Source organism: Amycolatopsis sp. 2-15, from assembly GCF_030285625.1.
GTDB classification, from domain to species: domain Bacteria; phylum Actinomycetota; class Actinomycetes; order Mycobacteriales; family Pseudonocardiaceae; genus Amycolatopsis; species Amycolatopsis carbonis.
In genome coordinates this window covers 1840283-2067255 of sequence record NZ_CP127294.1, presented here as the reverse complement: position 1 = coordinate 2067255, position 226973 = coordinate 1840283, and the positions used below count along the sequence as shown (strand labels likewise).

The 226973-nt window shown below is 70.3% G+C and carries 219 protein-coding genes, 4 pseudogenes and 1 riboswitch (2 of these 224 running past the window's edge); of the genes and pseudogenes, 82 read left to right on the top strand and 141 right to left on the bottom strand.

Annotated elements, in window-relative coordinates; translation table 11 throughout:
• From QRX50_RS10200 to QRX50_RS10155, 10 genes are all read right to left on the bottom strand, one after another.
• Positions 1–998, bottom strand: partial view of a right-handed parallel beta-helix repeat-containing protein gene (locus QRX50_RS10200; protein WP_285971710.1) — the beginning only. 2323 nt of this gene lie to the left of the window's left edge; the window shows 998 of its 3321 coding nt (coding positions 1–998); the start codon lies at positions 996–998; its stop codon lies off the left edge, out of view.
• Positions 999–1029: 31 nt separating this feature from the next.
• A complete protein-coding gene (locus tag QRX50_RS10195; protein WP_285971709.1) occupies positions 1030–4098 on the bottom strand; it encodes a hypothetical protein in 3069 nt (1022 codons plus the stop codon).
• Positions 4099–4174: 76 nt separating this feature from the next.
• Entirely contained in the window at positions 4175–4444 is a 270-nt protein-coding gene (locus QRX50_RS10190; protein ID WP_285971708.1) for a type VII secretion protein EccB, read from the bottom strand.
• 15 nt (positions 4445–4459) lie between these two features.
• Positions 4460–5836, bottom strand: coding sequence for a type VII secretion integral membrane protein EccD (gene eccD, locus QRX50_RS10185; RefSeq protein WP_285974414.1), 1377 nt, complete (start codon positions 5834–5836; stop codon positions 4460–4462).
• A 5-nt stretch (positions 5837–5841) separates the two neighbouring features.
• A complete protein-coding gene (locus QRX50_RS10180) occupies positions 5842–6063 on the bottom strand; it encodes a hypothetical protein (protein ID WP_285971707.1) in 222 nt (73 codons plus the stop codon).
• The gene (gene eccCa / locus QRX50_RS10175; RefSeq protein ID WP_285971706.1) at positions 6060–10061 is read right to left on the bottom strand and encodes a type VII secretion protein EccCa; all 4002 of its coding nucleotides are present in this window, start codon (positions 10059–10061) and stop codon (positions 6060–6062) included. The genes QRX50_RS10180 and eccCa overlap by 4 nt, the downstream gene beginning before the upstream one ends.
• 28 nt (positions 10062–10089) lie before the next feature.
• Positions 10090–13695 carry a WXG100 family type VII secretion target gene (locus QRX50_RS10170; protein WP_285971705.1) on the bottom strand — a complete coding sequence of 1202 codons (3606 nt, stop codon included), beginning with the start codon at positions 13693–13695 and terminating at the stop codon, positions 10090–10092.
• A 47-nt stretch (positions 13696–13742) separates the two neighbouring features.
• Complete coding sequence (locus QRX50_RS10165; protein ID WP_285971704.1) at positions 13743–14291, bottom strand: WXG100 family type VII secretion target; 549 nt, start codon at positions 14289–14291, stop codon at positions 13743–13745.
• A 95-nt stretch (positions 14292–14386) separates the two neighbouring features.
• Positions 14387–14686: a WXG100 family type VII secretion target gene (locus QRX50_RS10160; RefSeq protein WP_285971703.1), complete on the bottom strand. Its 300-nt coding sequence runs from the start codon at positions 14684–14686 to the stop codon at positions 14387–14389.
• 44 nt (positions 14687–14730) lie between these two features.
• On the bottom strand, positions 14731–15069 hold the full coding sequence (locus QRX50_RS10155) for a WXG100 family type VII secretion target (RefSeq protein WP_285971702.1): 339 nt from the start codon (positions 15067–15069) through the stop codon (positions 14731–14733).
• A gap of 364 nt (positions 15070–15433) precedes the next feature.
• Between QRX50_RS10155 and QRX50_RS10150 the strand changes: the two genes are divergently transcribed.
• The 5 genes from QRX50_RS10150 to phoU all read left to right on the top strand — a co-directional run bounded on the left by QRX50_RS10150 (position 15434) and on the right by phoU (position 22507).
• Positions 15434–16267 (top strand): alpha/beta fold hydrolase, encoded by an 834-nt coding sequence (locus QRX50_RS10150; protein WP_285971701.1) that lies wholly within the window; start codon positions 15434–15436, stop codon positions 16265–16267.
• A 490-nt stretch (positions 16268–16757) separates the two neighbouring features.
• Positions 16758–17333, top strand: a complete 576-nt coding sequence (idi, locus tag QRX50_RS10145) for an isopentenyl-diphosphate Delta-isomerase (protein WP_285971700.1) — start codon at positions 16758–16760, stop codon at positions 17331–17333.
• 108 nt (positions 17334–17441) lie between these two features.
• Complete coding sequence (locus QRX50_RS10140) at positions 17442–18116, top strand: GGDEF domain-containing protein (RefSeq protein ID WP_285971699.1); 675 nt, start codon at positions 17442–17444, stop codon at positions 18114–18116.
• Between the two features lie 924 nt (positions 18117–19040).
• Positions 19041–21752, top strand: coding sequence for an LCP family glycopolymer transferase (locus QRX50_RS10135; RefSeq protein ID WP_285971698.1), 2712 nt, complete (start codon positions 19041–19043; stop codon positions 21750–21752).
• Positions 21753–21835: 83 nt separating this feature from the next.
• Positions 21836–22507 (top strand): phosphate signaling complex protein PhoU, encoded by a 672-nt coding sequence (phoU, locus tag QRX50_RS10130; RefSeq protein WP_285971697.1) that lies wholly within the window; start codon positions 21836–21838, stop codon positions 22505–22507.
• Positions 22508–22868: 361 nt separating this feature from the next.
• Here the strand turns inward: phoU and pstB are convergent, their stop codons facing one another.
• The 6 genes from pstB to QRX50_RS10100 all read right to left on the bottom strand — a co-directional run bounded on the left by pstB (position 22869) and on the right by QRX50_RS10100 (position 28765).
• Positions 22869–23645 (bottom strand): phosphate ABC transporter ATP-binding protein PstB, encoded by a 777-nt coding sequence (gene pstB / locus QRX50_RS10125; protein WP_285971696.1) that lies wholly within the window; start codon positions 23643–23645, stop codon positions 22869–22871.
• Between the two features lie 3 nt (positions 23646–23648).
• Positions 23649–24563, bottom strand: a complete 915-nt coding sequence (pstA, locus tag QRX50_RS10120) for a phosphate ABC transporter permease PstA (RefSeq protein WP_285971695.1) — start codon at positions 24561–24563, stop codon at positions 23649–23651.
• Between the two features lie 2 nt (positions 24564–24565).
• On the bottom strand, positions 24566–25486 hold the full coding sequence (gene pstC / locus QRX50_RS10115; protein WP_285971694.1) for a phosphate ABC transporter permease subunit PstC: 921 nt from the start codon (positions 25484–25486) through the stop codon (positions 24566–24568).
• Between the two features lie 197 nt (positions 25487–25683).
• Positions 25684–26814, bottom strand: coding sequence for a phosphate ABC transporter substrate-binding protein PstS (pstS, locus tag QRX50_RS10110; protein WP_285971693.1), 1131 nt, complete (start codon positions 26812–26814; stop codon positions 25684–25686).
• Between the two features lie 224 nt (positions 26815–27038).
• Complete coding sequence (gene mshD / locus QRX50_RS10105; protein WP_434533251.1) at positions 27039–27953, bottom strand: mycothiol synthase; 915 nt, start codon at positions 27951–27953, stop codon at positions 27039–27041.
• A 74-nt stretch (positions 27954–28027) separates the two neighbouring features.
• The gene (locus QRX50_RS10100; protein ID WP_285971692.1) at positions 28028–28765 is read right to left on the bottom strand and encodes a winged helix-turn-helix transcriptional regulator; all 738 of its coding nucleotides are present in this window, start codon (positions 28763–28765) and stop codon (positions 28028–28030) included.
• Between the two features lie 178 nt (positions 28766–28943).
• Here QRX50_RS10100 and QRX50_RS10095 point away from each other — a divergent pair, with 178 nt between their 5' ends.
• The 6 genes from QRX50_RS10095 to QRX50_RS10075 all read left to right on the top strand — a co-directional run bounded on the left by QRX50_RS10095 (position 28944) and on the right by QRX50_RS10075 (position 32191).
• Entirely contained in the window at positions 28944–29843 is a 900-nt protein-coding gene (locus QRX50_RS10095) for an LmeA family phospholipid-binding protein (protein WP_285971691.1), read from the top strand.
• A gap of 7 nt (positions 29844–29850) precedes the next feature.
• A complete protein-coding gene (locus tag QRX50_RS10090; protein ID WP_285971690.1) occupies positions 29851–30297 on the top strand; it encodes a TlpA family protein disulfide reductase in 447 nt (148 codons plus the stop codon).
• 102 nt (positions 30298–30399) lie between these two features.
• Complete coding sequence (locus tag QRX50_RS49445; RefSeq protein WP_353074115.1) at positions 30400–30498, top strand: putative leader peptide; 99 nt, start codon at positions 30400–30402, stop codon at positions 30496–30498.
• Positions 30499–30580: 82 nt separating this feature from the next.
• Positions 30581–31012 (top strand): DUF4395 domain-containing protein, encoded by a 432-nt coding sequence (locus QRX50_RS10085; RefSeq protein ID WP_285971689.1) that lies wholly within the window; start codon positions 30581–30583, stop codon positions 31010–31012.
• A 33-nt stretch (positions 31013–31045) separates the two neighbouring features.
• Complete coding sequence (locus tag QRX50_RS10080) at positions 31046–31879, top strand: sulfurtransferase (protein ID WP_285971688.1); 834 nt, start codon at positions 31046–31048, stop codon at positions 31877–31879.
• A gap of 3 nt (positions 31880–31882) precedes the next feature.
• Positions 31883–32191, top strand: a complete 309-nt coding sequence (locus QRX50_RS10075) for a DUF1416 domain-containing protein (protein ID WP_285971687.1) — start codon at positions 31883–31885, stop codon at positions 32189–32191.
• Between the two features lie 45 nt (positions 32192–32236).
• On the opposite strand, the gene QRX50_RS10070 is transcribed toward QRX50_RS10075, so the two are convergent.
• On the bottom strand, positions 32237–32596 hold the full coding sequence (locus tag QRX50_RS10070; protein ID WP_285971686.1) for a helix-turn-helix domain-containing protein: 360 nt from the start codon (positions 32594–32596) through the stop codon (positions 32237–32239).
• A gap of 275 nt (positions 32597–32871) precedes the next feature.
• On the opposite strand from QRX50_RS10070, the gene QRX50_RS10065 reads away from it, so the two are divergent.
• The 5 genes from QRX50_RS10065 to QRX50_RS10045 all read left to right on the top strand — a co-directional run bounded on the left by QRX50_RS10065 (position 32872) and on the right by QRX50_RS10045 (position 35717).
• Positions 32872–33042, top strand: coding sequence for a hypothetical protein (locus QRX50_RS10065; protein ID WP_285971685.1), 171 nt, complete (start codon positions 32872–32874; stop codon positions 33040–33042).
• 132 nt (positions 33043–33174) lie between these two features.
• Positions 33175–33789 carry a heme-binding beta-barrel domain-containing protein gene (locus QRX50_RS10060; protein ID WP_285971684.1) on the top strand — a complete coding sequence of 205 codons (615 nt, stop codon included), beginning with the start codon at positions 33175–33177 and terminating at the stop codon, positions 33787–33789.
• A gap of 22 nt (positions 33790–33811) precedes the next feature.
• A complete protein-coding gene (locus QRX50_RS10055) occupies positions 33812–34420 on the top strand; it encodes a 5-oxoprolinase subunit B family protein (protein WP_285971683.1) in 609 nt (202 codons plus the stop codon).
• Entirely contained in the window at positions 34420–35268 is an 849-nt protein-coding gene (locus QRX50_RS10050; protein ID WP_285971682.1) for a 5-oxoprolinase subunit C family protein, read from the top strand. The genes QRX50_RS10055 and QRX50_RS10050 overlap by 1 nt, the downstream gene beginning before the upstream one ends.
• Before the next feature lie 5 nt (positions 35269–35273).
• A complete protein-coding gene (locus tag QRX50_RS10045; RefSeq protein ID WP_285971681.1) occupies positions 35274–35717 on the top strand; it encodes a hypothetical protein in 444 nt (147 codons plus the stop codon).
• On the opposite strand, the gene QRX50_RS10040 is transcribed toward QRX50_RS10045, so the two are convergent.
• Positions 35699–36544 (bottom strand): aminodeoxychorismate lyase, encoded by an 846-nt coding sequence (locus tag QRX50_RS10040; RefSeq protein ID WP_285971680.1) that lies wholly within the window; start codon positions 36542–36544, stop codon positions 35699–35701. The two genes, QRX50_RS10045 and QRX50_RS10040, sit on opposite strands and share 19 nt — an antisense overlap.
• A gap of 31 nt (positions 36545–36575) precedes the next feature.
• Between QRX50_RS10040 and ygfZ the strand changes: the two genes are divergently transcribed.
• Genes ygfZ through QRX50_RS10025 form a run of 3 tightly spaced genes read left to right on the top strand, consistent with a single transcriptional unit; the run spans position 36576 to position 39293 of the window.
• A complete protein-coding gene (gene ygfZ / locus QRX50_RS10035) occupies positions 36576–37742 on the top strand; it encodes a CAF17-like 4Fe-4S cluster assembly/insertion protein YgfZ (RefSeq protein ID WP_285971679.1) in 1167 nt (388 codons plus the stop codon).
• 49 nt (positions 37743–37791) lie between these two features.
• On the top strand, positions 37792–38358 hold the full coding sequence (locus tag QRX50_RS10030) for an RsiG family protein (RefSeq protein WP_285971678.1): 567 nt from the start codon (positions 37792–37794) through the stop codon (positions 38356–38358).
• Entirely contained in the window at positions 38355–39293 is a 939-nt protein-coding gene (locus QRX50_RS10025; RefSeq protein ID WP_285971677.1) for an asparaginase, read from the top strand. The genes QRX50_RS10030 and QRX50_RS10025 overlap by 4 nt, the downstream gene beginning before the upstream one ends.
• Here the strand turns inward: QRX50_RS10025 and QRX50_RS10020 are convergent.
• Complete coding sequence (locus tag QRX50_RS10020; RefSeq protein ID WP_285971676.1) at positions 39274–40170, bottom strand: DUF8083 family protein; 897 nt, start codon at positions 40168–40170, stop codon at positions 39274–39276. The two genes, QRX50_RS10025 and QRX50_RS10020, sit on opposite strands and share 20 nt — an antisense overlap.
• 207 nt (positions 40171–40377) lie before the next feature.
• On the opposite strand from QRX50_RS10020, the gene QRX50_RS10015 reads away from it, so the two are divergent.
• Both QRX50_RS10015 and QRX50_RS10010 read left to right on the top strand, forming a co-directional pair.
• Positions 40378–40569: a DUF3073 domain-containing protein gene (locus tag QRX50_RS10015; RefSeq protein ID WP_285971675.1), complete on the top strand. Its 192-nt coding sequence runs from the start codon at positions 40378–40380 to the stop codon at positions 40567–40569.
• Between the two features lie 103 nt (positions 40570–40672).
• Positions 40673–41527: a 3-hydroxybutyryl-CoA dehydrogenase gene (locus QRX50_RS10010; protein ID WP_285971674.1), complete on the top strand. Its 855-nt coding sequence runs from the start codon at positions 40673–40675 to the stop codon at positions 41525–41527.
• A gap of 609 nt (positions 41528–42136) precedes the next feature.
• Here the strand turns inward: QRX50_RS10010 and QRX50_RS10005 are convergent.
• From QRX50_RS10005 to QRX50_RS09990, 4 genes are read right to left on the bottom strand one after another with little or no spacing between them, the layout of a single operon-like run.
• Positions 42137–42919, bottom strand: a complete 783-nt coding sequence (locus QRX50_RS10005) for an ECF transporter S component (RefSeq protein WP_285971673.1) — start codon at positions 42917–42919, stop codon at positions 42137–42139.
• On the bottom strand, positions 42916–44514 hold the full coding sequence (locus tag QRX50_RS10000) for an ABC transporter ATP-binding protein (RefSeq protein ID WP_285971672.1): 1599 nt from the start codon (positions 44512–44514) through the stop codon (positions 42916–42918). The genes QRX50_RS10005 and QRX50_RS10000 overlap by 4 nt, the downstream gene beginning before the upstream one ends.
• Positions 44511–45587 (bottom strand): CbiQ family ECF transporter T component, encoded by a 1077-nt coding sequence (locus QRX50_RS09995; RefSeq protein WP_285974412.1) that lies wholly within the window; start codon positions 45585–45587, stop codon positions 44511–44513. The genes QRX50_RS10000 and QRX50_RS09995 overlap by 4 nt, the downstream gene beginning before the upstream one ends.
• Positions 45577–46191, bottom strand: coding sequence for a hypothetical protein (locus tag QRX50_RS09990; RefSeq protein ID WP_285971671.1), 615 nt, complete (start codon positions 46189–46191; stop codon positions 45577–45579). Before QRX50_RS09990 ends, QRX50_RS09995 begins: the two co-directional genes overlap by 11 nt.
• Positions 46192–46256: 65 nt before the next feature.
• Positions 46257–46391: riboswitch (cobalamin riboswitch) on the bottom strand.
• Between the two features lie 43 nt (positions 46392–46434).
• Between QRX50_RS09990 and QRX50_RS09985 the strand changes: the two genes are divergently transcribed.
• The 3 genes from QRX50_RS09985 to QRX50_RS09975 all read left to right on the top strand — a co-directional run bounded on the left by QRX50_RS09985 (position 46435) and on the right by QRX50_RS09975 (position 49201).
• Positions 46435–47331 carry a Gfo/Idh/MocA family protein gene (locus QRX50_RS09985; RefSeq protein WP_285971670.1) on the top strand — a complete coding sequence of 299 codons (897 nt, stop codon included), beginning with the start codon at positions 46435–46437 and terminating at the stop codon, positions 47329–47331.
• Between the two features lie 258 nt (positions 47332–47589).
• On the top strand, positions 47590–48249 hold the full coding sequence (locus QRX50_RS09980) for a VanZ family protein (protein WP_285971669.1): 660 nt from the start codon (positions 47590–47592) through the stop codon (positions 48247–48249).
• 208 nt (positions 48250–48457) lie between these two features.
• A complete protein-coding gene (locus tag QRX50_RS09975; protein WP_285971668.1) occupies positions 48458–49201 on the top strand; it encodes a GNAT family N-acetyltransferase in 744 nt (247 codons plus the stop codon).
• Here the strand turns inward: QRX50_RS09975 and arfB are convergent.
• The 7 genes from arfB to QRX50_RS09940 form a co-directional block, all read right to left on the bottom strand.
• Complete coding sequence (gene arfB / locus QRX50_RS09970; RefSeq protein WP_285971667.1) at positions 49198–49626, bottom strand: alternative ribosome rescue aminoacyl-tRNA hydrolase ArfB; 429 nt, start codon at positions 49624–49626, stop codon at positions 49198–49200. The two genes, QRX50_RS09975 and arfB, sit on opposite strands and share 4 nt — an antisense overlap.
• A gap of 34 nt (positions 49627–49660) precedes the next feature.
• On the bottom strand, positions 49661–50731 hold the full coding sequence (gene purM / locus QRX50_RS09965) for a phosphoribosylformylglycinamidine cyclo-ligase (protein WP_285971666.1): 1071 nt from the start codon (positions 50729–50731) through the stop codon (positions 49661–49663).
• Between the two features lie 30 nt (positions 50732–50761).
• On the bottom strand, positions 50762–52288 hold the full coding sequence (gene purF / locus QRX50_RS09960) for an amidophosphoribosyltransferase (RefSeq protein WP_285971665.1): 1527 nt from the start codon (positions 52286–52288) through the stop codon (positions 50762–50764).
• Between the two features lie 227 nt (positions 52289–52515).
• Positions 52516–52905 (bottom strand): hypothetical protein, encoded by a 390-nt coding sequence (locus QRX50_RS09955; protein ID WP_285971664.1) that lies wholly within the window; start codon positions 52903–52905, stop codon positions 52516–52518.
• Positions 52892–53131 carry a DUF397 domain-containing protein gene (locus tag QRX50_RS09950; protein ID WP_220245081.1) on the bottom strand — a complete coding sequence of 80 codons (240 nt, stop codon included), beginning with the start codon at positions 53129–53131 and terminating at the stop codon, positions 52892–52894. Before QRX50_RS09950 ends, QRX50_RS09955 begins: the two co-directional genes overlap by 14 nt.
• Before the next feature lie 430 nt (positions 53132–53561).
• The gene (locus tag QRX50_RS09945; protein ID WP_285971663.1) at positions 53562–54440 is read right to left on the bottom strand and encodes a helix-turn-helix domain-containing protein; all 879 of its coding nucleotides are present in this window, start codon (positions 54438–54440) and stop codon (positions 53562–53564) included.
• Positions 54441–54626: 186 nt separating this feature from the next.
• The gene (locus tag QRX50_RS09940) at positions 54627–55007 is read right to left on the bottom strand and encodes a sterol carrier family protein (RefSeq protein WP_285971662.1); all 381 of its coding nucleotides are present in this window, start codon (positions 55005–55007) and stop codon (positions 54627–54629) included.
• Between the two features lie 58 nt (positions 55008–55065).
• Between QRX50_RS09940 and QRX50_RS09935 the strand changes: the two genes are divergently transcribed.
• The 5 genes from QRX50_RS09935 to QRX50_RS09915 all read left to right on the top strand — a co-directional run bounded on the left by QRX50_RS09935 (position 55066) and on the right by QRX50_RS09915 (position 60041).
• Entirely contained in the window at positions 55066–55743 is a 678-nt protein-coding gene (locus QRX50_RS09935) for a type VII secretion system-associated protein (RefSeq protein WP_285971661.1), read from the top strand.
• A gap of 254 nt (positions 55744–55997) precedes the next feature.
• Entirely contained in the window at positions 55998–56813 is an 816-nt protein-coding gene (locus QRX50_RS09930) for a lysozyme (RefSeq protein ID WP_285971660.1), read from the top strand.
• Positions 56814–56985: 172 nt separating this feature from the next.
• Positions 56986–57882, top strand: coding sequence for a lysozyme (locus tag QRX50_RS09925; protein WP_285971659.1), 897 nt, complete (start codon positions 56986–56988; stop codon positions 57880–57882).
• 206 nt (positions 57883–58088) lie between these two features.
• Entirely contained in the window at positions 58089–58964 is an 876-nt protein-coding gene (locus tag QRX50_RS09920; RefSeq protein ID WP_285971658.1) for a hypothetical protein, read from the top strand.
• Between the two features lie 3 nt (positions 58965–58967).
• A complete protein-coding gene (locus QRX50_RS09915) occupies positions 58968–60041 on the top strand; it encodes a pentapeptide repeat-containing protein (RefSeq protein WP_285971657.1) in 1074 nt (357 codons plus the stop codon).
• Positions 60042–60113: 72 nt separating this feature from the next.
• On the opposite strand, the gene purL is transcribed toward QRX50_RS09915, so the two are convergent.
• On the bottom strand, positions 60114–62408 hold the full coding sequence (gene purL, locus QRX50_RS09910; protein WP_285971656.1) for a phosphoribosylformylglycinamidine synthase subunit PurL: 2295 nt from the start codon (positions 62406–62408) through the stop codon (positions 60114–60116).
• 245 nt (positions 62409–62653) lie between these two features.
• Here purL and QRX50_RS09905 point away from each other — a divergent pair, with 245 nt between their 5' ends.
• Entirely contained in the window at positions 62654–64282 is a 1629-nt protein-coding gene (locus tag QRX50_RS09905; RefSeq protein ID WP_285971655.1) for an ABC transporter ATP-binding protein, read from the top strand.
• Complete coding sequence (locus QRX50_RS09900) at positions 64279–66018, top strand: ABC transporter ATP-binding protein (protein ID WP_285971654.1); 1740 nt, start codon at positions 64279–64281, stop codon at positions 66016–66018. Before QRX50_RS09905 ends, QRX50_RS09900 begins: the two co-directional genes overlap by 4 nt.
• Positions 66019–66034: 16 nt before the next feature.
• Here QRX50_RS09900 and QRX50_RS09895 read toward each other — a convergent pair whose 3' ends face one another.
• The gene (locus tag QRX50_RS09895) at positions 66035–67330 is read right to left on the bottom strand and encodes a serine hydrolase domain-containing protein (protein WP_285971653.1); all 1296 of its coding nucleotides are present in this window, start codon (positions 67328–67330) and stop codon (positions 66035–66037) included.
• An 81-nt stretch (positions 67331–67411) separates the two neighbouring features.
• Here QRX50_RS09895 and QRX50_RS09890 point away from each other — a divergent pair, with 81 nt between their 5' ends.
• Together QRX50_RS09890 and QRX50_RS09885 are read left to right on the top strand one after the other, a co-directional pair.
• Positions 67412–68008, top strand: a complete 597-nt coding sequence (locus tag QRX50_RS09890) for a TetR/AcrR family transcriptional regulator (RefSeq protein ID WP_285971652.1) — start codon at positions 67412–67414, stop codon at positions 68006–68008.
• A gap of 41 nt (positions 68009–68049) precedes the next feature.
• Positions 68050–68832, top strand: coding sequence for a TIGR02452 family protein (locus QRX50_RS09885; protein ID WP_285971651.1), 783 nt, complete (start codon positions 68050–68052; stop codon positions 68830–68832).
• A 1-nt stretch (position 68833) separates the two neighbouring features.
• Here QRX50_RS09885 and purQ read toward each other — a convergent pair whose 3' ends face one another.
• Both purQ and purS read right to left on the bottom strand, forming a co-directional pair.
• Positions 68834–69511 (bottom strand): phosphoribosylformylglycinamidine synthase subunit PurQ, encoded by a 678-nt coding sequence (purQ, locus tag QRX50_RS09880; protein WP_285971650.1) that lies wholly within the window; start codon positions 69509–69511, stop codon positions 68834–68836.
• Positions 69508–69747, bottom strand: a complete 240-nt coding sequence (gene purS / locus QRX50_RS09875; protein ID WP_204092648.1) for a phosphoribosylformylglycinamidine synthase subunit PurS — start codon at positions 69745–69747, stop codon at positions 69508–69510. Before purS ends, purQ begins: the two co-directional genes overlap by 4 nt.
• A 218-nt stretch (positions 69748–69965) precedes the next feature.
• Between purS and QRX50_RS09870 the strand changes: the two genes are divergently transcribed.
• Positions 69966–71552 carry a GMC family oxidoreductase gene (locus QRX50_RS09870; RefSeq protein ID WP_285971649.1) on the top strand — a complete coding sequence of 529 codons (1587 nt, stop codon included), beginning with the start codon at positions 69966–69968 and terminating at the stop codon, positions 71550–71552.
• A 62-nt stretch (positions 71553–71614) separates the two neighbouring features.
• Here the strand turns inward: QRX50_RS09870 and QRX50_RS09865 are convergent, their stop codons facing one another.
• The 3 genes from QRX50_RS09865 to QRX50_RS09855 are packed head-to-tail and all read right to left on the bottom strand — an operon-like array spanning position 71615 to position 75468.
• The gene (locus QRX50_RS09865; RefSeq protein WP_285971648.1) at positions 71615–72778 is read right to left on the bottom strand and encodes an alpha-hydroxy-acid oxidizing protein; all 1164 of its coding nucleotides are present in this window, start codon (positions 72776–72778) and stop codon (positions 71615–71617) included.
• Positions 72779–72838: 60 nt separating this feature from the next.
• Positions 72839–74335 (bottom strand): aldehyde dehydrogenase family protein, encoded by a 1497-nt coding sequence (locus tag QRX50_RS09860; protein WP_285971647.1) that lies wholly within the window; start codon positions 74333–74335, stop codon positions 72839–72841.
• Entirely contained in the window at positions 74332–75468 is a 1137-nt protein-coding gene (locus QRX50_RS09855) for an MFS transporter (RefSeq protein ID WP_285974411.1), read from the bottom strand. Before QRX50_RS09855 ends, QRX50_RS09860 begins: the two co-directional genes overlap by 4 nt.
• A 172-nt stretch (positions 75469–75640) precedes the next feature.
• Here QRX50_RS09855 and QRX50_RS09850 point away from each other — a divergent pair, with 172 nt between their 5' ends.
• Together QRX50_RS09850 and QRX50_RS09845 are read left to right on the top strand one after the other, a co-directional pair.
• Positions 75641–76564 carry an ArsR/SmtB family transcription factor gene (locus QRX50_RS09850; RefSeq protein WP_285971646.1) on the top strand — a complete coding sequence of 308 codons (924 nt, stop codon included), beginning with the start codon at positions 75641–75643 and terminating at the stop codon, positions 76562–76564.
• A gap of 28 nt (positions 76565–76592) precedes the next feature.
• Positions 76593–77228: an MBL fold metallo-hydrolase gene (locus QRX50_RS09845; RefSeq protein ID WP_285971645.1), complete on the top strand. Its 636-nt coding sequence runs from the start codon at positions 76593–76595 to the stop codon at positions 77226–77228.
• A gap of 43 nt (positions 77229–77271) precedes the next feature.
• Here the strand turns inward: QRX50_RS09845 and QRX50_RS09840 are convergent, their stop codons facing one another.
• The 17 genes from QRX50_RS09840 to QRX50_RS09760 form a co-directional block, all read right to left on the bottom strand.
• Positions 77272–77865: a TetR/AcrR family transcriptional regulator gene (locus tag QRX50_RS09840; protein ID WP_285971644.1), complete on the bottom strand. Its 594-nt coding sequence runs from the start codon at positions 77863–77865 to the stop codon at positions 77272–77274.
• A complete protein-coding gene (locus QRX50_RS09835; protein ID WP_285971643.1) occupies positions 77862–78464 on the bottom strand; it encodes a hypothetical protein in 603 nt (200 codons plus the stop codon). Before QRX50_RS09835 ends, QRX50_RS09840 begins: the two co-directional genes overlap by 4 nt.
• Positions 78461–78931 (bottom strand): (2Fe-2S)-binding protein, encoded by a 471-nt coding sequence (locus tag QRX50_RS09830; RefSeq protein WP_285971642.1) that lies wholly within the window; start codon positions 78929–78931, stop codon positions 78461–78463. Before QRX50_RS09830 ends, QRX50_RS09835 begins: the two co-directional genes overlap by 4 nt.
• Positions 78928–79746 (bottom strand): FAD binding domain-containing protein, encoded by an 819-nt coding sequence (locus QRX50_RS09825; protein WP_285971641.1) that lies wholly within the window; start codon positions 79744–79746, stop codon positions 78928–78930. The genes QRX50_RS09830 and QRX50_RS09825 overlap by 4 nt, the downstream gene beginning before the upstream one ends.
• Complete coding sequence (locus tag QRX50_RS09820; RefSeq protein WP_285971640.1) at positions 79743–80417, bottom strand: enoyl-CoA hydratase; 675 nt, start codon at positions 80415–80417, stop codon at positions 79743–79745. Before QRX50_RS09820 ends, QRX50_RS09825 begins: the two co-directional genes overlap by 4 nt.
• Complete coding sequence (locus tag QRX50_RS09815; RefSeq protein ID WP_285971639.1) at positions 80414–82750, bottom strand: xanthine dehydrogenase family protein molybdopterin-binding subunit; 2337 nt, start codon at positions 82748–82750, stop codon at positions 80414–80416. Before QRX50_RS09815 ends, QRX50_RS09820 begins: the two co-directional genes overlap by 4 nt.
• Entirely contained in the window at positions 82747–83511 is a 765-nt protein-coding gene (locus QRX50_RS09810; RefSeq protein ID WP_285971638.1) for an SDR family NAD(P)-dependent oxidoreductase, read from the bottom strand. The genes QRX50_RS09815 and QRX50_RS09810 overlap by 4 nt, the downstream gene beginning before the upstream one ends.
• 10 nt (positions 83512–83521) lie before the next feature.
• A complete protein-coding gene (locus QRX50_RS09805; RefSeq protein ID WP_285971637.1) occupies positions 83522–84316 on the bottom strand; it encodes an MBL fold metallo-hydrolase in 795 nt (264 codons plus the stop codon).
• Positions 84313–85401, bottom strand: coding sequence for a zinc-binding dehydrogenase (locus QRX50_RS09800; RefSeq protein ID WP_285971636.1), 1089 nt, complete (start codon positions 85399–85401; stop codon positions 84313–84315). Before QRX50_RS09800 ends, QRX50_RS09805 begins: the two co-directional genes overlap by 4 nt.
• Positions 85398–86792: an aldehyde dehydrogenase family protein gene (locus QRX50_RS09795; RefSeq protein WP_285971635.1), complete on the bottom strand. Its 1395-nt coding sequence runs from the start codon at positions 86790–86792 to the stop codon at positions 85398–85400. Before QRX50_RS09795 ends, QRX50_RS09800 begins: the two co-directional genes overlap by 4 nt.
• Positions 86789–87403, bottom strand: coding sequence for an SRPBCC family protein (locus QRX50_RS09790; protein WP_285971634.1), 615 nt, complete (start codon positions 87401–87403; stop codon positions 86789–86791). The genes QRX50_RS09795 and QRX50_RS09790 overlap by 4 nt, the downstream gene beginning before the upstream one ends.
• 74 nt (positions 87404–87477) lie before the next feature.
• Complete coding sequence (locus tag QRX50_RS09785; RefSeq protein ID WP_285971633.1) at positions 87478–89013, bottom strand: class I adenylate-forming enzyme family protein; 1536 nt, start codon at positions 89011–89013, stop codon at positions 87478–87480.
• Between the two features lie 117 nt (positions 89014–89130).
• Positions 89131–89706, bottom strand: coding sequence for a TetR/AcrR family transcriptional regulator (locus tag QRX50_RS09780; RefSeq protein WP_285971632.1), 576 nt, complete (start codon positions 89704–89706; stop codon positions 89131–89133).
• Positions 89707–89744: 38 nt separating this feature from the next.
• Positions 89745–90452: a DUF2334 domain-containing protein gene (locus QRX50_RS09775; RefSeq protein ID WP_285971631.1), complete on the bottom strand. Its 708-nt coding sequence runs from the start codon at positions 90450–90452 to the stop codon at positions 89745–89747.
• Between the two features lie 75 nt (positions 90453–90527).
• Entirely contained in the window at positions 90528–90998 is a 471-nt protein-coding gene (locus QRX50_RS09770; RefSeq protein ID WP_285974410.1) for an NADPH-dependent FMN reductase, read from the bottom strand.
• A 472-nt stretch (positions 90999–91470) separates the two neighbouring features.
• Positions 91471–92304: a patatin-like phospholipase family protein gene (locus tag QRX50_RS09765; RefSeq protein ID WP_285971630.1), complete on the bottom strand. Its 834-nt coding sequence runs from the start codon at positions 92302–92304 to the stop codon at positions 91471–91473.
• A 32-nt stretch (positions 92305–92336) separates the two neighbouring features.
• Positions 92337–93221, bottom strand: coding sequence for a phosphoribosylaminoimidazolesuccinocarboxamide synthase (locus tag QRX50_RS09760; protein ID WP_285971629.1), 885 nt, complete (start codon positions 93219–93221; stop codon positions 92337–92339).
• A 47-nt stretch (positions 93222–93268) separates the two neighbouring features.
• Between QRX50_RS09760 and QRX50_RS09755 the strand changes: the two genes are divergently transcribed.
• Both QRX50_RS09755 and QRX50_RS09750 read left to right on the top strand, forming a co-directional pair.
• Positions 93269–94060, top strand: coding sequence for an SAM hydrolase/SAM-dependent halogenase family protein (locus QRX50_RS09755; protein WP_285971628.1), 792 nt, complete (start codon positions 93269–93271; stop codon positions 94058–94060).
• Positions 94061–94126: 66 nt separating this feature from the next.
• Entirely contained in the window at positions 94127–95365 is a 1239-nt protein-coding gene (locus QRX50_RS09750) for an alpha/beta hydrolase family protein (RefSeq protein WP_285971627.1), read from the top strand.
• Here the strand turns inward: QRX50_RS09750 and QRX50_RS09745 are convergent.
• The 7 genes from QRX50_RS09745 to purB form a co-directional block, all read right to left on the bottom strand.
• Complete coding sequence (locus tag QRX50_RS09745; RefSeq protein ID WP_285971626.1) at positions 95307–96665, bottom strand: FAD-binding oxidoreductase; 1359 nt, start codon at positions 96663–96665, stop codon at positions 95307–95309. The genes QRX50_RS09750 and QRX50_RS09745 overlap by 59 nt on opposite strands.
• A gap of 133 nt (positions 96666–96798) precedes the next feature.
• The gene (locus QRX50_RS09740; protein WP_285971625.1) at positions 96799–97539 is read right to left on the bottom strand and encodes an amino acid ABC transporter ATP-binding protein; all 741 of its coding nucleotides are present in this window, start codon (positions 97537–97539) and stop codon (positions 96799–96801) included.
• A complete protein-coding gene (locus QRX50_RS09735) occupies positions 97536–98309 on the bottom strand; it encodes an amino acid ABC transporter permease (RefSeq protein WP_285971624.1) in 774 nt (257 codons plus the stop codon). Before QRX50_RS09735 ends, QRX50_RS09740 begins: the two co-directional genes overlap by 4 nt.
• A 6-nt stretch (positions 98310–98315) precedes the next feature.
• A complete protein-coding gene (locus QRX50_RS09730; protein ID WP_285971623.1) occupies positions 98316–99092 on the bottom strand; it encodes an ABC transporter substrate-binding protein in 777 nt (258 codons plus the stop codon).
• Positions 99093–99140: 48 nt separating this feature from the next.
• On the bottom strand, positions 99141–99953 hold the full coding sequence (locus tag QRX50_RS09725) for a substrate-binding periplasmic protein (RefSeq protein WP_285971622.1): 813 nt from the start codon (positions 99951–99953) through the stop codon (positions 99141–99143).
• Between the two features lie 231 nt (positions 99954–100184).
• Positions 100185–101294, bottom strand: a complete 1110-nt coding sequence (locus QRX50_RS09720) for an alpha/beta hydrolase (protein ID WP_285971621.1) — start codon at positions 101292–101294, stop codon at positions 100185–100187.
• Positions 101295–101386: 92 nt separating this feature from the next.
• Positions 101387–102814 carry an adenylosuccinate lyase gene (purB, locus tag QRX50_RS09715; RefSeq protein WP_285971620.1) on the bottom strand — a complete coding sequence of 476 codons (1428 nt, stop codon included), beginning with the start codon at positions 102812–102814 and terminating at the stop codon, positions 101387–101389.
• A gap of 302 nt (positions 102815–103116) precedes the next feature.
• On the opposite strand from purB, the gene QRX50_RS09710 reads away from it, so the two are divergent.
• Entirely contained in the window at positions 103117–103863 is a 747-nt protein-coding gene (locus QRX50_RS09710) for an SDR family NAD(P)-dependent oxidoreductase (RefSeq protein ID WP_285971619.1), read from the top strand.
• Between the two features lie 4 nt (positions 103864–103867).
• Here QRX50_RS09710 and QRX50_RS09705 read toward each other — a convergent pair whose 3' ends face one another.
• The 4 genes from QRX50_RS09705 to QRX50_RS09690 are packed head-to-tail and all read right to left on the bottom strand — an operon-like array spanning position 103868 to position 108725.
• Positions 103868–104764, bottom strand: a complete 897-nt coding sequence (locus QRX50_RS09705) for a DUF4380 domain-containing protein (RefSeq protein WP_285971618.1) — start codon at positions 104762–104764, stop codon at positions 103868–103870.
• Positions 104758–105906 (bottom strand): galactonate dehydratase, encoded by a 1149-nt coding sequence (dgoD, locus tag QRX50_RS09700; protein WP_285971617.1) that lies wholly within the window; start codon positions 105904–105906, stop codon positions 104758–104760. Before dgoD ends, QRX50_RS09705 begins: the two co-directional genes overlap by 7 nt.
• A 14-nt stretch (positions 105907–105920) precedes the next feature.
• The gene (locus tag QRX50_RS09695) at positions 105921–106634 is read right to left on the bottom strand and encodes an SDR family NAD(P)-dependent oxidoreductase (protein ID WP_285971616.1); all 714 of its coding nucleotides are present in this window, start codon (positions 106632–106634) and stop codon (positions 105921–105923) included.
• Between the two features lie 33 nt (positions 106635–106667).
• Positions 106668–108725 (bottom strand): DUF8189 domain-containing protein, encoded by a 2058-nt coding sequence (locus tag QRX50_RS09690; RefSeq protein ID WP_285971615.1) that lies wholly within the window; start codon positions 108723–108725, stop codon positions 106668–106670.
• Positions 108726–108912: 187 nt separating this feature from the next.
• Between QRX50_RS09690 and QRX50_RS09685 the strand changes: the two genes are divergently transcribed.
• From QRX50_RS09685 to QRX50_RS09675, 3 genes are read left to right on the top strand one after another with little or no spacing between them, the layout of a single operon-like run.
• On the top strand, positions 108913–109857 hold the full coding sequence (locus QRX50_RS09685; protein WP_285971614.1) for a sugar kinase: 945 nt from the start codon (positions 108913–108915) through the stop codon (positions 109855–109857).
• Positions 109854–110468 (top strand): bifunctional 4-hydroxy-2-oxoglutarate aldolase/2-dehydro-3-deoxy-phosphogluconate aldolase, encoded by a 615-nt coding sequence (locus tag QRX50_RS09680; RefSeq protein ID WP_285971613.1) that lies wholly within the window; start codon positions 109854–109856, stop codon positions 110466–110468. The genes QRX50_RS09685 and QRX50_RS09680 overlap by 4 nt, the downstream gene beginning before the upstream one ends.
• Positions 110465–111469: a lactonase family protein gene (locus QRX50_RS09675; protein WP_285971612.1), complete on the top strand. Its 1005-nt coding sequence runs from the start codon at positions 110465–110467 to the stop codon at positions 111467–111469. The genes QRX50_RS09680 and QRX50_RS09675 overlap by 4 nt, the downstream gene beginning before the upstream one ends.
• A gap of 81 nt (positions 111470–111550) precedes the next feature.
• Here QRX50_RS09675 and QRX50_RS09670 read toward each other — a convergent pair whose 3' ends face one another.
• The 5 genes from QRX50_RS09670 to QRX50_RS09650 are packed head-to-tail and all read right to left on the bottom strand — an operon-like array spanning position 111551 to position 116706.
• Positions 111551–113605, bottom strand: coding sequence for an alpha-galactosidase (locus QRX50_RS09670; RefSeq protein WP_285971611.1), 2055 nt, complete (start codon positions 113603–113605; stop codon positions 111551–111553).
• Positions 113602–114489 carry a carbohydrate ABC transporter permease gene (locus QRX50_RS09665; protein WP_285971610.1) on the bottom strand — a complete coding sequence of 296 codons (888 nt, stop codon included), beginning with the start codon at positions 114487–114489 and terminating at the stop codon, positions 113602–113604. Before QRX50_RS09665 ends, QRX50_RS09670 begins: the two co-directional genes overlap by 4 nt.
• 2 nt (positions 114490–114491) lie before the next feature.
• Complete coding sequence (locus QRX50_RS09660) at positions 114492–115139, bottom strand: carbohydrate ABC transporter permease (protein WP_285971609.1); 648 nt, start codon at positions 115137–115139, stop codon at positions 114492–114494.
• 3 nt (positions 115140–115142) lie between these two features.
• Positions 115143–115397: a hypothetical protein gene (locus QRX50_RS09655; protein WP_285971608.1), complete on the bottom strand. Its 255-nt coding sequence runs from the start codon at positions 115395–115397 to the stop codon at positions 115143–115145.
• A gap of 1 nt (position 115398) precedes the next feature.
• A complete protein-coding gene (locus QRX50_RS09650) occupies positions 115399–116706 on the bottom strand; it encodes an ABC transporter substrate-binding protein (RefSeq protein WP_285971607.1) in 1308 nt (435 codons plus the stop codon).
• A gap of 165 nt (positions 116707–116871) precedes the next feature.
• On the opposite strand from QRX50_RS09650, the gene QRX50_RS09645 reads away from it, so the two are divergent.
• Positions 116872–117576: a FadR/GntR family transcriptional regulator gene (locus QRX50_RS09645; protein ID WP_285971606.1), complete on the top strand. Its 705-nt coding sequence runs from the start codon at positions 116872–116874 to the stop codon at positions 117574–117576.
• A 449-nt stretch (positions 117577–118025) separates the two neighbouring features.
• On the opposite strand, the gene QRX50_RS09640 is transcribed toward QRX50_RS09645, so the two are convergent.
• From QRX50_RS09640 to QRX50_RS09630, 3 genes are all read right to left on the bottom strand, one after another.
• Positions 118026–118625, bottom strand: a complete 600-nt coding sequence (locus QRX50_RS09640; protein WP_285971605.1) for a TetR/AcrR family transcriptional regulator — start codon at positions 118623–118625, stop codon at positions 118026–118028.
• 37 nt (positions 118626–118662) lie between these two features.
• Positions 118663–118986 carry a hypothetical protein gene (locus QRX50_RS09635; RefSeq protein ID WP_285971604.1) on the bottom strand — a complete coding sequence of 108 codons (324 nt, stop codon included), beginning with the start codon at positions 118984–118986 and terminating at the stop codon, positions 118663–118665.
• 361 nt (positions 118987–119347) lie between these two features.
• The gene (locus tag QRX50_RS09630; protein WP_285971603.1) at positions 119348–119857 is read right to left on the bottom strand and encodes a SigE family RNA polymerase sigma factor; all 510 of its coding nucleotides are present in this window, start codon (positions 119855–119857) and stop codon (positions 119348–119350) included.
• A gap of 137 nt (positions 119858–119994) precedes the next feature.
• On the opposite strand from QRX50_RS09630, the gene QRX50_RS09625 reads away from it, so the two are divergent.
• The 3 genes from QRX50_RS09625 to QRX50_RS09615 all read left to right on the top strand — a co-directional run bounded on the left by QRX50_RS09625 (position 119995) and on the right by QRX50_RS09615 (position 122483).
• Positions 119995–121014, top strand: a complete 1020-nt coding sequence (locus QRX50_RS09625; protein ID WP_285971602.1) for a threonine aldolase family protein — start codon at positions 119995–119997, stop codon at positions 121012–121014.
• Positions 121011–121589 carry an HAD family hydrolase gene (locus QRX50_RS09620; RefSeq protein ID WP_285971601.1) on the top strand — a complete coding sequence of 193 codons (579 nt, stop codon included), beginning with the start codon at positions 121011–121013 and terminating at the stop codon, positions 121587–121589. Before QRX50_RS09625 ends, QRX50_RS09620 begins: the two co-directional genes overlap by 4 nt.
• An 81-nt stretch (positions 121590–121670) precedes the next feature.
• Entirely contained in the window at positions 121671–122483 is an 813-nt protein-coding gene (locus tag QRX50_RS09615) for an SAM-dependent methyltransferase (protein WP_285971600.1), read from the top strand.
• A 50-nt stretch (positions 122484–122533) separates the two neighbouring features.
• On the opposite strand, the gene QRX50_RS09610 is transcribed toward QRX50_RS09615, so the two are convergent.
• From QRX50_RS09610 to purD, 11 genes and pseudogenes are all read right to left on the bottom strand, one after another.
• Positions 122534–123409 (bottom strand): alpha/beta hydrolase, encoded by an 876-nt coding sequence (locus QRX50_RS09610; protein ID WP_285971599.1) that lies wholly within the window; start codon positions 123407–123409, stop codon positions 122534–122536.
• A 153-nt stretch (positions 123410–123562) separates the two neighbouring features.
• Positions 123563–123748, bottom strand: a complete 186-nt coding sequence (locus QRX50_RS09605) for a hypothetical protein (protein WP_220245147.1) — start codon at positions 123746–123748, stop codon at positions 123563–123565.
• Between the two features lie 122 nt (positions 123749–123870).
• Positions 123871–125037, bottom strand: a complete 1167-nt coding sequence (locus QRX50_RS09600) for an aminotransferase class I/II-fold pyridoxal phosphate-dependent enzyme (protein WP_285971598.1) — start codon at positions 125035–125037, stop codon at positions 123871–123873.
• Positions 125038–125158: 121 nt separating this feature from the next.
• Positions 125159–125374 (bottom strand): annotated as a pseudogene (locus QRX50_RS09595) (transglycosylase SLT domain-containing protein); the annotation flags it as partial.
• Positions 125375–127123: 1749 nt separating this feature from the next.
• A pseudogene (locus QRX50_RS09590) lies at positions 127124–127300 on the bottom strand (WXG100 family type VII secretion target); the annotation flags it as partial.
• Positions 127301–127426: 126 nt separating this feature from the next.
• Entirely contained in the window at positions 127427–127738 is a 312-nt protein-coding gene (locus tag QRX50_RS09585) for a hypothetical protein (protein WP_285971597.1), read from the bottom strand.
• A gap of 143 nt (positions 127739–127881) precedes the next feature.
• Positions 127882–128640, bottom strand: a complete 759-nt coding sequence (locus tag QRX50_RS09580) for an ESX secretion-associated protein EspG (protein WP_285971596.1) — start codon at positions 128638–128640, stop codon at positions 127882–127884.
• On the bottom strand, positions 128637–130223 hold the full coding sequence (locus QRX50_RS09575) for a hypothetical protein (RefSeq protein ID WP_285971595.1): 1587 nt from the start codon (positions 130221–130223) through the stop codon (positions 128637–128639). Before QRX50_RS09575 ends, QRX50_RS09580 begins: the two co-directional genes overlap by 4 nt.
• Before the next feature lie 8 nt (positions 130224–130231).
• Positions 130232–130798: a DUF3558 domain-containing protein gene (locus QRX50_RS09570; protein WP_285971594.1), complete on the bottom strand. Its 567-nt coding sequence runs from the start codon at positions 130796–130798 to the stop codon at positions 130232–130234.
• 25 nt (positions 130799–130823) lie between these two features.
• A complete protein-coding gene (locus tag QRX50_RS09565; protein ID WP_220245152.1) occupies positions 130824–131213 on the bottom strand; it encodes a PE domain-containing protein in 390 nt (129 codons plus the stop codon).
• 85 nt (positions 131214–131298) lie between these two features.
• Positions 131299–132564 carry a phosphoribosylamine--glycine ligase gene (purD, locus tag QRX50_RS09560; protein WP_285971593.1) on the bottom strand — a complete coding sequence of 422 codons (1266 nt, stop codon included), beginning with the start codon at positions 132562–132564 and terminating at the stop codon, positions 131299–131301.
• Positions 132565–132883: 319 nt separating this feature from the next.
• Between purD and QRX50_RS09555 the strand changes: the two genes are divergently transcribed.
• The 3 genes from QRX50_RS09555 to QRX50_RS09545 all read left to right on the top strand — a co-directional run bounded on the left by QRX50_RS09555 (position 132884) and on the right by QRX50_RS09545 (position 136772).
• Positions 132884–134014 carry a glycerophosphodiester phosphodiesterase gene (locus QRX50_RS09555; RefSeq protein ID WP_285971592.1) on the top strand — a complete coding sequence of 377 codons (1131 nt, stop codon included), beginning with the start codon at positions 132884–132886 and terminating at the stop codon, positions 134012–134014.
• Positions 134015–134109: 95 nt separating this feature from the next.
• On the top strand, positions 134110–135090 hold the full coding sequence (locus QRX50_RS09550) for a serine hydrolase domain-containing protein (RefSeq protein ID WP_285971591.1): 981 nt from the start codon (positions 134110–134112) through the stop codon (positions 135088–135090).
• 137 nt (positions 135091–135227) lie between these two features.
• Positions 135228–136772, top strand: a complete 1545-nt coding sequence (locus tag QRX50_RS09545; protein ID WP_285971590.1) for an amino acid permease — start codon at positions 135228–135230, stop codon at positions 136770–136772.
• Here QRX50_RS09545 and QRX50_RS09540 read toward each other — a convergent pair.
• Entirely contained in the window at positions 136756–137289 is a 534-nt protein-coding gene (locus QRX50_RS09540) for a cation:proton antiporter domain-containing protein (RefSeq protein WP_285971589.1), read from the bottom strand. The genes QRX50_RS09545 and QRX50_RS09540 overlap by 17 nt on opposite strands.
• Positions 137290–137366: 77 nt before the next feature.
• Positions 137367–138653 (bottom strand): adenylosuccinate synthase, encoded by a 1287-nt coding sequence (locus QRX50_RS09535; protein ID WP_285971588.1) that lies wholly within the window; start codon positions 138651–138653, stop codon positions 137367–137369.
• 74 nt (positions 138654–138727) lie between these two features.
• Between QRX50_RS09535 and QRX50_RS09530 the strand changes: the two genes are divergently transcribed.
• Together QRX50_RS09530 and QRX50_RS09525 are read left to right on the top strand one after the other, a co-directional pair.
• Positions 138728–139399, top strand: coding sequence for a diacylglycerol kinase catalytic domain-containing protein (locus QRX50_RS09530; RefSeq protein WP_285971587.1), 672 nt, complete (start codon positions 138728–138730; stop codon positions 139397–139399).
• Between the two features lie 147 nt (positions 139400–139546).
• Positions 139547–140185, top strand: a complete 639-nt coding sequence (locus QRX50_RS09525) for an HNH endonuclease family protein (RefSeq protein ID WP_285971586.1) — start codon at positions 139547–139549, stop codon at positions 140183–140185.
• 237 nt (positions 140186–140422) lie between these two features.
• On the opposite strand, the gene QRX50_RS09520 is transcribed toward QRX50_RS09525, so the two are convergent.
• From QRX50_RS09520 to QRX50_RS09470, 11 genes are all read right to left on the bottom strand, one after another.
• Positions 140423–142249: a GAF domain-containing protein gene (locus tag QRX50_RS09520; protein WP_285971585.1), complete on the bottom strand. Its 1827-nt coding sequence runs from the start codon at positions 142247–142249 to the stop codon at positions 140423–140425.
• A 48-nt stretch (positions 142250–142297) separates the two neighbouring features.
• Positions 142298–143539, bottom strand: a complete 1242-nt coding sequence (locus QRX50_RS09515; protein ID WP_285971584.1) for a bifunctional 3,4-dihydroxy-2-butanone-4-phosphate synthase/GTP cyclohydrolase II — start codon at positions 143537–143539, stop codon at positions 142298–142300.
• The gene (locus QRX50_RS09510; RefSeq protein ID WP_285971583.1) at positions 143539–144024 is read right to left on the bottom strand and encodes a flavin reductase family protein; all 486 of its coding nucleotides are present in this window, start codon (positions 144022–144024) and stop codon (positions 143539–143541) included. Before QRX50_RS09510 ends, QRX50_RS09515 begins: the two co-directional genes overlap by 1 nt.
• Before the next feature lie 81 nt (positions 144025–144105).
• Entirely contained in the window at positions 144106–145194 is a 1089-nt protein-coding gene (locus QRX50_RS09505; protein ID WP_285971582.1) for an LLM class flavin-dependent oxidoreductase, read from the bottom strand.
• A gap of 147 nt (positions 145195–145341) precedes the next feature.
• Positions 145342–146055, bottom strand: a complete 714-nt coding sequence (locus QRX50_RS09500) for an SDR family NAD(P)-dependent oxidoreductase (protein ID WP_285971581.1) — start codon at positions 146053–146055, stop codon at positions 145342–145344.
• Complete coding sequence (locus QRX50_RS09495; protein WP_285971580.1) at positions 146052–146852, bottom strand: alpha/beta fold hydrolase; 801 nt, start codon at positions 146850–146852, stop codon at positions 146052–146054. The genes QRX50_RS09500 and QRX50_RS09495 overlap by 4 nt, the downstream gene beginning before the upstream one ends.
• A 28-nt stretch (positions 146853–146880) precedes the next feature.
• On the bottom strand, positions 146881–147999 hold the full coding sequence (locus QRX50_RS09490; protein WP_285971579.1) for an LLM class flavin-dependent oxidoreductase: 1119 nt from the start codon (positions 147997–147999) through the stop codon (positions 146881–146883).
• The gene (locus tag QRX50_RS09485; RefSeq protein ID WP_285971578.1) at positions 147996–149567 is read right to left on the bottom strand and encodes a long-chain fatty acid--CoA ligase; all 1572 of its coding nucleotides are present in this window, start codon (positions 149565–149567) and stop codon (positions 147996–147998) included. Before QRX50_RS09485 ends, QRX50_RS09490 begins: the two co-directional genes overlap by 4 nt.
• On the bottom strand, positions 149564–150601 hold the full coding sequence (locus QRX50_RS09480) for an LLM class flavin-dependent oxidoreductase (RefSeq protein WP_285971577.1): 1038 nt from the start codon (positions 150599–150601) through the stop codon (positions 149564–149566). Before QRX50_RS09480 ends, QRX50_RS09485 begins: the two co-directional genes overlap by 4 nt.
• A gap of 93 nt (positions 150602–150694) precedes the next feature.
• On the bottom strand, positions 150695–151699 hold the full coding sequence (locus QRX50_RS09475; protein WP_285971576.1) for a phosphotransferase family protein: 1005 nt from the start codon (positions 151697–151699) through the stop codon (positions 150695–150697).
• The gene (locus QRX50_RS09470; RefSeq protein WP_285971575.1) at positions 151696–152976 is read right to left on the bottom strand and encodes an acyl-CoA dehydrogenase family protein; all 1281 of its coding nucleotides are present in this window, start codon (positions 152974–152976) and stop codon (positions 151696–151698) included. The genes QRX50_RS09475 and QRX50_RS09470 overlap by 4 nt, the downstream gene beginning before the upstream one ends.
• A 145-nt stretch (positions 152977–153121) precedes the next feature.
• Here QRX50_RS09470 and QRX50_RS09465 point away from each other — a divergent pair, with 145 nt between their 5' ends.
• A complete protein-coding gene (locus QRX50_RS09465) occupies positions 153122–153667 on the top strand; it encodes a 3,4-dihydroxy-2-butanone-4-phosphate synthase (protein ID WP_285971574.1) in 546 nt (181 codons plus the stop codon).
• A gap of 452 nt (positions 153668–154119) precedes the next feature.
• Here QRX50_RS09465 and QRX50_RS09460 read toward each other — a convergent pair whose 3' ends face one another.
• On the bottom strand, positions 154120–154701 hold the full coding sequence (locus tag QRX50_RS09460) for a hypothetical protein (protein ID WP_285971573.1): 582 nt from the start codon (positions 154699–154701) through the stop codon (positions 154120–154122).
• 271 nt (positions 154702–154972) lie between these two features.
• Between QRX50_RS09460 and QRX50_RS09455 the strand changes: the two genes are divergently transcribed.
• Positions 154973–156259 carry an outer membrane protein assembly factor BamB family protein gene (locus QRX50_RS09455; RefSeq protein ID WP_285971572.1) on the top strand — a complete coding sequence of 429 codons (1287 nt, stop codon included), beginning with the start codon at positions 154973–154975 and terminating at the stop codon, positions 156257–156259.
• Here QRX50_RS09455 and QRX50_RS09450 read toward each other — a convergent pair.
• Positions 156249–158177 carry an FAD/NAD(P)-binding protein gene (locus QRX50_RS09450; protein WP_285971571.1) on the bottom strand — a complete coding sequence of 643 codons (1929 nt, stop codon included), beginning with the start codon at positions 158175–158177 and terminating at the stop codon, positions 156249–156251. The two genes, QRX50_RS09455 and QRX50_RS09450, sit on opposite strands and share 11 nt — an antisense overlap.
• A gap of 342 nt (positions 158178–158519) precedes the next feature.
• Here QRX50_RS09450 and QRX50_RS09445 point away from each other — a divergent pair, with 342 nt between their 5' ends.
• Together QRX50_RS09445 and QRX50_RS09440 are read left to right on the top strand one after the other, a co-directional pair.
• The gene (locus QRX50_RS09445; RefSeq protein ID WP_285971570.1) at positions 158520–159779 is read left to right on the top strand and encodes an MFS transporter; all 1260 of its coding nucleotides are present in this window, start codon (positions 158520–158522) and stop codon (positions 159777–159779) included.
• Between the two features lie 208 nt (positions 159780–159987).
• Positions 159988–161280 (top strand): sensor domain-containing diguanylate cyclase, encoded by a 1293-nt coding sequence (locus QRX50_RS09440; protein WP_285971569.1) that lies wholly within the window; start codon positions 159988–159990, stop codon positions 161278–161280.
• Between the two features lie 235 nt (positions 161281–161515).
• Here the strand turns inward: QRX50_RS09440 and QRX50_RS09430 are convergent, their stop codons facing one another.
• From QRX50_RS09430 to QRX50_RS09420, 3 genes are all read right to left on the bottom strand, one after another.
• Entirely contained in the window at positions 161516–161686 is a 171-nt protein-coding gene (locus QRX50_RS09430) for a DUF397 domain-containing protein (RefSeq protein WP_285971568.1), read from the bottom strand.
• Complete coding sequence (locus QRX50_RS09425; protein WP_285971567.1) at positions 161658–162533, bottom strand: helix-turn-helix domain-containing protein; 876 nt, start codon at positions 162531–162533, stop codon at positions 161658–161660. Before QRX50_RS09425 ends, QRX50_RS09430 begins: the two co-directional genes overlap by 29 nt.
• Before the next feature lie 315 nt (positions 162534–162848).
• A complete protein-coding gene (locus tag QRX50_RS09420) occupies positions 162849–163259 on the bottom strand; it encodes a DUF3151 domain-containing protein (protein WP_285971566.1) in 411 nt (136 codons plus the stop codon).
• A gap of 235 nt (positions 163260–163494) precedes the next feature.
• Here QRX50_RS09420 and QRX50_RS09415 point away from each other — a divergent pair, with 235 nt between their 5' ends.
• Positions 163495–164685: a hypothetical protein gene (locus tag QRX50_RS09415; RefSeq protein WP_434533331.1), complete on the top strand. Its 1191-nt coding sequence runs from the start codon at positions 163495–163497 to the stop codon at positions 164683–164685.
• 82 nt (positions 164686–164767) lie between these two features.
• Here QRX50_RS09415 and fbaA read toward each other — a convergent pair whose 3' ends face one another.
• Both fbaA and QRX50_RS09405 read right to left on the bottom strand, forming a co-directional pair.
• Positions 164768–165799, bottom strand: coding sequence for a class II fructose-bisphosphate aldolase (fbaA, locus tag QRX50_RS09410; RefSeq protein WP_285971564.1), 1032 nt, complete (start codon positions 165797–165799; stop codon positions 164768–164770).
• A 113-nt stretch (positions 165800–165912) separates the two neighbouring features.
• The gene (locus QRX50_RS09405; RefSeq protein ID WP_285971563.1) at positions 165913–166734 is read right to left on the bottom strand and encodes an LLM class F420-dependent oxidoreductase; all 822 of its coding nucleotides are present in this window, start codon (positions 166732–166734) and stop codon (positions 165913–165915) included.
• Between the two features lie 60 nt (positions 166735–166794).
• Between QRX50_RS09405 and QRX50_RS09400 the strand changes: the two genes are divergently transcribed.
• On the top strand, positions 166795–167709 hold the full coding sequence (locus QRX50_RS09400) for an aldo/keto reductase (RefSeq protein ID WP_285971562.1): 915 nt from the start codon (positions 166795–166797) through the stop codon (positions 167707–167709).
• On the opposite strand, the gene QRX50_RS09395 is transcribed toward QRX50_RS09400, so the two are convergent.
• A complete protein-coding gene (locus QRX50_RS09395; RefSeq protein WP_285971561.1) occupies positions 167706–168335 on the bottom strand; it encodes a maleylpyruvate isomerase N-terminal domain-containing protein in 630 nt (209 codons plus the stop codon). The two genes, QRX50_RS09400 and QRX50_RS09395, sit on opposite strands and share 4 nt — an antisense overlap.
• 136 nt (positions 168336–168471) lie before the next feature.
• Between QRX50_RS09395 and QRX50_RS09390 the strand changes: the two genes are divergently transcribed.
• The 5 genes from QRX50_RS09390 (at position 168472) to QRX50_RS09370 (ending at position 173256) form a co-directional block, all read left to right on the top strand.
• A complete protein-coding gene (locus QRX50_RS09390; protein ID WP_285974409.1) occupies positions 168472–169359 on the top strand; it encodes an SDR family oxidoreductase in 888 nt (295 codons plus the stop codon).
• 8 nt (positions 169360–169367) lie between these two features.
• Positions 169368–169841 carry a pyridoxamine 5'-phosphate oxidase family protein gene (locus tag QRX50_RS09385; RefSeq protein ID WP_285971560.1) on the top strand — a complete coding sequence of 158 codons (474 nt, stop codon included), beginning with the start codon at positions 169368–169370 and terminating at the stop codon, positions 169839–169841.
• A gap of 81 nt (positions 169842–169922) precedes the next feature.
• On the top strand, positions 169923–171395 hold the full coding sequence (locus QRX50_RS09380) for a flavin-containing monooxygenase (protein WP_285971559.1): 1473 nt from the start codon (positions 169923–169925) through the stop codon (positions 171393–171395).
• Positions 171392–172255, top strand: a complete 864-nt coding sequence (locus tag QRX50_RS09375; protein WP_285971558.1) for a metal-dependent hydrolase — start codon at positions 171392–171394, stop codon at positions 172253–172255. Before QRX50_RS09380 ends, QRX50_RS09375 begins: the two co-directional genes overlap by 4 nt.
• A gap of 50 nt (positions 172256–172305) precedes the next feature.
• The gene (locus tag QRX50_RS09370) at positions 172306–173256 is read left to right on the top strand and encodes a PDR/VanB family oxidoreductase (RefSeq protein ID WP_285974408.1); all 951 of its coding nucleotides are present in this window, start codon (positions 172306–172308) and stop codon (positions 173254–173256) included.
• Between the two features lie 105 nt (positions 173257–173361).
• Here QRX50_RS09370 and QRX50_RS09365 read toward each other — a convergent pair whose 3' ends face one another.
• Complete coding sequence (locus QRX50_RS09365; RefSeq protein WP_285974407.1) at positions 173362–173643, bottom strand: YciI family protein; 282 nt, start codon at positions 173641–173643, stop codon at positions 173362–173364.
• A 170-nt stretch (positions 173644–173813) separates the two neighbouring features.
• Between QRX50_RS09365 and QRX50_RS09360 the strand changes: the two genes are divergently transcribed.
• The 4 genes from QRX50_RS09360 to QRX50_RS09345 all read left to right on the top strand — a co-directional run bounded on the left by QRX50_RS09360 (position 173814) and on the right by QRX50_RS09345 (position 177061).
• Complete coding sequence (locus QRX50_RS09360; protein ID WP_285971557.1) at positions 173814–174389, top strand: SigE family RNA polymerase sigma factor; 576 nt, start codon at positions 173814–173816, stop codon at positions 174387–174389.
• 59 nt (positions 174390–174448) lie between these two features.
• Positions 174449–175639 (top strand): N-acetylglucosamine-6-phosphate deacetylase, encoded by a 1191-nt coding sequence (gene nagA, locus QRX50_RS09355; RefSeq protein ID WP_285974406.1) that lies wholly within the window; start codon positions 174449–174451, stop codon positions 175637–175639.
• A gap of 39 nt (positions 175640–175678) precedes the next feature.
• Positions 175679–176086, top strand: a complete 408-nt coding sequence (locus QRX50_RS09350) for a hypothetical protein (protein WP_285971556.1) — start codon at positions 175679–175681, stop codon at positions 176084–176086.
• 261 nt (positions 176087–176347) lie between these two features.
• On the top strand, positions 176348–177061 hold the full coding sequence (locus QRX50_RS09345) for a DedA family protein (RefSeq protein ID WP_285971555.1): 714 nt from the start codon (positions 176348–176350) through the stop codon (positions 177059–177061).
• Positions 177062–177121: 60 nt separating this feature from the next.
• Here the strand turns inward: QRX50_RS09345 and QRX50_RS09340 are convergent, their stop codons facing one another.
• Together QRX50_RS09340 and QRX50_RS09335 are read right to left on the bottom strand one after the other, a co-directional pair.
• Positions 177122–178516, bottom strand: a complete 1395-nt coding sequence (locus QRX50_RS09340; RefSeq protein ID WP_285971554.1) for an FAD-binding oxidoreductase — start codon at positions 178514–178516, stop codon at positions 177122–177124.
• A gap of 87 nt (positions 178517–178603) precedes the next feature.
• Positions 178604–179028, bottom strand: a pseudogene (locus tag QRX50_RS09335) (PPOX class F420-dependent oxidoreductase).
• A gap of 245 nt (positions 179029–179273) precedes the next feature.
• Here QRX50_RS09335 and QRX50_RS09330 point away from each other — a divergent pair.
• The 4 genes from QRX50_RS09330 to QRX50_RS09315 all read left to right on the top strand — a co-directional run bounded on the left by QRX50_RS09330 (position 179274) and on the right by QRX50_RS09315 (position 184077).
• Complete coding sequence (locus QRX50_RS09330; RefSeq protein WP_285971553.1) at positions 179274–179798, top strand: MarR family winged helix-turn-helix transcriptional regulator; 525 nt, start codon at positions 179274–179276, stop codon at positions 179796–179798.
• A 120-nt stretch (positions 179799–179918) separates the two neighbouring features.
• On the top strand, positions 179919–182426 hold the full coding sequence (locus tag QRX50_RS09325) for an MFS transporter (protein WP_434533330.1): 2508 nt from the start codon (positions 179919–179921) through the stop codon (positions 182424–182426).
• Positions 182423–183247, top strand: a complete 825-nt coding sequence (locus QRX50_RS09320) for a YceI family protein (RefSeq protein ID WP_285971552.1) — start codon at positions 182423–182425, stop codon at positions 183245–183247. Before QRX50_RS09325 ends, QRX50_RS09320 begins: the two co-directional genes overlap by 4 nt.
• Positions 183248–183408: 161 nt before the next feature.
• Positions 183409–184077 carry a DedA family protein gene (locus QRX50_RS09315; RefSeq protein WP_285971551.1) on the top strand — a complete coding sequence of 223 codons (669 nt, stop codon included), beginning with the start codon at positions 183409–183411 and terminating at the stop codon, positions 184075–184077.
• A gap of 349 nt (positions 184078–184426) precedes the next feature.
• Here QRX50_RS09315 and QRX50_RS09310 read toward each other — a convergent pair whose 3' ends face one another.
• The 7 genes and pseudogenes from QRX50_RS09310 to QRX50_RS09280 form a co-directional block, all read right to left on the bottom strand.
• Entirely contained in the window at positions 184427–184840 is a 414-nt protein-coding gene (locus QRX50_RS09310; RefSeq protein WP_285971550.1) for a VOC family protein, read from the bottom strand.
• Positions 184841–185133: 293 nt separating this feature from the next.
• Positions 185134–185880 carry an SDR family oxidoreductase gene (locus QRX50_RS09305; protein ID WP_285971549.1) on the bottom strand — a complete coding sequence of 249 codons (747 nt, stop codon included), beginning with the start codon at positions 185878–185880 and terminating at the stop codon, positions 185134–185136.
• The gene (locus QRX50_RS09300) at positions 185877–186512 is read right to left on the bottom strand and encodes a nucleoside/nucleotide kinase family protein (protein WP_285971548.1); all 636 of its coding nucleotides are present in this window, start codon (positions 186510–186512) and stop codon (positions 185877–185879) included. Before QRX50_RS09300 ends, QRX50_RS09305 begins: the two co-directional genes overlap by 4 nt.
• Positions 186509–187371: pseudogene (locus QRX50_RS09295) on the bottom strand (PfkB family carbohydrate kinase). Before QRX50_RS09295 ends, QRX50_RS09300 begins: the two are co-directional and overlap by 4 nt.
• A gap of 7 nt (positions 187372–187378) precedes the next feature.
• Positions 187379–188203, bottom strand: coding sequence for an ATP-binding cassette domain-containing protein (locus QRX50_RS09290; RefSeq protein WP_285971547.1), 825 nt, complete (start codon positions 188201–188203; stop codon positions 187379–187381).
• Positions 188200–189195, bottom strand: a complete 996-nt coding sequence (locus QRX50_RS09285; protein ID WP_285971546.1) for an ABC transporter permease — start codon at positions 189193–189195, stop codon at positions 188200–188202. The genes QRX50_RS09290 and QRX50_RS09285 overlap by 4 nt, the downstream gene beginning before the upstream one ends.
• Positions 189192–190217 (bottom strand): substrate-binding domain-containing protein, encoded by a 1026-nt coding sequence (locus tag QRX50_RS09280; RefSeq protein WP_285971545.1) that lies wholly within the window; start codon positions 190215–190217, stop codon positions 189192–189194. Before QRX50_RS09280 ends, QRX50_RS09285 begins: the two co-directional genes overlap by 4 nt.
• A 106-nt stretch (positions 190218–190323) precedes the next feature.
• Between QRX50_RS09280 and QRX50_RS09275 the strand changes: the two genes are divergently transcribed.
• Positions 190324–191352, top strand: a complete 1029-nt coding sequence (locus QRX50_RS09275; RefSeq protein WP_285971544.1) for a LacI family DNA-binding transcriptional regulator — start codon at positions 190324–190326, stop codon at positions 191350–191352.
• A 95-nt stretch (positions 191353–191447) separates the two neighbouring features.
• A complete protein-coding gene (locus QRX50_RS09270) occupies positions 191448–192314 on the top strand; it encodes a LacI family DNA-binding transcriptional regulator (protein WP_285971543.1) in 867 nt (288 codons plus the stop codon).
• Between the two features lie 4 nt (positions 192315–192318).
• Here the strand turns inward: QRX50_RS09270 and QRX50_RS09265 are convergent, their stop codons facing one another.
• Positions 192319–192855, bottom strand: coding sequence for a transposase family protein (locus QRX50_RS09265; RefSeq protein ID WP_285971542.1), 537 nt, complete (start codon positions 192853–192855; stop codon positions 192319–192321).
• Between the two features lie 83 nt (positions 192856–192938).
• Here QRX50_RS09265 and QRX50_RS09260 point away from each other — a divergent pair, with 83 nt between their 5' ends.
• On the top strand, positions 192939–193082 hold the full coding sequence (locus QRX50_RS09260) for a hypothetical protein (protein ID WP_285971541.1): 144 nt from the start codon (positions 192939–192941) through the stop codon (positions 193080–193082).
• A 154-nt stretch (positions 193083–193236) separates the two neighbouring features.
• Here QRX50_RS09260 and QRX50_RS09255 read toward each other — a convergent pair whose 3' ends face one another.
• On the bottom strand, positions 193237–194259 hold the full coding sequence (locus QRX50_RS09255) for a glycoside hydrolase family 76 protein (protein ID WP_285971540.1): 1023 nt from the start codon (positions 194257–194259) through the stop codon (positions 193237–193239).
• Between the two features lie 133 nt (positions 194260–194392).
• On the opposite strand from QRX50_RS09255, the gene QRX50_RS09250 reads away from it, so the two are divergent.
• Entirely contained in the window at positions 194393–194815 is a 423-nt protein-coding gene (locus QRX50_RS09250) for a hypothetical protein (RefSeq protein WP_285971539.1), read from the top strand.
• A gap of 261 nt (positions 194816–195076) precedes the next feature.
• On the opposite strand, the gene QRX50_RS09245 is transcribed toward QRX50_RS09250, so the two are convergent.
• The 11 genes from QRX50_RS09245 to QRX50_RS09195 all read right to left on the bottom strand — a co-directional run bounded on the left by QRX50_RS09245 (position 195077) and on the right by QRX50_RS09195 (position 203345).
• Complete coding sequence (locus QRX50_RS09245) at positions 195077–195733, bottom strand: TrmH family RNA methyltransferase (protein WP_285971538.1); 657 nt, start codon at positions 195731–195733, stop codon at positions 195077–195079.
• A gap of 16 nt (positions 195734–195749) precedes the next feature.
• Positions 195750–196136 carry a DUF2784 domain-containing protein gene (locus tag QRX50_RS09240; protein ID WP_285974404.1) on the bottom strand — a complete coding sequence of 129 codons (387 nt, stop codon included), beginning with the start codon at positions 196134–196136 and terminating at the stop codon, positions 195750–195752.
• A gap of 181 nt (positions 196137–196317) precedes the next feature.
• Positions 196318–196755 (bottom strand): Asp23/Gls24 family envelope stress response protein, encoded by a 438-nt coding sequence (locus QRX50_RS09235; RefSeq protein ID WP_285971537.1) that lies wholly within the window; start codon positions 196753–196755, stop codon positions 196318–196320.
• Between the two features lie 105 nt (positions 196756–196860).
• Positions 196861–197118, bottom strand: a complete 258-nt coding sequence (locus QRX50_RS09230) for a hypothetical protein (protein ID WP_285971536.1) — start codon at positions 197116–197118, stop codon at positions 196861–196863.
• Positions 197115–197483 carry an Asp23/Gls24 family envelope stress response protein gene (locus QRX50_RS09225; RefSeq protein WP_285971535.1) on the bottom strand — a complete coding sequence of 123 codons (369 nt, stop codon included), beginning with the start codon at positions 197481–197483 and terminating at the stop codon, positions 197115–197117. Before QRX50_RS09225 ends, QRX50_RS09230 begins: the two co-directional genes overlap by 4 nt.
• Positions 197480–198037 carry an anti-sigma factor gene (locus QRX50_RS09220; protein WP_285971534.1) on the bottom strand — a complete coding sequence of 186 codons (558 nt, stop codon included), beginning with the start codon at positions 198035–198037 and terminating at the stop codon, positions 197480–197482. The genes QRX50_RS09225 and QRX50_RS09220 overlap by 4 nt, the downstream gene beginning before the upstream one ends.
• A complete protein-coding gene (locus QRX50_RS09215; RefSeq protein ID WP_285971533.1) occupies positions 198028–198576 on the bottom strand; it encodes an RNA polymerase sigma factor in 549 nt (182 codons plus the stop codon). Before QRX50_RS09215 ends, QRX50_RS09220 begins: the two co-directional genes overlap by 10 nt.
• Before the next feature lie 80 nt (positions 198577–198656).
• Complete coding sequence (gene pyrE, locus QRX50_RS09210; protein WP_285971532.1) at positions 198657–199220, bottom strand: orotate phosphoribosyltransferase; 564 nt, start codon at positions 199218–199220, stop codon at positions 198657–198659.
• Between the two features lie 39 nt (positions 199221–199259).
• Positions 199260–201758: an ABC transporter permease gene (locus QRX50_RS09205; RefSeq protein ID WP_285971531.1), complete on the bottom strand. Its 2499-nt coding sequence runs from the start codon at positions 201756–201758 to the stop codon at positions 199260–199262.
• On the bottom strand, positions 201758–202501 hold the full coding sequence (locus QRX50_RS09200) for an ABC transporter ATP-binding protein (protein ID WP_285971530.1): 744 nt from the start codon (positions 202499–202501) through the stop codon (positions 201758–201760). Before QRX50_RS09200 ends, QRX50_RS09205 begins: the two co-directional genes overlap by 1 nt.
• Positions 202502–202577: 76 nt before the next feature.
• Positions 202578–203345 carry an SDR family NAD(P)-dependent oxidoreductase gene (locus QRX50_RS09195; RefSeq protein ID WP_285971529.1) on the bottom strand — a complete coding sequence of 256 codons (768 nt, stop codon included), beginning with the start codon at positions 203343–203345 and terminating at the stop codon, positions 202578–202580.
• A gap of 55 nt (positions 203346–203400) precedes the next feature.
• On the opposite strand from QRX50_RS09195, the gene QRX50_RS09190 reads away from it, so the two are divergent.
• Positions 203401–204288 (top strand): hypothetical protein, encoded by an 888-nt coding sequence (locus tag QRX50_RS09190; RefSeq protein WP_285971528.1) that lies wholly within the window; start codon positions 203401–203403, stop codon positions 204286–204288.
• A gap of 847 nt (positions 204289–205135) precedes the next feature.
• Here the strand turns inward: QRX50_RS09190 and QRX50_RS09185 are convergent.
• A complete protein-coding gene (locus QRX50_RS09185) occupies positions 205136–206050 on the bottom strand; it encodes a hypothetical protein (RefSeq protein ID WP_491700785.1) in 915 nt (304 codons plus the stop codon).
• A gap of 100 nt (positions 206051–206150) precedes the next feature.
• Complete coding sequence (locus QRX50_RS09180) at positions 206151–206591, bottom strand: MarR family winged helix-turn-helix transcriptional regulator (protein ID WP_285971527.1); 441 nt, start codon at positions 206589–206591, stop codon at positions 206151–206153.
• A 58-nt stretch (positions 206592–206649) separates the two neighbouring features.
• On the opposite strand from QRX50_RS09180, the gene QRX50_RS09175 reads away from it, so the two are divergent.
• A complete protein-coding gene (locus tag QRX50_RS09175) occupies positions 206650–207336 on the top strand; it encodes an SDR family oxidoreductase (RefSeq protein WP_285971526.1) in 687 nt (228 codons plus the stop codon).
• Positions 207337–208115: 779 nt separating this feature from the next.
• Here QRX50_RS09175 and clpB read toward each other — a convergent pair.
• Complete coding sequence (gene clpB / locus QRX50_RS09170) at positions 208116–210710, bottom strand: ATP-dependent chaperone ClpB (protein ID WP_285971525.1); 2595 nt, start codon at positions 210708–210710, stop codon at positions 208116–208118.
• A 93-nt stretch (positions 210711–210803) separates the two neighbouring features.
• Positions 210804–211991: an MFS transporter gene (locus QRX50_RS09165; protein WP_285971524.1), complete on the bottom strand. Its 1188-nt coding sequence runs from the start codon at positions 211989–211991 to the stop codon at positions 210804–210806.
• Between the two features lie 155 nt (positions 211992–212146).
• Here QRX50_RS09165 and QRX50_RS09160 point away from each other — a divergent pair, with 155 nt between their 5' ends.
• Positions 212147–212455, top strand: a complete 309-nt coding sequence (locus tag QRX50_RS09160; protein WP_285971523.1) for a hypothetical protein — start codon at positions 212147–212149, stop codon at positions 212453–212455.
• Positions 212456–212522: 67 nt separating this feature from the next.
• Here QRX50_RS09160 and QRX50_RS09155 read toward each other — a convergent pair whose 3' ends face one another.
• On the bottom strand, positions 212523–214607 hold the full coding sequence (locus tag QRX50_RS09155; RefSeq protein ID WP_285974403.1) for an MFS transporter: 2085 nt from the start codon (positions 214605–214607) through the stop codon (positions 212523–212525).
• A gap of 37 nt (positions 214608–214644) precedes the next feature.
• Positions 214645–215130, bottom strand: a complete 486-nt coding sequence (locus QRX50_RS09150) for a MarR family winged helix-turn-helix transcriptional regulator (RefSeq protein WP_285971522.1) — start codon at positions 215128–215130, stop codon at positions 214645–214647.
• A 377-nt stretch (positions 215131–215507) separates the two neighbouring features.
• Between QRX50_RS09150 and QRX50_RS09145 the strand changes: the two genes are divergently transcribed.
• From QRX50_RS09145 to QRX50_RS09135, 3 genes are all read left to right on the top strand, one after another.
• Complete coding sequence (locus tag QRX50_RS09145; RefSeq protein WP_285971521.1) at positions 215508–216683, top strand: globin domain-containing protein; 1176 nt, start codon at positions 215508–215510, stop codon at positions 216681–216683.
• 252 nt (positions 216684–216935) lie between these two features.
• Entirely contained in the window at positions 216936–218108 is a 1173-nt protein-coding gene (locus QRX50_RS09140; protein ID WP_285971520.1) for a globin domain-containing protein, read from the top strand.
• Positions 218109–218119: 11 nt separating this feature from the next.
• Positions 218120–218827, top strand: a complete 708-nt coding sequence (locus QRX50_RS09135; RefSeq protein ID WP_285971519.1) for a dienelactone hydrolase family protein — start codon at positions 218120–218122, stop codon at positions 218825–218827.
• Positions 218828–219025: 198 nt separating this feature from the next.
• Here the strand turns inward: QRX50_RS09135 and QRX50_RS09130 are convergent, their stop codons facing one another.
• The 7 genes from QRX50_RS09130 to QRX50_RS09100 form a co-directional block, all read right to left on the bottom strand.
• Complete coding sequence (locus QRX50_RS09130) at positions 219026–219460, bottom strand: heat shock protein transcriptional repressor HspR (RefSeq protein ID WP_220245238.1); 435 nt, start codon at positions 219458–219460, stop codon at positions 219026–219028.
• A gap of 5 nt (positions 219461–219465) precedes the next feature.
• Entirely contained in the window at positions 219466–220644 is a 1179-nt protein-coding gene (gene dnaJ / locus QRX50_RS09125; protein WP_285971518.1) for a molecular chaperone DnaJ, read from the bottom strand.
• 33 nt (positions 220645–220677) lie between these two features.
• Positions 220678–221373 carry a nucleotide exchange factor GrpE gene (gene grpE, locus QRX50_RS09120; protein ID WP_285971517.1) on the bottom strand — a complete coding sequence of 232 codons (696 nt, stop codon included), beginning with the start codon at positions 221371–221373 and terminating at the stop codon, positions 220678–220680.
• The gene (dnaK, locus tag QRX50_RS09115) at positions 221370–223217 is read right to left on the bottom strand and encodes a molecular chaperone DnaK (protein WP_285971516.1); all 1848 of its coding nucleotides are present in this window, start codon (positions 223215–223217) and stop codon (positions 221370–221372) included. Before dnaK ends, grpE begins: the two co-directional genes overlap by 4 nt.
• 185 nt (positions 223218–223402) lie before the next feature.
• On the bottom strand, positions 223403–224800 hold the full coding sequence (locus tag QRX50_RS09110) for an alpha/beta hydrolase (RefSeq protein ID WP_285971515.1): 1398 nt from the start codon (positions 224798–224800) through the stop codon (positions 223403–223405).
• Entirely contained in the window at positions 224797–225039 is a 243-nt protein-coding gene (locus QRX50_RS09105) for a hypothetical protein (protein WP_285971514.1), read from the bottom strand. Before QRX50_RS09105 ends, QRX50_RS09110 begins: the two co-directional genes overlap by 4 nt.
• Positions 225040–225067: 28 nt before the next feature.
• Complete coding sequence (locus QRX50_RS09100; RefSeq protein WP_285971513.1) at positions 225068–225841, bottom strand: DUF4097 family beta strand repeat-containing protein; 774 nt, start codon at positions 225839–225841, stop codon at positions 225068–225070.
• 172 nt (positions 225842–226013) lie between these two features.
• On the opposite strand from QRX50_RS09100, the gene QRX50_RS09095 reads away from it, so the two are divergent.
• On the top strand, positions 226014–226553 hold the full coding sequence (locus QRX50_RS09095; RefSeq protein WP_285971512.1) for a YbhB/YbcL family Raf kinase inhibitor-like protein: 540 nt from the start codon (positions 226014–226016) through the stop codon (positions 226551–226553).
• A 159-nt stretch (positions 226554–226712) separates the two neighbouring features.
• A protein-coding gene (locus QRX50_RS09090) for an amidohydrolase family protein (protein ID WP_285971511.1) crosses the window boundary here: on the top strand, positions 226713–226973 show its 5' end (the start). 645 nt of this gene lie beyond the right edge of the window; the window shows 261 of its 906 coding nt (coding positions 1–261); its start codon is at positions 226713–226715; its stop codon lies beyond the right edge, outside the window.

Below are 226973 nucleotides of genomic sequence, written 5' to 3'. Positions count from 1 at the left end.
GTGATCTTCACGGCCGCCTCGGCGTTCACGAGCACCGCCGTCTGCGTCGAACCGCGCACGGTCGCGCGCTCGAACTTCGGCGTCGCCTCACCGTCGACGAGGATCCCGACCGGCGAACCGTCGAACGTGCAGTCCACGAACTGCGGCGCCGCGTTCGCCGTCGCCTGCACCGCGTTGCGCTCGGCACCCGAGAACACGCACTCACGCAACAGCGGCGCCGAAGACCCGGCCACGTGCGCGGCCTGCATCGGCGCGGCGACGAACTGTGAGCTCGCCACCGAGATCCGGCCCTGGCTTGTGAGATAAAGATCAACATTTGCGCTTTCACGCACAGTGAGGCCCGTGATTGTTGCGCGGCCCTGTTGTTCCACCACCATCGCGGGTTTTTGTGCGCCGGTGATCTCGCAGTGTTCGACTACTGCCACCGCCTCGCCGTTGACGCAGATGCCGTTGCCCTGCGGGCGGCGCACCGCGCACCGGCGCAGCACCACGGACCCGACCTCGGCCACCACGATCCCCGACGACGCCGCGTCGGCGATCTCCGTGTCCTCGATCGTGCTCTGCGCGGGCGAAGCCACGACCACACCGGCACCCGCCGAGCTCGTCACCGTGCACCCGCGCAGCGCGAGCTGGCCCTGCAGCCGCGCGAGCAGCGTCGCCCAGGAGGCGCCGGAGATCCGGCAGCCGTCCAGCGCCGCCTCGCCGCGCACGACGTCGACGGCCACGAGGTTGCTGTCGGTGCTGGTGAGCGTGAACCCGCGCAGCTGCACCGCTTCGGCGTTGGCGACGAGGACACTGCCCTCGCTCGCCACGACCTCGACGGTGCCCGCACCCTGCTCGGCGACCAGCGAAACCATCCGGTCCACCACGAGGTTCTCCTCGTAGCGGCCCGGGTTCACGCTGATCGTGGCCCCCGGCTGCGCCTGCGCCAGCGCGGCGCCGATGGTCGGGAACGCCCCCGGCCGATCACCGCCGACCACGAGCAACTGTCGGTTCATCGAATCCGCCTCTCCCGCCTCGACACCACGCTCACACCAGCCCCGGGAGCGCCCCGAACCGCGGCGCGGACACCTCGGCGATCGGGTCGCGGCCTTCGGCCTCGGCCCACACCTCGAGCTCCCGGCGCAGCGACACCAGCGCCAGCTCGTCGAGCGAGATCCGGTCGGACGCGACCTTGCCGGTCTCGTCCACCTCGCTCGACGTCAGTTCCCGCAGCAGCACCAGCCCGCGCACACCCTCGGCGGGCTCGCGCAGGTCCAGCACCTTGAAACTCGTGCCGGGCACGAACAGCACCCGGTTCTCCACGCCACCGGCAGTGGGTTCCAGCAGCTTCGTGCGGCGGGCCGTGATCGACCAGACCAGCACGTCGGTGTCGCCGTCCAAAGTGGACGAGGGCTGCGTGAGCGTGTTGAGGAAACCCCACTCGGTGAGCACTTTCTGCGAGCGGAACAGGTCCCACTCGGACTTCGACACCGACCTCGCGAACGTCGCCGGCCCGCGGTGCGAGGGCAGCCGGCTCAGGCCCGCGACCACGCAGCGCGCGATGGGCACGTGCGGCCCGTTCGCGCCGGTGCGCAGCGCGCCGTCGATGGCCGCGCCCTTGACCGACAGGTACAGCTGCACGGCGACGGCGTCGGTGAGCACCTCGGCCGACGACGTCGACAACGCCCCCTGGAACCCGGGGTGCTCCGACAGGATGCGGGCCACGGCGTTGGACATCAGGCCGTACTCCGCGCCGAGCGACTTGCGCAGCCATTCGCGTTCCTTCTCGGCGCCACGCTTGGGCAGGAGCGCGGTGGCCTCGGCACCGGGGGTGGGCTGCAGGCGGGCCTCGCCCTTGCCGGCCTTCTCGGCCGGGGAGACGGGCTCGGCGGCTTCGGGGGCCTGGGCGTTCTCGCTGGTCTCGGCGGTCTCGGCGGTCTTGGCGGTTTCGGTGGTGCTCTCGACCGGTCCCGGCACAGTCGGGGCCTCGACGGACGGCGGCGCCACCGGCGGCACGCCCGCGGCAGGCGGCATTCCAGCGGGCGGGGTGGCGGCCGGCGGCATCCCGGCCGGCGGCGTGGCAGCGGGCGGCATCCCCACGGGCGGGGTCGCGGCCGGCGGAATCGACACGGGCGCGACAGGTGGAGCCACCGGCGCCGACGGCATCCCGACGGGCGGCGCGGCCGGCGGAATCGGCGCGGGCGGAGCGGCCGGCCCCGAGAACCCGGTCGGCGCACCGGGAACCGGCACACCCGGGCCCGCGAAACCGCCGGGCGCCGCGAACTTCGACGGCGCCGACGGACCCGCGAACCCAGCAGGAACCTCGGCCCCACCCTCTGGCGCTCCGGGCTTCGACGGACCGGCGAGCGCGGCCGGAGCCTCGGTCCTAACCTCCGGCGCCGCGAACTTCGACGGCGCCGACGAACCCGCGAACCCAGCCGGAACCTCGGCCCCGCCCTGAGCCACGGCGGGGCCGGCCGGACCAGCGAACCCTGCACCGCCGGGCTGTGCGGTGTGCCGCCCCGCCGTCCTGTCGTCCCGCCCGTCCCCGAACGGACCGGCGGAGGGCTCCTCCACCGGCACCATCGGCGGCCGAGCCGACGTGATCGTGATCGGACCGCTCACCCCGGCCAGCGACCGCGGCACCCCGACGCCCGGGTCGAGGCGCTGCGTGATCGTCGGCTCGGAGCGCAGCAAGGCGGGCTCCTGCGTGACGTCCACCTCGAGGTCCACGGGCGCGGCCGGCTTGTACTCGCCGGGCACCACGACCTCGGTCGGGCTGGCTTCCAGCAGCGCAGGGGCCGCGTCACCCTGCTCGATTTCCGCCAGCGCCTTGGTCGTCACCTGCACGCGGCCGCGCTCGGCCAGCAGCGCGTGGGCGGGCAGGACGCGGCTCATCCGCCGCGTGTTCTCGTCGAGCCGCGCGAGCACGTCCTGGGCCAGCATCCGCATGCGGTCCACGGCGTCTTCGCTCGCCGCGTCGAAAGTCAGGTTGTTGATCGAGTTGTCCAGCGTCAGCGCGCGCACGGCCGGGGTGTCGCGGCCGTCGTGAGGCGAGCGCACCAGCAGGCCGGACTGCACGACCTCGATAACGGCGTCGGGCGAGTACCAGTACACGGCCGGGGCGACCTCGTTGAGGCCGTGGATCGGCGCGCGGTGGCTGATCAGGCGCGGCGCCTGCACAGGGCCGCCCTGCACGCGCGGCTGGTAGCCGATCTCGCGCACGAACGTGGTCCAGCCGAGCCGTCCGTCGAACAGCACCGTGCGCACGTCGACCAGCTGCGGCGACCCGACGGGCAGGCCGGTGTAGAACGCGACCTCCTTGCCCAGCAGGTCGGCCAGCGCCTGACCCAGCGTCGTCCCGGCGGGCACCGACATCGGGCCGTACTGCACGAACCGGGCGTTGGCCCGCACGTTCTCCGGCAGCCGCATCCACAGCCGCGCGGCATCGTCCAACGTCAGCGGCGGGCAGCCGGGGCAGCCCAGCACGATCGTCATCGTGTCGTGCTGCGCGGGCAGGCCTTTGACCAGCGCCGCGCGGTGCGCCCGCTGTCCCTGGTCGAACCCGACCGGCCGCACCCACAACCCACCCGGCAACGGCTCCGCGACCCCGCGCGAGCTCGTGGACGTCAGCTCCGCCGTCAGCCCGGAATCCCACGACGGACGCGGGAACCGCTTGGCTTCCCACTTCGGCGCCCGCCCCGGCTGGAACTTCACCCAGCCGCTGCCGCGTCCGGAGTGGACGAACAAGGCACCACCGGCGCTCGGGATCACCGAACCGTCAGGAGCGAGCACCGTGCGGTTGATCCGCTCCGACAGCCACTGCCCCGCCAGCGCCGACGTCTCCCGCGAACGCCCGCCGATCACCAGCCGCACGCCACGGCGCCGCCGCGGCAGGACCTTCGCCACCGACTCCCACAGCGAGATCGGCGAGTCCACCGGCAGGTCCACCACCACCAGGTCGTGCTCGGTGTCGGCCGCGACGCCCAGCGCGAGCGCCTGGGCCTCGTCGGTCATCCCGGTCGCGGGGTGGACGACAAGAGCGTTCCCGACCGTCTGCTTGTCGAGGGTGGTACCGGAGGCACCGGTCCCGCGACGCACCAGCGAGAGGTCCATGTTCACCTTCGTCCTTCCTACCGGCACCGGCCCGAGCTCCCGGCACAGCTGTCACGTGCGGCGTAGATCTATCGGTTCAGGTCGGGATGCGCACTGTGTGGGACGGCCCGCCGGTGCCCCCCACTGGTGCAGACGGCGCACTTCCGCCGGTGTGATGCGCGATCAGGCCGAAGACGAAAAACCCGACCACGATCAGCAGGGCCAGCAGCGCGCCGCCGAGCAGGCCGTTCCAGGTCCGCTTGGCCGGCACGTCGAGGTGGCTCGCGTCGCCCAGCACCAGGGCCGAGGTCATCCGTCCGATGAGGAACGAATAAGCCTCGACGTGGTCCTTCTGCGTCTGCACCATGTCAGCTCACCCCGTTCACGCCGTGAGCCCGGTCGCCCAGCCGTAGACCCCGAACAGCTGCAGCAGGATCGGGATCACCGCCACCGCGCTCAAGGTCTCGGTCCAGTTGGCCAGGTGGCCCCAGATCGGCAGCAGGCGCCGCGGCGGCGGCCGCAGCATCGCCAGCACCAGCAGGAAGAACACCAGCGCCAGTCCGCCGGCCGACACCGCGCGCCAGTTGGCCGCCATCGGGTCGACCAGCGACAGCGCGAGCAGCACCAGCCCCACCGACCCGGCCACCGACAGCGGCACTCGCTGCCACGCGCCGAGCAGCGCCCGCGAGCGCATCAGCACTGCGGCGGCCACGAGGAACGCCAGCAGCTTCGGGAACAGGTCCTGCTCCGCGAGGAACGGGAACGCACACGTGAACACGACCGCCGACGCGATGCAGAAGATCGTGAGGTAGCCGTCGGCGTAGGCCGTCTGCTTCACCATCTGCTCCGCGGGCGCGGGCTCGATGTCGTACTGCAGCTCCGACGCGGTGCGCGGCAGCTGCGGGCCGCGGATGCGCGCGAACCGGATGCCGATGCGCGGCGCGAACACGAGCAACGCGATCAGCACGGCCGACACGAGGCCCGCCGTCTGCGTCGTGGTCAGCCCGGCGCCGAGGTGCAGCCACATCGAGAGGGCGCCGGCGACGCCCGTCGCCACCACCACACCGAACGGCACGAACGGCAGCCCCGGCGACCATGCCGCGCGCCCGCCGATGAGCAGGCCGCCGGCCAGCGCGAACGTCAGCGAGCCGACGAGGATCGGCGCGCCCTGCAGATCGAACGCGGCGCCGACCCCGGCCACGCCCACGGCCCCGGCGATGGCCGCGAACCCGCAGCCGCCGAGGCCGAGCAGCAGGAGCAGCGCCCCGTCGTCGGAGCGCACGCCGCACGCGACCGCGGCCACGACCAGGCCGAGCGCCACGACGGCGGTCCCGATCGCGGACAGGCCCAGCGGACCCGGCATGAGCAGGATCCACGCCAGCACGACCTGCGCGAAGATCGCGAAGCCGAGGAACAGCCAGCGGTTGAACTCCGGCTTCCAGCGCCCGGGCTGGCGGCTGACGGCGGTGGCCATGCCGTCAGCGATGTCGTCGAAGTCGAGCTCCGGCAGCGGATCCTGGCGGGGGCGGAGGTGGAACTCCTCGCCTTCCTTCCAGTCCAGCGACTCCGGCGTGCCGGCCGCGTCGAGCGGGGCCTCACCGAGGCGCTGCAGCACCCACGTGTCGGCCAGGTCCTCGCGGCCGCCGGTGTGGCGCAGCAGCACCGGCAGCAGGCTCGTGAGCGGCACCGACATCGGCACGGCCAGGTCGGCCCGTCCCTGCGGCCCGTACACCGTGATCCGGCAGAGCTCGCCCTGCATGGCTGTCAACGTCCGCTCCTTCCAGTGCGCGCGTTGTTGTCGAGAACGCCGCCGCCGTCGACGATCCGGCCGCGGGCGCGGGTGGTCGTCGCAGGCGCGGCGGCCCGCAGGCCCTTGCCCGCGCCGGCTCGGCGCGATGTCCCGGCCCGCGGCCGGCGCGAGCCGCCGTCCGGCCGCGGGCAGGTGCCGGCAAGGCCCCGACCGGCGTTCGGTGCGAAAGTGCTCATCGCAGGCCACCCACCAGCTGCTGCTGCTCGGCTTCCGCGCCCAGCGGCACGTAACCGGTCTGCACGAGCTTCACGCCGCGGCGGGTGACCAGCTGCGCGCGGCCCGCGGGCAGGTTGCGCGGGGTCGCTTCGCCGAGGAACTTGCCCTCTTCCTTGGGGTAGGAGAAGACCACGCCGGGGCTGCCGAGCTCCCAGGCCCGGCGGATCACCGCGTCGCTCAGCGCCCGCATGGCACCGGAGGTGCTGCGCGCGACGATGAGGTGGAAGCCGATGTAGGAGCCCTGCGACAGCAGCGACAGCAGCGGTTCCAGCGGTGAGCCCATGCCGCCGGTGAGCAGCTGGTAGTCGTCGACCACGAAGAACAGCCGCGGGCCGGTCCACCAGTCGCGGCGCTTGAGCCGGTCGGCGGTGATCGACTGGTCCGGCACCCGCGGGGTCAGTGACACGCTCGCCTGCCCGGCCAGCTCCTGCAACGCCTCCGTGGTGGTGGCGTAGCCGACGCGGTAGGCCTCGGGGACCTCCGTGTCGAGCATGCGGCTCGGGTCGGCGAGCACGATCTTCGCCTCGCTCGGCTGGTAGCGCGCGAGCACCGAGCGGATGACCAGCCGCAGCAGGTTGGTCTTGCCGGTCTCGTTGTCGCCGAACGTGAGCAGGTGCGGCGTGGCCTCGAAGTTGTGCCACACCGGCAGCAGCCGCTGCTCGTCCTGGCCCAGCGCGATCCGCAGGTCGCCGTCCGGGCGCGGGAGCTCGCTGATCGGCAACGTGTTCGGCAGCATCCGCACCGCCGGCGCCTTGCGGCCCGGCCAGAACGTGTGCACCTCCTCGGCCACGGCCTTGGTCGCCGCCGCGACGTCGTCGGTCGCCGAGCTGCCGTCCATGCGCGGCAGCGCCGCCAGGAAGTGCAGCCCGTCCGGCGTCATGCCGCGCCCGGGCTGGTTCGGCACCGTCTTGGCCTTGCGCGAACCGATCTCCGACTCCATCGGGTCGCCAAGGCGCAGCTCGAACCGCGTCTGCAGCAGGTCACGCAGGTACGGGCGGATCTCCGACCAGCGCGTGGACGCGATCACCACGTGGATGCCGAACGACAGACCGCGCGAAGCCAGCTCGCCGATCTTCTGCTCCAGCTCCGAGTAGTCGTTCTTGAGGCTGTACCAGCCGTCGATGACCAGGAAGACGTCTCCGAACGGGTCCTCGACCTGGCCGCGCCGGCGCAGCTGCCGGTAGACCTCCATCGACTCGACGCCGCGCTCGGAGAACACGTTCTCGCGGTACTCCATGATCTGCGAGATCTCTTCGATGGTCCGCACCACGCGGTCACGCTCCAGGCGCGTGGCGACCGAGCCGACGTGCGGCAGACCGTTGATCGACATGATGCCGCCACCACCGAAGTCCAGCCCGTAGAACTGCACCTCCTGCGGCGTGTGCGTCATCGCCAGCGCCAGCACGAGTGTGCGGACGATGGTCGACTTGCCCGTCTTCGGACCACCCACCACCGCCACGTGACCCGCGGCGCCGGACAGATCGGCCATCAGCAGCTCACGCACCTGCTCGAACGGCCGGTCGATCATGCCCATCGGCACGCGCAGACGGCCGTGGTGCGCCGGGTCCTGCACGCTCATGCCGCGCACCGGGTCCGGCAACACGCTGGGCAGCAGCGAGTCGAGGCTCGGCGACTCAGCCAACGGCGGCAGCCACACCTGCCGCGCCGCCGGGCCCGCGCCCGTGAGCCGGTCGACGAACACGTCGGCCAGCGTCGGGCCGGTCGGCGCCGCGTCGAGAGCGTCCACATCGGACATCTTCTTCTCGGCGGGATCCGGCTCGTCGTCACGGATGATGAACCGGCTCGGGCGCGCCTGGGTGAAAAACGGCACCACCTCGCGGCTCACCCGCGCCGCGTCCGCGTGACCCTCGCCGCCGCCGGCGGGCACGGGGCCGGACACGTACGCGGCCTTGAACCGCACCAGGTTCGTCGTGTCGATCTTGAGGAAACCATTGCCCGGCTCCGACGGCAGCTCATACGCGCTGCCGACCCCGATCACACTGCGCGACTCCATCGAAGAGAACGTGCGCAACGCGATCCGGTACGACAAGTGGCCCTCTACCCGGTGGATACGGCCCTCGTCCAGCCGCTGCGACGCGAGCAGCAAGTGCACACCGAGGCTTCGACCGAGGCGCCCGACCGAGACGAACAGCTCCATGAACTCCGGCTTCGCGCTCAACAGCTCGGAGAACTCGTCCACCACCAGGAACAACGTCGGCATCGGCGCCAGCTGCTCACCGGCCGCGCGTGCCTTCTCATACTCGTACAGCGACGGATAACCACTGGCGCGCAACTGTTCCTGCCGGCGCACCATCTCACCGTTGAGCGAGTCCTGCATGCGGTCGACCAGCGGCAGCTCATCGGCCAGGTTCGTGATCATCGCCGAGGTGTGCGGCAGGCGGTCCATCCCGAGGAACGTCGCACCACCCTTGAAGTCCACCAGCACGAAGTTGAGAATTTCCGACGAGTGCGTCGCCGCCAGCCCCAAAACCAACGTGCGCAGCAGCTCCGACTTGCCCGACCCCGTCGCGCCGATCAACATGCCGTGCGGGCCCATGCCGCCCTGCGCCGACTCCTTCAGATCCAGCTCGACGATCTCGCCCTCTTCGGTCACGCCGATCGGCACCGACATCCGCGCCCGCTGCACCGCCCGCGGCCGCCACTGCGCCGGAATGTCGAACGTGTGCACGTCCTTGATGTTCAACAACGCCGTCAACCCGAAGTCGCTCTCCAGCGGCTGCTCCGCGATCTCCAACGTGCCACTCGTGCGCTTCGGCGCCAGCAACCGCGCCAGACCCTCGGCCTGCGTCACCGACAGCTCGTCGCGCAACGCCGAACCCGCGCCCGTGCCGGCCGGAAACTCGACGAGATCGTCCTTTGTGGTCAGCCGCAGCACCTTCGGGCCACCCGGCAGCGCGCCCGTGACGTCCAGCAGCACCACATTGCGCAGACCCGCGCCCACCAGCCGCGACGACTCGGGGATCGGCGCCAGATGCGCCACGATCACCACCAGCGGCTCCGACGTGGTCGGCGCCACCGACTTGTCGTGATCGTCGCGATCGGCCACGTCCGGGCCCAGGATGTCCATCAGCTCGTCGTGATCGGTTGCCAGCAACCGCAACGGACCCGCCGGGTCGCGGAACGTCGGATGGTTGTTGTGCGGCATCCACTTCACCCAGTCCCACGGCGACTGAGCCGCCTCCGTCGTCAGCACCGCCACCCGCAGCTCATCCGGCGAGTGGAACGTGATCAGCTGCGCCAGCATCGCCCGCACCAGCCCGACGGCGGCCTCCGGGTCGCCGTCGAACTCCACACTCGTGAAACTGCGCAACCCCACCGCCGTCGGAATACCCGACAACGTCCGATACGTCTCCGTGAAACGCCGCAACGAGATCGCCGAGAGCGGATCCAGATCCTCGATCGGCTTCGTCACCGGCGGCATCAGCTCCAGCGCCGACTGTTGCGACCCCAACCCGATCCGCACCCGGCCGAAGTCCTCATGCGACACCCGCCGCTCCCACAACCGCGGCCCCATCGCCAACGACCACAACGAATCCGGCGACGGGTTGTTCCACGCCACCGCCCGCCGCTGCAACTCCGCCGTCGACCGCGCCCGATCCCGGACCTGCGCGATGTAGCGCAGATAGTCCCGGCGCTCGGCCTTCATCTTCCGCTTGCGCTCACCCGCACTGCGCGTCAGCTGCCCCAGGCTCATCGCCATCATCGACACGCCCATGCCGCCACCGAGCACATACGTCATCGGCGAGCTGCCGCCCACCCCCGAGAACGCCAGGATCATCACCATCGACCCGATGCCCATCGGCAGCATCATCAACAGCGAGTTGAAATCCCGGGCCGCCGGCTCGGCGAGCACCGGCGGCTCCTGCAGGTCCTCCTGGCCCTCGGGCAGCTCCGGACCCGCGACCCGCGGGCCACGCTTGACCGTCTCCGTACTCACCGGTGCACCTCCGTCCGAAGCTTCCCCGTCACTCGAGCACGCCCGAAGGCCGGCTCGCGGGACGGCCCCACGCGGACTCGTCCTGGCTCAGCAGGTCCGCCATCGTGCGCTCGGCCTCTTCTTCCTCGCCGTCCTCGGCTTCCGCAGTGTCCTCTTCGGACTCGAGCTCGTCGGGGTCGGGGCCGCCGTTCGTGGGCAGCTCGTCGGCGTAGAACTCGCCCTGGCCGGTCCGCACCCGCTGGTACGTCGCGAGGTGCGGCGAGTCCTCCGTGCCACCCGCGGGGCGCCACGGCTTGTCCGAGCGCTCCACCAGGTCGGTGACGAAGTCCTCCTCCCGCTCCTCGCGCTGCGAGAACACCGAGGAAGGCAGCAGGCCCGGCAGGAAGTCGGCCGTGCCGGCGTCCCACGCCGAGGTGTCCACGACCTCCGCGGCCTGGACCACGGCGATGCGCACCTCGTCGGGCTCGCCACCGCCGACGCCGCCCGCGATCGTGCCTTCGCGGTCGTCGTGCTTGCCGTTGTGCTGCTCGGAGTTCTGCGTGTTCTGGGGCGATTGCGTTGCCGGGCTCGCCGGGGTCGCGGCCGAGCCGGCCACGCCCCAGCCCGCTTGCACCGGCGGCACCACGACCGGGACAGCCGGGACCGCGCTCGTCGCCCAGCCACCCGAGCCGACCGCCGGCCGGTCGCCGGTGTCCCAGCCCGTGACGGGAGCCAGGTCGTCCGGGGTAGCCGCGGCCACCGGTTCGACCGGCGTGGCTTCGACGGGCGCCGGGTGCACCGGGGTCGGGTGGACCGGAGTGACGGGCACGGGGGCGACCGGAGTGGCGTCGATCGGCGCCGGTGCGGCGGGCACCGCGTCGGGCTGCGTCGGCCACGACGTCGCGGGCGCCGCCGGGGTGTCGCTGGCCACGGCCGGATCGCCGGCACCGGCCGGGACCTGGCCGTTCGTCCACGGCTGCGTGGTTCCGTCGAGCAGGCTCGCGGAGTCGGGCCGCTCGGTCGCGGTGCCCGTCGGCGCGGGGCCGCCCATACCGTTTTGCGGCGGAACGGCCAGGCCCGGCGTGCCGGTGTTGTCGACGTCGTGCGCGGCGGGCGTGTCGATACCGTCCACAGAGGACAGTCCCGGCGGCGCCCAGTCAGCCGACTTCGACGGCGGGGTGTCCCCGAACGAGTTCGGGTCACCGACGCCGGCCGGCGAGTTCACCAGCCACGCGTTGTCCACGCCACCGAGCAGACCGGCCGAGTCGGGCCGGTCTGCGGCCGGCGCGTTCGCACCAGCGCCACCACCCGCACCGCCCGGCGGCATCATCGGCATGCCCGAGCCCGTGCCACCGGCACCGACCTGACCAGGACCGTTCGCCGCGTTCGGGTCGGCCAGCGACTCCGGCAGACCCGGCGGCGGCACCAGGTTGCTCGAGTCGAGCCCCTGCACCCCGCCGAGCCCACCGCTGTCACCGGCACCGCCGGCGCCCGCGTCCGCTCCGGGCGGCGGAGCCCACGAGGCCGACTTGAGCGGCGGCGTCTCCCCGAACCAGGTCGGGTCGCCGATGCCCTGCGGGACGTCGGTGAGCCACGGCTTGTCGATGCCCCCGAGCAGACCCGCGGAGTCCGGCCGGTCGCTGCCCTGGTTGGCCAGGCCGCCCGCACCACCACCCGCGCCGCCCGGCGGCATCATCGGCATGCCCGAGCCCGCGCCACCGGCACCGGCCTGACCAGGACCGTTCGCCGCGTTCGGGTCCGTCAACGACTCCGGCAGATCCGGCGGCGGCACCAGGTTGCTCGAGTCGAGCCCCTTGATCGCGCCGGGGCCGTCCGTGCCCGCGCCGCCGAGGCCGCCGGCGCCGTCGAGGTTCGCGCCGCCCGCGCCACTGGTCCCACCGGCGTCACCAGGCGGCGGAGCCCACGAAGCGTGGCTCAACGGCGGGGTTTCGCCGAGCGAGGTCGGGTCGCCGATGCCCTTCGGGATGTCCGAGAGCCACGGCTTGTCCACGCCACCGAGCAGACCCGCCGAATCCGGCCGGTCGCTGCCCTGATTGCCCAGACCGCCCGCGCCACCCGCACCGGTGGGCGGCGGCATCATCGGCGGCGGCGGGATGGCGCCCTGGTTTCCGTTGTTGCCGGTGTCCTGCAGGCCCGGCGGCAGGTCCGACGGGTTCAGCGCGTTGTTCGACAGGTTGTTGCCCAGGCTGGCGTTGCCCGGCGGCGGCGTGAGAGCCGGCGGCTTGAGGTCGCCGAGACCACCACCGCCACCCGTGCTGCCGGGACCACCGGTGTTGCCGAGGCCGAGGTCGCCGAGGCCACCGCCGCCCTTGACGTCACCGGGCGGCGGCGTGAGCGCGGGCGGCTTGACGTTGAGGTTGCCGAGGCCGCCTCCGCCCTTGGTGTCGCCGTTGTTGGCGCCCGTCGAACCGGGCGGCGGCGTCAGGTTGGGCGAGGTGAACGGAGGCAGGTTGCCGAGACCACCGTTCTGGCCACCGTTCTGCCCGCCGTCGTCGCCCCCGATCGAGCCGGGAGGCGGCGGCAGGTTCGGCGAAGTCAGCGGAGGCGGCGTGGTGTCGAAGTTGTTCAGGCCGGCGCCACCCGGCCCACCACCGGGGCCGCCGCCACCGGTCGTGTCGAGGTTCGGCGGAGCGACGTTGAGGTTCTTGAACGGCGGCGGGTCACCGGCACCACCGTCGCCGCCACCGAGGTCACCGGGCGGTGGCGGGATGGCCGCGGCGTTGAGGGGCGGCGGATTGCCCGCGCCACCGGTCCCGTCACCACCACCGGTGTCACCCGGGGGCGGCGGGATCTCGGGCGGCGGGACGTTGCCGCCACCACCGCCGTCGCCACCACCGGCACCCCCGCCGGGTGGCGGGACGTCGGTGGGCGGCGGGATGTTCGGGGGCGGCGGGAGGTCGCCGCCACCGCCACCGGGCGGTGGGACGGGCGGCGGAGGTGGCGGGGCCTGGCCGGGCGGCGGCGGGGTGTAGCTGGCGGTCGCGACGGTGTTGTACTTCCCGGCGAGCGTGTTGCCGACCTGACGCATGTCGTTGGTCATCATCTCGACCGCGTCGGGGAACTGTGAGATGAAGGCCCGCCCGTCGCCGAGCACCTTGCCGCGCGCGATGACCTGCTCGGCGTAGTAGCTGTCGATGTAGCGAAGGGTGTTCTGCGCCCATTGCAGGTAGGCGGCCGAGTTCACGAGCTGGGTCGGGATGTCGCGCGCACCGCCACCGCCGTCGGTGATCATGTGCACGAGGGCGTCGAACTTGCCGCTCAGGTTGGCGGCGAGCACCTTGAAGTTGTCGGCGGCGGTGCCCTTCCACGGTCCGTCGTCACCGGCGAGGGCGGCGGTCTGGTCCTTGATGGCTTGGGAGATGGCGGCGAGGTTCAGCTGCGTCGTCTGGAAAACGCCGGCGGCGGCTTGCAGCGACTGCCAGTTGACGTTGCCGTAGGCCCGGTCCAGGTTGTCCTGACCACCGGTCATCGAACCGCCGCCGAGGATGGCGGCCTCGATCTGCTTCCAGGTCAGCCCGTCGAAGTCCTTGCCGGGATCCCCGGTGGTGTTCGACTTCCCGTTACTGCTGGAATCGGGCCAGATGCCGTCGTCGTCCTGCTGGAACCCGTTGCTGTTATTCGGGTTGTCTGCCATCTTCCCTCGTTCGCCTCGAACCTGGGACCGCCGCCCCGTGGGACCGGTCAGCTGTGCTTGTTGCCCGCGTTGTTGATTTCGTTGCTGACGTTGCCGAAGTACTGGTTGTACTTGTCCATCGTCATGTTGTTGGCCTCGTCGGCGTCGTCGTAGGCCTTCGACGCCGTGTTCACGGCTTCGGAAAGGTCGTGCAGCGACGTGATGAGATCCTGGATCGTGGCGCGCGTGGTGTCGCGCACCCCGCCGGGCCCGACAATCGGCTGGGTGATCTTGCCGTTGGCGGTGGCGAAGATACCGGGCTTGACGGTGATCCCGTCGAGCTGGCCGGGCAGGTCCTTGAGCGGGCCGTCGGCGAGGGTCTGCATGTTCGTGGCGAAGGTGCGCATCGCCTCGGTGTTGACCGTCGTGACGCCCTTGCCGGGGTGCTCGGCGCCACCGGGAACCGCAGGCGGCGTGGTGACGGTGCCCTGCGGGATCCACTGGTTGTCGACCGGCGGCGGGGTCTGGTCACCCGGGCTCTTGAACGGTCCGGTTGTCGTGGCCGATCCGCCGCCCGGGGTGCCGGTCGTCGATCCGTCGTTCGTTCCGTAGGTCATGTGTGCTCACTGTCCTTTCAGGTCTGCGGACCCGGTGGGGACACCGGGGGCGCGGCGGGTGACCCACCGCGCCCCGGGGACCCGCGACGCCGGCATCAGCGCTGCGCGAACCGCTGCGCGTTGCCGCTCTCGGTGGTCGAGGTGCCCTCGTTGATGGTCGACAGGGTCTGCGAGGCGGCGTCGAGCGCCTGCGGCAGAACCTGGGCCTGCTGGTGGCACCACTCGTACGTCGACTGGAACTCGTCGGCCGCGGAACCGGTCCAGTGCTCGCGCTGCGCCTGGATCTTGCTGTGCATCTCTTCGAGCAGCGAGGTGATCTGCTGCGCCTGCTGCTTGGCCGTCCCGACCGTGTCGCCCATCGCGGCGAAGTTGATCTGGAAGTTGCCCAAAGCCATGGATCTGTCCTCTCGGGAAAAAGCGTGGGTGGGTTTCGAGCCGATCAGAAGCCGTTGAGTCCGCCGCCGCCGATGACGGTCGCGTTGGTGCGAGCGAGGGTCGTGTTGTGCTCGTCGCCGCTGTCGTAGTCCGCCGCACCCTGGGTGACGTGCTCCGAAAGGGTGGTCAGGCGCTGCACGATCTTCTTGACCGTAGTGTCGAACTCGCCCATGGCCTGGTGGAAGATCGTGGCGGAGTCCGACCGCCAGGTGCCGAGCAGTTCCTGCATGGTCGAGTCCACCTGGCCACCGACGCTCGTGATGCCGTCACCCGTGCTGGTGATGGTGCTCGCACCCTGGCGCATGACCTGGGTATCGACCTTGGCGCCGTCCTGCGAAGCCATGCTCTTCTCCTCTGGTTGGTTTTCTTCGGTTGTCGACTTGTAGTCGAAGCTGCTCGCCGTCAAGACGACGGTTCTTCGCAAATGCCGTGACGCCGCTTCACACTTCCGAGGTTCGAGAAGGCTGACCGGAGCCGGCGAGGTAACGGTAAGTGAGTGAGCGATACCACGCGCTCGGTTGTTCCCTTATGGACACAGGTCGCGGACGCGGGGGCAACGGTGTTCACGACCGGACAAACAGGACATGCCCCAGCAAGGCCCGGGTGCGGCTGACCGGATCGGTCCGCAATTTGCCCCTTTTTCCGCCCAGACCTGCATGAGAGGCCATCGCCGGAAAGTGTCGGTGTGCCCCCGTAGAGTGCGAGCCGTGATCGACCAGCTCACCATTCCGACCGAAGCAGGCTCTTTCGACGCGATCGCCTCCGGGCCGGAGGACGGTCGCCCCGTGCTGCTGCTCCACGGTTTCCCCGAGGCCGCCGTGGAGTGGGAACACCAGGTGGCGACCCTCGGCGTGCTCGGCTACCGCGCCGTGGCACCCGACCAGCGGGGGTACTCGCCGGACGTTCGACCGGAACAACCTGCGGAGTACGGTATTTCTACCCTGGTGGACGACGTCGTGGCAATGGCGGATGCGTTGGGGTGGCCGAAGTTCGACCTTGTCGGGCACGACTGGGGTGGGGCCGTCGCGTGGTGGACCGCGGACGCGCACCCTGACCGGCTGCGCAGCCTCGCGGTGGTGTCCACTCCGCACCCGGCGGCTCTCGCGGCGGCGATGAAGACCGACGAAGACCAGCACCTGCGCTCGGCGTACATGACGGAGTGGCGCGCGACCCCGGCCACGGAGCGGAAGATGCTCGCCGAGGGCGCCCGCGCGTTGCGCGACATCTTCGAGCGCCGCATCCCGCCGAGCCGGATCGACGAGTACGTGCGGCGCCTCGAGGAACCAGGCGCGCTCACGGCCGCGCTGAACTGGTATCGCGGCGGGCGGCCGGGCGGGAAGATCGGCAAGGTCGAGGTGCCGACGCTCTACGTGTGGTCCACCGAGGACGTCGCTTTCGGCTCCACCGCGGCGCTCGACACCGGCAACTGGGTCACCGGGCCGTACCGGTTCGAGATGCTCGAGGACGTGTCCCACTGGGTCGCCGAAGAAGCCCCCGAGGCCCTCACCTCCCTCATCGTGGCGCACCTCGACAGCCACTGACGAAGGGACCGGCCCGGGTTTCGTTGGCACACGGGAATTATTACTGACATCCGTCCAATTCGGACCGGTGGACAAGATCGTTCACCCGAGGCGGGCACGCGCTGACCTGCGGGCCGATCGCTGTCACGGACTGTGCTGTCCGGCGTGGTTCGCCGGGGGCGGTTTGTGGTGTCGATTTTCGCTCCCGCGTGAGGATTTCCCGTTGTCGCCGGGTTTCCGGGCGTTCGGCAACCGTGCGTCAAGGGCCGGGTCGGTGGTTCACCCGAGCCGGGCCGAGCAGCGGCGCGAGGCCCTCGGCGGTGACGGATCGTGTCGGCCGACCGGACCGTGCGCCGTTTTGTCCACTTCGGACTCAACCGTTCACCCGAGGCGGTCACGTGGAGGCTTGACCGTCACGCACCGTGCCGCCCCGCCACCCGAACCGGGATGAACGGCACGGCCACCCGCCTTGCGGTACCTCGTCCGTGGAGCTCTGGTGTTCAGTGGTCACGTGGACACCATCACCGAATCCGAATCCGAGTCCGAGCGCGTCGTCTTCGTCACGGAGGACGGCGTGCCGACGGGAGAGACCGGGCCGAAGCTCGAGAGCCACCACGGCGAGACGCGGCTGCACCTCGCGTTCTCGTGTTACGTGCTGCGCCGTTCGGATCAGGCGTTGCTGATCACGCAACGGGCGTTGGACAAGAAGGTGTGGCCGGGGGTGTGGACCAACAGCGTGTGCGGACACCCCGCGCCGGGCGAGCCACTGCCCGACGCCGTGCGGCGGCGCGCGGCGTACGAGATCGGGCTGCCGGAGCTGCGGGACCTGGAGTGCGTGCTGCCGAAGTACCGGTACCGGACGCCGCCGTTCCAGGGGATCGTGGAGAACGAGTTCTGCCCGGTGTTCGTCGCGTGGGCCGATCGCGACCCCGAGCCCAACTCCGCGGAAGTCGGTGACTGGCGGTGGATCTCGTGGCCCGATTACGTACAGTTGCTCGAAGGCACTGGGGTAAACGTGAGTTACTGGGCCAAAGACCAGTATGCGCAGCTCAAGGGCAAGAAACCGTTTTCGTCGCTGGGGCGGTAGAACTTCGGTGCGTGACAAAGCGAGGCCCATGTCGTCCACTTGAGCGATATTCGCTTTCGCGCGTACCGATGCCTCAAGACGCCGCTCCTTTAAGACGACAACCATGAGGTGGCGGAGGTGGGTGTGGCGGCCGAGGACGAGCTCACGGCGGGTGCACCCGCTCCCGATCTGCTGAGCCTGCACGAGACCATCGCCGGCATGTTCGCCAAGCAGGGCGACTGGCGCCGGGCCTACGAGCACCTGCGGTCCGCGCTCGACATCGCGCGGGCCGGCAGCCTCCGGGACACGCTGACGTCGAGCTACAACCGCCGTTACCTCGACCAGCGGCTGCCCGGGCTGCCGGCCGCGCGCGGGCTCGCCGTCGCGCTGATCGACCTCGACCGGTTCAAGCACGTGAACGACACGTACGGTCACCTCCTCGGCGATCGCGTGCTGTGCCGCGTTGCCGACCTGCTGCAGGAAGAGCTGCCGCCCGACGGGTTCTGCGCCCGCTACGGCGGTGAGGAGTTCGCGCTCGTGCTGCCGGGCGTCGACGCGCCGAGGGCCGTGCGGATCGTCGAGGCCGCCCGCACGCGCGTCGCCCGTCACCCCTGGTCAGAACTTCAGCCCGGCTTGAGAGTCACCATCAGCGCGGGCCTGGCGCACGCTTCCGCCGGCCCGGTGTCCGCCCAGCGGCAACTCCTGCGCGCGGACAACCTCCTGTACGCGGCGAAACGCGCGGGGCGCAACAAAGTCGCCTATCACGACCGCGAAACGACGCACGTCATTACCCACTCTGAGTAACGTAAACGCGGCGTACTCCCTTTTGCCTACGCCAATCTTCACCTGTTCGTCCCCTTCGGGCCTCCGTGGGTCGACTCATGGTGAAGAAATTCGCGGGAGGGTGTCGTCACGAACGGCGGGTATCCGTACGATAACGAAAACCTCCCGAGGAACGACGTGCCCTGGGAGAGCCGGAACGAAAGGCCCCGCCGCCGGTTCGTAAGCGCCCGAAGTGCGAAAGGAGTCCGAGTGCCCGACGATCGCCCCCTCCCCGGCACCGGTCGCCACTCGGACAACGGCACCCCCCGCACCCGCGCCGGCCGCCGCCGCTCCATGGAAACCCAGGGCGGCATCAGCGTCTCCGACGTCGTGGCCCGCCACACCGGCGAACGCCCGGCCTTCGACACGGAAGACCCGGACCCCGGCTCGCGCCGCGCGGAGCCCGGGGGGCGGTCGAACGGCAGCTCGCATCCGGCGGAGTCGAACGGCAGCTCCCGCGTGGGCGGGCCCAACGGCCACTCTGCCGCGCCCGGCTCCCGCTCGGCTTCGCGCCGGGCCGAGGACTCCGAGTTCGATGGCAGTTCACACCTGGCGGAGTCCAACGGCAGCTCTCGCCTGGGCGGCCCCGGCAGCTCACACCTCGCGGACGAGACCTACTCGACCTCTTCCCGCTCGCACCGCGCCGAGCAGCCGCCACCCCGCGGCCGCCGCGCCCGCCCCGACGACGACCCGCCCGCCGCACCTTCGGCGGGCGGCCCCGTGCCACACGCGGATTCCCCGGGCCGCGCCTCGCACGCCGCGGATGCGCCCGAGCCTCCTCCCTCGCGCGGACCCCGCCGAGCCGCACCGGAACCGCCTTCCCCGCGCCGCCCGACGACCTCGCAGCCACTCCCCACCGGCCGCCGCCGCGCCCCGGAACCCCCGGCCCCCGGCGGCAGCCACGCCGTGCCCGACCACGGCCCGGACTTCGCCGACCTCCCGGCCGCCGAACCCCCCGGCCGCCACGGCACTTCGACGCCGCCCGAGCCCGCGAACGGCCGCCCCCGCGGCCGCACCCCCGGCCCGACGGGCGCCGCCCCCCTACCCCCGGCCGAACGCCCCGCCCGCCCCAACGGCCAGCGCCCCGGCCCGAACGGTATGCCCGGCGCGGGCGGCGTTGCCGCCCCGAATGGCAACCCGGGCCCGAACGGCATGCCTCCCGCCAACGGCATGCCGCGTCCCGGCGGCCCTGCCGGTCCGAATGGCAAGCCAGGCCCCAATGGCAAGCCCAGCTCCCAGACCGGCACGAATGGCGTGCCGGGCCCGAACGGTGCTGCCGGACCCAATGGCAAGCCCGGCTCCAATGGCAAGCCCGGCCCGCGACCCGGCACCAATGGCATGACCGGCGCGAACGACGTGCCAAACGCAGTTGGCCCTGCCGGCTCCCGTGGCAAGACCGCGCCGGATGGCACGTCCGGCCCCCATGGCGTGCCAGGAGCGGCCGGACCCAATGGCAAGGCAGGCCCGAATGGCATGCCGACGGCCAACGGCATGCCGCGCCCCGGCCGCCCTGCCGGGGCGAATGGCAAGGCCGGGCCGAATGGCAAGGCTGGTCCCAGCGGCATGCCAGGTCCCGGTGGGATGCCGGGGCCGGACGGCTCTGCCGGAGCAACGGGCAAACCGGGGCATCACACCGGGCCGAATGGCAACCCCGCGGGCAACAGCATGCCGGGGGCCGGCGGCGCTGCCGGGCCGAACGGCAAGGCGGGTCTCAACGGCAAGGCTGCACCGAATGGCATGCCAGGCCCCGGTGGGATGCCGGGACCGGATGGTCTTGCCAGTGCGAATGGCAAGACGGGGCCGAATGGCATGTCCGGGCCGCACGGTGTGCCGGCGGCCGATGGTGCTGCCGGGCTGAACGGCAAGGCCGGGGCGAATGGCAAGCGGCGGCCCCAAGCCGGCGCGAACGGCCGGCCCGGGCCGAACGACGCCGCCAATGGCAAGCCCGGCGTGCCCGGCAAGTCCGGCGTGCCCGGCAAGTCCAGCGTGCCCGGGGCAGACCAAGGCCTCGCGGCCGACGGCTTCAACGAGAACGACCCAAGCACCGAAGCCGACCAGAACAATCAAGCCACCCCGGGAGCCGAGCGCACTCAGCTCACCTCCCCCGTGGGTGAGCGCACCCAGCTCACCCCGCCCGTCAACGGCAAGCGCCCTCCTCGCCAGCGTCGCCCGCCCGCGCGGCCCGCAGGGGTGCCGGCGCGGTCGGAGCTCGATCCGTTGACCATGACGGACGAGATGGAGGCGATCGACGAGGCCACGCAGTACCGCCGGAAGATCGACCACACCCTCGCGCGTTTCTCGGCCGCCCACGACGAGATGCTGGCGGAGGAGGACAAGCGGCGCGAGCGGATGGCGCGGCTGACCGCGCGGCCCGTCGCGTTGTTCGAGCAGACGCGCACCGCTCTACAGCGCGTGGTGGCGCCCACGGGGATGATGAAGGCGGTCCCCGCCGAGGAACCCGAGGACGCCGAAGAGAACCCCGAAGAGCGCGCCCCGCAAACACGGCTGCAGGAAAAGAAGCAGCGCCACAACGAGCGAACCATCCGCATCGGCCGGGTCGTGCTCATCGTGCTGGCCGTGCTGGTGTTCCTGGGCACGGGTGTGGCCTGGGGGGCGGTGAACTGGTTCGACGCCAAGTTCACCCAGGTGTCCGCGCTCGACGAGAACTCCTCCGACATCCGCAACGCCGACGCCCAGGCCAACGACGAGAACTTCCTCATGGTCGGCTCCGACAGCCGCGACGGCGCCTCCGCGGAGGAAGGCGTCGGCACCGCCGAGAGCAACCCCGGCGCCCGCTCGGACACCGTGATGGTCGCCCACGTGCCGGCCGACCGGAAGCGCGTGGTCGTGGTCTCGTTCCCGCGCGACCTCGAGATCAACCGGCCCGACTGCAACCGCTGGGACCCCTCGAAGTCCGCCACCACGGACGAGGTCGTGTCGGGCCAGAGCATCGCGAAGCTCAACACCGCGTACGCCGTGGGCGGCCCGCAGTGCGTCACGAAGGTGATCCAGAAAATCACCGGCCTGCGCATCAACCACTTCGTGGGCATCGACTTCAACGGCTTCAAGGACATGGTCGACGCGGTCCACGGCGTCACCATCAACAACGAGAAGCCGATCGACGACGAGGTGCTCGGCAAGGTCCTGCTGGAGACCGGCGACGTCAGCATCTCCGGCGACCAGGCCCTCAACTACGTGCGCGCCCGCCACGTGAAGGGCGACCCGACGTCCGACTACGGCCGCATCAAGCGGCAGCAAGCGTTCATCGGGGCGCTGCTGAAGAAGGTCATGTCGTCCGACGTCGTCCTCGACCCGGGCAAGCTGTCCGCCTTCATCACGGCGTTCGCGAAGGCCACCTTCGGCGACAACCTCGGTGTGCAGCAGATGATGACGCTCGCCCAGTCGATGCGCGGCGTGGACCCGTCCAAGATCAACTTTATGACCGTGCCCACCACCGGCACCGCCAACAAGCGCGGCAACGAGGTACTCGTGCAGTCCAGAACAGACTCGCTGTTCGACGCCCTGCGCGAGAACACCCCGCTCCCCGGCGAAAAGACCGCCACCGCCGCCAATGCGGGCAGCTCAGCCAAGATCGACGGCAAGGGCACCGAAGGCTGAAGCGCGGGATTCGTTAGACCGGATTCACGTGCGGTTCACCCGGCGATGCGGTATTCGGACAACGCGCGTCGTAGGGTGTCTCCATGCGTGAGGCTTACCATGTCGAACTCGAACAGCTCGCCGAGAACCTGGCCGCCATGTCGGCTCAGGTCGCCGAGGCGATGGAGCTGGCCACCAAGGCACTGCTGGAGGTCGACCTGGCCCTCGCGGAGCAGGTGATCAGCGACGACGCGAAGGTCGACGACGCGCGCGCCGAGTGCGAGGAGCAGGCGTACGCGCTGCTCGCCCTCCAGGCACCCGTCGCCACGGACCTGCGCACCGTGCTCGCCGCCATCCACGCCGCCGAGAGCCTGGAGCGCATGGGCGACCTCGCCCTGCACGTCGCCAAGGCCACGCGGCGTCGCCACCCCGAGGCGGTGCTGCCGGAGTCGGTGAAGCCGTACTTCACCGAGATGGGCCGCGCCGCGGTGAAGCTCGCCCGCCAGGCCGAGCAGGTCATCAAGTCCAAGGACGTCAACGCCGCCAAGGACCTCGAAGCCGAAGACGACCAGGTCGACGACATCCACCGTCACCTGTTCACCGTGCTGATGGACCGCGAGTGGCCCTACGGCGTCGCCGCGGCCGTCGACGTCACGCTGCTCGGCCGCTTCTACGAGCGCTACGCCGACCACGCGGTCTCGGTCGCCAAGCGCATGATCTTCGTGGTCACCGGCCGCATGCCGGGCTATGACTCCGACGAGGACCTCAACGTCTGACCTCGCGGTCAGTCCACAAAGGCCTTTTGATCAGAAGGCGGTTCGACCGTCCACTTCGACCTTGGGCCGACGTTAGTTTCTCCTCGCTGACACCGCCGAGGCGGAAGCCGCTCAGCCCGCTCCCGCCGCGGCTAACTCGACGTGCGCGCTGGACAAGGCGCGGCTCGCTGGCGCCCAGAAGGCACTCGGCGCGGCCAAGGCCACCGGTGCCAACGCCGCCGACAACGCGGCCGTCAACGCGGCCCGGCAGGCCATCGCCCGCGACTGCTGACCAGCACGGGCACCAGCACCACCAGACGAACCGGCCCCTCCGTCCACATCGGACGGAGGGGCCGTTTTCACCACAGACCAAAGAGAACGATCAGCCGAACCGGCCCGAGATGTAGTCCTCGGTCGCCTTCTCGTCCGGGTTGGAGAAGATCTTCTCCGTGTCGTTCAGCTCGACCAGCCGGCCGGGCTGGCCGACGCCGGCCAGGTTGAAGAACGCCGTCTGGTCGGAAACCCGCGCCGCCTGCTGCATGTTGTGCGTGACGATGACGATCGTGTACTCCTTCTTGAGCTCACCGATCAGGTCCTCGATGGCGAGGGTCGAGATCGGGTCGAGCGCGGAGCACGGCTCGTCCATGAGGAGCACGTCGGGCTGCACCGCGATGGCACGCGCGATGCAGAGCCGCTGCTGCTGACCACCGGAGAGGCCGCCGCCCGGCTTGTTGAGCCGGTCCTTGACCTCGTTCCACAGGTTGGCGCCGCGCAGTGCGCGCTCGGCGATCTCGTCGAGCTGCTTGCGGTTCTTGGTGCCGCCAAGGCGAAGCCCGGCCACCACGTTGTCCTTGATGGACATCGTGGGGAACGGGTTGGGGCGCTGGAACACCATGCCGATCGTGCGGCGCACCTGCACCGGGTCCACGGCCGAGGCGTAGATGTCCTCGCCGTCGAGCAGCACCTCGCCCTCGACCCGCGCACCCGGGATGACCTCGTGCATCCGGTTGAGCGTGCGCAGCACGGTCGACTTACCGCAGCCCGACGGCCCGATGAACGCGGTGACGTTGCGCGGCGGCACGTTCAGCGTGACGCTGTCCACGGCGTGGAACTTGCCGTAGTAGATGTCTACGTCCTTGACGTCGATTCGCTTGGCCATGACTCACTTCTTCTTCGGGGCGAGGAGCCGGGAGAGCAGGGTGGCGAGCAAGTTCAGGATCGCGATGATGATGACCAGCGTCAACGCCGCGCCCCAGATCCGGTCGAAGCCGACGCTCCCGGGGTCGAGCGAGTTGGTGACCCGCTCGTTGTTCATCACCAGCGGCAGTGCGGCCTGCTCGCCGTCGAAGGGATTCCAGTTCACGTAGGCCGAGTAGCCCACGAGGACCAGCAGCGGCGCCGTCTCGCCCATCACGCGGGCGAGCGCCATCATGATGCCGCCGATGATGCCGGACATCGCCGTCGGCAGCACGATCTTCATGATCGTCTTCCACTTCGGCACACCCAGCGCGTAGGACGCCTCGCGCAGGTCGTCCGGCACGATCCGCAGCATCTCCTCCGACGAGCGGACGACCACCGGGATCATGAGCAGCACCAGCGCCAGCGACACGGCGAAACCACTGCGCGGCAGGCCGAGCGTGGTGATCCACAGCGCGTAGATGAACAGCGCGGCCACGATCGAGGGGACACCGGAGAGGATGTCGACCATGAACGTGGTGGCCTTCGCGAGCTTGCCGCGGCCGTACTCGACCAGGTAGATCGACACCAGCAGGCCGATCGGCACCGCGATGATCGCGCAGATCAGGCCCTGCTCCAGCGTGCCGACGATGGCGTGCAGCACACCGCCGCCGACCTCGTCGCTGAGCACGGAGCCGAAGTCCTCGGTCCACCAGTTCGAGAACGGGATCCGCTTGATGCCGTTGACGATCACGGTGTAAAGCACCCACACCAGCGGCACCACGGCGATCAGGAACGCCAGCCACACGAGCACGGTGGCGACGCCGTTCTTGGCCTTGCGGGTGAGGCTGACCTGCTGGAACGCGGGGGTCGTCGCGGGACGTTCGAGCGTTGTGGACATGCTCAGTCCCCCTTCTTGCTGATGATGGACCGGGCGGCGAAGTTCACCAGGAAGGTCAGCACGAACAGCACCAGGCCCGCCGCGATGTACGCGCCGGCGGAGGTGGCGTTGTTGAACTCGCTGTAGTTCGCGGCGATCTTCGACGCGAACGTCGCACCACCGTCGAAGAGGCTCCAGTCGAAGTTGCGGCCCTGCGGGATGAGCAGGATGACCGCGAGCGCGATGGTCTCACCGAGCGCGCGGCCGAGGCCCAGCATGGACGCGCCGATGTAGCCGGCCTTGCCGAACGGCAGCACCGTGGTGCGGATGACCTCCCAGCGGGTGGCCCCCAGCGCCAGCGCGCCTTCGATGTGCGGGGTCGGCGTGCGCTCGAAGACCTCACGCGAGAGCGACGTGATGATCGGCAGGATCATCACCGCCAGCACGATGCCGGCCGTGAAAATCGTGCCGCGCACGTTCGGCTGCACGTTGCCGGGCGCGAAGAGCGGGAACCACGAGAACGTGGAGTTCACCCACAGCGAGAACGGCTCGATCGCCGGGGCGAACACGAGAATGCCCCACAGGCCGAAGATGATCGACGGCACGGCGGCCAGCAGGTCGATCACGTAGGCGAACCCGCGGGCGAGCCGCTTCGGCGCGTACTGCGTGAGGAACAGGGCGATGCCGAGCGAAACCGGCATGGCGATGATCAGCGCCACTACGGAGGTGGCCACGGTGACCTCGAACAGGTCGGCGATGCCGAACGCCATGTTCTCGGGGTCGTTGGTCGACCACCCGTGGTTGAACAGGAAGTTGACCTTGTCGACCCGCAGCGCCGGGATGGCCTGGATGATCAGGAAGATTCCGATCAGGCCGATCAGCGCGACGATGAAGATGCCGGCCCCGGTGGTCAGGTTCTGGAAGATGCGGTCACCGGCCCGCACCTTCTTCGGCTTCTCCTGCGCGGGTGGCCTTTCGGCGCCGGCGCGGATGTTGTGTCCGAAATCGGATCCTCCGGGAACGCTCGGGCGGACGACGAACGCCCACCGGGGCCGCCGGTGGGCGTTCGCGTCGAGGATGACTCGCTCATCGACTGGTTCGGTCCTGCGAATACTTGTTATTCAGCCAAGTCGAGGATAAGTCAGGAAATCGCCTTGATGGCAGTCAGTACCTTGTCCTGCAGGCTCTGCGGGATCGGCACGTAACCCTTGCTCGACAGCTGCTGCTGGCCGGTGGTGGCCGACGTGGTCAGGAACGCCTTGACGGCCTTCGAGACGTCCGGGTTCGAGTACTTCGAGCACACGAGCTCGTAGGTGGTGAGCAGCAGCGGGTAGGCACCCGCGACGTTGCTCGCGTAGATCTTGTTCAGGTCGAGCGCGAGGTCGTTGGAGCCCGCGTTCAGGAAGGTCGCGGAGTCAAGCGACTTCGCGACGTTCTCGGCGGACAGCGCGACGCCGCCGGAGCCGCTGTCGATCAGGGCCGGGGTGACGCCGTCCTTGGCGAACGCGCCCTCCACGTACGTGATCGAGCCGTCGGCACCCTTGACCGTGGTGGCGACACCGTTCGAGCCGGAAGCACCGTTGCCGACGCCACCGTTGAACTTCTTGCCGGCGCCCTTGGTCCAGTCGGCCTTGGCCGCCGCACCGAGGTACTTCTGGAAGTTGTCAGTCGTGCCCGACTCGTCCGAGCGGGAGACGACCTGGATCGCCTTGTCCGGGAACGTGAAGCTCTCGTTGCCCTTGACCGCCTTGATGGCCGGGTCGTTCCACTTCGTGATGCCACCGCTGAAGATCTTCGCGATCACGGACGGCGTGAGGACGAGCTTGTCGACACCCGAGAGGTGGTAACCGACGGCCACCGGGCCGACGACCATCGGGATGTTCCACGCCGGGGAGGCGCAGCGCTTGTTGGCGGCCTCGAGGTCCGCGCCGGTGGCCGGGGAGTCCGTGCCACCGAAGTCGACCTGGTTGCCGTTGAACTGCTTGACACCCGCGCCCGAGCCGCTGGCGGTGTAGTTGACCTGCTGGCCACTGCACTGCTTGCCGTAGGCGAGCTTGAAGACGTCGATGGCGTTGTTCTGCGCCGTCGAGCCCTCGCCGGAAAGCGGGCTCTTGCCACCGCAGTCGACCTGCGCGGTGCCGGTGGCGGCGGGGGCGGCGGCCGAGCTGGAGTTGCTGCTGTTGCTCGCCGCAGGGTCGCTACCACAGGCGGCGAGCACCAGGGCGGCGCTCGCCACGATGCCCACGGCACCAAGGGGCCGCATGATCTTCACTGCATTTCCTCCACTCGGAGACTTCGCCGGATCGGCACGCATCTCAGCGCGCCGGATCCGGACATTAGGCAGCCCCGGTGGACGGTCCCCCTTGCTCACATGAACGCAAAGTGAACAAGGCACCGTATGTGAGCAGGACGACTACGCCGAAAGGGTGTCGTGTCCCTGCCGTGACCTGCATGTACGCAGAAAGTAACGCGGTGCGCGCATGCCGTCGATGGTGACTACCGACCGTACTGGACGTCGGTTTCGAAACGTGTGAACCCCAGTTTCGAATAGACCGCCAGTGCCGGTGCGTTGTCGCCCTCGACATAAAGGATTACTTGTCGTAATCCCTTCTCGCGCAAGTACCGCAGGCCCGCGAGCGTCAGCGCCTTGCCGAGACCGCCACCCTGCGTGCCCGGATCGACGCCCACGACGTAGACCTCCCCGACCGGCTCACCGCCGAACCGGCCAGGCACGGGCTCGTGCACTTTCGTCCAGTGGAAGCCCACGACGTCGCCACTCTCGTTCTCGGCCAGGAAGAAACCGGCCGGGTCGAACCACGGCTGCCGTTCCTCGGCGCGCAGCTCGTCGACACTGAACGCGCCCTGCTCCGGGTGCCAGTCGAACGCGCGCGCGTTGACGGCGATCGTCGCCTCCTCGTCCTGCCCCGGCACGAAGGTGCGCAGCCGCAGTCCTTCGCGCAGCACGGGTTCGGGCCAGTCGGCGCCTTCGACCTCGACGTGCAGGATCAGCAGCTCGCGCTGCCGGCCGAGGCCGAAGTCCTTCGCCAGCGCGGCGGCCGCGGCGCTGTCCCCGTGGGCCCAGACGCGGGCGCCCTCGGCGGCCTTCGCGTCGAGCTCGCGGGCCAGCGCGGTGCCGACGCCACGGCGGCGGTAGTCGGGATGCACCACGACCTCCGCAACTTGGCGGCCGTAGGAGTCGCCCTCGGTGTCGAGGTGCGCGTAGCCGGCGGGCTTGCCGTCGAGGCGCGCGAGCAGGTGCAGCCCGCCCGCGAACTCGCGCGGCAACGGACCGCTCGCGTCGACCTCGGGCCGCCCGTCGGCAGCCTTCGCCGCGAGCAGCACCTCACGCACGGCTTCCGCCGCGTCCGCCTCGAGTTCCGCTGTCCAGCCCGTCAGCTCTGTTTCCGCCACGAAGCCGACATTACCCACGTGCGGCACCGCGTGAAGGCGCTCGTCGGGGGAATCGCGGAAGGGCGCGAGCGAATTCAGTGGCTGGTGTACTCGGGCGCGGATTCGATGGCCGGCGCCGCCTGCTTCGCACCGGACTTCGCCGGGCGCTCGAACTTGTAGCCGACGTTGCGGACCGTGCCGATCATCTGCTCGTGCTCCGGGCCCAGCTTTGCGCGCAGGCGCCGCACGTGGACGTCGACCGTGCGCGTGCCGCCGAAGAAGTCGTAGCCCCAGACCTCCTGCAGCAGCTGCGCGCGGGTGAAGACGCGCCCGGCGTGCTGCGCGAGGTACTTCAGGAGCTCGAACTCCTTGTACGTGAGCTCGAGCGTGCGCTTGCGCAGGCGCGCGGTGTAGGTGGCCTCGTCGATCACGAGGTCGCCCACGCGCAGCTCGGCCTCGACCTGGCCGGAGACGCCGTCGCGGGTCGTCACGAGCCGCAGGCGCGCGTCGACCTCGGCGGGGCCGGCGGTCGGCAGCAGGATGTCGTCGGTGCGCCATTCGGAGCTCACGGCCACCAGGCCGCCCTCGCCGACCACGGCGATCACGGGCGTGCTCGCCTCGTCGTCGCCGGCGCCCTTGAGCAGGCGGCAGAGACTCTTCGCCGAAGCGAGGTCGCTACGCGCGTCGAGCAGGATGACGTCGCGATGCCCGGCGTCGAGCAGGGCCGTCACCTCGGGCTCGCGGACGCGTACGGTGTGGGGCAGCAGATCCAGCGCGGGAAGCACTGAGGTGGGGTCGGCTTCCGCGGTAAGTACCAGAAGGTCCAGGCTCATGGAGCCACACCGCCTTCACAAAGTCAGGGCCTGGCGCACGGCCTCGAACGTGGGCCTCGGTCGGTGCTGAGTGAGAATACCGGGTGAACAACACGTCACCTAGCTCGTGCTGGATCGATCACACCTGGCCGAACCCCAGGAAGCGCCCCGGCCCCCGACGAACAGGAGTACCGACGCGATGGTGAGCAGGCCCGTGACGCCGGACGACCGACCGGCTCCTCGGCCGGACAACCGGCGTCGCGGACGGCGCGTCCGCCGCTGGGTGATCGTGCTCGGGGTCCTCGTGATCCTGCTGGTCGGAGCCGATTTCGGGGCCGCCGCGTTCGCCGAGCACACGATCTCCCAGAAGGCGCGCGAGCAGCTGAGCCTGACCGACGACCCGTCGGTCGACATCCACGGCTTCCCGTTCCTCACACAGGCGCTCTCGGGTGATTACAGTCACATCACGGTCTCGGCCGACGGCGTGCCCGTCGGCGGCGAACTGCGCGATCTGGGCGTGAGCGCGGAGCTCGAAGACGTAACCGCGCCGTTGTCCGACCTCACCGCGGGCAACACCAAGAACGTGAAAATCGGCAAGCTCACCGGCGCCGTGACGATCAAGGCGTCGGACATCGCGCGCATCTCGCCGCTGGACAAGATCCAGAACCTGCGCATCGACCAGAGCACCGAGGCCTACGTCAAGTACGGCGACACCGATCAGGGCCAGGAGCCGGACCCCACACCGACCAACTCCGCCGGCGAGACGGAGGACGGCAACACCGCCGGCGTGCGCCTGTCGGGCGACGTGCAGGTGGCCGGTCAGAAGGTGGAGATCTTCTGCTTCGCGCTGATCGAGCTCAAGGACAAGACGATCACGATCACCCCCCACCGGCTGCAGTTCGGGAATGACCACGAGACCACCGTCGTTCCGGAGTCAGTGCAGAAGGCTCTGATGCCGAACTTCCGCGCCACGATCGACACGAGCACGCTGCCGCTCTCGGTCACCCCGACCGCGGTGCGCGTGGACAGCGGTTCCGTGACGATCAAGGGCGAGGCGACCAGCGTGAACTTCTCGGATCTGTCGACGACGAAGGGGTGAGTGCCCGGTGACCGGAGTCTGGGTCCTGCTGGCCACGCTGATGGTCGCGGTCGTGGCCGGCGCGCTGCTCAAGGCGCGCAACGGACGGGTGCGCGCGGCCAAACCGGCCGCCGCGGCCCGCGACCTCGCCCAGCTGCCCGCTCCGGTCGCCGAAGCGCTCGACCCGGCCGCGGCCGTCACGCTGGTGCAGATCTCCACCACATTTTGCGCGCCGTGCCGCCACACGCGCGCCATCCTGTCGTCGCTGGCCGACAAGACCGAGGGGCTGCACCACGTCGACCTCGACGTGACCGAGCAGCCCGAGGTCGCCCACGCCCTGTCCGTGCTGCGCACCCCCACCACGCTCGCCCTGACCAACGACGGCCGCGAGCTGCTGCGTGTGGGCGGCGTGCCGAAGGGTCCGGAGCTGCTGGAAGCCCTGCGTCCGCACCTGGCCGAAGCGGACGTCCGCTGACCGGCGGAGACCGCTTCACCGGCTGTTTCCCACCTGCCGGGACTCGTCCCAAGGTATGAACGCGGTTCCCAGCCGGTTGGAGCACTGGGTACCCTCGGCGGCGTGGACGAGCTGCCCATCACCCTCCTGACGCAGCGCCGCGCGGTGGATCTGTGCCGCGTGCGCAGCAGCTTGTGTCCGCGCACCTCGCGCCGGCGCTGAACCACGTCGTCCGCCGGTTTTCGCACGCTCCACCCGTCCGTGCTTTCGCACGCCCCTCGCCTCGCCCTCAGCAGGAGGAACCATGCCCGCCGGACCGGCCGTCGACCCGCGTGGCCCGCGGTTCGCCGCGATCATCACCACGATCGTGCTCGCCGTGGTGCTCGTGACGCAGTGGTGGCCGCTGCTGGCCCTCCAGACCGTGGTGTTCGCGATCGGCGCGTTCATCGGTCTCAAGCCGGCGCCGTACTCCGTGCTGTACCGCGCGCTCGTCGCGCCGCGGCTCGGTCCGCCGACCGAGCGCGAGGACGCGGCGCCGCTGCGGTTCGCGCAGGCCGTGGGCTTCGTGTTCGCGCTCGTGGGCACGATCGGCTTCGTCGCCGGCGTGACCCCGCTCGGCATCGTCGCGACGGCGTTCGCGCTGTTCGCCGCGTTCCTCAACGGCGCGTTCAACTTCTGCCTCGGCTGCGAGATGTTCCTGCTGATCAAGCGCTTCAGCCCCGCGCGGGCTTCCTAGCAGTGTCAAACCCCAGAAGGAGAGTTCGCTTCCATGAGCCGTGAAGACGCCCTGGTCACCACCCAGTGGGCCGAGGACAACCTGGACACCCCCGGAGTGGTCTTCGTCGAGGTCGACGAGGACACGACCGCCTACGACGCCGGGCACATCCGCGGTGCGGTGAAGCTCGACTGGCGCAACGACCTGCAGGACGGCGTGCGCCGTGACTTCGTGAACAAGGCCGCCTTCGAGAAGCTGCTCTCGGAGAAGGGCATCTCGAACGACGACCGCGTGGTCCTCTACGGCGGCAACAACAACTGGTTCGCCGCCTACGCCTACTGGTACTTCAAGGTCTACGGCCACCAGAACGTGCAGCTGCTCGACGGCGGCCGCAAGAAGTGGGAGCTCGACGGCCGTGAGCTCAACGCCGACGACGTGAAGCGGGACGCCACCGAGTACAAGGCCAAGGAGCAGGACCTGTCGCTGCGCGCGTTCCGCGACGAGGTCGTGCAGGCCATCGGCGCGAAGAACTTCGTCGACGTGCGTTCGCCGGACGAGTTCTCCGGCAAGCTGCTCGCCCCGGCACACCTGCCGCAGGAGCAGTCGCAGGTGCCGGGCCACATCCCGGGCGCGCTGAACGTGCCGTGGGCCAAGGTCGCCAACGAGGACGGCACCTTCAAGACCGAGGACGAGATCAAGGACCTCTACGCCGAGGCCGGCATCGACGAGTCGAAGGCGACCATCGCCTACTGCCGCATCGGTGAGCGTTCATCCATCGCGTGGTTCGCGCTGCACGAGCTGCTCGGCTACTCCGACGTGAAGAACTACGACGGTTCGTGGACGGAATACGGCTCGCTGGTCGGCGTGCCCGTCGAGTTGGGAGCGTAGTAAATGGCTGACGACGGTTGCGGCGCCCCGGTCCAGGTGGCCACGCCCGCTGACTTCGACACCAACGGCCAGGTCGTGCTGGCCGGCAAGGTGATCGGCACCGACGGCCCGCTGGGCGGCGCGTTCGTGCGCCTGCTCGACGGTGGCGGCGACTTCACCGGCGAGGTGGTCGCCTCGCCCGAGGGCGACTTCCGCTTCTACGCGGCGCCGGGCTTGTGGACGGTGCGCGCGCTGCATCGCACGGGCAACGGCGAGGCCTCCGTCACCGCGGAAGGCCCCGGCCTGCACCAGCTGGCGATTTCGGTCGGCTGACGCGCTTTTCCGTGAAGGGCCCCTGGGTTTTGCCCCGGGGGCCCTTCACTTGTCTTCGGCCAGGACGCGCTCGGTGTAGGCGCGCAGCGAAGGGCACGTCTCCACGGGGTGGTCGCGCGGGCAGCGCGCGAATTGACCCAGGAATGTCTCCGCCACGGTCAGTTTCCGGCGCTGCTCCACGATTTCCTCGGTCCGCACGCGGATCGCGGCACGCCAGTCGCCGACTTCGGGGCCGTGCAGGATCAGCGCGATGTCTTCGAGGCTGAGCAAACCGGTGTCCTGCAACATCTTCACGATGGTCAGGCGGTGCAGCTCGGCCTCGCCGTAGAGGCGTTTGCCCGCGGCCGCGACGGTGATTCCCGGTTCGATCGCGCTGCTCGCGTACGCGTTCCCTGAGCCGCGCACCCGCGCCCGATGATGGGCTGGTGGGGCACTGTCGTCGGCTCGGCGTCGTCGCGCTCGCACGCGCGGCTCGAATCGGCCGAGTTGTCCACACCGACACCACGTTGTCGACAACTCGGCTCATTCCCGGCTTGGCCAGAGGTTTTGTCGGGTCGGAACGCGTGCTGCCGCTGGGAATCCCGCCGGAGCGGCCGGCGGGTTCGCGTTCGGAATCTCCGGTGCAGACAGCCCATATCAGCCGGCGCTCGGGTTCAGCGTCACTCGACGTGGGGTTGTGCGTGACGCCGACCCACATCGTCGGGCTCGCGGGTGTGCAGGGCGAGCGCACGGGCATCGCGTCGGCCACCGTCAACGCCGCCCGCCAGACGGGCACGGCCCTGGGTGTGGCCGCGCTCGGAGCCCTGCTCGTCGTGACTGTGCTCACCGCGACGACCCTGCGCGGAGCCTGAGGGCGCCGGGCCGACTATTGTCCTCGCTGTGGAGACCCTGTTTTCGATCCTGCTGGCCCTGGCGGCGATCGCCATCGTGTGGTTCGCCTGCTACGTCGTCTACCGGCTGTACGCCGACCAGCGCTGAGCACCATGACCGCCAGTGGCGACGATGCCATCGCGGCCGCCCAGGAGCGCGCGGCGAGCACCCGCACCCGCAACCTGCCGTTGTGGGACGACCTGCCGATCCCCAACGACACGGCCAACCTGCGCGAGGGCCCGAACCTGAACGACGCGTGCCTCGCGCTGCTGCCGATGGTCGGTGTCTGGCGCGGTGAGGGCGAGGTCGACTACCCCACAATCGAGGGGCCGGTCAAGTTCGCGCAGCAGCTCACCATCGCGCACGACGGCCGCCCGTTCCTCACGCACGAGGCCCGCACGTGGCTGCTCGACGACGAGGGCAACGTCATCCGCCCCGCTGCCCGCGAGAGCGGGTTCTGGCGGCCGCAGGAAGACGACACGATCGAGCTGCTGCTCACGCACAGCTCCGGCATCGTGGAGCTCTACTACGGCAAGCCGCGCAACCAGACGTCGTGGGAGCTGGGCACCGACGCGGTGATCCGCACGGCCACGGCCAAGGACGTCACCGCGGCGCAGCGGCTCTACGGCCTCATCGAAGGCAGCCTCGGCTACGTCGAGGAGCGCGCCATGATGGGCCAGGAGATGCAGCCGCACGTGTCAGCTCTGCTGCACCGCGTCGTCGGCTGAGCAGGGCCTTTAAGCTCTGTCCATGCTCTGGCGGCCCTGCGGCGAGCACGCCGCCCTGCTCGACTGCGACTCGCTCGCGTTGATGACCGCCGCCCGGGCCACGGTCGAGGCCGCCGGCATCGACGGGATCGCGGAGCTCGTGCCCGGGGCCCGCAGCCTGCTGGTGGTGGCCGAGCCCGGGTCGCGCGCTTTGTCAGCCGTACGAGAGCTGCTCGACGGCGCCGACCTCACGCACCCGCCCGCCGGGTCGCCGCACGAGGTCACACTGGACGTCCACTACGACGGCGAGGACCTGTCACTCGTGGCGCGCGACGCCGGGGTTTCCGTGGCCGAAGCCGTCGCCCTGCACACCGAAGCCGAATACACCGTCGCGTTCACCGGCTTCGCACCCGGATTCGGCTACCTGACCGGACTGCCGGACGCCCTGCGGCAGCCCCGGCTCGAGTCCCCGCGCACGAAGGTCCCCGCCGGGGCCGTGGGCATCGGGGGCGAGTTCACCGGCGTCTACCCGCGCGAGTCCCCCGGCGGCTGGCGGCTGCTCGGGCACACCGACGCGACGCTGTTCGACCCCGCCGCCGAGCGGCCCGCGCTGTTCGCACCCGGCGACCGCGTGCGCTTCCGGAGCGTGTGATGCGCGTGCTGGAGATCGTCCACACGGGACCGCTCGCGCTGGTGCAGGACCTCGGCCGGCCCGGTTACGCGCACCTCGGTGTGCCCCCTTCGGGTGCCCTCGACGCCGACGCCCTGCGCCTGGGCAACCGCCTGGTCGGCAACCCCGAGGACGCGGCCGGGATCGAGGCGTTGCTGGGCGGGCTGGCCGTGCGGGCGACGGCGCCGTGCACGGTCGCCGTGACCGGCCCCCTCGTGCCGGTGCGGGTGGACGACCGGCACGTCGGTTCCCACGCGGCCGTCTCACTGCGGGCGGGGCAAACGCTTGCGCTCGACCGCCCGACGGCCGGTTTGCGCTGCTACCTCGCGGTTTCGGGCGGGATCGCCCTCGAGCCGGTGCTGGGCAGCCGTTCGCGGGACGTCCTGTCGGGTATCGGTCCGGAACCGCTGGAAGACGGCGTCTCGCTGCCGCTCGGCCCGGTCACCGGAGTCCCGGCGGGAGCCGACGTCGTGGTCGCCCCCGCGTTACCCGAACGGCTCGTGGTACCGGTGGTCCTCGGCCCGCGCGACGACTGGTTCACCGACCTCGTCGAGGGCCTCGGGGCCTGGTGGACGGTGACGCCGGAGTCCAACCGCGTCGGCCTGCGCCTCGACGGCCCGCCACTGCGGCGCGCGAACACCGCCGAGCTGCCGAGCGAAGGCCTCCTGACCGGCGCGATCCAGGTCCCACCGAGCGGCCTGCCCGTCGTTTTCCTCGCCGACCACCCCACGACTGGCGGCTATCCCGTGGCCGCCGTGGTGAGACGCGGGTCACTCGGCGCACTCGCGCAGGCACGCCCCGGAACCTCTGTGCGGTTCCGCTCGTCTTGAAAAGCGTGGAACGGGTAACGGTCACGAGTGGGACAGGCGTCCTGGAGCTGAACAGGGTCCTGGAACCGAACGGTGGCGCGCGCGTCGAGCTGCCGCAGTCGTTGCGCATCGCGCTGGCCACGGGCCAGCTGCGGCGTCCGCTGGCCAAGACCCTGCGTGACCTGCTGGACCTGCTCGTCGACGGCTGTTACCAGGTCGACGGCCCCGCCCGCCTCGACTCCGACGAGCCCCTCGTGCCCACCGCGACCTGGCCGCCCGACGACGAGGCGCGCGTCGCGTACTACCGCACCGCGATCCGGACCGGCCACCGTCCCGTGGCCGTCGTGCTGTCCGGCACCCGGCCGTTGATCCTGGACGGGCACCACAAGATCGCCGCTTACGAGGCCGAAGGCGTGCGCGCGTCCGCCGTGGTGATCAGCGAGGCGCCGGCTCAGTACTCGCCTTCGTAGGCCGCCACCAGCTCGCGGTGCAGCTCCGCCGAGTCGGGCAGCGCGGTGCCGTCCAGCGTGTGCACGCGGGTGACGAGCCGGACCGACGACGCGAGGAACACCCCGTCGGCCGTCGCCAGGTCAGCGGCCGAGAACGGCTCCACCTTCACGGTCCAGCCGGCCTTCTCCGCACCGCGGAACAGCGCCGCCTGCGTGGTGCCCGGCAGGATCCCGACAGTGGACGGCGGCGTGTAGAGCGTGCGCTCACGCGCCAGCACGACCGTGGACGTCGGGCCTTCCAGCACGGAACCGTCGGCAGCGGTGAAGATCACATCCTGTGCGCCCCGACGGCCGGCCTCGCGCAGGGCGGCCATGTTCACGGCGTACGAGACGGTCTTCGCGCCCAGCAGCAGCCACGGCGCGCGCTCGGCGACCTCGGGTCCGAAGCCGCGCTCCAGCGTCACCGCGGCGACGCCCTCGGCGCGGGCGCGGCGCACCTTCTCGTCGATCTCCATGCCGATGGCGAACGCGGTCGGCGTGCCGGCCGGATCACCGTCGATACCCCGCGTGTACACAAGTTTCAACGCGATTTCCCGGCCACCGGCCCAGTTGTCGATCACGGCGCGAGCGGCCGTCTCGAAGGCGGCGAGGTCGGGCGCGGGCAGCTCCAGCATCGCCGCGGAACGGGCGAGCCGGTCGAGGTGCGGGCGCAATTCCCGCGGCTTTTTGTCGGCCACGAGGATGGTCTCGAACACCCCGTCTCCGCGCAGCAAACCGAGGTCGTCCACACGAATGTGGGCGGCTTCGGGGTCGGCCAGGGTTCCGTCGAGGAAGGCAAGGACGCGCATAGTGTCACGGTACTCACCTAGTCTTGTGGTTATGGCCTACCGCTCGCCGTTGCTCGAAGCCCCCCGCGCGATCGCCGCGCCCGACGGACACCCCGAGGCGGGAGTTCCGTGGCACTGGGGCGATCCGTTCGCCGAGCAGCGCACCGCCGCCCGCGGCGTGGTCGTGATCGACCGCTCGCACCGCGAAGTCCTGGCTGTTTCAGGCGAAGAACGCCTGAGCTGGCTGCACCTCGTGATCTCCCAGCATATGACGGAGCTGCCCGAGGGATCCGGCACCGAAGCCCTCGTGCTCGACAGCCAGGGCCACATCGACACGCACTTCGTGCTGGCGCACCTCGACGGCACCGTCTGGCTCGACAGCGACCCCGGCCCCGTCGCGACGAGCGCGCTGCCCAAGGGCGGCAAGCAGACGTTGCGTGAATACCTCGAGGCGATGAAGTTCTGGGCGAAGGTCGAGATCCGCGACGCCACAACGGAACTCGCCGTCCTCACCGTGCTCGGGCCCGAGGCCGAACGCGTACTCACGGCAGTGGGTGTGGAGGTCGGCACCGAGCCGTACTCCGTGGCCGCCTTGCCCAGCGGTGGTTTCGCGCGCCGCATGCCGTGGCCGTCTCGGTCCAGTGTGGACCTTCTGGTGCCGCGCGAAGAGCTCACGTCATGGTGGCAGCGTCTCACCGACGCGGGCGCGCGCCCGGCCGGCAGCTGGACGTTCGACGCGCTGCGCGTGGAATCGCGACACCCGCGCCTCGGCGTGGACACCGACGACCGCACCATCCCGCACGAGGTCGGCTGGATCGGCAGCGCCGCCCACGTGGCGAAGGGCTGCTACCGCGGCCAGGAAACCGTCGCGAAGGTGCACAACGTCGGGCGCCCGCCGCGCTACCTCGCGCTGCTGCACCTCGACGGTTCACCCGAGATCACGCCCGAAACGGGTGACCCGGTACGGCTCGGCGAACGCGTGGTGGGCCGCGTGGGCACCGTTGTGCAGCACCACGAGCTCGGCCCCATCGCGCTGGCCCTGGTCAAACGCTCGGTGCCGGCGGGCGCGGAACTTCTGGCCGGCCTGGGGAAAGACGACGAACAAGACGACTCTGAAAACCCCACTGACCGCACCGTTCAGGCCATCGTGGACCCCGACTCGGTGCCGGGCGAGCACGCCGCCCCTGGACGGGAGGCCGCGCAACGGTTGCGGGGCTGAAGTGAACCCGGCGGTAGCATTGTCGGGGAATCTAGAGCAGGATGTGCCCGTGATCGAAGTGCGTCCCGGTGGGCGACGGCGGATCGACCGCGTCCTCGCCCCGGGATACCTCACCGGACTCGGCGACCTGCCGCTGCCGGTGCTGCGCGAACGCCGTGACGAGGCCGCGCAGGAGGAGACCGACCTCTCGTACCTGCGCCGGCTGCTGCACGCGCGGATCGACATCGTGCGCGCGGAACAGCAGCGCCGGTCGTCCGGTGGCGTCAACAGCATCGTCGACCAGCTCGCCACGATCCTCGCCGACAACGCGCTCGGCCCCGCCACCGGTTCCGGACGCCACCAGCAGCTCGAACCCTCGCGCGCCGGCGAGCACCGCCGCCACGCCGAGGCGCTGATCGGCGACACGGACCTCACCGACGTCGGCACGCTGTCCGACAACAAGCTCGCCTCCGCGCTCGACACGTATGCCACCGAGGAGTCTTCGGTGTCCACGTTCCGGCGCCAGGTGCAGGGTGTGATGGACACGCTCAACGCCGAGATCGCCGCCCGCTACCAGCGCGGCTCCGCGACCGTCGACGAGCTGCTCGACTCCGAGCTGGGACGCACCGAAGAGTGACGGAACCGGTTCTGGTCGAGGTCGAGCGGTCCGGCCTCGTGGAAAGCGTGCACCGCGGTTCGCTCGTGATCACGGCGCCGGACGGCAGCGTGATCCACGACGTCGGCGATGTGACCAGCCCCGTCTTCCCGCGGTCGTCGACCAAACCCCTGCAGGGCGTCGGCATGCTGCGCGCCGGCCTGGACTACGACGGCGCCGACCTCGCCCTGGCCTGCGGCTCCCACTCCGGCGAACCCGGCCACGTCGAGCGCGTCGCGGCGATGCTCGCGGCGGCCGGCCTCGACGAGTCGGCGCTGGCCTGCCCGCCCGCGTACCCGTTGCACGAGCCGACGATGCACGCGGCGACCGAGCCGCTGCGCGTCACGATGAACTGCTCCGGCAAGCACGCCGGGATGCTCGCCACCTGCGTCGCCGCGGGCTGGCCGACCGACGGCTACGAGCAGCCGGGCCACCCGTTGCAGAAGGCCCTGGCCGACACCGTGGTGGAGCTGACCGGGGAACCGATCGCCACCACCGGCGTCGACGGCTGCGGTGCGCCGCTGTTCGCCTACTCGCTCACCGGCCTGGCGCGCGCGTTCGGCCGGTTGGTGCGGGCTTCTTCCGGTTCGGAAGAGCTGCGCGTGGCCGACGCCATGCGCGCGCACCCGTGGCTGGTCGCCGGCACGGACCGGGAAGACACCGCGTTGATGGGCGCGGTGCCGGGGCTGCTGTCGAAGATCGGTGCCGAGGGTGTGCTGGCGTTCGCGCTGGCCGACGGCACTGCGGTGGCGCTGAAGATGTCCGACGGCGCGAAGCGCGGCTGCGCGCCGCTGGCCGTGGCGGTGCTCGCGTACCTGGGTGTTGACGTGTCAGGGCTCGCCGAGCTGGCGAACCCGCCCGTGTTCGGTGGTGGCCGGCCCGTGGGCCGGCTGCTGGTCAGTTGGAGCGCTCCCTAGCCGCGAGGTCGCCCCAGAACTCGCGCAGCTCGGAGAACAGCTCGGCCAGCTCCTCGACGTTGCCGGTGCGCAGGGCTTCGAGGATGTCGTGGACCTCCTCGGCCGTGGTGTCGGACTCGAGGATCGCGTCGGCGAACAGCTGCACCAAGCCGCCGTAGTCCAGCTCCACCACGGAGTCGGGGTCGAAGCTCTCCAGCCACTGGCGCGTCTGGGACAGCACGCGGCCCGGACCGGAGTCGCCGAACGCGGCCTCGATCAGCTCGCCGGCCTCGTCCGCGCGGGTCAGGGCGTCGGACATCGACGTGCGCCAGGACAGCTCGCGCACCGGATCGTCCTGGCCGGAGCCGAGCACGAGCTTGCGCTCGTCGGGGTCGATGAGGACGAACCACGGCAGCGGCACGGTCCAGGTGGTGGTGAGGGTGTGGGCGGCGGCCGTGGTCAGGTCGGCCATCGCCGCCTTCGTGCGCGAGCGGGCGCGGTCGGCCGAGACCCCGCCGGCGTCGAGCACGGCGTTCTTCAACGCCGGGGTCGCGTCGCCGAGGAACGTCACCAGCGCGGCGGCCGCGCGGGCGCGCAGTTCGAGCGGGCACACGAACGGGCCTTCGCCGGGGTGGCCGGCCGGCACCTCCGCCGGGTCGAGCACCAGGACGTCGGTGAGCAGGCTCGGCGCGGGCCGCCCGTCGGCGAGCTCCGCGGGCAGCAACCGGGCGGGCGCGGCCGCCTGTGACTTGAGCCACACGGACTGCTCGCGTTCGCCGATCGCGGCCCGGCGCAGCTTCGCCCCGGCGACGGCCTCACGCAGCCGGTCGTCGGGCGGGTCGCCGAGCGCGAGCAGGGGTTCGTACACCCTCAGATACGCCACGAAGGGACGGAGCACCTGAGCATCGTGGCACGCCCACCTGCGCCGATCCCCACCGACAGGCCGGTAACCGGCGTCCGGCGGACACTGTCGCCACCGGCACACCGTGCCACGTCGCATCGAACCCCCGGGACACGGTACGGTGTGACCAGGAAAGAACTGTCGAGACGATGCGGGGCCGCCGATTCCCCCGGCCGCCCCGCCCCTGTGCGAGGGGGTCGAGCCATGGGGCGCGGCCGGGCTAAGGCCAAGCAGACGAAGGTGGCGCGCGAGCTCAAGTACAGCTCGTACGACACCGACTTCGATGCTTTGCAGCGCGAGCTGTCAAGTAATTCCTCGGACGACAACGGGCCTGAGGACGACAACGCCTACGTTGATCCGTATGACGACGACGGGTACGACGAATACCGGCGTTGAGCAGACGCGATACGCGAGGGTGGAGTCCGGGCACTGCCCGGCACCACCCTCGCGCGTCGCGTGCTGCCCATTTTCTGTGCCTGCGTGACGAAGGAGCTAGCCGGTGACAGACATTCAGCGAGTCGGCGTGGTGGGTGCCGGGCAGATGGGCTCGGGCATCGCCGAGGTGCACGCCAAGTCGGGGTTCGACGTGGTGATCACCGAGGTCAGCCAGGCTGCCCTCGACGCCGGCAAGGCGCGCATCGAGAAGTCGCTGCAGCGCGGCGTGAAGAACGGCAAGATATCCGACTCGGACGCGTCCGCGGCGCTGGGGCGCTTGCGCTTCACGACGGACCTGGCCGACCTCGGCGACCGTGACCTGGTCATCGAGGCGATCCTGGAGCAGGAACAGGCGAAGACCGACGTCTTCGCCCAGCTCGACAAGCTCGTCTCCCGCCCCGACGCGATCTTCGCGTCCAACACGTCGTCCATCCCGATCGTCAAGATCGCCATGGCCACGAGCCGCCCGCAGCAGGTCGTGGGCATCCACTTCTTCAACCCGGTGCCGGTGCTGCCACTGGTCGAGCTCGTCCCGTCACTACTCACGGGCGACGACACGGCCAGCCGCGCCGAGGAGCACGCCGGGGCGCTGGGCAAGACGGTGATCCGTGCCCAGGACCGCGCCGGCTTCGTCGTCAACTCGCTGCTGGTGCCCTACCTGCTCTCCGCGATCCGCATGGTCGAGTCCGGCTTCGCCACCGCCGAGGACATCGACCGCGGCATGGAACTCGGCACCGCCCACCCGATGGGCCCGCTGCGCCTGTCGGACCTCATCGGCCTCGACACGGTGAAGGCCATCGCGGACTCGATGTACGACGAATTCAAGGAGCCCCTCTACGCGGCCCCGCCGCTGCTCCTGCGCATGGTCGACGCGGGGTTGATGGGGAAGAAGTCCGGGCGGGGCTTCTACACGTACTGATTGCTTGATCGCTCGCGCGCCTGGCGGTGGCGGTTCGCGGGTCCATCGACCCGCCGGCCGCCGGTGCGGGGGGTCCTTTTGAGCCGACGGCGCCATGCGAAGGGACCGCTCGGACCGCCACCACGGGCACGAGCAGTCCCCGCCGACCGCTATGCCGCGAACGGTCCCTTCGCGCCACCCATCCCGCGCGAACGGACCCCTGGATCCGCACGCCCCCACACAAACGGTCCCGCCGACCGGCTGGCGCGCAGCCAGTAGTCCTTTCGAACCGCCACGCACCGCGAACGGTCCCATCGCGCCGCGCGCAGGCGCGAACGGACCGCTCGGACCGCACGCCCCCATGCGAGCGGTCGCCTCGGCCAGGGATTCGTCGCGAACGGTCCCCTTGGTCCAGGCTCACGAGTGGCCCCGCCGCTCAGTCGGCACGCCGCCAACGGTCCCCTCGGTCAGAAGTAACCACGGCGAACGGTCCCACCACGACGCCCGTGCCCGCGCGAATGGTCCAGCCGGTCGCGCGGCGCGCAGCGAGTGGTCCGCTCGCGCCGTCAGCGCAGTTGCTAGGTGACCATTCGAGCCGCGTCCGCGGCGCCTTCGTGGCCCTCGGCCCCATCAAGGCCGGAACGAAGCCCTGCGAGCCGTCCGGCGCAGGAGCGCGAGGATGGCCGGCCCCAGGACCAAGATCGCGACGAGGTTCGTGATCGCCCGGCCCGTGTCCCAGCCGAGCGTGGACGTGAGCACCGTGAACACCAGGAACCGGTGCAGGTTGGCGCCCAGAGGCGCGCCCGGTACGAAGTCCAAGGCCGAGGTGCCCGCGAGGAACGGCCAGGTGAACATGCTCATCGCGAGCCCGTAGAAGTACGCGGCCACCACGCCGTAGGCGGCGAGCAGCGCGATCTCCCAGCGACCGCGCACGGCCCGCGGCAGCAGTCCCGCGCCCAGGCCGACCAGTGAAGACGCGAGCATCTGGAACGGCAGCCACGGGCCGACGCCGCCGGTGAGCAGCGCGGACGCGAAGAGCGAGGTCGCGCCCAGCACGAAGCCGAAGCCTGGGCCGAAGACGCGGCCGGCGAGTACGAGCAGGAAGAACACCAGCTCGATGCCGCCCGTGCCGGCGCCGAGGGGCCGCAGCGCGGCGTCGACGGCGGACAGGACGCCGAGCAGGGCCAGCGCTTTCGCGTCGAGGCCGCCGCTGGACAGTTCGGCGAGCACGATCAGGATCAGGACCGGCAGCGTCGCCATGAAGATGAACGGCGCGTCGGCGGTGTGGCCCGACGGCGGGGTGGACACGAAGAGCGGCCAGCAGAACATCGCCAGGCCGAGGACCACGGCGACCGCGAGAACCGCCGCGGTTCGCAGCCGGATCCGGACGGCGGGGCCGAGGAAGTCCGTCACCTCAGCGCCTGCTCGACCTCGGCGACCGTCAGCCATTCCTGTGGTGCCAGGACCTTCGCGACCTGCGGGGCGAACGCCGGGGACGACACCACGACGTCGGCGGTCGGGCCGTCGGCCACGACCTCGCCGTCGGCCAGGACCACCACGCGGTGGGCGGCCACGGCGACGAACTCGACGTCGTGCGTGGCCAGCAACACCGTGACCCCCGAAGAAGCCAGCGAAGCCAGCACGGCCGCGAAGTGGCGCTTCGCCGGGTAGTCCAGGCCGCGCGTCGGCTCGTCGAGCAGGATGACGGGCGGCGCGGCGGCCAGCTGCACGGCCAGCACGAGCGCGAGCCGCTGGCCTTCGGAGAGGTCACGAGGGTTCGCCTCCGGGGAGACCCCCGGAACCAGCCGGTCCAGCAGCGCCCGGGCCGTGCCCGCGGCGGCGCCCGATTCGACGTCGGCCTGCCGGCATTCCGCGGCCACGGAGTCGAGGTACAGCAGGTCGGACGGGGTCTGCGGCACCAAACCCACACGGGCCCGCGCCGCCCGCGGCCGCACGGAAGCCGGGTCCGCGCCCAGCACGTCGACGGTCCCGCTCGTGCGCGGCCCGCTGCCCTGCAGCGCCCAGAGCAGCGAAGACTTGCCGGATCCGTTGCGCCCCATCAGGGCGACGACCTCGCCGCGGCCGAGTCGCAGGTCCACCCCGCGCACGGCCACTACGCCCCCATAGCGCACCTGCACCCCGCGCGCGGTGAGCACGTCCTCCGTAGGCACGCCGGCCGCGGCGGGGCGGGTCACCGCCGAGAGCCGCTCCCGCAACGGCCCGGCCCGCCGCCGGGCATCGCGCACCGAGAGCGGCAGCGGTGACCAGCCCGCGAACCGGCCGAGCTCCACGATCGGCGGCGCCACGTCGGCATCCGCGAACACCTCCGCCGGTGGTCCGGACCGGACCGAACCGTCGCCGGGCAGGTAGAGCAGCCGGTCGGCGTACTGCGCCACGCGCTCCATCCGGTGCTCCGCGACGACGACCGTAGTCCCGAGGTCGTGCACCAGCCGCGTGATCGCGGCCAGCACCTCCTCGGCGGCGGTCGGGTCCAGCGCCGACGTCGGCTCGTCCAGCACGAGCACGCGCGGGTGCGCCGTGAGCACCGACCCGATCGCCACGCGCTGCTGCTGCCCGCCCGACAGCGTCCGAAGTGGACGGTCGCGCAGCTCGGCGATGCCCAGCAGGTCGAGCGTCTCCTCCACGCGCTTGCGCATCACGTCGGGCGCCACGGCCAGCTGCTCCATGGCGTACGCGAGCTCTTCCTCGACGGTGTCCGTGACGAACCCGGCGAGCGGATCCTGCCCCACGACCCCGACGACGGACGCCAGCTCACGCGGCGGGTGCGTTGCCGTGTCCAGACCGTCGACGAGCACGCGCCCGGCCAGCGTGCCGCCGGTGAAGTGGGGCACGAGGCCGTTGATGGCACCGAGAAATGTCGACTTGCCAACCCCCGTGCGCCCGGCCACCAGGCACAGCTCGCCTTCCTCCACCAGGAGGTCGACGCCACGCAGCATGGGCGCGGAAGCTCCGTCGTATGTGACGGTGACCTGCGAGAATTCGATCATCGCGCCACCTCCGCAACGGGCCGCGGCCGCGGCGCGAGCCACGCGGGCAACACCGCGATCAACACGGCCAGCGCCGGCAGTAGCGGCAAGGTCGGCCAGGCCGGCGGGCTCACCGACGTGGCCAGCTGGGCCGGAGAGGAAGCCACCAGCAGCCCGGCCGACGCGACGCCGCACAGCACCACCAACGTCTCCGCCAGCCGCCACGGATCGGGCCGGTACGCCGTCCGCCTGATCCGTCGTCCGCCCAGTACGAACCCGGCGGACGCCAGGGCCAGCCCGGCCACCAGCATCGGCACGCCGAGCCAGCTCGCCGACCCGTCGAGCACCCCGTACACGCCGACCGCGACCCCGCACAGCCCCGCCAGCACGCAGGCCGCGATCAGCGCCCGCACGCGCGGCGCGAGGTAACCGCGCCGGCCGTAGCCGCGCGAGTCCATGGCCGCCGCCAGCAGGAGCGAGCGGTCCAACGCGTCCGCCAGCACCGGCACGAAAATCCCCTTCACGAACCTCAGCCCCCGTCCGCGCGCCGCCCGCAGCCGTCGCGCGCGCCGGACCCGCTGCACGCTCTCCACCAGCTGCGGCGCCACCGAAAGCGCCACCGTGACGGCCGTGCTCACCTCGGCCAACGCGCCGGGCACGGCCTTGAGCAGGCGTTTCGGGTTGGCCAGCGCGTTGGCGGCGCCGACGCAGAGCACGATCGTCGCCAGCCGCAGCCCGTCGTAGAACCCGCCGAGCAGTTCCTCCGCCGACGTCGGCCCCAGCAGCTCGATCCCGGCGGCCGCGGCGGGCAACGGGATCGTCGGCAGCGTGAAGAGCACGTGGCCGCCGTCCTCGCCACCGATGAGGATGCGGAACAGCACCCGCGACCCCACGATCACGGCCGCGACCAGCGCGTACACGCGAAAAGCCAGCGCCCAAGGCGCGTCGCCCCGGCGGTTCACCACCACGAACCCGGCCACGGCGATCACCAGCGCGAGCAGCAGCGGGTTGGTGGTGCGGCTGGCGGCGACGGCGAGCGCGAGCGCCCACACCCACCACGCACCCGGGTGCAGAGCCCGCGCGTTACCGGGCAGCACGCCTGCGCCGCAGCCCGACGACCACACCCGCGACGACGAGCACCACGATCACGACGAGCCCGATCACCAGGCTCCACGGGAAGCCACTGCTGCCGGAATCCGCCGACGCGGCCGCGGGAACAGGCGCGTTGGCCTTGCGCACCGGCGCGACCCGCGGCGGCGGGTAGTCCTGGAACGACTTGTTGTGCGCGAACGACCAGCCCTCGAAGCTCCCGGCCGGCGGCTTCCAGCCCTGCACACCGACCTGGCTCGAAGCCCACTTGCCGCCGTCGGTCGCGGTCCAGAAGCTCCACGACGCGCTCTCCGGCGGCATCCCCGAGCACGACTGGTCGGCCGGTTTGCCTTCGATCTTGCAGATCAGCGCCAGGCCGTACTTGCCGACACCCGCGAGGTCGAGGCCCGCGTTCTGCATGGCCGCCACACCGTCGGCCTGCGGCCCGGGCGCGCAGCGGATCAGGGTGTCGCCACCGAGGTCCTGGAAGTCGACGACCACGGTCACACCGGTGGCTTCGGGGCAGTAACCCGCGGTGCCCTTCCCGGGCACGGTCGCGGTGGCGGGACTCGCGCCGGACAGACCGGCGGTGACCAGGAGCGCGGCCACGGCAAGGAGCCGGACTGAAAAGACAGGGCGCCGGGCAGGGAACAACCGCATTGTTGATGAACCTCGCATCGAGTCGGACCACGGCGGGCGATCCGGCTCACGGCCGCGCGGGCGGCCGCTCACGGTTGCGGGTCAGCGCCGGATTCCCACCGGCTTCCCCCGATCGTGGTGTAACGCTGACCGACGTTAACCCACCGGAGGTACCCGCCGGAAGCGGCGCCGGACACACCTACACTTCCGGGCGTGGACGTCGGACAGCTGCGCATCGGCCTCATCGGAACCGGTCCCTGGGCGACCACGGTGCACGCGCCGGGCCTGACCGAACACCCCGGCACCGAGCTCACCGCCGTGTGGGCGCGCCGCGTCACCAGTGCCCGTCCGCTGGCCGAGGCCCACGGCGCCGTCGGCACCGACGACCTCGACGAGCTGTTCTCCCTGGTCGACGCCCTCGCCTTCGCCGTGCCGCCGGCCGTGCAGGCGGAGATCGCGACGCGGGCGGCCGAGGCCGGCAAGCACCTGATCCTCGAGAAGCCCATCGCCGCCGACCTGGCGGGCGCGCAGCGACTGGCCGACGCCGTGGACAAGGCCGGCGTCGCGTCGCTCGTGATGCTCACGCTGCGGTTCTCCCAGCAGACGCGCGAGTGGCTCGACGGCCTCGCCGCCTCGGGCGGCTGGCGTGGCGGTGGCGCGCGCTGGCTGTCGGGCGCGCTGCTCGGCGGGCAGTACTCGACCTCGGCGTGGCGGCTCGACGCGTCCGGCGGCGCGCTCGCCGACATCGGCCCGCACGCGTTCGACCTGCTCGACGCCGCCCTCGGCCGCATCACCGACGTGCTCGCGGCCCACCGCGGCCCCGACGACCTGTGGCAGCTGATGTTCGCCCACGAGGGTGGCGCCACGAGCACCGCGACGCTGTCGCTGCGGCTGCCGGTTCAGCCGACCGTGGTCGAGGTCGCGGTCTACGGCGAGCACGGCTACCGGACACTCGGCCGCAAACCAGGCACCGCTGGGGAGTCCTACACCGCCCTGTTGGACGACTTCGCGGCCATGGTCGCGAGTGGCACGACCACGCACCCGTGCGACGTCCACCGCGGCCTGCACCTGTCCGCGCTCATCGAGAAAGCGCGCGAGCTCGCCGGGTAGTACACAGGCTCGGACCCTTGTTTTCCGTTGTGGACCAAGGCTTTTCACCAAGTCGGCGAAATCCTTCCACAGGGTTGTCCACAGCATCCACTATGGACGGTCCGCGCCTCGACCGAACCACGGGAAGCCGTTTCGCGCCACCGGAAAGATCACCGAATAGTGCGGCCCGCTGAGCATGCCGACTCGAACCGGCAATGCGAAGGTTGATCTTGGGAGGGCGGGAAGAAGCAGTTCGGAGGGGTTCGAGAAGGGAAGCGCATGGGTGCCTTGCTGCGCGCTTTCTGGGGGGTCATCCCGATCACGGCCATCGCGTTGCCGTACGCGCTGCTCTGCTGGCCGTTGCTCGCCGCGCGGAGGCGGCGAAGAAGCGGCGGCATCAGCCTCGGCCACGCGTCGGCGACCGCGGCCGTCGACGTGACGGCGGTGACGATCGGCGCGCTCGTGCTCTGCCTGGTCATCATGCCCGTCGGCACCGCTTCGGGGAGCACCCTCGACCTCGTGCCCGGCGCCGACCTCTCCGCCGCGCTGTCCGACGACGGCTCGCTCTGGCAGGTCATCGGCAACCTGCTCCTCCTGTGCCCGCTGGGCGCGCTCGTGCCGCTGCGCCTGCGCCGGCTGCGGTCGCTCAGCCGGATCGCGCTCACCGCGTTGAGCGCGTCCGTGCTGGTGGAGGTCACACAGTTCCTCATCCAGAGCGGCCGCGTGACCTCGACCGATGACGTGCTGCTCAACACCATCGGCGCCACGCTCGGCGCCGCACTGACCCGCCGCGGCTGGCGCTACTTCGACGTGGTGCCCATGGTCGCGATCCCGCAGCAGGTACGGCGGACCGTCTGCAACGCACCCGTCCGCCTGCGGGTGCCACGGTCGGTGTGGGACACGCGCTACGTCGGAATCGGCCACCCGGAACGGCGCTGAGCCGGCCGAACACCGCGGTAAATCGCTTGCGCCCGCTGGGACACTGAAAGTTCTCGGATCTTCGGACGAAGGAACGCCTATGTTTGCCGCCGCTGCTCGCGACGGCCGAGGTCAGGCCTGACGCGAGCCCGTCAGCCGTCCTTCCCACGCCCTGCCCGCCTCGGCAGCGCGCGTGGGTTTCCTTCGACCCCGAAAGGGATCACCCAGCATGTCCGCCCTTCAGGCGTATGTCCGTGCCACCGCGCCCCGAGGCCGTGACGTCGAACGGATCGGCCCGTTCCTCGCGACCTTCTCCCGCACCAGCGACCACCCGATGCTCAACTACGCGATCCCCGACGACGGCGCCACGCCGTCACTCGCGGAGATCACCGCGCTGACCGAGGCGTACGCGGGCCGCGGCCTGCAGCCCCGGCTGGAGTTCTTCACCGAAGCCGCACCCGACCTGGAGAAACTCCTCGTCGAGCGGGGGTATTCGCTCGAGCGGCGCGTCCCGCTCATGACGTGTACCCCGGCCGACTTCGTGGACCGCCCGGCACCCGCCGGAATCCTGCTCCGTGTGCCGGAGACGGACGCCGACCTGCGCAGCCTGCGTTCGGCGCAGAACGTGGCCTTCGGCGAGTCGCCGGAGGTGTCCGAGGCGGAGCTGGCGAGCACCCGCTCGTTCGGCGACCGCGCCGTGCGCGCCGAGGACACCGCGACCGGCGCGGTGATCGGCGGCGGGTTCGCGCTGGACATCGTGGACGGTGCGGCCGAGGTCGCCGGCATCGCCGTCGCCGAGGCTTATCGCGGCCGTGGCATCGCGTCGGCGATCACGGCGCACCTGACCCGCCTGGTCCACGAGCGAGGCGGCCCCACGGCCTTCCTCACCCCGGGCGACCTGGGCATCGCCACGGTCTACCGCCGCGTCGGCCACCAGCCGGCCGGCGAATGCGTGCACCTGTCGGTGAGCTAGTCGTCGAACCGGCCGCCGCGGCCGCGTTTCACGTCGCTGCGGCGTTTTTTCGCGGCCAGGCGGCGTTCCTTCGAACCCCGGGAGGGTTTGGTGGGACGCCGCTTGGCCGGCGGCGGCGCGGAAGCCTTGAGCAGCAGGTCGGCGAGGCGTTCGCGCGCGGCGTCGCGGTTCTGCAGCTGCGAACGCTGCTCGCTGGCGGCGATGGTGAGCACGCCGTCGACGAGACGACCCGCCAGCCGCGACAAGATCCGCTCGCGCAACGGCTCCGGGATCACCGCCGACCGCGCGACGTCGAACGAGAGCTCCACGCGCGAGTCGGTGGTGTTCACGCCCTGCCCGCCCGGTCCGGACGACCGGGAGAAGCGCTCGCTCAACTCGGCCGCCGGGATTACGAACCGGGAGCCGACCACCACGTCCTCTGCCACGTCGTCCAGTCTTCCAGCCGCGACAACCGCGTTTCTAGAACCGCGGGTGGTCGCCCGAGAGCACGGCGCGCGGGCCGTCGGGGTCGTCGGCCGGCTGCACGTCGCCGAGGATCCACGCCGGCACGTGGCGCGCGGTCAGCACGGCCAGCGCGCGGTCGACGTCCTCGGCCGACACGATCGCGACCATGCCGATGCCCATGTTGAACGTCTTCTCCAGCTCGGCGCGCTCGACCTTGCCGCGCTGCCTGATCAGGGCGAACACCGGCGCCGGCGTCCACGTGCCGCGCTCCAGCCGCGCGACGAGGCCCCGCGGCATCACGCGCGCCAGGTTCGCCTCGAGGCCGCCGCCGGTGATGTGCGCGAACGTGCGCACCTCGGTCTCGGCGGCCAGCGCCAGGCAGTCCTTGGCGTAGATCTTCGTCGGCTCCAGCAGCTCTTCGCCGAGCGTGCGGCCGAACTCCTCGACGTGCCCGCCGAGCGGCATGCGCGCGATGTCGAGCAGCACGTGGCGGGCCAGCGAGTAGCCGTTGGAGTGCAGGCCCGAGGAGCCCATGGCCAGCACGACGTCGCCCGGGCGCACCTTCTCCGGCGTGAGCAGCGCGGACGCCTCGACCACGCCGACGCCGGTGGCCGAGATGTCGTAGTCGTGCTCGCCCATCAGGCCCGGGTGCTCGGCCGTCTCGCCGCCGAGCAGGGCGCAACCGGCCTGCACGCAGCCCTCGGCGATGCCGCCGACGAGCGCCGCGATCTTCTCCGGGATGACCTTGCCGACGGCGATGTAGTCCTGCAGGAACAGCGGCTCGGCGCCGGTCACGACCAGGTCGTCGACGACCATGGCCACCAGGTCGATGCCCAAGGTGTCGTGCTTGTCGAGAGCCTGCGCGACCGCGATCTTGGTGCCCACGCCGTCGGTGGACGACGCGAGCACCGGCTCCTTCCACTTGTCGAGCTTGAGCGAGAACAGCCCCGCGAACCCGCCGACACCACCGCGCACCTCGGGGCGGGTGGCGCGCTCGGCGTGGGGCTTGAGCAGCTCGACGGCCTGGTCACCGGCTTCGATGCTGACGCCGGCGGCTGCGTACGTGGCGCTCGTGGACTCGCTCACGGAAGCGGACTCCCTACTGGACAATTCGGACTAGGGACGCCGGACGGCGTCTTCGGCACCGTACCCGGCCGGGCTGACCGGAGTCGCTTTGCCATTGACCGAATCCATGCTTTCCAGCAGGTGCTTGCCGATCAACGCGTCGTCCGGCAGGTCGATGGGGTATTCGCCGGAGAAGCACGCGGTGCACAGGCGCGTCTTCGGCTGCTCCGAGGCCGCGACCAGGCCGTCGAGCGAGATGTAGCCCAGCGAGTCGGCTCCGATGGAGCGGCGGATGCCGTCGAGGTCGACGCCGTTGGCCACGAGTTCGGCGCGCGAGGCGAAGTCGATGCCGTAGAAGCACGGCCAGCGGACGGGCGGTGAGGCGATCCGCACGTGGACCTCGAGCGCGCCGGCCTCGCGCAGCATGCGCACGAGCGCGCGCTGGGTGTTGCCGCGCACGATCGAGTCGTCGACCACGACCAGGCGCTTGCCGCGGATCACGTCGCGCAGCGGGTTGAGCTTCAGCCGGATGCCCAGCTGGCGGATCGTCTGCGACGGCTGGATGAACGTGCGCCCGACGTAGGCGTTCTTGACCAGGCCGGTGCCGTACGGGATGCCCGAGCCCTGCGCGTAGCCGATCGCGGCCGGCGTGCCGGACTCCGGCACGGGCATGACCAGGTCGGCGTCGGCCGGGTGCTCGCCGGCGAGCCGGCGGCCGATCTCCACGCGCGTGGCGTGCACGCTGCGGCCGGCGATCGTGGTGTCGGGCCGGGCGAGGTAGACGTACTCGAACACGCAGCCCTTGGGCTCCGGGTTCGCGAACCGCGACGAACGCAGGCCTTCGGCGTCGATGGCGATGAGCTCACCCGGCTCGACCTCGCGCACGAACGACGCGCCGCAGATGTCCAGCGCGGCCGTCTCGCTCGCCACGACCCAGCCGCGCTCCAGGCGGCCGAGCACCAGCGGGTGCACACCGTGGGGGTCACGGGCGGCGTAGAGCGTGTTCTCGTCGGCGAAGACGAGGCAGAACGCGCCCTTGAGCGTCGGCAGCAGCTCCATGGCCGCGGCCTCGATGCCCTTGTCGGCCGCGTTGGCGGCGAGCAGGCCGCAGACGAGGTCGGAGTCGCTGGACGAGCCGGTGAGGCCCGCGTGCGGCTTGAGGCCGGCGGCCTTCGTGCGGTCGCGCAGCTCGGCGGTGTTGACGAGGTTGCCGTTGTGCGCGAACGACAGGCCGCTGCCGGTGGCCGTGGTGCGGAAGATCGGCTGCGCGTTCTCCCAGATCGTGGCGCCGGTCGTGGAATAGCGGCAGTGCCCGACGGCGATGTGGCCCTGCAGCGACTGCAGCACCTGCTCGTCGAACACCTGGCTGACCAGGCCGAGGTCCTTGAAGACCACGATCTGCGAGCCGTCGGAGACCGAGATGCCGGCCGCCTCCTGCCCGCGGTGCTGCAGTGCGTACAGGCCGTAGTAGGTCAGCTTCGCGACCTCTTCCCCGGGAGCCCAGACGCCGAAGACGCCACACTCCTCGCGGGGTTCCGGTTCGGGCTGGTCAGGACTGACGGAGGGGTCGGAAACCACCGAGGTGCTCCCAGGAAGACGTGGGCGGGCCAAGTCCAAGTGTAAGGGGTGTTAAGGCGGGTCTCGCCGTGCGCGACGTGGTTCTCCCCACTCCGCGGGCTCGTCCGGCGACCACTTCAGGAGAGCGGTGCTCGCGTTGTGGATCTTGGTTCTCGGCCCCGAACGTGAACCAGGCCCCGCACGACGTGGCTGTCCACGTCGCACGGGGCCTGAAGATCAAGGGTGTTTCAGCGGGCCGCGAGCCACTTCGAAGTGCCGCCTCGCCCGGGCACCCAGCACCCCTTGGCGGGGGCGAGCGCCTTGGCTTCCTCGGCTTCCTCGGCTTCCTCATCGGGGAGCGCGAGGACCTCGGTCAGCACCTCGGCGACTTCACCGCGGCGGCGCCACAGCCACCTCTCGGGCTCGAAGACGTTGTCCTCCGTGCCCGGCACGCGCGTGGCGATCGCGTCGTCCTCGGCGTTGAGCCGGACGACGTCCACCACGTTGTCGTGGACCCGGACGCCGACCACGGCTTCGAACTCGCCGTTCGCGTCCGTCTGGTGCACGAACTGGTACCCGCGACCGATGAGCTCCTGGAGACCGATCTCGACGGTCTCCATCGCGTCAGCCGAGGACATCGTCGAATTCGCCGTCCTTCGCGCCGGCGAGGAAGGCGGCCATCTCCGCGCGGGTGTAGACGAGCGCCGGGCCGGTCGGGAAGCGGGAGTTGCGCATCGCGATCTCGCCGGAAGCCAGCGGAGCGACCTCCACACAGTTGCCCACAGCGCCGCTGTAGCTCGCCTTGCGCCACTGGGCGCCGGTCAGACGGTCGGCCGGAATGCCGTTCTCGAACCGCTCAGCCATGATCCCCACCTTCCGGGACGGTGAAAAGCTCAGGAATCTGCACGTGCATCTACCTGTGACTGGGACGCTAGCACGCGCTCATGCAGCGGTAAATGCACGTGCAGAAGTTTCTGCAAGTTTCTCACTGCGTGACGACACGCTTCAGTAGAAAGTCCCGCTCGGGCGATCACATCACCACTCGAAGGGGTGAAAACTTACGCTGCGTCGCTGTTGACGCCGGGAAAGTCGCGCTGAGCGAAAGTCTGACAAACCGCCGATCTCACCGGGTGAACAGCCGCGACGGCGGGTGAGCGACGAGATTTTTCAGTGAACACCGGCTCGTGGCCCGGAAAGCACCTCAACGCCCCGGGAGAGTGGTGGGCCGCCGGCACCCTCGCAACGCAGCGGAGGGCCACTCAGCGGCTCAGGCAGGCCGTAAACTCAGCGCGGCTCAGATCTCCGCGCGCCGCTTGGCCAGCCGGGCCCGGCTGCGCTCCGGCGTCTCCGCGTCGACGGCCAGCAGGTCGAGCGCGCGGCCGTACTTCTCGATCTCGTCGCGCTTGTCGAGGTAGTGGGCGCCCGTGAGGTACTCGACGTAGGCGATGTTCGGCAGTTCCGATTCGGCGAAGCGCAGGAGCGCAAAGGCGTGCTCGGCCGAAAGGCCGCTGCGGCAGTACGGCAGGACCTGCACCGACACGTGGGGCAGCGTGGTGACCTCGAGCAGGTACTCGAGCTGCTGTTTGAACACCTTCGGCCCGCCGATCGGCCGGTAGAGCACCGACTCGTCGAGCACCGCCCACACGCGGGGCGCGTCGGGCCGGGCCAGCATCTTCTGGCGGCGCATGCGCAGGGCCACGAGCTGGTCGACCTTCTCGTCGGCCATCTCGGGGCGGCCGTGGCTGAAGATCGCGCGGGCGTACGGCTCGATCTGCAACAGGCCGGAGACGAACAGCGGTTCCCAGATCTGGATGCGCGACGCGGCCTCTTCGAGACCGACGAGGTCGGTGAACCACCCGGGGACGGTTTCACCGAACTTGCGCCACCAGCCGGCCTCGTTCGACTGCTTGACCATGTCGAGGAACGCGCGGCGCTCCTCCTCTTCGGCGACGCCGTACATGGTGAGCAGGTCGGCGACGTCGCGTTCCTTGAAGCCGACGCGGCCGAGCTCGAGGCGGGAGATCTTGGACTCGGAACCACGGATGTTGTAGCCCGCTTGCTGACGCGTGATCCCGGCTTCCTCACGCAGCTTGCGCAGCTGTGAGCCGAGGATCATCCGGCGCGCAGTCGGGCCGAGACTCTGCTCGCCACCGGACGCGTTCACCGCGTTCATGACCGGGACCTTCCGTACGCCGCTCGTTTACCTGGGGGATTCCAGCCCGACTACCCAAAGTACACGTACAGAGCCAACCCGTATAGCACGGCTCGGCACGCGTCGGGTTTGTCCTCCCGATTCTACGGAGAGTCTGCGCCGAACAACACAGTCAGGTGAGTATTCACCGGTCAAGGCCCCAGGCGGTCAGAGCCGGACCACGGGCAACCAGTGTGAAAGGTCGGCCCGCGAGCCCGACGCCGTCACGCGCGCAGCGTCGACGGCACTGGGCCAATCGAGAAGGCCCGTCGCCAGTTCGAGCCACGTGCGGGGGTCGGTTTCGATCACGTTCGGTGGCGTCCCCCGGGTGTGGCGGGGACCTTCGACGCACTGCACGGCGGCGAACGGCGGCACGCGCACTTCGACACTCCGGCCGGGCGCGTCGGCAGCGAGCGCCTTGAGGCTCAGCCGCACCGCGGCGGCCAGCTCGGGCCGCGCCGGATCCGGCCCGTCACCTCGCAACCAGCCCGAAACGGCCAGCACCGCCGCCCGTAACTCAGCGGGATCGACCGAACGCGAAGAGGCCATGGCCCAACAGTAGAGTGACGTCGGACGAACATTCAGCACCCGGCACCGAGGGACGGCGATGGCGCAGCGGGACGAGGCAGATCGGATGGTTTCCCCGACCACCCCCGCGGGGCGCCGCGGCAAACCGGCGGGCAAGCCCGCCACCGCGGGCCGGCACGGCCGGCGCGGACCGCAGGGCAAACCCGAGATCACCCCCGAGATGCGGGCCAACGCGCGCGCCAACCCCAACAGCTGGCTCTACGTCATCGATGAGGCGTTCGACCCGGGCGGCCCCGTTCCGTCGTGGGCCGTCGTGGGCGCGTACCCGGTGAACGCCTCGGGCGACGTCGTCGAGGACTTCCACCCCAACGACCGCTACCGGCCCTCGCCGAAGGCGCTCGGCTACCCCGAGCCCGGCACGGAGCTCGAACGGCTGCTGCAGCTCGTGCGCACCGAGCACCGCCCGGCCGAAGACCTGCCGAAGGTCATCCTCGACTCGACGCTGTTCGTCTACGCCATGTCCCCCGTGCAGCGCACGGTCATCGGCTTCCACAACACCGACGGCCGCGTGATGGTGCCCGCCTACACCGCCAAGTCGCTCGTGCCGCGCGAGTGGCCGCACGCGCGCGCTGTGCTGGGGCGCGACATCGTCGGCCTGCTCGCCGGGCACCCCGTGGCCATCAACCCGCACGATCTCATCACCGCCGTCGTGCCGGCCGAGCACCTGCTGAAGGCGCTGGCCGAAGAACGGCGCTGACCGGCTTTTCAACCGGGTCTTTTTCAACTGACGTCGTTTCGACTGAGTCTTTCGGAACTGCCCGCTGTCCACTCTGCGGTTTCAAGAGTGGGCAGCGGGCTTTTTCGTACCCGCGACCCGTCACCCTCACGAATCCCGACCCGGCCCCGACCTGCGGCACTCACTCCATCGGGTGATCACCGAGTCGCCGGAACGGCGGCTTGCGGGCATCGTTTGCCTTCGTTGGAGTACACGCGTCCGGTTGGGAGCCCAGGGTGAAGCGTCGTAATCCGCTGCTGCGCTGGAGCGCCACGGTGTGGAGCGCCGCGGTCGTTTCCGGGCTCGCTCTGTGCACCCCGGCCACGGCCGCGCCGAGCTACGAAGGCGCCGACGACCACTACGCCGGCTCGCAGATCGAGAAGTACGAGGGCGTCGCCGGCGCGCCGAACGTCGAGTACACCGCGAGCGACCAGGTTCTCGGTCACGACGTGAGCGGGCACCAGGGCGCGGTGGACTGGACCGCCGCCGCGAAGGCCGGCGCGAAGTTCGTCTACGTGAAGGCCACCGAGGGCACCGGGTTCGTCAACCCGCAGTTCGCCCAGCAGTACAACGGTTCATACCAGGCCGGGATCACTCGCGGTTCGTACCACTTCGCGCGCCCCGACGTGTCCGACGGCGCGACGCAGGCCAACTACTTCCTCGCCCACGGCGGCGGTTGGTCCAAAGACGGCAAAACGCTGCCGGGCGCGGTCGACATGGAGTACAACCCCTACGGCGAGACCTGTTACGGCAAGGATCCTGCCGGCATGGTCGCGTGGGTCAAGTCCTTCTCGGACACCTACCGCGCGCGCACCGGGCGGCTGCCCACGATCTACACGTCCACGAGCTGGTGGAAACGCTGCACCGGCAACAGCGCGGCGCTCGGCGCGAATCCACTGTGGCTCGCGCGTTACAACACACAGATCGGCGAGCTGCCCGCCGGCTGGCACAGCCAGGCGATCTGGCAGTTCGCGGACGCGGGTTCGCTGCCGGGAGACCAGAACTGGCTCAACGGTCCCCTCACAAGCCTCCGCAATCTGGCAATCGGGTGAACATTCGTTACGACGCAGGGAATTAGTAGTCATCGACCGATGAAAATCACCCACGCGAACTTTTAACTTCACGGATCTTGATGACAAATCGAGGGACGTCATCAAGAATCTCCAGCGGGCGGCTACCTGCAATAGCCGCCCTCAGCGAGGGTATCTGTGAAGGGATTCAACGATGTCCACTTCCCGAAGAGGACGGCGGGCGACCCTGCTCTCCGTTCTGGCCATCCCCACCGTGGCGCTCCTGCTCGGCTCCACGGCCCAGGCGACGGCCGCTCCCTACAACCCGGACCAATCGGCCAGTGAGATCACTGCGATAAACGCCGACATCCAGACGCACAACCACGAACTGGGGTCCCAAATCCGCCGGGTGGAGGGCGATTCCTCAACCCCGGCATCCAAAGTCGCAGCGCAGCAGCCGCAGCCCGCGGCCGCCCTCCCGAACCAGGTCCTGGCCACCGTGCCGGGCATGGACGTCGCCAGCTACCAGGGCAACGTCAACTGGGCGAGCTGGTGGAGCCAGGGCAAGCGGTTCGTCTGGACCAAGGCGACGGAGAGCACGAGCTACACGAATCCGTATTTCGCCCAGCAGTACAACGGTTCGTACAACCAGGGCTTCATCCGTGGTGCGTACCACTTCGCCACCCCGAACACCTCCAGTGGCGCGGCGCAGGCGACCTACTTCGTCGCCCACGGCGGCGGGTGGTCCAAGGACGGCAAGACCCTGCCGGGCGCGCTCGACATGGAGTACAACCCGTACGGCGCGACCTGTTACGGCCTGAGCCAGGCCGCCATGGGCGCGTGGATCCGCGACTTCCACGACACCTACCACGCCAAGACCGGCCGCTGGCCCGTCATCTACACCTCGGCGAGCTGGTGGAACCAGTGCGTGGGCACGTCGCAGAACTTCTCGTCCACGGTGCCGCTCTGGGTCGCGCGGTACGCGTCGTCGGCCGGCACGCTGCCGAACGGCTGGGGCTACTACACCGTCTGGCAGTACACCTCGAGCCCGCTCGACCAGGACACCTTCAACGGTGCCCTCGACCGGGTCCAGGCCCTGGCCAACGGCTGATCCACTCGTGAGCGACAGCTGATTCACCGCTGAGGTTCCCGGCCGCCCCGACCTGCGGGGGCGGCCGGGAGCTTCGTTCTCGTCACGTCTTTTGTGCCGTGGCTCCCGACCTTGCAGAATGCACCTCACGTGGGGAGGAACCGCCGGCGCTCGCCGGTCGTCAGACCACGGCGCGAAACGGTGCACCAGGAAGGGCGGAACCGGAGATGACCTACCCACCGCAGCCAGGGCAGGGCGGCCAGCCGGACCCCTACGGCCAGAGCTGGCAGCAGCCCGGCACGGGCGGGGTTCCCCAGCAGCCGGGGTGGGATCCGAACGCGCAACAGCAGCCGGGCCAGCAGCCCGGATGGGACCCGAACGCGCAGCAGGGCGGCCAGCAACAGGGCTGGGATCCGAACACCCAGCAGCAGTACCCCGGGCAGCAGCCGTACGGCCAGCCCTACCAGCAGCAATACCCCGGCACCCAGCAGTACCCGCAGCAGGGCTGGGACCCGAACCAGCCCTACGGCGGCGGGTACGGCGGTGGCCCCCAGCCGCCGAAGAACAACAAGACCGGGCTGTGGATCGGCATCGCCGTGGCCGTGGTGGTCGTGGTGGCGCTGGGCATCACCGGCTTCGTCGCGCCCGGCTTCTTCCTGAGCAAGGACTCGGAATCCACGGCGCAGACGCAGAACCCGGTGCCGCCGCCCGCGCAGTCGTCGCGGCCGCAGCTGCCCACCGGCGAACCGTCGGAGCCGGGCCTGCCGACCGACGAGACCGACATCCCCGGCACCGGCGGTGGCGGCAGCTCGCCGGCCGAGGGCAAGCAAGCCATCGACGCGTTCGTGGCGAAGATCAACGCCAAGGACGGCGCCGGCGCCACCGCGATGACGTGCCAGGGCAGCGAGGCCTTCTCGAAGGACAGCATCGACGAGGCCACCACCGGCACCCCGGCGCTCAAGGTCGAGGGCTACGACGGCACCGCCACCGTCACGGCCACCCTCGAAGGCGACCTGTCCGGAAAGGACGCCAACGGCTCGGTGATCGCCACGAGCGTCGGCGGCAACTGGTGCATCGGGTTCTTCTTCGTCATCGCCTTCTGATCGGTGCGGTCCCCACTGCTCTGGACGTTCGTCGCGTCCGTGCTGCTGCTGTGCGGGGTCGGGGGCTGGCTGCTCACCGACCCCGCCACCAGCCGCAGTGATGCCCTGAAGACCGCCGGGCTGGCCGGCGGCGCGGTCGTGGCGCTCTACGCGCTGTGGCTCAACGACCGGCGCCGCCGTGTCGAGGAGGCGCGCCAGGAGATCGAGCGGCAGCGCCACGACCTGGAGATGCGCCGCGCCGAACAAGACCGTGAACGCGTGTCGGACGAGCGGTTCGCCAAGTCGGTGGAGCTGCTCGGGCACGAGGCCGACCAGGTGCGCGTCGGTGCGCTGCACGCGTTGGCGGGCCTGGCACGCAGCCGGCCGACGTACACGCAGACCGTACTCGACGTGCTGTGCGCTTATCTGCGGCGGCCGTTCAAGCACGCGCGGTATGAGGATCCTGAGGTCAATGAGGGGCCTGAGGTCGAGCGGGAGCTGCAGGTCCGCCTGACCGCGCAGCGGCTCGTCGCCGAACTGCTGCCATGGGCGTCCGATGTGGACGCGCCGAGCTACGACCTCGACCTCACCGGCGCCGTGCTGGAGTACCTCGACCTGTCCCGCCGCAAGATCGGCCGACTGCTGCTGCGCTACGCGTCGTTGCACAGCAGCACGAACCTCAGCGGCTGCCTGATCACGGACCGCGCGTACTTCACCGCCGCCGGCACGGGCAACGGCCGCTTGATCGGCAACTTCCGCTGCCGCGGCGCGAAGTTCCTGGACTACGCGTGGTTCAGCGGCACGGTGTTCACCGAGAACGCCGACTTCACGGAGACGACCTTCGCCGGGCGCACCGCGTTCAAGGAGGCCGTGTTCACCAAGGACGCGTTCTTCACCGACGCTTCGTTCGACGATTCACTCGACCTGCGCTGGGCGACGTTCGGCGGCCACGCCGACCTGCGCTTCGCGCGCGTGCCCGAGCACCTTTCGCTCTACGATACGAAAGTTACGTCCACAAAGGACAATCAGCTCCCCGACGGCTGGCTGCTCGCGCCCCTCGACGACGGCGTCGCGCGCCTCACCGTGCCGGAGAGCTGACCGTCGCGATCGGGCGCACGCAAAAGGGCCGCTCCCCGGTGTCCGGGAAGCGGCCCTCTGCGATCAGGAACTTCAGTCGAACAACGCCGGCAGCGTCTTCTCCCAGGTCTCACGCAGCTCGTCGAGCGAGAACTCCGTGATGCCCTGCAGCTCGAGCGCGCGTGAGTCCGGGTCGACGACACCGGTCTTGCGCCACGGAAGCCCGCGCGCGGTGCACATCTCCGTGAACCGCAGCTCCTCCGTGCGCGGCACCGCCACGAGCACGCGGCCCGAGGACTCGGAGAACAGCTGCACGAACGGGTCCTGGTCGCGGTCGAGGAACACGCGCGCCCCGCACTGTCCGATGAGGACGGTCTCGACGAGGGCCTGCGCGAGGCCACCGTCGGCGAGGTCGTGGGCGGCGGAGATCATGCCGTCGCGCGAACCGGCGACGAGGATCTCGCCCAGGAGCTTCTCGCGAGCCAGATCCACGCGCGGGGGCACACCGCCGAGGTGGCCGTGGAGCTCACGGGCCCAGGCGGAGCCATCGAGCTCGTCGTGGGTGTCACCGAGCAGCAGCAGCGTCTCGCCGGCCTCCGCGCCGATGCCGGTGGGGATGCGCCGGGTGACGTCGTCGATCACGCCGAGCACCGCGATCACGGGCGTCGGCAGGATCGCCGTGTCGCCGGTCTGGTTGAAGAAGCTCACGTTGCCGCCGGTCACCGGGATGCCCAGCTCGACGCACGCGTCGGCCAGCCCGTGCACGGCCTGCTCGAACTGCCACATCACGGCCGGGTCGGTCGGGGCGCCGAAGTTGAGGCAGTCGGACACCGCGACCGGCGTCGCGCCGCCCGTGGCGACGTTGCGGTACGCCTCGGCCAGCGCGAGCTGCGCGCCGCGGTACGGGTCGAGGTAGACGAACTTCGCGTTGCAGTCGGTGGACACCGACACGCCGCGGCCGCTCGACTCGTCGATCCGGATCATGCCGGAGTCCGACGGCTGGGCCAGCACGGAGTTGCCGCGCACGTAGCGGTCGTACTGCGCCGTGACCCATTCCTTCGACGCCTGGTTCGGCGAGGAGATGAGCTTGAGCAGGTCGGCCCGCAGCTCTTCGGGGGTCGACGGCCGCTTGAGCGAGGCCGACGTGTCGGCGATCAGCGCGTCCTGGCTCGCCGGGCGCTGGATCGGGCGGTCGTAAACCGGGCCCTGGTGCGCGACCGTGTGGGCCGGGACGTCGACCACGACCTCGTCGTGCCACGTGATCACGAGGTTGTCGCCGTCGGTGACCTCGCCGATGTCGGTGGCGATCACGTCCCACTTGGCGCACACGGCCATGAACGCCTCGACGTTCTCCGGCGAGACGACCGCGCACATGCGCTCCTGCGACTCGCTCGAGAGCACCTCGGCCGGCGTCATGCCGGTGGCGCGCAGCGGCACGCGGTCGAGGTAGACGTGCATGCCGCCGTCACCGGCGGCCGCCAGCTCCGACGTCGCGCAGGACAGCCCGGCGCCGCCGAGGTCCTGGATGCCGACGACGAGCTTCTCCTTGAACAGGTCGAGGCAGCACTCGATGAGCACCTTCTCGGTGAACGGGTCGCCGACCTGCACGCTCGGCAGCTTGCGGCGGCCGGCCGCGGTCTCGTCGCCGGAGAACGTGTCGCTCGCCAGCACGGACACGCCGCCGATGCCGTCGAGGCCGGTGCGCGCGCCGAACAGGATGATCTTGTTGCCCGTGCCCGAAGCGAACGCGAGGTGCAGGTCCTCGACGCGCATGGCGCCGACGCACAGGGCGTTGACCAGCGGGTTGCCGCTGTAGGACGGGTCGAACACCAGCTCGCCGCCGATGTTCGGCAGGCCGAGGCAGTTGCCGTAGCCGCCGACGCCGGCGACCACACCGGGCAGCACGCGCTTGGTGTCGGGGGCGTCGGCCGGGCCGAAGCGCAGCGCGTCGGCCACCGCGAGCGGACGCGCGCCCATGGCCATGATGTCGCGGACGATGCCGCCGACGCCCGTGGCCGCGCCCTGGTAGGGCTCCACATAGGACGGGTGGTTGTGGCTTTCGACCTTGAAGGTGACCGCCCAGCCGTCGCCGATGTCGACCACGCCGGCGTTCTCGCCGATGCCCGCGAGCATCTTCGACTTCATCTCGTCGGTGGCCGTCTCGCCGAAGTAGCCCAGGTGCTTCTTCGAGGACTTGTACGAGCAGTGCTCGCTCCACATGACGGAGTACATCGCGAGCTCGGCGTCGGTGGGCCGGCGGCCGAGGATCTCGCGGATCCGGGCGTACTCGTCTTCGGCAAGGCCGAGTTCGACGTACGGCTGCTTGGTCTCGGGGGTCTCCGCGGCACGTGCGGTGGTGTCAGTATTGATGACAGAGCTGCTGGTCACAGTGTTTGATCCAGGGTCCGTGTCAGGGTTCGCCACACCTCTAAGACTACGTGTCAGCCCCGTCACACCCGCAGGTGCCCGGACTTGTTCGCCGGGGGAACTGTGCCGCTGTTTACCAACGCGACCACAGTCACGGCGGGGACAGTTGCCGAACCTGGTAACCGTCCGGTGCGTGCCCGCCTACTTTCGGTCGGATTGGTAAATGAGTCGCGCGGCGTGTGTGAACCGGCTTACCGTCGACAATCGTGCTCTCCGCCACATATCCCTTCGCCTCGCCTCGGCTGCCCGCCCGGCCGACGGCCGGTCGCTACCTGCTCGCGGTGCTGCGTTCGCGCCCGTGGCTGGTGGTGACGGCCGCGTTCACAGGCGCCTGCTGGTCGCTGCCCAGCGCGCTGCTGCCGCTGGTGATCGGCCGCGGCATCGACGCGATCGCGGCGGACGACACCGGCGCGATCTGGCGCTGGGCGCTGGTGGCGGCCGGGCTGGGCGTATTCCAGGCGGGCTTCGGCACGTGGCTGCACTTCACGTCGTACGGCATGTGGATCCACGGCGCGGGCACCACGCAGCGCCTGGTCACCACGCACACCACGCGCCTGGGCGCGACCCTGCGCGAGGCGACGACGACCGGCAACGTCGTGGCGGTGACGTCGTCGGACATCAACTGGATCGGCAACACCTACGAGGTGATCGGCCGGACCGTGGGTTCGATCGTCGCGTTCGTGGTGATCGGCATCGTGATGCTGGGCTCGTCGCCGCTGCTGGGCGTGGTCGCCTTGGTCGGCGTGCCGCTGGCGGTGCTCGGGATCGGGCCGCTGCTGAAGCCGTTGCAGAAGCGCAAGACCGTGCAGCGCGAGAACCTCAGCGAGGTCAACGCGCTGGGCGCCGACATCGTGTCCGGCCTGCGGATCCTGCGCGGGGTCGGGGGCGAGCGGCGGTTCCTGAATCGGTTCCACGACGCGAGCCAGCTGGTGCGCCGCTCGGGTGTCGAGGTCGGGCGCGCGGAGGCGTGGCTGGCCGCGGCGGCGATCGTGCTGCCGGGCCTGGTCACCGTGGCGATCACGTGGCTGGGCGCGCGGCTCGCGCTGGACGGCACGATCGGCGTGGGCGAGCTGGTGGCGTTCTACGGGGTCTCGGCGTTTCTCGTGGTGCCGGTGGACACGGCGACGGAGGCCGTGGGCGCGGTCAGCTCCGGTCTCGTGTCGGCGCGCAAGATCTGCGCTCTGCTGTCGCTGCGGCCCCGGCTGGCCGAGCCGGCGGCGCCGGTGCCGCTGCCCGCCGGGCCGCTGGACCTGGTGGACACCGAGACCGGCATCCACCTGGCGGCGGGCAAGCTCACCGTCGTCGATCTCGGGGCCGACGCGGAGGCGCTGGCGGACCGCCTGGCGCGGTTCACGGACGCGGCCGAGCCGGTGCTGGCCGGTGGCGTGCCCGTGGACGAGGTCGCGCTGGCCGAGCTGCGTTCTCGGGTCGTGTACGCGCACAACCAGGACCTGTGGTTCTCAGGGGTGCTGCGCGAACAGCTGACCGCCGCGCTGCCGAGTGACGTGAGTGTGGAGGCGGCCCTGTACGCGGCCGACGCCGACGACATCATCGAGGCGCTGCCCCGCGGTGTCGACGAGCTGATCGGCGAGCGCGGGCGCGAGGTGTCGGGCGGCCAGCGGCAGCGGCTGAGCCTGGCGCGGGCGCTCGCGACGGACGCTGACGTGCTGCTGCTCGACGAGCCGACCTCGGCCGTCGACGCGCACACGGAGGCCAGGATCACCCAGCGCGTCGCGGATCTGCGGCGCGGGAAGACGACCGTGGTGTTCAGCCAGAGTCCACTGTGGACTCATGTGGCGGACGAGGTCGTGAGCGGGAAAGCGGTGACGGTGTGAAACGGCTCCCCCTCGCCTCGGGTCGCGACGTGCGGCGCTGGGCGGCACGCACGGCCGCCGAGCACCGGCGTGAGTTCTCGGTGATGCTCGGGCTGTTCTGCCTGGCCACGCTGATCGGGCTGACCGGGCCGCAGCTGCTCGGCCTGCTCGTGCAGGGCGTCGTCGACGGCGACAGCACGGTGCGCGTCGACCTGCTGGCCGTGGGTTTCGTGGTGGCGCTGCTGCTGCAGGCCTGGGCGAAGAAGGCGGCGCGCCTGCGTGGCCGCATGTTCGGCGAGCGCGTGCTGGCGCAGACGCGCGAGCGGTTCGTGGCCAACTCGCTGAGCCTGCCGCTCGGCACGGTCGAGGCCGCCGGCACCGGCGACCTGCTCAGCCGCGCGACGAGTGACATCAGCCGCCTCGACCACGCCGTGCGCTTCGCGGCACCGGAGATCCTGATCGCGGTGGTGACGGTGCTGCTGACCACCGTCGCGATGATCGCAACGTCGCCGCTGCTGGCGCTGGCGCTGCTCGTGGCGCTGCCGCTGCTGGTGCCCGTGAACATCTGGTACCAGCGCCGGATCCCCAAGCTGATGGCCTGGATGCTCGACCGCTGGGGCGACCTGCAGTCGGCCACGCACGAGACCGTCGAGGGCGCGCGGACCACCGAGGCGCTGAGCCTCACCGACCGCCGCATCCTGCTGGGCCGGGACGCCCTGGACGAGGCCGTGCTCGGCGAACGCCGCATGCGCGCGCTGCAGCTGCGGTGGCTGCCGTCGCTGGAGATCAGCTACGTGCTGCCGATCGCCGCATTGCTGGGCCTCGGTTTCTTCGCGTACTCGCAGGGCTGGGCGCAGCTGGGCACGATCACGACGATGCTGGCCTACGCCCAGGCCATGACGGCGCCGCTGAACGAGGCGCTGTTCTGGATGGAGGACCTGCAGGTGGCGCTGGCGGCGGCGCGCCGAATCCTGGGTGTGCAGCCGGCTCCGGCTCGTGCCGAGGTGACCACGGTGCCGGCCGGGCGCGACCTCGAGGTGCGCGACGTCCACTTCGGGTACACGGCCGATCGCGAGGTGCTGCACGGGATCGACCTGTCGGTACCGCGGGGCGAGCGCTTGGCGATCGTCGGGCCTTCGGGTGCCGGCAAGTCGACGCTGGGGCGGCTGCTCGCGGGCATCTCGGCGCCGACGTCGGGCTCGATTCGTGTCGGTGGCACGGAGGTTTCGTCGCTGGCGGAGGATCTGCTGCGCGGTGAGGTGCTGTTGCTGACGCAGGAACACCACACGTTCTCGGGTTCGCTGCGGGAAAACCTGTCGCTGCCGGCTCGGCGTGATGGCGGCGACTGGACGGACGCGGAGCTCCTGGCCGCGTTGACTTCGGCGGGTGCGGCGGAGTGGTTCGCTTCGCTGCCGGAGGGCTTGGACACGCGACTGGGTTCCGGTGCGTACGCGGTTCCGGCGGCGTTGGCGCAGCAGCTGGCGCTGGCGCGGGTCGTGCTGGCTGATCCGCACACGCTGGTCCTGGACGAGGCGACTTCGTTGCTGGACACGGGTTCCGCGCGTGAGCTGGAGCGCTCGCTGAACGCCGTGCTGGAGGGCCGCACGGTGATCGCCATCGCCCACCGCCTCCACACGGCCGCCGCGGCCGACCGCGTCGCCGTGGTCGAGGGCGGTCGGATCACGGAGCTGGGCTCGCACTCGGAACTGCTGGCGGCCGACGGGCCGTACGCACGGTTGGTGGCCGCGGCCACGTAACCGGCAGCCCGGCTGATCAGCCGGGCTGCCGGCAGATCAACACGTTGCACTGGGCATTGGGCGACAGATCCCGCAGCAGTACGGCCGGGTCCAGGTAGTTGACCGGGTTCACATCGAGGTCCAGCGGCGGCATCCGGAACGGCCCGGGGTCGGGCACGGGCGTGTCCTGAACGCCGCGCAGCAGGATGCGGAAGAAGTTGTAGTAGAGGTTCGAGCCTGACGGCGACGCACTCAGCAGGCCGGCCAGGTTCAGCGACGTGTCGCCGAGCGCGCCGGTCCAGGTGACCGTGATGCCGAGGCTCGGGATCATGAAGTTGTTCTGCTGCAAGGCGCCGACCATGGCGAACAGGTCGTCGGGCGCGCTGCCGATCATCGGCCCCGCCACCGTCTGCGCGTGGGGGAAGTTGGCCGAGGTGCACGAGCTGCCGCCGTTGTGCCAGAACAGGAAGCCGTAACACGGGTTGGTGGGCGTGTTCGCCCGCGCCTGCGTGAGGTAGTCGCTCGAGACGACGCGCTGCCCGCGCCAGCTGCCGTCGTGTTGCATCAGCAGCCCGAGCTTCGCGAACTGGGCCGGCGGGATGAACAGGTTCGCGTAGCCGTAGCTGTTCCCGGCCCGGTCGCGCAGCCAGAGGTAGCTGCCGCGCGGAATGCCGAGCGGGTCGAACAGCTCCCGCTGCGCGAAGTCCTGCAAATCCTCGCCGACGGCGCGCTGGAGCACCGCCGAGAGCAGGTCGGGCGTGCGCTGGCTGTACTCGAAGTGCGTGCCCGGCTCGTGGGTGAGCGGCTGGGCCAGCGCTTCCTGCGCGATGTCCGGGTCGGTGCCGATGGTCGCGAACTCCGACAGGATCGCCTCGTCCAGCCCGGAGGTCTCGGTGAGCAGGTCGCGGATCGTGACGGCGCGGTGCGCCGCGTCGCCCATCCCGGCGGGCAGGTACTTGCCGATCGGGTCGTCGAGCCCGATCCGGTGCTGGTCGTAGGCGATCCCGGTGAGGATCGAGACGACCGACTTGGTGGAGCTGAAGATCTCCACCGGCACGTGATCGGTGACCGGGTCGAGCAGGCCGCGGCCGATCCGGCAGTCGTAGCGGAAGATCTGGACGGAGGCGCGCAGGTGGGTCTGCGCGTAGGCCACCGCGGCGTCGACAGCGGCGGGATCCATCGCCTCCTCGGCGGGCGACGCCGTTTCGAATGCGGTGCCTTCCGCGGGGAGCGTGCAGCCCTGACGCGGCGCGGCGGTCGCCATGCCGGGGATGACCAGAGCCGTCACCAGCAGCAATGCCGCGGTGAGTGAGGCGACCACGCGTCGACGCATGCCGGCACTCCTTTGCTTGACCTGGCGGTAAAGCTAGCGCAGCTTTACCGCCGGGTAAAGCCGAGCGGATATGCTCGCCGGATGAACCGCTCCACTCGCGCCCGCCCCACCGACGACGAACTGCTCGACGCCGCCCGGACGGTCTTCGTGGAGTGCGGCTTCCGCGCCACCACCATGAACGCGATCGCCGAGCGCAGCCGTTCCACCAAACCCACGCTGTACGCCCACTTCGGCGACAAGGACTCCCTCTACCGCCGCCTGCTCGACCGCGAGGCCGCGGCCTGCCGCGCGCGGCTGTTCGCCGAATACGAACGCAACGACGGCCTCGGCCTGCGCGCCCAGGTCGCCGCCGATACCCAGGCCCTGTTCGACTACGCCGCCGCCGAACCCGACGGCTTCCGCCTCCTGTTCGGCGTCGACATCACCAGCGACACCATCGCGGTGCGCGAACGCCTCCTCGCCGACATCGACGAACAGGTCACCCGTCGCATCCGCGCCTACCTCACCGCCCACGGCCTCCCCCCACGCGCCGACGAACGCCAGCTCGCCAACATCCTCGTGGGCGTCGCCACGACCTCCGCCCGCCACGCAATCGACCACGGCCTCGACCTGCCGTCGGCGGCCCGGCTCGCGGCGGACTTCTCGACGGCGGCGTTGATCAACCTCCCGGCCGGCTAATTCCGTTGTGCCCCTTGCCCGCGCAGGCCACGATTTCCGACGTGAGCAGCAGGTTGAGGAACATCGCCGCGGAGACCGTGCGGATCGTCGAGCGCGGTCAATACGGCGAGGTCGTGATTCGGGATCAGGTGGCGCTCGCGCGCAAGGGCACGCGGCTGTACCTGCCGACCGACGAGGTTTCCGCCCCCGAGGCCCGAGTCGCGCCGAGCATCGAGGTCACCAACGAATCGAGTACCGCGGCCGCGCGTCGGCTGGGTGGCGATGTCGCGTGCCTCGTGTTCGCCTCCGCGCGAAACCCCGGCGGCGGCTTCCTGAACGGGGCCCAAGCGCAGGAAGAGGCGATCGCCCGCAGCTCGGCGCTGTACGCGTGCCTGCTCGAAGCGCGGGAGTTCTACGAGCACCACCGCGCGAACAGCGACCTCCGCTACAGCGACCGCGTCATCCACTCGCCGGGGGTGCCGGTGTTCCGCGACGACAGTGGCGCTCTCTTGTCCGAGGCGACGTCCGTGTCGTTCCTGACCGCGGCGGCGCCGAACCTGGGCGCGATCAGGCGCAACCAGCCGGAGCACGAGGCCTCCGTGCCGGCCGTCCTTGAGCGGCGGGCCGACCGTGTCGTGGAGATCGCCGCGAGTCGCGGGCACCGCAAGCTCGTGCTGGGCGCGTGGGGCTGCGGGGTGTTCGAGAACGATCCGGCGGTTGTCGCCGGCGCGTTCCGGAAGGCTCTCGACGCCCGGCCACACTTCGAGCACGTCACGTTCGCCGTGCTGGACCGGCGTGCGGGCGAACCGGCCTACGCCGCGTTCGCCCGCACGTTCGGCCGGTGAATCAGGCCTTCGCGAACGCGTCGACCGCGCTCAGGAACATGCCCAGCCCGTCGTCCGACGGCCCGGTCAGCGCGTCGATCGCGTGTTCCGGGTGGGGCATGAGGCCGACGATGCGGCCGTTTTCGCTGCGGACGCCGGCGATGTCGTTGCGGGAGCCGTTGGGGTTGCCGTCCACGTAGCGGAACGCGACGCGGCCCTCGGCCTCCAGCATGTCCAAAGTGGACTGGTCGGCCATGTAGCAGCCGTCGTTGTTCTTGAGCGGAATGAGGATCTCCGCGCCCTTGTCGTAGCGGCTGGTCCAGGCCGTGTCGTTGTCCTCGACGCGCAGCCACTGGTCGCGGCAGACGAAGTGCAGGCCGACGTTGCGGATCATCGCGCCGGGCAGCAGGCCGGCTTCGCAGAGGATCTGGAAGCCGTTGCAGATGCCGAGGACCGGCATGCCCTTTCGGGCGGCGTCGATGACCGACGTCATCACCGGCGCGAAGCGGGCGATCACGCCGGCGCGCAGGTAGTCGCCGTAGGAGAAGCCGCCGGGTACGACCACGCCGTCGACGCCGCGCAGGTCGGCGTCGGCGTGCCACAGGGGCACGGCCTCGGCGTCGGCGTAGCGGACCGCGCGGGCGGCGTCGCCGTCGTCGAGGGTGCCCGGGAAGGTGATGACGCCGATGCGCGCGCTCACGCGTCCACCCGGCGGATGGTCCACTGCTCGATCACGGGGTTCGCGAGGAAGCCTTCGGCGATCTTGGCGAGCGTCTCGTCGTCGACGGTGTCGTCGACTTCGAGCTCGAAGTGCTTGCCCTGGCGCACTTCCGTGACGCCGGTGAACCCCAGCCGCGGCAGCGCGCGGGCCACCGCCTGGCCCTGCGGGTCGAGGATCTCGGGTTTCGGCATGACGTCGACGACGACTCGGGCCACGGCAGGCTGCTCCTTATTCACGCAGGTCGTGGGGTACGGGGCGAGCGTACTTGACCCGTGGCACCCGGCGCCCGTCCGGTGCCGCGCACAGAAGCGCAGGTCACAACTGGCCCGCGCCGCACGGGGAGAGGATGCTGCTCACGGGGCCTTTCCCCGGCCCGCGTGCTGGGCCATGATGAGTCGTTGACAGCACGCCAACATGAGCAGCTGGAGGCATCGTGGCCGGTCAGGACTCGTTCGACTACGTCATCGTCGGCGCGGGCAGCGCGGGCTGCGTGCTGGCGGCCCGGCTGAGCGAGGATCCGGCCGCCCGGGTGCTGCTGCTCGAGGCCGGCGGCGAGGACACCGCCGACGAGATCCACATCCCGGCCGCGTTCGCGTCGCTGTTCAAGACGCGGTGGGACTGGAACTACGAGACCGTCGAGCAGAAGCACACCGGCAAGACCGCCTACTGGCCGCGCGGCAAGATGCTCGGCGGCAGCTCGTCGATCAACGCGATGATCTACATCCGCGGTAACCGCGCCGACTACGACGGCTGGCGCGATTCCCACGGCGCCACCGGCTGGGGCTGGGACGACGTGCTGCCGTACTTCAAGCGCGCCGAGGCCAACCAGCGCCTCGGCGGACCACTGCACGGCACCGACGGCCCGCTGCAGGTCGAAGACCGCCGCTTCACCCACGAGCTGTCCAGCGCGTGGGTCGACAGCGCCGTGGCCTGGGGCCTGAAGCGCACCGACGACTTCAACGGCGAGACCCAGGAAGGCGCCGGCGTCTACCAGGTCACCTGCAAGCGCGGGCGGCGCTGGTCCACCGCCGACGCGTACCTGCGGCCCGCGTTGTCGCGGCCGAACCTGACTGTCCACACCCACGCGCAGGCCACGCGGGTGGTGTTCGAGGGCACGCGCGCGGTGGGCGTGACGTACCTGCACAAGGGCGTCGAGGTCACGGCGCGCGCCGACGCGGAGGTGCTGCTTTCGGGGGGCGCGGTGAACTCGCCGCAGCTGCTGATGCTGTCCGGCGTCGGGCCGGCCGAGCACCTGCGTGAGCTGGGCATCGACGTCGTCGCCGGCTTGGCGGGCGTCGGTGCGAACCTGCACGACCACCCGGCGGCCGGCATCATCTGGTCGACCAAGGGCACCACCGACCTCGTCGACGCGGCCACCCCGGCCGGCCTGGTCCGCTGGCAGCTGACGCGGCGCGGGCCGCTCGCGTCGAACATCGGCGAGGCAGGCGCGTTCTTCCCGACCCGCGACGGTCTCGCCGCTCCCGACATGCAGATCCACGTCGCGCCGACGTTGTTCTACGACAACGGTTTCCGCGAACCCACCGTCCCGGGCTTCACCTCGGCGGCGACGCTGGTCGACGTCGCCAGCCGCGGCCGGCTGCGGCTGAAGTCGGCGAATCCCTTGTGGAAGCCGGAAATCGACCCGGCGTACTACGCGGAGCCGATCGACCTGGACACCATGAAGACGGCGCTGCGGTCGCTGATCGACATCGGCAAGTCGGGGCCGCTCGCGCGGTTCCTGGACAAACCCTTCCTGCCCACCACCCACGACCTCTCCGACGACGCCCTCACCGACCACATCCGCGAGAACACCCAGACGCTCTACCACCCGGTGGGCACCTGCGCGATGGGTTCGGACGAGCACGCGGTGGTCGACCCTTCGCTGAAGGTGCGCGGGGTGGAGGGCCTGCGGGTCGTCGACGCCTCGGTGATGCCGGTGGTCCCGCGCGGCAACACGAACGCCCCGACGATCATGGTGGCGGAGAAAGCGGCGGATTTGATCCGGGGTCGTTCGGCCTAGGTCGGGCCCAGGCAGTTGTCCCCAACCTGCTGTCCACAGCCGCGCCACAACCCGGGCCCGACCTAACCAACCCTCCTCAGGCTCTCGCGCGTGAGGTCCGCCGGCGTCGGGTAGCCGTCGACGGCCATGATCAGGTCGGCTTCGGCGAGGAGGCTGCGGAGGACGTGGACGGCGCCGTCGACGCCGCCCAGCGCGAGGCCCCAGACGTAGGGCCGGCCGACGCCCACGGCCCGCGCGCCCAACGCCAGCGCCTTGACGATGTCCGCGCCCGAGCGGACGCCGGAGTCGAACAGCACCGGCGTGTCGCCGGAGGCGTCGACGACACCGGCGAGGCAGTCGAGCGCCGGGAGGCCGCCGTTGGCCTGGCGCCCGCCGTGGTTGGAGCAGTAGATGCCGTCGACGCCGCCGTCGATGGCGCGCCGGGCGTCGTCCGGGTGCTGGATGCCCTTCACGATCAGGGGCAGCGACGTCAGTGACCGCAGCCACGGCAGGTCGTCCCAGGTCAGCGCGTTGCCGAAGAGCTGGGCCCACAGTCCGACGGCCGCCATCGGGTCCTCTTCGGGCGCCTTGCCGAGCAGCCGAAGGAAGACGGGGTCCGTGAAGTAGTTGGCGAGACAATGACCGCGCAGCTGCGGGAAGTTCGCCGTGGTCAGGTCGCGCGGGCGCCATCCGGTGACCCACGTGTCGAGCGTGACCACGATCCCCTTGAACCCGGCCGCTTCGGCGCGCTGCACCAAAGACGCGGCCAGCTCGCGGTCAGTCGGCGTGTAGAGCTGGAAAAACCCCGGCGTCTCCCCGAACTCGCCCGCGACCTGGTCCAACGGGTCGGCCGACAGCGTCGACGCGACCATCGGCACGCCCGTGCGCGCGGCGGCCCGGGCGGTGGCGAGGTCGCCGTGGCCGTCCTGGGTGCAAATGCCGACGACGCCCACCGGCGCCATGAACAGCGGCGACGCCAGCTTGAACCCGAACAGGTCCACCGACAGGTCGCGTTCCTTGGCTCCGACGAACATCCGGGGCATCAGGCCCCAGCGCGCGAACGCGTCGACGTTGCCGCGCTGGGTCGCCTCGTCGCCGGCGCCACCGGCCACATAGGACAGCACCGAAGGCGGGAGTGCCTGCGCGGCACGGGCTTCGAGGTCGGCGTAGACCATCGGCATGGTCGGGACGCGGCCGGTGAGCCCGGCGAAGTAGATCTCGTTCTGGAAATCGCCGTAACGCGTCATGCGGGCTCTTTCTGGGCTCGGGAGGACCGCACCCCGGCGTTCCGGGGCGCGGTCCAGACCCTAGCGCTTGCCGTGCATGACCGTGATGAGCTTGGCGACCAGCGCGTCGGTGGATTCCTTGCGATTGAAGGAAGTCAGGGTGATCGGCGCGGTGAAGCGCTGCCGCGCGACGGCCTTGGTCCGGGCGAACTCGCGCAGCCCCTCGGGCCCGTGGATACGGCCGTAGCCCGAGTCGCCGACGCCGCCGAAGGGCAGCGACGCGATGCCGGCGAACGAGAGCGGCGCGTTGATCGAGGTCATGCCCGTGCGCAGCCGCGCGGCGAGCTCGACGCCGCGGGACTTGGAGAACACCGTGGAGCCGAGGCCGTACGTGGTGGCGTTGGCTTTGTCCACCGCCTCGTCCATGTCGCGGACCTTGGCGATGGTGACCGTCGGGCCGAACGTCTCCTCGCGCACGGCTTCGGAGTCTTCCGGCACGTCGACGAGAATGGTGGGTTGCGCATAACGATCGCCGACGCTGTCCACACCCCCGAGAACGGCGCGGCCGCCGCGTTGGAGGGCGTCAGCGATGTGGCGGCGGATCACAGCCAGCTGCGAGGGCATGGTGACGGGGCCGTACTGCGCGTCCTCGTCGGAGCCGGCGCGCACGTTCTGCGACTTTTCCACCACCTTGGCGACGAACTCGTCGTGCACGCGCTCGTGGACGTACACCCGCTCGACGCCGATGCAGGTCTGGCCGGAGTTGGAGAAGGCACCCCACACGGTGGCGTCGGCGGCGGCGTCGAGGTTGGCGTCGGCGTCCACGAGCACGGGGTCCTTGCCGCCGGCCTCGATCACGACCGGGGTGAGCGTGTTGGCCGCCGCGGCCATGATCTTCTTGCCGGTGGCGGTGGAGCCGGTGAACGCGATCTTGTCCACACCCGACGTCACGAGCGCTCCGCCGGTCTCGCCGAACCCGGTGATCAGCTGCAGCACGGGCTGCTCCGGCACGACCTCGTTGAACGCGTCGACCAGCCACTTGCCGACGCCCGGGGTGTACTCGCTGGGCTTGAAGACCACGGCGTTGCCGGCAGCCAGCGCGTAGGTGACCGAACCGAGCGGCGTGTACACGGGGTAGTTCCACGGGCCGATCACGCCGACGACGCCGAGCGGCCGGTACTCCACCGTGGCCGCTTGGTTCGACATGAGCAGGCCCGCGGAACGGCGGTGGCGGCCGAGGTACTTGCGCGCGTGCTTCGAGGCCCACGCGATGTGCTCGATGGCGAGCACGGACTCGAGCTGGGCGTCGGCGATCGGCTTGCCGGTCTCGTCGCGCACGACCTGGCACAGCTGCGGCAGGCGGCGCGTGATCACGCCCTTCCACTGCCGCAGCCGGTCGGCGCGCCCCGCGAAGCCCAGCCCGTCCCACCACTCCGCCGCCACGCGCGCCCGCTCGACGGCCGCGCGCACGTCTTCGGCGGTGTGCACCGGGTACGTGCCCACGACCTCGTCGGTCGCCGGGCTGAGCGAATCGAAGGTTTCGCCGACCGAGGTCGGCTTCGGCTGGACGGCGGTCATCGGCGTCTCCCCTGCTCTTCGGCGTTGTGGTTCAGGCTACGAGGTTGCTGACGCAGTGCCAATAGTCGCCCGACGCTCCGGTCAGCATCGCATCGGCGGGCACCACGGGGAAAGGGTCGTCGAAACCACCCGATCGAGACCGCGGCCGCGACACCCGGCAGCGGCGCCAGCCACAGCGGCAGCACCCCCACGGCCAGCGACCCGAGCCCGAACCCGCACGACTGCACCGTGAACGACACCGAGAACCCTTCCGACCTGCGGTTCTCCGGCAGCAGGCGCTGCAGGTTGACGGACGCGATCGTCACGAGCGGTCCGGTCGCGCCGCCGATGAGCACGACTCCGGCGACGAGGCCCACCCAGCCGAGGTCGGCCGCGACGAGCGTCCCACCCGCGACGAAGCCGGCGAGGAACAGCCTCGGCCCCCGATCGCGCCCGCGCCACGCGTAGATCGCGCTGCCGGCAATGCTCGCGCCGCACAGCAGGCCGATGACTCCCGGCGCCGCCGCGGCGGGTGCGTCGAGGCGCTCGACCAGGGGTAGCGGCGCGACCTCGATCGTCGACAGCAACAGCCCGACGGTGAACTGACACCCGAGCCAGGGCAGGCAGGCTTTGAAGGGGACTTCGGGTCGTTTTTCGGCCCTTGGTTCGGTGACCCGCCCGGGCACGAAACTCGCGGCCGCGGCCGCCGCGCCGGCCATCGCGAACAACGGCACGAACGGACCAGTCAGGCTCGCCACAGCCACGAGCACGGGCCCGGCCACGAGTACGCCGTCGAGAATCATCGCGTCGACGGCAACGGCCCTGGTCAGCTGGCGTTCGTGGACGATCGCCGCCAGCAACGCCCGGAACCCACCCGCGACCGCGCCCCCTGCCAGCCCGGGGATGACGATGAGTGCGATCAACGCCGCTTCGTTGACTCTCGCCTCGGCCGCCATCGCCGCGGCGGTCAGCCCCAGTGCGACCACGCCTAGCAGCACCCGGAGACCGCGCGCCGTCCCGACTCGATCCAGCAGTCTCCCGACGGGCACCGCTCCAGCCATCTCGGCCACCACGTAGACGGCCATCAGTACACCCCCGAGCCGATACGACCCGGTCACTGCCGCGGCCACCGTCGTGAACGCGAGTGGCGCCATCCCGGCGGGCAACCGGGCCAACTGCACCCCTGCTGACCAGCGCCAATACGTGGTGGTGAACATGCTTTCGAGCGTCGCGTGGCGGGCCGCCCTGCCGGAATTGATTCGGCTGTGGCCGAATACTCCGGCGCAAGCAGCGTGAAGCCGCCGGCGTTCGGGTATATCCGAATCCATGGTCGAGTTGGTCCTCAGCACCGCCGGAGTCCGGTTCGCGATCTCGCCGCTCGAGGAGGTCATCGGGGTGGTGCGGGGGTGGCTGGGGAAGCGGCGGTTGCCCGGCGGGGCCGGGTGGCTCGGCCAACAGCGGCTGGACGTGCCGGAGTTGGCGGCAGTGCTCGGGGCGCGGCACTACATCACGGAGTTCCTCTCGCCGCCGCCGGCGACAGCGGAGACGACGGCCGACGAGCAGCTGCGGGTCCTCAGGGGGACGCCGCCGGGTCAGGTGGAGCTCGAGCTGGGGATGGTGGATGCCGACCTGAGCGGGCTGCCGGCCCGGCCCGTCGAGGCGAGGGATCTGCTGGCCGACCAGCTCGAGGCCGTCTGGCACCACACCGTCGAGCCGGAGTGGGCGCGGATGCGCGAGGTGCTCGCGGCGGACATCGCCTACCGGACGCGGCGGTTGGGTGCGCAGGGCGTGGCGGGGGTGTTCGACGGGCTGCACCCGAGGGTGCGGCTCACCGGGGACTCCGTGCTGGTCGACATAGCGGCCCGGCAGCGGCTGGAGCTGGACGAGCGCGGCCTGCTGCTGGTGCCGAGTGTGTTCGCGTGGCCGTCGGTCGGAGTGGTCACGGTGGCGCCGTGGCAGCCGACGTTGTTGTACCCCGCGAGGGGGGTGGCCAGCCTGTGGACCGAGCCGACGACACCGGAGGCGCTGGCCGGGGTGGTGGGGCGGACAAAGGCGATGTTGCTCACCACGTTGGACCGGCCGGCGGCGACCACGGAGCTCGCCGCGCGGCTCGGGCTGGCGAAAGGAACGGTTTCCGCGCACCTCACGGCGTTGCGGGCCGCGGGTCTGACCGCGACGACGCGCCAGGGCCACCGCGTGCTCTACCGGCGGACCGAGCTTGGCGACGCGCTCTGCGCGGGCATAGGGTGAATGTGACCATGTGTGAAGGAGAATCCTGATGCGGATCGTCCATTTCGGACACGCCTGTGTACTTCTGGAAACCGACGGCGAGCGGATCCTGATCGACCCGGGCGCGTTCTCCACCGACTTCGAGCGTGAGCGCGAGCTGTCGGCCGTCCTCATCACCCACCAGCACTTCGACCACATCGACGGCGAGCGCCTGCCGAAGGTGCTGGCGGCGAACCCGGACGCGAAGCTGATCGTCGACCCGGGCTCCGTCGAGACCGTGCAGAAGCTGAACCTGCAGTACGAGGTCGCGAACGTCGGCGACGCCTTCGAGATCGGCGGCACCGCGGTGAACGTGGTGGGCGGTGAGCACGCCGTCATCCACAGCGACATCCCCGTGATCCCCAACATCGGCTACGTGCTGGACCACGGCGCCTTCTACCACCCGGGCGACTCGTTCTTCGTGCCCGAGCAGAAGATCGACGTGCTCGGCCTGCCGACGGGCGCACCGTGGCTCAAGGCCGGCGAGGCGGTGGACTTCCTGCGGGCGGTCGCGCCACGCAAGTCCGTGCCGATCCACGAGGCGGTGCTGTCGAGCCCGGCGCTCCACTACGGCCTGTTCGAGAACCTCGCGCCCGAGGGCACCGAGGTGCAGGTCGTCGAGCGCGGCGTCGCCACCGACCTCTGAGGACAGTCCGGGGTGGTGACCGACGGGTGACCACCCCGGCAGCTCAGGGTCGCGAACCCACGATCTGCAGCGCGAACCGGCTGTACTCGTCGGCGACGGCGTCGGCCGGCATCGGGCCGTCGTCGCGGAACCAGCGGGCGATGCTCACGCACATCTCGCGGATCGCGAACGACGCCAGCGCCGGCGAGCCCACGTGGAACACCCCCGCGTCGACACCGCCGGCGATGATTCCGCGGAAGGCGTGTTCGTGCCGCCGGCGCCGGTCCTGGAAGCGCGTGCGGTGCGGTTCGCCGAGGCAGTCGGTGTCACGGTTGACCACCAGCGCCTCGCGCCGGTGGGTGGCGTGGCGGAACGCGTACACGCGGGTGGCGCGCGCCAGCCGGGTCGGCCAGTCACCGTCCTCGCTGGTCATGCTCTCGAAGTCGTCGAGCACCGCGGCGGTCGTGCGGTCCACAATGGCGCGCAGCAAGTCCTCCTTGGACCGCATGTGGTTGTAGAGGCTCGGGGTACGGATCCGCAGCACGTCGGCGATCTGGCTGAGCGCGGTGCCGTGGTAACCGCGTTCGGCGAACAGCGTGAGCGCCGTGTCCAGCACCACTTCCTCACTCACCGCGGCGCGCGTTTGACCTGCTGTCACCAGTTCCTCCCCCGCACGAGCGCACCGAAACCGGCGAGCTCGGCACCCGTCAGCGGCCGGTCGACCGGGAACACCACCTCGTCCGCCACGAACTCCCGCCGCCGCGTCACCACGACGGAGGTGGCCGGCACCGGTCGGCCGAGCGCGGCACAGCGAGCGGCCAGGTCGTCCGGTTCGCCCGGAACGTCCGTGGTCTGCCGGCAGGTGGCGAACTCCGCCGCCAATCGCACGGTACCCCGGCCGCCGGCCACGGTGATCGGCACCGGGCCCAGTGCGCCGAGCACTTCCTCGGCCAGGCGGGTGTGCGCGGTGACCGAGCCGAACGGGCCGGCGTCGTCGTCGGCCGGCTTCAACCCGAGCACGAACCGGCCGTCGCTGAGGTACTGGACGGTGCGCGCGCCGGGCAGCACCTCCGCGGGCCGAGGCGGCACGAAACAGCAGATCCCGGCCGAAGTGGTCTCCACCGCCAGCGCCGCGCACAACGCGAGATCACCGTCGACGTAGAAGGTCGCGCAGCCGTGGCGCTCGAGCTCCCGCCACGTCTCGCGCGCGGCCGAGGCCGGCACATCGGCGAGCCGCAGCCAGGCGGCGGTTCTCATCGCGGGTTCAGCTCCTGCGCCGCGGCCTCCACCGCGTCGACGACCCCGACGTACCCGGTGCACCGGCAGATGTTGCCGGACATCTCCTCCCGGATGCGTTCCCGACCGGGCGCGGGTTCGCGGTCCAGCAGGTCCAGCGCGGTCATCAACATGCCGGGCGTGCAGAATCCACATTGGAGCCCGTGCTTCGCGCAGAACGCTTCCTGCAACGGGTGCAGTGTGCCGTCCTCGGCTGCGAGGCCCTCGACGGTACTGACGGAACACCCGTCCGCCTGCACGGCCAGCATCAGGCACGCGCGCACGGGCTCGCCGTCCACCAGCACGGTGCAGGCGCCGCACACGCCGTGCTCGCAGCCCAGGTGCGTGCCGGTCAGGCCGAGGTCCTCGCGCAACGCGTCGGCCAGCGTCCGGCGCGGCTCGACGTCGATGTCGCAACGGGTTCCGTTGACGCTGAACTCGGCTTTCATGCCGCGGCGCGCTTCCCGTGAGAGGCCAGGGCGCGGCGGACGAACTCCGCCGTCATCGCCCGCCGGTAGTCCGCCGACGCGTGGATGTCGCTCTGCGGCTGAGTTTCCGCCGCCGCGGCGGCAGCAACGGCGTCGACCTCGGCACCGTCGTTCAGCAGCTGCTCGGCCTCCGCCGGGCGCAGCGGCACCCCGCCGACGCCGCCGATCGCGAGCCGCCACCGACCGGCCACTTCGGCCGCGACCACGAGCACGAGCCCGAAGTCGCCGTGCCGCCGCGAAAACTCGGCGAACCCCCAGCGCGAAGGCACCGGCAGGTCCACTGCGGTGATCATTTCGTCCTCGGCCAACGTGGTTTCCAGCGGTCCCGCGAAAAACGAGGTAGCCGTCTCGGCGCGCGTGCCGCCCGGGCCGGCAATGTGGACGGTCGCTTCCAGCGCGGCGGCGACCACCGGCAGCTCGGCCGACGGGTCGGCATGCGCGATGCTGCCGCCACTCGTGCCGCGAGAGCGGATCGCCGTGTGCCCGATCCAGCGAGCGGCCTCGGCGAGGAGCGGGTGGTGCGGTTGCTCGACCAGCCGCGCGTGCCGGACCAGCGCACCGAGCCGGACGTCGCTGCCGGTGGGCGTGATCGTGGCCAGGCCGGGAATCCGGTTGACGTCGACCAGGACCCGCGGCCGGGCCATGCGCAACGCGAGCACCGGCATCAGGCTCTGGCCGCCGGCGAGGATCTTGCCGTCTCCGTCCGCCTCGGCCAGCGTGCGCACGGCCTCGTCGACGCTGTGCGCCCGGACGTAGTCGAACGGCGCCGGTTTCACTTCGACGCCTCCTTCGGCCAGCTGTCCTCGAACGCCGTGTCCAAAGTGGAGTCCCACGGCGCGCCTTCGAACAGCGTGTCCAGCGCCTGTTTCGAATACTTCAGGGACGACGGCGCGAACTCGGCGATCTCGGCGGCCCATTCCAACGCGGCGTCGAGGTCACCCAGGCGGTCGACGAGCCCACGGTGAAAAGCCAGCCCGGCGTCCAGCCGGTCACAGCCCAGCAGCATCGCGCGCGCGGCCCCGCCACCGGCCAGCAACGCCAGGCGCCGGACCGTCCACGGGTCCACGACCAGGCCGTTGCGCGCGGTCGGCACCGCGAACACCGCGGACGGCGCCGCCACCCGCAGGTCACACGCGATCGCGAGCTGCGTGCCGGCGCCGATGGCGGGCCCGTTGACGGCCGCGAGCACCGGCACGGGCACGGCCGTGATGCTGTGCAGCGCGTCGTAGAGGGCAGTGCGGAACCCGTCGCCGTGCACGCCACGGAGGTCGGCCCCGGCGCAGAAGCTCGTGCCCCGGCCGGTGATCACCAGCGCGCGCACCCGCGGGCCCAGCTCCACAACGGCTTTACGCAGGGCAACGCAGTGCTCGACGTCCAGCGCGTTGCGCCGCTCGTGCCGGTCGAGGGCGATGACACCGACCTCGCCGCGGATTTCGGTGGTGATCATCGCAATGCCTCCCAGATCGTGCCCGGCGTCAGCGGCAGGTGCGTGACCTGCACGCCGAGCGCGTCGGTCACCGCCCCCGCGAGCACCGCGTTCGGCCCGAGCGTGCCGCCCTCGCCGACGCCGCGAACGCCGAGCGGGTTGTCCGCGGGGTGCGAGAGGTGACCGATCACGAGCTCGGGCACTTCGGCGCTGGTCGGCATCAGGTAGTCCATCAGCGTGCCCGTGGACAGGTTGCCGCCCTCGTCGTAGATCAGGTGCTCGTAGAGCGCACCGCCGATGCCTTGCGCGATCGAACCGGCGATCTGCCCCTCGACGACCTGCGGGTTGATGACGGTGCCGGCGTCCTCGACGCACACGTACTTGAGGATCTTCAGCTCACCCGTCGCCCGGTCCACCTCGACGACTGCGGCCTGCGCGCCGGCCGCGAAGGCCCCGCGGATCGGGTCGTAGAACTGCGTGGCCTCCAGCCCCGGCTCGATGCCCTGCGGCAGCCGGTTGGACTCCAGGTACGCGACGCGCGCCAGCTCGGCCAGCGTACCCACGGGTTTGGCCTCTCCGGCGACGCGCACGTCACCGTTGACGAGGCTGAGATCGTCGACATTGGCCTCGTACAGCTCGGCCGCGAGCCGCAGGATCTTCTCCCGCACGGTGACCGCCGACCGGTGCGCCGCGCCCCCGCCGATCACGGCTTGTCGCGAGGAGAAGGCGCCGAAGCCCCACAACGATTCGTTCGTGTCGCCGATCCGGACCTCGACGTCCGCATAGGACACGCCGACCGCGTCCGCGACGATCTGCGCCACGGTCGTCTCGAGCCCCTGCCCCTGCGACGTCACGCCGGACAGCACGGTCACCCGGCCGTCGGGGTTCACGCGGACGGTGCACGCGTCGTGACCGGTGCGGAACGGCATCCGCGGGCCCGCCGCGGCCGCGCGGCCCAACCCGGTGAGCTCGTTGTAACAGGCCAGTCCGAGGCCGATCGGGTTCTCGCCGGCCGACTGCCGTCTCGCCTGCTCGGCGCGGAAGTCCTCGTATCCGATGGACTCCACGGCCTTCTCCAGGCACTCGCCGTACCAGCCCGAGTCGTCGACCAGCCGCGACGGCATCCGGTACGGGATCTCCTCCGGCGAGATCAGGTTCCGCCGCCGAATGTCCAAAGCGGACATCCCGAGCTCGGCCGCCGCCGCGTCGAGCACCGACTCCATCGCGAACACGCTCGCCGGCCGCGCGACCCCGCGGTACGGTCCGGACGGAGCCGTGTTCGTCGCGATGCCACGCACGGTGCAGCGGTAGTGCTGCAACCGGTACGGCCCGGACAGCAGGCCGCCGGCCATCAGCGGCTCGATCCCGGCTGTCCACGGGTACACCGAATACGCGCCGACGTTGCAGGTCACGTCCGCGTCGAGCGCCACCAGCTCACCGTCGGACCGGAACCCCGCCTTCACGACGTAGCGGTGGTCTCGCGCGTGCGTCGCCGCGAGCAGGTGCTCCGCGCGGTCCTCGACCCACTTCACCGGCACCCCGCGCAGCTGCCGCGCGATCAGGCACAACGCGACGTCTTCGGGGTACACCACGGCCTTCACACCGAAGCCGCCGCCGACGTCGGGCGCGATCACCCGCACGTTGCCCTCGGGAATGCCCAGCAGCTCGGCGATCATGTTGCGTGCGATGTGCGGCACCTGCGTGCCCGACCACAGCGTGAGGCGGTCGTCCGCCGGGTCCCACAGCGCGACGCCCGCGCGGCACTCCATCGGGTTGCCCGCGTGGCGGTTGGTGATCAGCTCGCGTTCGACCACGAGGTCCGCGCCGGCCAGCGCGTCCGGCACCTCGCCGGTGTCGAAAGTGCGCTCCAGCAGGACGTTGTCCGGCGCGTCGGCGTGCAGCGGCTCGGTCGGCGGCAGCCACGCGGTGATGTTCACCGGCAGCGGTTCGTAGTCGATGTCGATGAGCTCCAGCGCATCTTCGGCGCGGTAGCGGTCGTCGGCGACGACGGCGGCCACCGGCTCGCCCGCGAACCGCACCTTCTCCCGCGCCAGCAAGGGCTGCTCGGTCTCCACATAGGACGGCAGCGCCGACAGCGCTCGCAACGGCACGGCGGCGAACTCCGCCTGGTCGCCGGTGAACACGTGCACGCGCGGAAGCTCGCGCGCGGCGGACGTGTCGACCCGGGTGATCCGCGCGTGGCCGAACGGGCTGCGCAGGAACGCGACGTGGCGCATCCGAGGCAGCTGCAGGTCGGAGACGTACCGCCCACGCCCGGTGATCAGCCGCGCGTCCTCCTTGCGCCGCACGACCTTCCCGACGGCGCCGGCCGGGTTCTCCTCCACGGTCGTCACGGCATCGTGTAGCCGCCGTTGACCGACACGATCTGCCCCGTGGTCCAGGACGAGAGCGGCGAGGCCAGCAGCAGCACGGTCGGGGTGACGTCCTCGGCGCGCCCCAGGCGGCGCAACGGGTAGGCCGAGAGGATCTTCTTCATCTTGGCCTCGTCGGCGTGTCCGGTGTGGTCGTCCAAACTGGACGTCTGCACCAGCGCGATCGACACGGCGTTGGCACGGATCCCGTGGCGGGCCAGCTCCTTGGCGAGCGACTTGGTGAGGCCCACCGTGGTCGAGCGCGTGGTGGCCGTGACCAGCAGCCGCGACTCGCCGACCCGGCCGGAGTCGCCCATGAGGTTCACGATGGCGCCACCACCGCCGTCGACCATCTGCTTCGCGACGGCCTGCGTGATCCGCAGCGTGCCCTCCACCGTCACGCCGATCTGCGGCGCCCAGTCTTCCTCCGTGGTCTCGAGGAACGGCTTGCTCTGCGTGGCCGCCGCGTTGTTCACGAGCACATCGATGGAGCCGAGCTGGGTCACGACGTCGTCGACGGCCGTGCGCACCGAGTCGCCGTCCCGCAGGTTCGCGCCCACGGCGATCGCCTTCACTCCGAGCGCGGCTGCCTCCGTCGCCGCGGCTTCGGCGCCGTCGGAGGAGGTGTTGTAGTGGAACGCGACGTTGGCGCCTTCGCCGGCGAACGCCATCCCGATGGCGCGGCCGAGCCCCTGGCCGGCTCCGGTGACCAGCACGTTCTTGCCGCTGAGCTTGAGGTCCATGGGTTTCCTTTCAGATGAGCTCGAACCGGCGCTCGCCGGAGACGGTCACGACGCGGCCGAACCGCAGGCCCGGGAAGTGCGCGCCGGCCACCGCGTCGGAGCTGTCGGCGAGCTCCTCGATCAAGCCGGCGCGCACCTTCCGCGCAGCCGTGCGGTCGACGTCGAAGATCGCCTCCCACGTCGGGTCGGTGAGCTCCACGGTGGAGTGTGCGACGTCGCCGAGCAGCAACGCGCGTTCGCCTTCGCTGGAAACGACGAAGATCGTGGAGCCGGGCGTGTGGCCAGGCACGTGGCGGGTGTCGAGGCCGGGCGCGAGCGTGGTGTCCGCTTCGAACGGCTCCAGCCGCTCGGCCAGTGGCGACAGCTTGCGCACCGCGCCGGGTTCGGCGTCCGGGCTGTCGACGAAGTGCGCCCAGTCGGCCCCGTGCACGCGGTAGGTCGCGTTCGGGAACACGACCTGGCCCTTCTTGGCGGCCCAGCCGACGTGGTCGAAGTGCAGGTGTGTGAACACGACGTCAGTCACGTCGTTGGGAGCGACGCCGTGTTCATGCAGGCTTTCGAGGAACTGCCCGCCGTGGTACTTGTCGTTGTCGATCGTGCCGACGCCGGCGTCGATCAGCACCACCCGGTCGCCGGTGCGCAGCAGGAACCCGCCGAGCGTGAGGTCGAGGTCGCCGCGTTCGTCGAGCAGGTGCTCGTGGCAGGCCCACGCGTCGGGCACGTCCGGGCGCACGAGGACTTCCCGGGCGGGCTCGCGGCCGTAGCCGTCGTAGACCGGTTCGATGGTGAGTGCTCCGATCTTCATGCCGGCACCACCAGCGTCCGCACACCTTGGCCGGCGGCCATGTCACCCAACGCGGTTTCGATGTCGCCGAGTCCACCGTGGCCGGTCACCATGGCCGCGAGGTCCAGCCGTCCACTTCGGACGTCTTCGAAGTACCTCGGCAGGTCGTGGGCCGCGTCGAGAGAGCCGGCGACGCAGCCGACGAGGGTGCGGGCGAAGTGGAACAGTTCGAGCGCGCTGAAGGACACGAGGTCGTCCTTGCCGCCGACGCCGACCACGCACGCGGTGCCGCCACGCCGGGTCATGCCCCAGGCGTCGCGGATCGTGCGGGCCGAGCCGACGCAGTCGAACGCGTAGTCGACGCCTTCGCCGCCGGTCAGGGCGCGCACGGCCTTCTTGGTGGTGTCGTCGGCCGGGACGAAATGATCGGCGCCCAGTTTCGTGGCGTAGGCCGCCTTGTCGGGGTTGCGGTCGACCGCGATGATCGTGCGGGCGCCCGCCAGCTTCGCGCCCTGGATGGCCGCCAGGCCGACGCCACCGAGGCCCACGACCAGCACCGACGAGTCGGGCTGGACGCGCGCGGTCTTGGTGACGGCCCCGACTCCGGTGGTCACCGCGCAGCCGAGCAACGCGGCGTCGGCGGAGCTGATGTCGTCGGGCACCTTCACCGCGGCGGCGGCCGGGACGACGGTCTGCTCGGCGAAGGACCCGACCGTCAAGCCCGCGTAGACGGGGTTGCCGGCCGAGTCCACAGCGTACGGTTCACTACCACGCGCGGCCCCGTTCACACACAGGTGCGCCTCACCCCGTCCACAGTGAACGCAGTCGCCACACGGCGTGATCCACAGCAGGATCACGCGGTCGCCCTCCGCGAGGTCGGTCACTTCGGAGCCGGTCTCCAGCACCGTTCCGCACGCCTCGTGCCCGAGCACGGCCGGAAGCTGCTGCGCGAGGACACCGCGGGCCAGCGACAGGTCGGAGTGACAAACGCCGGTGGCATCGATACGCACCCGCACGTCACCCGGGCCGACGTCGCGCAAGCGGATGCGTTCCACAGTCATCGGCGCGCCGGTTTCCCGGAGCACCAACGCGTTCACTTCGGTCACAGCTGCACCGCCTTGATCTCGAGGACGTCGGAAATGCCGTAGTCGCCGATCTCCCGGCCGATGCCCGACGCCTTGTACCCGCCGAACGGCGCTCGCGGGTTGAACGGCGCCGCGTTGACGTCGACCTGACCAGTGCGGATGCGCGCGGCGTACTCCAGCGCGTGGTCCGGGTCGCCGGTCCACAGCGCACCGCCGAGGCCGTAGCGCGAGTTGTTGGCGATGGCGATGGCGTGGTCGTCTGACTCCGCGGACAGGATGACCAGCACCGGGCCGAAGATCTCCTCCTGCGCGAGGCGCGAGTCGGGATCGACGCCACTGTAGACGGTCGGAGTGACGTAGTGACCGCGTTCGGGCAGCTCGACCGGGCCGGTGATCACGCGGGCCTCACCCGAGCCCAGGAAGCTCTCGACCTCCTTGCGCTGCCCGGCGGAGATCAGCGGCCCGAGCCGCTCGCCCGGCACGTACTTCGCGGACGCGGCGGCCGCCAATTCCTCCACCTGCGGCAACCGATCGTTCGGCACGATCAGGCGCGAGAGCGCGGTGCACGTCTGGCCGCCGTTGAGGTAGCAGTTGGCCACGGTGACCTTCACGGCCTTGGCGAGCAGCGCGTCGTCCACATCGGACAGCACGACGCTCGCGGACTTCCCGCCCAGCTCCAGCGTGACACCCTTGATCGTCTCCGCCGCGGCAGCCGCGACCTGCGCCCCCACGGGCGTCGAGCCGGTGAAGGACACGTGGTCGACGCTCGCGTTGCGCGTGAGCTGGTCACCGACGTCGCCGCCGCTGCCGGTGACCAGGTTGATCACACCGGCCGGGAACTCCGCGGCCTCGAAGGCGCGCATCAGCTCGAACGCGGTGAGCGGCGTCAGCGCGGCGGGTTTGAGCACCACGGTGCAGCCGGCCGCGAGCGCCGGGACGACCTTGACCACGATCTGGTGCAGCGGCAGGTTCCACGGCGTGATCGCGGCGACGACCCCGACGGGCTCACGCAGGATCACGGAGTTTCCCAGCTCGCTACGGAAGGGGAACTCTCCCAACGCTTCCGCCGTCTGAGCCAGCACCGCGAGCGGAGTGTCCACATGCAACTTCCGCGCCACCGGCGGTGGTGAGCCCTGTTCGAGCGTGATGAGCTCGGCGAACCGCTCGGCGCGCTGGGTGATCACCTCGTGCAGGCGGCGCAGCGCCGCGGCCCGCTCGGCGACGGGCGTGGTGGCCCAGCCGTCGAACGCCGCGTTGGCCGAGGCCACGGCCAGGTTGACGACGGCGGGCGAGGCCTGGGTGACGACACCCGCGAGCTCCTCGGTGGCCGGGTTCTCGACCTCGCTGTCGGTGCCGCCGCCGGCGATCCACTGGCCGCCGACGTAGAGGTGGGGTTCACGGACCACGGTCACTGCGTCGCCTTTCCCTTGCGTGCCAGGAGGATCGCGAGCACGACGAGCAGCAGCGCGACCGCCGCGACGGGCACCGCGCGCTTGGCGACCGTGCCGCCGACGCTCGCCATCACGTCGAGCGGTTCGACGTCGTCGAGGCTCGCGGGCTTGACGGGCTTGACCGGCGCGGCGCTCGCGAGCTCCGCTTCCAGCCGTTGGACGAACTGGCCGAGCAGCTTGCCCGTGACGTCGGCGATCACGCCGCGGCCGAACTGCGCGACCCGGCCGGACAACGCCAGGTCGGTGCGCACGTCGACCTTCGTCCCGCGGCCCTGCTCGGTGAGCGTGGCGGTGACCGTCGCGGCCGCGTTGCCCTGGCCGCCCGTGTCCTTGCCCTCGGCCCGCAGCACCGCGCGGTGGGCGCCGTCGTCCTTCTCGACGAAGCGCGCCGTGCCCTGGTACTTCGCGGAAACGGGGCCCACCTTGATCCTCACCGCGCCGCGGTACACGCCGTCTTCGACACCGAGCAGGGCCGCGCCGGGCATGCATGGCGCGACACGTTCGAGGTCCGTCAGCACGCGCCAGGCGGCGTCGACCGGCAGGTCGACGGTGAAGGTGTTGGAGAGGTCCACGTACACCACCTTACTAATTAACGTTAGTTCGCAGCGTAAGGGCAGGGTTCCGTGCGGTCAACCCGCGGGCGGAATCAGGCGTCGACCAGGCGTTCCTGGAGCCGGAAGCGCATGACCTTGCCGGAGCCGGTACGGGGGATGGCGTCGATTTCGAGGATCTGCTCGGGCACTTTGAAGTGCGAGAGCTCCTGCGCACAGGCGGCAAGCAGCGTGGCGACGTCGAGCGCACCGGCTTCGTCGGGCACGACGAACGCCACCGGCACCTCGCCGAGATCGGCGTGTTTGCGGGCGACGACGGCGGCGTCGGCCACGCCGGGCACCTTCAGTAGCACCGCTTCGACCTCGGCGGGGTAGATGTTCTCGCCGCCGCGGATGATGAGCTCCTTCGTGCGGCCGGAAATCGTGAGGAAGCCGTTGGCGTCGCGGCGGCCGAGGTCGCCGGTGCGGTACCAACCGAGCTGCAGCACTTCGGCACTGGCCTCGGCGCGGTTGTGGTAGCCCCGCATGATGTTCGGGCCGCTGACCCACAGCTCGCCCTCTTCGCCGACGCCGACGTCCTCGCCGGTCACGGGGTCGACGAGCCGTACGCCGACGCCGGGCAGCGGCAGGCCGCACGAACCCAGGACCCGCCCGCCGTCCGGGGTGTTCATGGTGACCATTGTGGACGTTTCGGTGATGCCGTAACCCTCCAGCAGCTGCACGCCGAACGCCTCCTCGAACTCGGCGTTGAGCGCCGCCGGCATGATCGCGCCGGCCGACACGCACATGCGCAGCGTGGTGCTGCTCCACGGCGTGCCGCGGACGCCGTGCAGGAGGTACTGGAACATCGTGGGCACGCCGGGCATCAGCGTGAACGGCTCTTGTTCGAGGAGCTCGAGCACGCGGGGCGTGGAGAAGCGCGGCAGGATCCGCTCAGTCGCGCCGACGGCGAAGACGCCGAGCACGCACAGGTCCAGCGCGTAGGAGTGGAACAGCGGCAGCGGGCAGAGCACCCGATCGGCCGACGTGAGGCCCACGATCGGCGCCCAGCACGCGGCGACCACCCAGAGGCAGCTGCGCTGCGTGAGCAGCACACCCTTGGGGCGACCGGTCGTGCCGGACGTGTAAAGCATCCACGCGACGTCGTCGAGCCCGAGGTCGTCCCGGGGCGCGGCGTTCGGCTCGGCGGTGGCGAGGTGCTCGTAGTTCTCTTCGGGTGCTTCGTCTTCCGTCACCAGCACGACCAGCACCTCACGGCCGTTGACCATCGCGCGGACGTGGCCGACGTGCGCGTCGTCGGTGATCACGACGCGCGCCTCGCTGTCGGCGAGCTGGTACGCGACCTCCGCGGGTGCGGCATTCGGGTTCACGCACACCCCGACCGCACCGAGCCGCGTCGTCGCGAGATAAGACTCGGCCGTCTCGACGCTGTTGTCCAGGTAGATCAGCACCCGCGCACCCCGAGCCACGCCGCGGTCCACGAGATTCCCGGCGAGCCGCCGGGTGCGCTCGGCCAGCTCCTCGTACGTCACCGCCCGGCGATCGTCGTAGAACGCGACCTTGCCCCCGAAGCGCGCCGCGTGCCTGACCAGCAGCTGAGGGATGGGACGAATCAACTCGACTCTGAGCATCGACATCTCCACCGAGGTTAACTAATGATAGTTAGTTGATGGAGTGTAGGGAGGAGCGGCGGCCGGGGCAAGGTGCGGTCGGGTGGCGGTTCGGGTGGTTTGTGGGTGGGGCCGCGGTCAGGCGAGACCCGCGACCCGCAGGGCGTACTCGCTGTACTTGTCCGCCACGGCCTCCGCCGAAAGTGGCCCGTCTTCGTGGAACCAGCGGGCGATGCTCACGCACATCTCCAGGATGCCGAACGCCGCGAGTGTCGCGGATTCCTCGTCGGTGGGGCCGGCCTGTTCGATGAGGCTGCGGAAAGCATGGGCGTGGCGACGGCGGAGCTCGAGAACGGTCGTGCGGGCGGGGTCTTCGAGGCTGGCGATGTCACGGTTGACGATGAGGGCTTCGCGGCGGTGGGTGGCGTGGCGCAGAGCGTAGACGCGGGTTGCGCGGCGGAGGCGTTCGGCGACGTCGTCGATGCCGGCGACGGCGGCCTCGTAGTCGGCCCAGACCTGTTCGGTGGTGTCGGCGACGATGTCGCGCAGGAGGTCCTGCTTGGCGCGCATGTGGTTGTACAGGCTGGGCGTGCGGATGCCGAGCGCCGCCGCGATCTGGCTGAGCGCGGTGCCGTGGTAACCGCGCTCGGCGAACAGCGTGAGGGCGGCGTCGCGGACTGCCGCCGGGCTCACCGTGGTCTTCGCTTCCGCCATGCGGCCCATGATTCCAGCCGCGCGCTCGGCGCGTGGGGTCAGGCGGCGGCCGCGCGGCGCAGGGAGCCGTAGGTGCTGCCGAAGGCGCGGTTTTCGATGGCGACGTCGACCGCGTCGAGCAGCGCCTGGCGCAGGCCGGGGCGGGTGAGGTCGGCAGCGTCGATGCCGAGGCGCACCAGGCCGCCGCGGCGGGCGGCGCGGGCCGACGCCAGCACGAGGGCGAAGCAGCGGACCGTCTCGGTGCGGTGCGACTGGCTCGTGAACTCCTGCACGCGCGCCCGGAGCACCTCACCCGTCACGAGGTCACGGACGGACCCCGCGTCGGCGCAGAGCGTGAAACCGTGTTCCCGCAACGCTTGCAGCGTGCCCTGCGAAGCGAGCCAGCGCGGCGGCGCGAAGCCGTCGACGGCGACGCCGGTGGTGTCGAGCGCGGCCTTCGCGGCGATCAGGCGCAGGCGCGCTTCGTGCGCCGGCAGTGAGGCGAACTCCGCGCGGCGGCCGAGCTGGACGGTGCGGTGCGTCGGCGTGATGCGGTGGTCGTAGCCGTGCAGCAGCACCGAGTCCCCGGCGGCGGCGCGCGTGCGCACCCAGGCGGTCACGGGGCCGTCCTCGGTCCGCGCGACGTGCAGGATCGACAGCGGCACCCGCCGCCGCTCCAGCTCCGACGCGAGGTCGGCGCAGCGGTGCAGCGCGCGCGGGGTGGCCCCGGACAGCGATACCAGCAGGCGAGCATCCACGTCTCCCATTGCGCCTCAGGCCGATGGCGCCTGCCTGACAACGCCGTGAACTGCACAGAAAGGACACATGAGAGTTACGCAGTGTCAGGCTTTGGTGGCCTCCACCAACCTGCTCACGGCCATCGCGATCCGGCCGCGCAGGTCGGGATCGGTGATGACGCCGTCGGACGCGGTGTGGCGCGGGATGGGGATGCGCGCGCAGGCGTCTTCGACGATGCGCGCGCCGGCGTAGGTGAGGACTTTGCGCAGGGACTTGTGGGCGTCCGCGCCGCCGGTGGGAGCCGCGACCGACGACGCGTTGATCCACGACACGGGCTTGCCGTAGATCTCACCGCCGCCGACGGTCCAGTCCAGCAGGTTCTTGAACGACCCCGGCAGGCCGCCCGCGTACTCCGGCGTGCAGATCAGCACGCCGTCGGCCGCCCCGACCTCCGCGCGCAACGCCACGACGGCCGGGTGCAGGGGGTCTTGATCGTCGTCGGGGTTGAAGTGCGGGAGGTCGCCGAGGCCCGCGTAGACCTTGGACTCGGTGAACCTCGCGGCGGTCCCGATCACCGCCGCGTTCACCGAACCGCCCCGCAGACTGCCGCAGATGAGCAGGATCACGGGCGCCAGTCTGCCAGTGAAAGTCGAGCCGGTTGCCTGTTTTCTGCCTCACTCATGAAGCGATCACACCCCGAACAAGCCCGCACTGGGCACCCGATTCCATCCCCAGCCGCTACGTGACACCCGACGAGGCCACCACGCGGCGCGTGCCAAGCCCGCTCGACGACAACATCCTCGACGACGACATCAGCAACTGGCTCACCGGCCACGACACCGATCCGCACGACCCCGCACCGAGGACAGCCACCGCGGACGCCAAATCCCTGCGCGGCACCTTCACCCGCACAAGAGGCACCGGAGCTCACTTGATCCCGAAAAACGGCGCGAGCGGAATCTGTGGACAAGTGCGGCTTGGGCGGGTGGGTGCGGACAAGTCAGGGGGTGGAGTTGACAGCGGCCGGGGGCACGACGTGGCCCGCGATCACGACCAGACGATCTCCAGGTCCTTGCCCTGCGCCCGCCCCGCCTCGGCGGACGGGCGGCGTGTCTGCGGGTCCAGGGGGTTCTGGCCGATCGCCGCGAGGGAGGCCTCGTCGGGTTCCACCACGGCCACCGCGGCACCGCCGGCGCGCAGCGAAGCCACGACGTCCGCGAAGGGCTTCTCCGTGGGGAACACGTCGACCGAGCCGAGGGGCACGACCACCAGCACCCGGTCGTATCCCGCCGCGTAGTCGGCGTTGTCCGCGGACCGCACCCCGCCGTCGACGTAGCGGTGGCCGGCGATGGTGACCGGCGGCCAGATGCCCGGGACGGCGCAGCTGGCGGCCACGGCGTCGACCAGCGGAACGCCCGAGTCGTTGCGGAAGACACGAGGCTCGCCGGAGGCAGCGTCGACCGCCACGATGGCCAGCTCGCGGGTGGGCCACTCGTGCGACGGGAGCCGCGCCTCAATCACCGAGCGGCGGCGCGACTCCGGCACCGTCGAGGCCGACAGCGCCAGCTCGCCGACCGCGCGCCGGACCTCGAGCACCGAGCCGGCCGAAACCGCGGTGCCGAACTGCTCGCCGAACTTCTCCAGGTCCACCTCGACCATGATCTCCGGGGACTGGCGCGCCGGGTCCGTCTGCCGGACGTAGAGCTCGCCCAGGCTCAACCCGCTGCCGATCTGCGCGGCGACGGTCGAGCCCGCCGACGTGCCGACGATCAGGTCCGCCCCGCTGACGTCCCGCCCCGCGTCGGCCAGGCCCGCCAGCAGGCCCGTCATCCACGCGATTCCGGCGACCCCGCCGCCGCCCAGTACCAAAGCCTCGCTCATGACACCCAGTCTGCCAGCGACCACCGACAGTTTCAGGCGCCCGGCCAGTCGGTCAGCGAAAGCCCGCTGATCCGCTCGTAGGCCTCGACGTAACGCGCGCGCGTGGCGGCCACGACGTCGTCCGGCAGCGGCGGCGGCTGGGTGTTGGACGCGCGGTCCCAGCCGGACGGACCGGTGAGCCAGTCGCGCACGTACTGCTTGTCGAACGACGGCTGGGCGTGGCCGGGCGCGTAGCCGTCGGCCGGCCAGTAGCGCGACGAGTCGGGCGTGAGGACCTCGTCGGCGAGGACGAGCCGGCCCTCGGCGTCGAGGCCGAACTCGAACTTCGTGTCCGCCAGCAGGATCCCGCGCTCGGCCGCGAACTCGGCGCCGCGGCGGTAGATGGCGAGCGTCGCGTCGCGGACCTCGGTCGCGCGCGAAGCGCCGATCTGCGCGGCGACCGTCTCGAACGACACGTTCTCGTCGTGCTCACCCAGCTCGGCCTTCGTGGCCGGCGTGAAGATCGGCTCCGGCAGGCGCGCCGACTCGACCAGGCCGCCCGGCAGCTCGACGCCGCAGACCGAGCCGCTGCGCTGGTAGTCCGCGAAGCCCGACCCCGTGAGGTACCCGCGCGCGACGGCCTCCACCGGCAGCATGTCCAGGCGCCGCACGAGCAGCGCGCGGCCGAGCACCTCGGCGGGGATGCGCGGGTCGTCCCAGGCCACGAGGTGGTTCGGGATGAGGTCGGCGAGCTGGGCGAACCAGAACACGCTCATCGCCGTGAGGACGCGGCCCTTGTCGGGGATGGGTGTGTCCAGCACGAAGTCGTAGGCCGAGATGCGGTCGGACGTGACCAGCAACAGGTGGTCGTCCCCCACGGCGTAGAGCTCCCGGACCTTGCCGGCGGCGATCTTCGGGTATTCGGCGAGCGTCTTCACGGCTGCACCCTAACCCGAGGCCGTCGGAACCGAGGATGATGCAGGTCATGCGCTACCGCTGGATCTCCTTCACCACCGACTACGGCCTGCGCGACGGCTTCGTCGCGGCCTGCCACGGGGTGATCGCGCGCCTGGCGCCCGACGTCCGGGTGCTCGACGTGACGCACCTCGTGCCGCCGCAGCAGGTGCGCCCGGGCGCCGCGGTGCTGGCGCAGACCGTGCCCTCGCTGCCGGACGCCGTGCACCTGGCCGTGGTGGACCCGGGGGTCGGAACCGCGCGGCGCGGACTGGTCGTCGTCACCCCCGGCGGTCTGCTGGTCGGGCCCGACAACGGCCTGCTCCTGCCCGCCGCGGCCGCGCTCGGCGGCGTGACCGGGGCCTACGAGATCGACGTGCCCGACCCGGCGTCGGCGACCTTCCACGGCCGCGACGTGTTCGCCCCCGCCGCCGCCCGCCTCGCGCTCGGGGCCGAACCCGCGAGCTTCGGGCCCGAGGTCGACGACCTGGTCCGGCTGCCGGAGCCGTTGATCGCCGCGTTCCCCGGGAAGCTGGTGTCGGACGTGCTGACGGTCGACCACTTCGGCAACGTCCAGCTCGCCGCCACCCCCGCCGACCTCGAGCTGACCGGCCTGACCGGCGGGGTCACGGTCCACAGCGGACGCGTGGCGGTGCCGGCGACGATCGGGCGGACGTTCGGCGCCGTGCCCCAGGGCGCGAACCTGGTTTTCACCGACTCCGCCGGCCACCTGGCGATCGCCGTCAACGGCGGATCCGCTGCTGCCGTGCTGAATCTGGGCGCCGCCGAGGAATGCACGATCACCGCCTCCCCCGCCGGCTGAGCACAACCGCGCCTTGTCAACGCCCGCCCCGAGCGGCGAGTGTGGACGAAAAATGGGGAGGCACGGATGGTGGCGTTGGTTTCCCACGGCAACAAGGTGATTTCCGCGGGGTTCTTCCGCGACGACGAGCTCGACTTCGCGACGCGCGGGGTGCTCGGCCGAGCGGTGCGCGGGGCGAGCGAGGTCGGCGAGGTGCTGGCCACGATCGCCCGCGTCGGCCGGGCCGCGGACTGGGCGCGCGAGTGGGAACGGACGGCGGCCCGGGTTCAGGAAGAAGCCGTAAAGGCGCGCGAAGCCGGGCACCTGGTCAGCGCGGGCTCCCACTACCTGCGAGCGGCGACGTATTGGGCCTGCGTCGTCGACGGACTGTCCACAGGGGACGACACGGTCGCGTTGACGGAAGCGTTCAAGTCCCACCGGGAATGCTGGGAAGCCGTGGTCGACTGCTCCGACGGGGCCTTCCTCCGCGTCCCGGTTCCCTACGAAGGCACGGAACTGCCCGGCTACCTCCTGCGCCCCGACGCGTCCGGAACCTCACGCCGGACGCTGGTCATCACCAACGGCAGCGACGGCGCCCTCAGCGACCTGTGGACCTCCGCCGCGGCCGGCGCGCTGGCCCGCGGCTGGAACGCGTTCCTCTACGACGGCCCCGGCCAGCAGTCAATGCTCTTCGATCGCGAAACCTGTTTCCGCCATGACTGGGAAGCCGTGCTCACCCCGGTCGTCGACACGCTCGTCGAGCGCCCGGACGTCGTCGAGCTCGCCGGCTACGGCATCAGCCAGGCCGGCTACTGGCTGCCTCGCGCCCTCGCCTTCGAGCACCGCCTGGCCGCCGCGGTGCTCGACCCGGGGGTGGTCGACGTGTCAGCTTCCTGGACGCGCTCGCTGTCCAAGGGCATGCGGACGGCGCTGGAGCACGGCGAGCGCGACGCGTTCAACCGCGATATGGGCCTCGCCGTCCGCCTACCGGGCCTGCGCCGCACCCTGACGTTGCGCGCCCGGCCCTACTCGCACGAGGACTGGTACGACCTGTTCAAGGCCGTCGAAAAGTACCGGCTGGAAGAGGAAACCGTCGCCGCCATCAGCACGCCCCTGCTCATCACCGACCCCGACGATGAGCAGTTCTGGCCCGGTCAGTCCAGCCGGCTCGCCGAGCTCGTGCGCGGGCGCGGCGGCCGCGCCGACCTGCTGCGGTTCACCGTCGAGGAGGGCGCCAACGAGCACGTGCAGCCGATGGGCCGCCTGCTCACCGAGAACCGGATGTTCGACTGGCTCGAAGAGCTGGTGCCGCCACGGCCGGCGTGAAGCTGAACACGTCGCCCGGATCCCAGACTTCCTTGAGGCGCGCGAGCTCCGTGGCCGTGGCCGGTTCGTAGCAGGACGACGCATCGGTGTGGCTGATCGGCAGGAACGTCCTCAGTGGACCGCCCGAGCTCCACTGGGAGACGGCTTCGTAGACGTGCGACTGCGACCCGGGTGCGGCGCCGGGGTGAGCCGACGTGAACAGGTTCAGCCGCGCCGCGCGGTGCCCGACGGCGTCCCCGATCGCGGGCTCGTCGGCCAGCGCGCCGCCGAGGTGGCGCAACTCCAGCAGGAACGGCGCGTGCGGATCCACGAGCGAAGGCACGACCTCCAGCGCGTCCTCGCTGGTCAGCGCGACGCTCTCGGTGTCGACCGGCATCGGGCCGATCGGGTCGGCGTGGATCGAGCCGAGGTCGGTCAGCGGCATCGGCTTCACCGTGTCGAGGAACGGGCCCGCCGTGACCAGTGGCTCGACGAACCGCCGGCCGGCGTCCGCGTCGCCGAGGTAGGCCACGCGAAGGTGGCAACAGAACCGGCCCCGCAGCGGTTCGGGCACGCCCGGCACGTCCGGGAAGGCGAGGAACGCGAGCGACAGGCTCAGCTCCCGCGGCGCCGTCGCCAGGCTCGACCGGAACCGCTCGATGACCACCGGCGCGCGTTCGGGGGCGAAGAACAGGCCACCGCCATAGAGCTCACGCAGCGGCACCAGGCTGGTTTCCAGCGCCGTGACCGCCGCGAGGTTGCCGCCGCCCCCGCGCAGGGCCCAGAACAGCTCGAGGTGCTGCTCGGCCGTCACGGTGAGCTCGCGGCCGTCGGCCGTCACGATCTCGAAGCGGCGCACGTGGTCAGCGGCGAAACCATGGCGCCGGCCGAGCATCCCGAGGCCGCCGCCGAGGCTGTAGGAGACGTAGCCGACGCCGGGCGCGGAGCCGACCGGCGCGGTCAGGCCGTGTGCGGCGGTGGCGACGAGCACGTCGCCCGCGGTCGCGCCGGCCGAAACGCGCGCGACCTGCCGGTGCGGATCGACCTCGACCCGGTTCAGGCTCCGGGTGGTGACGAGCAGGCCGCCGCCCATCGAGCGGTGCGCGCCGTGGCCGGTCGACTGCACATCGACGGCCAGCCCGTGCTCCGCGGCGAAGCGCACGCCCGCGACCACGTCGGACTCGGCCCCGGCCGCCACCACCACGTCGGGCCGGTGGTCCAGCGAGAGGTCGAACCCCGCTCGTGCCCGGTCGTACCCGACGTCACCCGGGAAATAGACCCCGCCCTTGACCCGCGCGGCGAGCTCCCCGGCTCCACCCATCTCGGCTTCCTCGCTCTCGCCTCGAGCGTGGATGCGATGAAGTGCGGGGCCGAGACTACGCTCACGAATTCTCCGGTCAAGTCACCGAATTTCGTGATCCGCGCGAGAAATTCGGGGAAATTGCCGAGAGCGCTCAGAGCACCTGTGAAAGGAACTGCTGCAACCGCGGACTGCGCGGGTTGTCGAAGATCTGGTCCGGGCTGCCCTGCTCCACGATCCGGCCCGCGTCCATGAACGCCACTTCATCGGCGACGCTGCGCGCGAAGCCCATTTCGTGCGTCACCACGATCAACGTGAGACCCCGCGCGGCCAAGCCCGCCATCAGGTTCAGCACGCCTTTGACCAGCTCCGGGTCCAGCGCGGAGGTGGCCTCGTCGAACAACATCACCTCGGGGTCCATCGCCAGCGCCCGCGCGATGGCCACGCGCTGCTGCTGCCCACCCGACAACGCCGACGGCCGGTACGGCGCCTTGTCCTCCAGGCCGACCTCGGCCAGCCGCGCGTGCGCGATCGCCGTGGCCTCCTCTTTGGACAGTCGCTTCACGCTCCGCAGTGGCAGCACGATGTTGTCCAGCACGCTGCGGTGACCGAAGAGGTTGAAGTGCTGGAACACCATGCCCACGCGCTGGCGCAGCGCGTCGGGGTTCGAGTGGATCACGCTGGTGCCATCGAGCAGCAGGTCGCCGCTGTCGGGTTCCTGCAGGCGGTTGACGCAGCGCAGCAGCGTGGACTTGCCCGAGCCCGAGGGGCCGATGACGCACGTGGTGCGGCCGCTGGGCACACTCAGGTCGACGCCGCGCAGGACTTCGAGCGTGCCGAAGCTGACGTGGATGTCGCGAAGCTCCACACTGGACGAACGCACAGCGGTGGTCACAGGGCCGCCCCTCCTCCGGTGTTCACGAGCGTCAGCCCGCTGCCGCCGTCGCCGTCGCCGGGGTCGGTGCGGACCTTGCGGCCGGTCTGCAGGCGCTTGTCGATGTAGTTCACCAGGTGCGTGAGCGGCACAGTGATCACGAGGTACACCGCGCCGGCCGCCACCAGCGGCGAGAGGTTGCCCGTGTTGGCCGCCAGGTCCTGACCGATGCGGAACAGCTCGCGCTGCGAGGTGAGGAACCCGAGGAAATACACCAGCGTCGAGTCCTTCACCAGCGCGATGAACTGGTTCACCAGCGCGGGCAGCACGCGCCGCACGCCCTGCGGGATCACGACCAGCAGCATCGCCTTGGTGTAGGTCATGCCCAGCGCGCGGCTGGCCTCCAGCTGTCCTTTTTCGACACTCTGGATGCCCGCGCGGAAGATCTCACCGATGTAGGCCGCGGCGATCAGGCTCAGCGCGGTGATGCCCAGCGGGTACGGGTTGTGGCCGACGATCGGCCGCGCGAGCGTGCCGAGACCCTGGCCGATCACGAGGATCGTCAGGATCGCCGGCAGGCCGCGGAAGATGTCGGTGTACACCCGCGCGGGCCAGCGCAGCCAGACCTTCTTGGACAGTCCCATCACGGCCACCACCATGCCGAGCACGGTGCCGATGATCGCCGACACCCCGGCGAGGATCAGCGTGTTGACCAGGCCCGTCTTCAGCAGGTCGGGGAAGACCTGCCAGATGTAGTCCCAGTTGAGGAACGTGTCGAGAAACTGATCCATCGTGGACTACTGCCCCGTGGCGAAATCGGTGGGCACCGGCTCGTTCGGCTCGAACTGCTGGTGCACCTTCTTCCAGGTGCCGTCGGCGACGACCTTCTTGATGCCGTCGTTGAGCTTGTTCAGCAGGTCGGTGTTGCCCTTCTTCACGGCGTACCCGTGCGGGATCGTCGTGGTGATCGTCTTGGTGACCTTCAGGCCGGGGTTCTTCGCCGAGTAGTCCTCGGCCGAGGCCGCGTCGAACACCGCGCCGTCGATCGCCGCCGACTTCAGCGCGCTCAGCACCGCCGCGTCGTTCGGGAAGCGCACGGCCTGGGCCTTGGGCGCGTTGGCCGCGAGCCAGGTGTCGGAGACGGTGCCCTGCACCACGCCGATCCGCTTGCCCACCAAGGAGTTCTCGTCGGTGATACCCGCCGTCTCCTTCGCCTCGATGCCCAGCGACTGGTAGTTGTACGGGTCGGAAAACGCCACGGTCTGCTTGCGCGCGTCGGTCTGTGCGATGCCCGCGCTGCCGATGTCGAACGTCCCGTTGGCGACCTGGCCCAGCAGCGCGGAAAAGTCGACCGCGACGAACTCGACCTTCAGGTTCTCCTTGGCCGCGATGTCCTTCAGCAGCTCGTTGTCGAACCCGGTGAACTGGCCGTTCTCCTGGTAGGCGTTGGGCCGCGAGTCGCTCAGCGTGCCAACGCGCAGGGTGTCACCACCGCTGTCGCTGCCACCGCCGCACGCGGTGAGTGTGGCGAGCAGGGCCGCCGCCGTGACGGCTGTGACCAATGTCTTCTTCATGTCACTCCTCAGCTTCCCGGCCGGAACCGTCGATGCAGGATAGGACAGTCACGCGTTCTTCACCGGCAGACCGGGACCGCCCTTGGCGAGCTCCGCGGCCACGGGCGCCTGCTTGAAGAACTGAGCGTGCAGGCGGGCGACGGTGCCGTCCGCGAGGGCCTTGGAGAGGCCGTCGTTGAGCTTGTTCAGCAGGTCCGGATTGGACTTCGCCACGGCGTAGGCCGAGGGCGTGTCCTTGTCCAGCACGGTGTAGCCGAACTCGAGCGGCACGGTCGGGTTCTGGTCGAGGTACTTCTGGCCGATGTCCTTGGGCACCACCCAGCCGTCGAGCGAACCGTCGCGCAGCTGGGCGAAACCGGCGTTGTAGTCGGGGAAGCGCACGACTTCGGCGCCCGCGAGCTTGCCCGCGAACTCGTCCTGCACGGACCCCTGCACCACGCCGAGCCGCTTGCCCGCGAACGCGCCGGCCTCGGCCAGGTTCGCGCCCTTCTTGCTGACGACGGTGGTGTAGCTGGTGTCGTAGCCATTGGAGAAGGCGACGGTTTTCTTGCGCGCGGTGGTGGCGGAGATCGTGGAGCTGCCGATGTCGAGCTGGCCACTCGCGACCTTGGCGAGCAGGCCGGAGAACTCGGTGCCGACGAACTCGACCTGGAAGCCTTCGCGCTTGGCGATGTCGCGCAACAGCTCGTTGTCGTAGCCGGTGAACTGGCCGTTTTCGAGGTAGATGCTGGGCGGCGCGTCCGTGAGGGTGCCGACGCGCAGCGTCTGCCCCGACGCGTCCGAAGAGCCGCAGGCAGTGAGCGCGCTGAGTCCGATGAGGGAGGCGACTACGACGGCGAGGGTGCTGAGGAGCTTGCGCATGACTTCTTCCTGGCTCACGGACATGAAAAAACGCCAGGCCGCGGGGGGCGGCCTGGCGCTTCCGGGTTCAGCGTCCGAGATTAGGGATTTCGCCCGATCGGGTAACTTCGTCTCAGTACGTGGACTTCGTGCCCGCGGTCACAGAGAATCTCGCCGGCACTGGTCGAGCCGGAACCGGTTTCCCATTGAGCGGAACTCGGCGGCTTCGCGTGCGCTCACGCATGAGGTAGCTCACGACACCGGGCCGGTCTCCGCGCACCGCGCTTTGCCGCCGTCGAAGGTGGTTCGCAGCCACGACAGGTACAACGCGTTCGCGGTCGGCGCGGCGAGTTCCTCCTGGATCGCATGCCCGCTGCCGGCGACCAGGTGCGTGGCGAGGCACGCGTTCGGCAGCAGCTTCTTCTCGTAGCTCTGGAACGCGGGCGCGCCGCCGCACTGCGGAGTCGGTGCCGGCGGCGCGCCCACGGGATTGCCCTCGCAGTAGTGGCGGTCGAACTGGCCGACGGCGACCAGCGCCGGCAGCGTGATCCGGGCCGCCTGCGCGGCCGCGGCGGCGCCCTGCGGCCGGGACGACAGCTCGGTGTCGGACAGGATTCCCTGGTGGGCCCCGATCACCGGCAGTGCCTTCGGGTCGGTGCCCGGGCCGTGGACGAGGCCGATCTGCTCGACCTTGTCCGGCAGCACCGTCACGTACCCGTCGTCCAGCCCTTGCCACCGGGTCCCGACGGTCCGCGCCGGCACCTGGTAGAGCTTGTCGAGCTGCAGGGTTTCCGGGGTCACGGCGGCGCCGTACCCGGTGAGGATCAGCGCGTCGAGCACTCCGGCGTGCCTGGCCGCGACGCCGGCCAGCGTGCCGGAACCCAGCGAGTGCCCGATGCCGACGACGGTGTGCCAGGTCTTGCCGAACACCTGGGCGTCGCTGTGCAGCGCCGTCGCCACCTGGTCCGTTGTGGACACTTGCGCGGCGTAGGTCACCGAGGTGCTCGAAGCGGGCACGGTCGAACGGCCGGTGCCGAGCCGGTCGAGCGCGTAGGTGGCGAAGCCCTTGGCCAGGGCCGCGCGGACGAGGCTGTTCGAACGCAGCTCGGGCAGGTCCCAGTAGTCGGCGTTCTCACCGCCCCCGGCGACGAGCAGCAGCACGGTGCCGTTGCCGCTCGGGGGCGTGCACAGATCACCGGTGAGCTGTCCCGGCGCGGGCACGCCGGGTACCGAGACCGGAGTCTTCACCACGCGGCACGCCGGCACCGGGGCAGCTTCGACGGGAGCCGGCGGGCCGCTCGAACACGCGGCGGCCAGCACGGCGGTGAGCAGGAGAACCAGGGCACGGCGGGCGAGGGGCATCGTCGACTCTCTTCTGTCGCCAGTGCCCAGAGGCTAGGAAGCCGCCTCGCTCCGCGGTAGCCGGATTTTCCGTCGGGTCCCGTCAGTTCCGCTTACAGGATGGGTCGCGGCGAATACTGCGCCGCGTCCGGAAAGCGCTCCAGCACGGTCTCCACGCGCTGCGCCACCTCCGCGACCTGCGCCGGTGCCACGCCCGTGAACGAGATCCGGTCGGCGAGGAGTTTGTCCAGGTCACCGCGGTCCAACGGCAACCGGTCGTCGGCCGCCAGCCGGTCGAGCAGGTCGTTCTCGGCGCCGCGCTCACGCATCGCCAGCGCCACGCCGACGGCGTTCTCCTTGATCGCCTCGTGGGCCGTCTCCCGGCCGACGCCGCCGCGCACGGCCGCCATCAGCACCTTCGTGGTGGCGAGGAACGGCAGGTAGCGATCAAGCTCACGCTCGATCACGGCGGGGAAGGCGCCGAACTCGGACAGCACGGTGAGGAAGGTCTCCAGCAGGCCGTCGAGCGCGAAGAACGCGTCGGGCAGCGCGACGCGGCGCACGACCGAGTCGGACACGTCGCCCTCGTTCCACTGGTCGCCCGCGAGCTCGCCGATCATCGACAGGTGCCCGCGCAGCACGACCGCGAGACCGTTGACCCGCTCGCACGAGCGCGTGTTCATCTTGTGCGGCATGGCCGACGAGCCGACCTGGCCCGGCTTGAAGCCCTCGGTCACGAGCTCGTGGCCGGCCATCAGCCGGATCGTCTTGGCGAGGCTCGACGGCGCCGCGGCCAGCTGCACCAGCGTGGACAGCACGTCGAAGTCGAGCGAACGCGGGTAGACCTGCCCGACGCTCACGAAGTGGTTGCGGAACCCGAGGTGCTCGGCGATCTTCGACTCGAGCAGGTCCAAAGTGGACTCGTCGCCCAGGAGGTCGAGCATGTCCTGCGCCGTGCCGACCGGGCCCTTGATGCCGCGCAGCGGGTAGCGCTCGATGAGGTTGTCCAGGCGGGAGAACGCGACCAGCAGCTCGTCGGCGGCGGTCGCGAAGCGCTTGCCCAGCGTGGTGGCCTGCGCGGCGACGTTGTGCGAGCGCCCGGCCATCACCAGGTCGGAGTGCTCCACGGCCAGTTCGGCCAGGCGCGCGAGCACCGCGGCGACGCGGCTGCGCATGAGCTCCAGCGACCGCAGCTGCTGCAGCTGCTCCACGTTCTCCGTGAGGTCGCGCGAGGTCATGCCCTTGTGCACGTGCTCGTGGCCGGCGAGGGCGTTGAACTCCTCGATGCGGGCTTTCACGTCGTGGCGCGTCACGCGCTCGCGCTCGGCGATCGACTCGAGGTTCACGTCATCGATCACGCGCTCGTAGTCCGCGAGCACACCTTCGGGCACTTCGACGCCCAGCTCGTTCTGCGCGCGGAGCACGGCGAGCCACAGCTGTCGCTCCAGCACCACCTTCTGCTCGGGCGACCAGAGCCGCACCAGCTCGGGCGACGCGTAGCGGGCGGCGAGCACGTTGGGAATCCGGGGCTTGTCCGTCACGCGGCCACGATACCCGCGCAGGTCAGAGGTGGGCGGGGCCGGTGGGATCCAGACGGCTCCCACCGGTTCGGCCTCGCGAAGGCCTCGGCACCCCGTGCACCGAGCCGGCGGAGAGCTTGGCACAAGGGACGTGGGGGACGCGAGGGATTTATCCCGCGCACCCCGGGCCGGGCGCGATGACGAAGAGACATGAAACACGTCTCATGGACCCCGGCCACTCTCGACGGTTCCTCACCTCGGGCGAGTCGCCACTACGGTCAAAATTCGCGGGAAAAACCACTTCAAGCTGGGGAGTCTTTTTAGTGAACGCACATCTTCGTGGCAAAGTCGCCCTCGTCACCGGCGGTAGCCGCGGGCTGGGTGCGGCGTCCGTCCGCAAGCTCGCGGCAGCGGGCGCGGATGTCGCGATCACCTACCTCCAAGCGGCCGACCACGCCGAGTGCGTCGCCGAATCCGTCCGTAAGCACGGCGTCCGGGCCGAGACCTTCCAGGCCGACCAAGCCGATTTCGACCAGGTGCGGGGCATGGTCGACGCCGTGGCCGAGCAGTTCGGCCGCATCGACATCCTGGTCAACAACGCGGGGACGGCCGTCGGCGGTGTGATCGGCGAGGTGCCGCAAGCGTGCCGGGACCGGATCTGGGCGGTCAACGTCCACGGCCTGGTCGCCACGACCGAACAGGTCATCGCCCACATGCCGGACGGCGGCCGGATCATCAACGTCGGTTCCGTTGCCGGGCTGCGGGTTTTCGTGGGTGGCCTCGGCGATTACGGCGCGACCAAGGCCGCCGTGGGGATGTACGCGCACTCGTGGGCGCACGAACTCGCGCCGCGGCGGATCACGGTGCACACCGTCCTGTCGGGTTGGGCCGACACGGAGCTGGCTCCGCCGCCGAGCTCCCCGTTGGGGCAGCAGGTGCTCGCCCAGGTACCGCTGGGCCGCTACGCCGACCCGGACGAGATCGCCGGCACGATCGCGTTCCTCGCCGGCCCCGCGGCCGCATACATCACCGGCACCGATCTCCGCGTGGACGGCGGCCGGCACGCGTGACGCGTCACGCGTGAGCCGACACGGTCCCCGTGACCACCAGAGACGTCGTCTCACCGGGAGCGAGCGTGGTCAGGGGGCCAAGGGCTTCCAGCTCCACAATGCGCGCCGGCGGGTCGAGGTCGCCCAGGTCGGCGAGGGGTTCCGGCAGCGGGTGCTCCAGCCAGATCTCCAGCGGCGACCCGGCGTCGGGGTACTCCGCGGCCGGGTCGACGTCGAAGGACAGCGTGAGCGTGGTCTCACCGACGGTGCACGAGACCCAGCCCGCGGTGTCGGGCACGCCGAGCTTGCCGACGACGTCCTGCGGCGGCACCACGAGCGTGCCACCGTCCACTGTGTACCGCGGGTTTCCGGTGCCCGCCACGAGCTCCACGACGCCCGGCGTGCGCATGCCCGCCAGGCCGGCCGTGACGGTGCCGCCGCCGGGGAGCTGGGTGACGTTCCACAGAGCCCAGCGCACCGGCGCCGCGGAGCAGTTCGCCGCGGTGAGTCGCAGCGTGTACGAAGCGCCGGCGCCCAACGTCAGCTCGCGCGTGAACCGCAGGCCCGTGCGGGGTTCGACGCCGCTGGTCAGGGTGACTGTGTGACCCGTCAGACCCGAGACGGAGTACGGGCCCGAGTCCAGCACGGGGTCCGGCGGCCCCGCCCATTCCCCGGGCCCGTCCCAGCCCTGTGGAGCGGGCCAGGTCTTGTCGCCGCCGTAGTTGACCCAGTCGCCCATCCGGCCGGAGTTCGGCCCCAGGACGTGGCCGTCGAGTGGCTGGAGGTCGGAACCCAGCAACGCCGGGTTGCGCCACAACAGCTCGACACCACCGTGGGCCAGCGACAACAGCCGCCCGCCCAGCGCCGGGACGACGCCGAGGCGCAGCACGCCGTTGTCGAGCCACACGACGTCGGTCACCATTCGGCGAGTCCACCGTCGTCCAGGCGCCACACGGGCGAACGCCAGTGGTGGCCGACCTCGTCGGCGCGGCGCACGGCTTCCTCGTCGACCTCGATGCCGAGGCCCGGGCCGGTCGGCCGCGCGGCGTAGCCGTCGGTGAAGCGGAACAGCGCGGAGTCCGTGAGGTAGCTCAGCGCCTCGGTGCCCTGGTGGTAGTGCATGCCGAGACTTTGTTCCTGGATCAGGAAGTTCGGCGTCGCGAACGCCACCTGCATCGACGCCGCCAGCGAGATCGGGCCGAGCGGGCAGTGCGGGGCCAGGCTCGCTCCGTAGACCTCGGCCAGCGCGGCGATGCGCCGCAGCTCCGAGATGCCGCCGGCGTGCGACGGGTCGGGCTGCACCACCGCGACGCCCGCGTCGAGCACCGGCTTGAACTCCCAGCGCGAGTACAGCCGTTCGCCGACCGCCACCGGCACCGTCGACGCGGAAACGACCGACGCCAGCGCACCGCCCTGCGTCTCCGGCAGCACCGGCTCCTCGACGAACATCGGCTGGACCTCTTCGAGCATCTTCACCAGCCGGCGCGCCATCGCGGGCGACACCCGGCCGTGGAAGTCGATGGCGAGGTCGCGCTCCGGGCCCAGCGCCTCACGCGCCTCCCGCGCCCGGACCAGCGCGGCGTTGGCTTCGGCGGGTGACGCGATGGGCGCGAGTGGTCCCGCCACGTTCATCTTCACCGCCGTGAAACCGGCTTCCACCTGCGCGGACACGGCGTCGAAAATGCCCGACGGACGGTCGCCGCCCACCCACGAATACACGCGCACGCGATCGCGCACGGGCCCGCCGAGCAGCTCGTGCACCGGCACCCCGTGCACCTTGCCCGCGATGTCCCACAGCGCGTGGTCGAAGCCCGCGAGCGCGCTGGAGAGCACCGGCCCGCCGCGGTAGAACCCACCGCGGCGCAACGTCTGCCAGTGGTCCTCGATGCGCAGCGGGTCCTGGCCGACGACGAGCTCGGCCATCTCGTGCACCGCCGCGCGCACCGTCTCGGCGCGGCCCTCGACCACGGGCTCGCCCCAGCCGGAGATGCCCTCGTCGGTGTTCACCTTCAGGAACAACCAGCGTGGTGCGACGAGGAAGGTCTCGATACCGGTGATCTTCACCTGGCCCCCATTTCCTAAGCGGAATCCTTGGCGGCCGACCAGCCGCCGTCGACGGTCAGGTCGGCGCCCGTGACGAACGAGGCCGCCGGCGAGAGCAGGAACGCGATCACGGCGGCGACCTCGCCCGGGTCGCCCAGCCGCCCGGCGGGCGTGGCCCGCGCGCTGCGTTCGATGTCCTCTTCGGTGAGCCGGTCCCACGCCTGCGTGCGCACCGGACCGGGCAGCACCGAGTTCACGCGCACGTCGGGCGCGTACTCCACGGCGAGCTGGCGCGCCAGCGAAACCAGCGCGCCCTTGCTCGCCGCGTACGCCGGGTGGCCCGGCAGGCCGAACCGCGCGTGGACCGAAGACACCAGCACGACGGACCCCCGCCGGGCCCGCAGCGACGGCAGACACGCCTTCACCGCGAGGTAGGAACCGGTGAGGTTCACGTCGAGCTGGTGCTGCCACTGCTCCCGCGCCATCTCGTGCAGCGGGCCGGTGGTCGGCACGTACGCGTTGCTGACCAGCGCAGTGATGCCCCCGCCCTCGCCGGCCATCGCGACGACCTGCGTCCAGGTCTCGTCGGCGGTCACGTCGCCGCGCACGCCGGCGAGGTCGTCGGGGAGGGGGGCGAGGTCCACACCCACGACGCGGTAGCCGTCGGCCTGCAGGCGCCGGGCCGTTGCCGCGCCGATGCCTGACGCGGCACCGGTCACCACGGCCGTCGGGTTGTCTGGTGTGGACATCGCCAGTTCCTCCTCGTGCTCAGAGCCTGGTACTCAGAGCTTGTCTACGCGGACATGGTCGTCCGGACCACGCACCCCGAGCCAGACGCCATTCGCGTCAGCCGCACCGCCGAGGGTGCCCACGACGTTGCCGGACGGGTACTTCGGCTGCTTGAACCAACCGGCCCACGTGGTGCCGTTGCGGTCGTTCTGCCACAGCGTGTAGTCGCTGGCCAGCGCGAACACCGACACCTTGTCACCCTGCGCGACAAGCGTCGGGCTGCTGGAGATGGTGCCGCCGATCGACGACCAGTCCGACCACGTGCCATCGGTGCCGCGGGTCCGGGTCCACACGCCGTCGTCCGGGGTGCGGACGGCGACCACGGTGCCCGACGTCGAGGTCGCGGCGCCGGGGCGGCCGTAGATCTGCGCGTCGTTCGGCGAGCCGAGCGATGACCAACGGCCATCGGTGGTGCGGGTCCAGACCTTTCCGTCCGTGCCGCGGGTGTAGAGCGTGCCGTCGGCGGTCACGGACGGCGAGTCGGTGAGGTTCCCGCCGAGCCGGTGCCAGGCGCCCCAGCGCTTTCCGTCGTAGGTCAGCTGCCACACGGCGTTGTCCAGACCACGGACGTAGACGTCGATGTTCGAGCCGTGCGCGTTCGCCGCCGGCTGGCCGAGGAACGGGCCGCCGATGACCGAGGTGCTCTTGCCGAGACCCTGCGTCTCCAGCACGCCGAGCGGGCCGCGGGTGAAGGTCACGGTCTTGTCGCCGGTGCGCACCACGGCCGGGCTGGCCGAAGCGCCGCTCGCGACGCTGGTGCCGGGCACCAGGTCCGTGCCGTGCAGCTTGAGGAACGCGGTGCCGTGCGCGGGAACCGTGACGGTGAACGCGGCGGTCGCCGTGCCGCGGTCGGCGCGGGCGCGCAGGTCGCGGATCGAGACCTTGCCGGTGAGGCCGGCGTCGGCGAAGTTCAGCGTCATCTGCGTGTCCGCGTCACCGCGGTTGAGCAGCACGACCGCCCGGTCGCCGTCCTTCGACAGGCGCTTGCTGTAGGTGTCGGTCGAACCGTTCGACGCCACCCGAACACCCTGGATACCGAGCTTGTCCTGGTCGACGGCGATGATCTCGGGGTTCTTCAGCGTGTCGATCATCGACTGCGGCAACGTGCGCGGGTCGGAACCGATGATGAGCGGGGAAGCCATTTCCGCCCACAGCACGAGCTGGGTGGTCGACTCCTCCTCGTTCATCTCGAGAGTGCCCTGCTCGGTCTTGCGCATCGGGATCAGGAAGTCGGGGTCGTTCCAGTGCCCGGGACCGTTCGCCTCGGGGTGCGCCGCGTTGACGTCCGCGTTGCGCAGCATGTCCTTGTAGATCCCCTCGTACGGGGTTCCGAAGGCCACGTCGGTGTTGGTACGCCAGGAATCGGCGACGAGCGGGCCGAAGGTGTAGGAGACGCCGGCGGTCTGACTCGGCGTGTGCGGCACGCCCCAGTCGTCGGTCACCGGGTTGCAGATGTTCAGGATCATCTTGCGGCCCGCCTTCTGCAGGGCCGCGCTGAACTCGGTGTACGCCTTCGCCGGGTCGAGGTTGTTCGCGATGCCGCAGAGGAAGTCGACCTTGATCGCGTCGAACTTCCAGGTGGCGAAGCGTTTCGTGTCCTGCTCGTAGTAGCCCTGGCTGCCCGCGGCGCAGTTCTTGCCGTCGGACGGGCCGGCGTCGGTGTAGATCCCGGCGAGCAGGCCGCGGTCGTGGATGTACTTGACCAGCGCGGTCATGCCGGACGGGAAGCGCTCGGGGTCGGGCACGAGGTTGCCCTGCGCGTCACGCGGGACCTTGGCGTTCCAGCCGCCGTCGATCCAGACGTACTTGTAGCCGGCCTTGGCCAAGCCGCTGGAGACGAGGTAGTCGGCGACGCCCTTCACGCCGGCCTCGGTCACGGTCGGCATACCGAAGTAGTTGTTCCAGCCCATGTACGGCGTCTGCGCCAGGCCCGAGTTGTAGTAGTCGGGGGCGCCCTGGTCGGCCGCGGTGGACTGCTGCGGGAAAAGCGAGGCCGGGGCCGCGGAAGCGGGGGTCGCGAGCCCGAGCACGGTGGCGACGGCAGCGGCCACCGTCGTGATCGTGAGTGCCCTGCGGGATCTGCGTGGGGAGCGCGGGAGCATGTGGCGACACCTTTCGTCGTCGAAACAGCGCCGATCGGGGCCGTGATCGTCCGGCCCGCGAGCAGCATGCCGGGGCCGCGGAGGTCGCGTCAAGAATAAATCCTAAATTAAGATTTCACGCGGTATGCTTCCCGCGATGAACGACATCGAAGTCCTCACTCTGGGCGAAGCGATGCGGCTGCTGCTCGCGGAACCCGGCGTCGCGCTGCGGCGCGCGCACACCTTCCAGGCTTCCGTGGCCGGGGCCGAAGCCAACGTGTCGGTGGGCCTCGCGCGGCTCGGCCACCGCGTGCGCTGGCTCAGCCGCGTCGGCGACGACTCGTCGGGCGCCGCGGTGCTGAGCGCGCTGCGCGCCGAGGGCGTGGACGTCTCGGACGTCGAGGTGGACCCGGCCGGGTTCACCGGATTGCTGCTGCGCGACGACAACCCGGGCCGCGGCATCGACGTGCAGTACCACCGCGCGGGTTCGGCGGCGTGCTCGCTGTCGGCCGACTACGTCCGCGCGGCCGGCCTCGGCGGCGCGCGGCTCGTGCTGGTCTCGGGGATCACGGCGATGCTGTCGCTGTCCGCGCGCGACGCCGTGCTGGCGCTGTTCGAGCTGGCGCGCGCGGAGGGGGCGACGATCGCGTTCGACCCCAACGTACGGCTCAAGCTCGCGTCGCCCGCGCACTGGCGCGAGACCGTGGGACCGCTGCTGCACCAGGCGGATCTGGTGTTCGCGGGCGAGGACGAGCTGGAACTGCTCGACGCTTCCGCCGCCGAGCTGATCGGCAAGGGTGTCGGCACGGTCGTGGTGAAGCAGCGCGACAAGGTGGCGCGCGCGGTCACGGCCGAGTACGAGTGGAGCCAGGAAACCCTGGTCACGCACGTCGTCGACCCGGTGGGCGCGGGCGACGCGCTCACGTCCGGGTACCTGTCGTCCTGGCTGCGCGGCGGTTCGCCCGCCGAGGCGCTGCTGGCCGGCGCGGTGTCGGCGGCGCTGGTCGTCGGCACGCGGACGGATCTGGAAGGACTGCCCGACCGGGCCGAACTGGCCCGCACGAGCGCCGCCCTCGGTGGCGGCGAGGAGGTACACCGATGAGCTACCGCTGGGAGATCACGGACGCGGCCCTGCGCCAGGGGGTGGTGGGCATCGTGCGGACCGCCGATGCCGCGTCCGCCGTGGTCGCCGCTCGGGCGGCCTTGGACGCGGGCCTGCGGTCGATCGAGGTACCGCTCACCAACTCCGGTGCCCTGGCGGCGATCGAGGAGCTCACGGCCGCGTACCCCGACGCCACGATCGGCGCCGGCACCGTGCTCGACGAGGCCTCGGCCGTGCTCGCGATCCGCGCGGGGGCGCGGTTCCTGGTGTCGCCGAACGTCGAGGCCGTCGTGATCCGCACCGCTCACCGGTACGGCGCGGCCGCATTCCCCGGCGCCGGCTCGGTGACGGAAATCGTGCGGGCGCTCGAAGAAGGCGCCGACGCGGTGAAGGTCTTCCCGGCCACGGCGCTCGGTCCGCGGTGGGTCAAGGACGTGCGCGCCGCGCTGCCGCAGGCGCCACTCGTGCCGACGGGTGGAATCGCTCCCGAGGACGTGCCAGAGTGGCTCGCGGCGGGCGCGGTCGCGGTCGGCATGGGTTCGGCGCTCACGCGCGGGACGGCCGACGACATCCGCGCGCGCGTGGCCGCGATGGTGAGGGAGGGCTCGTGACGGACGTCGTGCTGGTCGGCTGCTACACCGCCGAGATGGGCGGGAACGGCGGCGGGATCTCCACGTTCCGCCGCGAGTCCGCCGGTCTTGTTTTCGACTCGACGCTGGCGCTGCGGTCGCCGTCGTGGCTGGTCAAGCACCCGACGTTGCCGGTGCTGTACACGACCAACGAGACCGATTCCGGCGCCGTGTCCTCGGTGTCGCTTGTGGACGGTGCGTTGTCCGTGCTGGATTCCGAGGTGCCGAGCGGCGGCGCGCACCCGTGCCACCTCGCGGTGACGCCGGACGGCCGGTTCCTGTTGTGCGCCAACTACACCGGGGGCAGTCTCGCGGTGTTCGGGCTGTCGGCCGAAGGACGGATCACGGGCCGGACGGATCTGGTGCAGCACAGCGGCACGGGGCCGAACGAGGTGCGGCAGGAGGCCGCGCACGTCCACATGGCGGTGCCGAGTGCCGACGGGTCCGTGGTGAGTGCCGTGGACCTCGGAACCGATGAGATCCGCAGCTACACGCTCTCCGACGCCGGTGAGCTCACGCTGCTCGCCGTGTCGAAGCTGCCGGCGGGCAGCGGGCCGCGGCAGCTCGTGCGGATTCCCGGGTCGGACCTGGCCTACGTGGCTTGTGAGCTGTCCAGTGAGGTGCTGACGGTCCGGGAGACGTCGCCGGGCGCGTTCGAGGTGGTCGCGTCGACGCCGGCCACGCACGGTGCGTTCGACGGCGAGAACATCGTGGCCCACCTGGAGATCCTGAACTCTGGCGTGTACCTGTCGAACCGGGGCGCGGACTGCGTCACGTCGTTCACCGGCTCGCCGCTGGCGGCCGTCGCGGACCAGGCTTGTGGTGCGCACCCGCGGCACTTCGCCGTGGTGGACGGGATCTGTTACGTCGCGGCGCAGTTCGACGACGTGCTGACCGCGTTCCGGCTCGACGAGCTGGGGAAGGCCGACGTCGTGCAGATCCCGACGGGGTCGCCGAGCTTCGTGCTGCCGCTGAGTTTCTGATCCCGACGTTTCTGAGCACAGCGAAACGCCCTGCCTGCCCAGCGAAGCCGGCAGGGCGTTGCGCTGTGTTCAAACCTGTGTTCAGACCTGGGTGAGGACGAACACGTCCGCGTCGTGCTGCGCGGTCCATTCGACGGGCAGACCCACGTGCACGAGGTGGGCACCGGAGTACTCCACGCCGGCCTCGTCGCGGTAGGTGGCGGCCGTGTCGAGCCCGTGCAGCTTGATGCGCGACGATCGGCCCGGCACGAGCGGCGTTCCCACCAGCTGCCCGGTGCTCCACGCCAGCACCACGGTCTGGTCGCCCAGCGTGTACTGGCTGGCCGCGGTGGTGCGCTCCGGTCCGGACAGGACCCGGCACCGTCCGGTGTGGAGGATCGGCCGCAGCTCCTTGTACCGCGTGATCAGCTCCGCGGCCTCCGCCCGCTGGTCGGCGTCCCAGTGCGACAGGTCCGCCCCGATGCCCAGCACACCCGCCATCGCGAGCACGAACCGGAACCGCAGCGAACGCGGCCGCGGGTCGAACACGCCGGGCGCGTCCGTGACCCACGAGCTCATCAGGTGCGGCGCGTGCATCAGCAGGAACCCGTCCTGAATCCGCAACCGATCCAGCGGCGCGGTGTTGTCGCTGGGCCACACGACATCGCTGCGCGAGACCGTCGCCAGGTCCGTGCGGCCACCACCGCCGGCGCACGACTCGACGATGAGGTCGGGGTAGGTCGTGCGCAGGTGGTCGAGCAGCCGGTGGTAATTCGTGACGTGCTCGGCGTCCAGGTCCGCCGACGGCGCGCCAGGGCGGCCGCGTTCGGTCGGCGGGCGGTTCATGTCCCACTTGAGGTAGGAGATGGGATACGCGGTGAGCAGCTCGTCGAGCACTCCGCGCACGTACTCGAACACCTCGGGCTTGCCGAGGTCGAGCAGGAGCTGGTTTCGGATCAGCGTCGCGGGGCGGCCGTCGAGGCGGTAGACCCAGTCGGGGTGCTCGGCGTAGAGCTTGGACTTCGGGCTGATCGCCTCGGGTTCCACCCACAGGCCGAAGTCCAGTCCCAGCGCGCGCACGGAGTCGACGAACGCGCCGAAGCCGCCCTCGAACGACGACTGCTCCGGCGTCCAGTCACCCAGGCCGCCGGTGTCGTCGTCGCGGCCGACGAACCAGCCGTCGTCCACCACGAACAGCTCCACGCCCAGGTCCGCAGCCTGCTTGGCGAGGTCGAGCTGACGTGCGCCGTTTACCTCGAAACCCGTGGCTTCCCAGGAGTTGTAGAGCACCGGGCGGCGCTTTTCGAGCCGCGGCCCGGCGAGCTTGCGCGAGTACGCGTGCCACACGTCGGCCAGCCCGGCGAGTCCGTCCACGCTGGACGCCAGCGCCAGTTCCGGAGTGGACAGTGCGGCGCCGGGTTCAAGCCGGATCGGGCCGGGGTTGGCCAGCCGGCCCGCGCGCACGCGCGTGAGACCACTCGGCTCGATCTCGGCGTCGAGCTCCCACGAACCCGACCAGGCCAGGGAAACGCCGTACGCCGGACCGTCCGGCGAGCCGGCGTCCTGCACCGCGAGCCACGGCACGTACTGGTGCCCCGGCACGCCGAACCGGCTCTCCATGCGGAAACTTCCGGCTTCGAGCACCGTCGAGCGCCGGGTGAACTCCTGCGACCACTGCCCGGTCAGATAGGTGAGCCGCGCACCGTCGAGTCCCGTCGGCACGCACACACCCGCCGAACCGAGCCGGTCGATCTCGAGGGTCGCGCTGCCGGTGTTCGTGAACTCGACCCACCGGCACAGCACATCGGTGCTCGGTTCCGCGCGGTAACACTGCACTGCCCGCAGGCCGGTCACCTCATCGACAAACGCCAGCCGCAGCACCGTTTCGGTGGATTCGTCGGCGTCGAACCGCCACCACGAGTCCCCCGCCACGGCGAGGTCCGCACCCGAGAACGGCCGCAACCCGCGCGGCGCGTACTCGACCGGCGCGGCGTCGGCATCGGTGATGAAGTGCACGTCACCGCGGTTGGCCAGCGGAGACGGACCACGCTCGACGCCGCGCGGACCCCACGCAACGAGCTCCAGCCACCGATTCCCCGGCTCCAGCGTGACGGTATACGAAGTGGATTCGAGTTCGAGCGTCCACCGTTGATTCACTTGATCGCCCCGATCGCGAGCCCGGAGATGAAGTGCTTCTGGAACCGCAGGAACACGGCCACGGTCGGCACGGCGGCGATCACCGAACCGGCCGCGATCACGTTCCAGTTGGACACGTACTGGCCCTGCAGGCCGAGCAACGCCGGCGTCACCGGCATCACGGTCTCGGTGCGCAGCACGGTGATCGACCACAGCAGGTCGTTGAACGTCCAGGTGAACGCCAGCGCGCCGAGCGCCGCCAGCGCCGGGCGGGTCATCGGCAGGATGATGCGCCAGAAAATGGCGATCGGCCCGGCGCCGTCGATCAGCGCCGCCTGCTGGATCTCGTCCGGAATGGACCGCATGAAACCCTGCAGCACGAACGTGTAGAAGCCGAGTCCGAAGCCGACCTGCACGATGATCAGCGCCGTGAGCGTGTCGTAGATGCCGAGCAGCTCGGACAGCTTCGACACCGGCACCAGCAGGATCTGCGGCGGCAGCAGGTTACCCGACAGCATGATCAGGATGATCGTGCGGCGGAACGGGATCTGGTAGCGGCTCAGCGCGAACGCCGCGGCCGACGCGAGCAGCAGCGACAGCAGCACGGTCGGGATCGTGACGATGAAGCTGTTGAGCATCGCGTGGCCACCGCCGCCGACGCCCCACGCCTCACCGAACGAGCTGAGGTCGAACGAGTGCGGCAGCGCGCCGAGGCCGTTGCTCGCGATGTCCGAAAAGGACCGGACGCTGGTGGTGATGACCAGCACGATCGGCAACAGCCACAGGACGGACAGGCCGCCGGCCACCAGGTGGAAGCCGAACGTGCGGCCCTGCTTGCCGTGGTTGCGCTTGGCCGGGACTCGTTCCTCCGGCGTGGCAGGAGCTGCCGGCCGGGTCGTGGTCACGCTCACTGGTCCTCCCGGAACGCTCGCACGAGGTAGGTCACGATCACACCGAACGCGAGGATGAAGATCACCACGGCCAGCGCGGACGCGTAACCGAGCCGCAGCGACTGGAACGCGGTGGAGTACATGTAGGTGCTCAGCAGCTCCGACGAGTGGTACGGCCCGCCCTTGGTCATCGACCACACCACGTCGAACGACCGCAGCGAGTCGATGATGATCACCGACAGGACCACGGCGTTGACGCTGCGCAGCTGCGGCCACGTCACGTGCCGGAACTGCTGCCAGCCCGTGGCACCGTCCAATTTGGCCGCTTCGTACAGCGCGGGGTCGATGCCCTTCAAACCGGCCAGGTACAGCACCATCACGTAGCCGAGCTGGCGCCACAGCGCCGGCACGAGCACCGCGTAGAGCGCGGTGTCGGGATCGGCGAGCCACGAGTGTTTCCAGCTGCCCAGGCCGACCGCGCCGAGGATGTTGTTGAACACGCCGTCGGGCTGGTAGATCGCCTGCCAGATCAGCGCGGTCGCGACCAGCGAGAACACCACGGGCGTGAACAATGCGGCCCGGTAGAACCCGACACCCTTGCGCTCGCGGTTGAGCAGCATGGCGAGTCCGAGCCCGCCCGCCGCCGACAACCCGCCGAACAGCACGATCTAGATCACCGTGTCGAGCGCGGCCGTGCCGAAGATATCGTCGGACAACATCTCGGCGTAGTTGTCCAGCCCCACGAACGTCGGCGCGGAGACCCCGTCCCAGTTGGTCAGCGACAGGTAGAACCCCTGCAGCGCCGGCCAGAAGACCCAGAATCCCTCGACGGCCACAGGCACGAGCACGAACAGGAGCAGCGTCGGCGGCACGCGGCGGACCGCGCGCCGCCGCCGCTTCACCGGGGCAGCGAGCACCGCCATGTCAGGACTGCCCCTGCCAGACCTTCGCCGCGGCCGTCTGCCAGTCGCTCAGGATCGAGTCGAGCTCGTTGGGCTTCTGGATGAAGCGGATCAGCGCGGCGTCGGCCGTCGGCTGCAGCGCGTCGGAGGAGTCGCGGTTGAAGAACTGCGTGAGCTCCTTGGCGTCGTTGAGCAGCTTCCGTCCCTTTTGGACCAGCGGCGTGCCGGAGTCCTTGGCCGACGGGTTCGCGGGCAGCACCGTACCGGAGGAGTTCTTGATGTAGAGCTCCTGCGCCTCGGCCGTGGCCACGTACTTGAACCACTCCTTGACCTCGGCCACGTGCGGCGTGCGAGCGCTGGCGAAGAACCCGTCGGTCGGGCCTTCCTCGGCGACGGGCACGCTCGGGTCGAGGATCGGGAACTGGAAGAAGTCGAGGTCGTCCAGCGCGTCCTTCGGGGCGGCGTCGGCGAAGAAGGTGCCGGTGAGCACCATGCCGGTCTTGCCCTGCAGCAGCACGGTGGTGGCGTCCTGGAATGCGAGCGCCGTGCCGTTGGGGTCGGTGTAGGGCAGCACCTGGCGCCACGGGTCGAAGATCTTCTTGACCTTCGGGTCGTCGAAGCGGCCGCGACCGGCGAGCAGGTCGCGGTGGAACTGCGCGCCGTTGATGCGGATGTTGAGGTAGTCGAACCACGCCGAGGCGGTCCACTGCGTGCCGCCGCCCGCGCCGAGGCCGATGGGCGAGATGCCCTTGCCCTTCAAGGTCTCGCACAGCGCGAGGAACTCGCTCCAGTTCGTCGGCGGCTTCACGCCCCACTTGGCGAAGTTGGACTTGCGGTAGAAGAAGCCCCACCAGTAGTAGCTTGTGGGCACGAACACCTGGTGGCCCGCGCCGTCGCCCGAGAGGCTGCGCATGGCCTGGGAGTAGTTGCCCATCGTCTGCCACACGTCGCCGACGTCGAGCAGCAGGCCCTTCTTCGCGTAGCCCGACAGCAGCGAACCCGGGTACCACGTGAACGTGTCGGGCGGGTTCGCCGAGGTCAGGTAGCTCGGCAGCTGGGTGCGGAAGGTCTCCGACGCGACGGTGTTGACCGTCGCGGTCGCGCCGCCCTTGTCCCCGAACGCCTTGGCGAGCGCCTCGATGGCGACCTTCGCCTGTGGCGAGGAGAGGTTCGACTGGACGGTGACCGCACCGGCGGCCTGTTTCACCGGGCCGTTGGAGGCCGAGGTGGCGCACGCTGCGAGGAAGCTGCTCGAACCGAGTGCTCCCAGGCCGACGAGGCCGGCGTTGCGCAGGAAATGACGGCGGGACAGGCCTGCTGCAGTCGTCATCGCTGTGACCCCTTTGTCTGAATGGAGCGTCGCTCCCCTTCGGGGGGAGTGACTGCTGGCACAGACTTGCAACCGGGCTGGCGGCTGTCAAGATGTATTCATAATTTATGACGTAATCGCGTCCGAGGTAGGATGACTCGGCACTGCCGACTGAGGGGACCTCCATTGTCCGAACACCGGCCCCGCGGTCTGCACGGACAGACCGTCGAGACGCTCGCCGCCCGGATCCTGTCCGACGAGTGGGGCGAGGGCACCGTGCTCGACCTGCCCGCGCTGCGCGAAGAGCTCGACATCAGCCTCACCGCCCTGCGCGAGGCGCTGAAAGTGCTGGCCGCCAAGGGAATGATCGACGCCCGCCAGAAGCGCGGCACGTTCGTCCAGCCGCGCGAACAGTGGAACATGCTCGACACCGACGTCATGCGCTGGCAAACCGCGGCCAGCGACAACCCGGGCCTGCTCGACGAGCTGACCGAGGTCCGCACCGTCGTCGAACCCGCCGCCGCACGCATCGCCGCCGAACGCGCGGACTCGGCGGACCTGGACGCATTGCGCGCCGCTCTGGACGACATGACCACCGCCGGCGACGACCCCGAAGCCAGCGTCCGCGCCGACCTGACCTTCCACCGCGCCCTGATGACCGCGACGCACAACAACTTCCTGCTTCAGGTGGAACGCGTCATCGCCATCGGCCTCGCGGAGCGCGACAAGCTGGTGCACGGGTCGGGCCCCTCGGACAACCCCGTGCCTTCCCACCGGAAGGTCCTGGACGCGATCCTGGCACGCGACCCGGGCGCGGCGGAGAGTGCGATGTTCGCGTTGGTGACGAAGTCCCGGGACGACTTGGACAAGGCGAAGAAGTCGCGCCGGTAGGAGTTGGTTTCGGTGAGCGCGGGCCTGGGGCTGGCGCCTCGGACTAAGCCTGGGCCTGGGCCTGGGGCGACCGCGATAGCACATTCAGCGCGCTTGTGGCGCGGTTGTCCACAGCACTCAGCCCGATCGGAACGTTGTCCACAGAAACGCCTGGTTTCGCCGCGAGTACCGCGCTTTGTCGGGGGCGGCCGATAGACTGGACAAGGGCACGCCCCCTTGGGAGGGCGGGGGTTTGTCCGCCGGGACCGTCGGCGAGTTCGAGGTCCTTGCGCAGGTCGGCTGAGTGTCGCGGCCGACGGGTTCGGCGGAGCGCTGTACTGCGAACACCTCAGCTCGAGCCGCGTGAACCAGCTCGAGCTGAGGTTCCCCGGCGCAGCGCGCGACTCCCAGCGCAGCGAAACGGCAAGCTCGCCGGGGCCGCGCAAAGAAATGTCGCTCATGGCCAAAGCTCAGCCATCCGCCAGCGCCGCCTGCAACATCCTCGCCGCAGCAGCCCGCGGCGCCGGGTCGATCGCGATCAGCGCGTTCACCACCGCGCCGTCCACCAGCGCCACCAGCTTCTCCAGCTCCGCCCCGTCCACCGGGGTCCCCGAGCGGGTGAAGATCTCCAGCAGCAGCTCGTTCAGCTGATCCGACAACGTCCGCATCAACGGCCGCAGATACGGCCGACGCCCGGTGGCCACCAGGCGTTCGTAGCGCAGCAGGACCGCTTCCGCGTCGGCCTCCGGATCACCGCTGGGCGGGCCCAGCAGGAGGTCCAGCACGAGCTCCACCGTCGCCGAAACGCCGCGGTTGCGGGTGGCCAGTTCCTCCAGCTGCTGGCGCCCGTTGGCCAGCTCCACCTGCGAGTGGTGCTCGACCGCGGCGGTCACCAGGTCCTCGAGCGAGTCGAAGTAGTACGTCGTCGACGCCAGTGGCAGGCCGGCCCGCTCGGCGACGGCCCGGTGGCGCACCGCGTCGAACCCGCCTTCGGCCAGCAGCTCCGCCGCGGCTTCGACGAGGGTGGCTCGCCGGCGCTCGCCCTTCGGGGTGGTTGCTGCTGCCGTCATGGCCGGTCATTCTGCCAGCCGCGCCATCAACAGGCCGTCAGAACCGGGGGGCCAGCGAGGCGGCGAAGCGCGCCAGGTCACCGGCGTACGGCGCGGGGTGCCCGATCGTCCCCGGCACACTCACCAGCACGAGGGTCCCGCCCGTACCGGTGGCCGCACGCGCAGTGACCGCACCGGCCGACTGCACCGGATACGTCACCGGCGCCCCGTGCGGGAACACAGCCGCGGAGATCGAGCCGTTCGGCAGGGGGAACCCGGCGCCGCGGGCGCCAGTCGTACAGATGCTGCCCTGGGAGGCTTCCGTGGCGGTGAAGTGGCCTGGGAGCTCGCCAGCGAGGGCTGTGGCGAGCTCCCAGTCCACCTTTTCGCACCCGGAGGCGCCTTCGACCCGAGGGCCGGTCCTCCCGTCTCCACTGCCTCCCTGCTGAGGCGGCAGAGCCGGGAAGTTCCCCTCCCCAGTACCCAAAGGACGCGCAGCCGACGCTCCGGGTTGCGCGGGAGCTTCGGCCGAATTCATGACTGCGGCGGAATCGGGCTTACCGCCCGTACCGGCCACGAGCCCGTACGCGCCGAAGCCCACCAAAGCGAGCACCACAGCGCTTCCACCAGCGGCGATGCGGTTTCGGCGGCGCAGTGTCAGGCGGCGCGACTCGCGGACGACGTCGTCCTTCGTGAACGTGGCGGGCGGCACTTCGCCAGGCAGGGTGGAGAACAACTCACGCTCATCCATTGGCCTCCACCTCCCGTTCCAGCACCTCTCGCAGGTTCGCCAGCCCCCGTGCGGTCTGGCTCTTCACGTTGCCCTCGCTGCAGCCCAGCGCCTTCGCCGCGGCCGTCACGTCCTGGCCCTCGAAGAACCGCAGCACGAGCACCGCGCGTTGCTTCGGCGGCACTTCCTTCAGCGCCGCCAGCAGGTCTTCCCTGGTCGCGACGCGCTCGGCCAGGCCGGGCGCGTCCGACATCGGTTCCGGCATGACCTCGGTCTGCCGCTCCCGGCGCCATGGCCGGCGCGACTCGTCGATGACGGCGCGCACGAGCGTCTTGCGCACGTACGCGTCGGTCGCGGCGCGGTCCCTGATCTTCTTCCACCTCCGGTGCAGCGCGACGAACGCCGTCTGGGCGAGGTCGTCGGCCTTGTGCCAATCGCCACAGAGCAAGTACGCGGTCCGGCGCACGGCGTCCCGCCTCGCGGAGAAGTACTCCGCGAACTCGTCTTCGTCGCGCTGGTCCACGCGGTCTGCTGCTCCGCTCTTCTGCTCATCCGTCCTCAAGGACGGAACCGGGGGCGTCCACGGTTGCACGAGACCGCCGATTCCCTCCACCCCCCGCCGCATTGATCGCGCGGGTGGCGGTGTGATGTGATCGCGGCGTGACCTCGACTCCGCTCGATTTCCGCTCCGACACCGTCACCCGCCCGGATCGGCGCATGCGGGCCGCCATGGCCGAGGCCGAGGTCGACGACAACGTAATCGGCACCGACCCGACCATCGCCCAGCTCGAAGAGCGCGCCGCCGCGACGCTCGGCATGCCCGCCGCGCTGTGGACGCCGAGCGGGACCATGGCGAACCTCATCGCCCTGTCGGTGCACCTCCAGCGCGGCGACCGCTTCCTCGCGACACGCGGCGCCCACGTGCTCACCAACGAGCTCGGCTCCGCCGCGTGGCTCGCCGGCGGCATGCCCGACATCCTGGAGCACGACGCCGGCCCCGGCCGCCCCACGCCCGACCTCTTGCGCGCCTCCATCGGCAACCCCGGCCCGTACTTCACCCTGCGCACCACGCTGCTGTGCCTGGAGAACACGCACAACGCGGCCGGCGGCGCCGTCACCCCGCCCGAGGAACACGCGCAGCTGGTGGCCGTCGCGAAGGAGGCCGGGCTCAACGTCCACCTCGACGGCGCGCGCATCTGGCACGCGTCCGTCGCGCTGGGGGTGCCGCCCGCCGCGCTGACCGTCGGCGTCGACAGCGTCAGCGCGTGTTTCAGCAAGGGCCTCGGCGCTCCGGTCGGCTCGGTCGTCGCGGGCAGCGTCGAGTTCGTGGAGCAGGCGCGCCGGATGCGCCAGATGCTCGGCGGCGGCGTGCGCCAGGGCGGCATCCTCGCGGCGGCCTGCCTGGTCGCGCTGGAGAACGTCGGTGAGCTGGCCGGGACCCACGAGCACGCCCGGCGCCTGGCCGCGGGCCTGGCCGAGCACGGCTGGGGCGTCGCCACGCCGGACACCAACATCGTGCTCGCCGAGGTCCCCGACCTGGGCGCGGCGCTGGAGTGGCTCGGTTCGCTCGGCATCCAGGCGCTGCCGATGGCCGGCAAGGTGCGCTTCGTGCTGCACCGCGACCTCGAACCCACCGCCGTCGAAGATGCGCTGCAGCGCATCAAGGCGGGCGCGCGATGAACTGGATCGTCTTCGACTACGGCGAGGTCCTCTGCACGCGCACCACCGCCCTGCCGAAGCTCGCGGCCACGATGGGCGTGCCCGCCGTGGAGTTCGAGCCCGCGTACTGGGCGGTGCGCGAGCCCTACGACCGCGGGTCGAGCGACCTCGAGTACTGGACGTCGATCGGCGACCGCCTGGGCGCACGGGTCGACGACGCGATGTCGGAGGAGCTCACGGCCATCGACGTCGCGGGTTGGTCGAACCTGGCGCCGTCGTCGCTGGAGCTGCTCGAAGCGCTGTCGGAGGCCGGAGCCGCGCTGGCGCTGCTGTCGAACGCGCCTTCGTCGTTCGGGAAGTGGGTGCGCGAGCAGGAGTGGGCGAAGCTGTTCCGCGTCACGCTGTTCTCGGGTGACGTGAAACTCGCGAAGCCCGACGCCGAGATCTTCCGCCTGCTGCTGGAAAAGCTCGGCGCGAAGCCGGAGGAGTGCCTGTTCTTCGACGACCGTGAGTCCAATGTGGAGGGAGCGCGCGCCGTCGGCATCCAGGCGCAGCTGTGGGACGGCGCCGAAGCCGCCCGCGCCGCGCTCGGCTGAAAGCTCACGGCCGCCCACCCGGCGTGAACTCGATCACCTAGGCTGTGCGCGTCCTGACCGAACTTCCCCGGTAGGTGCACTGTGGCCGACCACCGCGCGCCGGTCGACTTCGACCGGCCGAGCAACGCGCGGGTGTACGACGCCCTGATGGGCGGCCGGGACCACTACGCCGCCGACCGCGCCGTGCTGCGCCAGATCCTGGAGCTCGCGCCGGCCGCGCAGACGATGGCGCAGGAAGTGCGGCAGTGGCTGGTGCGCGCGGTGCGAATGCTCACCGACCGGCTGGGCGTCGACCAGTTCCTCGACCTCGGCTCAGGCTTCCCGACGGTGGAGAACACACACGAGGTCGCGCAGCGTGCCAACCCCGAGGCCCACGTGGTGTACGTCGACCACGACCCGGTGGTGCAGGCCCACGGCCGCGCGCTGCTGGCGGAGAACGACTACACGCACATGGTCGGCGCCGACCTGCTCGAACCCGAGCGCACGCTGGCGCACCCGGACGTGACGGCCCACCTGGACTTCGAGCGTCCGCTGGGCCTCATCCTGTGCGCGGTGGTGCACCACATCGCCGACTACGCCGTGGCGCAGGCAGCGGTGAAGGCCTACGTCGACGCGCTCGCGCCCGGCTCGTACCTCGTGCTGCTGCACCAGCACAACCCCGCGGACGGCAGTGCGGCCGCCGAGCTGGCGACCGCACTGGAATCCCGCTTAGCCGCCACCGGCCTCGACACGGTCTACCGCACGCGCGAGGAGATCGCGTCGCTGTTCACCGGGCTCGAGCTCGTGGCCCCCGGCCTGACCCACCCGCACCTGTGGTGGCCGGTCGGCCCGCGCCTGGCCCCGCTCACGCCGACGAACTTCACGACGCTGGCCGGGGTGGCGCGGGTTCCGTAGCGTCCACTGTGGTCAGTTGCGGTGGAAACACGAGTCGACGAAGTCGAAGATCAGCTTTTCCAGCCGGTCCTGGGTTTTGGGGTCGCGCAACATGTCGGTGCCGTGCGTCCCGCCGGGCAGGATCTCCAGGTGCTTGTCGGCCGGGGGCGCCCCGGCGCCTCGTACAGCTTCTGCACCTCGCCGATCACGTTGCCGCTGTAGTCGTCCGGCTCGACGGCGAAGAACGCCGGTTCGGTGACCTTGCGGATGGCCGCCACCGAGTCACCACCGCATTTGCTGGGCGAGGACAGGATCAGCAGGCCCACGAGCTGCGGCTCCTTGGCCGCGAGCCGCGCGGCCGAGCTGCCGCCGCAGGAAGCGCCGCCCAGCAGCATCGACTTCGCGCCGCGGCGGTGCAATTCGGCGAGCGCAGCGCTGGTGTCGGTGTCGAACTTGTCGAGGTCTACCGAGCTTTTCTGCGCCGCACCGTGGCCGCGGTACTCGAACACCAGCACGTGGTAACCCTTGGCCGCGAGCTTCTCGGCGGTGTCCAGCCACGAACAGATGTAGTAGCCGGACTCGTGGTCGAGGAGGATCACGCGGTCACCGGACCCGAGCTCGATCGCCGGCAGATGGAAGCCGTCCGACGTGGTCAGGCTGAGCACCTGCGGGTCGAGCCGGTCGGGCACGCAGACGTTGACGGGGAAACCCTGCGCGGTCTTGCGCGTACGCTCCGGCACGGTGACCTCGTACGGCGGCGGCGGGGTGGCGGGCGACCGTTTCGCGGAGGTTGCCGGCGCTGTCGTTGAGGTCTGCTGGGTCGAGGTCTGCTGCGCCGAGGTCGCCTGGGCCGGTTGGTCAGGGGCGGTGGCGTTGGCCGAGCAGGCCGTGACGGCGAACGCACACAGCAGAGCCAGCAGCGACCCGGCGGTTCGAGTGGTGGTCATCGGTCCTTCCTCGGTGGATCGGTACCCGCTCCACGGTGGCGGACCGATGTGAGGAAGCGATGAGGATCAGATCAGGGTGCGAAAACGCCGATGCGGCGCCCAGCCGTCGTGGCCGGTCGCCGCATTGGTCGCGTCCCCCTGAAGTCCGAGCTGTCAGCGTCCGATGCGCTTCGCGTCCTTCTTGCCGCTGATCGCGCCGTAGGCCGCGGTGCCCAGGAACACCACGCCGCCGATGATCGCGATCCACAGCACGGCCTTGAAGACGAAGCCGATTACCGCGCCGAGGACCATGAAGGCGATCCAGGCGACAATGAGCCCTCCGACGATCTTCCAGAACATGGCTCCTCCATGACGTTTCCGCGCCACGCCGGCCCGGTGCTGTCCAGCGTGCCACCCGCGGCGCGAAAACTCTCTTCCCCAGGCCAACGATCAGGGGGATATCCGGGTTCCCCCTGACCGGTTCACCTGAGCCATTCCCCCAGGCGGCGGACCCCTTCGTCGACGTCCTCGGTGGCCCCCGCGAACGAGAACCGGACGAACTTCCCGCCGTCCACCGGGTCGAAATCCACCCCCGGCGCGATGGCGACACCCGTGTCCGCGAGCAGGCGCTGGCACCAGCTGAGGCTGTCGGTGGTGTACGCGGAGACGTCGGCGTACGCGTAGAAGGCCCCTTCGGCGGGGGCGAGCTTGTCGAGACCGATTTTCTTGAGCCCGGCGAACAGTCGATCGCGGTTGCGGCGGTAGTGGTCCACGTGCGCGTCGGCCTCCGCGTACGACTCCGGCGTGAAGGCCGCGACGGCCGCGTGCTGCGCGATCGCGGGCGGGCAGATCGTGAAGTTGCCCGTGAGCACGTCCACCGCCCGGTGCAACTGCTGCGGCACGAGCATCCAGCCCAGCCGCCAGCCCGTCATGGCGAAGTACTTCGAGAACGAGCCCAGCACGAGCGCTTCGCGGCCGTACTGCCACGCGCAGTCAAGCTGCTTCTCGTAGGAGATGCCGTGGTAGATCTCGTCACTGATCAGCTGCACCCCGTGGGACGCGCACCAGCCGGAGATGGCCGCCAGCTCCCCCGGCGGCAGCACCGTGCCCGTCGGGTTGCTGGGGCTCGCCACGATCAGGCCGTCCAGCGGTCCCAGCTCGTCGAGGAGGTCGACGGTGGGCTGGAAGTTGGTCTCCGCGGTCGTCGCGAACTCCACGACCTCGCAGCCGAGCACCTTGAGCAGGTTCCGGTACGCCGGGTAACCGGGCCGCGCCATCGCCACCCGCGCCCCGGGGTCGAACGCGCTGAGGAAGCTCAGCAGGAAACCCCCTGAGGACCCGGTGGTCATAACGACGTCCTGCGCGGTGACATCGACGTCGTACGTTTTGCGGTAATGCCCCGCGACCGCCTCGCGCAGCTCCGGGATGCCGAGCTGCTCGGTGTAACCCAGCGTGTACTTGTCCAGCGCCTCTTTCGCCGCCCGCCGCACCGCTTCCGGCGCGGGCGCCGACGGCTGCCCCGCCGCCAGCGAAACCAGGTCCCCGTGACTGCGCTGCCTCGCCTGCGCCGCGGACAGCACGTCCATCACGTGGAAGGGGGGAACGCCGGCCCGCAACGCGGGCCCACCGAAAGCACCGATGTCGACCATGCGGCCAGGCTAACCGGGCACGGCTCGTGAGCAACGGTCGCCGCTCACGAGCCGTGTTTCTCGGGCTGCTTTCGACCCTGTTTCTGGGCCCTGCTGTCGAGCCCTGCTTCCAGGGCCCCGCTCAGTAGCCGCGGTACGCGCCGCCGTGGGCCATCGCCGCGATGCCCGGCACGTTGCCCATCGAGCCGTACCGGTCGAGCGAGTACCGCACGCCCGCGATGATGTTGTCGACCGGGTTGTAGATGTTGTCGTGTCCCGGGAGCTTGTGCGCCTGGAACGTCGAGTCGATGCACTGCATCAGGCCCTTGGACGGGTGCCCGGCGGCCGCATTGGAGTTGCCGGTGAGGAAGACGTGGTCGCCCTCGCGCGCCGTCCAGGTGCCGAGCTCCGTCGTCACGCACCAGACGTCGGCGCGCCCGGCCGGCTCACGGTGCAGGAACGCCCCGGTGACCACCGGGTTGTTCGCCCGCACGGCAGCCTCGCGGCGCCACGTCTCGTGCGAACCCGTGCGATCGGTGACCGACACGCGCGGCCGAGCGCCGGAGAGGTAGAGGGCCATCGTGATCGCCTCGAGCACCTCGCCCGGTGCCTGGTAGATCGTGACCTTCGGCTTGGTGTACCCGGGCCGCAGGTGTCGCGTGCCCTCCGCGTCGGTCACGGCTTCTAGCCACGCTTCGCGCTGCGCGGTCGACATCGCCAGGACCTGGCGCACGGCCTCGGACTTCGGGTTTCCCGCGCGGCGCAACAGGTCCTGCGCGTAGTCGTAGTCGATCCGGAACTGGTGCCGGGGCCCGCAGCCAACGCGGTCGTCGACGTAGACCCCGTGCGGCACACCGTCGAGCAGCTCGCGCAGCTTCCCGATCATGTCCGGTTTGGACTGTGCGATGGAGACAGTCGGCCGGTCGCGGCGGGTCTCGACGTGGCCGTCGCCCGCGATCCAGCCGAGGATCGCCGCCTCGCGCACCGTCACATCGAGCGCCGAGCCCGTGTCGGCGGGCGCCGCGAGCAGGATCCGGTCACGGCTGCCGACCTCGTCGGTGGTCACGAAGCGAGCTTCGTCGGCGTGGACGTTGCGTTGCGCTTCCGGGACCATGCCATGGATCTTGCTTCGGTGCACAGACACCCCGTTGGCGGGAGCGGTGCTCGTGCGCGGTTCCCACCCGCATTCCGGGCAGACAACCGGACCGTCCTTGGCGACCGCGACCCGCGGCAGGTTCAGCCAGCGGTGGTTCGGCGTGGTGGTCGCCGCCCAGCGCGAGTTGGCCAGGGTGACCAGCGGCGCGTTCTCGTGGTGGACGACGCGCGTGACGCGGGTCCACTCACTGCGCCGGGTCCGCGGGTTGTAGCCGATGGTCTCGTCGCCGACCTCGACGTCGTGGTGCTTCAGCAGCCCACGCCGCGTCAGGATGGCCGTGTCCAGCGGCACGCAATCCCAGTTGTTGATCGCGTTGGGATTACCACCCGATTCGTGCTGGATGATCGCCCAGATGTTCTTGACGTCGGCTTCCGTGACGTTGACGCCGTTGGCCTGCAGGATCTTGATGGCCTCGTCGATCCACTCCTGCACGTTGCCCGGCGGCGGGGACCCGGGCGGGCCGCCGCTGGGGCCGAGGCCGCCGCCCCCACCGCCACCGCCGCCTCCTCCGCCGCCACCGCCGTGGTGGGAACTGGTGTGGAGGCCGCCGGTGCTCTGCGGGACGGTGCCGTCCTTGCCGGGGAGGGGAACCTTGTCGTAGCCGCCGTCGATCTGGGTTTTCATCAGGGACTGCGACTGGCCGATCATGGTGTTGGCCTGGTTGAGCAGACCCTGCACGTCGCCGTCGAACTGCGCCGTGAGTTTGTTGATGTCGGCCTTCGCCGTGGCTTTGATCTGCTCGACGGTGGGGCCCGGCGCAGGCTTCTTCTCGTCGGCGGCGGTCTTGGCCGCGGCGGCCGCCGCGTTCATGTCCGTCTGCGCCCTGTGGTTGCGGGCGTTGACCGCCTTTTCCGCGTCGCTGAGTGCGCCGTTGGTGACCTTGGACTTGATGTCGGCAAGGTTCTTCGCCAGCGTCGTCAGGTCGTTCGCCACGTCGCCGAGGTGCGCCTCGACCTTGGCGCCCGCGCTGCGGACCGTGCGGACGTAGTCGAAGAATTTGTCAGCCGCGTCGCCGGACCAGACGCTGCTGTCGAGCGCCTTCGTGGTGTTGTCCAGCGCCTGCGAGTGGTCGGCCGCGTCGGTGGCCGCGCCGCGGAACTGGTCGGCCGCCTTGTTGATGGCGTCCACGTTGAGCTTGGCGACCTGGTCGACCTTGTCCGTGAACGCTTTCCAGTTGTCCGGAGTCCCGGCGCCGACCCCATCCAAAGCCACTTGTCGTCCCCCTGCTATTCCGCGAGCCGAGCCCGAATTGTTCTATTTGTCGACGTGAACGGTGAGGTCACTCTTGCCGACCTCGTCCATTTCGGTCATCAGACCGGCGGCCTTGCGCATGGCGGACGCGAGCGCGTCCATGTGCTGGCCCGCGGCGTCGAACTGGCTGTGCACACCGTTCTTGAACTCACCGACGGCGCTGTGCGCGTCCTGCGAACCGGGCATCCCGCCGAACGGGCTTTCCTTTTCGTGGTCCATGCCGGTGAGCTTGTCCTTGGACTTCTGGTATTCGTCCTTCAGCTTCTCGACCTGACGCGCCGCGATAGCCATCGAATCGACGTCGTACACAGCCACGGTCCGCTCTCCCCTTCACGAAAACCAACACCCGATTGATCAGACGTAACCACGACCAAGTCGGTTCCCGGCCTACTGTAAGACCTCGGCCACGCTCCGGGTACGGATCTTCGCCGAATCCACCCCCGCGTGCGAGAACCGCTTCACAGCCCCGCTTGCAGCTCCCGCACCCGCTCCACCAGCACCGCGTTGTCCGCCGGGGTGACGGTGGCCCAGGTGTGGCCGTCGGAGTCGTCGGTGAGCTGGAAGAGGTAGCGGCCCGCGTCGGTGTCGAAGAAGGCCGTGGGGTGGGGCGAGCGGCGGATGGTGCCGTCGCGGAGGGTGCGTTCGGCGGTGAACTGGCCGCGGGCTTCCTGGCCGAGCAGCATGCCGGCGAGTTCCTGGGCTTGCCACAGGGCGAGGCCGCGGTCTTCCAGCGCCGTGACGAGAGCTTTGGGTTCGCCGCCGGCTTCGGCGTCGGCGGCGACGAGGGTGGCGTGGGGCACCGAGACGCTCTGGCCGAGGCCCGCGGACAGGTCGCCGGCGACGGAAACGGCGGCTTCGGCCAGGGCGCTCTCGTCGGCGGGGATGAGCCAGACCTCGTCGCGGTCGACGACGGCGAGCACGGCCTGGCTGCCGCGGCTGACGGCGCGCCCGTGGATCTCGCGGTCGGCCCAGACCCAGACGTCGAGGGCGGACTGCGGGCGCGACAGCAGGTGCAGCTGGTCGAACAGCTCGCCCGACGCGCGGCGCCCGCGCGCGAGGCGGCGGCGCGAAAGTCCCGCCCACGCCTGTTCGATCAGCTCAGCGCGTTCGGAATGCGTGCGGCCCGGCGAGGGCACGCCGAGCGCGGCCGTGCGGCGGCCCAGCTCGAGCGACTCCCACAGGACGTCGAACTCGAGCGTCGAGAGCACGAGGTTCACGCGTCGTCGCCGATCACGTCGTCGGAGACCAGGCGGGGATCGGTGAAGAGGTCCTTGTCGTCGACGCCGAAGCGGCGCACGTGGTCGGCGTCGTCCTCGTTCTGCGTGGCCGCGGGGGCGAGGAACTTCGCGTCGCCCGAGAGCTGCTTGGGCTCGATCTGCTCGGTCTTGCGCAGCGCGATCGCCTCTTCCTCCGGCAGCTCGCCCACCGGCAGCGGACGTACGGGTCCCTTCGACGACGCGCCACCGAAACCCCGCCCCTGCCGTTCGCGGTCCCCGGCCACCGCACTGCCGGCCACGCCCGCGCCGAGCGCCGCAGCACCCGCGCCGAGCTCGCCGGCCGACGCCCCCGAGCGCGGCGGCGCGGCGGGACCGCCCACGCTCTCCTCCGGCACGACGGGTGACTGCGGACCGCTCCCGACCATCCGGCCCCGGCTCAACGCCGGGTCACCACCACCGGTCCCGCCGGCCGCGCCGCGGCCGAGGACGGCATCCGGCCCGGTCGACGCCTCGCCCGGAGCCGCGCTGCCGGAGCCCGGCCCGGGACCACTGGCAAAACCACGACCGGCACCGGGCTGTCCCTCGAAACCAGGACCAGCCCCACCACCCCGGACCGGCCCGCCGAACCCAGGCAGCCCAGGCACGTCCGGCTGACCGCCGCCCCGAGGCATTTCCCATCCAGGCGGCGGCGTCGAGGGCCGGCCAGAAGCGGGGGGAGAAACAGGCGGCACCGGCCGCCCCGGAGCCGAAGCCGGCGCCGTGTACCCAGCCGACCCACTCGAACCACCCGAACCACCGGACCCAGCCGACCCACCAGCCCGCGGCGGCACCGCGATCCCATACACCGGCGTCGGCGGATCCACCGCCACGCGATTCACCACCGGCTGCACCACCGGCGGATTCACGTGCCGCGACTGCACCGACGCCGAAGCCGGCCGCACACCACCGTCCGGCGTCACGTCGACCGCGGACCCGGCCAGGTCGAGCACGCTCTTGCGCCCGTCCGGCTGCGTCATCGACAGCGACTGCGGCTGGTTCAGCGGCTCCGAAGACAGCAGGTTCTCGCCGCTCTGCTGCGCGTACGCGTTCAACGCCTCGAGGGCCTGGCTTCGCGCGTTCTGCGCCGCGTCGACCGCCGTCGCGTGGTCGGTCTCGAAGCCGATCAGGCTCAGCACGGAGTCGCCGAGCGTATAGCCGCCGGCGCCCTTCATCAGCGTGGCGGGGTCGGGCAGCTTGAACTTGGTGCGGTTGAAGGCCTCGCCCTGCGCGAAAAGCAGCTCGGCGGTGTTCGACACCTTCCGCATGGCGTCCTGGGAGAACCCGGCCTGCTCGGTGAACACCTGCCCGGCCGCGCCGCCCGCCTGGCTCTGCCACTCGACGCCGAGCTGCGTCAGCTGCGTGCGCAGCGCCTGGTCGGTCTCGGCGAGCGCGGTCGCGACGGCCTTCAGCGCGTCGACGGCCGTGCCGATGCTGCCGATGCCGTCGCCGTCGGAGAACTTCCGGATCTCGTCCGCGAGGGACGTGTCCGTCCAGCCGTCGAAGCGCTGGTCGCGAATCTTGCCCGCGAGGTCGGCGATCTCCACGCGCCCTCCTAAGTCCGTGTCTTGAGGTACTGCAGCGCCAGGTCGGCCGCCTGCGTCGCCTGGTCGCACAGCTGCTGCTGGGTGAACGCGCCGGCGGTGACCGCAAACGCTTGCGCCGCCAGCGTCTGCCCCTTCGCGACGCCGACGAGCACCTCGCAGTCCGACGGTGTGCCGGCCGCGCGGTAGTTCGTGAGTGCCGGGTAGCCCTCGACCGCGAACGGCGCGGTGGTCATGCTGTTCTTCCGCCGCGCGCCGGTGAGCCACTCCTGCAGATCAGCCGTGACGGTGCGCAGGTGGTAGGCGTGGAACGGCTCGGTCTTGTCGGCGTCGAACACGCACGTGGGCCCGTCCTGCGGGTCGGCCGCCTTGTGCGGCACGGCGTTGACCTGCAGCTCGTCGAGCTGCGCCTGGCCCAGCAGATCGCACGGGTCCACGCCGGTGAGCGAGAGTTCGGCCGGGCGCGGCGGCAGCTGCGAAGCCTTCGCGGCCTGCGAAGCCGAGCTCACCGCGGTCTGCACCGGCACCGCCGTGCCGGCATCGCCGGACGAGCACCCGGCCACACCCAGCGCGAGCACCGCGACCGCGCTGAAAGACAGAGCGCTAGTGGATGCCGTGCGCACCACGGTCCCCGAACGCCGCGGCCTTGTCGTCCTCGCTCGCCTGGTACGTCTGCGCCGCGCCCCGCAGCTGCTCGCCGAGGCGGCGCAGGTTGGCGACGTACGCGCGCGCTTCGGCCGCGTAGGAGTGATCACCTTCCGCGACGATCATGTTCCACGCCGCCACGGAGTTCACGCTCACCGCGTCGGCCGAAGGCGTGTCGATGCGCAGCTCGCCCAGGCGCGTGAGCAGCTTGTCCTCGAGCGCGTTGGCCTGCTCGTCGACGGCCTTCGCCACGTCCAGCAGCTTCTCCGGCGCCACGATGAGGTCCGCGACGCCGGGCGCGGCCGGGACGGACGACGCCAGGTCGGACAGCGGACTGCTTCCCGCCATAACGGCTCCCCCTCGGTGATACGGACAGTAACCATTCGGCCTCGCTACGAGGCTACCAACCGCCGTGTGATCGGGAGGCGAAAACTCAGGCGTTCACCGGCATGGTGACGTCACCGTTGGCCGCCTTGAGCGCGATGTCGGTGCGGTGGTGCGAGCCCGCGAGGTGCACGCGCTCCACCGTCTCGTACGCGTGCTTGCGCGCCGACTTGAGCGACTTGCCCGTGCCGACCACGGACAGCACGCGCCCGCCCGCCGACACCACGGCGCCGTCTTCGCGCCGCCGCGTGCCCGCGTGCAGCACACCTTCGGTCTCGCCGCCGGTGATCACGTCGCCGGTGCGCGGCTTGCCGGGGTAGCCGTCGGCCGCGATCACGACCGTCACGGCCGCGCCGCCCGACCACTCCAGTGGCGGCTGCTTCGCGAGCTTGCCGGTGGCCGTCGCGTGCATCAGGCCGGCCAGCGGCGTGCGCAGCAGCGCCAGCACGACCTGGGTCTCCGGGTCGCCGAAACGGCAGTTGAACTCGATGACCTGCGGGCCCTCGGACGTCAGCGCGAGGCCTGCGTAGAGCAGGCCGGAGAAGGTGGCACCGCGCGCGTCGAGCTCGTCGACCACGGGCTGCACGATGCGGGCGACCACGTCGTCCACCAGGCCTTCGGGCGCCCACGGCAGCGGGGCGTACGCGCCCATGCCGCCGGTGTTCGGGCCCGCGTCGTCGTCGCCGACGCGCTTGAAGTCCTGCGCGGGCAGCAGCGGGACCACGGTGCGGCCGTCGACGAAGCAGAACAGCGACGCCTCCGGGCCGTCCAAAAAGGACTCCAGGAGGACGGGGTGACCGCCGTCGAGGAGCATCAGGGCGTGCTTGCGCGCGACCTCGACGTCCTGCGTGACGACCACGCCCTTGCCGGCCGCGAGGCCGTCGTCCTTCACGACCCAGGTGGGGCCGAAGCGCTGCAGCGCGGCGTCGAGGCGCGCCGGGGTGTCCACGACCTCGCTGCGCGCGGTGGGGACGTTCGCTGCGGCCATCACGTCCTTGGCGAACGCCTTCGAGCCCTCGATGCGCGCGGCGGTGGCCGACGGTCCGAAGCAGGCGATGCCCGCCTTCCGAACCGCGTCGGCGACGCCCGCGACCAGCGGAACCTCGGGGCCGACCACCACGAGGTCGGCCTTCCACTCACTCGCCAGGGCAGCGACCGCCTCGGGATCAGCCGGTTCGACACCCATCTGCTCGGCGACCGCGGCTGTCCCGGCATTGCCGGGCGCGCAGGCGAGCGCGGTGACGGCGGGATCGCCGGACACCGCGAGGACGAGTGCATGCTCCCGGGCGCCGGACCCGATTACCAGTACGCGCACGCCGAACAGCCTAACGGGCTCAGGTCGGCGTGGGTATTTCGCCGTCCGCGAGCGGTCTCCGCTGCGTTGTCCGAAACCGGATTCCATGCACCGTTTACCGGGTTGTCAGCCCCTTGTCCGTCCTGTGCCGCCCGCCGGACGCTTGCGGCCGTGAGGGTGGCTCGGCGTTACCAATCCGGCCAAAAGCAGGCGGACACCCAACTGGAGGCTTCGCTGCATTTCGACGGTTTCCGCCGTGACTGTGGTCGGATTGGTAACTAACGGCACAGCGTGGCAAATCCGTCTTAAAGGACGGACGCCCGGTAGAGAGAGGTCCTCCATGAAGCGCAAACGCGTGGGTGTGCTCGCCCTGTCCGGTCTCGCCCTGCTCGGGGTCGCGAGCCTGGCGATCGGCCCCGCCACGGCGGCCCCGCAGCAGGTGGCGGGCGCGGCGGCGCACCGGCACGATGACCCCGTGATCGTCGGACACCGGGGCGCGCCCGGCTACCGCCCGGAGCACACGCTCGCCTCCTACGAGCTCGCGTTCCGCATGGGCGTGGACTTCGTCGACGTCGACCTCGTGCCGACCAAGGACGGCCAGCTCGTCGCGCGGCACGAGCCGGAGATCGGCGGCACCACCGACGTGGCGGACCACGAGGAGTTCGCCTCGCGCAAGACCACCAAGGTCATCGACGGCACGACGATGACCGGCTGGTTCACCGAGGACTTCACGCTCGCGGAGCTCAAGACGCTGCGCGCGAAGGAGCGGATCCCGGAGAACCGCCCGAACAACCAGCTCTACAACGGCCGCTACCAGATCGCGACGTACCAGGAGGTCATCGACCTCACGCGTCGGCTTGGCAAGGAGCTGCACCGCACGCTGGGCACCTACCCCGAGGTGAAGCACTCCACGTACTTCTCCTCGATCGGCAACCCGACCGAGCCGAAGCTCGTCGCGTTCCTCAACCGCAACGGCCTCAACCGCGCCGACGCGCCGGTGATCATCCAGTCGTTCGAGGTGGCGAACCTCAAGGAGCTGCACAAGCAGGTGCGGGTGCCGCTGCTTCAGCTGACCGAGGCCTCCGGCGCGCCGGCCGACTTCGTGGCCGCCGGGGACAAGCGCACGTACGCCGACATCGTCACGCCGGCCGGGCTGCGTGAGGTCGCGAAGTACGCGAAGTACCTCGGGCCGGACAAGGCGCAGGTCATCCCGCTCGACACGGCCGGCAACCTGAGCAAGCCGACCTCGCTGGTCGCGGACGCGCACCGCGTTGGCCTCAAGGTGCAGCCGTACACCTTCCGCAACGAGAACCCGTTCCTGCCGGCGAACCTGCGATCGTCGGCCAGCCCGACGGCGTTCGGCGACGTGTTCGCGGAGGAGGCGGCATTCTTCAAGGCCGGCGTGGACGGCTTCTTCGCCGACCAGGCGGACACCGCGCTGGAGTCGCTGCACGATTTCCTGGGTCACTGAGTTTTCTTTTGCAGTAAGGCTTTCCGCAGGCCCGTTCACCCGTTGGTGGACGGGCCTGCTGTTTTTTGTCGGTGCCGGTTCCTAGTGTTGCCGGCATGGTTCTTGGGGAGGCAATCGACCGGCTGGCGCGCGACACCGGATTTTCCGGGGTCGTGTCGGTCAGCCGCGGTGACGAATCGGTGCTCGCGCGTGCGTACGGCTTGGCGCACCGCGGGTACGGCGTACCGAACACAGTGGACACCCGGTTCGCGATCGCCAGTGGCACCAAGGGGTTCACCGCTCTTGTGGTGGTGAGCCTGATCGTCGAGGGCTTGCTCACCTTGGGCACCCGGGCGCGCTCTTTGCTGGGCGCGGATCTGCCGTTGATCGACCACGAGGTGACGGTGGAACACCTGCTGTCCCACCGCTCGGGCATCGGCGACTACTGCGACGAAGACGCGGAGCCGCCGCCGCAACCGCAGTCGTTCACGTCGGCGGCGGCGTATTTGCCCGCGCTGGACGGTTTTCCGCAACGGTTTCCGCCGGGCTCGCGGTTCGAGTACAACAACGGCGGGTTCGCGGTGCTGGCCCTGCTGGCCGAACGGGCCGCCGGTGGACCATTCGCCGACCTGGTGCGCGCGCGCGTGACCGACCCGGCCGGCATGGCCCACACGGGCTTCCTGCGCTCGGACGCCCTACCCGGCGACACCGCCACCGGCCATCTGGAAGACGGCCGTACCAACGTCTTCAGCCTGCCCGTGGTGGGCAGCGGCGACGGCGGGAGCTATTCCACGACAGGTGATTTCGCGGCATTCTGGCGCGCGCTCCACACCGGGCGGATCGTCCCGGCGGAGTGGGTCGCCCGCATGACCGCCGTCCGAAGCCCGGAGACCGACACCCGCGAAGGTCACCGGTACGGCCTCGGCTTCTGGCTCCCCTCCGACGCCCACACGGTGATGCTGGAGGGCTACGACTACGGCGTCTCGTTCCGCAGCGTCTCGCGCCCGTCCGACGGGCTGGTGTTCACGGTTGTTTCAAACACCTCTGAAGGTGCGTGGCCGCTGACCCGGTGGCTCGGAGGGGAGTTGGTGGGGTAGCGAGCGCTCACGTGAGTGGACCAGACCGGTGGTCCTCGCCGGGGTTCCTGACGGAATCTTGACACTCGTCGACGCGCCGGGCTAGCTTCTCCGGAACTTCAAAGGTCTGTCCACATACCTTTCAGGTGGGGTGCCCGATGGATGTCTCCGACCAGCAGGCCGCCGAACCCGACCACCACGACGACGACAGCGCCCGGCTGCACGCGCTGGGGTATGCGCAGGAGCTCAAGCGCACGATGTCGTCGTTCTCGAACTTCGCGGTGTCGTTCACGATCATCTCGATCCTGTCCGGATGTCTGACGCTGTACGGCTTCGGCATGAAGACCGGCGGGCCCGTGGCGATGATCTGGGGGTGGCCGCTCGTCGGCCTCTTCGTGATCCTCGTGGGGCTCGGCATGGCGGAGGTGTGCTCCAGCTACCCGACGGCCGGTGGTCTGTACTACTGGGCCGCGAAGCTGGCCACGCGCAACGGGCCGGCGTGGTCGTGGTTCACCGGGTGGTTCAACCTGATCGGCCAGATCGCCGTGACGGCGGGCATCGACTTCGGGGCGGCGCTGTTCCTGAACGCGTTCCTCGACCTGCAGTGGGGCTACTCCGCGACGCCGGGGCACACGATCCTGCTGCTGGCGATCATCCTCGTCGTCCACGGGGCGCTGAACACGTTCGGCGTGCGCGTGGTGGCGATCCTCAACAGCGTAAGCGTGTGGTGGCACCTGATCGGGGTGCTGGTGATCGTGGGCGTGCTCGTGTTCGTGCCGGCGAAGCACCAGGAGGCGTCGTTCGTGTTCGGGCACTTCGCCAACGAGACGGGGTGGAGCTCGTCGGTGTACGTGTTCGCGCTCGGGTTGCTGCTGGCGCAATACACGCTCACCGGCTACGACGCGTCGGCGCACATGACGGAGGAGACCAAGAACGCCGCGAAGGCCGGGCCGCGCGGGATCATCAACTCGATCCTCGTGTCGCTCGTCGCGGGGTGGGTGCTGCTGATCGGGCTCACGTTCGCCATCCAGGACTACGACGGCGCCGTCAACTCGGCCACGGGTGTGCCGCCGGCGCAGATCTTCATCGACGCCACCGGCGCGGTCACCGGCAAGTTCCTGCTGCTGATCTGCATCGGCGCGCAGCTTTTCTGCGGCATGGCCTCCGTGACGGCCAACTCGCGGATGATCTACGCCTTCGCCCGCGACGGCGCCATTCCCGGCTCGAAGATCTGGCACCGCATCAACAAGCGCACGCAGACGCCGACCAACGCCGTGTGGCTGGCTGCGGGCGGCGCGCTGATCCTGGCGCTGCCGTACCTGTGGAGCGCCACGGCGTACGCGGCCGTCACGTCGATCGCGACCGTCGGGCTGTACGTGGCGTACGTGATCCCCGTGTTCCTGCGGGTGCGCCGCGGTGACAGCTTCGAGAAGGGGCCGTGGAACCTCGGGCGCTGGGGCAAGCCGATCGGCATCGTCGCGACGGCGTGGGTCGTGGTGATCTTCGTGCTGTTCATGCTGCCGCAGGGCTCGCCGATCACGGTCGACTCGTTCAACTACACGCCGATCGCGTTCCTGATCGTGCTCGGCGGCGCGGCGCTGTGGTGGGTGGTCTCGGCACGCAAGTGGTTCACGGGCCCGAAGGTGCAGGGCTCCGCGGCAGAACTGGCGGCTGTCGAACGGGAGCTCAAGGAACTGGGATAGACCCGGGATCAACCCGGAGGCAGAGGCGGCGCACTTTGTACAGCGTGAGCGCGGCGGCGTCGTTGACCAGGCTTTCGCCGGTCAGCACGGTCATGATCCCGCGCGGCAGGCCGAGCTTGCGCCCGATCGCCACGGCCGTCACGGCATCCGGCGGCGCCACCACTGCCCCGAGCACCAGCGCCGACGCCCACGGCAGGTCGGGCAGCAGCAGGTGCACCACGAACGCGACGACCACGGCCGTGACCACCCCCACCACCACCCCCAGCCCGATGATCGGGCGCAGGTTGGCACGGAAGTGCGTGAGCGAGCTGTCAAGCGACGTCGAGTAGAGCAGCGGCGGCAGCACCACCGTGAGGATCAGCTCGGGCTTCAGCTCGATGCGTGGCACGCCGGGGATCAGCGCGACCCCCAGCGCGACCACGACGATCAGCAGCGGCGCCGACACGTTGTAGCGCCGCGCGAGCGCGGTCAGGCCGAGCGAGCCGGCGAGGACTCCGACCAGCGTGAGGTTCTCCATGCCCGCATCTTCACCAACCGGACGGGCCTGGGCTGACGGGCGTTCCCTCGAGAACGCCCGTCAGCTCAGCGAAGACCTCAGACGAACTCGTGCCGCACGATCGTCTGCTCGCGACCCGGGCCCACGCCGATGGCCGAGATGCGTGCGCCCGACAGCTCTTCGAGACGCTCCACATAGGACCGTGCGTGGGCCGGCAGCTCGTCGAACGTCCGGCAGCCCGAGATGTCCTCGAACCAGCCCGGCAGCTCTTCGTACACCGGCACGGCGTGGTGCACGTCGGTCTGCGTCATCGGCATGTCGTGGGTGCGGCGGCCGTCCACGTCGTAGCCGACGCACACCGGCACCTTCTCCAGGCCCGACAGCACGTCGAGCTTGGTGAGGAAGTAGTCGGTGATCCCGTTGACGCGCACGGCGTAGCGGGCGATCACGGCGTCGAACCAGCCGGTGCGCCGCGAGCGGCCCGTGGTCACGCCGAACTCGCCACCCTGCTTGCGCAGGTACTCGCCGGCCTCGTCGTCGAGCTCCGTCGGGAACGGGCCCGAGCCGACGCGCGTGGTGTAGGCCTTCAGGATGCCCAGCACGGTGGTGATGCGGCCCGGGCCGATGCCCGAACCCGCGCTCGCGCCGCCCGACGTCGGGTTCGACGACGTGACGAACGGGTACGTGCCGTGGTCCACGTCGAGCAGCGTGCCCTGCGAACCCTCCAGCAGCACCGTTTCGCCGCGTTCGAGGGCCTGGTTGAGCTGCAGCCGCGTGTCGGCGATGCGGTGCGCGAACTTCTCGCCGGCGGCGAGCACCTCGTCGGCGACCTGGTTCGCGTCGAGCGCCTTGCGGTTGTAGACCTTCACCAGAACTTGGTTCTTGAACTCACACGCCGCCTCGACCTTCTGGCGGAAGATCTTCTCGTCGAGCAGGTCCTGCACGCGGACGCCGACGCGGGCGATCTTGTCCTGGTAACACGGCCCGATGCCCCGGCCGGTGGTGCCGATCTTGCGGCTGCCGAGATAGCGCTCGGTGACCTTATCGATCGCCACGTGGTACGGCATGATCAAGTGCGCGTCGGCCGAGATCCGCAGCCCGCTCGTGTCGACGCCACGTTCCTCCAGACCCGCGAGCTCGTCGAGCAGCACGCCCGGGTCGACCACCACACCGTTGCCGATGACGTTGGTCACGCCCGGCGTGAGGATCCCGGACGGGATGAGGTGGAGGGCGAAGTTCTCGCCGTTGGGAAGGACGACGGTGTGGCCGGCGTTGTTGCCGCCCTGGTACCGGACGACCCATTGCACGCGGTCACCGAGCAGGTCGGTCGCCTTGCCCTTGCCTTCGTCCCCCCACTGGGCACCGATCAGCACGATCGCCGGCATGTGACACTCCAGGTGTTCGGCAACAGGGAAAGTGTCCCGATGGGACACGGGGTGGCGCTGGGAAATGCCGGTGCATGACTGTAACGGAGGACGTGCGCGTGCGCGGAATCGTGGTGGCCTGCGGTGATGATCCGCACTCGTTCACGAGCCTCCCCGACGTGTCCATCGTGCGCGTCTCGGCGCTTCCGGGCAAGGCGGAAATCGATCCCTTGCTGGGGAAACACGAGCGCCTGATCGTCGCGGGGACCGACGCCGACCTCGCGGCGGTGCTCGTGCGATTGCTGCGGACCGATCGCGTGTCGGGCGTGTCGGTGGGGTTCGTGCCGTCCGAGTCCGGTTCAGCCGTCGCGGCGCTCTGGGGACTGCCCACGGACCCCGTCAAGGCGCTCGAAATCGCCCTCGACGCTTCGGCCGCCGAAGTGCCGCTCGTGCGTGACGACACCGGCGGGATCCTCGCCGGACGCGCCACTCTGCGTAACGTCCAGGGCCAGGCGTACTGCGACGAGCACCTGGCCTTCGACGGCGCCGCGGCCGCCGTGGAGGTGTCCTCGGACGAGAACGGCCTGGTCGCCCGGGTGACGCGCGGGAAGCTCGTGAAGCGCACCTCGGTGTTCCACGGCCGCGCGTTCCAGCTCGGCTGCCTGCCGACCACTTCACTCGTGAGCGACGGCGTCGCGCACCCGCGCGAGGTCACCAAGCGGACCTGGTACCGGCACACCGAGGACCTGCGCCTGATCCGACCGTGACCGGTTTCATCCGATAGTTCTGCGCCAGGTGGCCTAACAGCACTTCCTGTTCACTGAAGGTCTGTTACATGTCACCCGTAAGTGTTGCTTGCGCCACTTCCGTGGTCGAAGGTGAATCAGTCCCACATTCGACACGGAGGCAGCAAAATGCCCACAGCGCGTAGTGTCCGTAACTCCTTGACCGTTCTCGTCGGCGTGACGCTGCTCGGCGGCACGATGGTCGGCATCGCCGACGCGACCCCGCCCGGCATCCCGTCGGCCACGACGGCCAAGAGCGAGCTCGCCGGCCTCACCGTGAAGGCCGACGGCTCGCTGACCGGCTACAGTCGCGACAAGTTCCCGCACTGGATCCAGCAGGGCGACAACTGCGACACCCGTGAGGTCGTGCTCAAGCGCGACGGCACGAACGTCGTCACCAACTCCAGCTGCACCGCCACCTCGGGCAAGTGGGTTTCGCCCTACGACGGCGCGACCTGGACCGCGGCGTCCGATGTGGACATCGACCACGTCGTGCCGCTGGCCGACGCTTGGCGCACCGGTGCTTCGTCGTGGACCACGGCGCAGCGCCAGGCCTACGCCAACGACCTGTCCGACCCGCAGCTGATCGCCGTGACGGACAACGTCAACCAGGAGAAGGGCGACAAGTCGCCGGACCAGTGGAAGCCGCCGTCCACGGGCTACTGGTGCACCTACGCCCGCATGTGGGTCGCGGTGAAGTCGAAGTTCAACCTGACCGTGAACTCCGCCGAGAAGTCCGCGCTGACGGACATGCTGGGCCGCTGCTGAGCTCGGCCCGGGTGCTTCGCGCGGGGCCGGGATCGGTTCTGGGGTCTGGGGTTCGACGGCCGATCACCCCGGTCCCGCCCCGCGCGCAACCCTACGGAAGGTGGTAGCGCGAACACCGTCCGCCTCGACCCCGGCGGCGTGGTGCACGTGAACTACAACCCGCCGGCGGCCGCGAAAGAGATCGCTGGCCAGGCGCACTGAGCTGAGGCCGGTGCCCGGCATCCGGCAAAAACCAGATCACCAACCAGCCAGATCCAGAATCTGAAAAGCAATCCGCGACTGGAGCAGACAATCCAAGGCACCCGGATCCTGCCCGATCAGCTTCCCGATCTTCCCCAGCCGGTAGCGGATCGTGTTCTCGTGCACGCCCAGCTCCGACGCCGTGCCCTGAACGCGCCCCTCCGCGGCGACGAAAGCCCGCCAGGTCTCCAGCAACGAAGGGTCCGCGTCGCGCAACGGCCGGATCGTCTCGTGCGCGAACTGCACCGCCTCCTTGACCCGGCCGCTGGACGCGACCAGCCGGAACAGCCCCAGCTCGGTCACCGTCACCACGCCGCCGGACCAGCCGAACGACGTGGCCAGCTCGTCGATCTCCCGCAATTCCCGGTGCGCCAAGGGGAAATCCTCCGGAGAACGGCACACGCCGGAGATCACCGCGGTCCGCACCCGCAGCCGGGGGCCGACGGCCAGGCGCACCTCGTCGACCGCGGCGCGCAAGTCCCGAGGTTCGGAGCCGTCGGGAAGCGACAGCAGCGCGACCACCGCACCCGGCAAACTCACCGCGGCCGGTTCGGACACCGACAAAACCGTGGCCAGAGACCGGATCACCAGCTTCCGCCCCACCGAAACGCTCACGTTCTGGCTCGCGTTGTCCAACGCGAAGCGCACCAGCACGTGCGGCTGTGCCAGGTTCACCCCGAACTGCGGGCCCCGCCGCGCGAGCTGCTCGGCATCACGGGTGCGGTGCAGCAAGTCCGACAGGAAGTCCTCGCGCGCCTGCCCCTCGGCCTCCGCCTGGCGCCGTTCGGACAGCACCTGCAGCGACAGCACCGTCGCGCCGTGTTCGGCGAGCTTCGTGTCGAGCTCCTCCAGGCCGCGCCCGACCTCGACGATCCCGAGGTACCCGCTGGGCTGCCCCTCGATGATCAGCCGGCACATCAGGTGCCGGCGACCCACCCACACGGCCGGCGTCGGCGGCACGATCGTCGACGGGCAGCTGGCGCTCAGCGACGCCAGCGCCTGCTTCACCGACGGCAGCTCACGGATCCGCGCGGCCAGCTCCGGCGGCTGCGTCATCTTCAAGCCCGCAGGTGCGGACCACGCCAGCACCTGGAAATCCTCGTTGTACAACACCACCGGCTTCGCCGAGAGCTCACCGAGCAGCGTCACCACGGTCTGGATGCTCGCGCCGTCGAGCACGGCGTTGGTCAGCTTCTGGTGGACGTCCGCCAGATACGCCAGGGTGTTCTTCTGCCGCACGACCTCGGCGGCCTTCTTCTTCAGGTGTGCGTTCAGCATGGCCTGCCGCAGGAACAACGCGCCGAGCCGCGCGAACAGCTCCGCGAGCGCCACGTCTTCGTCGGCGTACACGTGGTCCTTCTGCACGTTGTCGACGAAGATCAGACCGATCACCTTGCCGTCGAACACGAGCGGCACGCCGAGCATCGCGCGCACGTGCCAGTGCTCCATGGTGCGACGGTGCGGGCGCGGGTCGCGCGGCACGTCGGAGATGAGCACGGGCGCCGCCGACTCGATGACCTCGCGGCTGAACCGGTCGCCCTGGATGCCGGCCTCCTGCGCCTGCACGGCGGCCGAGATGTCGCCCTCGCTCTCGCAGTAGCCGGCAGCGCCGCGGAACCGGCCGTCGCCGTCGCGCAGGTAGACCGAACAGCGCGTGACGCCCAGCAGGTGGCACAGCTGCTTGCCGAGCAGGCCCAGCAGATCCTCGAGCCGCGTGGTGGTGATGGCTTCGGTCGTGATCTCGCTGAACGCGGCGATGACCTCACGTTCACGATGCGCCGGGCCCACGGGGCGCGCCAGGGACCGAACCGAAGCATCGCGCATGGGATCCGCCTTCACCGGTGAACTCGGACTCCTCGAGGGTGCCTCACCTCACTCGCTCCCGTCCATGCCTGAAGCGAGTACGCCCAGGTCATGACCCATTCGCTCCTGCTTGGTCCGCAAGTAGCGCACGTTGTGCGGCGTCTGCGTCACGGGCAAGCGCACCCGCCCGACGATGTCGAGCGCGTAGCCCTCGAGACCGCCGTACTTGGCGGGGTTGTTCGTGATGAGCCGCATTCGGCGGACGCCGAGGTCGGTCAGGATCTGGGCGCCGATGCCGTAGCTGCGTGAATCGACCGGCAGGCCCTGCGCGAGGTTGGCCTCGATGGTGTCCAGACCCTGCTCCTGCAGCGCGTACGCGTGGATCTTGTGCGCCAGCCCGATCCCGCGGCCCTCGTGGCCACGCAGGTAGATCACCGCGCCCGCGCCCTCCTCGGCAATGGCCCGCAGCGCGTACTCCAGCTGCGCGCCGCAGTCACACCGCAGCGAGCCCAGGATGTCGCCGGTGAGGCATTCGCTGTGCACCCGGACCAGGGCGCCGGCAGCCGACTGCCCCGCCGCCGCGACGTCGCCCCGCACCAACGCGAGGTGCTCGGTCCCGTCGAGCACGGACCGGTAGGCGACGGCCCGGAAGTCGCCGAACGCCGTCGGCATGGCCGCGCTCGCCACGGGCTCCACCAGGCGTTCGGTCGCCCCGCGGTAGCGCACGAGGTCGGCGATCCGCAGCAACGGCAGGTCGTAGCGCAGCGCGAACTCCTCCACCGCCGTACCCCGCAACATCGACCCGTCGTCGGCGACGAGTTCGCTGATCACGCCGACGTCACCCGCGCCGGCCATCGCCAGCAGGTCGACGGCCGCTTCCGTGTGCCCGGCCCGCACCAGCACGCCGCCTTCGCGCGCCCGCAGCGGGAACACGTGACCGGGCCGGCGCAGCTCAGCTGGTTTCGTGGCCGGGTCGGCCAGCGCCCGCACGGTCGTGGTCCGGTCGGCGGCCGACACGCCCGTACCGCTCGTCAGGTGGTCGACGCTCACCGTGAACGCGGTGCCGTGCGCGTCGGTGTTGTCCGCGACCATCTGCCGCAGCCGCAGCGCGTCCGCGCGCTCGCCGGGCATCGGTGCGCAGACGATCCCCGTGGTGTGCCGCACGAGGAACGCCATCTGCTCGGCGGTCATCGTGCGCGCGGCACCGACGAGGTCGCCTTCGTTCTCGCGGTCGGCGTCGTCGACGACCACGACCAGCCGGCCCTGCGCCAACGCCGCGACGGCGTGCTGCACCTGCTCGCCGGGCGCCATCAGCCGTCCGTCCGGGCGTGCGTGCCGAAGGTCCGCGCGTGGTAGGTCAACGGCGCCAGCGGTCGTGAGTCAGCCGCCTCCACCAGGCCGAGCGCGACCACGTGGTCACCACCTTCGATGAACTTCTCGACGGTGCACGCCACCCATCCGGACGAGCCCGCGAGCCTCGGCAGGTCGTCCTCGAGCTCCCAGGTGACGCCGTCGAACTTGGCCATTCCCTTGCGGGCGAAGCGTTTCGCGAGCTCCGCCTGGCGGCGCTCGAGCACGTTCAGCCCGAAGCGCCCGGCGCGGCGCACCGCCGCGAGGAGGTCCGACGTGCGGTCGAGCGACACGAGCACCATCGGCGGGTCCATCGAGAGCGACGCGAACGCGCTCACTGTCGTGCCGTGCGGCCGCGTGCCGTCGAGGGCGGTCACCACCGAAACCGGGGTGCACACACCCGACATCACTTCGCGGAACTGCTCGGCGAATGCCGGTCTGGTCACGGTTTCCATCCAGCTCCTGCCGTATGCCCGAAGGTCCGATGTGCACCGTGGCCCGGGCGGAACCCGGGCCACGGCCCGGCCTCACACCCCTGCGGGCGCGCGCGAGGACATCTTGTGCAGCTGCGGCACCACCTTCTCGCCGAACAGCCGCATGCTCGCCTCGGCCTTGTCCAGCGGCAGGCCGCCGAAGCAGAACGCGGCGTTGGCCATCAGCTCGCCACCCTGCTCGCGCCGAGCGGCGTACTTCTCCACGATCTCCTCGGGCGTACCCCAGATGTTCGCGTCGACGTACGCGCCGGCCGCGGCTTCCATGCCCGCCTCGCGGATCATGTCGGCGCCGGCCTGGTAGGCCTCGTAGCCCTTCGTCTCACGCCAGTGCGAGCCGGCGAAGTCGTAGTGCTTGATCACCGACAGGAAGTAACGCGAGATGTGCTCGTGCGCGATGCGCTTCGCCTCTTCCGGATCTTCGTGGCAGTACACGAAGTCCTGGATCAGCGGCGCGCCCGGCTCCGTGCCGTGCTTCTCGCGGTGCAGACCGCGCCAGCGGTCGATCGCCTCGAGGTGCTGCGCGAAGTCGTACTGCATGAACGTCATCATCTGCGCACCCAGCTCGGCGACGGCCGGGATCGAGTCGGGCGACATCGCGACGCCGAAGATCCGGCCTTCCCACGAGTGCCCGGCCGGTCCGGGACGGACCGTGACGCGCGGCTGCTTGTAGTACTTGCCGTCGTTCTCGACGTACCCGTTCTGCAGGCCGCGGATGATCATCGCGGCGGCCTCGTCGAAGCGCTCGCGCGACTCGTTCATGTCGACGCGGAAGCCCTCGTACTCCATCTTCGCCAGGCCACGGCCCATGCCGAGCAGCAGGCGCCCGTTGGACATGTGGTCGAGCATGATGGCCTTCTCCACCACGCGCAGCGGGTCGTTCCAGGGCAGGATGACCGCGCCCGTGCCGAGCTTGATCTTCGAGGTGCGCCCGGCGAGGTAGGCCATGATCTGGAGGTTGTCCGGGCACATCGAGTAGTCGTCGAAGTGGTGCTCGGCCGACCAGACGGAGTCGAAACCGTACTGCTCGCCCAGCACGCCCATCTCGAGCTCGCGCGTGAAGACCTCGTGGTCGCTGACGTCCTCGAACCAGTTCTGGAAGACCAGCAGCATTCCGACGTCCATGGGTGGTTCTCCTTCTTCGTGGGGGTGGTCGGTGTTCTCCGTCTACGGGTGGGTCGCCCTGGTTCGTCTTCCGACGCTAACCAGGACCGGACGCAGGTAGAACGCTCTTCGCGTGCGGCCGTTGGAGGTCCACACAAAACGCGCGGGTCAGCCGCCGCCGAACGTGGCGAGCAGGCCGCCGTCGACGGGCACGGTCGCGCCCGTCATGTACGTCGAGCGCGCCACGGCCACGATGACCTCGGCGATCTCGGCCGTCGTCCCGATGCGCCCGGCCGGAATCTTGTCGACGATGCTCTTGCGGGCCCGGTCGCTGAGCCCCGCGGTCATGTCGGTGTCCACAAAGCCCGGGACCACGAGGTTCACGCGCACGCCCCGCGGCGCGAGCTCCACGGCCAGCACCTGCGTCAGCCCCGACAGCCCCGCCTTCGCCGAGCCGTACGCGACGTCGCCGGGAAAACCGCGCAACCCGACGACCGCGCCGACGTTGACGATCGCCGAACCGCGCGCCAGCTTCGGCACCACCGCGCGGCAGACCTCGAACGCGCCGGTGAGGTTGGTGGCGAGCACCTCGTCCCACGCCGCTCTGGCCAGCGCGTCGATGCGGCGGCCACGGTGCACGCCGGCGCTGTTGACCACCACGTCGATCGAGCCGAACCGCTCGGTCACGGCCTCGACGCAGCGGCGGATCGAGTCCTCGTCGGTCACGTCGCCCTTGACCTCGAGCACGCGGTTCGGCACCGCCGGCGGCTCGGCGCCGACCGAGCGCGCCAGCGACGCCACGTTGTCACCCGCGGCGGCGACGTGGTCGACGACGGCGCGGCCGATCCCGCGCGAACCGCCGGTGACGAGCCAGGTGGTCATCGGTTCAGGAAGCCGGTGAGCTCGGCGAGGTAGGTGTCGCGGTCCTCCAGGAAAGGCGCGTGGCCCGCGTTGGGGAATTCGACAAGCCGTGCGTCGGAGCACAGGTCACGGGCGGCTTCGGCGCCGGAGAACGGCACGAAGCCGTCCTTGCGACCGTGCAGGGACAGCACGGGCACAGCCAGGCTGCCAAGGAGCTTGCGCTGGTCCAGCTCGGCGAGGTCGAGCAGGGACTCGTCGCCGATCGGGCCCATCTCCATGAACATTCCCCACAGCCACGCGAGCGTGTCCGCCGTCTGCGGCTCGGCGCACACGGCTTCGGCCACCCCCTTGAACGTGTTCGCCCGGTCGGCGGCGGCCGCGCCGAGTACGCCCTTCACGTCGTCCACCGTGGCACCGTGCGGCCAGTCCGAAGTGGACGTGTAACGCGGAGTGGCGCCGCCGGTCAAGAACAGGCCCGAGCAGTTCGACCCCAGCTTCGCCACCGCGTCCACGGCGACCGCGCCGCCGAGGGACCAGCCGTTGACCACGGGTTCGCGCAGGCCGAGATGGTCCACGAGCCGCACGACGTCGGAGCCGAGCGCGGAGATCGTGACGTCGGAGAAATCGTTGTCCGAGCGGCCGCACGCGCGTTGGTCCAGCAGCACGACCTCGTTCCCGTTGGCGCGTAAGGCGGGCGCGGTCGTGTCCCAGCAGCGCGCGGTCGCGCCCCAGCCGTGGATGAGCACGATCGGGCGGCCCGAGCCCCGGTGGTGCTCGAAGTACACGCGCCGGCCGTCTTCGACCTCTAGGTAGCCCATGGGATCTCGCCTCTCTCCTCAGTGAAACTCAATGGATGGCAGCGACTTCGGCGCGCAACGCCCGCGGCACGACCGGCGGCCGGTCGTGGAAGCGGGGCAGCACGTGCTCGGCGAACAGTTCAAGGGAGCGCAGCACCTTTTCGTGCGCGAGGCCACCGATCCGCATCCAGCAGATGAGGTGCTGCAGCCCGGTTTCCTCGTACAGCGTCTCGATCTCGGCGACGAGCCCCGCCGGGTCACCCGCGTAGACCACACCGGCATCGCGCAACCCGTCGAGCGTCGGCCCGCCCGCTTCCTCAGACGCCGCAACGAGTTCCGCGTACCGCTCGTAGGTGTGCGGCGCCCGCGGCCCGCTCGGCACGAGGTCGAGCACGTGGCGGTAGTACCAGGACAGCGGTTCGGCGACGTTCGCCAGCGCTTCCTCAGTGGTGTCGGCGAGGTGGACCTGCCAGTTCATCGGGAAGTCGAGCGACAGCGGGTCGCGCCCGCTCGTGATGAGCGAACGCTTGATGTCCACCACCAGCCGGTTGAGCTCCGGCAACGTCATCAACGTCGGAGTGACCAGCAGGTTGTACCCCTGCGCGGCGGCGAGGTGGAAGGTCTCGGGGCTGATCGACGCGACGTAGATCGGCGGTGTCGGACGCTGCACCGGCGTGGGCCGGCAGTCGACCTCGGTGAGGTCGAAGTGCTTGCCGTGGAAGGAGAACGGCTCGCCCGCGCGTTTGCTCCACAGGCCGCGCACGATCTCCAGCGCCTCGTCGAACACCTCACGGCTCACGTCCTGCCGGTCGCCGACGCCCATGTTGTGGAACTCGCCCGGCTGGTACCCGCGTCCGGCGCCGAAGTCGAGCCGGCCGCCCGACAGCACGTCGACCATCGCGTAGTCCTCGGCCACCCGCACGGGCCAGTCGAAGGTCAGGTTGCTCACGGCGATGCCGATGCGCATCCGGCTCGTGCGCTCGGCCACCGCGGCGGCCGCGACCTGCGGCGACGGCATCGAGCCGTAGTCGCTGCCGTGGTGCTCCGCCAGCCACACCTCGTCGAACCCGAGCTGCTCGGCGTAGGAGATTTGCGCGAGCATCTCCTCGTACGCGCGGCGGAAGTCGTGGTCGCGGCACTCGAGGACGTAGAAGACACCGAACTTCATCCGGCACCCCCCGCGGCCACTTTCGCGCGCAGCACCTTCTTGTCGATCTTGCCGACGCTCGTGCGCGGCAGCTCTTCGACCACGAGCACGCCCTCAGGCAGCCACCAGCGCGGCACGCGGTCACGCAGGTCGGCCAGGATTTCCGCCGGTGTGTCCGCGCGGCCGGCTTCGAGCACAACGAGCGCGTACGGCCGTTCCTGCCAGCGCTCGTGCGACACCGCGACCACAGCGGCCTCGGCCACGGCGGGGTTGGCCGTGAGCGCCTGCTCCAGCGCGACCGAGCTGATCCACTCGCCGCCGCTCTTGATCAGGTCCTTGGCGCGGTCGACGATCTCCAGGTACCCGTGGGCGTCGATGGTCGCGATGTCGCCGGTGCGCAGCCAGCCGTCGGCGAAGCTGTCCGGGCGCTCGTCGCGGAAGTACCGCGTGGCGACCCACGGCCCGCGGATCAGCAGCTCACCGCGCGAAACGCCGTCGTGGGGCTGGTCGGTGCCGTCCTCCCCGACGAGCCGCCACCGCAGCCCCGGCAGCAGCCGGCCTTGTTTGCGCACGCTGCGGCGCCGTTCGGCCGGATCGGTCACGGATGGCAGTGGCCGCGAGAACGTGCCCATCGGCGAGATCTCCGTCATGCCCCAGCCCTGGAACGACGGGATGCCGAGCTCGTCGAGGGCCCGCAGCAGCTCGTCATCCGGAGGCGAGCCGCCGAGCACGAGGGCGCGCAGGCTGCTGAGGTCGGCGCCAGTCGCGGCGACGCAGCGCAGGAGGTCGGCCGCGACAGTCGGCACCATGCCGGTGTAGGTCACGCGCTCGGCCTCGACGATCTTCGCGATGTCGGCGGGCACCGGGTGGGGACCGGGCAGCACCTGCTTGGCACCGGTCATGAGCGCGGCGAACGGGATGCCCCACGCGTTGGCGTGGAACATCGGCACGACGTGGAGCACGGTGTCGCGCTCGCTGATCGCGTGGCCGTCGGCGAGGCAGGCGGCGAACGTGTGCAGGTAGAGCGACCGGTGCGAGTAGCCGACGCCCTTGGGCGGGCCCGTGGTGCCGGAGGTGTAGCAGAGCGCCGCGAGATCGTTTTCGTCGATCCGCGGCGGGTTTTCGAGAGCCGGGCCCTCGGCCACGAGGTCTTCGTACGCGAGTGCCCCCGGCGCGGAGCCGTCGATGGCGACGACAAGCATCTCCGGCCGTTCCGCCCGCGCCACCTCCAGCCGCGGCAGCAGCGACAGGTCCGCGAACACCACGGCGTCCTCGGCGTGGCCCAGCACGTACGCGATCTCCGTCGGCTCGAGCCGCAGGTTCACCGTGTGCAGCACGGCGCCCGCTAGCGGCACGGCGAAGTACAGCTCGAGGTGGCGGTGGTGGTTCCAGGCGAGGGTGGCGACCCGGTCACCGGGCCGCACCCCCAGCCTGACCAGAGCTCCGGCGAGCGCGACGACGCGTTCGTGGAACTCCCGGTTGGTGTACCGGTGCGGCTCGGCACCGCCGCCGTACTCCACGATCTCCTGGGCGGGGAAGAACTCCCGCGCACGGTGCAGGAGGTCGGTGAGCACGAGCGGCTGGTTCACCCCGCCACCCCCGCCTTCTGGCCCAGCCGCTCCCGAACCTGCGGCACGACCTTCGTCGCCAGTACCTCGATGCGCGCCGAACCGCTGTCCACGGGCTCGCCGGGCAGCTGCGCCCAGAAGTGCACGTCCTTGATCTGCGGCTTGTCCTTCAGCAGCGCGGTCAGCTCGTCGACGGCCGTGGCCACGTCCCACAGCTGGAACGCGCCGCCTTCGACGATCTGGTCCGCGGTCTCGAACTTGGGCACCACATCGGGCGGGCCGAACGCGCCCCACTCGATGTAGTTGTTGAGCTGGTACAACGCGTATTGCCCGATCCGCGCCCACTCACGCTCCGGGTCCTCGGCGATCACCGCCCACTGGCCGGCGAAGATCTGGCCGTCGGCCGAGGACTTGCCCACGCGGTCCAATGCGTCCAAATAGGACTGCTGGTGCACGTTCTGGGTGCTGAGGAACCCGTCGGAGATGCGCGCTGCGCGTTCGATCGCCGGGTCGGCCATCGCGCCGACGAGCAGCTTCGGGAGCACCTCCGGCTTCGGTGTGATCCGCACCGACGGCAGCGAGAACCGCTTGCCCTCGAACGGTTTCTCCTCACCCGACCACGCCTGGCGGATCACCGCGACGCTCTCTTCGAGCAGGCTCGGCCGGTGCTTGAGGTTGCGGTCGAACGCCGCGAACTCCGGCGCCCAGTACCCCTGGCCGAGCCCGAGGTCGAAGCGGCCACCGGTGAGCAGCGACAGCGTCGCGGCGTCCTCGGCGAGGCGCACCGGGTTGTGCAGCGGCGCGATCACGAGGTTCGTGCCGATGCGCATGGTCTTCGTGCGCTCGCCGATCGCAGCGGCCAGCGTGTACGGCGAGGGCGTGTAGCCGTCCTCGCAGAAGTGGTGCTCGGTCAGCCAGACCGAACCGATCCCGATGCTCTCCGCCCACGCGAGCTGGTCCAGCGCCTCGCGATACAGCGTGGAAAAGGGCCGGAACCACTGCTCGGGGTTGCGGAAGTCGTACCAGAGCCCGAAATTGACGCTTTGCTCGGTCACGCCGTCTCCTTTGTCGACGTAGCGGCTGGTTGTCTCCCACCGTGCTCAGCGGGCCGCCCCCGATCGCGGGTGCCGTTGTGGCTCCCTCCAAAGTCACGGCGCCACCCCCGCGGTGTCGAGGGCCTCGTCGAGCAGCGCCGGCACGTCGTGCTCCAGCGCCGCGGCGTAGGCGCTGGTGAGTTCTCCAGTCAGGAACTGCGACCACGCGGCCTCGACGATCGCGGCGAGCTTGAACAGCGCGAGGCACTGGTAGTAGCGGATCTGCGGGAGGTCGCAGCCGACGGCGTGCTCGTAGCGCTGGAGCAGGTGCTCGCGCGGGGGCGCGCCGGGCGCCCGGGAGACGCCCTGGATCGCGGGCATCGCGCGGCCGCGCCCACCCCACAACGCGAGCAGCAGCCCCAGGTCGAGCAGGGGATCGCCGATCGTGGCCATCTCCCAGTCGATCACGGCCTTCAGGCGCGGCTCGTGCGCGGAGAACAGGCAGTTGTCGAGGTGGAAGTCGCCGTGCAGCAGCGCGGGCTCACTCGGCTCCGGCTTGTTCCGCTCCAGCCACTCGGCGATCTTCGGCATCGCCGGCAGCGGCCGGCGCGCGATGCCTTCCCACTGCCGGTACCAGCGCTCGACCTGCCGGTCGAGGAACCGCTCGGGCCGCCCGAACCCGGTGAGCCCGGCGGCTTGCCAGTCGAGGGTGTGGACGGCGGCGAGCGCGTCGACGACCTCGTCGGCCACCGTTTCGGCGGCCGCCGCCGGGTAGGGGAGCGTGTCCGTGATCGACACCGAATCGGCCACGTGCTCCATCACCAGGAACGGCGCCAGTGGCACTTCGCCGTCTTCGCACAGCGCCACGGGCTTCGGCGCCGGGACCTTCGTCGGGGCCAGCGCGGTCAGCAGCCGGTGCTCCCGCGCGACGCTGTGCGCGGACGCCGACAACGCGTGGTCGGGCGGGCGGCGCAGGACGTAACCGGTGCCGCCGCCGATCAGCAGGCACGTCTCGTTGGAGTTGCCGCCGGTCAGCCGCCGCAGCTCCCACGGCCCGGGGTCGTCCAGGTGCGCGGTGAGCCAGCCGGCCAGCGACCGGTCCAGCAGCCACGTACTCACTGGGCCGCCGAGAACTCTTCGAGCCGGTCGCGGAACTTCTCCAGCGCCGCGGCCCGCCGCGTCGGGATGTGCTCCGTGGGCACCTTCGCCGGCTGGCACTGCTTGAGCAACCGGCGCGCGACGGTCACGCGGTGCACCTCGTCGGGCCCGTCGTAGATGCGCGCCGCGCGGGCCCAGCGGTACATCTGCTCCAGCGGCATGTCCGTGGAGAATCCGAGCGAGCCGTGGACCTGGATGGCGCGGTCGATCACGTCGTGCAGCACGGTGGCGCCGTGGTATTTGATCATCGCGATCTCGGTGCGCGCGGCCTGCGCGCCGACCTGGTCGATCTTCCACGCCGTCTGCAGCGTCAGCAGCCGCGCGGACTCGATCTGCGCGGCGCTGTCGGCGACCCAGTTCTGCACCGTCTGCTTGTCCGCGAGTGGTCCGCCGTGCACGTCGATGCTCACCGCGCGTTCGCACAGCATGTCGAACGCCCGCCGGCACACGCCCACCCACCGCATGCAGTGGTGGATCCGCCCGGGCCCGAGCCGCTTCTGCGCCAACGCGAACGCCTCACCGCGCTCGCCCAGCAGGTTCTCCTTCGGCACGCGGACGCCTTCGTACCCGACCTCGCAGTGCGACCAGATGGCGTTCTTGTGGTCCGGGTCGTTCATCAACCCGATCTCCCGCGTCGTGATCCCGCGCGCGGAAGTCGGGACGATCAGCATCGACATGCGGTGGTGCGGATCGGCGTCGGGCTCCGTCACGGCCATCACGATGTGGAAATCCGCCCGCGACGCGTTGCCGACGAACCACTTCGCACCGTCGAGCACCCATTCGTCACCCTCGAGCCGCGCCGCGGTGGTGAACTGCCGCGGGTCGGACCCGGTGCCCTGCTCCGTCATGGAGAACGCGGAGAGCAGCTCGCCGTCGAGCAACGGCCGCATCCAGCGTGCCTTCTGCTCGTCGGTGCCCGCGATCGCCAGCAGCTCGGCGTTGCCGGAATCCGGTGCCTGGCACCCGAACACGTAGGACGCGAATTCGGTGGTCCCGAGGATCTCGTGCAGCAGCCCGAGCTTCACCTGGCCGTAGCCCTGCCCGCCGAGTTCGGGCCCGAGGTGCGCGGCCCACAGGCTGTGGTCCTTCACCGCCTGCTGCAACGGCTTCGCGATCCGCCGGAACCCCGCGTGGTCGAGGTCCAGCACCTCGAGCGGATAGATCTCGGCGCGCACGAACTCCCGCGCCCAGTCCAGCTTCGCCGCGAACTCCGGTTCCGTGGAGAAGTCCCAGGTCATCTGCCGCCCTTCCGGTTCGCCGTACGCCCCTCACGCTAGGAAGGGCGCGCCGGGCGGACCAGGTGCGCGGCGGCGGGCTTTTGTGGATTTCCACAGTCACCGAGCGACCGGCGTCACCCGGCGGAGGCGGGTACCCGACCGTGGAGTGCCTCGTCCCGGTGACCGGGACATCGCGACCCTGAAGTCGGCGGCCATGATCCCCGCACAACTTCGCCCGTCGTCCGGCTTGAACACCGTCGCCGCCGCGCTCCTCGACCTCCGGTCCGGCCGGCCGGTGATCGTCGTCGACGACGAGGACCGCGAAATCGAGGGCGACCTCATCATGGCGGCCCAACACGCCACTCCCCAGGCCCTCGCGTTCTACCTGCGCCACACCAGCGGCCTGATCTGCGCGCCGATGACTCCGGAGATCGCCGACCGGCTGCAGCTGCCGCCGATGGTGCAGGTCAACGAAGACCCCGCGGGCACGGCCTACACCGTGTCGGTCGACGCCGCCGCCGGCATCGAGTCCGGCATCCGCGGCCGACCGCGCACACCCTGCGCCTGCTCGCCGCCGTCGCCACCCGGCACGGCAAGCCGTGGACCCCCGCCGACTGGGCCGCGATCCAGGGCAAGAGCACCGCGCGCTGGGCCGCGCACCTGGCTTCGCGCTGACTGGGCGCGATCCCGCGACGAACCTGTTGGTCGCTGATCTGCGCTGTGCATCAGCGCGGTGGGTGACCGTCGCTGCCGAGCTGAGCCGGTTACGGAGGTTCGGCAGCTTCCACACCGAAACCAGACCGGCCGACGGTTGACCCGGAGTTATCCACACCCGGCCCCTCGAACCCGAGTTGTCCACAGATTTCTCGCTTGCCGTTTTCCGGCCCCTGACCTCGGTAAACTGGAACAGGGCAGCCCCCAGGGAGGGCGGGGGTCTGTCCCCGCGAGGCGAGGGCCGGCCCGGCGCACCGGGACCGGCACGCGGTCGGCTCAGCGGGTCGGGCAGCTTCCGTGCCAACCCGACCACCACCAGAGTCACCGCTGCGCGCGACTCCGCGACGCTCGCGCTGGCCCACCACCACGCCGCCGACGCGTTCACCGCCGCGAAGACCGTCGACCAGCTGCTGCGGCCGGCGAATCCGGGCCGGTAGTCGGCCTCGGCGCTCAGTCGGTGACGAACCACTGGCCGCCGCGGTACTCCAGGGTGGCGTCGCCGATGTCGCTGTCGCTGAACTTGACGCTGGCCCGGATGGCGGTGGCCGGGATTTCGACCTTTGTCGAGCTCGTTTCGGTAACCCGGCCGTGGTCAACGGTGGCGCCGCGGAGTGCTGCCTTTTGCTGCGCGGAGATCATCTGGAACGTGATCGGGAACGTCTGCTCGCACGGGCCCCAACCCTCGTCTTCGGCCTTTTTGGCGGCCGGGCCTGCGATTTCGCAGGCCGTGGCGAGATCTTCCTGGCCGACGGCGTGCAGGAAAGCCTCGTAGCGCGTGATCGCGCCCGCAGTGGACTTCTCCGAACCGGACTGGGTCGAACTGGCCTGAGTCGAGGTCGACGCCGTCGAGGTCGACGGCGTCGAGGTGGCCGGCTGCGTCGAAGTCGACGGCGGCGCGGACGAGGCGGCCGTGGACGGTGGCATCGGGTTGGTCGGCGAAGCCGGTGCTGCCGACCCGCCGACGCTGCTCGCACATCCGGCGATCAGCAGGGCAGCACCCGTGGTCAGGACGACCAGCGCACGAACGGACATGGAGCACCTTTCCCCTCAGTGAGAACCATCGGAGAGTAAGCGACAACCGACGGCCGGTGGGGCGAAACCGGAAACCCGCTCGAATCATCACTCCCAGGCGGGTTTCACCGTGAGATCTTCGGCAATACAGCCTCCTGACCAGGAAATAGTGACACATTCGTGTGAACTGGCACATCGCGCTCATCCGCTCGGTTATGGTGCGGCGGTCGGAGCAGTGGACCTTGGGGGAAGGCAGACGCACATGCGACGAGCTCTGGTCATCGTGGCGTGTTTGGGGACAGCGATCACGGTCGCCGGCTGCGGCGGCACGAACGACGGCACCGCTTCGGCGCCGTCGGGATCGACACCGGCCGCGCAGCACCCGACGTCCACCGAGCCCGCGGCCAAGACCGCCGATCCACCGACCGCGTTCGACGCCGGCGCCGGCGTCGGCCTGCCCGCCGAGGCACTGCGCGCCAACGTGGCCGGCCACGTCGTGTCGAAGTTCATGACCTTGCGCGACCGCACCGGCTACATCATCACGCCGACCGCGCTCAACGCGGTGGACGTGCTGACCGATCGGCCGAAATGGACCGTCGCGGTCGCCGGCAAACCCGGCGACCCGTACAACCAGAGCACACCGTTCGTGAACGAGACCGGACCGCGCCCGCCCGCGGTCGGCGACAAGCTCGCGGTCGGCGCCGTTCCGGTCCTCATGCCGGAACAAGGCACCACACCGTCCTACATCACGCTGTCGGTGGTCGCCGCGGACAAGGAAACCGGCACCAAGGCCTGGCAGGCGGACCTCAAGGTGTCCGACGACCAGTACGCCGACGCCGGCAACGCCGTCACTCAGGTCGTCGCCGTCACCGACAAGGCCGTCGTCGCGAGCTACAGCCAGGACGAGGACCACGTGACGGCCGCGCTCGACCCGGCCACCGGCAAGACCTTGTGGCAGCGCAAGGACTACGTGGCCGGCAGCCTCCACGGCGACGTCCTCGTCGGCACCGACTTCAACGTGCCCGAGAACTCCTCGATGACCCAGGCCACCGCGCTCGACCTGACCACCGGACAGCAGAAGTGGATCGGGGCGCGCGAGTCCTACGGGCTCACGATGGTGCAGGCGGATCCGGCGCTCGTCGTGGCCAACCGCACCGACTACGGCTCCGGGCAGTCCTACCTGCTGTTCCTCGACCCCGCCACCGGCGCCGAGAAGGCCAAGATCGAAGGCGCGCACGGCTTTGGTTCGCAGGCCTACGGCGATTGCCTCTACGACCAGCAGTCCGTGCTGACGTGCGAGGAAGACGGCGTGCTCACCGGCTACGACGCCAAGACCGCCGCCAAGCTGTGGAGCCTGCCAGACCAGGCCGCCAACCGCGTCGCGCCGAGCGTCACCGTCGCCTGGCACGGCGCGCTGTACGGCAAAACCCAAGGTGGCCAGCCGATCGTGCTGGACGCGAAGACCGGCAAGGACCTGTCCACCGACAACGTCGGCGCGGCGCCCGTCCTGGTCAGCGCGTACGCCGGGGTAGGCGTCGACGACGACGGTAATGCCAAGGCGTACCCGGTCAAGAAGTGATCGGTCCGGCCCCTGCGGTGGGCTGGTCCTCAGGGGACAGCTGCAGCAGTTCCCTTGCCAGAGCGTCGTTCTGGCGGAACATGATCGCGTTCGTCCGAGGGCGGGTGAACGCTCCCGGCGAGCGGATGCTCGTGTGCACACCCATGGCGAAGCGGCGCGGGTGCGCGGTGCCGGCGGCGTCGAGCAGGCGGGAGTCCGTGATTCGCGTGGCGATGCGGCCCGAGGGCTGATCGTCGCCGAGGGCGTCGGGGACGGTTTCCTCGGTCAGGGTCCCGGCATCGCGCATCTGCCGGAGCAACGTGTCGAACACGCGCGGCACGCTCGCTTCCGGCAGCCGCGCCTCGATCAACGTCCGGGCGCGCACCACGTCGGGAAAGCTCGAACTCGACACGGCGAATTCGCCGGTGCTTTCGTCCGCCGTCACCAGCAGATCCGCGCCCAGGAAAGAAACCAGGCCGGCGTCCGCCAGAGCCAGCAATTCCTCCAGCCGACGCGGCGGCGGCCCACTCGCGTAGAACGAAAAGAAGCCGTGGAACCACCCGTCCATATCGGCGACCTGCGACGCCGCCGAAAGCCGGCCGGTCATCAGCAACGCCGGCAGCTGTCCGACCACCGACAACAGGGCCATGAACGCCCCGAGATCCGCACTGAACCGCTGGTTCGCGCGGCGCGCGAGGTCGGCTTCCACGTACTCCCGGACGGCCTTCCCGAGTTCCTCCGCGGACTCGAAACGCTCGCCGCCAAACGGCCGGTCCAGCCGTTCCAGATCAAGCCGATCCTCTTCGGCGGGAACCGCGGAAACAACCAGAGATTCCATTTCGGACGTTCCCCAGCCCAGATCCGCGAACCGGTCCGCGAAAACCGCGAAATCCATCACCACCAGGTCCGGGTGTCCCGTGAAGAGCTCCGTGTAATACGCCCACGCCAGCTCCTTCGCGATCAACGGCCACACGTCGGCGCGAAAATCGATCGGGCCCGGCCGCGCGCACAGCGCTTCGATCGCATACGAATCGAAGAACCTGGGCAGCTGCAACGGTTTCCCGCGCAACCGGTACCCCGTCTTCGCGTGGTACGGCACCCCGCGCCGCGAGCCGACGTGCAGCACGGGCTCCGCACCGCTCGGGTGGTAGCGCAGGCCGCCACCGGGCAGGTCCTCGAAGCGGCCGCCGCGGCCCTCCGTGAGCAGGAGCATGAGGTCGACGAACGCGAGCCCGAAGCCGCGCACCAGCACCGGCTCGCCGGCCGGCACGCCGGAGTAGTCGACGTCGGCGGTGTAACCCGCCGGGTAGTACGCCAGGTCGCGCCGCTCGGCGAAGGCCGCCAACGCGTTCTCGCCCTGGTCCGGCGTCGCGTCGAGGTGGCCGACGGTCAGGAGCACGGCGTCGGCCGTCAGCTCGGAGCCATCGTCCAGGCGTACGCGCTGCGGCGGCCCGTCGTCGATCGCGATGGCCGAGCTCGCGTGCTCCACCACCTCGATCCCCGGCGGCAGCTCGGCCAGCACCTTCTCGTAGAACCACCTCAAGTACAGGCTCTGCAGCCGCCGCGTCGGGAAGTCGGTGCCGGCGAGCGCGTCGAACTCCGCGCGCAGGTCGTCGGGCACGGGAAAGGACAAGGAGCCCGAACGCACCTCGCGCGCCCATTCGATGAGGGACGGCCCGGGCGCGACCGGTCCCGCCATGCGCACCGAGTCGTCCGTGTACATCGTGACGTCCTCAGGCATGGAGTTCATGCGCAGCAACGGCGACTGCTCGTAGCGCCACACGCGGCCCGGCCCCACGGGGAACGGGTCGATCAGGTGCACCACGAAGCGCCGGTCGCCGAGCAGTTCGGGTGCGTTGGCGGAGAGCCGCTCCAGGACGCCGACCCCGCGAGGTCCGGCGCCCACGACGGCCAGCGTGAACGTCGGGTGATCGGCCACGGACTCGAAGCTACGCCGTGGGGCAGCCACGAAGTGGCGCTCCCACAGTGCGGACACCAGTGCAGGTGCACTACGCAGCCCGGCATCCGGACGAGTGTGGCGCAGGCCACATCACGCTACCCTCGTGATCTTGACGGTGCCCGGCGCTATGGTCTGGACACTCGGAGAACTGTCCGTGACCCGTTGGATACCGGCGAAAGAACCTAGAGATTCACCAACAGTCACGAGACACTGACCTTGGCGACTCACGTTTTGTGATTGGCTCGTGACCACGAGGTCCTAAGGTCACCGCCTGATCACCGTGCGGCACCGTCCGCACACGAATGTCGGGGAGAAGCACGCATGACGGCAGCACCGGGACGGGTGACGTTCCGCGAGGTCTTCGGGGTCGCCGAGTTCCGCGCGATGTGGTTCGGCGAGCTGCTGTCGATCGCCGGCGACCAGCTGGCCCGCGTCGCGCTGTCCGTGCTGGTCTACGCCACCACACAATCGGCCACGCTCACCGGCCTCACCTACGCGCTGACGTTCTTCCCCTCCCTGCTCGGCGGCATCTTCCTCACCGGCATCGCCGACCGCTTCTCCCGGCGCACGGTGATGGTGGCGGTCGACTCCGTGCGGGCCGCGCTGATCCTGCTGGTGGCCATCCCCGGGCTGCCGTTCTGGGTCCTGTGCGTGCTCGTCGGCTGTGTCTCGCTGCTGAACCCACCGTTCAAGGCGTCACAGCTGGCTCTCCTGCCGCAGGTGCTCGAAGGCGACCGGTTCGTGGTCGGCATGGGCATCCGCAGCATGACGGTTCAGTCGGCGCAGCTGCTCGGCTTCGCCGGCGGTGGCGCGCTGCTGCTGGCGCTCGACCCGCGTGTGGCGCTGGTCCTCGACGCCGGCACGTTCGTGCTGTCGGCCCTCTTCATCCGCTTCGGCGTGAAGGCGCGCCCGGCGGCCGCGACAGGGGAGAAGCGCAAGCCGTTCCTCGCGTCGCTGAGCGCGGGCGGCAAGGTCGGCTTCGCGACCTCGGCGCTGCGTTCCCTGATGCTGTTCACCTGGCTGGCCGGCCTGATGCCCGTCTACGAGGGCATCGCGGCGCCGTACGTCGCGTCGTCCGGCGGTGGCCCCGAGGTGATCGGCCTGCTGCTGGCCGCCGACCCGGTGGGCAGCGTGATCTTCACCTTCATCTACACGCGCTGGGTGCCCGCCGAGGTGCGGCCGAAGCTGATCGGGCCGATGACGGCGCTCGCCGCGATCCCGCTCCTGCTCTGCTTCCTGCAGCCGGGGCCGGTCGCGTCGATCATCCTGTTCGTGATCTCAGGCGGGTTCGGCACGATCGCGTTGCTGCAGGCCACGGCCTCGCTGACCGTCGCGGTGCCGGACGAGACCCGGGCACAGACGATGGGCCTGTCCAACACGGGCCTGACGACCACGATGGGCATAGTTCCCCTGATCGGCGGAGTGCTCGCCGACCACCTGACCGCCCAGACGACTGTCGGAATCTTCGGGTTTGTCGGACTCTTGATTACGATTCCGCTAACGATCATGTGGCAGCGGACGTTCTCCGGCCGGACGAGCGAGGGTGCGGCGAAGGAAGCCACACGCGCCGAGCATGCGTGACATGCTCCGCGCGTGGGCTCTGACCTGCGCGACCTTTCGGTGCTGCTACGCGGTCACTGGTCCTTGCTGCGCATAGCTGGTCACCCTTCATCCGGCGTGTTCGGGAAAAAGGTACACACCTAAGGCCCTTGTGGACAGGCGGCAAACGGCCCGAAACTGTGCGTGAGGAGATTGTCACCGGACATTCGCGCAAGGGTTTGGGGGAAAAATGGTCACATCGGGGGAACGGTCTGGGCAGGGCGCGGTCGCTGCGATCAAGGGGTGGGCGCTGTGGTCGCGGCCGCGCCGGTGGATCGCCGTCACGCTCACGAGCATGGTCGTCGCCGTGATCCTGGCGGTCGTGTGCAGCCTGCTGGTCCCGGTCACTGCGGGTCAGCTGGAGCTGTTCGCGCTGATCAGCGGCCTGGCCGTGGCCCAGACCGAGATCACCCGGCAGATCGAGCGCCAGCGCCGGATGCTCAGCCGGGGCCCGCACATCAACGTGACCTCCGTGTGGCTGCTGCCCGCCGCGCTGCTGGTTCCGCCGCAGCTCGTGGCCGCGCTGGCCGTTCTGCTCTACGTCTACCTCGCGTTCCGCAGCTGGAACGGCACCCGTCCGGGCGAAGCCCACCGCGTCGCGGCGAACGCGACGACGATGATCCTTTCCGGTTTCGGCGCCGCGCTCGCCGGTCACCTCGCGGGAAGCCACGGTGTGACGATGGTCGCAGCCGCCGCGCTCGGCTACTTCGCCGTGAACACCGCGCTGACCGGCCTCGGCCTCTACCTCGCCGACCCGGCGAACGCGACCCCCTCGTCCTGCCTCGGCACCATGGACGACAACCTCCTCGAGACGTCGATCCTGTGCGTCGGCGGCCTGCTGACCATGGTGCTCACCAACGAGCCGCTGCTTTCGGTGCTGGTGATCCTGCCCCTGTACGTGCTGCAGCGCTCGGTGCTGATCAAGCGCCTCGAAGACCTCGCGACCACGGATCAGAAGACGCAGCTGCTCAACGCCACCACCTGGCAGGACGGCGCGCAGCGCGAGGTCTCCCGCGCCGAGCGCGAAAACGGCAGCTTCGGCGCGCTGATGATCGACCTTGACCACTTCAAGTCGATCAACGACACCTTCGGCCACCTCGCGGGCGACGACGTGCTCAAGGCCGTCGCCGCCGTCGTCAAGCAGGAGACGCGCGCCCACGACCTGGTCGGCCGCTTCGGCGGCGAGGAGTTCGTGGCGCTGCTGCCCTCGACGTCGAAGGAAGACGCGATCGTCACGGCGGAGCGCATCCGCCAGCGCATCAGCGAGCTCGTGATCCAGACGCGCACCAACGAAGGCGAGGCCGTCGCGATCTCCGAACGCACGGCGTCGATCGGCGTCGCGTCGTTCCCCATGGACGGCACGAGCGTCGATGAAGTCATGGCCTCCGCCGACGCCGCCGTGTACGCGGCCAAGCACGGCGGCCGCAACCGGGTGATCGGCGCGGTTTCCTCGCCGGTCCGGGAGCTCGCGGCCGTCGCATAGGTTCCGCGCGGGGTCCGGCCGGCTTCCTCCCCCGAGCTTCGGCCGGACCCAGCGCAGCCGTTCGATCACATCCGCCGCCTGGGTCTGCAGCCTCAGCACCCCACCGACGGTGAACTCCGTGAGCAGGTCCGCCAACGCGTCCGGGGCCCGCGGTCACCTTCCGCCCGCACCACCCTCCCGCGCTGCTCCGCCGCGGGCCACCTCCGCGGCCTCCCACGCCGCGCGGGGCTCGACATCAACGGAGGTGGCGAACGAAGGCCTGCCAAGCCGAAGCGGGATAGCTGTGACCAGGCAGCGCCGGCGCCTTCGAGTCACGCACGAGAACGGTGGCGCGATCGAGTGCGACCTCGACACAGGCGCCTTCCTTGTCGCTGTAGCTACTCTTGCGCCACCTGATCTCCGCCACGTTCTTCGATCTCCTCCGCAAGCCGGGTAGCCAGCGCGGCGGAATCGGCCGCGTTGAGTGCGACCTTGCGGATCCCCTCGATAGCCGCGCGGTACTGCCGCACATCGTAGTCATCGGCTACGAAGGCACCCGAGCTCAAATGCTCGAAGTAGACCACCGGTCGCGAGTCGCGGATGTTGTAGAGGATGAACCGCCCGGCGAGACCCGGGTGCCAGCCGATGCCCGAGGGCACCACTCGGATGGTGATCGTCGGCCGCGCGGACAAACTCGCGAGCGAGCGCAGTTGCCCGGCCATGGTGGCCGCAGTGCCGAGTGTGTCCCGCAGAGCGGCTTCGCCAACGAGCGCCTCGAACGGCAGCGGATCGGTGCCGACAATAAGCTTCCGCCGTTCCAGCCGCACCGCAATGCGCCGCTCGACCTCGGCGGCCGCCAGCCCGGTCGACTCGAGCAGCGCCCGCGTGTAGTCAGCGGTCTGGAGGAGTCCCGGAATGCCGAGCGGCGACCACTCGACCATTTCCTTCGCGGCTTGCTCACAGGCCACCAGGCAATGCAACTGGTTCGGCGTTCCGGAGCGGCCGTAGGCGATCCACCCTTCTTCGGCGGATCCGTGAGCCAAGTTGAGAATCCGCTGCTTCTCATCACCGACAACCCCGAGCGCTCCCAGCACCCCGGACACATCTTCGGCCGTCGGCACCCGCGACCCCAGCTCCCAATGCACCACGAACGACGGGTTCACCCCGATCCGCCGGGCCAGCTCACGAACGCCGTAATGCGCACCGAGCCGCGCCGCACGAAGGGACGCACCCAGGGTGCGGACCCGCGGCGTGAGCATGGCGGTGGTTTTCATGCGCCGAACGTAAAGTGTCCACAACTGGGGACACTTACGTTCACGCCGGAGATCACCCGAAGGAACGCCGCGAACTCAGGGCGGGGGAACCTTGAGCGACCTCGACGACCTCGCAACCACCATCACAACCGGGCTGACAGCTATCAGCCTTGGATTCCGCAACCGCGACTTTACAGAGCTACCTGGCGAGCTTGGGGCGGTCCACCATCCCAGAGTCTCCGCAGGTCAATCACTACATGCGAAACGAACGGGCCCTACCCGGATGACGCGAAGGCCCCCACCCGGCTTCATGGTGGGGGCCTTCTGCTGCCGTGCTTACTTCAGCCCTGTCGCTTCGCCCGCAGCCGGGTCCGAGTCGTTGAGGAAGGTCTTCACGCGGTCGTACTCGTCGGTTTCGCCGATACGCCCCGCGGCGATGCCGAGGGTGGCCAGCGCGCGGAGGAAGCCCTGGTTCGGGCGGTGCGACCACGGCACCGGGCCGAAGCCCTTCCAGCCGGCGCGGCGGAGCTGGTCGAGGCCGCGGTGGTAGCCGGTGCGGGCGTAGGCGTAGGCCGCGACGGTCTCGCCGTCGGCGAGGGCCTTCTCGGCGAGGGCGGCCCACGCAGCGCTGAATTCGGGGTGTTCGGCGGCGACGGCCGTCGGGTCGGTGCCCGCGTCCAGGGCGGCCTGGGCGGCGGTGTGCTCGGGCAGCAACGTCGGCTCGGGGCCAAGCAGGTTGTGCGTCATACCGACATTCTGCCTACGTCCGCGCGGACTCAGAGGAACAGGCTCGTCAGCACGCCTCCGCCGGCCAGCACGAGGGCGGCGACGACCACTGCGGCGACAACGCGTTTCGGCATCATGGCGCGACACCATGCCGTGCAAAAGGTCGTGGAGGCAAATCCGCCACCCGTAGGGGTGAACCCTGGTTTTCGAGCGGTTTGGCACCTTCCGCACCACCGCCGCCCGCGCGCCGGGAATGATGACGGCCATGACGCAGGTAGACGTGATCCCGCGGAGCCCGGTCGGGAAGACCCGGCTGTTCTTCCAGCGGCACTGGCACCGCGGGGCGGCCGGACAGCCGACGCCCGCGTGGGTGCTGCGGTTCTGCTACGGGATGTGGCTGGCGGCGTTCGGGTTGAAGCTGCTGGGCTCGTCGTGGGACATGTCGTGGCACTTCATGTGGCTGCGCGACGACCTGGCGCCCCCGCACCTGATCAACACCGTCGGCACGGTGATCATCATCGTGCTCGTCGCGATCCACAGCTACACGGGCCTGGGCTGCGACAAATCGTCGCTGCGGCTGATGCAGACGGGCCTCGTGGTGTTCCTCGTCGCGGCGCCGCTGGACGTGATCAACCACCGCGTGAACGGCCTCGACCTCACCGCGTGGAGCCCGTCGCACATGATGCTGTACCTCGGCACGGGCATCATGCAGGCGGGCGTCCTGCTCGGCTGGGTGCGCCTCGCGCCGCCGGGGCGCTTCCGGACCGGTGTGCTGCTGGCGCTGTGGGCGTTCTTCCTGGAGAACACGTTCTTCCCCAACGGCCAGCAGGAGTACGGCATCCTCGGCCTGCGCGCGTGGGAGCGAGGGGCGCCGGAGGCGGAGCCGTCGCTGCTGAGCTTTGCCGCGAACCAGATCGGCCACCCCGTGGACCGGACGGCGATCTTGCACTTCACGATGCCGATCCCGGAATGGGTCTACCCGCTGTGGGGCATCGCGGTGATGGCGCTGATCCTGGCGCTGGCGCGGCACACGTTGGGCTTCCGATGGGCGGGACTGTCCGTGGCCGGTGCTTATGTGGCTTATCGGTGCGTGATGTGGCCGTTGCTGCTGGGACTGGGTTTCCCGGTGTCGACGGTGCCGTTCTACCTGCTGGCCGTCGGGTTGGCGGTGGATCTCGCCTTCGCGATCGGCGCTGGTCATCGCGTCGCGACGGCCGCGATCGGGGCACTGCTGGTGACGGCGTTCGGCTACGGGGCGCTGTGGGTGCAGTCGCAGTTCCGCGTGTGGTTCCTCGGTGACGCGCACACGGAGTCGGCGCCGCCGGTGGCGTACTGGACGGTGGCGGTGGCTTTGGTGGGCGTCTTCGTGTTGTGGGCGGGTGCCGGGCCGGTCACGCGCCGCTGGACCGCGCGGCGGAAGGTGACTCCCGACAACCTGGTCGCCTAGTCAGAGCAAGAAGCGGCCCTTCCCCCGAAGACACCCAGGGGAAGGGCCATTTCACGTGTCACCAACCTCAGACCACGAGGACTTACTTGACCTTCGTCCCCGCCGAGCCCAGGGCCTGGCAAGCCTCGACCACGCGAGCCGCCATACCGCCCTCGGCGGCCTTCAGGTACGAGCGCGGGTCGTAGACCTTCTTGTTGCCCACCTCGCCGTCGATCTTCAGGACGCCGTCGTAGTTCTTGAAGAAGTGGTCGACGATCGGGCGCGTGAAGGCGTACTGCGTGTCGGTGTCCACGTTCATCTTGACGACGCCGTAGGTCACCGCCTCGCGGATCTCCTCGGGGAGCGAGCCCGAGCCGCCGTGGAAGACGAGTTCGAAGGGCTTGGCGCCGGCGTCGAGGCCGAGCTTCTTGGCCGCCGCTTCCTGGCCGCCCTTGAGCACGTCGGGGCGGAGCTTGACGTTGCCCGGCTTGTAGACGCCGTGGACGTTGCCGAAGGTCGCGGCCAGCAGGTAGCGGCCGTTCTCGCCCGAGCCGAGGGCGTCGATGGTCTTCAGGAAGTCGCCTTCGGCGGTGTAGAGCTTCTCGTTGATGTCGTGCGCGACGCCGTCTTCCTCGCCGCCGACGACGCCGATCTCGACCTCGAGGATGATCTTCGCGGCGGCCGTCTTGGCGAGCAGCTCCTGCGCGATCTGCAGGTTCTCGTCGAGGTCGATCGCGGAGCCGTCCCACATGTGGGACTGGAAAAGCGGGTTCTGGCCGCTCTTCACGCGCTCGGCCGAGATCTCGATCAGCGGGCGGACGAAGCCGTCGAGCTTGTCCTTCGGGCAGTGGTCGGTGTGGAGCGCGACGTTCACGTCGTACTTCGCGGCCACGACCTGCGCGAACTCGGCCAGCGCGGTCGCGCCGGTGACCATGTCCTTCACCTTCTGCCCGGACGCGAACTCCGCGCCGCCGGTGGAGAACTGGATGATCCCGTCGCTCTCCGCCTCGGCGAAGCCGCGGATCGCGGCGTTCACGGTTTCCGACGAGGTCACGTTGATGGCCGGGTAGGCGAACTCGTTCGCCTTGGCCCGGTCGAGCATCTCCGCGTAGACCTCGGGGGTGGCGATGGGCATCGTTTCCTCCTCGGAACTGACTGGCTTCTCAGCCGCATCGTACGAGGTGGACCGGCCGCGTGGGCCGGTCCACCTCATTAGGGACGCCTATGGACATCCTCACGTGGAACGATTCAGAACAACTCGGCCGCGAGCGCCCGGTATGCCGGGAACGGGTCCTCGTTCAGGACCTGGATGTTCACGTGGTCGGCGCCCGCGTCGAGGTGCGCGCGCACGCCCGCGGCGATGGCCGGGGCGTCGCCGTGCAGGACCAGGGCGTCGACGAGGCGGTCGCTGCCCTCGCCGGCGAGGTCTTCCTCGGTGAAGCCGAGCTTGCGCAGGTTGGCCGTGTAGTTGGACAGCTGCAGGTAGAACTGCACGGTCTTGCGGCCGAGCGCCCGCGCGCGCTCCGGGTCGGTGTCGAACACCACCTTGTGCTCGGGGGCGAGCAGCGGACCCGCGCCGAGGATCTCGCGGGCGGAGCGCGTGTGCTCCGGGATGGTCAGGTACGGGTGCGCGCCGGCCGTGCGGTCGCCCGCCAGCTTCAGCACCTTCGGGCCCAGCGCGGCCAGCGCCCGGGACGCCTGGGGGACGCCCGCCTTGTCGAGGCCGTCGAGATATTCAACGAGGGCGGCGTAGGGCTTCTTGTACTCCTGCGTCGCCTCCGGGTGACCCGCGCCGACGCCGAGAAGGAACCGGCCCGGGTGCTTCGCCTCGATGCGGTGGAACGCCTTCGCGATGGACTCCGGGGTGTCGGCCCAGATGTTGACGATGCCGGTCGCGACGGCGAGGTGGTCGGTCGCGCCGAGCAGCTCGTCGACGATCGCCAGGTCACCGCCCGGCGAACCGCCCAGCCACACCGCGCCGTAGCCGAGCTTCTCCACCTCCGCCGCGAACTCGCCGTTCGTCTGCGTGGCGCTGCGCCAAATGCCGATCCTGCCCAGTTCGATAGCCATAACCCATCCAACACCCATCGCCCGGCGGATTCTTCCGGGTCTCGGTTGTAGTTTCGTGGCATGACCAAGCTCGGCAACTCGGACCTCGACGTGTACGGCCTCAACCTCGGCTGCAACGTCTTCAACTTCACCGCGGACGAAGCGACGTCCCACGCGGTCCTCGACGCCTACGCTTCAGCCGGCGGCAACTTCCTCGACATCGCGGACGTGTACGGCGGTGGCGGCGGTTCGGAGACGATCATCGGCAACTGGCTGACCAAGCGCGGCCGCCGCGACGACATCGTGGTCGCCACGAAGGTCGGCGCGTGGGACCAGCGCCCGGGCCTGTCGGCGGCCAACATCACGGCCGCCGCCGAGGATTCGTTGCGGCGCCTGCAAACCGACCACATCGACCTGTACTACGCACACAAGGACGACCAGGACACGCCACTCGAGGAGACGCTGTCGGCGTTCGACGCCCTCGTGCGCGCGGGCAAGGTGCGCTACATCGCGGCTTCGAACTACTCGGCGGAGCGGCTGACCGAGGCACTGTCCATTTCGGACCGAGAAGGCTTCGCGCGCTACGTGGCCCTGCAGCCGCACTACAACCTGGTGGAGCGGGGCTACGAGACCGACCTCGCGCCGACGGTTTCGCGCGAGGGGCTTTCGACGTTGCCGTATTTCGCTCTGGCGATGGGGTTCTTGACGGGGAAGTACCGTTCGGCTGATGAGCTGGGCGACTCCCCTCGTGCTCCGCGCGCGGTGAAGTACCTCGACGACCGCGGCGAGCGCGTGCTGGCGGCCCTGGACTCGATCGCCTCCGCGCACGGCGCGTCCGTCGCCTCGGTGGCGCTGGCCTGGCTGCGCGTGCAGCCGACGGTCGCCGCGCCCATCGCGAGCGCGCGCACGCCGGAGCAGCTGACGGATCTCGTGGCGTCGGTGGCGCTGGAGCTGACGGGTGCCGAGGTCGAGGCGCTGAACAAGGCGTCGAACTAGAACGCGCTGATGTTCTGAGCCCGTTCGCGGCGGGTCAGGGTGCTGACGACCGCGCCCTGACCGTGCCGGCGGACGGCGAGCCGGGACAGCAGCGCGAGGACCGGCGTGAACGCCGCGTCGGGGAAGTCCGGCGCCGGCCGGTTCACGCTCGCGGCGAGGTCGGCGGAGTGGACGACGAGCTCCAGCAGTCGGGTGTGCAGGAAGTCGTTGCGGCGCAACGACCAGCCCTGCCACGGAATGTCCACCCGCTCCGCCGCCGCACCGCGCAAGAGCCGGGCCACCACGGCGAGGTCGGCGTCGTACCGCGCGAGCATCCAGTCGAAGCCACGAGCGGCCTCGGCGTCGTCGGTGGTGCGGTCGTTGGCCGCGTCGGCGAGCGATGTCGACGTGACCCAGGCGGCACGCGCGTAGTGCTCGTCGACCGCGGTGAGCACCGGCAGGGTCGACGGGACCGCGAGCAGCTCGGCCGCGCGCGTCACCTGGCGCGCGAGGTGGCAGGCCAGTGCACCCACCGAAAGCTCCGGCAACGCGCTGGATTCGGCCCAGCGCTCGCGTACGACTTCGAGCCGCAACAGCGTCGAACAGACGGCCGCTGCGTCGAGAAACGGCTGGTCGAGATCGCCCACAGACGCACCATCCATGCCCGTAGCCAACCATCCACCGCAACCTACCGACAAGTAGCTTACCCCGGGTAGGTTGCGGTACCGTCCCCTCCACAAGCGGAAACGCACGCCAAGGAGGGCACCAGTGGTCAAGAACCCAGTGGTCAAGAACGTGGACGGCAAGGTCGTGCTGATCACCGGGGCCGCGCGGGGCATCGGGGCCGGGCTGGCGGAGCGGCTGGCCGCGCGCGGGGCCAAGGTCGCGCTGGTCGGCCTGGAGGCGGACGAGCAGGCGAAGGTCGCCGAGAAGATCGGGCCGAACGCCAAGGCGTGGGAAGCCGACGTGACCAGCTGGGACGACCTCGAAGCGGCCACCCAGGGTGTCGTGGCGCACTTCGGCGGGATCGACATCGTCGTCGCCAACGCCGGCATCGCCACGGCCGGCTTCGTGCGGAGCGTGGACCGCAAGGCGTTCGAGAAGGTCATCGAGGTCGACCTGCTCGGCGTGTGGCGCACCTTCCGCGTGACGTTGCCGCACGTGATCGAGCGGCGCGGTTACCTGCTGGCGATCTCGTCGCTGGCCGCGATCACACACGCGCCCGGCATGGCGAACTACGCGGCGGCGAAGGCGGGCGTCGAGGCGTTCTCCAACAGCCTGCGCGCCGAGGTGGCGCACCTAGGCGTGAAGGTCGGCGTCGCGCACCCCACCTGGATCCGCACGGACCTGGTCGAAAGCGCCGACGCGCACCCGGTGTTCGGGAAGCTGCGGGCGTCGATGCCGGGGCTGATCGGGAAGACGTACCCGCTCGACGTGGCGCTCGACGACCTCGAAGCGGGCATCCTCAAGCGCGCGCGGACGATCCACGTGCCACGCTGGGTCGGCGGCCTCAAGCTGCTGCGCGCGTTCCTGCCGCCGATCATCGAGCTCGGCGCGCGGGCCCGCGTGCCGGCGGCGGACAAGGCAGCGCTGGACGACATCGAGCAGCGCGGCGCGTACGAGTCGGCGGTGACCGGCCACGGCGGTCGGGCTGCGACCAAAGCCGAATAGGAGCGCGCATGTCCCGTCGCGACCAGATCCGCATGACGCCCGAGGAGATCAGGGTCTACCTCGACGAGCAGAAGGTCATCAACGTGGCCACGGTCGGGCCGAACAACCGGCCTCACCTGGCGCCGCTGTGGTACTTCCCGCACGAGGACGGCGTCGCGACGTGGACGTACGGCAGCTCGCAGAAGGCGAAGAACCTGCGCCGCCTGCCGGAGGCCACCGTACTCATCGAGAGCGGTGACTCCTACGAGAAGCTGCGCGGCATCTCACTCGAGTCCGACGTGCAGATCGTCGAGGACACCGATGAGGTCACCCGCATGGGCATCACGCTCATGCAGCGCTACGCGGGCGCCAAACCGGGCGACGCGGTGCCCGCAGAGCTCAGCGAGTTCATCGGCCGCCAGGCCCCGAAGCGCATCGGCCTGATCTTCCACCCGACGAAGATCGTCTCGTGGGACCACACAAAGCTCGGTGGAACGTACTAACGGGTAGCAGGTACTTTCAAGTAACTGTTACTTGAGGTAACGTCATCTGTGGCAGACCCCCAGCGCAGCGGAGGCCGACAGATGACCGAGCGGTTCAAGGTCGTGATCGTGGGCACCGGGTTTTCCGGGCTCGGGCAGGCGATCCAGCTCGAAAAGGCCGGCATCCGGGACTACGTGATCCTGGAGAAGGCCGACGAAGTGGGCGGCACCTGGCGGGACAACTCGTACCCCGGGTGCGCCTGCGACGTCCAGTCGCACATGTACTCGTTCTCCTACGAGCAGAACCCCGACTGGTCCCGGTCGTTCTCGCCGCAACCGGAGATCTTCGGTTACCTCAAGGGCGTCGCGGACAAGTACCGGCTGCGCGAGCGGATCCGGTTCGGCGTCGAGATCACCGGGGCCCACTGGGACGCGGGTGAGCGCCGCTGGAGCGTCGAGACCAAGAGCGGCGACGAGTTCTCCGCGCAGTTCCTGGTTTCCGGCGTCGGCGGGCTGCACATCCCGTCGATCCCGAAGCTGCCGGGGATCGAGAAGTTCACGGGCCAGACGTGGCACTCGGCGCAGTGGAACCACGAGTTCGACCTGCGCGGCAAAAAGGTCGCCGTGGTCGGCACGGGGGCGAGCGCGATCCAGTTCGTGCCGCAGATCGCGCCGGACGTGGCCGAGCTGACGCTGTTCCAGCGCACGCCGCCGTGGATCATGCCGAAGCCGGACCACGCGATGCCCGGCTGGGCGAAGCAGCTCTTCCGCTACGTGCCGGGCACGCAACGCCTGTACCGCAGCGCGCTGTACTGGCTGCTCGAAGCACGGGCCATCGGTTTCAACGGGCACCCGAAGCTCATGCACGCGGCCGAGTCCCTCGCGCGCCGCCACATCGCGAAGGGCATCCGCGACCCGAAGCTGCGCCGCAAGGTGACGCCGGACTACACCATGGGCTGCAAGCGCGTGCTCATCTCCAACGACTACTACCCGGCACTCAACCGCGGAGGCGTCGACGTGGTCACCGACGGCGTCCGCGAGGTGCGCAACAACAGTGTCGTGGACGGAGCCGGCGTGGAGCACGAGGTCGACGCGATCATCTACGGCACCGGCTTCCACGTCACGGATGCGTTGGAGTACCTCGACATCACCGGCGTCGAAGGCCGCAGCCTCGCGAAAACCTGGGCCACGGACGGGATCCGCACACACAAGGGCATCACCGTCGCCGGGTTCCCGAACCTGTTCTTCCTGCTGGGCCCGAACACCGCGCTGGGCCACAACTCCGTGGTGTTCATGATCGAGTCGCAGTCGCGCTACGTCGTCGAGGCGATCAAGCTCGCCGACTCCCACGGCGCCGCCGCGCTCGACGTGCGCCCGTCCGTGCAGGACCAGTTCCAGGCCGAGATCCAGGACAAACTGGTGAAAGGCGTGTGGACGCAGGGCGGCTGCACGAGCTGGTACCTCGACACCAACGGCGTGAACCGCACGATCTGGCCCGGCTTCACGTGGAAATACTGGCTCGCGACCCGCCGCGTGGAGCCGAGTGACTACGAGCTGTCCGGGAGGCCGTCGTGAACTCGGCCGACCACGAACAGATCGTGCTGCACGCGCGTGACGTCAAGTTCGACTGGGCCGCGCTGCCGGTGCACTGGATCCCCGGCGAACCGCAGGCCACGCACAGCATCAACGTGCTGCACATCGCCCTGCCCGAAGGCGAACGCTGGTTCGTCGAGGTGTTCAAGCAGGCCGTGCCGCTGATCCGCGACGAGCGCCTCAAAGAGGACGTTCTCGGCTTCATCGGGCAAGAGGCCATGCACGCCGAGGCCCACGACGGCGCCGCGGAGCACCTCGAAGCCGCGGGCCTGCGCGTGCGGCCGTATGTCGCACAGATGGAGTGGCTGTTCCGCCGGCTGCTGGGTGATCGTCCGGGCGCGGGCGAGGAGTGGCTCGTCGAACGGCTCGCGCTGATCGCCGCGATCGAGCACTACACCGCGTTCCTCGGCCAGTGGGTGCTCGACGCCAAAGCGCTCGACGCCGCCGGCTCGGACCCGACGATGCTCGACCTGCTGCGCTGGCACGGGGCCGAGGAGGTCGAGCACCGGTCCGTGGCCTACGACCTGTTCTGCCACCTCGACGGCCGCTACTCGCGCCGCGTGCGCAGCATGGCCGTGGTGACGCCGGTGCTGGCGTGGGTTTTCGTGCGGGGCACCAAGTTCCTGATGCGCAACGACCCGACGCGGCCGGGTCGCGCGTCTTGGCGCGCGTACCTGAAGGCCGCGAAGAAGGGCGTGGTGCCGGCGCCGCGCGAGCTGCTGCGGGAGATCCGGCCGTACTTCCGGCGCTCGCACCACCCGACGGAGACCGGCAACACCGACCAGGCCGTGGCCTACCTGGCGAGCTCACCCGCGGCCCGGGCGGCCGACGCACCGAAGTGATCCCCGACTTCCCGCCGCGGCTCGACGGCTCGGGCCGCCGCGACCGGCTGATGTCCACTTTGGTCGGTGTCGGCGCGGCCTACCGGCGGCTCGCCCGGTACTCCGGCCGGCGCCGCCCGCCGGCGCAGGCGGTGGACCGGACGTCGCCCCTGGTGGTGACCGTCGTCCGGCCCGAGGCCGACGAGGTGGTCTCCCTGCGCCTCGCGCGGCCTGAAGGCGAGCCGTTGCCGAGCTGGCGGCCGGGCGCGCACCTCGACCTCACCCTGCCGTCGGGGCTGGTCCGGCAGTACTCGCTCTGCGGCGACCCCGGCGACCTCTCGCACTATCGCGTGGCCGTCCGGCGGATCGGCGAAGCTTCGGGTGAGGTGCACACGCTCAAACCCGGCACAAAGGTCAACGTGCGCGGCCCGCGCAACGCGTTCCCCTTCGTCGCCGCCGAGTCCTACGTCTTCATCGCCGGCGGCATCGGCATCACGCCGATCCTGCCGATGGTCCGCGCAGCCGACACCCGCGGAGCCGGCTGGCGGCTCGTCTACACCGGACGCAGCCGCGAGTCGATGCCGTTTGTGGAAGAACTTTCGGATTTGCCCGACGACCGTGTGTGGTTGCGCCCGGATACCGAGTACGGCATCCCCGCCTCGGGCGCGGAGCTGCTGGAAGGCGTCCCCGACGGCGCGTCGGTCTACTGCTGCGGGCCGACGCCGATGATCACCGGCGTCCGCGTGGACCTGGAGCTCACCGGCGCCAGGGCCGTGTACTTCGAACGCTTCTCGACGCCGCCGATCGTCGGCGGCCGGCCGTACACCGTGGTCCTGCGCCGCAGCGGCCACACACTCGCCGTGCCGGCCGACCGTTCGACGCTCGACGTGGTGCGCGAAGTGCTGCCTGACGTGGCGTTCTCCTGCCGCCAGGGCTTCTGCGGCACGTGCGCCGTGGCGACCCCGGACGGCGGGTCGGTGCGGATCTGCGTGGACCGCGGACCCGCCGTCCTGGAGCTGTAGGTGTTACCAGTCCGGCCAAAGTAGGCCGACCCCCACGCGGCACGTAACCGTTGCTACGAAGCCATTCGGCCGTGACTTTGGTCGGATTGGTAACGATCGGCTCAGTTACGCCTGCGGCACCCAAGCGCCGAGCACCGGCTTGTACTCCCGGATCGAGCGCTCGGCGACCACGCCTTCGAGCTGGTACGGGTCCTTGCCGAGCAGCTCTTCGAGCGCCGCCTCGTCCTCGGCCTGCCACAGGACCAGACCACCGGAGCCGTCGCCGAGCGGTCCGCCGACGGCCACGCGGCCCTCGGCGGCGTGCTGGCTCAACCACTCACGGTGACGGGGCCGGACGTCGGCCAGCTTCTCCTGCACATAACGGATTTCGACCAGGTACCAGGCCATGTGGATCTCCCGGGTGGGTGCGTTGGTGACGCTGCCGACGCTACCGGGCAACACCTCGTGGTCCCAGCATCCGACCAGTGGCGGGACCGAGCTCACCCGATACGCTAGGGCTGCGTCGGCAGCGCGGCGCAGGGGCACCACAGGGGTCGAGAACAGGCAGGCAGGGGTACATGCTGGAGGGCAACGCGGAACGCAGTGTCGAGGCAACCCTCGGGCATCTGCGGACCATGGACGGGCCGGTGCCGCCGCAGCAGCCGGCCGCACCGCTGACCCTGGAGGACCTGTACCGCCAGCACCGGATGCGGCTCGTGCGGCTGGCGATCCTGCTGGTCGACGAGCCGGCCACGGCCGAGGACGTGGTGCAGGAGGCGTTCACCGGTCTGCACCGCAACTGGGGCCGGCTGCGCGACGCGGCCGCGGCCGTCGGATACCTGCGCACGGCCGTGGTCAACGGCTCACGCAGCGTGCTGCGGCGGCGGAAAACCGCCCGTGAATACGTGCCTCCGCACGCCGTGAACGCGCGCTCCGCGGAGAGCCTCGCGATGCTGTCCAGCGAGCACCAAGCCGTGGTCAGCGCCCTTTCCAAGCTCCCGCCGCGCCAGCGCGAGGTGCTGGTGCTCAGGTACTACGGGGGACTGTCCGAGGCCGAGATTTCCGAGGCCGCGGGCATCTCGAAGGGTACCGTGAAATCGACCGCCAGCCGGGCGCTGGAGGCCCTGCAGAAGGCAATGCAGACCCCACAGTGACCCGGGTGGACCAATCCCGATCACCGAGTTGCGTAGGCATGTCTGGTCCAGACCAATATATGCTGGAGGGCGTGAAGCACGCCGGAGACTTCGTCATCACGGGCGGCCGGGTCGTCGCCCCGGACCGCGTACTCGACGACGGCTGGCTCGCCGTCTCCGACGGGCGGATCGCCGCGGTCGGCACGGGGACGCCGCCGGGCGGCCCCGAGGCCGAGGTCGTCGACGTGGGCGGCGCGCTCGTGGTGCCCGGGTTCGTCGACACCCACTGCCACGGCGGTGGTGGCGCTTCGTTCTCCACACTGGACCCCGAGGAGATCCTCACGGCGGTGCGCGCGCACCGGCGCCACGGCACCACGACCACGCTCGCGAGCCTGGTCTCGGACCCGATCGACCTGCTGACCGAGCAGATCGCGGCGCTGCGCGAGCTCGTGCAAGAGGGCGAGCTCGCCGGCATCCACCTCGAAGGCCCGTTCATCTCGCGCGCCCGCTGCGGCGCACACGATCCGGACACGCTCCGCGAACCGGACACCGGCACCGTCGAGAAGCTGCTGCGCGCCGGCGCCGGCGCGATCCGCATGGTCACGCTCGCGCCGGAGCTCAACGGCGGTGTGAAGGCTGTGCGCCAGCTCGCCGAATCGGGCGTGACGGCCGCGATCGGGCACACCGACGGCCTCGCCGAGCAGCTCGTGCCGGCCATCGACGCGGGCGCCACCGTGGCGACGCACCTGTTCAACGGCATGCGCCCCCTGCACCACCGCGAACCGGGCCCGGTCGGCGTGCTGCTGGACGACGAGCGCGTGACGGTCGAGCTCATCTGCGACCTCGTGCACCTGCACCCGACCGTGGTCCGCTTGGCCGCTTCGCACGCGGGCCGCGGCCGGACCGTGCTGATCACCGACGCCATGTCGGCCACCGACGCCGCCGACGGCCGCTACACCCTGGGCCGCCTCGAAGTCGACGTGCACGACGGCGTGGCGACGCTGGACAACGGATCACTGGCCGGCAGCACGTTGACGATGGACAACGCCTTCCGCAACCTCGTGAAGGGTGCCAAACTCGGTGTCCTCGACGCCGTCCGGGCGACCTCCGGCCGGCCCGCCGAGCTGCTGGGCATCGCCGACCGCACGGGTTCGCTGCGGCCGGGCCTCGCCGCCGACGTCGTGATCCTCGACGACGACCTGCGGCCGGTCCGGGTGCTGCGCCGGGGCGAGTGGGTCGCCGAGGTCGGCCGGGCTACCTTGAGCACGTAAGCGACTACGCGGGCCGCCCGCGGGGAAGTACGGAGAGGGATGAGCGAGCCGAAGGACCCGGAGCGACTGCTCGCCGACGCCCTGCGCGCCCAGGCCGTGTTCGCCCCGCACACCAGCTCGCAGCCCGCGGACTCCACGGGCCCCGCCGGCGCGACCGGCCCCACCGAAGAGCTCCCACCCCGCTACGGCCTGCTCTCCGGCGCGGGCGCCGACTCCCTCGAACGCGAACGCGCGGCTCTGGACAACGCCTCCGGCCGGCGGACGGCGCCGGTCGCTTCGGGTTCGGTCCAGGGCCCAGGCTCTGGCCCTGTGGCCGCGCCGGACCCGGCGACGGTCCGCCAGACCGTGCCCGGGCCCGCACCGTTGCCGGCGCATTGGGTGCTGCTGCTGGCCCTGTTGCTGGGCTTGGCGGCGGGTTCGGTGATCGGGCTGCTCACGCTGGTCTGATCCAGCCGACGCACCCCGCCGACAAACCCCCGCCCCGCCGACAAACCCGCCCTCCCGAGGGGGGCGTCCCCAAGCCCATTCTATCCGCCCCTGCCGACAAACCCGGCAAAAACCCCAGCTCAGCGCTCAGTTGTCCACAACTCACCCCAATCCTGTGGACAACCATGGGCCGACCGCCGTCGCGAAATTCCGGAAAACCCCCATTACCTGCGGCGGTTCTCCCTGTGAAGGCACTCAGCGTCACCCTGTACCGTTTTCGGTGTGATTCTCGCCCAGAGCACAGTGACGACCATGTCCATCCTGCCGTCGTGGCTGGACCCGGAGCAGCTGCTGTCCGGCCTGACCGTGCCGGTCATCGCGGTGCTCTGCCTGATCATCTTCATCGAGAGCAGCATCTTCCCGGTGCTGCCGGGTGACTCGCTGCTGTTCACGGCGGGCCTGTTCATCGCCAACGGCACGCTGCAGGCGCCCCTGTGGGTGGTGTGCGTGCTGGTGACGGTGGCGGCGCTGCTCGGCAACGTCTGCGGGTACTACATCGGCTACTTCGTGGGCCCGAAGCTGTTCAACCGGCCGGATTCGAAGTTCTTCAAGAAGGAGTACGTCGACAAGACGCACGCCTTCCTCGACCACCACGGGCCCAAGGCCGTGGTGCTGGCGCGGTTCGTGCCGTTCGTGCGGACGTTCATCACCTGGATCGCCGGCATCGGCCGCATGGACCCGAAGCGGTACTTCACCTACACGGTGCTGGGCGGCATCGTCTGGGCCGCGGGCATCACGGTGCTGGGCTCGCTGCTGGGCAACATCGGCTTCATCCGCGACAACGTCGACGCCATCTTCGTGCTGATCGTGCTCGTGTCCGTGGTGCCGATCCTGCTCGAGTACCTCAAGAGCCGCCGCGAGAAGAAGGCGCACGCCGCCACCGCGCCGGAGTCGGATGCCGAAGTCACCCAGCGCATCCCGCGCGTGCGCGACTGACCGAAAAGCAGAAACGGCGCCGGCCCCAAGCAAGGGACCGGCGCCGTTTTCGTGAAAACCTCAGTCCGTCATCGAGAACATCGAACCCGGGTTGAACACGTTCTCCGGGTCCAGCGCCTGCTTGATCTGCCGGTGCACCCGCATGCCGACGGGCCCGATCTCGCGCGCCAGCCAGTCGCGCTTGATCTTGCCGACGCCGTGCTCGCCGGTCACCGTGCCGCCGAGTGAGAGGCCGATTTCCAGGATGTCGTCGAACGCCTGCCGCGCACGGGTGAACTCGTCCTCGGAGTCGGGCGCGTAGACGATCGTGGGGTGCATGTTGCCGTCGCCGGCGTGGCCGACCACGGCGATCTTCAGGCCCACCTTCTCGCTCACCTGCTCGCAGCCGCGGATCAGCTCGGCGATGCGGGTGCGCGGCACGCTGACGTCGTCGGTGAGCCAGATGCCGTAGGTCTCCAGCGCGGTCAGGACCACGCGCCGGGCCTGCAGCAGCATCTTGCCCTCTTCGAGGTCGTCGGTGGCGTAGACCAGGTCGGCGCCGCAGTCGGCGCAGATCCGCTCCAGCACGGCGAGCTCGCGCAGCGCGGCCTCGCCGCCGACGTCGGACTGCGCGAGCAGCAGCGCCTGGCAGTCGGACCCGGCGCCGAGGTCGGTCTTGAGGTAGGTCTCCGACGCCTTGATCGACGCCGCGTCCATGATCTCCAGCAGCGACGGCACGAGCCCCTCGCGCACGACCCGCGCCACAGCCTCGCCCGCCGCCTCGGTGGTGCTGAAGCCCGCGACCAGGGTCGCCGGCGCCTGCGGCAACGGGCGCAACGCCACGGTGGCCTGCGTGATCACGCCGAGCGTGCCCTCGCTGCCGATGAACAGCTTCGTCAGGTCGTAGCCCGCCACGCCCTTCACGGTGCGGCGGCCGGTCTTGAGCAGCGACCCATCGGCCAGCACGACCTCGAGGCCGAGCACGGAGTCGGTGGTCACGCCGTACTTCACGCAGCAGAGACCACCAGCGTTGGTGGAGAGGTTGCCGCCGATCGTGCACCAGTCGTAGCTCGACGGGTCGGGTGGGTAGAAGAGGCCGTGCTTCTCCACGGCGGTGCGGAAGTCGAGGTTGACCACACCCGGCTGCACCACGGCGAGGCGGTTGCCGGGGTCGATCTCCACGACCTGGTCGAGCTTGGTCAGCACCAGGACCACGCAGCCGTCGATGGCGTTGGCCGCGCCGGACAGGCCGCTGCCCGCCCCGCGCGGCACGACCGGCACCTTCGCCTCGGCGCACGCCTTGACCACGGCCTGCACCCCCACCGTGTCCGCGGGCAGCACCACCGCCAGCGGTTTCCCGGACGGGGCGAGCGGCATCATGTCGCGCGAGTAGCTCGCGGTCACATCGGCGTCGGTGAGCACGGCCTCCTTGCCGAGCTCGTCGCGGAGTCGCTGCAGCAGGGCCTCGTTGCTCATGATCTCATCGTAAGCCCAGATATCTCCGCAGTGCGGAATAGAATTTCCAGATTTCAGCCGGATGGCGACTTGCCCGGCGTGGCTCCCTCAGCGCACGAGCCCGTAGACCCGGTCGACATTGATCGTCAGCACCAGCCGCTGGTCGGCGACCATCGCCTCGCGGTACTCGTCCCAGTCGGGGTGCTCGCCGCCGACCTTCCGGTACAGGTCGATGAGCGCCTCCACCGTCGCGTCGTCCTTGGCGGCGGCCACGGGCGTCAGCACGGCCGCGCCCTCCGCCACCGCGTACGACCAGCCGTTATCGCTGCCCACGTGGTAGCTCACGCGCGGGTCACGGCGCATGTTCTTGGTCTTCGCCCGCGTCTCGGTGATCGACACGAGGATCTTGCGCTCGGCGGCGTCGAAGTAGTGGCTGACGGTGGACAGCTGGGCCGGCCGTCGCGCTTGAGCGTGGCCAGCACGCCGTTGCGGCGGGCGCCGATGAGGTCGTACAGCGGTGTGTCGTCGGTCATACCCCTATCCAACCCGTCACGCTCCGACTTGTTCCCCGGGACCGTGACCAGGGCCTTCAGACCCGGGAGAAAACGGACGAACACCCTCCGGTGAATATCTGCTTGCATGCAACAACTAAAGTGTGATGCGACACAACCGGGGACCGCGAGCTTGCGCGAAGCACGGATCAGGCACACTCTTGCTTAAGGCAACTAGTTGCAGCCGCCAAACAACGGTTCGTTTCACCGCGAGAAAGATCGACCGAATGGCACCGAACAGCGCCGCCACCCGGCCCAAGGACGGGCTCGACCTGGCCGACCAGCTCGGACACGAGCTGGTCCGTTTCATGCGCCTGATCACCAAGGCGAAGTCGCAGGTCTCCAAGCAGGGGCCGGACGGCATCGAGCGGGCCGCGTACGCGATCCTCTTCTGCCTCATCCACGAGGGGCCGCAGCGCACCAGCAAGCTCGCCGAGTTCCTGCACTCCGAGATCTCCACCATCAGCAGGCAGTCGAGCGCGCTCGTGCAGCACGGATTGGTGGAACGTCAGGCCGACCCCGAAGACGGCCGCGCCTGCTTGCTGGCGCCCACCGCCGAAGGCCTGCGGGTCTTCGACGAGAACCGCAAGCAGCGCAACCTCTGGCTCGCCGACGTGCTCGGCGACTGGACCCAGGAGGATCGCGAGACCCTCAACGAGCTGTTCGGGCGGCTCAACACCGGTATCGAGAACAACTTTCCAGACATGACCGACTCCGCGCCGGCGGACTCGGTGCACTCCAAGGGGGCCTAGGAACAGCATGAGCACCACCGTCGAGAAACAACCTCAGCAGCGGGGGGAGCACCCGTCGTCGACGCGGCCGGTGTGCCGCGGCTGAGCCACCGCCAGATCGTCACGATCCTGAGCGGACTCATGTGCGGCATGTTCCTCGCCGCACTGGACCAGACGATCGTGGGTACCTCGATCGTCAAGATCGCCAACGACCTGCACGGTTTCGACCTGCAGGCGTGGGCCACCACGGCGTACCTGATCACGTCGACGATCGTCACGCCGATCTACGGCAAGCTGTCGGACATCTACGGCCGCAAGCCGTTCTACCTCGCCGCGATCACGATCTTCGTCGCCGGTTCGCTGGCTTCGACGTTCTCGCAGTCGATGTACGAGCTCGCCGCGTTCCGCGCGGTGCAAGGCCTCGGCGCCGGCGGTCTGATGTCGCTGGCCATGACCATCATCGGTGACGTGGTGCCGCCGCGCGAACGCCCGCGGTACCAGGGTTACATCCTCGCCGTCTTCGGTCTGTCCACTGTGCTCGGTCCGGTGCTCGGCGGGTTCTTCGCCGGCTTCGACACGCTCGGCGGCATCTCCGGCTGGCGCTGGGTCTTCCTGATCAACGTGCCGATCGGCATCGTCGCGCTGTTCGTGGTCGCCAAGGTGCTGAACGTGCCGCATGTGCCACAGAAGCACAAGATCGACTGGTGGGGCGCGCTTTCGCTCGTCGTGGCGGTGGTGCCGTTCCTGATCGTCGCGGAACAGGGCCAGACCTGGGGCTGGGGCGATTTCAAGGCCATCATCTGCTACGTGATCGGCGGCGTCGGCATCGCCGCGTTCATCCTCGTCGAGAAGCTGATGAAGGACGCCGCGCTGATCCCGTTGCGGCTGTTCAAGAACTCGACGTTCACCGTCGCGATCATCGGTGGTGTCATCGTCGGTGTCGCCATGTTCGGCGCGATCACGATGATCCCGCAGTTCATGCAGGTGGTTCAGGGCTACACGCCGACCGAGTCGGGTCTGCTGATGCTGCCGCTGATGGGCGGCCTGATGCTGAGCTCGATCGGCTCCGGCCGGATCATGTCGAAGACCGGGCGCTACAAGGTGTTCCCGATCGTCGGCACCCTGCTGATCGCGGGCGGCGCGTTCTTCTTCGCGCAGGTCCAGTACAACTCGCCGCTGTGGCACCCGCTGGTCGCTGCGGCCATCATCGGCCTCGGCCTCGGCCAGTGCATGCAGACGCTGGTCATCGCGGTGCAGAACGCCGGGCCGCGCAGCGACATGGGCGCCTCCACGGCGTCGGCCACGTTCTTCCGCCAGATCGGTGGTACGGCCGGTGTCGCGGTGTTCCTGACGATTCTGTTCAACGTGCTGCCGGGCAACATCACCAAGGCGTTCGGCGGCAACCCGCCGGCCGGTGCCGGCGCGCAGCTGGCCGACCTGCAGACCAACACCAGCGTCATCCAGACGCTGCCGGACGCGCTGAAGACCCCGATCCTGATCGGCTTCACCGACTCGATCACCACGGTCTTCTACGTCGCCGGCGCGGTCGCGCTGCTGGCCACGATCGTCCTGTGCTTCCTGAAGGAGATCCCGCTCGCCGGCATGAACCCGGCCGCCGCGGCGGTCGAGGGCGGCGAGGCGCTGCTCGAGGAGGACGAGACGCCGACGGACATCGTCGACCAGGCGGCCAAGCCGGGCTCGCTCTTCGAAGAACAGCCGCGAGAACCCGTTCTCGTCGGCGCAGGCGGAAGGCACTCGATGAACGGCAACGGTCACGGCGACCCGCAGGCGATTTCGGGCTCACTGCCCATGCCGATCACCAACTCGGCCGCGGGTGCGGGCTTCGACGTGCCGCTGGGCGCGGGCGGCCCCCCGGTGACCGGGCACGTGCGCCGGCAGGACGGCAGCCACGTCGGCGCCGCCGCGCTGACGCTGATCGACCAGCAGGGCCGTCAGGTGGCGCGGGCGACCGGCAACGGTGACGGCAGCTACTCCGTGCCGACGCAGGGTCCGGGCACCTACGTGCTGATCGTGTCCGCGCCCGGCCACCAGCCGCAGGCCTCCAGCGTGGTGGTCGGCGGCGGGCCGGCGAAGCTCGACGTGACGCTCACCGGCTCGGGCGAGCTGACCGGTGTGGTGCGATCCGTGGGGATCGGTTCCCCGCTGGCCAACGCCACCGTGACGCTCACCGACTCGCGCGGCGAGGTCAACGGCGCGTTCATCACGGCCGACGACGGCGTCTACACCTTCAGCGGAGTCGGTGCCGGGCAGTACACGCTGGTCGCGAGCGGCCCGCACTACCGCCCGGTGGCGGTCACCCTGACCGTGCCCGACAGCGGCGTGCTGCGCCACGACGTCGAGCTGGCCGGTGCCGTGCTGATGCAGGGTGTCGCGCGCACCGAGGGCGACCGGATCGTGCCGGACGCGCGGATCACCGTGCTCGACGCGAACGGCAACGTCGCGGCGGTCGCGCGCACGGACGGTGAAGGCCGCTACGTGGTGAGCGACCTGCCGGTCGGCGCTTACACGGTGGTGGCGAGCGGTTACCCGCCGGCCACCAGCCAGGTGTCGCTGACCGACGGCGAGGCCGAGCACGACGTGCGCCTGAGCTACGACCAGGCGCTCGACGAGCTGGTCGACCGCTCATGAGCGCGGGCCTGCGAGGACAGCTGCGAGCCAACGGCGGCTGGCCGGTCGAGAACGCCGTGCTCACGGTGACCGACCTCAACGGCCGCCAGGTGGCCCGTCAGATCACGGACGCGAAGGGGGCAGTGGTCACCGACGCGCTGCCCCCGGGCGTCTACACCGCCGTCATCACGGCACCGGGGTACACGCCCACCGCCCGCACGGTGCAGATCGGCTCCGACGGCGCCGGGTTGCTGGGCGACATCTCCCTGGCCCCGGTGGCCGAGGCCGTGGAGCTGCCGCCGGCCGGGCCGTGGACGATCGACCCGGTGCACTCCTCGGTGGTCGCGACCGCCCGGCACATGGGCATCGCGAGCATCAAGGTGCGGTTCCCCGACGTCGGCGGGCGCATCGACATCACGCGCCCGGTGGAACGCTCGACGGTGCGGGCCGAGATCAAGGCGGGCAGCATCGAGACCGGCATCAAGATGCGCGACGACCACCTGCGTTCGGCCGAGTTCCTCGACGTGGAGGCGTTCCCGCTGATCACGTTCGAGAGCACGGGCCTGTCGCAGCGCGGCACGGACACCTGGGTGCTGCTGGGCGAGCTGACCCTGCACGGCGAACGCCGCCAGGTGGAGCTCGACCTGCGCTACCAGGGCCACGGCCCGGACCCGTGGGGCGGCGTGCGCGCCGCGTTCCACGCCGAAACGCAGCTGCACCGCAACGACTTCGCGATCAACTACAGCGCGATGGTCCGCGCGGGCGTCGCCGCGATCGGCACCACGGTCAAGGTGGAGCTGGACATCGAAGCGGTGCAAGGCGAATCCCTGCCTCAGTTCTAGAGGTTTTGTTCGATTCGGGCCGCCCGGGAACTGTCCCGGGCGGCCCGTTCGTTTGATCCATTGGTGAACGCGCAGTTCATTCCAGGAATACCGAAAGTGACCGGAAGGCTGGATTCGATGGTTCCTTCTTTCCGGCGATCGCGGCCACGTAGGCTCTTCGCGTGAACCCCGCAAGCATCGAGGCCGCCGGCGTCGGCGTGAGCTGGCTGGACACCGCCGGCCCGCTGCTCGTCTGGGTGATCGTGCTTTCCTTCGTGTTCGTGGAATGCGCGCTCATCGTCGGCCTCTTCCTGCCGGGCGACTCCCTGTTGTTCGGCGCCGGTGTGGTCCTCGCCCAGCACGGCTCCGACGCGAACGCGTGGCTCCTGTCGGGCGCCGCACTCGTGGTCGCCGTCGGCGGCAACCAGGTGGGCTACTACATCGGCCGAAGCACGGGCACCCGCTTCATCGCCCGCCGCGGCGGCAAGGTGCTCAACCGTCACAACCTCGACCGCGCCCAACGCTTCCTGGACCGCAAGGGCTTCTTCGCCATCGTCGCGGCCCGGTGGATCCCGTGGATCCGCACCCTCGCGCCGTTGATCGCCGGCGCCGCCCGCATGGACCCCCGGCGCTTCCTCGCGGCCACCAGCCTGGGTGGCCTGCTGTGGGTCCCCACGCTGGTCCTGCTGGGCTACTACGGCGCCGGCCTGCTGGACGCCCTGCCCTGGCTGAAGACGGCGGCCCTGTGGATTTCGGTGGCGTTCTTCGTCCTCGGCACCGGCTACGGCGTGCTGCGCTACCGCCAGGAAATGCGCCGCCCGGTCGACGAACCGGTCGACGACCGCGCCTGAGGCTCCAGCTTCGGTTCACAGCCCCCGCCCTCCCTGAGGGGGGACGTCCCATGCCCAGTCTACCGGCGGGGCACGACAAAACCGGTGGTCAAGGCCGCAAACCGCCGACTTGTCCACAACTTCACCCAGGGTGTGGACAACTCCGATCGACCCCGCCGGTATCGCGAAAACCGCTAGCACGGCGGGGCACAGTCGTCATCGGAGTTGTTCGGTGCCACAACGGAAACCGACCCGAAGCCGGGCGGGGTTCCAGGCTTCCTCACCAACGCCGAGCCCAGCCAGCAAACCAAGCTGGGCCGCCACCAAAGCGACCTCGGCAAAACCCAAGGCCGGCCCGGCAAAATCCGCGCTACAGCTCCGGTTCCGACCAGATCTCCAGCTGGATGCCGTCCGGATCCCGGAACACGATCACCGACGACCCCTCGAACGTCCGGGACGTCGTGGGCGGCAGGTACGACACCCCGTACTCCGAGAGCCGGCCCTCCCACTCGCAGAGTTCCGCCTTCGACGACACCGAGAACGCAACGTGATCGAGCCCCGTCCGGCGCTCGTCGAAGCAGCGGCGGTCGGTGTCCGGATGCTGGACCAGGACGACGGAGAACCCGTCGCCGGCGGACTTCAGCACGACCTTGTGGACTCCGGTTTCGGGGTCTTCGCGGCGGTGGCTCTCCTCGAGGTCGAGCACCCGCGCGTACCACGGGACGCTGCGTTCCACATCGGTCACGGTGAGCGCCAGATGGTGCACAGACGTGAGCTTGGGCATGACTTTCGCGGCCGTCCTTTCCGATCCCCGGCTGCGCACTCCGTGCGTTTGCGACGCGGGGCGCTCGTCACCCACCCCGTGAACCGGCGCCGCCGCGACCCCGGTCGTCCAACTGCCCCGGAGGCTCCACCAGAGTGACACAGCCGCTCCGATCGGGCGGACGGATTCACCGACTTCCGCCACGAATCGTGATCTCCTCGTCGCCCGGCGTCCCACAAGCCGGGATGACGTGAACACGAGTAGCGCCCCAGCGGAACGCCGAAACCCGCGCCGACCACATCGTGAGACGCCGGTCAGCGCCCGCCGCCGACCTCCAGCACCGCGCCGACCGTGAACGACGACTCCGGCGACAGCAGCCACAACACGGCCTCGGCGATCTCCGCCGGCTCGCCTGCCCGGCCCAGCGGGATTCCGGGCGCCAGCCGCTCGATGCGATCCGGCAGCCCGGCGGCTTCGTGCAGGCCGGTGGCCACGAGCCCGGGCGCGACGGCATTGACGCGGATGCCCTCGCCCGCCACTTCCTGCGCGAGCCCGAACGTGAGCGTGTCGACCGCGGCCTTCGTCGCCGCGTAGTGCACCCACTCGCCCGCCGAGCCGCTACGCGCGGCCGTGGACGAGACGTTGACGATCGCGCCGCCGGGCCCGCCGTACCGCGTCGAGAGCCGCCGCACGGCCTCACGGCAGCAGAGGAACACCCCGCCGACGTTGACCTCCAGCACGCGCCGCACGGTGGCCGCGCTCTGTTCGTCCAGCCGTCCCGGCGTGTTGCCGGTGATGGCCGCGTTGTTGACCAGCCCGGCGATCGGCCCCATCTCCCCGGCGGTGCCGAAGAGCTTGCGGACCTGCCGTTCGTCGGCGACGTCGGCACGCACCGCGAGCGCCTTGCGCCCGTGCGCGCGCACCCGCGAAACGACCTCGGCCGCCGGCTCCGAATCGCCGGAGTAGTTGACCACCACGTCGTACCCCCGCGCGGCGGCGAGCTCGCAGATCGCCGCTCCGATCCCGCGGCTGCCCCCGGTGACGACGAGAACTCGGCTCACAGGACGAAGTTCACGAGCGGCAGGTTCTCCAGCACGAGGTCGGCACGGTCACGCGTGCTCGCGATGAGGTCGGCGTTGCGCTGGTCCGAGCCGAGCGCACGCTGGCGCGCCTCGACCAGTGACCGGCCGTAACGACGGTGGCGCGAAACCAGCCGTTCAATCCGCTCGGGCTCGTCGGGCGCGAGGAACCACGCCTCGGTGAGGTACTGGCGCACGCCGCTCCACGGGTCGTCGGGCAGCAGCAGGTAGTTGCCCTCCGTGATCACCAGCTGCACCTCGGGCGCCACGGCGACCGCGCCGGCGATGGGCTCCTCGATCTCCCGGCGGAACTCCGGCGCGTAAACGGTTTCCTTGCCCTTCGCGAGCCGGCGGATGAGGTGGACGTAGCCCGCAGCGTCGAACGTGTCCGGCGCGCCCTTGCGCTCGGCGCGCTCGAGGCGGCGCAGCTCCACCTGCGCGAGGTGGAAGCCGTCCATGCCGACGACGGCCGCGCGGGAGCCAAGCGCGTTGGCGATCGCCCAGGCCAGCGTGGTCTTGCCGGACGCGGGCGCGCCGATGATGCCGAGCACGCTGCGCTGCCGCGGCTTGGCGAGCCCTTCGGCCCGCGCCAGGAGGTCTTCGAACGCCGTCATCGCACTCCTTCTCCCAACTCCGAGATCGCCGCCGTCCACGACCGCGGCCCCACGTGGCGGACACGCTCGGCGGCCACGGCGTTCGCGTGCCGGATCCACCCGTCCACCGAGCTTCCACCGGCCGCGACCGCGTGCGCGAGCGCGCCGTGCCACACGTCGCCGGCCCCAGTGTGTCCCGCGCCTCGACATCGTTGACAGGCACCTGGCCTGAGTCTTCCGCAGTGCTCCAGCGCACCGGATCCGGCCCCGCGGTCCTGATCACGACGGGTACTCCGCGTTCACGCGGGCCCGGCCCGGGCGCGGCGAAGTGCGCGGAGCACGCGGCGACGTCCACCAGCGGCAACAGGTCGTCCAGCACGGGTTTCCAGCTGCCGGCGTCGAGCACGACGGGTACGCCGAGTGACCGCGCGGCCCGCGCGACGGCCAGCGCGAGCTCGGGGTGGTGGCCGTCGACGAGCACGGCATCCGCGGTGCGCACGAGCCCTGTGAGGTCAGTGAGATCCGGAACCTCCACCGGCGCACCGGAAGCGGCGTTGCGCGAGACGACCGTTCGCTCCCCGTCGGAGTCGCGCACGACCACGGCGCTCACCGGCGGCGAATCGGTGCGTGCGGGATCGAGGTCCACGACGTCGACCCCGCACGCGATGAGGTCGGCGTGCGCGAGCGCTGCCAGCGGGTGGGCCCCGGCGACCGTCATGAGCGTCGCGGCGGCCCCGAGCGCGGCCACGGTCACCGCGGCGTTCGTCGCCGGCCCGCCGGACGCGACGTCCACCCGCAGCGACGGCACCTTCTCGCCCGGAGCCGGGAACCGCGACACCCGTTGCACGACGTCGAGGGTGCACAGCCCCGCCAGCAGCACGCGCACGTCAGGTGAGCCCGGCGTGCGTGGTGGCCGCGACCTCCGTGACCTCACCGTTTTCGTCGAGCTGCAGCGCACCCGTGAGCAGGCCGACGACCTGGTTCATCGTGTGCGTCTTCGGCGAAACCACGGCCACGCGCTTGCCGAGCCGGTGCACGTGGATCCGGTCGGCGATGTCGAACACGTGCGGCATGTTGTGGCTGATCAGCACCACCGGCAGCCCACGGTCGCGGATGCGCCCGATCAGCTCCAGCACCTTCGCCGACTCCGCGACACCGAGCGCGGCCGTCGGTTCGTCCATGATCACGGCCTTGGTGCCGAACGCCGCCGCCCGCGCTACCGCGACACCCTGGCGCTGGCCGCCCGAAAGGGTCTCCACGAGCTGGTTGATGGACTTGATGTTGATGCCGAGCTCGTCGAGGATCCGTTGCGCTTCCTTGCGCATCTCGCCCGTGTCGAGCTTGCGCGCGAAGCTGCCGAACGGCCCGCGCAGGCGCTTTTCCCGGCCCAGGAACATGTTCGACGCGATGTCCAGCGCCGGCGCCACGGCGAGGTCCTGGTACACGGTCTCGATCCCGTAGTGGCGAGCGTCCAAAGGGGTCTTGAAGTGGACGGGCTCGCCGTCGACGCGGATCTCGCCCGCGTCGGGGATCAGCGCGCCGGACAACGCCTTGATGAGACTGGATTTCCCGGCGCCGTTGTCGCCGACGACGGCGAGCACCTCGCCGGGGTTGAGGTCGAAGTCGGCGCCGTTGATGGCGGTCACACGGCCGTAGCGCTTCACGAGGCCGCGAGCCGAGAGCGTGGTCTGCTGCCCGTTGTCGGAAGTCATGACTGCTGCTGCCTCCGTGCGATCCGGTCGACGACCACGGCGGCGATGAGCAGCGCGCCGGTGGCGAGGTCCTGGTAGTTGCCGTCCACGCCCATCTGCGTCAGCCCCGAGCGCAGCACCGCCACGACCAGCGCGCCGAACAGCGTGCCGAGCACCGAGCCGCGGCCGCCGAAGAGGCTCGTGCCGCCCAGGACCACGGCGGTGATCGAGTCGAGGTTGCCGAGCTGGAACTGGTTCGGGTCGGCGTTCGGTGTGCGGCCGAGCGCCTGCCACGCGGCGATGCCGAAGCAGAAGCCCGCGACCAGGTACACGGAGATCACCGTGCGGTTGACCTTGATGCCGCTCAACCGGGCGGATTCCGGCGCGTTGCCCACCGCGTAGACGTGCTTGCCCCACGCGGTTTTCGTGAGCGAGTACCAGACGATCAGGTACATGATCAGCGCGAGCGTCATGCCGTAGGTGATCGGGATGCCACCGAAGAGGTAGCGCTTCGTGCCGAGCCACTGCAGGAGCCCGTCGGTGACAGGCACGGCCTGGCCGCCGGCGATCAGCTTCGCCACGGCGGTCAGGCCGGTGAACGTGCCGAGCGTGATGATGAACGCGGGCAGCTTGATCCGCGTGACCAGCGTGCCGATGAACAGCCCGACGAGCACGGTCAGTGCGATGCCCGCCAGCAGCGCGACGAAACCGTTGGTACCGGCCGCCGCGAGTTTGGCCATGATCAGCGTGGCCACGACCATCGACGCCGCGTTGGACAGGTCGATGCCGGCGATGAGGATGATCAGCGTCTGGCCGAGCGCGAGCGTGCCGACGACCAGCGACTGCTGGACCACTGTGGACAGGTTGTCGAGGTCGAAAAACGTGTCCGTGGCCAGGGAGAAGAACACGATGGCCACGATCAGCGCGAGCGCGGGGCCGACCGCGGGCGCGCGCAGGAGGAACTCGCCGAGCGATTCGCGCTCACGCGTCCCGTTCACCGTCGCGGTGGTCATTTCGCGCCTCCCCAGCAGTTCTGCAGGCCCCACGTGGTGTTCTGGCTGGGGACGCCCGGCATGGGCTTGTCGGTGATCACGGTGGAGCCGGTGTTCACGAAACCCGTGGGCTTCTTGCCGGTCTTGGCGTATTCGACGGCCGCGAGCACGCCCTGTTCGGCCATCTTCTTCGGGAACTGCATGACCGTCGCGGCGTAGAGGCCGTCCTTGACGTTCTGCACGCCTTCGCAGCCGCCGTCGATCGAGCCCATCACGATCTGACCGGTGAGCCCGCGGGCCTTCAACGCGGCGTACGCGCCGCGGCCCATGGGTTCGTTCATGGAGTAGACGGCGTTGAGGTCCGTGCTGCGCTGCAGGAGGTTCTCCATGCCCTGCTGGGCCTGGCTCTGGTCGCCGCCCGCGTTGGTGTGGCCCTTGATCTCGGGTGAGGAGTCCGTGAGGCCGATGCCTTTGAGGAAACCGCCGTGCCGCTGGGTGTCGACACTCGAGCCGGCGGTCCCGTCGACCATCAGCAGCTTCGGGTCGACGCCGCCCAGCGAGGCTTTGACGTACGCGCCCTGCTGCTGGCCGGCCGCGAAGTTGTCGGTGGCGAAGGTGGCGTCGACGGCGTCGGCCGGCTCGGTGGCGGTGTCGAGCGCGATCACGAGCACCCCGGCGTCGCGCGCGTCCTTGATCGCCTTGAGCACGCCGGTGGACGAGCTCGGGGTGATCAGGATCGTGTTCACGCCCTGCTGCATGAGGTTCTCGATGGCCCGGACCTGGCCGTCGTTGTCACCGTCGAACTGGCCGGCGAGCGCGTGGAAGTCGGCGCCGTTGGCCTTGGCGGCCGCGCCGGCCGCGTTGCGCAGCTCGACGAAATAGGGGTTTGTGTCGGTCTTGGTGACCAGGCCGACCCTGGCCTTACCGCTGCCGGCCGGGGTCGTGTTGCCGCCCCAGTGGCGCTCGACCGTGCAGCCGGCCGTGCCGAGCACGGTGCCGACCACGGCGGCGAGCGCCAGTGCGGAGAGACTGCGCTGTCTCATGGATGCCCTCCTGCGAGGTTGCCGATGGACGGCAAGGTAGACAGACTCAGCACACGTCGCAAGCGTTTGCGCAAACGCTTGCGAGTGAACCTCGTGAAGGACTGGCATGCCACACACCCGCTCCTCCCGGCCCACCCAGCGCGACATCGCGGAGCTCGCCGGGGTGTCGATCACGACGGTCTCGCACGTCGTCAACGGCACGCGCGCGGTCGCGGAGGACACGAAGGCCGCCGTGCTGCGGGCCATCGAGACCACCGGCTACACCGGTGACGCGATCGCTCGTTCGCTGGTCACGGGCGGTACGCGTTCGATCGGGATGGCGATCTCGCTGGTCGCGAACCCGTACTTCGCGGCGCTGATGCAGGCGATCGAGCGGGAGGCTTCGGCCAACGGCTACACGGTGCTGCTCGCCGACACGCACGACGCCGCGGCGACCGAGCGAGACGTGGTGCGGGCCCTGCGGTCCCGTCGCGTCGACGGCCTGCTGGTGACTCCCTCCCCGGGCAACGGTTCGGTGATCGGCGAACTCGTGTCGCTCGACGTGCCGACGGTGCTCATCGACCGGCTCTCGACGCGCACCGACGTCGACCAGGTCGGGGCGGAGAACATCCAGGCGACGTCGGCGTTGACCGCACACCTCGCGTCGCTCGGGCACCGGCGGATCGGCATGATCTCCGGCGCGCCGGGCCTGCCGACCAGCGACGAGCGCGTGCTCGGCTACCGGCTGGGGCTGGGCCGTTCGGGGCTCGCGTGGTCGCCCGACCTCGTGGCCTGCGGCAACTCGCACCGCGACGGCGGCGCGCTGGCGTTGAGCACGTTGCTGGCGCTGCCGGAACCGCCGACGGCGCTGGTGGTGGCCAACGACAGCATGATGGTCGGTGTCCTGCACGAGGCCCGCCGGCGCGGCTTGCGCATCGGCCGTGACCTGCCGGTGGTCGTGTACGACGACGTGGAGTGGGCCGACCTGGTGGACCCGCCGCTGACCACGATGGCGCAACCGATCGAGGAGATCGGCCGCCGGGCCGTGCAGCTGCTGCTGGCCCGCCTCGCCGACCCGGCGCGCGCGGCCGAGACCGTGCGGCTGCCGCCCACGCTGCGCCACCGACAGTCGTGCGGGTGCCCCGGAGCGGTCTGACCGTTCACTCACACTGGTGATTCTTGGAGTGGATCGCGTCTCGCGCATCTCGGCGCCGGTTACCGTTGGGTAAGCACGACGACGAGGGCCACGACATGACCGCTCTGGCGCCGGAGATCCCGGTTTGGGACACGCCGGTCACCCACCGGTTCGGTGTTGCCCTGGGCATGCACGCGAACCCGTACACGGGTGATTTGCTGCGCGCGATTCGCGGCGCCGCCGCGCGCGCCGGTTGCGACCTCATGCTCGCCGACACCCACGATTCCGTGGCCGAAGAGGCGGCCGTGGTACGTGCGTTGCGGGCGGACCGGGTGGACGGGGTGCTGTTGGTCCCGGCCCCCGGCGACGACGCGGTCATCAACGGTCTCGTGCGCATGGGCGTCCCCACGGTGCTGGTCGATCGCATCGCCGGCCGCAACGACGTGGACCAGGTGGGTTCGGAGAACATCCAGGCGGTGTCTTCACTGGTGGAGCACCTGGCTTCGCGCCGGCACCGCCGCATCGCGATGATCACCGGCGCCGCCGACTCGGCCGTCAGCGAAGAACGCACGCTGGGCTACCGCCTCGGCCTCGACCGCGCAGGCCTGCGCCACAACCCCGAACTCGTCGCCTGCGGCATGTCCTCCCCGGGCGGCGCGGCCCGCGCCGCCGCCAAACTCCTGGACGGCTGGCCCTCGCCCAGCGCTGTTGTGGTCGCCGGCGAATCCATGCTCATGGGCGTCCAGTGGGAAGCCCACCGCCGCGGCATCCACATCGGCGCCGAACTCGCCGTCGTCGGCTTCGGCGACATGGCCTGGGCGCGCACCGTTTCTCCTGCAATCACCACGATGGCCCAGCCGATCTCGGAGATCGGCCGCCGGGCGGTGCAGTTGCTGATGGCGCGGGCGCAGGAGCCGGACCGCCGGCCTGAAGCGGTGCGGTTGGCCCCGCGGTTCTTGCACCGCGCTTCGTGCGGCTGTTAGGGCTTCAAGGCTTTCGCTCTCCCGGCGAGGTTCGCTCTCCCCACCGCCGGCACGCGGCCCCGCCCTCCAGGGGACAGGCCCTGGAACCCATTGAGTTTTCCCAGTAGCGGTTGGGGTGTTCGTGGTGGGTGCGGACGAGAGCTGCCTGGACGATGCTGCCGATGTGTCGTGGGCAGAGGCTGATGCGTTGCCAGCGGGTTTTCAGGAGTGCGGCGGCGCGTTTGCCGAGTGCGCGTAGCCGGCTGTGCAGCAGGTTGTGGGTCAGTTGGTCGACGGCGAGGGGTGGGTGGCCTGCGGCCTTCTTGAACGGGGTGAGGATCCCGATACCGGCGGCGTGGTAGGCCTTGTCGGCGAGGGTTGTCAGGCCTTGTCCGGCGGCGGCGGTCAACGCGCCGACGACGCCGAGGTCGCGGGCGGCGGAGAGATCGTTGCGGGAGCCGGGCAGCACGGGCGACACCCAGAGCGGAAACCCGTCGGCGCTGACCAGGAACGGGATGTTGCCGCCGAAGCTGCGGTGTTTGCCGGAGTACCGCAGGTGCACGGTGGTGCCGCGGTTGGTTCCTTTGGTTTTGATCGTGGTCGCCGCGACCCGGGTGGTGGGATCAGAGTTCCGTCGAGGATCACGTGGGTGTCCCCGGCAGTGCGGCGTTGCTGCAGGACGTGGTGCAGGTCCGGGGCGTGGGCGGGAGCGCGGTGATGGGATCGGAGTTCGCCGGCGACGAACAGGGTCAGTTCGCGCGCCACGTCGAGCGTTGGCACGATGGGTGATCACGTGGGGCTCTGGAGTTTAGGATTCGATCTTCGCAAATCCAGCCCTACTGAGAAGCCTCGTTCTATCGGTCCCCACCGACAAAAAGTCGTGATCGAGGCGCGAGTGCCGGAGTTGCCCACAACTCGGGGCGCCTGTGGACAAGCGTCCGCATCAAGCCAGCGTCGCGGCGGCTTCGAGGAGCAGCCACGCTCCCGTTTGGACGGACAGGTCGCGTTCGGGCGCGCCGGGGGGCGGCGGGCTCGAAGGCGCGGGGTTGGCCCATTCGGCGCTGAACAACGGACCGGAGGGTGTCGGGGTGGCGCCGGACCAGCAGGCGTCGGCGGTGGTGAGGACGAGGGTGCGGGCGGTCGCGGCTTCCGGGGTGGGCAGGCGCGGCACGGCGAGGGCGAGGTAGCGGGCGGCGATCGCGGCGAAGAGGCCGCCGTCGCCGCCGTTTTGGCCGCGGAGGACGCCGCCGGGGGCGAGATGGGTGGCGATGGCGCGGACGGTGCGCGAGGCAGAGTCCACATCGGACTGTTCCAGGCAGGCGCCGAGGTAGACGCCTTGGCAGTAGGTGAAAATGTGCTTGACAAGCTCGCCGGTGTCGACGCGGAGGCCGTCCCAGACCAGGCCGGTGGCAGGGTCGACGAGCGTGTCGGTGAGCCACTTCGTCATGTCGCGCGCGCGGGTGGCGTCGCCTTCGCGGGCATGGAAGATGGCGGCGGGGCCGTTGGCCGGGGCGTTCTTGAACGTGTCGCCGCGGCGCCACCAGATGCCGCCGCCGGCGTCGTCGGTCCAGCCTTCGTGGAGCTGGGCGTCGATGTCCGCGATAGCGCAGTCTATATCGGACAGGTCAAGCGCGCGGACACGTTGCAGAGCAAGGCCGAGCCAGGCGATGTCGTCGTAGTAGTCGTTGATCCACTTGCCGAAGTTGCGGAAGTGCACGGACTTCACGAACCGCCCGATCACCTTCGCGCGCTCGGACTGAGGGTCGCGCAGCTGGGCGTCGACGAGGCTGTCCAGCAAATGCGCCTGCCACCAGTAGTTCCAGTGCCAGTGCACCCGCTGCCCGACGGTCGGCGGCCAGCCGCTGCGCCCCAGCACCGTCCCGGGCACACCCCAGACGCGCCGCAGGTGCCGCCCCCGCACGGCGCGCTCCGCCGCAGCCGCCCGCCCAACCCGGTCGACGCTCATACCCGCGATTCTGCCCGTTCGCGCAGGATGCCGCCGCCTGATCCCGGCCTGACCCGATTGAAACCGGTTCCTGACAACCCGCCCCTACGTTCGGTGGTGCCCAAGATCCACTCGACAGTCGGGGAGAAACACCATGAACGCCAAGAAGCTCACCGTTTCCGGTCTCATCGGCCTGGCCGCCGCGTGCGGCGCCCTCGCGCTGTTCGGCCCGGCCGCCAACGCCGCGACCGCCAGTGCTCCGGCTCCGGTCGCTGCTCAGCACACCGCCGCTCCTGCGCCCGCTCCGCGCGGCACGGCTGCTCCGGCCCAGCGCCAGGCGGCGTCTGCTCCGGCCGGCCGGACCGGTGCCGCGGCCACGGCCCCGTCCTCGCGCGGTGCCTCCGCTCCCGCCCGGCGAAGCAACTCCGCCCCGGCCCCGGTTGCCGGCCAGCGCACCTCTCCTGCCCCGGCCCATCGCGGCGCGGCCACTGCCCCTGCTCACCGAACCGGCATTGCGGCCCCGGCGCCCGCCCAGCAGCGCACCGGTGGCACCGCGCCCGCACCCGCCCAGCGCTGACCGAACAACAACCTCACTGCTGGGCGGGAGTCACGGCAAGGGCTCCCGTCCGGCAGCGCCTTCGACCACACACTCGCGGCCACCACCACTTATCCACAGGGCGGCCGAGTTGTGGACAACTACCGCCCCGGCACCTCGATCACCGAGTTTTGTCGGGGCGCCCCGGTAGAATGGGATGGGGACGCCCCCCTGGGAGGGCGGGGGCTGTTTCTGGCCGGAATCCTTGCCAGCAAAGAAAAAGAACTGGCCAGGAGCGCGGAATCACCAAGACGTCGACAAATCAGCATGCTCCCGAACCCAAGCATGCATGACAATCCCCGCCGCGACTCCGGCGTTGATCGACCGCGTACTCCCGAACTGCGCAATCGACACCACCATCGACGCCGCGGCCTGAGCCTCCTCCGACAGCCCCGGCCCCTCCTGCCCGAAGAGCAACACGCACTCCCGCGGCAACGAGGCCACCTCCACCGGCACCGAACCGGGCGTGTTGTCCACCGCCACCACGGTCAGCCCGGCCGACGAAGCAAAAGACACCAGCCCCGCAACATCCTCGTGATGCCGCAAATGCTGGTACCGATCCGTCACCATCGCCCCACGGCGGTTCCAGCGCCGGCGCCCCACGATGTGCACCTCGGCGGCGGCGAAGGCGTTGGCCGTCCGAACGACCGTTCCGATGTTGTGGTCATGCTGGAAGTTCTCGATGGCCACGTGGAACGGATGCCGCCGAGCATCCACATCGGACACGATGGCCGAACGGCGCCAATACCGGTACGCGTCCACCACGTTCCGACGATCGCCGTGCTCCAACAGCTCGGGGTCGTACTTCGGGTCCGTGGGCCACGAGCCCACCCACGGCCCCACGCCAACCGGCTCACGACCGACCCACTCGGTGGGCCCGGCCTCGGGATCTTCCGTCACGAGGGACGATTCTCGCTCAGCCCAGGCGGACGCGGTGAGCCGGAGTGTCGTCGTGGCGGTGGCGCCAGCGCTGGTAGGCGCCGACGTAGGACAAGATGACCAGCGAAAGGGCGATCACCGCGACGGCCGGCAGCAGCGAGCTCGGCACGACCGTGTCGTACAAGTAGTACGCGTTGAACCCACCCGGCAGGTCACCAAGTCCTTGCTGGTGACGGAAGAAGTTCTCCGCCGCGGTCAGCGGGCACGGGATCGGGGTGACGTTCACCAGCACGCCCCAGGCCGCGAAGAACACGTGCACGAGAGCGACGCGCGGCCAGCGCCACGCGAGGAAACCGCCGAGCCCGATGAACAAGAGGGCGAGGATGTGCACCGCCACCGTCACGTCGGCGAGGAAATGCGCCACCGAAGCGTTCATCACCGCCCCCTTCCCCACGGCTTCTACCAGCGACGTTACTCCGGTAACCGCGCCCGGGCGGGCGAAAATTCCTCACTCGCTGTGATGTTCAACCCAGGGGAGCAACGCGTTCACCCGAGGGGTAACGGAGTGGTCACTCCGGGTGCGAAGCCGGCGCCGGAAAGATCCCTCACCGCACCCGATCACTCGTGGTGGGCTCTTCGTCCGCACTCGGGATGTAGACGTCGCCGACGTTGATGTTCACCTCGACGACCTCCAGCCCCGTCATGCGCTCGATCGCGTCGACCACGCTGCGCCGCACCTGGCGCGAGAGGTCCGCGATGGGCACGCCGTACTCGACGACGATCTCCAGATCCACCGCCGCCTGCTTCTCCCCGACCTCCACGGCCACACCCTGGCCGGCACTCGCCGACGCGCCCGGAATACGGTCGCGCAGCGCACCCAGTGCCCGCGCCGCGCCGCCGCCCAGCGCGTGGACGCCCGGCACCTCGCGCGTGGCGAGGCCGGCGATTTTCTGCACGACCACGTCGGCGATCGTCGTGGTGCCCTGGTCGGTCACGAGGCCAGGAGTCACCACGAGGTCAACGGTCTTCTCAGCGACGGTCATCGGATTTCTCCCTCGATCGGCAGTGGAGACAAGGCTTTCCTGCCCCATCGCCTCTTCGACACAACGGCCCGGTGATCGGCACGACCCGATCGTGTGACGCCAGGCTCAGGTGAACGCGCCGGCGTCGACGTCGGTGACGATCAACCGCAGCGTCGCGCTCACCCACTCCGTGTCCGCCAGCACGGGCCGCACCACGGCCGCCGCGCGCGCAAGCAACGGTGGCAGCGGCAGGAGCGTGGCGATCAGCCGGACCTGCACCGCCTCCGGCGTCAGATCCACCGCAGAACCCCAAGTCCGCTCCACCGCCGGCCGCAGCCCCTCCACGTCGGCGAGCGCCGCGGCGATAGCCTCGGCGACGCTCACCGGCGCTCCAGCTCGATATCCACAATGGACACCACCACCGCGTCGACCGCCAACCCCGTCTGCTCGGCCACCACACGAGTCACCGACCGCTGCACCGCCCGTCCCACGGCCGCGGCCTGGTCGAACGCCGACGTCACCACGTCGACCTCCACCGACAGCCCGCCCTCGGCGCTGCGCACGCGCACCCCGTCGATCGGCGCCGGATCCAGCCCCAGCCACCGCCCGCGCGCCGCGCGCGTCCACGCCGTGACGAGACCACGCAAGCCCGGCTCCAGCCGCACTACGCCGGGGGTGTCGAGCGCGGCCCGGGCCGCGACGCTCGCGACCACGGGATCCGCGATCACGTACTCGGCCTCGCCCGTCATTCCCCGTCCTCGTACACGTCTTCGACCAGCAGGTCCAGCTTCGCGAGCGTCAGCCCGACGCGCGCCGCGGCCGCCGCCGTGACGCGTTCGCGCACCCGGGCCAACGTCTCGGCACCGGCGACGTTCCCCAGCCGCACCGCGAGAGTGAGCTCGACCTCGACGATCCCGCCGCCGTCGGAAGCCACCCCGACCGTGCGGACGCGGCACCGGCGAGCCCGGACGTCGCCCGCGGAGTCGGCGGCGTAACGCAGCACGACGGCCACGGCCGCCTCGCTCACTTCCACGCGGCCCGGCTCCGGCGTCGGCAGGTCGAGCATCTGCCCGCGCCGCGCCTCGGCGCGCACGGCCGACATGATGCGTCCCACCAGGCCCGGCGGCACCGGATCGGGCTCGGCGACCAGCTCGGCCGTCGCTTCACGCAGCGCCAGCAGGCTCTCGCGCGCGGTGCCGCAGTGCGGGCAGGTCGCCTCGTGCTCGTCGACCGAGTCGAGCCGGTCCCAGAGCGCGTCCAGGTCCCGGCCGCACGGAAGTTCGTACCCCTGGTTCACCGCCACGGCTTCATCACCTCCGCCAGCTGCGCGCGAGCCCGGGCGATGCGGCCCCGGACAGCCGCCGGGTTCACCCCGACGACTTCGGCCATCTCGTCGTAGGAGCGGCCGTGGACCTCACGCAGGAGCCAGCACACGCGTTGCGGCGGCGTGAGCTGCTGCAACGCCGCATTGAGCGCCTCGAGCTGCCCGTTGACCTGCGCCGCGTGCTCCGGCTGCCCGTCGGTGCGCGGCGACTCCGCCAGCTCCAGGTCGACGTCGGCCTGCGGACGGCGCGCGCGGATCACGTTGAGGCAGCGGTTCGCGGTGCTGCGGTAGAGCCAGCCGACGAACGCGCTGTCGTCCTGCAGCTGCGCGAGCTTGCGCCAGGCGCCGAGGAACACCTCCTGCGCCACGTCCTCGGCGTCGCCGCGGTGATTCAGCATCTTCACCGCAAGCCGGAACATGGGCGCCTGGTAGCGCAGCACGAGCTGTTCGTACGCCCGCACGTCACCTTCGCGGGCGCGGCCGACCAGCGTCGCGTCGTCGAGCTCCGTCGTGGTCACAGCACCCCCTTCCACCAGGGGGACACCGGCGAGGGGGTGTTCGTCACGCACGCATTCTCGGTGATCTTCGAGAATCGCGCTCAGCTCAGGCCGAGGTCGTCCTTGTTCAGCAGGTAGCGGTACTCGAGGCCTTCCTTCTCGATGGCCTCGCGCGCGCCCGTGTCGCGGTCGACCACCGTGGCGACGCCGGCGACGACCGCCCCGGCCTCGCGCAGCGCCTCGACGGCCGTGAGCACGCTGCCGCCCGTGGTCGAGGTGTCCTCGACGGCCAGCACGCGCTGCCCCCGCACCTCGACGCCCTCGATGCGGCGCTGCATGCCGTGCTCCTTCACCGCCTTGCGGACGACGAAGGCGTCGAGCACCATCCCGTCGCTCGCGGCGGAGTGCAGCATCGCCAGCGCGACCGGGTCGGCGCCGAGGGTGAGGCCGCCGGCGGCGACGTAGTCCCAATCGGCCGTGAGCTGCCGCAGCAGCTTCCCGATGAGCGGCGCCGCCGCGTGGTGCAGGGTCGCCCGGCGGAGATCGACGTAGTAGTCGGCTTCCTTGCCGGACGAGAGAGTCACCTTGCCGTGCACCACAGCCAGTTCGGTGACCAGCCTGGCCAGTTCGAGCTTCGCACTTTGATCCAACCCGGGGTACGCCACGGCCGAGAGTCTTACACACGCCACCGACAAGCCCGCTCGTCACTCGCCGAGCGCGACGGCCGTCACGGGCCGCGCCCGCGTGGCCACCCAGGCAGGCACCAGCGACGCCACCAGTGCGAGCACGGCGGCGGTCGCGACCACGGTGAGGTAGATCCCGATCGGTCCGGTCGGCAGCGGCGAACCCGTGGCCACCAGGCAGAACGGCACGATCGCGCCCGCGGAGACGGCTGTGCCGAGCACGACACCGATCGTCGCGATCAGGCCGCCTTCGACGCCCGCCATGCGCAGCACCTGCGTCCGCGTGAAGCCGCCGAGACGCTGCAGGCCGAACTCGCGACGCCGGCGCGCGGTGGCCATCACGAGCGTGTTCACGACGGAAATCACGGTGTAACCGATGATCATCCCGATCATCAGGTAGTTGACCCACGCGCCTACGGCGTCGCCGCTCGCGTGCGCGGCGAGCAGCGACTCGCGGTCACCGACGGACACGGGCTGGCCGGCGGTGGCCGTGGTGAGGCTCGCCGTGAGCCGCGCCTGGTCGACCCCGGGCGCGGCGCGCAGCACCACCTGCGGCGCGAGGCCCGCGGTGGTGTGGGCGGCGAGCAGGCCGGCGGGGAACAGCAACGTCTCGAACCCGGTGCGCTGCTCCACGAGCGCGACGACACGAACGGTCACCTCGTACCCGTCCCCGAGCCGGAGCGTGACGACGTCGCCGACACGGCGGTGCAGCTCCGTGGCCACGCTAACGGGCAACGCGACGGCGTCGCCGGTGAGCGCGTCGAGGCTGCCCGCGGTGACCTTCGCCGACGTCGTCTGCGCGGCGCTGCCGGCGGTGAGGCCGAGGGCCGCGTGGCCGTCGTCGTCCTGGCTGTCGTCGTAGGGCGCGGTGACGAAGACGGTGCTGGTCACGTACTCCGACGCGGCGGCGACGCCCGGTGCGTCCTGCACGCGCCGGAGCAGCTCGGGGCTGGCCCCGGCCGGAGCGGCGACCACGGCGTCGGCGCGCAGGTCTTCGGTGAAGGCCTGCTGCGACACGGCTTGTGTGGTCGTCTGCAGGTAGATGTTGGCGGTCGCGATGCCCACGGCCAGCATGATCGGCGTGACCGCGCCCGACACCTTCGTCGCCGCGGCCCGTGTGTTGGCCAGCGCGAGCCAGCCGGTGACGCCGCCGAGCAGGCGGACCGGCGCGTGCAGCAGCATCGCCATGACTTTCGTGACGCCGGGGCTGATCGCGGCAACGCCGATCGCCCACAGCATCACCGCGGGTCCCGCCGTGCTCGCGGCGATGGGACCGGTCATCACCGCGAGCGTCACGATCCCGAGCGCCGTCCCGCCGCCGAAGCAGAGCACGGCGACGATCAGCCGCAACGGCGTGAGCCACCGGCGTTCGACGGCCGCCTCGGCCAGCGCCTCCGTCGGCCGGATCCGGCTCACGCGCCGGGCCGCGACCACAGCCGCGAGCACCACGGCGAGCAGCGTCGCACCGGCGGCCACGACCATCGGCAGCCAGCCCTGGTGGAAGCGCACGACGTCGGGCACCACGCCGGCGTTCGTCAGGCGGCCGAAGAGCCAGCGGCCGAGCAGCGGGCCGAGCGCGGCGGCCGCGGCGATGGCCAGCAGGCCGATCGCGACAGCCTCGCCGAGCACCATCCGGCGCAGCTGACGCGGGGTGGTGCCGATCGCGCGCAGCAGAGCCAACTCCCGGCGGCGCTGCTGCGTCGCGAGGCCCAGGGTGCTGGCCACGACGAACAACGCGACGAGCACGGAAAGCCCACCCGAGACGGCGGAGAGCACGACGAGGTTGGTGCCGCTGGCGTCGGCCTGCGGGAACTCCGCGTGGCCGCGGTCGTCGCCGGTGAGGGCGACGATCCCGTCGCCGAGATTCAGGCGCGCGGCGACGGTGGCGGGGTCTTCGCTCGTGAACACACCGAAGTCGTCGATCTGGTTGCCGGACAGACGGGCAGCTTCGGTGGCGGTGAAGAAGATCGTGGGCTCGGTCGTCGGCGCGGTGGCGATGCCGGCGACGCGGTAGGCGCCGGTGGTGCCGCGGGCGGCGAGCTGAATGGTGTCGCCCGGCTTCGCGTTCACGGCGGAGACCACTACCTCACCATCGCCGGGCGCATGGCCGGCCGTGAGCGTGAACGGCGTCAGTACGGCCGAATCCCAAGCGTGGCCTGTCGCCGCACTTCCGGCCAGCGCCACGGGGATATTCACCTCACTGACCACAGTGGACACTCCGGGCGTCGCACGGATCTTGTCGGCCAGCGCCGGATCCAGGCGCACGGTTTCCGGCAGCGCGACCCCTTCGGTCTTGAGCTTGCCCTCGCCCGGATCGCGTTTGGGCAGCCGGATCTCCTGCTGCCCCGCCACGACGATCGGCGCGGCCGCCAGCCGCTGCGGGGGCGCGTCGGCGCGGATGCCCGTCTCCATCAGGCCACCGCACGCCGACACGATCACCGCGCCGAGGAACGCGGCCACGAACGTCGCGAGGAAACCGCCTTTGCGTAACCGAAGCGTGCGCAACGCGAGCCGGAACATCACGCACCACCGACCGCGACGGCGCCGCCCCACGCGCCCAGGTGCGTCATCCGCGCGGCGACGGCTTCGGGCGTCGGGTGGATGAGCTCGCCGGCGACGCGACCGTCAGCGAGGAAGACCACGCGGTCGGCGTGCGCGGCGGCGACCGGGTCGTGCGTCACCATCACGACGGTGAGCCCGCCGCGCACGGAATCCCGCAGCAGGGCAAGGACTTCGGCCGCGGTGCGGGTGTCGAGCGCACCGGTGGGCTCGTCGGCGAAGAGCACGGCCGGGCGCGCCACGAGCGCCCGCGCGATGGCCACTCGCTGCTGCTGGCCACCGGACAGCTCGCCCGGATGGTGCCGCCGCCGGTCGGCGAGGCCGACGTGCGTGAGCATCCGCGTCACCAACTTGCGGTCGACGCGGCGGCCGGCCAGGCGCAGCGGGAGCACCACGTTCTGCTCGACCGTCAGCGCGGGCAGGAGGTTGAAGGCTTGGAACACGAAGCCGATCCGGTCGCGGCGCAGCTTCGTCAGCTGCGTCTCCGACAGCTTCGCGAGGTCCTGGCCGTCGAGGTGCACCGAGCCGGCCGTCGGGCGGTCGAGGCCCGCGGCGCAGTGCAGGAACGTGCTCTTGCCCGAGCCCGAAGGCCCCATCACGGCGGTGAACCCGCCCCGCGGGAACACCAGGTCGACACCCGCCAGCGCGGTGACCCGCCCGTAGTCCTTCCGCACGGCCGCGAGCCGCACCGCCTCATCCGTCATGGGGAAAACGCTAGGCAGCGAAGGCGGTTCGCACCCTGGTGCCAGCTCGCCGGGCAAGGGTGGGGGCAGCCCTACCTCACGTGCGGCTCCGGTTGCCGAACCCGGCCGACAGCCGGCGCAGCACCCCGCGCGGCAGCAGGCCGGTGACGGCGACGAGCGCCTTGTACTGCAGGCTCGGCACCGAGATGACCTTGCCGCGACGCAGGTCCGTGAGCGCTTCGTCCACGACCTGCTCGACGCCGAGCCAGAAGGCCTGCGGGCCTTCCTTCTCCAGGCCGGCGCGTTCGTGGAACTCCGTGGTGGTGAAGCCGGGGCAGAGCGCCATCATGCGTACGCCGGGCGGCAGCGACGTCGCGATGCCTTCGGTGAACGAGGTGACCCAGTTCTTGCTGGCGGTGTAGGTCGAGCCGCGGCCGGAGAAGAAGCCGGCGACGCTGGAGACGTTGATGATGTCGCCGTGGCCGCGCTCGACCATGCCGGGCAGCGCGGCGCGGGTGAGGCGCAGGACGGCGGTGACGTTCACGTCGAGCTGGCGCTGCAGCGCGTCGGGGGAGATCTTCCAGAAGTCGCCGGAGAGGCCGAATCCAGCGTTGTTGATCAGCAGGTCGATGGGACTCGCGGCGAGGCGTTCCTCGACCTTCGCGCGTCCGTCTACTTCGGACAGATCAGCGGGGAGAACCTCCGTGTTCACTTGATGGCGTTCTGCCAATTGCTGGGCGAACGCCTCGAGGCGCGCCTGGTCGCGGGCGACGAGCACGAGGTCGTGTTTCTCGGCGGCGAGGGTGCGCGCGAACTGCGCTCCGATGCCCGCGGTGGCTCCGGTGATCACGGCGGTGGCGGTCATGGGGCGAACTTACCTGCAGTCGCGTTTGTCCCAGTGGCGAAGTATGGTCCGGCCCATGGGCAAGCACACCCAGCGAAAGCCCGGCTACCTCCCGAAGGTGACCGCCGGTGCGGCACCCCTCGCACTGCTGCTCGCCGGCCCCGCGTCCGCGCTGGCCGATCCCACTCTTCCCCTCGACGGCCTGCCGCTGGACCTGCAGCAGCACGGCAATCTCGACCACTCCGTGCACTCCTCCGCGGCGTCGGTGGGGGCCACGCGCGACACCTCCGTGGCGACGCGGGGGTTGCCGGTGTCGGCGGCTTCTTCCGTGACGCAGGCAGTGTCCGACAACACCGGTTACGGCCTTTCGGATTCACTCACAGCGGTGAAAACGACGAACGGCTTTTCGCAGTCACAGCGCCACGAAGTGCGCGCGGGCTCGCCGGTCCGGCTGTCGGCGGGCAACTCGTCGCGGGTCACGGCTTCCCCGCCGGGCTCCAGTGTCGCTTCTTCTACGGCGGAGGGCGTCTGGCTGCCCTACGGCATCGACGTCCTCACGGATTCCTCCGGCGCCGGGCACTTCGCCGGCGACCTCGGCGGTGGCGTGGGGGTGCACCGGACGTCCGGCCACGCCGTGGATCTCGGTGGGCTGGGCTCGGTGGTGGCCAACTCGGAGCAACACGGGACGGGCCAGTTCGCCGGCTCGCTGGACGCCTCCGACCTCGGCCAACGCCACATCGCCACGGCAGACGTCGGCCCGGTCTCGGGCTTCCTGCTGACCACGCAGTCGTTGTCGGACAACGACTTCCGCGGCGAACTCGCGGCGTCCGACGCCGTCTCGACGCGGGTTTCGACGCGGACTTCGGTTTCGCCCCGGGTCGGCCAGACACAGTCGGTGGGCGTGACGGCGTTCGGGGCTCCGGTGGTGCCGGATGTGGTGTTTTCGACGCCGCCACTGGGTTGAGATGCCGGGGCGGCTGGCCTGTCGGGGGCGGCCGTTATCGCGTGCGGGAACAGGCTTCCTCGACAAGTCCGGTTTCGCCGGCGGGGCGGCCGCGGCGGCGGCATGAAGCTCGGGCCACTGACGGGCCGAAGTGGTGTCTTCCACGCCGCCGCTGAGTGGAGATGTTGGCGCGGCCGCCTTGCGGGGCGGTCGTTCTCGCGTACGGGAGCAGCCTTCGTCGAAGCCCGAGTCCAGGCGGGGCGCGTCCGCAGCCCATAGAGCTCGCGCCGCCGGTGGGGCTGACGTGGTTCCACACCGCTGTTGGGTTGAGGTGTTGGCGCGGCCACCTTGCGGGCAGCCGTTCTGGCGTGCGGGATCGGTCTTCGTCGAAGCCCGTGTCGGGGCGGGCCGGCAGCAGCCCCATAGAGCTCGGGCCGCTGGCGGGACGGAAGTGGTGTCTTCCACACCACCGTCGGGTTGAGGTATTGGAACGGCCGCCTTGCGAGGCGGTCGTTCTCGCATACGGGACCGGACTTCGTCGAAGCCCGAGTCCGGGCGGGGCGGCAGGGGCCCATAAAGCTCGCGCCGCGGGTGGGCCGAAGTGGTGTCTTCCACGCCACCGCTGGGTTGAAATGTTGGCGCGGCCGCCTTGCGGGGCGGCAGTTCTCGCGTGCGGGAGCAGTCTTCGTCGACAGGTCCGGTTTCGCCGGCGGGGCGGCCGAGACGGCGCCGTGAGTGCTCGGGCCGCTGCAGGGAGCGGATGCGATCCGCGCCGCCGTCGGTGAGGTGTGGCGGAGCCTGAAGGTGCCGGGTTGAGCTGGACATGAAAAACGGCCGCCTTGCGGGGCGGCCATTTTCGCGTGCGGGGTCAGTCTTCGTCGGCGTCCGGGTCTGGCTTCGCCGGTGGGGCGGCTGGGACGGAGCCGTAGGTGCTCGGGCCGCTCGACGGGGTGCGGGGCTCGGGCGGGGTCGGGGCGCCGGCCGGGCGGGTTTCGACGGGGGTCGTCGCGCGGGTGTCGACCGGGGTGGTCGCGCGGGTGTCCGCCGGCGACGGGGCGCGGGTGGCCGAGCGGGGCTCCGAGGCAGCTGCGGCCCCGGGCGCGAGGGTGCCGGCGGCGGGGGTCCAGGTGCGGCCGGTGTCGTAGTCCTCGTCGAAGGGGTCGACGATGTCGGCGATCTCGCCGAGGTCGCGCAGCAGGCGCTCGAGGCGCGACGGCCCGGCGTTCGGCACGACGCTCGCCAGGACCCACTCGTTCTCGAGCCAGGCGACGCCGACGTCGCCGCCGAGCTGGTCGGCCGCGTCCACGAGCTCCTGGGTGATGACGGCGCGGGCGCCTTCGGAGTCGTCGGCGAAGGCGTAGCGCTGGCCGATCGGGCCGAGCATCTCGGGCATGTTCTCGCGCTGGAACGGCACGCTCGACAGCCACATCTCCACCGGCACGCGGTGCGTCTTGTTGCAGCGCACGGCCACGACCGTCGCCGGGATCTGGCCTTCGGACTCGATGTCGAAGATGAAGACCGGGCGGCGGCCGTCGGAGGTGAAGGTGGAGCCCGCGACGACGTTCACGGCCGCGTCGGCACCGAAGTAGCCGATCGCGCCGCCCGACCACTGCCGGGGCAGCCGCTCGTCCTCCTCCACGAACTGCCAGCCGCGCAACTGGGCCCAGCGCATGCGCTCGCGATTGCGCGAGCCTTCCTTGGCCCGGTCGGCCGCGAGCAGGCCGAGCCCCGCCACCAGCGCGACGGCGGCGATGACGAACCAGATCCACGCCGAGATACCCACGACGGTGAGGGTATCGCTGCTCGCCCTCCACACCCGAACGCCCGCACCGTGTCGGCGTGCCCCTTTCGGGACAGCTCCCCGTCCCGGGTCGACAAATCGGTTAATCTCTGGGCTTTTTCACGGTTCGCAGGCGGTCGAGCGCCGCTTTCACCGTCGCGACGTCGTTCTCGCCCAGCGGCTCGAGCAGGTGCTCCCGCACGGCGGCGGCGTGCACGGGCCGCGCCCGCTCCGCTTCCGCCCGGCCGAACTCCGTGAGCAGGACCTCGACGCCGTCGTCCACGGGCTGCCGCTCGACGAGCCCGCGCTGCTCCATGCGCGTCAGGTGGTGAGACAGCCGGCTGCGGTGCCAGCCCATCGACTCGGCGAGCTGGTTCTGCCGCAGCCGCCCCGCGTGGTCCGCCAGGCGCGTGAGCACGCCGAAGTCCGGATCGGACAGTCCCGTCGCCGCCACGATGTCCTCCGCGACGCGGGCGCGCACCGATTCCGCCGCGTGCTTGAACGCGTGCCAGAACTCCAGCTCGTCGCCGGCCAGCCGATCCACAGCGGGTCACTGTACTGCCACGTTGTCATGACAACACCCTTCGAAATATGATGTTGTCATGACAACACCTGTTGCTCTCGTGACCGGCGCCGGCAAAGGCATCGGCAAGGCGATCGCGGCCGGCCTGGCCGCCCGCGGCTTCGACGTGTGGCTCGGCGCCCGCGACCGGTCCCGCGGCACCGCGGCCGCGGCCGAAGTCGGCGGCCGGTTCGTGCGGCTCGACGTGACTTCGGACGAGGAGGTCGCCGCCGCCGTGCGCACGATCGGCCGCCTCGACGTGCTGGTCAACAACGCCGGCACCAACACCGGCGGCTACGGCCTGCCCTCCCGGGAAGACGTCGCCTCGATGCGGCAGGTCTACGAGACCAACGTGTTCGGCGTCGTCCGCGTGACGAACGCGTTCCTGCCGCTGCTGCGCGAATCGGCCGCCGGCCGCATCGTCATGGTCTCGAGCATGCGCGGCTCCCTCGCCGAGCCGGGCGCCTGGGCCGGGCGGCCGTCGATGCCGTATTCGAGCTCGAAAACCGCGCTCAACGCCCTGACCGCCCACTACGCCCACGAACTGGCCGACACGGCGATCAAGGTCAACTCCGCCTGCCCCGGCCACGTGGCCACGGACTTCAACGCCTTCCGCGGCACGCGCACGCCCGAAGAGGGCGCCGCGGAAGCCATCCGGCTCGCCACGTTGGGCCCCGACGGCCCGACGGGCAAGTCCTTCCAGGACGGGCGCGAACTCGCCTGGTGACGGGATCGGACCGGGCACGCCGGCGAGCCCGCGCGAAAGGACCGCTCGCCGCCGAAGCACGGCACTATGGGTCCACTCGCGTCGGCTGCCGAGTACGAACGGTCCGTTCGCCGCGCGGCGTGATCGGTCCCGGCGTACACATCCTCGACTTACTTCGAGCTGTCCGGTTGCGCGGTAACTCCGGCACGGGCGGGCCGTTCATGACGGCACGTCCGCGGGAAAGGACCGGTCGCCGGCGAACCACGGCACTGTGGGTCCACTCGCGCCCGCCGCCGCGGGACAAACGGTCCACTCGCGAAACGCCAGTGCGCACGAACGGTCCACTCGCGCAGCACCAGTGCGCACAAACGGTCCACTCACACAGCACCAATGCGCACAAACGGTCCACTCACACAGCACCAATGCGCACAAACAGTCCACTCGCCGACTCGCGCAGCGCGATCGGTCCCAGCAAGAAACAAGACATCGAGTTCACGCGAGCGGCCCACTCGGGCGGCGGCCGAGGTACCGGCTGACCACACGCGCCGCAAAGACGGCGCGAAAGGACCGCTCGCCGCCGAACCACGGCACTATGGGTCCACTCGCGCCTGCTGCCGAGCATGAACGGTCCGTTCGCCGCCAGAGCCGCGGTACCACCGGTCCACTCGCGTACCCGGGCGAAAGCGGACCGCCGTGGGGCAGCCCAGCGGGACAAGCCCGCAAACGCGGAACGGCCCTCCCACCGAAGTGGAAGGGCCGTCCAGAACCGACAACCGTCAGCCGTCAGACCAGCTCAACCGTCAGACCCGCTCAACCGTCAGCGTGTCTCCGGCCTCCAGCTGCGGGATGTCCACCCGCACAGTGTCGCCATCGCGGATGTCCCCCGCCAGCAGCTTCTTCGCCAGCTGGTCCCCGATCGCCGACTGCACCAGCCGACGCAGCGGCCGGGCCCCGTAGATCGGATCGAAGCCGTTCAGGGCCAGCCACTCGCGGGCACCGTCAGTGACCTCCAGGTGCAGCCGCCGTTGGGCCAGCCGTGCGGCGAGCCGGGCGACCTGGATGTCCACAATGGACGTCAGCTGCTCGGTGCCGAGGGCGTGGAACACCACGATGTCGTCCAGCCGGTTGAGGAACTCCGGCTTGAACTGCCGCTGCACGGACTCCAGCACCGCGTCGCGACGCTGGTTCTCGTCCAGGGACGGGTCGGCGATGGCCTGGGAGCCGAGGTTCGACGTCAGGATGAGGATGGTGTTGCGGAAGTCCACCGTCCTGCCCTGGCCGTCGGTCAGCCGGCCGTCGTCGAGGACCTGCAGGAGCACGTCGAACACGTCGGGGTGCGCCTTCTCGACCTCGTCGAGCAGAACCACCGTGTACGGGCGGCGCCGCACGGCCTCCGTGAGCTGGCCGCCCTGGTCGTAGCCGACGTAGCCCGGAGGGGCGCCGACGAGGCGAGCCACCGAGTGCTTCTCGGAGTACTCGCTCATGTCGATGCGCTGCATCGCGCGCTCGTCGTCGAACAGGAACTCGGCCAGGCCCTTCGCCAGCTCCGTCTTGCCGACGCCGGTCGGGCCGAGGAACAGGAACGAACCCGTCGGACGGTCGGGGTCGGCCACCCCGGCCCGCGCCCGCCGCACGGCGTCGGACACGACCTGCACGGCCTGCTCCTGCCCGATCACGCGGCGGCCCAGCTCCTCCTCCATGCGGAGCAGCTTGCCCGTCTCGCCTTCGAGCAGCCGGCCGGCGGGGATGCCGGTCCACGCCGAAACGACATCAGCGACATCGTCCGCGCCGACCTCTTCCTTCAGCATCACGTTCTGCTGGCTGACCTCCGACGCGGCCGTGGCCGCCTCGAACTCCTTCTCCAGCGCCGGGATCCGGCCGTAGCGCAGCTCGGCGGCCTTGCCGAGGTCGCCGTCGCGCTCGGCGCGCTCCGACTCGCCGCGCAGCTGCTCCAGCTGCTCCTTGAGCTCGCGGACGCGCTCGATCGAACCCTTCTCGTTCTGCCAGCGAGCGGTCAACGCGGTCAACGTCTCCCGCTTCTCGGCCAGCTCGGCCCGCAACGCGGACAACCGCTCGAGAGAGGCGGCATCGTCCTCCTTGGACAGTGCCATCTCCTCGATTTCCATGCGCCGCACCGCGCGCTCCACCTCGTCGATCTCGACGGGGCGCGAGTCGATCTCCATGCGCAGCTTCGACGCGGCCTCGTCGACGAGGTCGATCGCCTTGTCCGGCAGGAACCGGGCGGTGATGTAGCGGTCGGACAGCGTGGAGGCGGCCACCAGCGCGGCGTCCGTGATGCGGACACCGTGGTGCACCTCGTAGCGCTCCTTGAGCCCACGCAGGATCGCGATCGTGTCCTCCGGCGACGGCTCGCCCACCAGCACCTGCTGGAAGCGCCGCTCCAGAGCCGCGTCCTTCTCGATGTGCTGGCGGTACTCGTCGAGCGTGGTCGCGCCGACCATCCGCAGCTCACCGCGCGCGAGCATCGGCTTGATCATGTTGCCCGCGTCCATCGCGCCCTCGCCGGTGGCACCGGCGCCGACGATCGTGTGCAGCTCGTCGATGAAGGTGATGACCTCGCCCGCCGAGTCCGTGATCTCCTTGAGCACGGCCTTCAGCCGCTCCTCGAACTCACCGCGGTACTTCGCGCCGGCCACCATGGACCCGAGGTCCAGGGCCACCACGCGCTTGCCCCGCAGCGATTCGGGCACGTCACCGGCGACGATGCGCTGGGCCAGGCCCTCGACGATCGCCGTCTTGCCGACGCCCGGCTCACCGATCAGCACCGGGTTGTTCTTGGTGCGCCGCGAAAGCACCTGCACGACGCGGCGGATCTCCGTGTCGCGCCCGATGACCGGGTCGAGCTCACCGGCGCGGGCGCGCTCGGTCAGGTCGACGCCGTACTTCTCCAGCGCCTTGAACGTGCTCTCCGGGTCGGCGCTCGTGATCCGCGCCGAACCCCGCACCTTCGCGAACGCCTCCTGCAATGCCTCGGGCGTCGCGCCGTGGCGCTTGAGCAGCTCCGCGACCTGGCCACCCTCGGTGGCGAGGCCGACGAGCAGGTGCTCGGTCGACACGTACTCGTCACCGAGCTCGGTGGCGAGCTTCTGCGCGTGCGTCAGCGACTTCACGGCGTTCGTGTCGAACTGCGGGGTCGACACGGTGGCGCCCGTCGCGGACGGCAACGCGTGGATGATCGGGTCGAGCTCCTTGTGCACCACCTCCGGGTCGGCCCCGACCGCCGTCAGCAGTGGTGCGGTAAGTCCCTCACCCTGCGCCAGCAGGGCGCCCAGCAGGTGGGCGGCCGAAACGTGCGGGTTGCCGGCCATCGTGGCCGCCTGTGCCGCCGACGAGATCGCCTGCTGGGTCTTCGTGGTCGGGTTGAAAGCGTCCATCCCTCACCTCATGCGCTCTGTGAAAGTCCAGGTGACAGCCCTGACCAAGGACCATCGACTTGTACAACGTCAGAAAACTTGAGTCTGTTCCGCTCAACTCTGAACCGGCGTCACCGCGTCCGCCGGAAGCCTCGGTCCCAGCCTGCCCAGGCCCGCCACGGCGAAGCAAGCGCAACTACCGACCAGCACCCAAGGTAACCACGCCGACACGGAGAACAACGCCACCACCGCCGGCGCCAGCACCTGCGCGACAGTGAACGCGTACTGGAACGCTGCCAGGTACCGGCCCTTCGCTTCCGGCGGGGCCGCGGCCTCGGCGAGCGCGCCCGAACGCGGCCCGAAGACCAGGTCGCCCGCGGCGTAGACGAGCGTCGCGGCCAGCAGGTAAACGACCTGCCAGCCGCGCGGCACGACCAGCACGCCGAGGCTGACCGCACACCACGCGGCGAAGAGCGCCGAGCCGCCGCGCATCGCCGCGATTCGGTTGAGCCGGCGCGTGAGCCGCAACGCGACCGTGCCGCCGACGCTGGTGACCACCGTGAGCAGGAACAGGATCGCGCCCGGCAGCCAGCGCGGGCCGTGGAGCAGGTCGAGCACGAACACCGGCGTGCCGATGAGAAAGAAGTCCAGCGACAGCCCGAACATTCCGCTGAACAGGATCAACGCCAGGTACGGCCGGTTGCGCAGCACGCCGCTGCGCGCCTTCGGGTACGACGTGCTTCGCCGCTGCGGCCGCACAACCCCCGCGATGAGTACGGCCGCCACGACGAACGTCACGACGTCCACCGCCAGCGCCACGCTGTACCCACCGTCGCCGATCCACATCAGGATCCCGGACGACGTCAGCCCGCCAAGCCCGAAACCGCCCGCCCGCACCATGCCGACCTCCGCGAACGGCCGGTCCTTCGGCACGTCGCCGGCGACGTCGGCGATCAGCGCGTAAAGCGAGCTGTAGAACAGCTGTTGTCCGGCCGCCAGCAGGACCGCCGCCACCACGACCGCGGTGACGCCGTCGGCGATCAGGTACGCCGCCGCCCCCGCTGCCTGCAGCAGCTGCGCGCCGACGATCACCGCACGCGGCCCCGTCCGGTCCACCAGCCGGCCCGCGAGTGGCGGCACGACCAGCCCCGCCACTGTCCCGAGCGTCACGGCCGTGCCCGCCAGCGCGAGCGGGACGCCGACCACGCGCGTCACGTAGACCAGCGCCAGCGGCAGGAACAGGCCGGAGCCGAAGTTGTCGATCCCCAGCGCGCACAACAACGCGACCCGGCTCCGCGTCACGTCCTGGACGCTACCGCCGGGGCAGGACCCGAGGTCAGGGCCGGAAGGAGACTTCACGAGCCGCCGAATGCCACTGGCGGTAGAGCGGGCTCGCCCGGCCACGTCCGTCCGGTTGACCGGGAGGGGTCCCGGGCGGTGGATCTACGTTGCGGGGCATGGGAACTCTTCGCGAGACGATCGCCGGAACGTTCGTCGCGGCCGCTGTTCTCGCCGTCGTGGCGCCCGCCGCTTCCGCCGCCCCGGCCGGCTTCCGATGGAACACCTTCACTGGCACGGGCTACGGGACATACGCACCCGCCGCCGTGCAGAGCGCCGAGCTGGACGCGCGCAACCAGGCGGGACTCAACGGCTACAACGACTGCTCGGTGTCCGGCCAGAACGTGGAGCAGACACTGCCGGATCAGTCCCCGAGCTACACCGCGACCGTGACGCTGAACTGCTCGCAGACCACGCCGGACGCCTGAGCCGCTCGTGGAAACGAGAAACTGCTGAGCCCCGGCGTAGGGGGCCGGGGCTCAGCAGTTTCCGTGATCAGCCGAGGTTCAGCGTGCCGCTGTGGCGCGCGAACTCCGGCTCGGCTTCCAGCACCACGTCGTGGTGGGCCGGCGCGCCGGTGCTGACGGTGACGGGCTCGGCGTGCGGCGCGTGGCCGTACGCAGTCACGGTGAGCGTGTACGAGCCCGCGGGGACGCCGTCGAGGGCATAGCCGCCGTCGCCGCCCGTGAGGTGGGAAGCGCTGACGGTGCCGGCGCTGTCAGTGAGCGTCAAGGCCGCGCCGGCGACCGCGGCGTGGCGCCCGGCCGTGCGGACGCGACCGGTCACGCCGCCCGTGCCGCCGAGGAGCAGGTCGTGCCACGCCGGTGTACCGGTGAGGCGCACCGTGGACACGGCCGGTGGGAGCGAGCCCACCGTCGCGAGCAGCACATGCTCGCCCGTCGAGCCCGCCACCAGGGCGAACTCGCCGTTGCGGGCGCTGCGGCCGACGTCGACCTGACGGCCCGACGCGTCCGTGAGCGTGAGCACGACACCCGAGACGGGGCGGCCGTCGGAGTCGAGGACGCGGCCACGCAGGGCCGTCGTGACCTCGGCCGTGAGCGCGGGCGCCACGGTGGGAGTGGTGTCGGCGTCGAGAGTCCGGCGCAAGGGGACCTCCTTCATGAAAACCACCGCCAGCAGCGTCACCACGGCGATGAAGCCGGCGAACAGAAACACCGTGCCGGTCGCGTCGCCGAACGCCGCGCGGACGATCGGCTGCAGCGCGGCGGGCAGGCCGTCGATGTCGAACGTGCCGCCACCGCCGTGCACCGCGTCACCGGCCGGGAGGCCGAGGCGGGTCAGCGACGACGTGATGTTCGAGGCCACCTTCGTCGAGAGCACCGCGCCCAGCGCCGAAACACCGGCGGCGCCGCCGAGCGAGCGGAAGAACGTGACCACGGAAGACGAGGAACCCATGTCCTTCATGGCCACGGTGTTCTGCACGACCAGCACCAGGTTCTGCATCAGGAACCCGAGCCCGATGCCGACCAGGCCGAGGTAAACGCCCATCAGCGTCAGGTCCGTCGCGTGGTCGACCGTGCTGAGCAGGAAGAGCCCGGCCAGCAGCGAGATCCCGCCGGCGACCATGAACGGCTTCGTGCGGCCCGTGCGCGAGATGACCTGTCCGGCGCTCGTCGACGCCAGCGCCAGGCCGAGCACCAGCGGCAGTGTCATCAGGCCCGCGTGCGTCGGCGAGAAGCCGCGCGAGATCTGGTAGTACTGCCCGAGGAAGACCGAACCGCCGAACATCGCGGTCCCGACGGCCAGCGAACCGAGCACCGCCAGTGTGAAGGTGCGGTTGCGGAACAGGCGCAACGGCACCACCGGCTCGGCGACGCGCGATTCAACGAGCACCGCCAGCGCCAGCGCGATCACCGCGCCGCCGACGTACGCCACGCTCGTCCACGAGGCCCACGCGAAGGTGGCGCCGGCCAGCGAAACCCAGATCAGCAGCAGGGCGACGCCACCGACGAGCAGGGTCGCGCCCAGCCAGTCGATGCGGACCTTGCGCTTGAGCACCGGCAGGTGCAGCGTGCGGCCGAGCACCACGAACGCGATCACCGCGATCGGCACACAGACCCAGAAGCACCAGCGCCAGCCCAGCGGCGAGTCCACGATCAGGCCGCCGATCAGCGGCCCGGAAACGGTGGCGACGGCGAACACCGCGCCCGTGTAGCCGGAGTAGCGGCCGCGGTCGCGCGGGGCGATCATCGCGGCGATCACGACCTGGATCAGCGCCTGCAGGCCACCGAGGCCCACACCCTGCAGCGCGCGGAACGCGATGAGCTCCGGCATCGACTGAGAGATGCCGCCCAGCGCCGAGCCGATCGTGAAGATCACGATGGCGACCTGGTACAGCAGCTTCTTGCTGAACAGGTCGGAGAGCTTGCCCCAGATCGGGGTGGTCGCGGTCGAGGTCAGCAGCGTCGCGGTGACCACCCACGTGTACTGGCTCTGCGAGCCGTGCAGATCGGCAAGGATGGTCGGCAGCGCGTTGGACACGATCGTCGACGACAGCATCGCCACGAGCAGGGCGAGCAGCAGGCCCGAGAAGGCCTTCATGATCTGCCGGTGGCTCATCTGCTCGCCGGCGAGGACGGTACTCACTTGCGTTTGGTCACTTCCCGACTTCCGCTTGGTCCACGGCGCACTCAGGGGGCCCGAGCACGGTGCGGAGACCGTTGTTCAAATCCGCGAGCCGGGTCGTCAGGTCGGCGATCCGCTCTTCGTCCCAACCACCGAGGGCCTTCTCGAAGAAGGCGATGTAGCGATCCCGCCACTTCTCGACCTCGGCGAGCCCCTTCTCGGAGATGCTGATCAGCGACGCGCGCCCGTCCTCCGGGGCGGGGCGGCGGTCGACCAGGCCGGCGGCCTGCAGCTGCGAGATCTGGCGGCTGACCACCGAGAGGTCCACGAGCTTGCGCTTGGCCAGCTCGGAGGGCCGGGCTTCACCGTGCTTCGCGAGGTCCGACAGCAACATCCCGGCGGCCGGGTGGAGGCCGGGTTCGGCTTCCCAGGCCTGCATGATCCACAGGTGCTGCAGCTGCGAAGCGGACCGGAGCTCGCGCATCAGTTCGACCCTGACGTCGTCGGCAGAGCTCATGGACTTTCCTCCCGGGCCGGACACTGTTCGAGCGCCCACTTGGTTGTGCCATACAAGTTTATGTCCTGATGGTTGCGTAGGGCAACTATCTAACCGGTGATATACCCCACGCGGCGTTCAGTAATCGGTAACCCGACCGGAGCAACGTTGCTGGCAAAGGGCCGCAGGGCGGCTACTCTGCGGACGAGCCGCAGTCAGGGGACGCGACGACAGCGTCTGCGAAGACTATTGAGGGGAACGAGGTGGGACAGTGGTGAATTCCCTCGGCACCGACCACAGAGGTCGGCCTGAGCCGGAGTGCCGCCACGGGTCCACCACCCGCCCGTGATCGCTCCACCCGCGTCCCCGAACCGCCCCCGACCTGCGAACGACACTCGATGACAGCCGATTCGATCAGCCCGATCCCCCGCTCGGCGGCGCCCCGCGAGACGCCTGCCGCCGTCGCCGCGATGGTGCGGCTGATCCGTGACACCTGGGCGATGTCCGAGCCCTTCATCCCGGAGATCTCGCAGTTCTTCTACGGGATGCTGTTCACGCTCGCCCCGGTCACGCGCGACTTCTTCCCCATCAACATGGAAGTGCAGCGCGGGCGGCTCGTGCGCGCGCTGGTGCACATCGTGCAGATGGTGGACCGGCCCGACGACCTCGTGCCGTTCCTGCGGCAGCTCGGGCGCGACCACCGCAAGTTCGGCGTGATCCCGCGGCACTACGAGGCCGTGGGCACGGCGCTGCTGGCCGCGTTGAAGAACCACCTGGGGCCTGAATGGACTGTCGCCGTGGAGCGGGCGTGGGCGGAGGCGTTCACCATCGTCGCGCGCGCCATGCAGGAAGCGGCGGCCGCGGACGTGAACCCGGCGTCGTGGCACGCGACGGTCGTCGAGCACCGGCGGCTGACGTGGGACCTGGCGCTGGTGCGGCTGCTGCCGGAGCAGCCCGTGCCGTACCTGCCGGGGCAGTACATGAGCGTGGAGGTACCGCAACGGCCGCGGCTGTGGCGCTACCTCTCGCCGGCCAACGCGCCGCGCGAAGACGGCGGCATCGAGTTCCACGTGCGTGCCGTCGACGGCGGCTGGGTCTCGCGCGCGATCGTGAGCCACACGCAGCCCGGCGACGTCTGGCGGCTCGGTCCGCCGCTGGGACGCATGGCCGTGGACCGTGAACGGTCCCGTGGCGTCGTGATGGTCGCGGGCGGAACCGGTGTCGCGCCGCTGCGCTCGATCCTCGACCACCTGGCGATGTGGGGCGACAACCCCAAGACGCGCCTGTTCTACGGCGGGCCGGCGCGAGAGGACCTCTACGACCTCGAGGAGCTGCGCGCGCTGTCGTCCACGAACCCGTGGCTGACCGTGACCCCGGTCGTCGAACGCGGCGACCACCTGCCCGGTTGCGAGCAGGGGACCTTGGCGGAAGCGGTTACGCGCTACGGCGCCTGGCCCGACCACGACATTCTCGTGTCAGGTTCTCCTTCGATGATCCGCGCGACGGTTTCCCGCATGCTGGTCGCCGGCAGCGTGCTGGGCCAGATCCAGTACGACCCGTTCACCATCGATTGATCCGCGCTGGGCGGTTATCGGCCCACGAAAAGCGTTCCCTGCCAAGGGAAACCGCGGAAGATCATTTTCACTGAGCGCCAGATCAGGTTTACCAGCCGTGTCGATAATTGCTCCGTTCGAGCGGGAACGGCGTTAACTACACCCGTTTTTCTCCAGTGGCGCCTACAGTCGGGATTCCTCGGGGGCGGCACGCGTACGCAAAGCCGCGTGAAGACTGAAACTGCTTGGCATGACTGGAGAAAACCGTTCCCGATGAGTGCTGAATCCGTGAAGATCGACCTTGCTCCCGCGGCGTTGCGCAGACCGCTGCCCGGTTCCGAGACCGCGCGGGTGATCCGCGAGAGTTTCGCACTGGTGGAGCCGAAAGCCGAGGAGCTGGCGCAGTACTTCTACGGGGCGCTGTTCGTGATCGCGCCGGATGCCCGCGATCTGTTCCCGGTGACGATGGCCACACAACGGAGCAGATTGTTGCGGGCGCTCGTGTACGTGGTGCAGATGGTGGACCGGCCCGACGAACTCACCACGTTCCTCGGCCAACTGGGCCGCGACCACCGGAAGTTCGACGTGGTGACGCGCCACTACGACGCCGTCGGAACCGCGTTGATCAGCGCGATGAAACGATTTCTCGGCAAAGCATGGACGCCCGAGGTGGAAACGGCGTGGACGTCGGCGTACCAGTTGATCTCCGAGACGATGCGCAAAGCCGCGGCGGAGGAGACAGGGCCCGCGTCGTGGAGCGGGACGGTGCTGGAGCACCGGAAACTCTCGGCCGACGTCGCGTTGGTGCGGGTGCGCACGGAGCAGCTGCTGCCGTATCGCTCCGGCGGCTACGTGAGCGTCGAGGTGCCGCAGCGGCCGCGGCTGTGGCGGTACCTGTCCATGGCGACGGCACCGCGCGACGACGGCTTGCTCACCTTCCACGTGCGCGCGGTGGTGGGCGGCTGGGTCTCACGGGCGATCGTGAACCACACGCACGCCGGCGACGTCTGGCGGCTGGGGCCTTCGCTGGGCGCGCTGTCCGTCGTGCCGACCGCCGACCAGCGGCCGCTGCTCATGATCGCGGGTGGCACCGGTGTCGCGCCGCTGATGGCGATCCTCGACGACTTGTCCCGCTGGAAGCGCAACCCGCCCGTGCACCTGTTCTTCGGCGGCCGCAAGCCGGGTGACCTGTACGCGCTCGACGAGCTGCGCCGCCTGGCCATCACCTCGCCGTGGCTCACGGTCACCCCGGTGACCGAGGAAGGCGCGGTCCCCGGCGGCGACCGGGGCACTCTGGCCACCGCGGTGACGCAGCGTGGCGCCTGGAAGGACCACGAGGTCCTCGTGGCGGGCTCGCCGGACATGATCCGCGGCACGATCGCGAAGCTGCTCGCCGCGGGCGTGGACCTCGAGCGGATCCGGTATGACCCGTTCACTTTGGACTAGTGTGCGGGTCCATGGAGATCACGATCCCCACCCCGGCCGGTGACATCGACGGTTACCTGGCAACGCCGACCGGCCCCGGCCCCTTTCCGGCCGTCGTGATCGTCCACGACGCCATCGGCCTGTCCAACGACGCGCGCGAGATCACCGACCGGTTCGCCTCCGAGGGATACCTGGCGCTCAGCCCCAACCTGTACTCGCGCGGCGGCAGGTTCCGCTGCGTGCGGCAGGTGTTCAAGGACATGTTCGCGCGCAGCGGCCGCGCTTTCGACGACATCGAGGCTTCGCGGGTCCTGCTCTCCGCCCGTGAGGATTGCAGCGGCAAGATCGGCATCGCGGGCTACTGCATGGGCGGCGGCTTCGCGCTCGTGGCGGCTTCGCGATCGTTCGACGTGTCGGCCCCCTACTACGGCCAGCTCCCGCGCGACTTGTCCGTCCTGGACGATGCCTGCCCGGTGGTCGCCAGCTTCGGCCGCCGCGACCCGTCTTTGCGCGGCGCCGCCACGAAGCTCTCGGCGGCCCTGACGGAATGCAACGTGCCACACGACGTGAAGGAGTACCCGGACGCGGGGCACAGCTTCGCGAACAAGATGGGCCCGGCGCCGGTGCAGGCGTTTGCGAAGGTGGTGGGGTTCGGGTACCACGAGCCTTCGGATCGGGATGCCTGGCAGCGGGTGATGACGTTCTTCGGGGAGTATCTGAAGACGCCTTCGAAAGGCTGACGCTGCTTCGCTACTTCACCGCGAGCGCCAACGGTCCACTCGAATCCACACCCCGGCGAGGGGACCACTCGCGCCGCAGACCGCGCGCGACGGGACCGCTCGCGCTGCAGACAGCGCGCGAAAGGACCACCCACGCCAGAACGCGAAACAGCCCCTCCGCCACCGACCCGGCGGCAAAGGGGCTGTCCCACAAGAACCTCAGCGGCGCTTGGGCTTCCACACCACCAGAGACGTCTGCTGCCGCATCGGCACCAGGTCCTTTCGGTACGAAGCGTGCACCGCCGCAGCGGCTTGTTCGGCGGCGGCGTACGCGGACGCCAGTTCCTCGGTCAGCTCGTGTACCCGCGCCCGCAGGGCGTCGACCTGGTTTTCCAGCTCGATGATCCGCTTGACGCCCGCCAGGTTGACGCCGTCCTCCTGCGAGAGGCGCTGGACCTCGCGCAGCAGGGCGATGTCGCGCATGGAGTAGCGGCGGCCACCGCCGGAGGTGCGGCCCGGGGAGACCAGGCCCTGGCGGTCGTAGGAGCGCAGGGTTTGCGCGTGGAGGCCCGAGAGCTGGGCTGCCACGGAGATCACGAACACGGGGGTGTCCTCGTCCGCGCCGTGCGGGAGCCCCGGGATTCCGCCGAACATGACCCTCACCTGCCTTCGAGCATCTCGGTCACCTCAGGCCGCGGGTCGTGGCCCTTCATCGCCTCCGCGTAGGCCTCGAGGGCCTCGCGCGCCTTGTCGTCCAGTTTCGCGGGGACCGACGCCTGCAGGGTCACGAGCAGATCACCCTGTGAACCGTCCCGCTTCTGAATGCCCTTTCCGCGCACGCGCAACACTCGGCCACTCGCGGTCCCCGCGGGCACCTTCAGCGACACCTTGCCCTCGAGCGTCGGCACCGTGATCGTGGTGCCCAGCGCGAGCTCGGTGAAGTCGACCGGCACGGTCAACGTCAAATCCAGGTCCTTGCGCCCGAACAGCTTGTGCGGCGCCACGTGCACGCGCACGTACAGGTCACCGGCCTGCGCGCCACCGCGGCCGGGCTCGCCCTGGCCCGCCAGCCGGATCCGCTGGTCGTCGTCGACGCCCGGCGGGATGCGCACGGTCAGCGTGCGGGTGCGGGTGCTGATGCCCTCGCCGCCGCATTCGGGGCACGGGTCGTCGATGATCTGGCCGCGGCCGCGGCAGTCGCGGCACGGCTCGGAGAACGCGAACGCACCCTGGCTGCGGCTGACGAGACCCGAACCGCCACACGTCGGGCACTGGCGCGGCGACGTGCCCGGCTTCGCGCCGTTGCCGCCGCACGTCGAACACGTCGCGGGGCTCGACAGCCGCAGCGGCAGGGTCGCGCCCTTGACCGCCTCGGTGAAGTCGATCCGCACATCGGTCTCGACGTCGGCACCGCGCTGCGGCCGGTTGGCCGTGGCGGCCCCGCCGGCCCGGCCCTGTCGGCCGAAGATGCCGCCAAGGATGTCGCCGAGCCCGCCGAAACCGCCCTGCTGGGCAGCGCCGGCCTGGCCGAAGATGTCGCCCATGTCGAAGCCGCCCGCGCCGCCGGCACCGCCCGGGAACCCGCCGCCGAAGCCGCCGGAGCCGAAGAGGCGCTGGGCCTCGTCGTACTCCTTGCGCTTGGCCGCGTCGGACAGCACGCCGTAGGCCTCGGACACGGCCTTGAACTTGTTCTCGGCCGCGGTGTTGCCCGCGTTGGCGTCCGGGTGGTTCTCCTTGGCCAGCTTGCGATAGGCCTTCTTGATCTCGTCCGCAGTGGCGTCGGAGGAGACACCCAGCTCTTTGTAGAAGTCCTTGCCCATCCACTCCCGAGCACTCATCGGGTGCCTCCTCCTTTCGCTACGAAACGGTTGTTACTGCTGGTTCGGCTCATCGATCGACCCGTCCAGCGGCAGCTCGCCGCCGACGGGCGGGTCGACCGGTGCCGCGGCCGGCTCGTGGTCGGTGACCCCGACCAGCGCCGCCCGCAGGACCCGGTCGCCGAAGCGGTAACCGCGGCGCATGACCACGGTGACCGTCGGACCCGCCACGTCCGGCGAGGTGTTGTGCTGCACGGCCTCGTGCACGCTCGGGTCGAAGGCTTCGCCCTCGGCGCCGAACGACTCGAGACCGGCTCGCTGCAAGCCGCTCACCAGCTTGTCGCCGACCGCCTTGAACGCACCGGTGAGATCACCGTGCTGCTCGGCCCGCTCGAGGTCGTCGAGCAGGGGGAGCAGGTCGCCGACCACCGACGCCTTCGCCTGCAGCACCACGCCCTCGCGGTCGCGGTCCACACGTTTGCGGTAGTTGGCGTACTCCGCCTGCAGTCGCTGCAGGTCGGCTGTGCGCTCGGCCAGCTGCTTCTCGACGTCGGACGCGACCGTGACCGCGTCGTCCACCGAGTCGCCGAGCGAGGGGCCCGCGTGCTGCGCGGGCGCCTCGTCGACCCTGACTTCTTCCGGGGCAGGAGGACGGACCTCACCGGTCTGCGGGTCGACCCGCCGCCGGTCACGCACGACCACCGGTTCCTCGGGGCCCCGGCCCTCGGCTTCGGAGTGTCGTGGGGTCACTTCTTCTCGTCCTCTTCCACGATCTCGGCGTCGACCACGTCATCGGCCTTGTCCTGCGCCGCGTTCGCGGCGTTCGGGTCGCTCGTCGCGCCGCCCTCTGCGCCCTGGTTGGCATACAGCGCGGTGCCCAGCTCCTGCGAAGCCGTGTTCAGCTTCTCGATGGACTCGCGGATCTTGGCCGAGTCGGTGCCCTTCAGCGCCTCGTTGGCCTCGTCGATGGCGGTCTTGACCTTGCCCTTGAGGTCCTCGGGGAGCTTGTCCTCGTTGTCCTTGACGAACTTCTCGGTCTGGTAGACGAGAGTCTCCGCCTGGTTGCGGGTCTCCGCTTCCTCGCGGCGCTTCTTGTCTTCCTCGGCGTGGGCCTCGGCGTCCTTGACCATGCGGTCGATGTCGTCCTTCGGCAGCGCGGAGCCACCGGTGATCGTCATCGACTGCTCCTTGTTCGTGCCCAAGTCCTTCGCGGTCACGTGCACGATGCCGTTGGCGTCGATGTCGAAGGTGACCTCGATCTGCGGCACGCCACGCGGGGCCGGCGGAAGACCGGTCAGCTCGAACATGCCGAGCTTCTTGTTGTGCGCCGCGATTTCGCGCTCACCCTGGAACACCTGGATCTGCACCGACGGCTGGTTGTCGTCCGCCGTGGAGAAGATCTCCGAACGCTTGGTCGGGATCGTGGTGTTGCGCTCGATGAGCTTGGTGAACACACCACCCTTGGTCTCGATGCCCAGCGAAAGCGGGGTCACGTCCAGCAGCAGGACGTCCTTGACCTCACCCTTCAGCACACCGGCCTGCAGCGCGGCACCCACGGCCACGACCTCGTCCGGGTTCACGCCCTTGTTCGGCTCGCGCCCGCCGGTCAGCTCCTTGACCAGGTCCGACACGGCCGGCATGCGGGTGGAACCACCCACGAGCACGACGTGGTCGATGTCGCCGACGGCGATGCCCGCGTCGCGGATCACGTTGTTGAACGGGTTGCGGGTGCGCTCGAGCAGGTCCGCGGTGATCTTCTGGAACTCGGCGCGCGACAGCTGCTCGTCGAGGAACAGCGGGTTCTTGTCGGCGTCGACCGTGATGTAGGGCAGGTTGATGCCGGCGGAGTTGGAGCTCGACAGCTCGATCTTCGCCTTCTCGGCCGCCTCGCGGATGCGCTGCAGGGCCATCTTGTCCTTGGTCAGGTCGATGCCGTTGGAGGCCTTGAACTTGTCGACCAGCCACTTGACGATGCGCTCGTCCCAGTCGTCACCACCGAGGTGGTTGTCACCGGAAGTCGCGCGCACCTCGACGACACCCTCGCCGATCTCCAGCAGCGACACGTCGAACGTACCGCCACCGAGGTCGAAGACCAGGATGGTCTGTTCCTTCTCGCCCTTGTCCAGGCCGTACGCCAGCGCGGCGGCGGTCGGCTCGTTGACGATGCGGAGCACGTTCAGGCCGGCGATCTGCCCGGCCTCCTTGGTGGCCTGCCGCTGGGCGTCCTCGAAGTACGCCGGGACGGTGATGACCGCGTCGGTGATCTCCTCGCCCAGGTACGACTCGGCGTCGCGCTTCAGCTTCATCAGCACGCGCGCGCTGATCTCCTGCGGCGTGTAGTTCTTGCCGTCGATCTCGGTGTTCCAGTCGGTACCGATGTGCCGCTTGACGGACCGGATGGTGCGGTCGACGTTCGTGACGGCCTGGTTCTTCGCCGACTGACCGGTGAGCACTTCACCGTTCTTGGCGAACGCGACGATGGACGGGGTGGTTCGGGAGCCTTCCGAGTTGGCGATGACCGTCGGCTCGCCGCCCTCAAGGACGGCTACGACCGAGTTGGTCGTGCCGAGGTCGATGCCGACCGCTCGCGCCATGGTGCTTCCTCCTGTGTTGGCAGCTCTACTGCTATGTTCTTGACCTGCACGTTTCGGGTCCGCCTTGAGCGGACCCCTGGCAAGTTCTATCGGTCCCTCGTGAGCTTCGTCAAGCCAGACTTGAGTCAGCTGCACTCAACCTTCGTATCAGGCTAACGAAGGGGTAGTGGCTCTTGTTCCCGGGCCTACCGGCAGATCGTGCCGCGAGGGGGTGTGAGGCCGCTCACCAGGTACTTCGTCTCGGCCGCTCGCGCGCACGCGGAGTTCAGCAGGCCGGTGTGGCCGTCGTCGAGACGCGTCAGCAGGACGGCGCCCTCGAGGTCCGCCGCGAGCCCCCGCGCCCACGCCAGCGGCGTCGCCGGGTCGTGGGCGCCGCCGACGACGAGGATCGGCGGAACGCCGTGCACCCGATCGGGGTGCGGCGGGTTCCGCGCCGGCAGCGGCCAGCCCGCGCACCCGCTCGCGAAGTCCCACCACTCCGAATAGCGCCAGCTGTGCGGGGCGACCGTCTTGACGACGGCGGCCGTCGCGCGCAAGTCCGCGACGCCCGTGAACGGCGACGGGAAGTCCTGGCAGCCGATCGCGCGGTACATGCCGTAGCTCGGGGAGAAGAACTGGGCGGCCGAGGTCAGCTGGGCCGCGTCGGTGCTCGCGGCGGCCAGCGCCCGGCCGAGATCGGGCCACTGGTCTCTGATGTAGAGGTAGCCGTAGACGCCCGAGGCCAGCTCCTCACCGGTGGCGACGCGGCCGAGCCCGCTCGACCAGGCGCCGTGGGCGACCAGGTTGTCGTAGTCGGCCAGCACGTCCTGACCATGCAAAGCGCACCCGTCGTCGGCAGAGCACCACGACGCGAACCGCACGAGCGAGTCCTCCGTCGCCGCGGCCTCCTCCACGATCGACTGCCGTGGCGGCCGGCCGTGGTCGATGGCTCCGTCCAAAACCATCGCGCGCACGCGGTCCGGGTGCGCCTCGGCATACGCGGCGCCGAGCTCGGTGCCGTAGGAGACGCCGAGCCACGAAATCCGCTGCTCGCCCAGCGCGACGCGGATCGCGTCCACGTCCTCGGCCGCGCTGCGCGTGTCGACGTGCCCGAGCAGCGGCCCCGTCTTCGCCAGACAGGTCTCGCCCACGGCCCGGTTGTGCTCGACCAACGCGGCGAATTTCGTTGCAGTAGAAGGAAAACGGCTCACGCTCGGGTCGGCCAGCTGCGCCGGATCGCACGTGATCGCCGGCTTGCTGAACCACACCCCGCGCGGGTCGAAGCCCACGATGTCGAACCGCTGCCGCAGCACCGGATCGGTGATCGCGCCGAACTGCGTGTACCCGACGCCGGAGCCCCCTGGCCCGCCCGGGTTGATCAGCAGCGACCCGATCCGCTGCGCCGGATGGGTCGCCGGCAGCCGCACCAACGCGAGCCGGGTGGTCCCCGAGCCGGGGTCGGCGCGGTCGATCGGCACGTCGACGAACCCGCATTCAGCGGTCGGTTCCTGCGAGGTCGGGCACGGCGTCCACGTGGTCGACGCCGAAGCCGGCACCGCGAGCAGCGGCAGGAAGAGCAGGGCAGCGGCAGCGACCAGCCTCATGCCGGACGGACCGGGACCGCCGGACGGAGAGCGCGGTGGGACCCCTCGTCCCGCACGATCACCGTCTCCGCCAGCCGCACGTCGCCGGTCGGCGCCGTCACCTGGACCACGGCGACGGGCGTGGGCGCCGGCGTCGTGGCCTCGGGCTTGGCGGCCAGGCCGAGGCTCGCCGTCACGACGAACGCCCCCACCGCCCCGGCCAGCACGGCCGCCAGCACCCGGTTCTCGATCTTGCGCATGTGAATGTTCCCCCGAAAGTGTCGTGGTTCAGGCGGCCTTGACGGTGACGCTGCCGCTGGAGGTGTTGAGGTCGAGCGTCTTCGTCGGGCCGGCGATGTTGGTCGTGGGGATCTGCACGGTCCGGGCCCCGCTGTCGGTGTCACCGATCACCCGGTACGCCCCGTCCGGCACCCGCACGTCGACGCTGCCGGAGTCGGCGTGCACCTTCACATCGTTGGGCGTGGCCAGGGCCAGCTCGACGCTGCCGCTGTCGGCGGAGACGTCGGCGGGGCCGCGCACCCCTTCGGCCCGCACGTGGCCGGAGTCGCTGTGCAGCTGCACCGGCCCGACGTTCAGCAGGTCGATCGACCCGCTGTCGAGCCGCAGGTTCACCAGCCCCGCGACGTTGGCCACGTGCGCGTGACCGGAGTCAGCGGTGACGTCGACGCTCTCGACGCCCGTGAGATCTACCTCACCCGAATCGGACTGACCCGTCACGGGCACCCCGGCCGGCACGACGACGTCGAAGTCGGCGGTGCAGTTGCGGCCGCAGTCGCCGAGCACGAGCTGGTCGCCCTCCACCCGGAAGGCGTCGCCCGGCTCGCCGCGGAAGTTGTAGTGCAGCTTCTGGTGCACCGAGATCGCGCCGGAGCCGGTGCGAATCCGGATGTCGCCGGAGTTCGCGTCGAGCTTCACGCCGCGGATCTGCTGCGAGACCGTCGCGCTGCGCTCCACCGTGTTGCCCAGGCCCCAGCCGAGCGCGATGGCCACCCCCACGCCGATCAGAACTACGCCACCCAGTGCCAGAAGCGGGCGTGCCATGGTGTCCATCCCCTCAGTACCGCTCATCCGTCTTCCGCAAACCGTAGGAGGGCCACGGGTGCGGCGGCATCCGGTAAACCCCCCGAAACATCCCTGAGGTGCCGGGGTCCGGGTCAGGGTCATAGCCTGGGTCCCGACTGGACTTCCAAGATCAACGCGTTCAGGAGGATTGATGCCCCAATCGCCCAATCCCTACGACTTCCTGCCTTCCGTGCCGTCGTTCACGCTGCGCAGCACGGACATCGCCGAGGGCGAGACGCTCGCGACGCCGCACCTGTCCGGCATCTTCGGCGCCGGTGGCGAAGACCGGTCGCCGCAGCTGTCCTGGGAGGGCTTCCCCGAGGACACCCGCAGCTTCGCGGTCACGATGTACGACCCCGACGCCCCGACCGCTAGCGGGTTCTGGCACTGGGCCGTGTTCAACGTCCCTGCGTCGGTCACCGAGCTGGCCGCCAACGCCGGCGACGCGAACGGCTCCGGCCTACCCGAGGGCGCTGTCACTCTTAAGGGTGACGGCGGCGTGAAGCAGTTCCTCGGCGCCGCCCCGCCGCCCGGGCACGGCCCGCACCGCTACTACTTCGTGGTGCACGCGCTCGACGTCGACTCCCTGGAGATCGACGGCGACGCCACGCCCGCGTTCCTCGGCTTCAACCTGTTCAGCCACACCCTGGCTCGCGCCACGATCATGGCTGTCTACGAGAACAAGGGCTGAGTTCGGCCGACGACAGGGCCACCGCGGGTTCGCCCGCGGTGGCCCTGTGGCGTTTTTCCGACAGGTGGAATCACTGCCGTTGACCTGCTCCCTCGCCGGGGAAGACGATCGGAAGCTGCACATCAGCACGTACCTCGTACCGCAAGGGAGCCGGCACCGATGTACGAAAAGGACGGCGAGCGCTACTTCATCGTCGACGGTCACGTGCACTTCTGGAAGCCGACCGAAGACGGGTTTCGCCGCCAGAACGAGGAAACGATCGTCCACGACCTGTTCGAAACCGGCTACGTGGACCACGCGATCTTCCAGCCCGCCACCGCCGACCCCGAGGGCGTGGCGCCCGGGAGCGCGCTGACCGAGCGGTACCCCGGCCGGTTCACCGTCGCCGGGCTCGAGCCGGTCGCCGGGAACCTCAAGGGC

What these genes read in the sequence shown, in the direction of transcription:
- QRX50_RS10000 (WP_285971672.1), bottom strand. Translation starts at nt 44,514, where the DNA reads ATGATCGAATTCTCGCAGGTCACCGTCACATACGACGGAGCTTCCGCG.
- QRX50_RS09895 (WP_285971653.1), bottom strand. Translation starts at nt 67,330, where the DNA reads ATGCGTCGACGCGTGGTCGCCTCACTCACCGCGGCATTGCTGCTGGTG.
- QRX50_RS09300 (WP_285971548.1), bottom strand. Translation starts at nt 186,512, where the DNA reads ATGACGGCGTTCGAAGACCTCCTGGCGCGGGCCGAAGGGCTCGCCAAG.
- QRX50_RS09730 (WP_285971623.1), bottom strand. Translation starts at nt 99,092, where the DNA reads ATGAAGAAGACATTGGTCACAGCCGTCACGGCGGCGGCCCTGCTCGCC.
- QRX50_RS09310 (WP_285971550.1), bottom strand. Translation starts at nt 184,840, where the DNA reads ATGCCCAAGCTCACGTCTGTGCACCATCTGGCGCTCACCGTGACCGAT.
- QRX50_RS09780 (WP_285971632.1), bottom strand. Translation starts at nt 89,706, where the DNA reads ATGGCGGAAGCGAAGACCACGGTGAGCCCGGCGGCAGTCCGCGACGCC.
- QRX50_RS09755 (WP_285971628.1), top strand. Translation starts at nt 93,269, where the DNA reads ATGCGCTACCGCTGGATCTCCTTCACCACCGACTACGGCCTGCGCGAC.
- QRX50_RS09400 (WP_285971562.1), top strand. Translation starts at nt 166,795, where the DNA reads ATGACCAAGCTCGGCAACTCGGACCTCGACGTGTACGGCCTCAACCTC.
- pstB (WP_285971696.1), bottom strand. Translation starts at nt 23,645, where the DNA reads ATGGCCAAGCGAATCGACGTCAAGGACGTAGACATCTACTACGGCAAG.
- phoU (WP_285971697.1), top strand. Translation starts at nt 21,836, where the DNA reads ATGCGTGAGGCTTACCATGTCGAACTCGAACAGCTCGCCGAGAACCTG.
- QRX50_RS09515 (WP_285971584.1), bottom strand. Translation starts at nt 143,539, where the DNA reads ATGGCGCCCGGCGAGCAGGTGCAGCACGCCGTCGCGGCGTTGGCGCAG.
- QRX50_RS10160 (WP_285971703.1), bottom strand. Translation starts at nt 14,686, where the DNA reads ATGGCTTTGGGCAACTTCCAGATCAACTTCGCCGCGATGGGCGACACG.
- QRX50_RS09940 (WP_285971662.1), bottom strand. Translation starts at nt 55,007, where the DNA reads ATGGCCTCTTCGCGTTCGGTCGATCCCGCTGAGTTACGGGCGGCGGTG.
- QRX50_RS09135 (WP_285971519.1), top strand. Translation starts at nt 218,120, where the DNA reads ATGGAGATCACGATCCCCACCCCGGCCGGTGACATCGACGGTTACCTG.
- QRX50_RS09530 (WP_285971587.1), top strand. Translation starts at nt 138,728, where the DNA reads ATGACTGTAACGGAGGACGTGCGCGTGCGCGGAATCGTGGTGGCCTGC.
- ygfZ (WP_285971679.1), top strand. Translation starts at nt 36,576, where the DNA reads ATGGCCTACCGCTCGCCGTTGCTCGAAGCCCCCCGCGCGATCGCCGCG.
- QRX50_RS09280 (WP_285971545.1), bottom strand. Translation starts at nt 190,217, where the DNA reads ATGAGACAGCGCAGTCTCTCCGCACTGGCGCTCGCCGCCGTGGTCGGC.
- QRX50_RS10165 (WP_285971704.1), bottom strand. Translation starts at nt 14,291, where the DNA reads ATGACCTACGGAACGAACGACGGATCGACGACCGGCACCCCGGGCGGC.
- QRX50_RS09535 (WP_285971588.1), bottom strand. Translation starts at nt 138,653, where the DNA reads ATGCCGGCGATCGTGCTGATCGGTGCCCAGTGGGGGGACGAAGGCAAG.
- QRX50_RS10080 (WP_285971688.1), top strand. Translation starts at nt 31,046, where the DNA reads ATGAGCCGTGAAGACGCCCTGGTCACCACCCAGTGGGCCGAGGACAAC.
- QRX50_RS09955 (WP_285971664.1), bottom strand. Translation starts at nt 52,905, where the DNA reads ATGTCCTCGGCTGACGCGATGGAGACCGTCGAGATCGGTCTCCAGGAG.
- QRX50_RS09275 (WP_285971544.1), top strand. Translation starts at nt 190,324, where the DNA reads ATGCCACACACCCGCTCCTCCCGGCCCACCCAGCGCGACATCGCGGAG.
- QRX50_RS09330 (WP_285971553.1), top strand. Translation starts at nt 179,274, where the DNA reads ATGGCACCGAACAGCGCCGCCACCCGGCCCAAGGACGGGCTCGACCTG.
- QRX50_RS09735 (WP_285971624.1), bottom strand. Translation starts at nt 98,309, where the DNA reads ATGGATCAGTTTCTCGACACGTTCCTCAACTGGGACTACATCTGGCAG.
- QRX50_RS09650 (WP_285971607.1), bottom strand. Translation starts at nt 116,706, where the DNA reads ATGACGACTGCAGCAGGCCTGTCCCGCCGTCATTTCCTGCGCAACGCC.
- QRX50_RS09195 (WP_285971529.1), bottom strand. Translation starts at nt 203,345, where the DNA reads ATGACCGCCACCGCCGTGATCACCGGAGCCACCGCGGGCATCGGAGCG.
- QRX50_RS09945 (WP_285971663.1), bottom strand. Translation starts at nt 54,440, where the DNA reads ATGAACGCGGTGAACGCGTCCGGTGGCGAGCAGAGTCTCGGCCCGACT.
- QRX50_RS10085 (WP_285971689.1), top strand. Translation starts at nt 30,581, where the DNA reads ATGCCCGCCGGACCGGCCGTCGACCCGCGTGGCCCGCGGTTCGCCGCG.
- QRX50_RS09920 (WP_285971658.1), top strand. Translation starts at nt 58,089, where the DNA reads ATGACCTACCCACCGCAGCCAGGGCAGGGCGGCCAGCCGGACCCCTAC.
- pstA (WP_285971695.1), bottom strand. Translation starts at nt 24,563, where the DNA reads ATGTCCACAACGCTCGAACGTCCCGCGACGACCCCCGCGTTCCAGCAG.
- QRX50_RS09725 (WP_285971622.1), bottom strand. Translation starts at nt 99,953, where the DNA reads ATGCGCAAGCTCCTCAGCACCCTCGCCGTCGTAGTCGCCTCCCTCATC.
- QRX50_RS09370 (WP_285974408.1), top strand. Translation starts at nt 172,306, where the DNA reads ATGTCCACTTTGGTCGGTGTCGGCGCGGCCTACCGGCGGCTCGCCCGG.
- QRX50_RS09750 (WP_285971627.1), top strand. Translation starts at nt 94,127, where the DNA reads ATGGTGGCGTTGGTTTCCCACGGCAACAAGGTGATTTCCGCGGGGTTC.
- QRX50_RS09095 (WP_285971512.1), top strand. Translation starts at nt 226,014, where the DNA reads ATGCCCCAATCGCCCAATCCCTACGACTTCCTGCCTTCCGTGCCGTCG.
- QRX50_RS09130 (WP_220245238.1), bottom strand. Translation starts at nt 219,460, where the DNA reads ATGTTCGGCGGAATCCCGGGGCTCCCGCACGGCGCGGACGAGGACACC.
- QRX50_RS09235 (WP_285971537.1), bottom strand. Translation starts at nt 196,755, where the DNA reads ATGACCGTCGCTGAGAAGACCGTTGACCTCGTGGTGACTCCTGGCCTC.
- QRX50_RS09600 (WP_285971598.1), bottom strand. Translation starts at nt 125,037, where the DNA reads ATGGTCGACATCGGTGCTTTCGGTGGGCCCGCGTTGCGGGCCGGCGTT.
- QRX50_RS09440 (WP_285971569.1), top strand. Translation starts at nt 159,988, where the DNA reads ATGGTCACATCGGGGGAACGGTCTGGGCAGGGCGCGGTCGCTGCGATC.
- QRX50_RS09205 (WP_285971531.1), bottom strand. Translation starts at nt 201,758, where the DNA reads ATGTTCCGGCTCGCGTTGCGCACGCTTCGGTTACGCAAAGGCGGTTTC.
- QRX50_RS09415 (WP_434533331.1), top strand. Translation starts at nt 163,495, where the DNA reads ATGACGGCCATGACGCAGGTAGACGTGATCCCGCGGAGCCCGGTCGGG.
- QRX50_RS09765 (WP_285971630.1), bottom strand. Translation starts at nt 92,304, where the DNA reads ATGAGCGAGGCTTTGGTACTGGGCGGCGGCGGGGTCGCCGGAATCGCG.
- QRX50_RS09935 (WP_285971661.1), top strand. Translation starts at nt 55,066, where the DNA reads ATGGCGCAGCGGGACGAGGCAGATCGGATGGTTTCCCCGACCACCCCC.
- QRX50_RS09380 (WP_285971559.1), top strand. Translation starts at nt 169,923, where the DNA reads ATGACCGAGCGGTTCAAGGTCGTGATCGTGGGCACCGGGTTTTCCGGG.
- QRX50_RS09190 (WP_285971528.1), top strand. Translation starts at nt 203,401, where the DNA reads ATGGGCAAGCACACCCAGCGAAAGCCCGGCTACCTCCCGAAGGTGACC.
- dnaK (WP_285971516.1), bottom strand. Translation starts at nt 223,217, where the DNA reads ATGGCGCGAGCGGTCGGCATCGACCTCGGCACGACCAACTCGGTCGTA.
- QRX50_RS09490 (WP_285971579.1), bottom strand. Translation starts at nt 147,999, where the DNA reads ATGAAGTTCGGTGTCTTCTACGTCCTCGAGTGCCGCGACCACGACTTC.
- QRX50_RS10050 (WP_285971682.1), top strand. Translation starts at nt 34,420, where the DNA reads ATGCGCGTGCTGGAGATCGTCCACACGGGACCGCTCGCGCTGGTGCAG.
- QRX50_RS09850 (WP_285971646.1), top strand. Translation starts at nt 75,641, where the DNA reads ATGGTCGAGTTGGTCCTCAGCACCGCCGGAGTCCGGTTCGCGATCTCG.
- QRX50_RS09105 (WP_285971514.1), bottom strand. Translation starts at nt 225,039, where the DNA reads ATGCGCAAGATCGAGAACCGGGTGCTGGCGGCCGTGCTGGCCGGGGCG.
- QRX50_RS09565 (WP_220245152.1), bottom strand. Translation starts at nt 131,213, where the DNA reads ATGGCGGGAAGCAGTCCGCTGTCCGACCTGGCGTCGTCCGTCCCGGCC.
- QRX50_RS10040 (WP_285971680.1), bottom strand. Translation starts at nt 36,544, where the DNA reads ATGCGCGTCCTTGCCTTCCTCGACGGAACCCTGGCCGACCCCGAAGCC.
- QRX50_RS09425 (WP_285971567.1), bottom strand. Translation starts at nt 162,533, where the DNA reads ATGAAAACCACCGCCATGCTCACGCCGCGGGTCCGCACCCTGGGTGCG.
- QRX50_RS09350 (WP_285971556.1), top strand. Translation starts at nt 175,679, where the DNA reads ATGAGCGAGCCGAAGGACCCGGAGCGACTGCTCGCCGACGCCCTGCGC.
- QRX50_RS09500 (WP_285971581.1), bottom strand. Translation starts at nt 146,055, where the DNA reads ATGACCACCTGGCTCGTCACCGGCGGTTCGCGCGGGATCGGCCGCGCC.
- QRX50_RS10100 (WP_285971692.1), bottom strand. Translation starts at nt 28,765, where the DNA reads ATGAGCCTGGACCTTCTGGTACTTACCGCGGAAGCCGACCCCACCTCA.
- QRX50_RS10170 (WP_285971705.1), bottom strand. Translation starts at nt 13,695, where the DNA reads ATGGCAGACAACCCGAATAACAGCAACGGGTTCCAGCAGGACGACGAC.
- QRX50_RS09890 (WP_285971652.1), top strand. Translation starts at nt 67,412, where the DNA reads ATGAACCGCTCCACTCGCGCCCGCCCCACCGACGACGAACTGCTCGAC.
- QRX50_RS09225 (WP_285971535.1), bottom strand. Translation starts at nt 197,483, where the DNA reads ATGACGGGCGAGGCCGAGTACGTGATCGCGGATCCCGTGGTCGCGAGC.
- QRX50_RS09505 (WP_285971582.1), bottom strand. Translation starts at nt 145,194, where the DNA reads ATGGACGTCGGAATGCTGCTGGTCTTCCAGAACTGGTTCGAGGACGTC.
- clpB (WP_285971525.1), bottom strand. Translation starts at nt 210,710, where the DNA reads ATGGACGCTTTCAACCCGACCACGAAGACCCAGCAGGCGATCTCGTCG.
- QRX50_RS09655 (WP_285971608.1), bottom strand. Translation starts at nt 115,397, where the DNA reads ATGGCGGTGCTCGCTGCCCCGGTGAAGCGGCGGCGGCGCGCGGTCCGC.
- QRX50_RS09320 (WP_285971552.1), top strand. Translation starts at nt 182,423, where the DNA reads ATGAGCGCGGGCCTGCGAGGACAGCTGCGAGCCAACGGCGGCTGGCCG.
- QRX50_RS09145 (WP_285971521.1), top strand. Translation starts at nt 215,508, where the DNA reads ATGACAGCCGATTCGATCAGCCCGATCCCCCGCTCGGCGGCGCCCCGC.
- QRX50_RS09460 (WP_285971573.1), bottom strand. Translation starts at nt 154,701, where the DNA reads ATGTCCGTTCGTGCGCTGGTCGTCCTGACCACGGGTGCTGCCCTGCTG.
- nagA (WP_285974406.1), top strand. Translation starts at nt 174,449, where the DNA reads ATGCTGGAGGGCGTGAAGCACGCCGGAGACTTCGTCATCACGGGCGGC.
- QRX50_RS10075 (WP_285971687.1), top strand. Translation starts at nt 31,883, where the DNA reads ATGGCTGACGACGGTTGCGGCGCCCCGGTCCAGGTGGCCACGCCCGCT.
- eccD (WP_285974414.1), bottom strand. Translation starts at nt 5,836, where the DNA reads ATGCAGGGCGAGCTCTGCCGGATCACGGTGTACGGGCCGCAGGGACGG.
- QRX50_RS09150 (WP_285971522.1), bottom strand. Translation starts at nt 215,130, where the DNA reads ATGAGCTCTGCCGACGACGTCAGGGTCGAACTGATGCGCGAGCTCCGG.
- QRX50_RS09360 (WP_285971557.1), top strand. Translation starts at nt 173,814, where the DNA reads ATGCTGGAGGGCAACGCGGAACGCAGTGTCGAGGCAACCCTCGGGCAT.
- QRX50_RS09110 (WP_285971515.1), bottom strand. Translation starts at nt 224,800, where the DNA reads ATGAGGCTGGTCGCTGCCGCTGCCCTGCTCTTCCTGCCGCTGCTCGCG.
- QRX50_RS09785 (WP_285971633.1), bottom strand. Translation starts at nt 89,013, where the DNA reads ATGCTCAGAGTCGAGTTGATTCGTCCCATCCCTCAGCTGCTGGTCAGG.
- QRX50_RS09680 (WP_285971613.1), top strand. Translation starts at nt 109,854, where the DNA reads ATGAGCTACCGCTGGGAGATCACGGACGCGGCCCTGCGCCAGGGGGTG.
- QRX50_RS09200 (WP_285971530.1), bottom strand. Translation starts at nt 202,501, where the DNA reads ATGACGGATGAGGCGGTGCGGCTCGCGGCCGTGCGGAAGGACTACGGG.
- QRX50_RS09950 (WP_220245081.1), bottom strand. Translation starts at nt 53,131, where the DNA reads ATGGCTGAGCGGTTCGAGAACGGCATTCCGGCCGACCGTCTGACCGGC.
- QRX50_RS10195 (WP_285971709.1), bottom strand. Translation starts at nt 4,098, where the DNA reads ATGGACCTCTCGCTGGTGCGTCGCGGGACCGGTGCCTCCGGTACCACC.
- QRX50_RS09975 (WP_285971668.1), top strand. Translation starts at nt 48,458, where the DNA reads ATGTCCGCCCTTCAGGCGTATGTCCGTGCCACCGCGCCCCGAGGCCGT.
- dnaJ (WP_285971518.1), bottom strand. Translation starts at nt 220,644, where the DNA reads ATGAGTGCTCGGGAGTGGATGGGCAAGGACTTCTACAAAGAGCTGGGT.
- QRX50_RS09525 (WP_285971586.1), top strand. Translation starts at nt 139,547, where the DNA reads ATGCCCACAGCGCGTAGTGTCCGTAACTCCTTGACCGTTCTCGTCGGC.
- QRX50_RS09805 (WP_285971637.1), bottom strand. Translation starts at nt 84,316, where the DNA reads ATGAAGATCGGAGCACTCACCATCGAACCGGTCTACGACGGCTACGGC.
- QRX50_RS09820 (WP_285971640.1), bottom strand. Translation starts at nt 80,417, where the DNA reads ATGATCACCACCGAAATCCGCGGCGAGGTCGGTGTCATCGCCCTCGAC.
- QRX50_RS09405 (WP_285971563.1), bottom strand. Translation starts at nt 166,734, where the DNA reads ATGGCTATCGAACTGGGCAGGATCGGCATTTGGCGCAGCGCCACGCAG.
- QRX50_RS10190 (WP_285971708.1), bottom strand. Translation starts at nt 4,444, where the DNA reads ATGGTGCAGACGCAGAAGGACCACGTCGAGGCTTATTCGTTCCTCATC.
- QRX50_RS10155 (WP_285971702.1), bottom strand. Translation starts at nt 15,069, where the DNA reads ATGGCTTCGCAGGACGGCGCCAAGGTCGATACCCAGGTCATGCGCCAG.
- QRX50_RS09835 (WP_285971643.1), bottom strand. Translation starts at nt 78,464, where the DNA reads ATGAGAACCGCCGCCTGGCTGCGGCTCGCCGATGTGCCGGCCTCGGCC.
- QRX50_RS09555 (WP_285971592.1), top strand. Translation starts at nt 132,884, where the DNA reads ATGAAGCGCAAACGCGTGGGTGTGCTCGCCCTGTCCGGTCTCGCCCTG.
- QRX50_RS09250 (WP_285971539.1), top strand. Translation starts at nt 194,393, where the DNA reads ATGAACGCCAAGAAGCTCACCGTTTCCGGTCTCATCGGCCTGGCCGCC.
- QRX50_RS09270 (WP_285971543.1), top strand. Translation starts at nt 191,448, where the DNA reads ATGACCGCTCTGGCGCCGGAGATCCCGGTTTGGGACACGCCGGTCACC.
- QRX50_RS10180 (WP_285971707.1), bottom strand. Translation starts at nt 6,063, where the DNA reads ATGAGCACTTTCGCACCGAACGCCGGTCGGGGCCTTGCCGGCACCTGC.
- QRX50_RS10055 (WP_285971683.1), top strand. Translation starts at nt 33,812, where the DNA reads ATGCTCTGGCGGCCCTGCGGCGAGCACGCCGCCCTGCTCGACTGCGAC.
- QRX50_RS09605 (WP_220245147.1), bottom strand. Translation starts at nt 123,748, where the DNA reads ATGTTCTGGAAGATCGTCGGAGGGCTCATTGTCGCCTGGATCGCCTTC.
- QRX50_RS09445 (WP_285971570.1), top strand. Translation starts at nt 158,520, where the DNA reads ATGACGGCAGCACCGGGACGGGTGACGTTCCGCGAGGTCTTCGGGGTC.
- QRX50_RS10060 (WP_285971684.1), top strand. Translation starts at nt 33,175, where the DNA reads ATGACCGCCAGTGGCGACGATGCCATCGCGGCCGCCCAGGAGCGCGCG.
- QRX50_RS10095 (WP_285971691.1), top strand. Translation starts at nt 28,944, where the DNA reads ATGGTGAGCAGGCCCGTGACGCCGGACGACCGACCGGCTCCTCGGCCG.
- QRX50_RS09980 (WP_285971669.1), top strand. Translation starts at nt 47,590, where the DNA reads ATGGGTGCCTTGCTGCGCGCTTTCTGGGGGGTCATCCCGATCACGGCC.
- QRX50_RS09255 (WP_285971540.1), bottom strand. Translation starts at nt 194,259, where the DNA reads ATGAGCGTCGACCGGGTTGGGCGGGCGGCTGCGGCGGAGCGCGCCGTG.
- QRX50_RS09340 (WP_285971554.1), bottom strand. Translation starts at nt 178,516, where the DNA reads ATGAGCAACGAGGCCCTGCTGCAGCGACTCCGCGACGAGCTCGGCAAG.
- QRX50_RS09685 (WP_285971614.1), top strand. Translation starts at nt 108,913, where the DNA reads ATGAACGACATCGAAGTCCTCACTCTGGGCGAAGCGATGCGGCTGCTG.
- QRX50_RS09855 (WP_285974411.1), bottom strand. Translation starts at nt 75,468, where the DNA reads ATGGCGCCACTCGCGTTCACGACGGTGGCCGCGGCAGTGACCGGGTCG.
- QRX50_RS09155 (WP_285974403.1), bottom strand. Translation starts at nt 214,607, where the DNA reads ATGAGCCACCGGCAGATCATGAAGGCCTTCTCGGGCCTGCTGCTCGCC.
- QRX50_RS09160 (WP_285971523.1), top strand. Translation starts at nt 212,147, where the DNA reads ATGGGAACTCTTCGCGAGACGATCGCCGGAACGTTCGTCGCGGCCGCT.
- QRX50_RS09285 (WP_285971546.1), bottom strand. Translation starts at nt 189,195, where the DNA reads ATGACCACCGCGACGGTGAACGGGACGCGTGAGCGCGAATCGCTCGGC.
- QRX50_RS09640 (WP_285971605.1), bottom strand. Translation starts at nt 118,625, where the DNA reads ATGACGGCAGCAGCAACCACCCCGAAGGGCGAGCGCCGGCGAGCCACC.
- QRX50_RS09420 (WP_285971566.1), bottom strand. Translation starts at nt 163,259, where the DNA reads ATGACGCACAACCTGCTTGGCCCCGAGCCGACGTTGCTGCCCGAGCAC.
- QRX50_RS09810 (WP_285971638.1), bottom strand. Translation starts at nt 83,511, where the DNA reads ATGGACCTCAAGCTCAGCGGCAAGAACGTGCTGGTCACCGGAGCCGGC.
- QRX50_RS09100 (WP_285971513.1), bottom strand. Translation starts at nt 225,841, where the DNA reads ATGGCACGCCCGCTTCTGGCACTGGGTGGCGTAGTTCTGATCGGCGTG.
- QRX50_RS09865 (WP_285971648.1), bottom strand. Translation starts at nt 72,778, where the DNA reads ATGACGCGTTACGGCGATTTCCAGAACGAGATCTACTTCGCCGGGCTC.
- QRX50_RS09845 (WP_285971645.1), top strand. Translation starts at nt 76,593, where the DNA reads ATGCGGATCGTCCATTTCGGACACGCCTGTGTACTTCTGGAAACCGAC.
- QRX50_RS09610 (WP_285971599.1), bottom strand. Translation starts at nt 123,409, where the DNA reads ATGACCACCACTCGAACCGCCGGGTCGCTGCTGGCTCTGCTGTGTGCG.
- QRX50_RS09695 (WP_285971616.1), bottom strand. Translation starts at nt 106,634, where the DNA reads ATGTCCACACCAGACAACCCGACGGCCGTGGTGACCGGTGCCGCGTCA.
- QRX50_RS09495 (WP_285971580.1), bottom strand. Translation starts at nt 146,852, where the DNA reads ATGGGCTACCTAGAGGTCGAAGACGGCCGGCGCGTGTACTTCGAGCAC.
- QRX50_RS09720 (WP_285971621.1), bottom strand. Translation starts at nt 101,294, where the DNA reads ATGCCCCTCGCCCGCCGTGCCCTGGTTCTCCTGCTCACCGCCGTGCTG.
- QRX50_RS09830 (WP_285971642.1), bottom strand. Translation starts at nt 78,931, where the DNA reads ATGAAAGCCGAGTTCAGCGTCAACGGAACCCGTTGCGACATCGACGTC.
- QRX50_RS09290 (WP_285971547.1), bottom strand. Translation starts at nt 188,203, where the DNA reads ATGACTTCCGACAACGGGCAGCAGACCACGCTCTCGGCTCGCGGCCTC.
- QRX50_RS09325 (WP_434533330.1), top strand. Translation starts at nt 179,919, where the DNA reads ATGTGCGGCATGTTCCTCGCCGCACTGGACCAGACGATCGTGGGTACC.
- QRX50_RS09545 (WP_285971590.1), top strand. Translation starts at nt 135,228, where the DNA reads ATGGATGTCTCCGACCAGCAGGCCGCCGAACCCGACCACCACGACGAC.
- QRX50_RS09470 (WP_285971575.1), bottom strand. Translation starts at nt 152,976, where the DNA reads ATGACCTGGGACTTCTCCACGGAACCGGAGTTCGCGGCGAAGCTGGAC.
- QRX50_RS09385 (WP_285971560.1), top strand. Translation starts at nt 169,368, where the DNA reads ATGTCCCGTCGCGACCAGATCCGCATGACGCCCGAGGAGATCAGGGTC.
- QRX50_RS09540 (WP_285971589.1), bottom strand. Translation starts at nt 137,289, where the DNA reads ATGGAGAACCTCACGCTGGTCGGAGTCCTCGCCGGCTCGCTCGGCCTG.
- QRX50_RS09520 (WP_285971585.1), bottom strand. Translation starts at nt 142,249, where the DNA reads ATGCGCGATGCTTCGGTTCGGTCCCTGGCGCGCCCCGTGGGCCCGGCG.
- QRX50_RS09705 (WP_285971618.1), bottom strand. Translation starts at nt 104,764, where the DNA reads ATGGTGACCGACGTCGTGTGGCTCGACAACGGCGTGCTGCGCCTCGGC.
- QRX50_RS10015 (WP_285971675.1), top strand. Translation starts at nt 40,378, where the DNA reads ATGGGGCGCGGCCGGGCTAAGGCCAAGCAGACGAAGGTGGCGCGCGAG.
- QRX50_RS09140 (WP_285971520.1), top strand. Translation starts at nt 216,936, where the DNA reads ATGAGTGCTGAATCCGTGAAGATCGACCTTGCTCCCGCGGCGTTGCGC.
- QRX50_RS09175 (WP_285971526.1), top strand. Translation starts at nt 206,650, where the DNA reads ATGACAACACCTGTTGCTCTCGTGACCGGCGCCGGCAAAGGCATCGGC.
- QRX50_RS09365 (WP_285974407.1), bottom strand. Translation starts at nt 173,643, where the DNA reads ATGGCCTGGTACCTGGTCGAAATCCGTTATGTGCAGGAGAAGCTGGCC.
- QRX50_RS09620 (WP_285971601.1), top strand. Translation starts at nt 121,011, where the DNA reads ATGAACTGGATCGTCTTCGACTACGGCGAGGTCCTCTGCACGCGCACC.
- QRX50_RS09550 (WP_285971591.1), top strand. Translation starts at nt 134,110, where the DNA reads ATGGTTCTTGGGGAGGCAATCGACCGGCTGGCGCGCGACACCGGATTT.
- QRX50_RS09775 (WP_285971631.1), bottom strand. Translation starts at nt 90,452, where the DNA reads ATGGGAGACGTGGATGCTCGCCTGCTGGTATCGCTGTCCGGGGCCACC.
- QRX50_RS09745 (WP_285971626.1), bottom strand. Translation starts at nt 96,665, where the DNA reads ATGGGTGGAGCCGGGGAGCTCGCCGCGCGGGTCAAGGGCGGGGTCTAT.
- QRX50_RS09860 (WP_285971647.1), bottom strand. Translation starts at nt 74,335, where the DNA reads ATGACCGCCGTCCAGCCGAAGCCGACCTCGGTCGGCGAAACCTTCGAT.
- QRX50_RS09925 (WP_285971659.1), top strand. Translation starts at nt 56,986, where the DNA reads ATGTCCACTTCCCGAAGAGGACGGCGGGCGACCCTGCTCTCCGTTCTG.
- fbaA (WP_285971564.1), bottom strand. Translation starts at nt 165,799, where the DNA reads ATGCCCATCGCCACCCCCGAGGTCTACGCGGAGATGCTCGACCGGGCC.